This window comes from Aequorivita lipolytica, assembly GCF_007997135.1.
GTDB lineage: Bacteria > Bacteroidota > Bacteroidia > Flavobacteriales > Flavobacteriaceae > Aequorivita > Aequorivita lipolytica.
This window is the reverse complement of sequence record NZ_VORU01000004.1, coordinates 1-230,686: the sequence shown is the minus strand read 5'-3', so window position 1 is coordinate 230,686 and position 230,686 is coordinate 1. Positions and strand designations below refer to the sequence as shown.

At 37.3% G+C, this 230,686-nt stretch carries 214 protein-coding genes, 1 tRNA gene, 1 rRNA gene and 1 pseudogene; 83 read left to right on the top strand and 134 right to left on the bottom strand.

The window, feature by feature from the left end; translation table 11 throughout:
- Window positions 1-39: 39 nt before the first annotated feature.
- The 14 genes from ESV24_RS07255 to ESV24_RS07190 form a co-directional block, all read right to left on the bottom strand.
- Window positions 40-2,907 carry a M16 family metallopeptidase gene (locus ESV24_RS07255; RefSeq protein ID WP_111815718.1) on the bottom strand — a complete coding sequence of 956 codons (2,868 nt, stop codon included), beginning with the start codon at window positions 2,905-2,907 and terminating at the stop codon, window positions 40-42.
- Between the two features lie 99 nt (window positions 2,908-3,006).
- Entirely contained in the window at window positions 3,007-4,548 is a 1,542-nt protein-coding gene (locus ESV24_RS07250; RefSeq protein ID WP_111815717.1) for a YifB family Mg chelatase-like AAA ATPase, read from the bottom strand.
- 83 nt (window positions 4,549-4,631) lie between these two features.
- Entirely contained in the window at window positions 4,632-8,498 is a 3,867-nt protein-coding gene (locus tag ESV24_RS07245; RefSeq protein ID WP_111815716.1) for a fibronectin type III domain-containing protein, read from the bottom strand.
- A 175-nt stretch (window positions 8,499-8,673) separates the two neighbouring features.
- Window positions 8,674-10,248, bottom strand: a complete 1,575-nt coding sequence (pgi, locus tag ESV24_RS07240) for a glucose-6-phosphate isomerase (RefSeq protein ID WP_111815818.1) — start codon at window positions 10,246-10,248, stop codon at window positions 8,674-8,676.
- 28 nt (window positions 10,249-10,276) lie between these two features.
- On the bottom strand, window positions 10,277-11,134 hold the full coding sequence (locus tag ESV24_RS07235) for an N-acetylglucosamine kinase (protein WP_111815715.1): 858 nt from the start codon (window positions 11,132-11,134) through the stop codon (window positions 10,277-10,279).
- Between the two features lie 3 nt (window positions 11,135-11,137).
- Entirely contained in the window at window positions 11,138-12,133 is a 996-nt protein-coding gene (gap, locus tag ESV24_RS07230; protein WP_111815714.1) for a type I glyceraldehyde-3-phosphate dehydrogenase, read from the bottom strand.
- A 127-nt stretch (window positions 12,134-12,260) separates the two neighbouring features.
- Complete coding sequence (gene pfkA / locus ESV24_RS07225; protein WP_111815713.1) at window positions 12,261-13,244, bottom strand: 6-phosphofructokinase; 984 nt, start codon at window positions 13,242-13,244, stop codon at window positions 12,261-12,263.
- A gap of 243 nt (window positions 13,245-13,487) precedes the next feature.
- Window positions 13,488-15,332, bottom strand: coding sequence for a CocE/NonD family hydrolase (locus ESV24_RS07220; protein WP_111815712.1), 1,845 nt, complete (start codon window positions 15,330-15,332; stop codon window positions 13,488-13,490).
- Window positions 15,333-15,341: 9 nt separating this feature from the next.
- A complete protein-coding gene (gene tilS, locus ESV24_RS07215; protein ID WP_111815711.1) occupies window positions 15,342-16,658 on the bottom strand; it encodes a tRNA lysidine(34) synthetase TilS in 1,317 nt (438 codons plus the stop codon).
- Between the two features lie 6 nt (window positions 16,659-16,664).
- Window positions 16,665-17,369, bottom strand: coding sequence for a DUF3307 domain-containing protein (locus tag ESV24_RS07210; protein WP_111815710.1), 705 nt, complete (start codon window positions 17,367-17,369; stop codon window positions 16,665-16,667).
- Between the two features lie 5 nt (window positions 17,370-17,374).
- Window positions 17,375-18,061, bottom strand: coding sequence for a fumarate hydratase (locus ESV24_RS07205; RefSeq protein WP_111815709.1), 687 nt, complete (start codon window positions 18,059-18,061; stop codon window positions 17,375-17,377).
- Window positions 18,062-18,193: 132 nt separating this feature from the next.
- The gene (gene pabB, locus ESV24_RS07200) at window positions 18,194-19,489 is read right to left on the bottom strand and encodes an aminodeoxychorismate synthase component I (RefSeq protein WP_200829522.1); all 1,296 of its coding nucleotides are present in this window, start codon (window positions 19,487-19,489) and stop codon (window positions 18,194-18,196) included.
- Window positions 19,489-20,031 (bottom strand): NADPH-dependent FMN reductase, encoded by a 543-nt coding sequence (locus ESV24_RS07195; RefSeq protein WP_111815707.1) that lies wholly within the window; start codon window positions 20,029-20,031, stop codon window positions 19,489-19,491. The genes pabB and ESV24_RS07195 overlap by 1 nt, the downstream gene beginning before the upstream one ends.
- 85 nt (window positions 20,032-20,116) lie before the next feature.
- Complete coding sequence (locus ESV24_RS07190) at window positions 20,117-23,560, bottom strand: M36 family metallopeptidase (RefSeq protein ID WP_111815706.1); 3,444 nt, start codon at window positions 23,558-23,560, stop codon at window positions 20,117-20,119.
- A gap of 213 nt (window positions 23,561-23,773) precedes the next feature.
- Here ESV24_RS07190 and ESV24_RS07185 point away from each other — a divergent pair, with 213 nt between their 5' ends.
- Both ESV24_RS07185 and ESV24_RS07180 read left to right on the top strand, forming a co-directional pair.
- Window positions 23,774-24,307, top strand: a complete 534-nt coding sequence (locus tag ESV24_RS07185) for an RNA polymerase sigma factor (protein WP_111815705.1) — start codon at window positions 23,774-23,776, stop codon at window positions 24,305-24,307.
- A 6-nt stretch (window positions 24,308-24,313) separates the two neighbouring features.
- Window positions 24,314-25,108: an anti-sigma factor gene (locus ESV24_RS07180; protein ID WP_111815704.1), complete on the top strand. Its 795-nt coding sequence runs from the start codon at window positions 24,314-24,316 to the stop codon at window positions 25,106-25,108.
- A gap of 281 nt (window positions 25,109-25,389) precedes the next feature.
- On the opposite strand, the gene ESV24_RS07175 is transcribed toward ESV24_RS07180, so the two are convergent.
- From ESV24_RS07175 to ESV24_RS07165, 3 genes are all read right to left on the bottom strand, one after another.
- Window positions 25,390-26,667 carry a tetratricopeptide repeat protein gene (locus ESV24_RS07175; protein WP_111815703.1) on the bottom strand — a complete coding sequence of 426 codons (1,278 nt, stop codon included), beginning with the start codon at window positions 26,665-26,667 and terminating at the stop codon, window positions 25,390-25,392.
- Window positions 26,668-26,766: 99 nt separating this feature from the next.
- Window positions 26,767-27,402, bottom strand: coding sequence for a DUF4331 family protein (locus ESV24_RS07170; RefSeq protein ID WP_235004006.1), 636 nt, complete (start codon window positions 27,400-27,402; stop codon window positions 26,767-26,769).
- Window positions 27,403-27,429: 27 nt separating this feature from the next.
- Window positions 27,430-28,116, bottom strand: coding sequence for a DUF4331 family protein (locus ESV24_RS07165; RefSeq protein ID WP_111815702.1), 687 nt, complete (start codon window positions 28,114-28,116; stop codon window positions 27,430-27,432).
- A 147-nt stretch (window positions 28,117-28,263) separates the two neighbouring features.
- Here ESV24_RS07165 and ESV24_RS07160 point away from each other — a divergent pair, with 147 nt between their 5' ends.
- Complete coding sequence (locus tag ESV24_RS07160) at window positions 28,264-29,487, top strand: LETM1-related biofilm-associated protein (protein WP_111815701.1); 1,224 nt, start codon at window positions 28,264-28,266, stop codon at window positions 29,485-29,487.
- A 2-nt stretch (window positions 29,488-29,489) separates the two neighbouring features.
- On the opposite strand, the gene ESV24_RS07155 is transcribed toward ESV24_RS07160, so the two are convergent.
- From ESV24_RS07155 to ESV24_RS07115, 9 genes are all read right to left on the bottom strand, one after another.
- On the bottom strand, window positions 29,490-30,245 hold the full coding sequence (locus tag ESV24_RS07155; protein ID WP_111815700.1) for a LytR/AlgR family response regulator transcription factor: 756 nt from the start codon (window positions 30,243-30,245) through the stop codon (window positions 29,490-29,492).
- 104 nt (window positions 30,246-30,349) lie between these two features.
- Entirely contained in the window at window positions 30,350-30,658 is a 309-nt protein-coding gene (locus ESV24_RS07150) for a 2TM domain-containing protein (RefSeq protein ID WP_111815699.1), read from the bottom strand.
- A gap of 13 nt (window positions 30,659-30,671) precedes the next feature.
- Window positions 30,672-31,028 (bottom strand): 2TM domain-containing protein, encoded by a 357-nt coding sequence (locus tag ESV24_RS07145; RefSeq protein WP_111815698.1) that lies wholly within the window; start codon window positions 31,026-31,028, stop codon window positions 30,672-30,674.
- The gene (locus tag ESV24_RS07140) at window positions 30,991-31,365 is read right to left on the bottom strand and encodes a 2TM domain-containing protein (protein ID WP_317046799.1); all 375 of its coding nucleotides are present in this window, start codon (window positions 31,363-31,365) and stop codon (window positions 30,991-30,993) included. Before ESV24_RS07140 ends, ESV24_RS07145 begins: the two co-directional genes overlap by 38 nt.
- Window positions 31,366-31,397: 32 nt before the next feature.
- Window positions 31,398-32,726: a 2TM domain-containing protein gene (locus ESV24_RS07135; RefSeq protein ID WP_317046798.1), complete on the bottom strand. Its 1,329-nt coding sequence runs from the start codon at window positions 32,724-32,726 to the stop codon at window positions 31,398-31,400.
- Window positions 32,727-32,791: 65 nt separating this feature from the next.
- Window positions 32,792-33,451, bottom strand: a complete 660-nt coding sequence (locus tag ESV24_RS07130; RefSeq protein ID WP_111815815.1) for a tetratricopeptide repeat protein — start codon at window positions 33,449-33,451, stop codon at window positions 32,792-32,794.
- A 72-nt stretch (window positions 33,452-33,523) separates the two neighbouring features.
- Window positions 33,524-33,940 (bottom strand): DUF2141 domain-containing protein, encoded by a 417-nt coding sequence (locus tag ESV24_RS07125; RefSeq protein WP_111815696.1) that lies wholly within the window; start codon window positions 33,938-33,940, stop codon window positions 33,524-33,526.
- Between the two features lie 169 nt (window positions 33,941-34,109).
- Entirely contained in the window at window positions 34,110-36,263 is a 2,154-nt protein-coding gene (locus tag ESV24_RS07120; protein WP_111815695.1) for a TonB-dependent receptor, read from the bottom strand.
- Between the two features lie 135 nt (window positions 36,264-36,398).
- A complete protein-coding gene (locus tag ESV24_RS07115; protein WP_111815694.1) occupies window positions 36,399-36,575 on the bottom strand; it encodes a helix-turn-helix domain-containing protein in 177 nt (58 codons plus the stop codon).
- A 150-nt stretch (window positions 36,576-36,725) separates the two neighbouring features.
- Here ESV24_RS07115 and ESV24_RS07110 point away from each other — a divergent pair, with 150 nt between their 5' ends.
- Window positions 36,726-37,841 (top strand): adenylate/guanylate cyclase domain-containing protein, encoded by a 1,116-nt coding sequence (locus ESV24_RS07110; protein WP_111815693.1) that lies wholly within the window; start codon window positions 36,726-36,728, stop codon window positions 37,839-37,841.
- Between the two features lie 59 nt (window positions 37,842-37,900).
- Window positions 37,901-38,230 carry a hypothetical protein gene (locus ESV24_RS07105; RefSeq protein ID WP_111815692.1) on the top strand — a complete coding sequence of 110 codons (330 nt, stop codon included), beginning with the start codon at window positions 37,901-37,903 and terminating at the stop codon, window positions 38,228-38,230.
- 61 nt (window positions 38,231-38,291) lie between these two features.
- On the opposite strand, the gene ESV24_RS07100 is transcribed toward ESV24_RS07105, so the two are convergent.
- Window positions 38,292-39,566, bottom strand: a complete 1,275-nt coding sequence (locus tag ESV24_RS07100; protein ID WP_111815691.1) for an NAD(P)/FAD-dependent oxidoreductase — start codon at window positions 39,564-39,566, stop codon at window positions 38,292-38,294.
- Between the two features lie 112 nt (window positions 39,567-39,678).
- Here ESV24_RS07100 and ESV24_RS07095 point away from each other — a divergent pair, with 112 nt between their 5' ends.
- Together ESV24_RS07095 and ESV24_RS07090 are read left to right on the top strand one after the other, a co-directional pair.
- Window positions 39,679-40,173, top strand: a complete 495-nt coding sequence (locus ESV24_RS07095; RefSeq protein WP_111815690.1) for an RNA polymerase sigma factor — start codon at window positions 39,679-39,681, stop codon at window positions 40,171-40,173.
- Window positions 40,174-40,179: 6 nt separating this feature from the next.
- Window positions 40,180-40,824, top strand: a complete 645-nt coding sequence (locus ESV24_RS07090) for a hypothetical protein (protein ID WP_111815689.1) — start codon at window positions 40,180-40,182, stop codon at window positions 40,822-40,824.
- A gap of 74 nt (window positions 40,825-40,898) precedes the next feature.
- On the opposite strand, the gene ESV24_RS07085 is transcribed toward ESV24_RS07090, so the two are convergent.
- On the bottom strand, window positions 40,899-41,702 hold the full coding sequence (locus tag ESV24_RS07085; RefSeq protein ID WP_111815688.1) for a lysophospholipid acyltransferase family protein: 804 nt from the start codon (window positions 41,700-41,702) through the stop codon (window positions 40,899-40,901).
- Window positions 41,703-41,840: 138 nt separating this feature from the next.
- Complete coding sequence (locus ESV24_RS07080; RefSeq protein WP_111815687.1) at window positions 41,841-42,482, bottom strand: NUDIX hydrolase; 642 nt, start codon at window positions 42,480-42,482, stop codon at window positions 41,841-41,843.
- 1 nt (window position 42,483) lies between these two features.
- Here ESV24_RS07080 and ESV24_RS07075 point away from each other — a divergent pair, with 1 nt between their 5' ends.
- The 3 genes from ESV24_RS07075 to ESV24_RS07065 all read left to right on the top strand — a co-directional run bounded on the left by ESV24_RS07075 (window position 42,484) and on the right by ESV24_RS07065 (window position 43,826).
- Window positions 42,484-43,221 (top strand): peptidylprolyl isomerase, encoded by a 738-nt coding sequence (locus ESV24_RS07075; protein WP_111815686.1) that lies wholly within the window; start codon window positions 42,484-42,486, stop codon window positions 43,219-43,221.
- A 102-nt stretch (window positions 43,222-43,323) separates the two neighbouring features.
- Window positions 43,324-43,554 carry a hypothetical protein gene (locus ESV24_RS07070; protein ID WP_200829521.1) on the top strand — a complete coding sequence of 77 codons (231 nt, stop codon included), beginning with the start codon at window positions 43,324-43,326 and terminating at the stop codon, window positions 43,552-43,554.
- Window positions 43,551-43,826, top strand: a complete 276-nt coding sequence (locus ESV24_RS07065; RefSeq protein ID WP_111815684.1) for a type II toxin-antitoxin system PemK/MazF family toxin — start codon at window positions 43,551-43,553, stop codon at window positions 43,824-43,826. Before ESV24_RS07070 ends, ESV24_RS07065 begins: the two co-directional genes overlap by 4 nt.
- A gap of 80 nt (window positions 43,827-43,906) precedes the next feature.
- On the opposite strand, the gene ESV24_RS07060 is transcribed toward ESV24_RS07065, so the two are convergent.
- Both ESV24_RS07060 and ESV24_RS07055 read right to left on the bottom strand, forming a co-directional pair.
- Window positions 43,907-44,524 carry a trimeric intracellular cation channel family protein gene (locus ESV24_RS07060; protein ID WP_111815683.1) on the bottom strand — a complete coding sequence of 206 codons (618 nt, stop codon included), beginning with the start codon at window positions 44,522-44,524 and terminating at the stop codon, window positions 43,907-43,909.
- Window positions 44,521-45,237, bottom strand: coding sequence for an RDD family protein (locus ESV24_RS07055; RefSeq protein WP_111815682.1), 717 nt, complete (start codon window positions 45,235-45,237; stop codon window positions 44,521-44,523). Before ESV24_RS07055 ends, ESV24_RS07060 begins: the two co-directional genes overlap by 4 nt.
- Before the next feature lie 35 nt (window positions 45,238-45,272).
- On the opposite strand from ESV24_RS07055, the gene ESV24_RS07050 reads away from it, so the two are divergent.
- From ESV24_RS07050 to ESV24_RS07020, 7 genes are all read left to right on the top strand, one after another.
- Window positions 45,273-46,241 carry a stage II sporulation protein M gene (locus ESV24_RS07050; protein WP_111815814.1) on the top strand — a complete coding sequence of 323 codons (969 nt, stop codon included), beginning with the start codon at window positions 45,273-45,275 and terminating at the stop codon, window positions 46,239-46,241.
- 93 nt (window positions 46,242-46,334) lie between these two features.
- On the top strand, window positions 46,335-47,195 hold the full coding sequence (locus tag ESV24_RS07045; RefSeq protein ID WP_111815681.1) for a hypothetical protein: 861 nt from the start codon (window positions 46,335-46,337) through the stop codon (window positions 47,193-47,195).
- Window positions 47,196-47,205: 10 nt separating this feature from the next.
- Complete coding sequence (locus ESV24_RS07040) at window positions 47,206-47,976, top strand: DUF4129 domain-containing protein (protein ID WP_111815680.1); 771 nt, start codon at window positions 47,206-47,208, stop codon at window positions 47,974-47,976.
- Window positions 47,939-49,186: a DUF4350 domain-containing protein gene (locus tag ESV24_RS07035; protein WP_111815679.1), complete on the top strand. Its 1,248-nt coding sequence runs from the start codon at window positions 47,939-47,941 to the stop codon at window positions 49,184-49,186. Before ESV24_RS07040 ends, ESV24_RS07035 begins: the two co-directional genes overlap by 38 nt.
- On the top strand, window positions 49,173-50,171 hold the full coding sequence (locus ESV24_RS07030) for an AAA family ATPase (RefSeq protein WP_111815678.1): 999 nt from the start codon (window positions 49,173-49,175) through the stop codon (window positions 50,169-50,171). Before ESV24_RS07035 ends, ESV24_RS07030 begins: the two co-directional genes overlap by 14 nt.
- A 114-nt stretch (window positions 50,172-50,285) precedes the next feature.
- Window positions 50,286-51,617 carry a DUF58 domain-containing protein gene (locus ESV24_RS07025; protein WP_111815677.1) on the top strand — a complete coding sequence of 444 codons (1,332 nt, stop codon included), beginning with the start codon at window positions 50,286-50,288 and terminating at the stop codon, window positions 51,615-51,617.
- Window positions 51,618-51,694: 77 nt separating this feature from the next.
- Entirely contained in the window at window positions 51,695-52,633 is a 939-nt protein-coding gene (locus ESV24_RS07020; protein WP_111815676.1) for a hydrogen peroxide-inducible genes activator, read from the top strand.
- Window positions 52,634-52,689: 56 nt separating this feature from the next.
- Here ESV24_RS07020 and ESV24_RS15510 read toward each other — a convergent pair whose 3' ends face one another.
- Window positions 52,690-52,887 carry a hypothetical protein gene (locus tag ESV24_RS15510; RefSeq protein WP_068762636.1) on the bottom strand — a complete coding sequence of 66 codons (198 nt, stop codon included), beginning with the start codon at window positions 52,885-52,887 and terminating at the stop codon, window positions 52,690-52,692.
- A gap of 188 nt (window positions 52,888-53,075) precedes the next feature.
- Window positions 53,076-53,528 (bottom strand): DUF4442 domain-containing protein, encoded by a 453-nt coding sequence (locus ESV24_RS07010; RefSeq protein ID WP_111815675.1) that lies wholly within the window; start codon window positions 53,526-53,528, stop codon window positions 53,076-53,078.
- A gap of 133 nt (window positions 53,529-53,661) precedes the next feature.
- Between ESV24_RS07010 and ESV24_RS07005 the strand changes: the two genes are divergently transcribed.
- The 6 genes from ESV24_RS07005 (at window position 53,662) to ESV24_RS06980 (ending at window position 57,758) form a co-directional block, all read left to right on the top strand.
- The gene (locus ESV24_RS07005) at window positions 53,662-54,162 is read left to right on the top strand and encodes a DUF4870 domain-containing protein (RefSeq protein ID WP_111815674.1); all 501 of its coding nucleotides are present in this window, start codon (window positions 53,662-53,664) and stop codon (window positions 54,160-54,162) included.
- Window positions 54,146-54,331: a hypothetical protein gene (locus tag ESV24_RS07000; protein WP_111815673.1), complete on the top strand. Its 186-nt coding sequence runs from the start codon at window positions 54,146-54,148 to the stop codon at window positions 54,329-54,331. Before ESV24_RS07005 ends, ESV24_RS07000 begins: the two co-directional genes overlap by 17 nt.
- The gene (locus ESV24_RS06995; protein ID WP_111815672.1) at window positions 54,328-54,666 is read left to right on the top strand and encodes a PadR family transcriptional regulator; all 339 of its coding nucleotides are present in this window, start codon (window positions 54,328-54,330) and stop codon (window positions 54,664-54,666) included. Before ESV24_RS07000 ends, ESV24_RS06995 begins: the two co-directional genes overlap by 4 nt.
- Complete coding sequence (locus ESV24_RS06990; protein WP_111815671.1) at window positions 54,663-56,375, top strand: PspC domain-containing protein; 1,713 nt, start codon at window positions 54,663-54,665, stop codon at window positions 56,373-56,375. Before ESV24_RS06995 ends, ESV24_RS06990 begins: the two co-directional genes overlap by 4 nt.
- A 70-nt stretch (window positions 56,376-56,445) precedes the next feature.
- On the top strand, window positions 56,446-57,165 hold the full coding sequence (locus ESV24_RS06985; protein WP_111815670.1) for a head GIN domain-containing protein: 720 nt from the start codon (window positions 56,446-56,448) through the stop codon (window positions 57,163-57,165).
- 152 nt (window positions 57,166-57,317) lie between these two features.
- A complete protein-coding gene (locus tag ESV24_RS06980; protein ID WP_111815669.1) occupies window positions 57,318-57,758 on the top strand; it encodes a hypothetical protein in 441 nt (146 codons plus the stop codon).
- A gap of 69 nt (window positions 57,759-57,827) precedes the next feature.
- Here ESV24_RS06980 and trxB read toward each other — a convergent pair whose 3' ends face one another.
- Both trxB and ESV24_RS06970 read right to left on the bottom strand, forming a co-directional pair.
- Complete coding sequence (gene trxB, locus ESV24_RS06975; RefSeq protein ID WP_111815668.1) at window positions 57,828-58,790, bottom strand: thioredoxin-disulfide reductase; 963 nt, start codon at window positions 58,788-58,790, stop codon at window positions 57,828-57,830.
- A gap of 162 nt (window positions 58,791-58,952) precedes the next feature.
- Window positions 58,953-59,026, bottom strand: a tRNA-Pro gene (locus ESV24_RS06970).
- Between the two features lie 345 nt (window positions 59,027-59,371).
- Here ESV24_RS06970 and hemN point away from each other — a divergent pair.
- From hemN to ESV24_RS06945, 5 genes are all read left to right on the top strand, one after another.
- Window positions 59,372-60,736, top strand: coding sequence for an oxygen-independent coproporphyrinogen III oxidase (gene hemN, locus ESV24_RS06965; RefSeq protein ID WP_111815667.1), 1,365 nt, complete (start codon window positions 59,372-59,374; stop codon window positions 60,734-60,736).
- A gap of 109 nt (window positions 60,737-60,845) precedes the next feature.
- Window positions 60,846-62,129, top strand: a complete 1,284-nt coding sequence (locus ESV24_RS06960) for an alginate export family protein (RefSeq protein ID WP_111815666.1) — start codon at window positions 60,846-60,848, stop codon at window positions 62,127-62,129.
- 25 nt (window positions 62,130-62,154) lie between these two features.
- Window positions 62,155-63,621 (top strand): copper-containing nitrite reductase, encoded by a 1,467-nt coding sequence (gene nirK / locus ESV24_RS06955; protein ID WP_111815665.1) that lies wholly within the window; start codon window positions 62,155-62,157, stop codon window positions 63,619-63,621.
- Between the two features lie 84 nt (window positions 63,622-63,705).
- Entirely contained in the window at window positions 63,706-64,398 is a 693-nt protein-coding gene (locus tag ESV24_RS06950; RefSeq protein WP_170227870.1) for a formylglycine-generating enzyme family protein, read from the top strand.
- A gap of 13 nt (window positions 64,399-64,411) precedes the next feature.
- Window positions 64,412-65,032, top strand: coding sequence for an SCO family protein (locus tag ESV24_RS06945; RefSeq protein ID WP_111815813.1), 621 nt, complete (start codon window positions 64,412-64,414; stop codon window positions 65,030-65,032).
- Between the two features lie 82 nt (window positions 65,033-65,114).
- Here the strand turns inward: ESV24_RS06945 and ESV24_RS06940 are convergent, their stop codons facing one another.
- The 20 genes from ESV24_RS06940 to ESV24_RS06850 form a co-directional block, all read right to left on the bottom strand.
- Window positions 65,115-65,300, bottom strand: a complete 186-nt coding sequence (locus ESV24_RS06940; RefSeq protein ID WP_111815663.1) for a hypothetical protein — start codon at window positions 65,298-65,300, stop codon at window positions 65,115-65,117.
- A 100-nt stretch (window positions 65,301-65,400) separates the two neighbouring features.
- The gene (locus ESV24_RS15275; RefSeq protein ID WP_160110595.1) at window positions 65,401-65,577 is read right to left on the bottom strand and encodes a hypothetical protein; all 177 of its coding nucleotides are present in this window, start codon (window positions 65,575-65,577) and stop codon (window positions 65,401-65,403) included.
- A gap of 2 nt (window positions 65,578-65,579) precedes the next feature.
- On the bottom strand, window positions 65,580-66,329 hold the full coding sequence (locus ESV24_RS06935) for a sulfite exporter TauE/SafE family protein (RefSeq protein ID WP_111815662.1): 750 nt from the start codon (window positions 66,327-66,329) through the stop codon (window positions 65,580-65,582).
- A 53-nt stretch (window positions 66,330-66,382) separates the two neighbouring features.
- Window positions 66,383-66,829 carry a FixH family protein gene (locus ESV24_RS06930; RefSeq protein WP_111815661.1) on the bottom strand — a complete coding sequence of 149 codons (447 nt, stop codon included), beginning with the start codon at window positions 66,827-66,829 and terminating at the stop codon, window positions 66,383-66,385.
- A 72-nt stretch (window positions 66,830-66,901) separates the two neighbouring features.
- Window positions 66,902-68,332 carry a cytochrome c oxidase accessory protein CcoG gene (gene ccoG / locus ESV24_RS06925; RefSeq protein WP_111815660.1) on the bottom strand — a complete coding sequence of 477 codons (1,431 nt, stop codon included), beginning with the start codon at window positions 68,330-68,332 and terminating at the stop codon, window positions 66,902-66,904.
- Window positions 68,333-68,353: 21 nt separating this feature from the next.
- The gene (locus tag ESV24_RS06920) at window positions 68,354-69,334 is read right to left on the bottom strand and encodes a cbb3-type cytochrome c oxidase N-terminal domain-containing protein (protein ID WP_111815659.1); all 981 of its coding nucleotides are present in this window, start codon (window positions 69,332-69,334) and stop codon (window positions 68,354-68,356) included.
- Window positions 69,331-69,528, bottom strand: coding sequence for a CcoQ/FixQ family Cbb3-type cytochrome c oxidase assembly chaperone (locus ESV24_RS06915; protein ID WP_111815658.1), 198 nt, complete (start codon window positions 69,526-69,528; stop codon window positions 69,331-69,333). The genes ESV24_RS06920 and ESV24_RS06915 overlap by 4 nt, the downstream gene beginning before the upstream one ends.
- 2 nt (window positions 69,529-69,530) lie before the next feature.
- Window positions 69,531-71,732, bottom strand: a complete 2,202-nt coding sequence (ccoN, locus tag ESV24_RS06910) for a cytochrome-c oxidase, cbb3-type subunit I (RefSeq protein WP_111815657.1) — start codon at window positions 71,730-71,732, stop codon at window positions 69,531-69,533.
- A gap of 13 nt (window positions 71,733-71,745) precedes the next feature.
- Window positions 71,746-71,952 carry a cbb3-type cytochrome oxidase assembly protein CcoS gene (gene ccoS, locus ESV24_RS06905; protein WP_111815656.1) on the bottom strand — a complete coding sequence of 69 codons (207 nt, stop codon included), beginning with the start codon at window positions 71,950-71,952 and terminating at the stop codon, window positions 71,746-71,748.
- A gap of 57 nt (window positions 71,953-72,009) precedes the next feature.
- Window positions 72,010-74,421 (bottom strand): heavy metal translocating P-type ATPase, encoded by a 2,412-nt coding sequence (locus tag ESV24_RS06900; protein ID WP_111815655.1) that lies wholly within the window; start codon window positions 74,419-74,421, stop codon window positions 72,010-72,012.
- A gap of 119 nt (window positions 74,422-74,540) precedes the next feature.
- Complete coding sequence (locus tag ESV24_RS06895) at window positions 74,541-75,755, bottom strand: hypothetical protein (RefSeq protein ID WP_235004005.1); 1,215 nt, start codon at window positions 75,753-75,755, stop codon at window positions 74,541-74,543.
- A 132-nt stretch (window positions 75,756-75,887) separates the two neighbouring features.
- Window positions 75,888-76,610, bottom strand: a complete 723-nt coding sequence (gene ric / locus ESV24_RS06890; protein ID WP_111815654.1) for an iron-sulfur cluster repair di-iron protein — start codon at window positions 76,608-76,610, stop codon at window positions 75,888-75,890.
- 172 nt (window positions 76,611-76,782) lie between these two features.
- Window positions 76,783-77,250: a hemerythrin domain-containing protein gene (locus ESV24_RS06885; protein WP_111815653.1), complete on the bottom strand. Its 468-nt coding sequence runs from the start codon at window positions 77,248-77,250 to the stop codon at window positions 76,783-76,785.
- 123 nt (window positions 77,251-77,373) lie between these two features.
- On the bottom strand, window positions 77,374-77,802 hold the full coding sequence (locus ESV24_RS06880; RefSeq protein ID WP_111815652.1) for an RrF2 family transcriptional regulator: 429 nt from the start codon (window positions 77,800-77,802) through the stop codon (window positions 77,374-77,376).
- Between the two features lie 111 nt (window positions 77,803-77,913).
- On the bottom strand, window positions 77,914-79,182 hold the full coding sequence (locus ESV24_RS06875) for an acetyl-CoA hydrolase/transferase family protein (RefSeq protein WP_111815651.1): 1,269 nt from the start codon (window positions 79,180-79,182) through the stop codon (window positions 77,914-77,916).
- Between the two features lie 87 nt (window positions 79,183-79,269).
- On the bottom strand, window positions 79,270-79,821 hold the full coding sequence (locus ESV24_RS06870; RefSeq protein WP_111815650.1) for a transposase: 552 nt from the start codon (window positions 79,819-79,821) through the stop codon (window positions 79,270-79,272).
- 98 nt (window positions 79,822-79,919) lie between these two features.
- Window positions 79,920-82,094: an L-aspartate oxidase gene (nadB, locus tag ESV24_RS06865; RefSeq protein WP_111815649.1), complete on the bottom strand. Its 2,175-nt coding sequence runs from the start codon at window positions 82,092-82,094 to the stop codon at window positions 79,920-79,922.
- A complete protein-coding gene (nadA, locus tag ESV24_RS06860) occupies window positions 82,094-83,020 on the bottom strand; it encodes a quinolinate synthase NadA (protein WP_111815648.1) in 927 nt (308 codons plus the stop codon). Before nadA ends, nadB begins: the two co-directional genes overlap by 1 nt.
- Window positions 83,021-83,023: 3 nt before the next feature.
- Window positions 83,024-84,349 (bottom strand): cbb3-type cytochrome c oxidase subunit I, encoded by a 1,326-nt coding sequence (locus ESV24_RS06855; RefSeq protein WP_111815647.1) that lies wholly within the window; start codon window positions 84,347-84,349, stop codon window positions 83,024-83,026.
- Window positions 84,339-84,770 (bottom strand): c-type cytochrome, encoded by a 432-nt coding sequence (locus tag ESV24_RS06850; protein WP_111815646.1) that lies wholly within the window; start codon window positions 84,768-84,770, stop codon window positions 84,339-84,341. Before ESV24_RS06850 ends, ESV24_RS06855 begins: the two co-directional genes overlap by 11 nt.
- Window positions 84,771-84,921: 151 nt before the next feature.
- On the opposite strand from ESV24_RS06850, the gene ESV24_RS06845 reads away from it, so the two are divergent.
- Complete coding sequence (locus ESV24_RS06845) at window positions 84,922-86,976, top strand: acetate--CoA ligase family protein (protein ID WP_111815645.1); 2,055 nt, start codon at window positions 84,922-84,924, stop codon at window positions 86,974-86,976.
- Window positions 86,977-87,009: 33 nt separating this feature from the next.
- Here ESV24_RS06845 and ESV24_RS06840 read toward each other — a convergent pair whose 3' ends face one another.
- From ESV24_RS06840 to ESV24_RS06770, 15 genes are all read right to left on the bottom strand, one after another.
- Window positions 87,010-87,243, bottom strand: coding sequence for a cytochrome C oxidase subunit IV family protein (locus tag ESV24_RS06840; RefSeq protein WP_111815644.1), 234 nt, complete (start codon window positions 87,241-87,243; stop codon window positions 87,010-87,012).
- A 3-nt stretch (window positions 87,244-87,246) separates the two neighbouring features.
- Window positions 87,247-87,831: a cytochrome c oxidase subunit 3 gene (locus ESV24_RS06835; protein ID WP_111815643.1), complete on the bottom strand. Its 585-nt coding sequence runs from the start codon at window positions 87,829-87,831 to the stop codon at window positions 87,247-87,249.
- A 2-nt stretch (window positions 87,832-87,833) separates the two neighbouring features.
- Window positions 87,834-89,603, bottom strand: coding sequence for a nitric oxide reductase activation protein NorD (locus tag ESV24_RS06830; protein WP_111815642.1), 1,770 nt, complete (start codon window positions 89,601-89,603; stop codon window positions 87,834-87,836).
- Window positions 89,604-89,612: 9 nt separating this feature from the next.
- The gene (locus tag ESV24_RS06825; protein ID WP_111815641.1) at window positions 89,613-90,437 is read right to left on the bottom strand and encodes a CbbQ/NirQ/NorQ/GpvN family protein; all 825 of its coding nucleotides are present in this window, start codon (window positions 90,435-90,437) and stop codon (window positions 89,613-89,615) included.
- Window positions 90,438-90,603: 166 nt separating this feature from the next.
- Complete coding sequence (locus tag ESV24_RS06820) at window positions 90,604-91,953, bottom strand: cbb3-type cytochrome c oxidase subunit I (protein ID WP_111815640.1); 1,350 nt, start codon at window positions 91,951-91,953, stop codon at window positions 90,604-90,606.
- A 107-nt stretch (window positions 91,954-92,060) separates the two neighbouring features.
- Window positions 92,061-92,504: a c-type cytochrome gene (locus tag ESV24_RS06815; protein WP_111815639.1), complete on the bottom strand. Its 444-nt coding sequence runs from the start codon at window positions 92,502-92,504 to the stop codon at window positions 92,061-92,063.
- Window positions 92,505-92,735: 231 nt separating this feature from the next.
- The gene (locus tag ESV24_RS06810; protein ID WP_111815638.1) at window positions 92,736-94,547 is read right to left on the bottom strand and encodes a hypothetical protein; all 1,812 of its coding nucleotides are present in this window, start codon (window positions 94,545-94,547) and stop codon (window positions 92,736-92,738) included.
- Between the two features lie 164 nt (window positions 94,548-94,711).
- A complete protein-coding gene (locus ESV24_RS06805; RefSeq protein ID WP_111815637.1) occupies window positions 94,712-95,494 on the bottom strand; it encodes an ABC transporter permease in 783 nt (260 codons plus the stop codon).
- On the bottom strand, window positions 95,487-96,197 hold the full coding sequence (locus ESV24_RS06800) for an ABC transporter ATP-binding protein (protein WP_111815636.1): 711 nt from the start codon (window positions 96,195-96,197) through the stop codon (window positions 95,487-95,489). Before ESV24_RS06800 ends, ESV24_RS06805 begins: the two co-directional genes overlap by 8 nt.
- Window positions 96,184-97,434, bottom strand: a complete 1,251-nt coding sequence (locus ESV24_RS06795; protein WP_235004004.1) for a nitrous oxide reductase family maturation protein NosD — start codon at window positions 97,432-97,434, stop codon at window positions 96,184-96,186. Before ESV24_RS06795 ends, ESV24_RS06800 begins: the two co-directional genes overlap by 14 nt.
- 172 nt (window positions 97,435-97,606) lie before the next feature.
- Entirely contained in the window at window positions 97,607-98,041 is a 435-nt protein-coding gene (locus ESV24_RS06790) for a nitrous oxide reductase accessory protein NosL (protein WP_111815635.1), read from the bottom strand.
- A 12-nt stretch (window positions 98,042-98,053) separates the two neighbouring features.
- Window positions 98,054-98,680 (bottom strand): hypothetical protein, encoded by a 627-nt coding sequence (locus tag ESV24_RS06785; protein WP_111815634.1) that lies wholly within the window; start codon window positions 98,678-98,680, stop codon window positions 98,054-98,056.
- Window positions 98,681-98,883: 203 nt separating this feature from the next.
- Entirely contained in the window at window positions 98,884-100,851 is a 1,968-nt protein-coding gene (nosZ, locus tag ESV24_RS06780; RefSeq protein WP_111815633.1) for a Sec-dependent nitrous-oxide reductase, read from the bottom strand.
- Between the two features lie 29 nt (window positions 100,852-100,880).
- Window positions 100,881-101,459, bottom strand: a complete 579-nt coding sequence (locus tag ESV24_RS06775) for a fasciclin domain-containing protein (RefSeq protein WP_111815632.1) — start codon at window positions 101,457-101,459, stop codon at window positions 100,881-100,883.
- Between the two features lie 67 nt (window positions 101,460-101,526).
- On the bottom strand, window positions 101,527-102,030 hold the full coding sequence (locus ESV24_RS06770) for a c-type cytochrome (protein WP_111815631.1): 504 nt from the start codon (window positions 102,028-102,030) through the stop codon (window positions 101,527-101,529).
- Between the two features lie 225 nt (window positions 102,031-102,255).
- Between ESV24_RS06770 and ESV24_RS06765 the strand changes: the two genes are divergently transcribed.
- Window positions 102,256-103,080, top strand: coding sequence for a universal stress protein (locus tag ESV24_RS06765; RefSeq protein WP_111815630.1), 825 nt, complete (start codon window positions 102,256-102,258; stop codon window positions 103,078-103,080).
- Between the two features lie 14 nt (window positions 103,081-103,094).
- Here ESV24_RS06765 and ESV24_RS06760 read toward each other — a convergent pair whose 3' ends face one another.
- Complete coding sequence (locus ESV24_RS06760) at window positions 103,095-103,727, bottom strand: putative periplasmic lipoprotein (RefSeq protein ID WP_111815629.1); 633 nt, start codon at window positions 103,725-103,727, stop codon at window positions 103,095-103,097.
- Window positions 103,728-103,968: 241 nt separating this feature from the next.
- Between ESV24_RS06760 and ESV24_RS06755 the strand changes: the two genes are divergently transcribed.
- The 12 genes from ESV24_RS06755 (at window position 103,969) to ESV24_RS06700 (ending at window position 113,718) form a co-directional block, all read left to right on the top strand.
- Entirely contained in the window at window positions 103,969-104,583 is a 615-nt protein-coding gene (locus ESV24_RS06755) for a TetR/AcrR family transcriptional regulator (protein WP_111815628.1), read from the top strand.
- Window positions 104,580-105,836 carry a TolC family protein gene (locus ESV24_RS06750; RefSeq protein WP_111815627.1) on the top strand — a complete coding sequence of 419 codons (1,257 nt, stop codon included), beginning with the start codon at window positions 104,580-104,582 and terminating at the stop codon, window positions 105,834-105,836. Before ESV24_RS06755 ends, ESV24_RS06750 begins: the two co-directional genes overlap by 4 nt.
- A gap of 67 nt (window positions 105,837-105,903) precedes the next feature.
- On the top strand, window positions 105,904-106,788 hold the full coding sequence (locus tag ESV24_RS06745; protein ID WP_111815626.1) for an HlyD family secretion protein: 885 nt from the start codon (window positions 105,904-105,906) through the stop codon (window positions 106,786-106,788).
- A 75-nt stretch (window positions 106,789-106,863) separates the two neighbouring features.
- Complete coding sequence (locus tag ESV24_RS06740) at window positions 106,864-107,577, top strand: VIT1/CCC1 transporter family protein (RefSeq protein ID WP_111815625.1); 714 nt, start codon at window positions 106,864-106,866, stop codon at window positions 107,575-107,577.
- A 30-nt stretch (window positions 107,578-107,607) separates the two neighbouring features.
- Window positions 107,608-108,108 (top strand): hypothetical protein, encoded by a 501-nt coding sequence (locus ESV24_RS06735; RefSeq protein WP_111815624.1) that lies wholly within the window; start codon window positions 107,608-107,610, stop codon window positions 108,106-108,108.
- A 16-nt stretch (window positions 108,109-108,124) separates the two neighbouring features.
- Window positions 108,125-108,571 carry an OsmC family protein gene (locus ESV24_RS06730; RefSeq protein WP_111815810.1) on the top strand — a complete coding sequence of 149 codons (447 nt, stop codon included), beginning with the start codon at window positions 108,125-108,127 and terminating at the stop codon, window positions 108,569-108,571.
- Complete coding sequence (locus ESV24_RS06725) at window positions 108,572-109,474, top strand: ABC transporter ATP-binding protein (RefSeq protein WP_111815623.1); 903 nt, start codon at window positions 108,572-108,574, stop codon at window positions 109,472-109,474.
- 90 nt (window positions 109,475-109,564) lie between these two features.
- Complete coding sequence (locus ESV24_RS06720) at window positions 109,565-110,299, top strand: ABC transporter ATP-binding protein (protein ID WP_111815622.1); 735 nt, start codon at window positions 109,565-109,567, stop codon at window positions 110,297-110,299.
- Between the two features lie 39 nt (window positions 110,300-110,338).
- Window positions 110,339-111,445 (top strand): ABC transporter permease, encoded by a 1,107-nt coding sequence (locus ESV24_RS06715; protein ID WP_111815621.1) that lies wholly within the window; start codon window positions 110,339-110,341, stop codon window positions 111,443-111,445.
- Window positions 111,445-112,566, top strand: coding sequence for an ABC transporter permease (locus ESV24_RS06710; protein WP_111815620.1), 1,122 nt, complete (start codon window positions 111,445-111,447; stop codon window positions 112,564-112,566). Before ESV24_RS06715 ends, ESV24_RS06710 begins: the two co-directional genes overlap by 1 nt.
- Complete coding sequence (locus ESV24_RS06705; RefSeq protein ID WP_111815619.1) at window positions 112,566-113,315, top strand: LOG family protein; 750 nt, start codon at window positions 112,566-112,568, stop codon at window positions 113,313-113,315. The genes ESV24_RS06710 and ESV24_RS06705 overlap by 1 nt, the downstream gene beginning before the upstream one ends.
- On the top strand, window positions 113,290-113,718 hold the full coding sequence (locus ESV24_RS06700; protein ID WP_235004003.1) for a hypothetical protein: 429 nt from the start codon (window positions 113,290-113,292) through the stop codon (window positions 113,716-113,718). Before ESV24_RS06705 ends, ESV24_RS06700 begins: the two co-directional genes overlap by 26 nt.
- A gap of 24 nt (window positions 113,719-113,742) precedes the next feature.
- On the opposite strand, the gene ESV24_RS06695 is transcribed toward ESV24_RS06700, so the two are convergent.
- The 5 genes from ESV24_RS06695 to ESV24_RS06675 are packed head-to-tail and all read right to left on the bottom strand — an operon-like array spanning window position 113,743 to window position 118,573.
- Entirely contained in the window at window positions 113,743-115,113 is a 1,371-nt protein-coding gene (locus ESV24_RS06695) for an MBL fold metallo-hydrolase RNA specificity domain-containing protein (RefSeq protein WP_111815808.1), read from the bottom strand.
- A 1-nt stretch (window position 115,114) separates the two neighbouring features.
- A complete protein-coding gene (locus ESV24_RS06690) occupies window positions 115,115-115,963 on the bottom strand; it encodes an ATP cone domain-containing protein (RefSeq protein WP_111815618.1) in 849 nt (282 codons plus the stop codon).
- 4 nt (window positions 115,964-115,967) lie between these two features.
- On the bottom strand, window positions 115,968-116,819 hold the full coding sequence (locus ESV24_RS06685; protein ID WP_111815617.1) for a universal stress protein: 852 nt from the start codon (window positions 116,817-116,819) through the stop codon (window positions 115,968-115,970).
- 38 nt (window positions 116,820-116,857) lie between these two features.
- Window positions 116,858-117,709 (bottom strand): universal stress protein, encoded by an 852-nt coding sequence (locus ESV24_RS06680; RefSeq protein WP_111815616.1) that lies wholly within the window; start codon window positions 117,707-117,709, stop codon window positions 116,858-116,860.
- A gap of 18 nt (window positions 117,710-117,727) precedes the next feature.
- The gene (locus ESV24_RS06675) at window positions 117,728-118,573 is read right to left on the bottom strand and encodes a universal stress protein (RefSeq protein WP_111815615.1); all 846 of its coding nucleotides are present in this window, start codon (window positions 118,571-118,573) and stop codon (window positions 117,728-117,730) included.
- Between the two features lie 143 nt (window positions 118,574-118,716).
- Here ESV24_RS06675 and ESV24_RS06670 point away from each other — a divergent pair, with 143 nt between their 5' ends.
- Window positions 118,717-118,950, top strand: a complete 234-nt coding sequence (locus ESV24_RS06670; RefSeq protein WP_111815614.1) for a hypothetical protein — start codon at window positions 118,717-118,719, stop codon at window positions 118,948-118,950.
- A gap of 47 nt (window positions 118,951-118,997) precedes the next feature.
- Here the strand turns inward: ESV24_RS06670 and ESV24_RS06665 are convergent, their stop codons facing one another.
- The 3 genes from ESV24_RS06665 to ESV24_RS06655 all read right to left on the bottom strand — a co-directional run bounded on the left by ESV24_RS06665 (window position 118,998) and on the right by ESV24_RS06655 (window position 122,252).
- Complete coding sequence (locus ESV24_RS06665; protein ID WP_111815613.1) at window positions 118,998-119,840, bottom strand: universal stress protein; 843 nt, start codon at window positions 119,838-119,840, stop codon at window positions 118,998-119,000.
- 123 nt (window positions 119,841-119,963) lie between these two features.
- Window positions 119,964-121,016, bottom strand: a complete 1,053-nt coding sequence (locus ESV24_RS06660) for a response regulator (RefSeq protein WP_111815612.1) — start codon at window positions 121,014-121,016, stop codon at window positions 119,964-119,966.
- A complete protein-coding gene (locus ESV24_RS06655; protein WP_111815611.1) occupies window positions 121,017-122,252 on the bottom strand; it encodes a PAS domain-containing sensor histidine kinase in 1,236 nt (411 codons plus the stop codon).
- A gap of 110 nt (window positions 122,253-122,362) precedes the next feature.
- On the opposite strand from ESV24_RS06655, the gene ESV24_RS06650 reads away from it, so the two are divergent.
- The 5 genes and pseudogenes from ESV24_RS06650 to deoD all read left to right on the top strand — a co-directional run bounded on the left by ESV24_RS06650 (window position 122,363) and on the right by deoD (window position 125,528).
- On the top strand, window positions 122,363-122,767 hold the full coding sequence (locus tag ESV24_RS06650; protein ID WP_111815610.1) for a hypothetical protein: 405 nt from the start codon (window positions 122,363-122,365) through the stop codon (window positions 122,765-122,767).
- Window positions 122,768-122,837: 70 nt separating this feature from the next.
- Window positions 122,838-123,707 (top strand): RsiV family protein, encoded by an 870-nt coding sequence (locus ESV24_RS06645; RefSeq protein WP_111815609.1) that lies wholly within the window; start codon window positions 122,838-122,840, stop codon window positions 123,705-123,707.
- Window positions 123,708-123,863: 156 nt separating this feature from the next.
- A pseudogene (gene trxA / locus ESV24_RS06640) lies at window positions 123,864-124,172 on the top strand (thioredoxin); the annotation flags it as partial.
- Window positions 124,172-124,843: a deoxyribose-phosphate aldolase gene (gene deoC / locus ESV24_RS06635; protein WP_111815607.1), complete on the top strand. Its 672-nt coding sequence runs from the start codon at window positions 124,172-124,174 to the stop codon at window positions 124,841-124,843. The pseudogene trxA and the gene deoC, both read left to right, overlap by 1 nt.
- On the top strand, window positions 124,827-125,528 hold the full coding sequence (gene deoD, locus ESV24_RS06630) for a purine-nucleoside phosphorylase (protein ID WP_111815606.1): 702 nt from the start codon (window positions 124,827-124,829) through the stop codon (window positions 125,526-125,528). The genes deoC and deoD overlap by 17 nt, the downstream gene beginning before the upstream one ends.
- A gap of 69 nt (window positions 125,529-125,597) precedes the next feature.
- On the opposite strand, the gene ESV24_RS06625 is transcribed toward deoD, so the two are convergent.
- The 7 genes from ESV24_RS06625 to ESV24_RS06595 form a co-directional block, all read right to left on the bottom strand.
- Entirely contained in the window at window positions 125,598-126,434 is an 837-nt protein-coding gene (locus ESV24_RS06625) for a universal stress protein (protein WP_111815605.1), read from the bottom strand.
- A gap of 11 nt (window positions 126,435-126,445) precedes the next feature.
- Complete coding sequence (gene hpf, locus ESV24_RS06620) at window positions 126,446-126,745, bottom strand: ribosome hibernation-promoting factor, HPF/YfiA family (RefSeq protein WP_111815604.1); 300 nt, start codon at window positions 126,743-126,745, stop codon at window positions 126,446-126,448.
- Between the two features lie 276 nt (window positions 126,746-127,021).
- The gene (locus ESV24_RS06615) at window positions 127,022-127,228 is read right to left on the bottom strand and encodes a YgaP family membrane protein (RefSeq protein ID WP_111815603.1); all 207 of its coding nucleotides are present in this window, start codon (window positions 127,226-127,228) and stop codon (window positions 127,022-127,024) included.
- 76 nt (window positions 127,229-127,304) lie between these two features.
- Window positions 127,305-127,610 carry a hypothetical protein gene (locus tag ESV24_RS06610; protein WP_111815602.1) on the bottom strand — a complete coding sequence of 102 codons (306 nt, stop codon included), beginning with the start codon at window positions 127,608-127,610 and terminating at the stop codon, window positions 127,305-127,307.
- A gap of 326 nt (window positions 127,611-127,936) precedes the next feature.
- A complete protein-coding gene (locus ESV24_RS06605) occupies window positions 127,937-131,164 on the bottom strand; it encodes an efflux RND transporter permease subunit (protein WP_111815601.1) in 3,228 nt (1,075 codons plus the stop codon).
- Window positions 131,165-131,166: 2 nt separating this feature from the next.
- A complete protein-coding gene (locus ESV24_RS06600) occupies window positions 131,167-132,246 on the bottom strand; it encodes an efflux RND transporter periplasmic adaptor subunit (protein WP_111815600.1) in 1,080 nt (359 codons plus the stop codon).
- A 166-nt stretch (window positions 132,247-132,412) separates the two neighbouring features.
- Window positions 132,413-133,720 carry a TolC family protein gene (locus tag ESV24_RS06595; RefSeq protein ID WP_111815599.1) on the bottom strand — a complete coding sequence of 436 codons (1,308 nt, stop codon included), beginning with the start codon at window positions 133,718-133,720 and terminating at the stop codon, window positions 132,413-132,415.
- Window positions 133,721-133,876: 156 nt separating this feature from the next.
- On the opposite strand from ESV24_RS06595, the gene ESV24_RS06590 reads away from it, so the two are divergent.
- Window positions 133,877-134,479 (top strand): class I SAM-dependent methyltransferase, encoded by a 603-nt coding sequence (locus ESV24_RS06590; protein ID WP_111815598.1) that lies wholly within the window; start codon window positions 133,877-133,879, stop codon window positions 134,477-134,479.
- Window positions 134,480-134,715: 236 nt separating this feature from the next.
- Here ESV24_RS06590 and ESV24_RS06585 read toward each other — a convergent pair whose 3' ends face one another.
- The 4 genes from ESV24_RS06585 to ESV24_RS06570 form a co-directional block, all read right to left on the bottom strand.
- A complete protein-coding gene (locus ESV24_RS06585) occupies window positions 134,716-135,288 on the bottom strand; it encodes a cytochrome b/b6 domain-containing protein (protein WP_111815597.1) in 573 nt (190 codons plus the stop codon).
- Between the two features lie 30 nt (window positions 135,289-135,318).
- A complete protein-coding gene (locus ESV24_RS06580) occupies window positions 135,319-135,708 on the bottom strand; it encodes a DUF302 domain-containing protein (protein ID WP_111815596.1) in 390 nt (129 codons plus the stop codon).
- A 321-nt stretch (window positions 135,709-136,029) separates the two neighbouring features.
- Entirely contained in the window at window positions 136,030-136,614 is a 585-nt protein-coding gene (locus ESV24_RS06575; protein ID WP_111815595.1) for a hypothetical protein, read from the bottom strand.
- Between the two features lie 325 nt (window positions 136,615-136,939).
- Window positions 136,940-138,103, bottom strand: a complete 1,164-nt coding sequence (locus ESV24_RS06570; protein WP_111815594.1) for an ATP-grasp domain-containing protein — start codon at window positions 138,101-138,103, stop codon at window positions 136,940-136,942.
- Window positions 138,104-139,062: 959 nt separating this feature from the next.
- Between ESV24_RS06570 and ESV24_RS06565 the strand changes: the two genes are divergently transcribed.
- The gene (locus ESV24_RS06565; protein ID WP_111815592.1) at window positions 139,063-139,353 is read left to right on the top strand and encodes a GIY-YIG nuclease family protein; all 291 of its coding nucleotides are present in this window, start codon (window positions 139,063-139,065) and stop codon (window positions 139,351-139,353) included.
- Window positions 139,354-139,649: 296 nt separating this feature from the next.
- Here the strand turns inward: ESV24_RS06565 and ESV24_RS06560 are convergent, their stop codons facing one another.
- Window positions 139,650-142,142 (bottom strand): ABC transporter permease, encoded by a 2,493-nt coding sequence (locus ESV24_RS06560; RefSeq protein WP_111815807.1) that lies wholly within the window; start codon window positions 142,140-142,142, stop codon window positions 139,650-139,652.
- A 47-nt stretch (window positions 142,143-142,189) separates the two neighbouring features.
- Window positions 142,190-142,879, bottom strand: coding sequence for an ABC transporter ATP-binding protein (locus ESV24_RS06555; RefSeq protein ID WP_111815591.1), 690 nt, complete (start codon window positions 142,877-142,879; stop codon window positions 142,190-142,192).
- A gap of 27 nt (window positions 142,880-142,906) precedes the next feature.
- On the opposite strand from ESV24_RS06555, the gene ESV24_RS06550 reads away from it, so the two are divergent.
- A complete protein-coding gene (locus ESV24_RS06550; RefSeq protein ID WP_111815590.1) occupies window positions 142,907-143,659 on the top strand; it encodes an arylesterase in 753 nt (250 codons plus the stop codon).
- 53 nt (window positions 143,660-143,712) lie between these two features.
- On the opposite strand, the gene ESV24_RS06545 is transcribed toward ESV24_RS06550, so the two are convergent.
- The 4 genes from ESV24_RS06545 to ESV24_RS06530 all read right to left on the bottom strand — a co-directional run bounded on the left by ESV24_RS06545 (window position 143,713) and on the right by ESV24_RS06530 (window position 151,508).
- Window positions 143,713-144,873 carry an efflux RND transporter periplasmic adaptor subunit gene (locus ESV24_RS06545; RefSeq protein ID WP_111815589.1) on the bottom strand — a complete coding sequence of 387 codons (1,161 nt, stop codon included), beginning with the start codon at window positions 144,871-144,873 and terminating at the stop codon, window positions 143,713-143,715.
- Window positions 144,874-144,883: 10 nt separating this feature from the next.
- On the bottom strand, window positions 144,884-149,215 hold the full coding sequence (locus ESV24_RS06540) for a CusA/CzcA family heavy metal efflux RND transporter (RefSeq protein ID WP_111815588.1): 4,332 nt from the start codon (window positions 149,213-149,215) through the stop codon (window positions 144,884-144,886).
- Window positions 149,216-149,358: 143 nt separating this feature from the next.
- The gene (locus ESV24_RS06535; protein WP_111815587.1) at window positions 149,359-149,757 is read right to left on the bottom strand and encodes a hypothetical protein; all 399 of its coding nucleotides are present in this window, start codon (window positions 149,755-149,757) and stop codon (window positions 149,359-149,361) included.
- Between the two features lie 293 nt (window positions 149,758-150,050).
- Complete coding sequence (locus ESV24_RS06530; protein ID WP_111815586.1) at window positions 150,051-151,508, bottom strand: NAD(P)/FAD-dependent oxidoreductase; 1,458 nt, start codon at window positions 151,506-151,508, stop codon at window positions 150,051-150,053.
- Between the two features lie 209 nt (window positions 151,509-151,717).
- On the opposite strand from ESV24_RS06530, the gene upp reads away from it, so the two are divergent.
- Window positions 151,718-152,371 (top strand): uracil phosphoribosyltransferase, encoded by a 654-nt coding sequence (gene upp / locus ESV24_RS06525; RefSeq protein WP_111815585.1) that lies wholly within the window; start codon window positions 151,718-151,720, stop codon window positions 152,369-152,371.
- On the opposite strand, the gene ESV24_RS06520 is transcribed toward upp, so the two are convergent.
- The 8 genes from ESV24_RS06520 to ESV24_RS06485 all read right to left on the bottom strand — a co-directional run bounded on the left by ESV24_RS06520 (window position 152,372) and on the right by ESV24_RS06485 (window position 159,427).
- Window positions 152,372-153,712, bottom strand: a complete 1,341-nt coding sequence (locus ESV24_RS06520) for an MBL fold metallo-hydrolase (protein WP_111815584.1) — start codon at window positions 153,710-153,712, stop codon at window positions 152,372-152,374.
- Between the two features lie 77 nt (window positions 153,713-153,789).
- Window positions 153,790-154,371 carry a methyltransferase gene (locus tag ESV24_RS06515; RefSeq protein ID WP_111815583.1) on the bottom strand — a complete coding sequence of 194 codons (582 nt, stop codon included), beginning with the start codon at window positions 154,369-154,371 and terminating at the stop codon, window positions 153,790-153,792.
- Window positions 154,372-154,374: 3 nt separating this feature from the next.
- Entirely contained in the window at window positions 154,375-155,430 is a 1,056-nt protein-coding gene (locus ESV24_RS06510; RefSeq protein WP_111815582.1) for a Tll0287-like domain-containing protein, read from the bottom strand.
- Window positions 155,431-155,454: 24 nt separating this feature from the next.
- On the bottom strand, window positions 155,455-156,114 hold the full coding sequence (locus ESV24_RS06505; RefSeq protein ID WP_111815581.1) for a peroxiredoxin: 660 nt from the start codon (window positions 156,112-156,114) through the stop codon (window positions 155,455-155,457).
- A 106-nt stretch (window positions 156,115-156,220) separates the two neighbouring features.
- Window positions 156,221-156,853, bottom strand: coding sequence for a Crp/Fnr family transcriptional regulator (locus ESV24_RS06500; protein WP_111815580.1), 633 nt, complete (start codon window positions 156,851-156,853; stop codon window positions 156,221-156,223).
- 48 nt (window positions 156,854-156,901) lie between these two features.
- A complete protein-coding gene (locus ESV24_RS06495) occupies window positions 156,902-157,888 on the bottom strand; it encodes an MlaD family protein (protein WP_111815579.1) in 987 nt (328 codons plus the stop codon).
- Between the two features lie 3 nt (window positions 157,889-157,891).
- On the bottom strand, window positions 157,892-158,644 hold the full coding sequence (locus tag ESV24_RS06490) for an ABC transporter ATP-binding protein (RefSeq protein ID WP_111815578.1): 753 nt from the start codon (window positions 158,642-158,644) through the stop codon (window positions 157,892-157,894).
- Window positions 158,645-159,427: an MlaE family ABC transporter permease gene (locus tag ESV24_RS06485; RefSeq protein ID WP_111815806.1), complete on the bottom strand. Its 783-nt coding sequence runs from the start codon at window positions 159,425-159,427 to the stop codon at window positions 158,645-158,647.
- A 313-nt stretch (window positions 159,428-159,740) separates the two neighbouring features.
- Between ESV24_RS06485 and ESV24_RS06480 the strand changes: the two genes are divergently transcribed.
- Window positions 159,741-160,772 carry a L,D-transpeptidase gene (locus ESV24_RS06480; RefSeq protein ID WP_111815577.1) on the top strand — a complete coding sequence of 344 codons (1,032 nt, stop codon included), beginning with the start codon at window positions 159,741-159,743 and terminating at the stop codon, window positions 160,770-160,772.
- A gap of 111 nt (window positions 160,773-160,883) precedes the next feature.
- On the opposite strand, the gene ESV24_RS06475 is transcribed toward ESV24_RS06480, so the two are convergent.
- The 3 genes from ESV24_RS06475 to ESV24_RS06465 form a co-directional block, all read right to left on the bottom strand.
- Window positions 160,884-161,972, bottom strand: coding sequence for a DUF6544 family protein (locus tag ESV24_RS06475; protein WP_111815576.1), 1,089 nt, complete (start codon window positions 161,970-161,972; stop codon window positions 160,884-160,886).
- Between the two features lie 80 nt (window positions 161,973-162,052).
- A complete protein-coding gene (locus ESV24_RS06470; RefSeq protein WP_111815575.1) occupies window positions 162,053-162,631 on the bottom strand; it encodes an outer membrane beta-barrel protein in 579 nt (192 codons plus the stop codon).
- An 85-nt stretch (window positions 162,632-162,716) separates the two neighbouring features.
- Entirely contained in the window at window positions 162,717-165,257 is a 2,541-nt protein-coding gene (locus ESV24_RS06465) for a cation-translocating P-type ATPase (RefSeq protein ID WP_111815574.1), read from the bottom strand.
- Window positions 165,258-165,444: 187 nt separating this feature from the next.
- Between ESV24_RS06465 and ESV24_RS06460 the strand changes: the two genes are divergently transcribed.
- Window positions 165,445-166,245, top strand: coding sequence for a sulfite exporter TauE/SafE family protein (locus ESV24_RS06460; RefSeq protein ID WP_111815573.1), 801 nt, complete (start codon window positions 165,445-165,447; stop codon window positions 166,243-166,245).
- Between the two features lie 15 nt (window positions 166,246-166,260).
- Here the strand turns inward: ESV24_RS06460 and ESV24_RS06455 are convergent, their stop codons facing one another.
- From ESV24_RS06455 to ESV24_RS06440, 4 genes are all read right to left on the bottom strand, one after another.
- Window positions 166,261-167,802 carry an acyl-CoA carboxylase subunit beta gene (locus ESV24_RS06455; protein ID WP_111815572.1) on the bottom strand — a complete coding sequence of 514 codons (1,542 nt, stop codon included), beginning with the start codon at window positions 167,800-167,802 and terminating at the stop codon, window positions 166,261-166,263.
- A gap of 77 nt (window positions 167,803-167,879) precedes the next feature.
- The gene (gene accC / locus ESV24_RS06450) at window positions 167,880-169,319 is read right to left on the bottom strand and encodes an acetyl-CoA carboxylase biotin carboxylase subunit (protein ID WP_111815805.1); all 1,440 of its coding nucleotides are present in this window, start codon (window positions 169,317-169,319) and stop codon (window positions 167,880-167,882) included.
- A complete protein-coding gene (locus ESV24_RS06445; RefSeq protein ID WP_111815571.1) occupies window positions 169,315-169,806 on the bottom strand; it encodes an acyl-CoA carboxylase biotin carboxyl carrier protein subunit in 492 nt (163 codons plus the stop codon). Before ESV24_RS06445 ends, accC begins: the two co-directional genes overlap by 5 nt.
- Window positions 169,807-169,960: 154 nt before the next feature.
- The gene (locus ESV24_RS06440) at window positions 169,961-175,459 is read right to left on the bottom strand and encodes a CHAT domain-containing protein (RefSeq protein ID WP_111815570.1); all 5,499 of its coding nucleotides are present in this window, start codon (window positions 175,457-175,459) and stop codon (window positions 169,961-169,963) included.
- 485 nt (window positions 175,460-175,944) lie between these two features.
- On the opposite strand from ESV24_RS06440, the gene ESV24_RS06435 reads away from it, so the two are divergent.
- Window positions 175,945-177,063, top strand: coding sequence for a PQQ-dependent sugar dehydrogenase (locus ESV24_RS06435; RefSeq protein WP_111815569.1), 1,119 nt, complete (start codon window positions 175,945-175,947; stop codon window positions 177,061-177,063).
- 57 nt (window positions 177,064-177,120) lie between these two features.
- On the opposite strand, the gene lepB is transcribed toward ESV24_RS06435, so the two are convergent.
- From lepB to ESV24_RS06405, 6 genes are all read right to left on the bottom strand, one after another.
- Window positions 177,121-178,680 (bottom strand): signal peptidase I, encoded by a 1,560-nt coding sequence (gene lepB, locus ESV24_RS06430; RefSeq protein WP_111815568.1) that lies wholly within the window; start codon window positions 178,678-178,680, stop codon window positions 177,121-177,123.
- A 72-nt stretch (window positions 178,681-178,752) separates the two neighbouring features.
- Complete coding sequence (gene dapB / locus ESV24_RS06425) at window positions 178,753-179,451, bottom strand: 4-hydroxy-tetrahydrodipicolinate reductase (RefSeq protein ID WP_111815567.1); 699 nt, start codon at window positions 179,449-179,451, stop codon at window positions 178,753-178,755.
- Window positions 179,452-179,572: 121 nt separating this feature from the next.
- Entirely contained in the window at window positions 179,573-180,154 is a 582-nt protein-coding gene (locus ESV24_RS06420; protein ID WP_111815566.1) for a DUF5683 domain-containing protein, read from the bottom strand.
- Window positions 180,144-181,043, bottom strand: a complete 900-nt coding sequence (locus ESV24_RS06415) for a ParB/RepB/Spo0J family partition protein (RefSeq protein ID WP_111815565.1) — start codon at window positions 181,041-181,043, stop codon at window positions 180,144-180,146. The genes ESV24_RS06420 and ESV24_RS06415 overlap by 11 nt, the downstream gene beginning before the upstream one ends.
- The gene (locus ESV24_RS06410) at window positions 181,044-181,814 is read right to left on the bottom strand and encodes a ParA family protein (protein WP_111815564.1); all 771 of its coding nucleotides are present in this window, start codon (window positions 181,812-181,814) and stop codon (window positions 181,044-181,046) included.
- Window positions 181,815-181,974: 160 nt separating this feature from the next.
- Window positions 181,975-182,856 carry an SDR family oxidoreductase gene (locus ESV24_RS06405; protein WP_111815563.1) on the bottom strand — a complete coding sequence of 294 codons (882 nt, stop codon included), beginning with the start codon at window positions 182,854-182,856 and terminating at the stop codon, window positions 181,975-181,977.
- A gap of 203 nt (window positions 182,857-183,059) precedes the next feature.
- Here ESV24_RS06405 and ESV24_RS06400 point away from each other — a divergent pair, with 203 nt between their 5' ends.
- The 4 genes from ESV24_RS06400 to ESV24_RS06385 all read left to right on the top strand — a co-directional run bounded on the left by ESV24_RS06400 (window position 183,060) and on the right by ESV24_RS06385 (window position 187,742).
- Complete coding sequence (locus tag ESV24_RS06400) at window positions 183,060-184,898, top strand: peptidase MATCAP family protein (RefSeq protein ID WP_111815562.1); 1,839 nt, start codon at window positions 183,060-183,062, stop codon at window positions 184,896-184,898.
- 90 nt (window positions 184,899-184,988) lie between these two features.
- Entirely contained in the window at window positions 184,989-186,041 is a 1,053-nt protein-coding gene (locus ESV24_RS06395; protein ID WP_111815561.1) for an ATP-grasp domain-containing protein, read from the top strand.
- Window positions 186,042-186,116: 75 nt separating this feature from the next.
- On the top strand, window positions 186,117-187,013 hold the full coding sequence (locus ESV24_RS06390; protein ID WP_235004002.1) for a M14 family metallopeptidase: 897 nt from the start codon (window positions 186,117-186,119) through the stop codon (window positions 187,011-187,013).
- A gap of 102 nt (window positions 187,014-187,115) precedes the next feature.
- Window positions 187,116-187,742, top strand: coding sequence for an SDR family oxidoreductase (locus ESV24_RS06385; protein ID WP_111815560.1), 627 nt, complete (start codon window positions 187,116-187,118; stop codon window positions 187,740-187,742).
- Between the two features lie 77 nt (window positions 187,743-187,819).
- Here the strand turns inward: ESV24_RS06385 and ESV24_RS06380 are convergent, their stop codons facing one another.
- A complete protein-coding gene (locus tag ESV24_RS06380) occupies window positions 187,820-188,503 on the bottom strand; it encodes a 2'-5' RNA ligase family protein (RefSeq protein WP_111815559.1) in 684 nt (227 codons plus the stop codon).
- A gap of 11 nt (window positions 188,504-188,514) precedes the next feature.
- Window positions 188,515-190,161 carry a T9SS type A sorting domain-containing protein gene (locus ESV24_RS06375; protein ID WP_111815558.1) on the bottom strand — a complete coding sequence of 549 codons (1,647 nt, stop codon included), beginning with the start codon at window positions 190,159-190,161 and terminating at the stop codon, window positions 188,515-188,517.
- 346 nt (window positions 190,162-190,507) lie between these two features.
- Here ESV24_RS06375 and ESV24_RS06370 point away from each other — a divergent pair, with 346 nt between their 5' ends.
- Together ESV24_RS06370 and ESV24_RS06365 are read left to right on the top strand one after the other, a co-directional pair.
- Window positions 190,508-191,959 carry a zinc metalloprotease gene (locus ESV24_RS06370; protein ID WP_111815557.1) on the top strand — a complete coding sequence of 484 codons (1,452 nt, stop codon included), beginning with the start codon at window positions 190,508-190,510 and terminating at the stop codon, window positions 191,957-191,959.
- 56 nt (window positions 191,960-192,015) lie between these two features.
- Window positions 192,016-193,395 (top strand): T9SS type A sorting domain-containing protein, encoded by a 1,380-nt coding sequence (locus tag ESV24_RS06365; protein WP_111815556.1) that lies wholly within the window; start codon window positions 192,016-192,018, stop codon window positions 193,393-193,395.
- 15 nt (window positions 193,396-193,410) lie between these two features.
- Here ESV24_RS06365 and ESV24_RS06360 read toward each other — a convergent pair whose 3' ends face one another.
- From ESV24_RS06360 to ESV24_RS06335, 6 genes are all read right to left on the bottom strand, one after another.
- Window positions 193,411-194,772 carry an aldehyde dehydrogenase gene (locus ESV24_RS06360; protein ID WP_111815555.1) on the bottom strand — a complete coding sequence of 454 codons (1,362 nt, stop codon included), beginning with the start codon at window positions 194,770-194,772 and terminating at the stop codon, window positions 193,411-193,413.
- Between the two features lie 157 nt (window positions 194,773-194,929).
- Window positions 194,930-195,694 (bottom strand): carboxypeptidase-like regulatory domain-containing protein, encoded by a 765-nt coding sequence (locus tag ESV24_RS06355; RefSeq protein ID WP_111815554.1) that lies wholly within the window; start codon window positions 195,692-195,694, stop codon window positions 194,930-194,932.
- A 26-nt stretch (window positions 195,695-195,720) separates the two neighbouring features.
- The gene (locus tag ESV24_RS06350) at window positions 195,721-196,341 is read right to left on the bottom strand and encodes a GNAT family N-acetyltransferase (protein ID WP_111815553.1); all 621 of its coding nucleotides are present in this window, start codon (window positions 196,339-196,341) and stop codon (window positions 195,721-195,723) included.
- 227 nt (window positions 196,342-196,568) lie between these two features.
- Window positions 196,569-198,434 (bottom strand): DEAD/DEAH box helicase, encoded by a 1,866-nt coding sequence (locus tag ESV24_RS06345; protein WP_111815552.1) that lies wholly within the window; start codon window positions 198,432-198,434, stop codon window positions 196,569-196,571.
- Between the two features lie 261 nt (window positions 198,435-198,695).
- Window positions 198,696-199,268, bottom strand: a complete 573-nt coding sequence (locus ESV24_RS06340; RefSeq protein WP_111815551.1) for a non-canonical purine NTP diphosphatase — start codon at window positions 199,266-199,268, stop codon at window positions 198,696-198,698.
- 75 nt (window positions 199,269-199,343) lie between these two features.
- Window positions 199,344-200,024: a TrmH family RNA methyltransferase gene (locus ESV24_RS06335; RefSeq protein ID WP_111815550.1), complete on the bottom strand. Its 681-nt coding sequence runs from the start codon at window positions 200,022-200,024 to the stop codon at window positions 199,344-199,346.
- A gap of 139 nt (window positions 200,025-200,163) precedes the next feature.
- Here ESV24_RS06335 and ESV24_RS06330 point away from each other — a divergent pair, with 139 nt between their 5' ends.
- From ESV24_RS06330 to ESV24_RS06320, 3 genes are read left to right on the top strand one after another with little or no spacing between them, the layout of a single operon-like run.
- Window positions 200,164-200,838, top strand: coding sequence for an SIR2 family NAD-dependent protein deacylase (locus tag ESV24_RS06330; RefSeq protein WP_111815549.1), 675 nt, complete (start codon window positions 200,164-200,166; stop codon window positions 200,836-200,838).
- Between the two features lie 7 nt (window positions 200,839-200,845).
- Window positions 200,846-201,412: an adenylosuccinate lyase gene (locus tag ESV24_RS06325; protein WP_111815548.1), complete on the top strand. Its 567-nt coding sequence runs from the start codon at window positions 200,846-200,848 to the stop codon at window positions 201,410-201,412.
- 3 nt (window positions 201,413-201,415) lie between these two features.
- Window positions 201,416-201,805: an iron chaperone gene (locus ESV24_RS06320; RefSeq protein WP_111815547.1), complete on the top strand. Its 390-nt coding sequence runs from the start codon at window positions 201,416-201,418 to the stop codon at window positions 201,803-201,805.
- Window positions 201,806-201,829: 24 nt separating this feature from the next.
- Here the strand turns inward: ESV24_RS06320 and ESV24_RS15270 are convergent, their stop codons facing one another.
- The 3 genes from ESV24_RS15270 to ESV24_RS06310 form a co-directional block, all read right to left on the bottom strand.
- Window positions 201,830-201,973: a hypothetical protein gene (locus ESV24_RS15270; protein WP_170227869.1), complete on the bottom strand. Its 144-nt coding sequence runs from the start codon at window positions 201,971-201,973 to the stop codon at window positions 201,830-201,832.
- 76 nt (window positions 201,974-202,049) lie between these two features.
- Complete coding sequence (locus ESV24_RS06315) at window positions 202,050-202,571, bottom strand: DUF421 domain-containing protein (RefSeq protein WP_111815546.1); 522 nt, start codon at window positions 202,569-202,571, stop codon at window positions 202,050-202,052.
- Between the two features lie 30 nt (window positions 202,572-202,601).
- Complete coding sequence (locus ESV24_RS06310) at window positions 202,602-203,801, bottom strand: NAD(P)/FAD-dependent oxidoreductase (protein WP_111815545.1); 1,200 nt, start codon at window positions 203,799-203,801, stop codon at window positions 202,602-202,604.
- A gap of 191 nt (window positions 203,802-203,992) precedes the next feature.
- Here ESV24_RS06310 and ESV24_RS06305 point away from each other — a divergent pair, with 191 nt between their 5' ends.
- Window positions 203,993-204,472, top strand: coding sequence for a ferritin-like domain-containing protein (locus tag ESV24_RS06305; RefSeq protein WP_111815544.1), 480 nt, complete (start codon window positions 203,993-203,995; stop codon window positions 204,470-204,472).
- A gap of 83 nt (window positions 204,473-204,555) precedes the next feature.
- Here ESV24_RS06305 and ESV24_RS06300 read toward each other — a convergent pair whose 3' ends face one another.
- Together ESV24_RS06300 and ESV24_RS06295 are read right to left on the bottom strand one after the other, a co-directional pair.
- A complete protein-coding gene (locus tag ESV24_RS06300) occupies window positions 204,556-205,560 on the bottom strand; it encodes a T9SS type A sorting domain-containing protein (protein ID WP_111815543.1) in 1,005 nt (334 codons plus the stop codon).
- A 251-nt stretch (window positions 205,561-205,811) separates the two neighbouring features.
- Window positions 205,812-207,194, bottom strand: coding sequence for an MBL fold metallo-hydrolase (locus ESV24_RS06295; protein ID WP_111815542.1), 1,383 nt, complete (start codon window positions 207,192-207,194; stop codon window positions 205,812-205,814).
- Window positions 207,195-207,332: 138 nt separating this feature from the next.
- Between ESV24_RS06295 and ESV24_RS06290 the strand changes: the two genes are divergently transcribed.
- Together ESV24_RS06290 and ESV24_RS06285 are read left to right on the top strand one after the other, a co-directional pair.
- A complete protein-coding gene (locus tag ESV24_RS06290; protein WP_111815541.1) occupies window positions 207,333-207,665 on the top strand; it encodes a hypothetical protein in 333 nt (110 codons plus the stop codon).
- 18 nt (window positions 207,666-207,683) lie between these two features.
- Complete coding sequence (locus ESV24_RS06285; RefSeq protein ID WP_111815540.1) at window positions 207,684-208,694, top strand: M28 family metallopeptidase; 1,011 nt, start codon at window positions 207,684-207,686, stop codon at window positions 208,692-208,694.
- Between the two features lie 21 nt (window positions 208,695-208,715).
- Here the strand turns inward: ESV24_RS06285 and mltG are convergent, their stop codons facing one another.
- The 3 genes from mltG to dapF are packed head-to-tail and all read right to left on the bottom strand — an operon-like array spanning window position 208,716 to window position 211,073.
- Window positions 208,716-209,759: an endolytic transglycosylase MltG gene (gene mltG, locus ESV24_RS06280; RefSeq protein WP_111815539.1), complete on the bottom strand. Its 1,044-nt coding sequence runs from the start codon at window positions 209,757-209,759 to the stop codon at window positions 208,716-208,718.
- A gap of 13 nt (window positions 209,760-209,772) precedes the next feature.
- The gene (locus ESV24_RS06275) at window positions 209,773-210,303 is read right to left on the bottom strand and encodes a GNAT family N-acetyltransferase (protein ID WP_111815538.1); all 531 of its coding nucleotides are present in this window, start codon (window positions 210,301-210,303) and stop codon (window positions 209,773-209,775) included.
- Complete coding sequence (gene dapF / locus ESV24_RS06270) at window positions 210,300-211,073, bottom strand: diaminopimelate epimerase (protein WP_111815537.1); 774 nt, start codon at window positions 211,071-211,073, stop codon at window positions 210,300-210,302. The genes ESV24_RS06275 and dapF overlap by 4 nt, the downstream gene beginning before the upstream one ends.
- A 262-nt stretch (window positions 211,074-211,335) precedes the next feature.
- Between dapF and ESV24_RS06265 the strand changes: the two genes are divergently transcribed.
- From ESV24_RS06265 to ESV24_RS15500, 16 genes are all read left to right on the top strand, one after another.
- Complete coding sequence (locus ESV24_RS06265; protein ID WP_111815536.1) at window positions 211,336-212,724, top strand: S1C family serine protease; 1,389 nt, start codon at window positions 211,336-211,338, stop codon at window positions 212,722-212,724.
- Window positions 212,725-212,861: 137 nt separating this feature from the next.
- A complete protein-coding gene (locus ESV24_RS06260; protein ID WP_111815535.1) occupies window positions 212,862-214,310 on the top strand; it encodes a glyceraldehyde-3-phosphate dehydrogenase in 1,449 nt (482 codons plus the stop codon).
- Between the two features lie 96 nt (window positions 214,311-214,406).
- On the top strand, window positions 214,407-215,972 hold the full coding sequence (locus ESV24_RS06255; protein ID WP_111815534.1) for a cadherin repeat domain-containing protein: 1,566 nt from the start codon (window positions 214,407-214,409) through the stop codon (window positions 215,970-215,972).
- A 32-nt stretch (window positions 215,973-216,004) separates the two neighbouring features.
- A complete protein-coding gene (locus ESV24_RS06250; protein ID WP_111815533.1) occupies window positions 216,005-217,666 on the top strand; it encodes a cadherin repeat domain-containing protein in 1,662 nt (553 codons plus the stop codon).
- A gap of 10 nt (window positions 217,667-217,676) precedes the next feature.
- On the top strand, window positions 217,677-219,107 hold the full coding sequence (locus ESV24_RS06245; RefSeq protein ID WP_111815532.1) for a cadherin repeat domain-containing protein: 1,431 nt from the start codon (window positions 217,677-217,679) through the stop codon (window positions 219,105-219,107).
- Window positions 219,108-219,229: 122 nt separating this feature from the next.
- A complete protein-coding gene (locus ESV24_RS06240; protein WP_111815531.1) occupies window positions 219,230-220,405 on the top strand; it encodes a DUF748 domain-containing protein in 1,176 nt (391 codons plus the stop codon).
- Window positions 220,406-220,425: 20 nt separating this feature from the next.
- A complete protein-coding gene (locus ESV24_RS06235) occupies window positions 220,426-220,866 on the top strand; it encodes a GNAT family N-acetyltransferase (RefSeq protein ID WP_111815530.1) in 441 nt (146 codons plus the stop codon).
- 108 nt (window positions 220,867-220,974) lie between these two features.
- Window positions 220,975-221,649: a tRNA (guanosine(37)-N1)-methyltransferase TrmD gene (trmD, locus tag ESV24_RS06230; protein ID WP_111815529.1), complete on the top strand. Its 675-nt coding sequence runs from the start codon at window positions 220,975-220,977 to the stop codon at window positions 221,647-221,649.
- 89 nt (window positions 221,650-221,738) lie between these two features.
- The gene (locus ESV24_RS06225; protein WP_111815528.1) at window positions 221,739-221,984 is read left to right on the top strand and encodes a DUF6364 family protein; all 246 of its coding nucleotides are present in this window, start codon (window positions 221,739-221,741) and stop codon (window positions 221,982-221,984) included.
- Window positions 221,981-222,394, top strand: a complete 414-nt coding sequence (locus ESV24_RS06220) for a type II toxin-antitoxin system VapC family toxin (RefSeq protein ID WP_111815527.1) — start codon at window positions 221,981-221,983, stop codon at window positions 222,392-222,394. The genes ESV24_RS06225 and ESV24_RS06220 overlap by 4 nt, the downstream gene beginning before the upstream one ends.
- Before the next feature lie 156 nt (window positions 222,395-222,550).
- Complete coding sequence (gene rplS / locus ESV24_RS06215) at window positions 222,551-222,901, top strand: 50S ribosomal protein L19 (RefSeq protein WP_068761998.1); 351 nt, start codon at window positions 222,551-222,553, stop codon at window positions 222,899-222,901.
- A 772-nt stretch (window positions 222,902-223,673) separates the two neighbouring features.
- On the top strand, window positions 223,674-225,902 hold the full coding sequence (locus ESV24_RS06210) for an NADP-dependent isocitrate dehydrogenase (RefSeq protein WP_111815526.1): 2,229 nt from the start codon (window positions 223,674-223,676) through the stop codon (window positions 225,900-225,902).
- Between the two features lie 61 nt (window positions 225,903-225,963).
- The gene (locus ESV24_RS06205) at window positions 225,964-228,330 is read left to right on the top strand and encodes a TonB-dependent receptor (RefSeq protein WP_111815525.1); all 2,367 of its coding nucleotides are present in this window, start codon (window positions 225,964-225,966) and stop codon (window positions 228,328-228,330) included.
- 4 nt (window positions 228,331-228,334) lie between these two features.
- Window positions 228,335-229,135: a DUF4249 domain-containing protein gene (locus ESV24_RS06200; RefSeq protein ID WP_111815524.1), complete on the top strand. Its 801-nt coding sequence runs from the start codon at window positions 228,335-228,337 to the stop codon at window positions 229,133-229,135.
- Between the two features lie 26 nt (window positions 229,136-229,161).
- Window positions 229,162-229,977 carry an N-acetylmuramic acid 6-phosphate etherase gene (murQ, locus tag ESV24_RS06195; RefSeq protein WP_111815523.1) on the top strand — a complete coding sequence of 272 codons (816 nt, stop codon included), beginning with the start codon at window positions 229,162-229,164 and terminating at the stop codon, window positions 229,975-229,977.
- Window positions 229,970-230,194 carry a DUF6095 family protein gene (locus ESV24_RS15500; RefSeq protein ID WP_111815522.1) on the top strand — a complete coding sequence of 75 codons (225 nt, stop codon included), beginning with the start codon at window positions 229,970-229,972 and terminating at the stop codon, window positions 230,192-230,194. The genes murQ and ESV24_RS15500 overlap by 8 nt, the downstream gene beginning before the upstream one ends.
- Window positions 230,195-230,606: 412 nt before the next feature.
- Here the strand turns inward: ESV24_RS15500 and rrf are convergent.
- Window positions 230,607-230,686, bottom strand: a 5S ribosomal RNA gene (gene rrf, locus ESV24_RS15660); the annotation flags it as partial.

The following is a 230,686-nucleotide window of genomic DNA, read 5'->3' as shown; positions in this document are numbered from 1 at the left end:
ATTCGTGCATTCGCGGCAAAATTATTTCAACAAAAGTTATTACAATTTTACATCTTCAAGTTTTACCTCTTCACCATTTTTATCAAGAAGTTTAACTTCATCAAAGCCCATCTTTTTAAATTGTGCAAATTGAGTAGCGGCATCGCCCACCACTAAGTAAGCCATTTTGGAAGCATCCAAATATTTATTGGCTAGCGCCTTGTGCTGCTCTAGCGTCATGTTACGTACTGTAGCTTCTTCACTTTCAATATAATTTGCTGGAAGATTATACTCGTTCATTTCCTGCAACATTCCCAAAAGTGAACCTTGTGTTTCAAAGCGTCGCGCGTTCGATTTTATAAGTGCGTTTTTAGTAAATTCGAGATCTTCTGGCGAAATACCTTCTTTGTATTTTGAAATTTCATCCTTAAAAATCTGTACAGATTCACCAGTTGTATTTGTTCTAACACTTGATGAAGCAGTAAATGTACCCGGAATCTTACTTCCGCTAAAATTGGTTCTTGCACCATAGGTGTATCCTTTTTCCTCACGCAAAATTAAATTTACATTTCCTGAAAAAGAACCTCCTAATTTATAGTTCATTACTTCTGTAGGGTAGAAATCCTTATCAGTTCTGGGCAAACCAATATAACCAATATTAATAACAGATTGTTTTGCGTTCGGAATGTCCACGAAGTAAAGTGAAGTCTTATCGCGATTGTTTGCTACCGGATATTCAGGAATGGTAACTTGTTTTGGAGCCCAACGTTCTTCTAAACCTTTTAAATCTTTTAAAACAGCTTCTTTTTCTATTTTTCCAACTACTTGGAAAGTACTTATAGAAGGCGAGAAGTTCTTGTTGTAATATGCCTTCAAATCATCCATCGTTATTGCCTTTACAGATTCCACAGTACCAACTGTTGGATAACTAAAAATATGTTTTTCACCGTAAAGGATTTTATTGTAAACACGATCTGCAACTATATTAGGATTTGCATCTGAACGTTCAATCTGGTTGATTGTTTTAGTCTTAATTCGGCCTAATTCTTCCTCGTCCCAACGAGGCTCCAGAAGGATTTCAGTAACTAGATCCATTGTTTTGTCGAAATTTCGGGTCAATGTATTTCCTCGAATTACGATAGATTCATCAGTTGTATACATATTTATGCTAGCTCCCAAAAGATCAATTGCTTCTTCCAACTGTTCTGGTGTTTTATTAGCGGTGCCTTCCATTAATATATCGCTCATCAAATTCGCAACACCATTCTTCTTCATATCATCCAATAAATGACCTCCCTCAATTACCAAACTAAAATTTACAGTAGGTATTTCATTTTGCTCAATACCGGAAACTTTTAGACCGTTTCCTAGACTTGCAGTCCATAATTCAGGAATTGACAATTCAGGAGCTGAACCTTGCACAGGTGGTTTAGAACGGTCAAATTTTGAAGGAGTTTTTACAATTTCAGAATTTGCTTCTTCAACGGTTTTACTTATGTTTTCTTTAATTTCTTCTTCAACAACATTTGCTTTTTCTGAATTTTCCGTAATAAGTTCCAGTTGTCCTTTAGGTACAAAACTGGTCATTACGTATGGTTTATCTTTTATATATTTATTGTAAACCCTAACAACATCTTCCTTCGTAACTTTTTTGATATTTTCTATATCTTCAGTTATAAAACCTGGATTACCAGTAAATACATTGTACCGTGCCAATTGGAAAGACTTGCCTAAAACACTACTAATTCCGTTGTAAAACTGGGTCTCGAGTCCTGCTTTAATTCTTTCAATGTCACGATCTGTAACGCCATCTTTTTCGAAAAGAGCAAAAGACTCAGAAATACCTTTTTCAACTTCATCCAAATCAACGCCGTTATTTGCAGTTATTGAAATTTGAAAATCGCCTGCTAATTCGTTAGAACTGTTATATGCTATTGTTCTTGCTGTGAGATCCTTTTCTTTTACCAGAACTTTGTATAAAGGTGCTTTTTTCCCTTGGGAAAGAATTTCGCCTAAAAAATCTAATGCGTACGCGTCATCGGTATATTGCTCAACCGTAGGCCAAACCATATTCAATTGTGGCGCGGTGGCAAAATTATCTTCGTGATAAAGTCTTTTGGTTTCAGAAATCGTTACGGGCTGCGGCTTTAAAGGCTCAACTTCTTGGCGACGTTTAATTTCACCAAAATATTTCTCAATCATTTTTTTCGCTTCAGCGGTGTCAAAATCTCCAGCTAAAACTAATGTGGCGTTATTGGGGCCGTAAAAGCGATCGTAAAACTCTTTTACGTCTTCCACGGTTGCATTTTGCAAATCTTCTAATTCACCAATTACTTGCCAATTGTAAGGGTGGCCTTCTGGATAAAGATTTTTGTCTATCACCCATCCCGTGTGCCCGTAAGGATTATTATCTACGCGCTGACGTTTTTCATTCTGAACCACTTCCTGTTGATTTTGAAAAGCAGCCTCAGTAACGGTATTTATCAAATAGCCCATACGGTCACTTTCCAACCACATTACCGTTTCCATTGCGTTATTCGGAACTATTTCATAATAGATTGTTCCATCTTTCCAAGTTCCACCATTCAGCGTTCCTCCCGCGTCTTGGATGGTTTTGAAAAATTGATCTTGCGGCACGTTTTCAGACTCTTGAAAAAGCATATGCTCAAATAAGTGAGCAAATCCAGTTCTACCGGTTTTTTCACGATTGGAACCTACACCGTACTGAATGGCGAGGGAAATAATTGGATCGCTCTTGTCTTGGTGAAGAATTACATCTAGGCCGTTTTCAAGCTCATACTTTTCGAAATCTACGGAAAGCTTTGCGCTATCTTCTGTAGTTGCTTCTTGTTTTGTTTTACATGAAAAAGCGATTAGCGAGACTAAAGCCAAGGCTAGAACGCTGGTTTTAAAGGTATATTTAAACATATTGAATTGATTTTTTAGAAAGTTTTAAAGATACTATGTGAAGTGGGGTTAAGTCTTAAAAATACGTTAAAACGATTCAAAATTATTGATGATGAAATTCTACCCAAACCATCCATCCCGATCCAAACTCCTATACTGTATAGCTTCAGAAATATGGTTGCCGTTTAATTCTTCGGAAGCTTCCAAGTCGGCAATAGTTCGGGCTACTTTTAAGATCCTATCATAAGCACGGGCAGAAAGATTCAAGCGTTCCATCGCGGTTTTTAAAAGTTGGAGCGAGGCTTCATCAAGTTTACAGAATTGACGGATTTGCTTCACACCCATTTGTGCGTTGTAATGCACTTTTTCAAATTCCGAAAAACGTTCCGACTGTATTTTTCTGGCATTGGTTACCCGTTCCCTAATTACAATACTGGATTCGCCACGGCGTTCATCACTCAGTTTTTCAAAAGGAACTGGCGTTACTTCTATGTGAATATCAATCCTGTCCAAAAGTGGTCCAGAAATTTTACTCAAATATCGCTGCATTTCCGCAGGAGAAGACATTACCGGCGCATTCGGATCGTTGAAATAACCACCCGGACTTGGGTTCATACTGGCCACTAGCATAAAGCTGGAAGGATATGTTACCGTAAACTTTGCTCGTGAAATTGTAACTTCGCGATCTTCCAAAGGTTGGCGTAACACTTCCAAAACGCCGCGCTTAAATTCGGGTAGTTCGTCCAAAAATAAAACCCCGTTATGTGCCAAACTTATCTCACCCGGTTGTGGATATTGTCCACCGCCGACCAAAGCAACGTCGCTAATAGTGTGATGCGGACTTCGAAACGGCCGCGAAGTCATTACTCCGCCTTTTTCCATTGTGCGTCCTGCAACGCTATGTATTTTTGTGGTTTCAAGACTTTCCTGCAACGTCATTGGCGGTAAAATACTCGGTAATCTTTTAGCGAGCATAGTTTTACCTGAACCTGGAGGACCGATCAAAATTATATTATGACCGCCAGCTGCGGCTATTTCCATGCAGCGTTTTATGGACTCCTGTCCCTTAACATCGGCAAAATCGAATTCCGGATGTTCTAAATGATTGTAGAATTCCGCTTCTATATCAACTATTGTCTGCTCTAACGGAACCCCTTTATTGAAAAAATCGATTACTTCTTTTATGTTTTCAATCCCGTAAACTTCAATGCCTTCAACGATAGCAGCTTCTTTTGCGTTTTGTTTCGGAAGAATAAATCCTTTAAAACCTTCCTCTTTTGCTTTAAGTGAAATTGGCAAAGCGCCACGAATGGGCTGAAGATTTCCGTCCAGCGAAAGTTCACCCATTATAATATATTCAGAAAGTGGATTTTTTTCTTCTATTTGTTCCGTGGCCACTAGAACGCCCATTGCCAAAGTAAGATCGTACGCAGAGCCTTCTTTCCGAAGATCAGCGGGTGACATATTGAGAATTAATTTTTTCCCGGGAATTTTATAGCCATTGTTTTGAAGTGCGGCGGCAATGCGGAAATTGCTCTCGCGAATAGCATTGTCCGGCAGACCAACAAGGTGGTAACCTATTCCACTATCCACATTTACTTCAACCGTAATTGTAGTTGCCTCTACGCCAAATACGGCGCTTCCATAGACTTTTGTAAGCATGATTTTTTCATTTTTACAACTGGGGAGAACGAGTTATGAAGGTACTAAAAATTTATGAAGCTTTCTATTCTCTGTATAAATTACTATTGTTTAACGACCTTAAGTATTTCAGTTTTATCATCAACTTCAACCTCTATAAAATAAATACCCGATTGTAAAATTGATAAGTCCAAAATAGCTTCTGTGTTTTTGATTTCATACGATAGAATCTTTTGCCCCATTATATTTAAAACAGAGGCCTTATAGATATTTGATTTACTTTTTAAATAAAGTGAATTTTTAACTGGATTGGGAAAGTAAACCAGTCCTGACTTATTAAAATTGTCCTGCCCTAAAGCTTCTTCATTTGTAAGTACAATATTATCGACAAATGCATTGTCTCCAATTTCGCCAAAATCTGCACCATATCTTCCTAAGTGCTGCATAGAAATATTGATTGAACCTCCAGCAAAAGCAGAAAGGTCAAGTTCAATATTTGTAAATCCATCAGAACTTGGCGTTGTGGCGTATGTATTATCTAAAATAATTTCACCATTTACCACTATTCTGAAAATTGATTCGTGGTCATTATTGATAAAATTTTGCTTTAGATCGAAACTCATTGTTAATTCAGCAATTGCACTTGCGTTTATCTGGTAGTTCAATTTACTGATTGCGCTTTGGTTACGCGTCCAGTTTTCTGTATCATCACCAGTTTCAATCCAAGCTTGGGCAGTTTGATGTCCACCCAGTTTTAATACATAATTTGAAGTATCAAAAATACGTGAGCATTGACTAAAGTCTGTTTCTTCCATAATAAGTTGTGCATTATTAGACTCAAAATCAAATACAATGGGATTGTTTTCCGGAACTATAATTGGATTTGGATAATATGATGCTACACTAAAACTATCTACGGAAACTACTGTGTTATCACTTGAGGTAAAATAAACTGCAAAAGAATAATCTCCTGAAACTACTGGCGTGAAGATTGTTTCAATGGGGAAATAGCCACCATTTCCATACTCAAAATCAGAAAAATAATTAAGTCGGTTAATCATCATTTCATGTGTATCACCTTTGCCTGTTTTCACAGTAAAACCTTGGAATGTATAATCAGTATCATCTTTCATTACCTTGAACGTAAATTTATATGTTGTTCCGGCTATCAATTGCAGCATAGGTGTAATGATTGATGTTTTTGCCGACTGCGGAATTGGATTTATAAAGAGATATTCATTATCACCGTCACCATGTTGATATGATGAAAGGGGCAAATTACTTGAAACCCAACTTCCCACAACTTTAAAACAATCAGGAAGAATATCTGGTCCAAAGACAGTCATATCGTCAAAATTCTCAATCCATGGTGCGGTTACCGGGGTACACGATGTTGTAAATTTCTTTGGTCCCATCCATTCACTAAAATTTCCATTTCCGCAATCTGATCTTATATAAAATTCATATGCAGTTTCTTCCGTAAGGTTATCAACCATTGTTGCAGTGTCATTTACAGTAATAGTGGTTCCAGTACCTTGCGTAAAACCTTCCAAACCATATTCCATTTCAAATGAGTTAGTAGTATTGAAATTATCCCATTCCACGAAAGCACTATTATTGGTAATTTCAGAAATTCTTACATCTAAAGGTTCAATACAGTTGGGCTTATCTTTGTAATAAACATCATCAAAAATAAAAAGTGAAAGCTCATATTCTTGATCGTGCAAAATCGCAATGTGATGATCATTTCCTGTATAACCCTCAAAATCTATCATAAATTCTTTGCCATAAATAGGTATTGATTGTCCCTCAATTGCAGTAAAAGGTGTGAAAGTATCAAAATCCAAAGGGTTGGACATTGTTCCAATAATAATACCGCTACGATTACCGGGAGCACCATCAAAATCGTTCTTCAACCAAATTTTCATTATCTTATTAGTGTCAAAATCAGAAAAATATGGAGAAACCAAAAATCCTGGATCTGGGGTCTGTGAAGAGCCATAATAATTTACAAATCCACCATTTGGTAAAGAAATGGGTCGTGAATACCATCCTTCGGGATTGATAACTCCAGAAACCTGTATATTAGATTGGGTCCAGCAAAAATCTGGAATGCCATTGGGCAAATTATTTAAACCTGCATCATATTGATCAAAGTCTTCATAAAATGGAGCTGTAAATGCACAAACAACTCTAAAGGAATAAGCTGTGCTCCAATTACTAAAATTGCCTAAATTATCGCAATTAGAACGTACATAATAATCATAACGTTCAAAAAGATCCAATCCGGAAATTTGAAAAGGATTAGTGGGCGCTGTTACAATTGTTCCACTTCCTTGTGTAAACCCTTGTGGTCCATATTCAATTTCCCAGGTTGGATTGGTTCCCGAAGGGTTATTATCCTGCCAAGAGAAAGTGACTGTGCCTTCCCCAGATTGGGTGGCAGCCAAATTAGTGGGAATAACGCACGAAATTTCTTCGTAACTAAAATCATCAAAATATAGAAGTTGGCGTTCGTTAACACTCGCTTGTTTTATACCTATATATTCATCTGTCAAATAATAATTGGACAGCTCAATTTCATAAAAACGCCAAGTTCCCTCATTTGTAGAAGCATCGGTAATAGTATAAAATGGAGTAAATGTGGTAGCATCATCAGAATCTGACAAACTTCCAATTATTACTTGTTCGGGATTTGCGTAAACACTAGGTTTACTTTTCATCCAAAAAGAAACTTTCTTAGTATTGTCAAGCCCTATCAATCTAGGGGAGACCAAAACAATTTGATCAGAAGTTGCATTCCCGTTTGGGTGGTTTGTTTCATTAAATAAATAGACGCAATTTGGTGTGCTAACCGGCGTAACCGTTCCCGGAGGAATATTATCTACAACTTTAATAAAATTAATTTCATCCCAATAGCTCGAACCAATTTCTGGCATAAGAGCCGTCCAGCAGCTTTCAATTACTCCTTCAGACTGACTGTCAAAATTTGCTAGATAAGCAGGTGAAAATCCTGCGCATTTTGTTTTAAAAATCTGTTTTGTGGACCATTCGCTATAAGCTCCTCCGCAATTTGCACGAATATAAAAATCATAATCCGTATCATCCATTAAATTAGTAATAGTAAATGGAGAAGAATTTGCTAAAGCTACTGTTCCCGAACCAGGAATAAAACCAGTTGGACCATATTCTATTTCCCAAGAAGAAGGATTTGAATTTACATAAGTTTCCCACTTAATATCTACCTCATTATAACGCACATCTGTTACCTCGGGATAATATGGTTCGGGACATGTTGGAATTTCTTCATATAAAAAATCATCTAAGTACATCTCACTTCCAAAATATTCATCGCCATGAATAATAGCTATATAAGAGTCGTTTTCAGAATAACCATTAAAATAAATAGTATGTTCTTTCCAAGGAGCATTGGGTCTTCCATCCACTATATGCTCACTCATATTAGGTGGTGCAAGAGTTTCAATTAATGTGAAAGTGCTGATATCTAATGGGTCGGTCATTGTACCAATATGCAGGCTCGCCATATTGTAATAGCCAGAAGGTGCAACCACACGGGATATCAATTTAAATTTTATCCTTTTTTGGGTATCTATATCAGCGATTTCAGGTGAAATGAGATACATATCATCCGGAGGATTGTTTAATTGATCATACAAATTTTTATAACGAACAAAATGGCTGCCAGAAGCCGGATAAATTGAATAGTCTGTTCCACCTCCACCAATTTGTATTATTTGCTGCGGAACTATATCAACATCAGTTCCAGTGGTAATTTTTGACCAACATTCTTCCAAAGTTCCACCGGAATCAAAAGAAGTTGTATATGGAGCTGTTTCTGGTACACAAACTAAATTATTTTTTGATTGTTGTGCTGATATTTTTATAAAAGAAAGAGTGAAAAAGGCAATTATAAAATATTTTTTTAACATAGCTGAAGTATTGTTTTTCATATATTTATAAGTTTTTAAAGCACAGAAATAAATGTTAAGCTTAGTTTTTATGTAGCTTCGGAATGTTTGAAAAATTGCTAATATATTGAATAATTTCTATTTGTTTACAAACTAATTTATTCAAGTAATGTAAACTGAATAAAAAAAATTGAAAAAGTGAATGGTGTTCATTTATTTATTTTTGGAAAAGAGAAACCTGCTTGATCAAATTTTTGGTTGAATCATTTTTCAAATTCGAAATATCATTATTTTCAATGGCATTTAGCGTGCCTTTTGCAACAGTTTTTCCCAGTTCTACGCCCCATTGATCGTAACTGAAAATATTCCAAATAATTCCTTGAACAAAAAGTTTGTGTTCGTATAAAGCGATAAGGCTGCCTAAATTTTTTGGAGTTAATTTTTTAATTAAAAGCGTATTGGTAGGTTTATAACCCTCGAATAATTTAAAAGCATTCTCTACGCTTTTGTTGTGTGTTCCTTCCCACAAAGCTTCAGTTTGCGCGAAAAAATTTGCGATTAAAATATTATGGTTCTCAACATTCCCGTGCAAAGACTCACTAAAACCAATAAAATCTGTTGGAATCAACTTCGTGCCTTGATGTAAAAGTTGAAAATAGGCATGCTGCGAATTGCTTCCCACATTTCCCCAAACTATTGTCCCGGTTTGGTACGCTATTTTTTCTCCGCTTCTATCAACACTTTTTCCGTTGCTTTCCATCACAGCTTGTTGGAGGTACGGAACCAATTTGTTCAAATATTGCGAATATGCAACAACCGCTTCACTTTCCGCTTTAAAAAAATTGTTGTACCAAATTGAAATTAAAGCAAGTACAACTGGAATATTATTTCCAAAATTTTCTTTTTTGAAATGATTATCCATCTCAAATGCGCCTTTCAGCATAGCTTCAAAATTATTGAAACCTACAGCACAGCAAATGGAAAGGCCAACGGAGCTCCAAAGCGAAAACCTGCCGCCAACCCAATTTTGCATTGGGAAAATATTTTCTTCAGAAATGCCAAAATCTTTTGCACCACCCTCGTTTACGGAAACAGCTACAAAATGATTTTTTATATCAGTTCTTAAAGCATATTTTAAAAACCAATCTTTTATTACTACAGCGTTTGCAATGGTTTCCTGCGTTGTGAAACTTTTTGACACAATAATGAAAAGTGTTGTTTCCGGATTCAGTTTATTTAGGATTTCCGTAACCGCATCGCCATCAATATTCGCTACAAAATGTATTTTTAAATGATTTTTATAAAACTGAAGTGCTTCCGTAACCATTTCCGGCCCTAAATGACTTCCGCCAATGCCTATATTTACAATGTCTGTAATCGCCTTTCCGGTAAAACCTTTATGATTTCCGTTGATTATTTCTTCGGAAAAAGACTTCATTTTTTGAAGTGTAGCTTTCACTTCAGCTTTCATAGTATCGAAATCACGCAGCGCGGTGTGAAGTACAGCTCTGTCTTCGGTCTCATTTATTTTATCTCCCGAAAATTGCTGGTTTATAGCTTCTTTCAGCTTTACTTCTTCAGCAAGTTTCAGTAAAAGTGAAATGGTTTCATCAGTTATTCTGTTCTTCGAATAATCTAAATAAAAATCTTGCCATTCAATCTTAAGGCGTTCAGCACGATCCCCATCTTCCGAAAAAAAATCTTGCAATTCACGCTCTTCTATTTCCTGAAAATGCTTTTCAAGCGCTTTCCAAGCTTCAGTTTTTGTAGGATTTATTTTAGGTAAAGACATTTTTAATTTCCGATTGATGATTTTAGATTTATGATTTTTGAATGCTGTTTTTATAATAATCAATTAGTCCATCAATTGGTCTTTGGACGATATTGCCAAGTTCAAGATTATGTTCTGCAAAACATTCTTTTATAATTTTTTCCGAAAAATGCGCGATGCTTCCAATAAAATGGACTGGAACTTCGCGGGCTTTTTCGTAACAAAGAATGCGACATTCAATAAAATTTGAAATGCCTTCTTTAATCAGCGCGTAAAAGTATGGGTTTATTTCTTGCTGTGTAAATATGAATTGCGCAAATGACGCCAAATATGCGTTGGGATTGGGTTTTTTGTAGAGATTCATTTTTATCTCGTCTGCTTCCAAATTAAAACGACTCTTAAATTCCGCAGCAATTTCTGCTGGCATTTGGTTGTAAAAATAATCGCGAATCAATCTTTTTCCGAAGTAATTTCCACTAGCCTCATCCATCAAAATATAACCTAGAGCGGGGATTGGAGCGTGAATCTCAGTGCCATCAAAATAGCAACTGTTGCTACCCGTTCCCAGAATACAAACTATTCCAGCTTCAGCGGTTACTGAAAAAACAGCGGCCGACAAATCTTCTGAAACGCTAACTTTTGCCTGTGGAAACAGTTCTTCCAAAACTTCTTTTAAAATACTTCGTGGCGTAATCGTGCCACAGCCGGCGCCATAAAAATCGAGGACTTCAATCTTTTCAAAAACATTTTTTAATTCTTCGTTTGAAGTAATGCGAAGCAACAATTCCTCTTTCGGGACTACTGTAGGATTTAACCCGGAAGTAGCGGTTTTAAAAACCACATTGCCGCTATTATCCAGCAATACCCAATCGCATTTTGTAGAACCGCCGTCGGTTATTAGGGTCATAATTTATAAAGTTGCAACGTGAGCGGCGAGATCTACAAGTTTTGCGGAATAGCCGTATTCGTTATCGTACCAAGCCACTAACTTAAAGAAATTATCATTAAGTGCAATGCCAGCGTTGGCATCAAAGGTACAAATGTGCGGGTCTGAAACGAAATCTTGTGAAACAACTTCATCTTCGGTATAGTTTACGATTCCGTGATATTCGTTTTCAGAAGCTCTTTTGAAAAGTGCTTTAATTTCTTCATAAGTAGCTGGTTTTTTAATGCGAACCGTTAAATCTACTACCGAAACATCTGTAGTTGGCACCCGAAAAGCCATTCCTGTGATTTTTCCTTTTAACTCTGGAATTACTTTCGTTACCGCAACGGCTGCGCCTGTGGTTGTTGGAATTATGTTGCTCAATGCACTTCTTCCCAAGCGATAATTTTTCTTTGAAGGCTGGTCTACAGTGGATTGTGTGGCCGTGACAGAATGTATTGTGGTCATTAAAGCTTCAACAATTCCGTATTCGTCATTTATTATTTTTGCCATTGGCGCTAGACAATTTGTGGTGCACGAAGCGTTTGAAATAATTGTATCGGTCGCTTTTACATCTTTGTGGTTTACACCCATCACAAACATTGGAGCCGTTTTTGAAGGTGCGGAAAGCACAACTTTTTTAGCTCCAGCTTTTAAATGTGCCGAAGCTGAATCAATGTCTTTAAAAATTCCGGTGCAATCTATAATAATGGTTGCGCCAACTTCATCCCACTTTAAATTTTCGGGATTTTTTTCTGAAGTAACTCGAATTTTAGTTCCATCAACCATTAAATTTCCGTTTTTCACTTCCACTTTTCCGGGATATTTTCCGTGAACAGAATCATATTTCAATAAGTAAGCAAGATGGTCCACATCTAACAAATCGTTTACTGCGACAATTTCAATATCTTTTCTAAGTGAAGCTATTCTGAAGGCTAAACGCCCTATTCGGCCAAAACCGTTAATTCCTATTTTTATCATTCCTTTTCTGTTAATCGTTATTTGTTAAATGTTAATCGTTTGCATCGCAGTTATAACTAATTCAATGATGTTATTGCTTAAACTTTTATTTTTCAACGGCCATCCGCCCTCTGTCATCAAGCATCCCTTAAATCGAAATGATATCTGCCACGCGAATTAAATCTTCGTCAATTTCATTGTTACCTTTTATCGCCTCTGAAAATGGAACTGAGGTAACTTTGTTGTGAATAATTCCAATCATAACATTTGTTTCCCCACGCAAAAGTGCATCTACTGCGCCAACGCCCAAACGGCTTGCAAGCACGCGATCGTAACAACTTGGCGAGCCGCCGCGCTGAATGTGCCCGAGTACTGTAACTTTTACTTCATATTCCTTTAAATTTTCTTCTATATATTTAGCCAGTCCAAAGATATTTTTTCCTATTTGATCTCCTTCGGAAACAACTACTATACTTGAAGTTTTTCCAGATTTTTTACTTCGGCTTAAAGATTCCAGCAAGCGTTCACGCCCCATATTCTGTTCGGGGATCAAAATTTCCTCTGCTCCAGCGCCAATACCTGCGTTCAACGCAATATCTCCCGCGTCGCGACCCATTACTTCAACCAAAAAAAGACGGTTGTGTGAATTTGCAGTATCACGAATTTTATCAATCGCTTCAACTACAGTATTTAATGCAGTGTCATACCCAATGGTATAATCTGTTCCGTTAATATCATTATCTATTGTACCGGGAAGACCAACAATTGGAAAATTAAATTCTTTTATAAAAACAGAAGCTCCTGCAAAAGTACCATCACCGCCAATAACCACTAAGGCATCTATGTTTTCATTTTGCAGATTGTTGAAAGCTTTTTTTCTTCCTTCCTCTGTCCTGAATTCCTCGGAACGGGAAGATTTCAGAAATGTACCGCCACGGTTGATTATATTTTTTACCGAACGCGCGTCAAGTTCCTTAAAATCACCCTCAATTAAACCTTCAAAACCACGATAAATCCCAACAGATTCCAAGTTATAATACGTACAAGCCCGAACAACGGCTCTTATTGCGGCGTTCATTCCTGGGGCATCTCCCCCACTTGTTAGAATGGCGATTTTCTTTGGTATTTTCATAATTGGAAAGTTACTATTATTGTTTTCAATTCAAAATGATTTTAATCACTAAAATATACGTGTAAGTACGTATAGTATAAATTGATTCCCTGCCTTATATTTGAATCATAGAATTAGTGGATAATGCACAAAGCAATATTTTTTGTGGGGATAGAAAATATTCTTAGTGCACTTTAAAGTTTACTAAGTTAGGTTTGTTAAGGAATCCCGACCATTGGTCGGGATTCTTTTTTTATAGCTATTTCAGTTTTTTAGTACTGTAAATTCTATTGAGGAATCATTATAAACTTTGTGCGTTTGCTTTTTGAAATCTTCCTCTTTGGCTTTAAATATATTTGGAATAAAGGTTTGTGGGTTTAAATCTATTAAAGGAAACCAAGTACTTTGCACTTGAATTTGAATTTTGTGTCCTTTTTTAAAAGTATGGTTTACATCTTGAAGGGTTATATTAACCGCTGTTTTTTCGTTCGGAATAAAAGGCTCGGGATTACTAAAACTATTTCTGAAACGTCCGCGCATTACTTCACTTCTTACCATCATAAAATAATTACTCATCTTTAAGTATTCCTGTGTTTCTGGATAATCTTCGGCATCGGGAGGAAAAACATCAATCACTTTTACAATCCAATCTGCATCTGTTCCAGTGGTTGAGACCATTAGTTTTGCAAGAATTGATCCCGTCATTGTAATATCTTCAGTCAAAACTGGAGTTTCAAAAACCAATACATCTGGACGGCGCGCGGCGAAACGTTGATCGTCCGTCATATATTTTCTAGGTGTGAAAACCATTTTTATATCTTCGGAATAAGGCACTGGCTTTTTAGGGTCGCTTACGAATTCTTCAAACGAACTGCTTTTTTCTTCTTTGTCATTCAAACGCTGGTTACTTTGAAGAAAAAACGCCTTCTTTTCGGTGTTTTGTGGTGGCCATTGCGTATAAGATTTCCATTGATTGGTTCCAGTTTCAAACATATACGCTTCTGGCAAAGTGGTATCTTCATTTCCATTTTCTTTTAAGAAACGGTTGAAAAATTTCGTTTCAACATCACGTTGATAATCGATTGAAATATTATCACCAAAATATATATTTCCAATAGCCTGCCTTTTAGTTGGGCGTGCCCAATCGCCGTGGCTCCAAGGGCCGAAAACAATAGTATTGTAATTTGTACTGTTCTTTTCTACTGCTTGATATGCGTTGAAAGGCCCATAAAGATCTTCGGCATCAAAAAGGCCACCTACAAACATTACGGCAGGTTTTATATCTTTTAAATGCTGAATAATTCCGCGCGATTGCCAGAATTCATCATAATTTGGATGGTCTTTTAATTGTTGCCAAAATACGTTATCTTCCTTATAATATGTATCAAGATTGCTCAACGGTCCAGCGTCTAAGAAAAATTGATATTGGTCTTTAGTTCCCAACTCAGGAAAATTAAACCACGGTTTATCTGTAGGTTCTGTTTTTTCGTGACCAAATAATGGTGTTATGCGCCAATAACTCAATAAATAAGCACCATTGTGATGAAAATCATCAAAAAAGAAATCGCCAATTGCCGCTTGTGGTGAAACAGCCTTTAATGCCGGATGCGAATCTAATAATGAATATGTTGCATAAAAACCTGGGTAGCTAATGCCCCAAGTTCCTACATTTCCGTTATTGTTGGCAATGTTTTTTATCATCCAATCAATACTATCATAAGTATCGCTGGCTTCGTCAAATTGGGTTCCCGTTTTATTCGGGATGTAAGCGCGCATATTATCATAAACGCCCTCACTCATCCAGCGACCACGCACATCTTGGTAAACTACAATATTACCTTCCTTCATTAAAAATTCATTGGGCGAAATTTTGGAACGAAATTGATCTTCGCCATAAGGTGCACAACTGTAGGGAGTTCTTTGAAAAAGTATTGGATACTTTTTTGAAGTATCTTTTGGCGAATAGATTACGGTAAAAAGTTTCACGCCATCACGCATCGTGATTGTGGTTTCGGTTTTATTATAATTTTCTTTTACAAAGTTTTCATCTTGCGCAAATGAAACGAAACTTATAAATAATATAATTGCTAATATCCTTAATGCTCTCATTTTTTAGTTTTAATTATTTTTTAAATATGATATTTTTAGTATTTCAGATGTATTTTCGGTTACTTTGAAACGGTCGTCCATTCGGTGACCGATTACCCAAACTACTTGATCGTCAATTAATAGTAGCCAGATTTTTTCTTTTTCGGTTAAAGGAATTTTTTCGTCTTTAAAGAATTTACTCAGCTTCTTTTTTCCTTTCATCCCGAAAGGTTGAAAACTATCGCCACTCCTCCACTTTCTCAGTTTTAAAGGAAATTTTAATTTTTCCGAAGCAATGTAAATTAAATTTTTTTCGGTTTCGCCAATGTATTTTGAAGTTTCTATTTTCAAATTAATTGGTGAAGTTATTCCCGTTTTTGGAACTAAAAATTCTTCGGAAATATTCTCATCTGAAATTTCTGTCAAAATTAATTCATCTCGATTCTTTAAAAGTTGATGTGTTTTTGAAAAAACCATTTTACCAGTTTGTGCATCTAGCAAATTTGAAACATCGTCCCATTCCGTAAAGCCGAAACCGTGCAATAATTCATAGAGCAAGGCATCTGTGTTGGGTAATTCTTTGAGTTTTTGTATGTTGATTTTATAAGAATTAGAACCTCCGGAAATAACAAGCTTGAAAACCAATCCCATATAATCATCAATGAGATTTTGTGAAGCTTGTAGGTTTTGCTGGGTTTTTTGAAAGTTTTTAAGAATAGATTCGTTGGTTTCCTTAAATTTCGGCAATACTTCTAACCGCAGTTTATTCCGAAGATAATCTGTCTTTTGGTTGCTGCTGTCTTCGCGCCATTTAAAATTATTTGTTTCAGCATATTGCAAAATTTCCTGTCTTGAAAATTTTAAAAGCGGTCTGATTATTTTGTTGTTTTCCTTCGGAATTCCTGTAAGTCCGTTCAATCCTGTACCTCGGGTAAGGTTTATGAAAAAGGTTTCCAAATCGTCATCCAAGTGATGGGCGGTCAATAAATAGTCGTATTTAAAATCCTTTAAAATTTCAGCAAACCAATTGTAGCGCAAGTCGCGTGCCGCCATTTGCGTTGAAATTTTATGTTCTTCGGCAAATTTTTTGGTATCAAAAGTTTCAGCAAAAACAGGGATTTCTAAGCTTTTTGCCAAACCGATTACAAACATTTCATCGCCATCGCTTTCTTTTCCGCGGAGCGAAAAATTGCAGTGCGCCAAAGCAATCTCGCATTCCAATTGCTTCATTAAATGAGTTAAAACAACGCTGTCCAGACCCCCGCTGCAAGCAATGAGTAGTTTTTCCCCAATTAAGAAAGGGAAATTTATTTTTATATTTTTTTCGAAGAGAGCTTGTAACTTCATTTTAATTTAGAAGAAGTTAATAATTATTCCAGCAATTACGGCAATTCCGAAACTGAGCATTGTGCCAATAAGCACATATTCTGTTTTTAAGGTTTCGTTGTTCCCGTAGCGCAATATTGATTTTGCGGCAATCAAAAAACCTACGGCTGAATATTGCAAAACTATAATTAATGTGAGTGTTAAAATGCGTTCCAAAACGCCGATAACCTTTCCAGCATTGGGCATTTCATTATCGCTACTTACTTGTATTTCGGTAACTTTAAAAACTTCTCTTATAAAGATATTTGCAGGTTTTAAGCACACTAAATATCCTGTTACTATAAGTAAGTATTTGAAATTTATAGATACGTCCACTGATAGATTTATACCGTTCCATCTTTCATATAAAATAACTACCAATGTTAGAATGGCCAAGTGCGCAGCTTGATCTATAAAAAAAGCGTATCGACCAAAATTCTTGCTATTATTTAGATAACGCTTAAAACCGTCTATTAAAAAGTGAGTTATTGCAATTATTGCTGCTGCAAAGGCGAAACTTAGTTGCAAAGAAAACAACCACGCTAAAGCAAAACACGCCAATCCGTGCCAATATAAAAAAGAACTTTTAAAACCGATTGTATTTTTCTGCTTTGCCAGTTTATCTGTTTGAAAAAAGTAATCCAAACATAAATGTGCAATAAATTGGAGCAGTACTAATTCCTTTAATCCCATAGTTTCTACTTTGAAATCATCGTTTTAAAATAGTTTACGGCTTCATCAATGGCGTTCCAGCCTACACTTGTGGAATGCTGGTTGACGGCAGATTGACCAATGCCTAGCTGCTTGGCTATTTCTTCCTCTTGATTATTCATCAATTTTAAATATAAAACTTCGCACTGTCTTGAGGTTGCTTTACTCAATAAAACATCTAGCAGCGCAAGTAAAGGTTGGATATTTTTATTTAAATCCTCGTTTTTAGAAGCAAAAAAGAGCGTATTCTTAATTACGATCCTTTCTTTGTTGTAAGTAGTTTCACCACTAATTTCACGACCTGCAAAATAAATAGCTTCACCGTCTATTACACCTTCTTCGGGATTGTAACGGCTTAGTTCGCCATAGCCAATTGCGAGTCTTATTCCGTGGATTCTGAATTGTTTTAGCCGATTATCATCTTTTGTATATTTCTTGATGTCTATAGGAATTGCCTTCACAAAACTTTTAATGGCCAATGCCACTTGCAGACCCTCACTAGGGTTGGGAACAACACATTCCAAATAATCTCCTTTTATAATGCGGCCATAAACATTGAATTCTCTCTTTAAATCTTGAAGTAAGGTTTTTAAGCTTTCTTCAACAAATTTGCTGTCTTCAACGTTTAAACTTGTTGACGAAACAATATCTCCAGAAATAACAGAATAATTCATTGATTATAATTTTATTCAAATATATAAATTTATTAGCTTAAAAGCTAATAAAATACATTTATAAGCCTAAAGACTAATAAATTATGTTTATAAGTTCAATGGCTAATAAAATAGATTTATAAATCTAGAAACTTATAACGTAACATTTAATACCTGCCGCATAGCCTTTGCTTTTAACAAACACTCCTCGTATTCTTTTTCAGGAATAGAATTTATGGTAATAGCGCTGCCTACAGAAAAACTTAAATATTTTTTAGAAGAATTATAAAGAATACTTCTGATAACCACATTGAAATCAAAATCTCCTGAAGGAGAAAAATAACCTATAGTACCACTGTAAAGTCCACGTTTGGCATCTTCTGTTTCTTCAATGATTTGCATTGCCGAGATTTTTGGAGCCCCTGTCATGCTACCCATTGGAAACGTATTTCTCAAAATCTCAACACTCGAAATAGAATCAGGAACGGTACAAGTAACCGTGGAAATCATTTGATGCACCTGTTCAAAAGTATAAATTGCGCAAAGTTCTTCCACCGCAACGCTTCCTTTTTCTGCAATACGGGAAAGGTCGTTACGAACTAAATCTGTAATCATTATATTTTCGCTACGCTCTTTCGGGTCTTTGGCCAATCGCTGTGCCATTTTAAGATCTTCACCTTTATTTTCCGAACGTTTTGCAGTTCCTTTTATAGGTTGGGAAATTAGAGTCTTTCCATTTTTTTTGAGATAGCGCTCCGGCGAAGCTGAAAGTGCAAAAAGATCATTTAATTTTAGGAAAACTGAAAAAGGAGGTTTTGAAATTTTGTTAAGCTGAAGAAAGACTTCCAAAGGATTAATCAGTGCAGTTTCGGAGTAAAATTCTTGACAGATGTTTACTTCGTAGATATCACCACGCTTAACGTGTTCAAGTACTTCATTTACCTTTTGAATGTAGCTGTTTTTTGAAGTGCGGAGGCTTATGTTTACAGCTTTTGAAGTTTCCTGTTCTTGCTGAAACATTTCAGAAATCGATTGCAAATCGGTATCCATTTCATCCGCCACCATATTTAAATATTGAACTTCAACAAAATCTTCAGAAAATAGAAACAATTTTTGAGGTTGAAAAAAGTAGAGATCGGGAAAACCTAAACCATCTAAATTTTTGGATTGTTGCTGTTCTACATCGTTTTTAAGATCGTAGGAAAGATACCCAAAAATCCAATCGGCTGTAGTGGTTTGGTATTCCTTCAATTTATCAAAGGCGTTGTGGGCATCGGTTTTTAGAGCCGTAAAAGCTTGTACCGCGAGTATTGCCTGATAGGTTTCGTGCTTTTGAGCATAATTGTTGCTATCCAGCCATACCACTTCTTCAAACTGTTGTGCCCAAAGAAGCAAACGTGTTTTAGCATCTTCATTTAAAGAAAAAGAATATTTCTTTACGGTGCGCATTATTGTTCAAGTTGGTGCACAAAGTTTTGAATAACATCTGTGAATCCCATAAGCAGAACCTCATTTGAGATTGAATTGGTTTCTTCGGAAAAGTTCTCTGAATAAGAAGGGAAACTGAAACTTTCAACTATGGTAGCACCGAATCTGGGAAGAACGCTTTTAGTATATTCCAAAGCAGAGGCAGCGCCACGTTTTCCGTTTGAAGTGCTCATCAATAATACTTTTTTTCCTTCGAGAAAATTACGGTCTAACCTGGATAACCAATCAATGGTGTTTTTGAAATATGCTGAAACCATTCCATTGTGCTCGTTTACGGAAATAACTAGTGCATCAGCTTCTTTTATTTTATTATTAAGCATTCTTAAATCAACGGAGTAGCTTTTTTCTTTTTCAATATCTTCCCCATACATTGGAAGTTGGTAATCTGTTAATTTAATAACCTCAACAGTGTGGCCAGCAATTTGAGAAGCTGCAAAGCTCACAAGTTTGTGGTTAATAGATTTGCTGCTGTTGCTTCCCGCAAAGAATAAAATTTTTTTCATCTGTCAAAGTTATTGAAAAGGATGCTATGAAAAAACCCGCGCCAAATAAATTGACGCGGGTCTTTCAAAATTTAAGTTTCAAGATTTATTGCTTCACAATGCGTTTTACAATACTTGTGTCTTCTGCATTAATTTTTACAAAATACATTCCTGTTGCAAGACTTTCCAATGAGAAATTGGTTTCAATTCCTGCTCCTGTTAAGTCAATTGTTTTAATAACTCTACCTTTTACATCTGTTACAACAGCACTATTAAGCTGCACTGTAGTTTTATTTAACAACGTAAGCATTCCAGTTGTTGGGTTTGGATATAATAAAATGTTGTTGTAAAATTCATTATCGCCAATACCTAAAACCTCTTCAACAGTTACAGTAAACGTACAGGTGTCGTCATTGCCTGCACCGTCAGTTGCAGTCATAGTCATAGTTGTAACACCAGGGCCTACCATGGTTCCTACAGCCGGATTTTGAGTAATTGCAGGATCTGGACAGTTATCAGTTGCTGATGCATCGCCTGTATAGTCTGGCAATGTGTATTGCTGTCCTAATGGCACTTGAACAAAAACATTAGCTGGACAAGTAATTACAGGGTCTTCAGTTTCTGCGATAACTTCCGTCAACGTACGCTCACCGGCACAGCCAGGAGTACCCAAGTTAATATCGCTATTTGGTGTGCCAAAATCTGCAGTTTCGCATGTTCCAGACCAATCTGCAGCAGCGTCGGTATCTCCAACTCTCCTGAAAGAACCTGAACTACATTCATTTGTTAATGAAGCGCCGATTCCTGTCCAATCAAGATCTGAAGCTGTAATATTGAAACCACTTATAGTAACATTGAATCCAGCTATTTCTGAAGCCGTATAATTCCAAAATACAGAGTCAACTACGTTTCCAGTTGGGTCGATTATTAAAATCCATCCTGATCCGGCATTATCCCAGAACAAGTTATTTCCCCAAAATCCAGAACCACCATCATCATTCCAATCCATAACGGAGTTTGCGGTCATATTGCCCAATGTTTTAACTATTGAGTTAACCGTATTTATATTCGCATAAGGAGTATCACTTACCGCAACTTTATAGCCAGTATAATCTGTAGCTACTCCCACATTCTGAATTTCTAATCTATCGGGTGTTTCTAAATTTATTTCTGAAACAACCAGTTGTGATAATGGCCCAGGAGCACTTTCCTGTGCATAAACATCAATCGTTCCAGTGGGTGTAAACGTATATGAAGTTCCTTCAAAAAGGAAATTACCTCCTGTTGGAGCGTCAAACCATCTTATTATGTTGCTAGGATCGTTTAGAGTAGCTGTTACAGTTACTGGTCCACCAACACAGAAATCTAATACTCCTGTAGTAGTTGGTCCATTAGGAACTGCTAATACTTCAATAGTATCTGATGCAGTTGAAGCTATAGAACAAGGTCCAGATGGCACATCATAAGTAACTGTGTGAACACCTATACCAGCTGCGGCGGGATCGAATGTAAATGTAGATCCATTACCATTATCGGTAACACCAGGCCCACTGTAGGTACCTCCGCTTGGAGTTCCACCACTTAAATCTGTAAGAACTTCAGAAGAAGCACATACTTCTTCCAAAACAGATAAAGTAGCTGTTTGCGAAGGAGTGTCGAATGCTTGTGTTCCGTCACCTCTACTGTTTGAAGATCCTTGACTAGCACTAAAGCCTAACCCTCTTTTTGCAAATGCATCCCAAATCAAGCACTCATTTGCACCACCGTAAATAGCTTGATCAGCAGCTAAAATTGCATCTCTACCATCAACAAATCCTGGGCTACAAGGCTGAAGTTTCATTCCTTCGGTAACCAGTGCCAATGCTTGGATATTTCCAGCATCTTGGTTTACATCTCCTGTGAAACTATAAACATCAGCATCAAAACCGTGTGCGTCTATTAGAGACCAAGTCACTTCCCAAAGCATTTGTGACCAAACAGAACCTACACCGTGGGGCACAGCAGCTGTTTTTATGAAATCATAAGTTTGTGGATTCACACCCATATCTGTACTATATGGATAATCACGAATACCTCCACCACCTTGGCCTTGACCAAAAAGATAAGTTCCAACCGCTCTAGGGTCTGTTCCCAAATCACCTGGCTCAATAGTTAGCAAAACCCCGTAAAAGTCACTCCATCCTTCACCCATCTGTTCTTGATTCCCCAAGCATCCTGCTTGTGCAGGGCCACCAGTAAGGCGGTTTGAAATACCGTGACCATATTCATGTATTATCACTAAGTTATCAAAATCGCCATCTTTGTCGTTACAGATGTACATTTGCATTCTTGGATTACCACCATCTGGTGGAGTTCCAAAGTTTGCATTGCAAGTTCCTGAACCATCTTGTGCCTCAGCATCTACAGAATCACTACCAGCACCACCGTTTCCGTAGTTATTTTCTTGAAAATTACCGCCCGCTTCATCAAAACCATATTGATACATGATATCATGAAAAACGTTATTCATATAAAAAAGGTTTGTAATCGCGGCGTCTTCGTATTGATTTCCGTTTGTATAAATTTGACTGAAAGGATAACCAACAAAATCTAAGTTAGAACCGGCATCTGGTTGATAACCTGGGTTATTTCCATCCTCATAAGCGTTTGCGTTGTTACCACGAGTAACTGTAAACTCTGCGCCAGCAGCGCCGTTAGTATCGTGCCATCCAAAGGGAGAGGCCGTGGCATCTGCGGGGTCGATTACAATTGTACGAGCGCCATAGTATGGACTTTCAAGCGGCAATGCAAATACCTCATAGCATTCTACACAACCACCAGCTTCTTCAACAAGTGCGTTGTAATTTGGGATGTCATATAAATTAGAGTTGAAGTTCAACTCTTTCACATCATTACTATGGTCGTGATGCATAGCACAACTTACCATCCAGTTTACTTTGTTTACAATTTCTCCTGAAGTTGCATCAACTCTTAAGCTCCACCAATCTTGCTGACTTTTTTCCTGTATTGAAATGTCCCAAGTTAGAACCAAATCATTACTTTCAGTAATAGCGTAAATCAATCGCGCAGGAATGGGGCTTAGTGAGATTCCACCGTTACCCAATAATGTTTTTCTGTCAACTCCACGGGCACCCTCTATGATTGATAGTGACCCATTTACAGAATAGCCCAATTGTGCTGCCGCCGCCTGAACAGCTTGTGCTGCCGTAAGCGCTGGTGAACTTGAACCTTTTAACTTTTGAACAGTATTTTTTATGAATTTACTGTCTTTGGAAATTACATTCCCATTGTTCAAGAAGTGAATGCTTGATTCAGTTCCGTAGATTTCAATATCATTTAATAATTGTCTGTAATAAACGTGATGAACTCCGCTAATTGTACTAACGGTTTCACTCGTAACTTGCCATTGCACATCTTGTGGTAATAATTCATTTTGCTCTACAAAATGACTCAACTGCTGGTTGATTCCTTCTGAAAAGTTTTGCGCAAACAATGTGCTGGAAAAAACACATAACAGGGCCAGGAATAAACTCCGGGTAACTTTTTTCATTTGTTTGATTTATTTAGATTAATAATAGTTTTAAGTCGGTTAAGTTTTTGTAAAGCTATCAAAAAATAATATTTTCACAACTTTTTCTTAAATTTGAATCAAAATTTAACATACTTACAGAGCTTAAATAAATATTAATCCTATCTCAATATTTTCGTTTCACAACTAAACTAATAATTTCCTTACATTTACTTCCAAAAAACTAACAGCTCTATGGAACAACCCAATGATCTCATTATAGAGATGCAGAACGGGAACGAAAAAGCTTTCTCCCGCTTATATACAATGTATAGCGAAGCTATTTATGGTATAATTTATAGTATCGTTTTAGATGAAAAAACCGCAGAAGAACTCTTACAGGATGTTTTTATAAAAGTTTGGAACAATGCAAGTTCCTATTCTGTAAATAAAGGTAGATTCTTTACGTGGCTTTTAAACATTGCCCGCAACGCTGCCATTGATGAAACACGATCTAAAGCTTTTAAAAACTCCAGAAAAAACCTAAGTACCACAAACTTCGTAGATATATTATCATCCTCAGATAGTTTAAACAGAAAGACCAATGCCATTGGCATAAAAAAGTTTGTTGACGCGCTCAAACCTGCTTGTATTAAAATAATAGACCTTCTATATTTTAAGGGTTACACACAGGCAGAAGCATCAAAAACATTGGAAATACCATTAGGAACAATAAAAACAAGAAGCCGTACCTGTATAAATGAATTACGGGTAATGGTCTTAGGATAAAAAATTATGAACCCCGAAGAACTAATAGCATCAGGAAAATTAGAAATGTACGTCTGTGGCGCATTGCCCGAAGATGAAGCATTAGAAGTACAAGAAGCCATCCAAACGTTTCCAGAAGTGAGGCGCGAAGTAGAGCTTATTGAAGAATCGTTACTGCACTTAGCTGAAACGGTTGCCCCACCAGTTCAAGCAATGAGCTGGACGGCAATTTTAAATGCCATCAGAAATATAAATACTAGTGAAGATACTAAGGTGCGATCGCTCAACTTGCCAGCAATAATTGGTTGGGCCGCAGCTATTCTCTTTATGGGTGGTATTATGTGGATGTTGAAACAGACTAACGATTTAAATGAATCTATTCAAGTAACCACTACTGAAAATACTGTACTGCGCGAAGAAAAAGTAAAAGTTGAAAGCCAGTTAGCTGAAAATACCGAAGTACTTGAAGTTTTAAGGTCAAAAGATTACCAAGCTTATACCCTACCTGGTAACCAAGCTGTAGCTCCTGAAGCTTTCGCAAAAGTATATCTCAATAAAAAGGACAACGTAGCTTATATAGACACAAAAGGACTCCCCGCACCACCGCGTGGCAAAGTATACCAAGTATGGTCTTTAAAAATGGATCCACTCACACCCACTAGCGTAGGTTTAATTTCTGCTGAAAACGAAATGGGTGAAGGTATATACAAGTTCGTGAACTTTCCAGATCCAGAGGCTTTCGGGATCACTCTGGAGCCTGAAGGTGGAAGCGAGGCACCAACACTATCGCAACTATATACTTTAGGAATGATAACCATTTAAAACAAAAAATTATAGTGAACAAAAAACCTGTACTTGATTGTACAGGTTTTTTTTATCAGTAGAAGTTACTTCGCAATATAGCTGAATGCTCCAAAAACTAGAACATTGGGGGTTGTCCTATATAATACAAAAAGCGCCCGTCAAAAATGACGGACGCCTTAACTAACAAAAAAACTCTGAAAAACCGGGATTAACCGGCTTTGTAAAATCTACCAATCTCTTGATAGATAACCAACCTCATCTATATTTACGTAGAAAACCTAAACTTGGTTTTCTAAAAACTATAATTTTTCAATTTCTTTTGCTTTTACCAGGCCTAATTCGTAGCTAGCGCCCATCAATTCTTCTTTCAAGGCAGCTACCTTATCTTCCATTCCGTTTGCTTTATAGATTAAAGCTGAGTGAAAAAGTGCTTTCGGTTCTGAGGTTTTACCAACTACATAATCCTCAATCGTCTTTAGAGCAGTTTCTTTATCGCCTGCTTTTAACTGGGCATAGGCCAGTAATTGATAGGTTTCTGGAGTGGCGCGATTGGTTATTTCTTTTGAAGCTAGCTTCAATGCTTCTTCAGGTTTGGTTTCAGCATATAGGCTAATTAAATACGTATTGTACATTCCACCATAACTTATATTTTCAGTGGCTTTTAGAAACATATCATTCTGTTTTTTTGCTTCCGAAGAATTACCATTGTATTCAGCCATTTCAGCTTTAAGGAGATGATAATCTGGCGCTTTGTGGTTTACCATTACCGAGTCCAAAATTCGGTTTGCCTCCTCTGTATTTTTTTCAAAGGAATAAACCATCCAAGCGATCTGCTTTTTCGCATAATGGTTGTCTGGCTCTATTTCCAAGGTTTTTAAATAACTGTTATAGGAATCCTTAAGACGGCCAGCGTGCCCGTAAAAATCACCGATGTTGCTGTAAATCCATAACTTCAGACTCCTATTGTCACGCTCCTCGGCAATTTGCTTGGCCCGCTCCAAATATTTAATAGCAGCATCTAGGTTGCCATTGTGATCGCTCCACTTTGCCAAGCGGATTAAATAATTGAAATCTTTGGTATCTTTTATTTTTCCTAAAAGTGCGTCGGCCCGATTGTATTCACCCAATTCCATCGCAACATCAAAAAGCATCATTTCGGTTTCTTTGCGGTTGTCTGGATAAGCGTATGCGCTGTCCAGCAAAACCTGAGCTTCCTTAAAGCGATGTTGTGAAATATAATTATGCGCCAGACTGCGCAAATAGCTATCTTTATTTCTAGCTGCAATGTCGTGTGATTTTTTTATAAACGTTTCAGAAGTTTTCAATTCTGAAATATCGCCAGTACTTCCAAAAAGCGAAGCATGTACTCCAGATAAGCGGCTCATTTCCATCAAATGCGTAGAATCATTATTGAAACGTTCCTGCCAAAATTGCATATCTTTTTCAATAGCATCTTTTGAAGGAGTATTGGTAGTGATTAAATATTGATTGTAGTCTTTGCTATCGGTAATTTTCTCAGTTTTCTCCTGACATCCAAGAAGAGCCAATACAGCAACTATTGTGATGATATTTTTCATAAATTATTGTTTTTTGAGTTAGTAGCGGTTTTTAGAAATTTGTTTAAACCAAAAAAGAGAACACAGACGGTTCTCTTTTCTGATATTAAATTAGGTTTATTAAAACGGTCCTGCCAAGTATGGAAAGCTACTAGAAAAAGTAGCATCATTTGCTGGCACGCCATCACTGGTCAAACCAGGATTTTCATCACCCATTGGTCCTCCAAAAATCAATAATAATGATACATCTATTACATCATCGCTTAAGGTTCTACCTGTCAATATTTCGGTACCGTTAAAGTAAGTTGTGATACCTGTTTTTGCTACCCATAGCACATCGTTGGAAAGTACTGTTGTGAATGTAGCAGCATCTAATCCACCACCGGGAAGTGCATTTGTTGTATATCCAGGATTTAATGCAAGTAATTTATCTTGAAATTTCATCTGAAAAGCAGCTTGCATTGCAGAAGGAACAGTTACGTTAAAGGCATCCTTAAAACCTTCGGTTCCAAAAACGGTATTTATACCCGGACGGCCCATTTGGTCTTCCTGAATATAATTTCCGCTGAAATCTAGTGCTTGGCCGCAAGGCTCACAAACAGTTCCACCGCAATCTACTCCTGTTTCTTCCCCGTTCATAATGCCGTCAGTACAAGTTTCTTGAATTATTACATTATCGTCGTCATCTTTACATTGTACGAATAATAATGATGTTGACATAGCAACAAGAAAGGTTATATATTTTAATTTTTTCATCTTTTTAAGTTTTATAGTTAGCAATTTTTATTGTTTTCTCTTAGTTTCTACCCAAACATTGTAGATTGGCGTATTGGGAGCAAATGGATTTACACCCACTACTCCACCGGGAAGCATAGATTTAGGAACCTCAATCACAACGCTCAAAACGTTAGAACCTGCAAAGGTATCTTCGCCCGGATTGTCAAAACTGGTAGCGTTACCAGCAAGTACTTCATTATACTTGTTAAAATCAAAGAAAAAAGGATCTTCGCGCGGTCCGGCGAAAAACTTCATTCCATCTTTTTCACCTATTTGCAAATCATCTTTTGTAGAAATTTTCACACTTCTTCTTGTTGAAGTTGCAATAGTGCTTTCCAGACCTTGCGTTGCTGGGGCAGTTGGACCAAAGAAATACATAGAATCACCACGTCTAATTGCTTGAATGACCAAATCTTCTTTAAGATCATTATTATTATCAATATTGATTTCAATTAATATTGTTTCGTCAAATTTAGCTTGTTCAGTAGGTTGTCCGGGAACCAAAAGACCTTGTACATTTGCGGCAAAAACTAAATTTCCGCTGTTCTCACCCTGAAAGGCATAAAAGTCGGTTATATCCGCATTGGTTCCGGCCACTGACGGCGCATCAATATGATCCGCGGAAATTAAAAATATCGATAGTACGGCTACGCCCATTCCACCGATTACTGTAAAAAGTTTTGATTTTTTCATCTTTTTTGTTGGTTTATATTATTTATTTTTACTTGTTCGCTTATACTTACGCTTAATGTATGCTTATGGTTTTTCCAAATCGTTAATCTTTAGTTAATGCGAAAAAAATTAACTTTGAGCGCTCAAAAGTAGTCAATAAAATATTCGATGAATCCCTCCGCACCAGATTGGATCTTAAAATTTTTAAATCTCTTCGATAAGAATGAGCTTGTAGTACCTTATAATGACGATCACGCTTTTTATACCAACCTTAGACTAACGGGCTTTATATATGGAGTTTCAGTTTCGGTTTTGCCCAAAAAATCCTTAGGGAGCTTAAAGCTCACCAAAGAAGAATTATCCAAAATAAATCTTCTTCACGCACTGTTATTTCAGTTTTTTAAAAAAAATGAAACTGCCAGCAACAAAGAGGCAGTAGATAGTATTTTATCTTTTTATGAACATCTAGAAAGAAAGAAGGCCGGTTTTTTTAAAAAGTTTTCACTTTCACAGAGCCCATCAAATACTTTAGAGCATATTTTTTCCACCAGATTGCAGGAGGCAAATACATTGTTGAAGAAAAACACAGTTTCACTTTTAACATATTCGCTCCTCTATTTGGATGTCTTAGGCTATAAACAGTGGCTTATTGATCCCTCTTCGGCAAAAAATTATTATAAACAATTGGAAACTGCTGCACTTACAAGTTGTTTCTATACATTAAAATCGAAAAATTATAAAACCAAATACGACACGCTCTTAATTGAACTTTTTGAATCTTCCTCACAATACATTATGGATGAAACCGATGGCGGAGGAGCCACATTTTTGGAAGGCTTAAACTATTTGAAAGACAGCGAAGAATCTTTAGAAAAACACTATCTGCTGGATTTGTGCTGTCTTACAGTTTGGGAAGATCTAAAAATGGACGAGGTGGAACACCTCTTTTTGCAGCAATTATTAGTCACACTTAATTTTTCGGAAGAAGCATTACAAAATAGCCTTTTGGCGCTCAATTCTTTTTCGAAAAAATATACCGAAAAAATACTGCTCTTTGAATATTCACACCCTGTGAAGCAGTTTTACAAGCAATCTGCCTCGACAGTAAAGCTTCTAATTATTCGGAACAAAGACCGCTTAACGCGCGAGCTGGAAGAAAGTGGTGAATTAGTGGTGCTTTTAGGTCAATCTACTATACGGGATTTATCAATCGAGGAAAAATTAAAAGTAAGGGAACAATTGCTGAATGTTTGCAAAACCATTCCGTCGCTCACTATTTTCCTGCTGCCCGGCGGCACGGTTCTTTTGCCTCTTTTAGTAAAGTTTATCCCAAAACTTTTACCTTCGTCATTTCAGGAAAACAGAATAGAAACTTCTAAAAAGAAGGAGTGAACTTATTCCAACCAAAGTTTAAAACCCTTAACCCGTTCGCGGGCTACAATAACTTCTTGTTCCTTAAAGCTATTAAGTTTCAACTGAAGGCGTGAATTTGTATACGAAATTATATCTTTTATTGAATTAATATTTACATAGAATTTACGGCTGATCCTAAAAAATGTTTCTGGTGAAAGCTCCTGCTCAAGTTGCTCTAAAGTAGTTTCCAAAAGATAATCGCGGCCGTCCACAGTATGCGCGTATGTTCCCTTATTTTCAGAATAGAAACACTCAATCTCCTCTATTGAAATGATTTTTATATGCTGCCCTATTTTTGTAGTGAACCGTTTTTTGTATTCGCGCTCCACAGGATTTACGAGCAGTTTTTTAATATCCTCAAAATTAAATTGAAGGTTTTCCGTGCTTGGTTTGAAGGATTTATATTTTGTAACAGCGGCTTGTAGCTCTTCTTCATCAATAGGCTTTAACAAATAATCAATACTGTTCAGTTTAAAAGCCTGAAGTGCATACTCGTCAAAAGCGGTGGTGAAAATAATTGCACTTTTAACCTCAACAGTATCAAAAATTTCAAAGGAAAGTCCGTCGCTCAACTGAATGTCTAGAAAAATCAAGTCCGGGTGCTCATTATTATTAAACCATTCCACAGCTTCGCTAACGCTGTGCAGCATTTGGTTTACGTTTACATCCTGCCTTTCTAGCATACGTTGCAAATAGCGAGCTGATGGTTTTTCATCTTCAATTATTAATGCGTTCATTTTTTGGTTGATGGTTGATGGTTGATGGTTGATGGTTGATGGTTGATGGTTGATGGTTGATGGTTGATGGTTGATGGTTGATGGTTGATGGTTGAAAATAGATATTACAAATTGTCTTCTTCCAAGAATTGCTTTATTTTTTTCTCTTCCCAGCGTTTAAAAATATTGTTCTCAATGTTCATAATATAAAAAACATAAATTGCGTGCGATACTATGCCAAAGCCCCAGAAAAACGCGGTCCCATAGTGACCCCAATCTGCAAAATCGATTGCTTTATCATTAAAGACATTGGCAGTGACTAAAATAATTGCGGCATTCACTAGAATATAGACAACCAAATGGCTATAAAACCCTTTTAGTGTTTCCACTTTCTTCTTTGCTCTTAAATAGGCAAGACTTTTTCTGTTTTCCATTTTAGCGTTGCTTTTAGTCTTCTTTAATAAATTTTTTCAATTGTCTCTCTTCCCAGTTTTTTATAAACTTAAATTTATACTGAAATGCTTTCGCTGCGTGAAATAACAAACCAATACCCCAAAAAACCGGAACAATCAAAACATTCCAATCAATCCATTCAATAAAATTTTTATCGGGCGATTTATTCAGAAAAAACTCCAACACTTGCCCGCGCACAATAAATATAGCGATGTTTACAACAATGTAAATCAGCAAATGCCTATAAAATACTTTTAGCGTTTCGACTCTTTGTTGTGCCTTTCTCCATTGCATATTTTCAGAATAGTCCATCTTAGTTCCAATTATTGTTATTTCTCTTTTTTTCTTCATCCATAAACTGCTTCATTTTTCTCTCTTCCCAATTTTTGCCCATAAATGGTGTCCAATTGAATGCCTTTACGGCCTGAAAGAAAATTCCAATTCCCCATCCAAATGCAGCCCATAAAAACCAGGGATGGCGAAGTTCGTTCACGTAATAATTTAGCCCGGCAAGTGCGCAAATAAAAACCACATAAAACATAAGGCTTGTGTAGAATTTCTTTATTTCCGCTACACGTTGCTTGGCTTTGTAATATTTATTTTTTTCATTTTCCATTTCCATATTAGTGGTTTTTAAATTGTAGTATAAAAGTACCAAAGATTGAATTCCTAATATAAAGGTTGTCACCCAACTGTAAATTTTTATAGATGAACTGTAATTTACTCATCTTTCCCCATTAAATCCCGGATTTTGCGCTCCTCCCAATCCTTCCCAAAGAAAGGGTTATAGTTGAAAGTTTCTGCAGCATGGCCCATTAGGCCAATGCCCCAACCAACTATAGGAAACAACGCCCAAGGAAAGCCTGCCTCCGAAATATAATTTAAGTAAATAAAAACTGGGAAAAACAGAACATAGAGTGTCAAGTGAATGTAAAATCCCTTAAGTTTCTCAACGCGTTCTCTGGCGAGCTTATATTTTTTTTCTGAAATAAAAGTATCTGATGTATTCATAATTTGAATATTTTCTCCCAAAATAGGAATGGCTATGCTGAATTCCTTTCGATTCTCGTTAATAATTACAGGTCGCTTTGTTATGAGCGCGTATCTATCCCGAATGTTCCGCAAACCAACGCCCGTGCTTTCTTTTAAAACTTGTTTTGGCTGACTGTTATTGGTAACTACCAGATTACCGTTTTCTTCTGAAATAGTTATGTAAAGCTTTTTTGAAGACATAACCTGGTTGTGCTTCACGGCATTTTCCAACAAAAGCTGAAGTGACAACGGAACCACCTTTGCCTTTGGGTTCTGTAATTTTGAAGGCGAAGTAAACACAATGCTATCCTCAAAACGAACTGCCAAAAGCGACATATAGAGCTCGGCGAAATTCAATTCTTCCTCTAGTGTTACCAAATCTTTGTTTTTCTGTTCTAAAACGTAACGATATACTTTTGAAAGCGTTGTTGTAAAACGGGTTGCGGCCTCGGGATTTTCTTCAATTAAACTGGTAAGAACGTTCAAGCTATTAAAAAGAAAATGCGGATCTAACTGGTTTTTGAGTGCGTCAAACTTCGCAGAAGCCGTACCGGCTATTATCTTTTGTTCCTTTACAATAGTCTGCTGTTTGTTTCGGTAATAATAAGCAGTGTAAAAAATGGTGGTAACTACTACAGATATTATGAATGATATGTAGTAATGCTGCATCTTTTCGGAAGAAATAAATTCTGAAAAACCTCTTCCTTCAATTACTACTTCGGTGAAAACACGAATAAAAAACAAACCTAAAAGTGTGACCAGAATTCCACCGAAAAGTCCTTTTAAAAGATTCTTCGGCTTAAAAACCTGGTTCGGAAATGTTTTTAGCAAAAACCCAAAATATTGGGCATTTACCATATAAAGGACTATAGCGTATAATTGATTGTAAAGAAACATTACAAGAATTTCACGACCGTTGGCAAACTCATATCCATTTATATACTGAATTACTCCAAGTATTATAAAAACGAGCATTCCAACAAAAAAAGCTTTTCCGAGATCTTTTAAAATACGCATCAAAATATCATTTTATTTACCACGAATAATTATATAAAAATATACGTGCATTCGTGGCGAAAATTTTAATTACAGCTTTCCATTTGAACTTGTTTGGCCCGCTCTTCGCCATAAGTTGGGTAAAACTCACCCGCCGGTTTAAAGGTAGCAAAAAGATCAATGGCCCTTTGAATCTCTTTGCAATAGGGTTCAATAGACTGTCCAAAATATTTAGCACTCCCCATATCCCATTCAGCTTTAGATAAAATAACTCGTGGATTGTCCGGCGCAATAGCTAAAGCTTTACTGTAAAGTTCTGAAGCCTTTGGAGAATAGGTCATTCCGTACTGCTGTCCGTCAAAAATGATCCAAGCCGTGTATAATTGAGCCTGCAAAACAAGTAAGTCTGGATTATTTTTTGAAATTGCCGTAGCATCATTTATAAAATCTTGGGCTTTGTCCAATTGGGCCGTAAGTTTGGTTTTATCTTTTTCAGCAAAGCTATTAATTACGTTAATCTGCGCCACATAATAGGGTGGCAACCAGTTGTCAGGTTCAGCCGTGGCAATACGTTCAAACATATTTGCAGCGTCCCAAGGTTTTTCTTCTTGCCAAAGCTGAAAGGCCTTCTGCATTCCTTGTTGATATTTAGTAGGTGTGGCATCAGCGCTTGCGGCGTTATCAGTTTGCGCCTGCATAAAGAGAGCAGTAAAGAAGATGGCGAAGTAAGTAACTACATTTTGCATGGTTTTCATTTTTATTGGTTAGTATTATTTTTCAATATTTTCAATTAATCTTAGTTCTTATTGACTGAATAATTACATTATTTCAATTTTTATTTTTTTTATTTCACCGCCTTTTACTTCAAATTTGGCGTCATTCCACTCTGGGGGTCCGAATCGTGGAGAAACATTGTTTGAGTTTCCATAATCTTCCGAAGGGATAAAGCCTAAAAACATATCAAATTCATTGTCGTTATCTTCATCATGGAATACCGATACAGCATACGTGCCGTCGGGAATATTTTCAAAAGATACTTTTACTTGTTTACCAGTTATTTCCTTAGCAAAAGATTTGAATTCTTTTTTCAAAAAATCTACCTCTAAATTGTAAAGCCCAATCATTGCTTTCCCTTCATTGTTTTCAAAGTTTGAGATAGAAACCTCAATAGTATTTTGCGCTTGGGTACTAATGCAGCCAATAATAAGTGAGAATAAAATTAGTAGTGTTTTCATAATTATATGTTTTAATATTTAACTGATTCAAATTTCCTTTAAAATATTTCTTTTGAAAAAATACATTTACCCAATTGTTGAATATGTGGGTTGAATTGTGTTTTGTCCCCTCCCAGCCTCCCCAGAGGGAGGAGCCATGAATGAATTTCCACTTTGGGGGCTAGGGAGACTACAAATTATCCAACTGGTTATCCGTCCCGTCATCACTAATAGTCCAGAAAAAGCCGACAAAAAAGAATTGGTCTGCCGCTGGAAGCAATTCTCTCCTGGCGAAATTTCCGTTTACATCAGGAGCGTTTGCGTATTGATAACCGTTTACATTTTTAAAGGCGAACACATTGTTTACGGAAACGTAAAGAATTTTTTGTTGGGAAATTAAATACGCCCAGTTCAAACTAACACTGTTATAGCTCTTGGTCTTACTTTGAAGAAAGCCAGGTTTATTTAAATCTGTGTAAGTTCTTCCGCTTCCATATTGATAACTAAAGCCTATCTGGCTTTTCCAATCGTTGATCCAGTATTTCGCAACCGCTGAAAAATTGTGGGTATTTGCAAAACTGGGCGTAGCTTCAATAGGATAATTTCTGTATTTTCTTTCAGTATCCAAATAGGAATAGCTTAACCAATAATCTATGTTTTTAAGTGAGTTATTATCGCGCCAAAATAGATCAAGCCCTTGTGCATAACCGTCACCATTGTTCAAAAACGCGGTGTTCACATCTGGAAATTCATCGTTGTATGTAACTAAATTGTTGTACTGTTTCTTATAAATCTCAGCTCGGAAAATTCTGTTGTTTGCCGAATATTGATAGTTCATAATATAATGCTGCGTCTGCTGTGCTTCCAGTTTATTTGTGAATTTTAAAACATCACTATCCGGTTGCTGAAAGAAATCGCCGTAGGCCAAAGAAAGTTGACTGCTTTTCCCAGTTTTATAGGCAAATGACACTCTTGGCGACACTGTAAATTCCTTAAACTGCTCACTGTACTCTCCGCGAACACCAACTTTTAAAGCGAGTTCTCGAGAAAAAATAATATCAGCTTCCGTAAATGCTGCAGAAATATTATTGTTGAAACCAAGCTTCGCTGAAAAATTAGAATCATCATAATTTTCGTTGAAATCTGTCACGAATTGTTCTGCGCCAAAATTCAGTTTAAATCTGTTGCTGAAGCGTTTTTTTAACTTCACTTTAAAATGTGCTGAATTTTCCACGTCCTTAATATCCGCTTCATCAATTCCCACATTTGTTTTTGCGTACGTATAACTTCCACCTCCAAAAATTGACCAATCGTTGTTCAGCATTTCGCTGTAACTGGCGTTGGTGTAAAAGTTTTGGTTATTCAATTTGAATCGTGTTCCCTCGGGTTGATTTACGTCTTCCTGCGTAAGTTCAAAATTGGAAGTATCAAAAGCCCCATAAACTTTTAATAACCCACCCCCTATTTTCTGACGGAAAACTGCTTCACCCGAAGCCGTTTCAAAAGGTTTTTCCCAATCATTTCTATCCGGTAAAAGTGCAATGTATGGCGCTAGGTTTATATAGGTTGCGTTTACACTCAACGAGCTTTTTTCCCACTTTTTAGTATGCCCCAAACCACCACCAACGCTCATAATAGAAATATCGGTCTTTTCTTGGGTAGGCTCGTCAATAGTATTTAAAAGCAAAACTGAAGAAAGCGCCTGCCCATATTCTGCAGAATAACCACCTGTGGAAAAAGTGATGCCATCAAACAAAAACGGACTATAACGCCCGCGTGTAGGCACGTTATTGGTTGTAGGCGAATAGGGTGTAAATACGCGAATGCCGTCAATAAAAATCTGTGTTTCGCCAGCATCGCCACCGCGAACAAAGAGACGGCCATCTTCGGCTACAGTAGTGGTCCCGGGCAAGGTTTGCAAGGCTCCCACAAAATCGCCCAATGCGCTAGCGGTAGTTACAATATCCAAAGGTTTTAAAACCGAAATCTTACTATTATCGCCCGCAGAGAATGAACCTGCAGAAATAGTAACGGTTTCCAAGGAATTCACATCCTCGCGAAGTTGAATTTTAAGTTGCTGCATTTTCGAAACGTCCTCGGTAATTTTAGTGGCCTCAAAAGAAACATAGGAAACGGTTAAAGTTTGAGTGCCAGTTTCAGAAGTTTTAAAGGAAAATTTTCCAATTTCGTCTGAAGTGCTTCCGTCATAGGTTCCTTCCAAATAGACATTGGCTCCTACAATGGGTATTCCATTATTGTCTGATACCGTCCCCGAAACTATAGTTTGTGCCAAAAGTAGACTCGGGAAAATAGCGATTAGAAATGTGATGACTGAAATTTTCATGAGTTGGTTGGTTTTAATTTTCAGTTCAAAGGTGAAATTTCAATATATCTTTTCAGAAAAAAACAGACCGAACTGTGAAAATAGATTGCTCAACTGTAATATTCCATTTTGTAATAGAATTTATGTTAAAAAAAATCACTCAACAAATTCCAAAATATCTCCGGGCTGACATTCCAATACTTCACAAATAGCTTCCAGCGTACTGAAGCGCACCGCTTTTGCTTTTCCTGTTTTTAAAATGGAGAGATTTGAAAGTGTTAATCCCACTTTTTCAGAAAGTTCGTTTAGGGACATTTTCCGTTTCGCCATCATTACATCATGACCCTGCAGCGTTTACTCGACTTTAAAAAAAATTCAATACTGTTTTTCTATGAAGTAAGAAATGGAATTGTATCTTCGAAAGAAAAGAATAGCTGATGCTTTCAGAAAAAAGGATTTCTCTATCAAACACAAAAATTTTAAATGGCCATTAAACCAAATTTTGAAAGATACAACACGCGTCAGCTGTTGTTTTATACGCGTCGGGCTTTCTGGATCTTGATAGCCTGGGTTATCATATCAAATATTATGTTTTTTTATGAGTACATCACTCTAAAAAGCAATGGAGTACTTAGTTCCAGTTATGATTTTTACTCCGCAGTGATGGCAAACCTAATTGTTGCCATTTCAGCGGGTCTCATCGGTGGAATTGTTACCGTAAACCTAATGGAGCGCTGGCTGCGGCGTTTAGTTTTTTGGAAAGCGCTACTCTATTTAATCATTGCCTATACCTTTACGGCTTTTTTGGTTGGCTCCTTTGGCTCCATATACATAACAAGTGAAGACCTGGGCGTTCCGTTTTATTCTTGGGAAGTACTTCAGCAAACATTATATTTTTTTGGTTCTTGGCTATTTATCAAAAATTATATTATTTGGTTGTTTATCGTTTTAGTAACGCTCATCGTTTTGATGGTGAATGATAAGTACGGGCCGGGAGTTTTTCCAGATTATTTAATAGGAAGATATTTTAGACCCAAGCACGAACGGCGTATTTTTATGTTTGCCGATATTAAAAATGCCACAGGTATTGCAGAACGTTTGGGCGAAGAAAAATACTTCAATTTTTTGAAGGATTTTTTTAGGCATATTGCAACCGCAATTGTGCAAACCAGAGGCGAGGTCTATCAATACGTAGGCGATGAGGTGGTTGTTTCATGGAAAATGAAATGGGGATTGAAACGCGGAAACACCGTTCAGTGTTTTTATAGTATGAAAAAAATAATTGCCTATAAAGCTCCTAAATATTTGAAAAAATACGGCGTTGTTCCCGAATTTAAAGTTGGCCTTCATTACGGAACGGTGATGGTCGGTGAAATTGGACAAATAAAACGCGACATTGCTTTTTCTGGCGATGTTTTAAATACTACATCGCGAATTCAAGCAATGTGCAACGAACTAGATGTTGAAATTCTGGCCTCCAAACAATTTGCAGATATAGCATATAAACTGCCAAAAGGAGTGACAAAAAAGGAACTGGGAAAAGAAAAACTACGTGGAAAAAGCGAGGAGATTGAACTAGTTACTTATCTGAAAAAGTAATTTAAATTAACCCATCCCCATCATAACTATTAAACTTATAAACTTATAAACTTAAAAATATGAAAACAGACAACTACACAAAAATCATTTTGACGATAATTGCTATTTGCTTAACCATTAACGTGGCAAAGGACTTTGACATCATCCCTTCGGCTTATGCGAGTGAAAAAGCAACCCAAAAACCCATTACTGAAGTAATAGATGTACGTTTGGTTGACATCAACACCTCAGATGAATTGAATGTAAATCTAAAAAGCGTTGACACGTATGATGAAGTGAAAGTAAACATCAAAAAAATTGAAACAACGGACGAACTGGATGTGAACATTGACGAAATTGGAGGTGGTTGGGTTTCCAATGGAGGGCCAATTAAGGTTAGAGTTGAGTAAGTTTTGCTGGTTGCAGGCTGCAGGTTGCAGGTTGCAGGTTTGAACTTTCAACTTTCAACTTTCAACTTTTCTTAAACGGCCTAATAATTAATCGCGCCGCACGATCATAATTTATGTAACTGTATGTCCAATTAAAAAATGTTACAACTCTATTTCTAAAACCCACCAAAAACCACAGATGAACGAACATCCATAAAAACCAAGCAATGGCCCCGCCAAAGTGTAGTTTGCCAATATCTACTACCGCTTTGTTTCTACCAACGGTAGCCATGGTTCCTTTGTCGAAATATTCAAATGGTTCCATTTTATCGCCTTTCAGCATTCTTCTGAAATTTTTTCCCAAATGCTTTCCTTGCTGAATGGCTGGCTGTGCAACTTGCGGATGGCCTTTTGGAAATTCCTCAGTTTGCATCATGGCAATATCGCCCAAAGCATAAATGTTTTCAAAACCTAATATTTTGTTGCATTCATCAACTTTGTACCGATTGGCTTTTTCCACAAGCGCATCGCCACTTATTCCTTTTATGGGTGCTCCGGTTACACCTGCTGCCCAAATAAAGGTAGCGGTTTCAAATTTTTGACCGTCTCTGGTAGTGACCGTTTTTCCGTCGTAATCGCTTATAAAAGTTTCTAGATGAATTTGTACGCCAAGTTTTTCCAGAAATTTCTGTGCTTTTTCCGAAGCCTTTTCGCTCATGGGCGGCAGCACCCTATCAAGTCCTTCTATAAGGTGAACGTTCATTTCTTCTTCTTCTAGCTCTGGGTAATCGTGTTCAAGAATTCCCTTTCTGAATTCTGCCAAAGCACCTGCAAGCTCTACTCCCGTTGGGCCTGCACCTGCAATTACGAAGTTCAACAAACGTTTTCTTTCGGTTTCATCTGTAGTAATATCTGCTTTTTCAATATTTTGAAGCATCAAGCTACGAATGTTTAGCGCTTGCGGAATCGTCTTCATTGGCATGCTGTTTTCAGCAATATTTTCATTTCCGAAAAAGTTGGTGCGCGTGCCTGTGGCAATTACTAGGTAATCAAACTTCAAGTTTCCGATGGACGAAGAAATTGTATTGTTTTCTGTATCTATATTTTCAACCTCACCCATTCTAAAGTGAAAATCCATTTTTGTCCTGAAAATTTTCCGAAGCGGATATGCTATAGAATCTGGCTCGAGCCCTGCTGTGGAAACTTGGTACAGCAGTGGCTGAAAAGTATGGTAATTGTGACGGTCAAAAAGTATTATTTGAACCTTTTCTTTTTGAAGTTTTTTTATAAAAGAAATACCGGCAAATCCGCCTCCTATTACTATAATTCGTGGAAGACTAGTTTCAGGAATGTTCATTTGTTTTTATATTTTCATAAAGTTAATCATACTGAAAAGAGTTAAGGTATTTTTTAGGATTTTTGTAACAAAGGGTCTTAAGTAAGTACTAACTAAACAGCAACAAAAGCAATTGAATAAACAACTGGAACATAGTTTTGTAACCCAACTTGAGGAAAATCAAAACATTGTACATAAAATCTGTAGGCTATATACCAATGACAGCGACGCGCACAACGACCTGTTTCAGGAAATAACCATTCAGCTTTGGCGTGCGTACCCAAAGTTTCGTGGCGATTCCAAATTCAGCACCTGGATGTACCGCGTGGCATTAAATACGGCCATTACACTTTACAGAAAATCCAAGCGCAGCATAAAAACCCAAGATTATGAAGGGGTTAGTTTTAAAATTTCTTCGGTACCGTACGATGATACTGCAGAACAACAATTAAAGTTGATGTACAGTGCCGTTAAGGATCTAAACGATATTGATAAAGCGCTTGTCTTTCTTTATTTAGAAGACAAAAATTATAGAGAGATTTCTGAAACCTTAGGTATTACCGAAGTAAATGCACGTGTGAAAATGAACAGGATAAAGGAAAAATTACGAACTATTATAAATCCGTAACATATTATGGATCAACTAGAATTATTAAAAAAACAATGGCAAAGTAGGGAGCAGGAGCTTCCTAAGCTTACTTATGATGATATCTATAAAATGCTGTTGAAGAAATCATCTTCCATAGTAAAATGGATTTTTTATATCAGTATAGCCGAAATTATTTTCTGGACGCTACTCGCCTTTTTCGTGCCAGAATCTAGCAGAAAATTTAGTGATGACATAGGTCTGCATAATATTTTAATAGGCGTTAATGTGGTAAACTATTCAATTTTTGGGGTGTTCATTTTTCTATTTTATAGAAACTACCGTAAAATTTCCACTACAGATTCCATCAAAGAATTAATGAGGAATATTTTGCAAACACGCAAAACGGTAAAATATTTTGTGGTTTATAACATTACAGCCTGCATCATTTTGATAATAGGAATTAATATTTTCTATTACCTAAACCAAGACATCGTATTTAAATTTATGATTGAAGATTACGGCATTGCAAGCATTTCACAAGAAAAATTTATGAATATTTTCTTTTTGATTCAAATCCTTTTTGGAATCGTGATGATTGTTTTCATAATTTTATTCTACAGAATTGTTTATGGAATTTTAATGAGAAAACTCAATAAAAACTATAAAGAACTGAAGAAAATAGAAATGTAAAAGAAGAAGCAGTCTGCAGTTTCAGTAATCATTTTCTTTAGGTAAAGCACTGCCAACTGCCACTGAATACTTTTTTAATAACGCCATTCACGCTCTTTGTTGAGCTCTTCTTCGCTTTGAATCTCGGTTCTTGGAATTACTTTAAGGAAAGAAGAATGCTGCTCGATGGCGTATTCCAATTTCTCAACAATTTGGTCCATTGTTTCGTTTTCGTAATCTATATCAAGGGGTGGTTTTATTTCAATAGATTGAAGAATGCCGCGTTTCTTAATTCTGATACCTTTTTTGTCAAAAGATCTTCTGAAACCGTCAATTACAATAGGAACCACGACAGGTTTGTTTTGTTTAATAATGTGAGCTGTTCCGCGACGTATTGGTTTCCACGGCTTCGTGGTTCCCTGTGGAAAAGTGATAACCCAACCATCGTTCAAAGCCTTTGTAATGTTACTCACATCGCTCATCTTCACTTGCTTATTCACTTCTTTTCCTTTTTCGCGCCAAGTGCGCTCTATACTTACCGAACCCGCATACGCAAGTATTTTAGGCAAGAGGCCGTCTTTCATTGTTTCCTTTGCAGCCACAAAATAGATGTTCAGCTTTGGATTCCATAAGTAACCTACGTTTTTAATATTGTCATCTCGTCCCTTTAAACTTGCGTTAAAGACGTGCAACATCGCGGCAACATCTGCAAAATAGGTTTGGTGGTTGCTCACAAAGAGAACATTTTTTTCTGGAAGCGCTCTTATAATTTCACTACCGTGAATTTGAAGATCGTTGAAACCTTTAAACCGCCTGTGCGTTAAAAGCCCGGCGATACGTATCAACCAGAGTTTTAAAAAAAGTGCATGCCCAAATGGGTTTTTTTTGAAGAGACTCATTTTTCAGTAATCAGTATTCAGTGGTCAGTATTCAGTTCGCAGTAATCAGTATTTATTTTTTAATGTAGATTTTTTCAATTTCAAGTTTCGTACCTAACACTTCAAATTGTAACATCACAAATATACTAAAATAAGCCGTTACAGCACTTTTTTAAGCAATTCGCGCACTTCATTGAGCATCATTGCGGTAGCGCCCCAAACTATGTGGCCGTTGAGATTAAAGGCAGGTACTTCAATACTTGCCGCGTATGATGTAGATAGCGTTTGGGTAGTTATGTTTAAATCATCCATAAAATCTTGCAAAGCAACTTCTATAAGCGCTTCCACTTCCTCTTCTTGCGGAACAAACTTTGGAAGTTCAGTTGTGATCCCCAAAAACGGTTGCACAAAAAAGTTGCTGGGAGGAATGTAAATTTCAGTGAGCTTTTTTAAAACTGCAATAGTTTCCCTTGAAACTCCTACCTCCTCCTCCGTTTCGCGCAGGGCCGCATCTTGAATGGATTTATCTTCTGCCTCAAGCTTCCCGCCGGGAAAACCCACTTGGGCAGAGTGAACCCCTTTGTATGTTTTCCGAAGAATTAAAATTAGACGTGTTTCATAATCTTCCGAAGGATAAAACAGCGACATTACGCCTGCATGTTTTGCAATGTTCTTTTTGCGGGCTACTCTTTTCAATTCCTCCAATCGTTCTATGGGCGCCATTTTAAATTGTACAGCTTCGCCTGGAAGTTCCATTTTTGTTACTTTTACAATCCGTTTTTCAAAATCGCGAAAATCCATTATGGGAAAGTTATTTATTTATTTGTTCGGAATTGTTTTATTCTTTGGAAGCTGTGAAGATAATAAAAAGGCGTCCGATGCCGATAGCAATAGGGATGAAATCGAAATCGAAAACGAAATCGAAATCGAAAAGCAGTCTATAACTGAGAATGAAGCCGAGGTTGATTCAATAGCTTTAAAACATCCAGAAATCACTAACGAAAATGTAGTTTCATTTTTAACTGAATACGGAAAAAATAATCCTGAAACCAAAGTTTTAATAACTTCTCGCTTTGGGGATATTGAAATGGAACTTTATAAAGATACGCCGCTACACCGCGCAAATTTTATCTATTTAGTAAAACAGCATTATTTTGATGAAACTTTTTTCCATCGTGTAGTTCCTAATTTTATTATACAAGCTGGCAATAGCGATATTGTTTCAACGCCTCGGAAACGTGCTGCTTTAGGAAATGACTATTTGCTTCCCGCGGAAATCATTCAAGGCAGAGTTCACGAATATGGAACCGTTTCTGGTGCAAAGGAATACCGAGAAAACCCAGATAATAGAACGGCTCCATATGAATTTTTTATCTTCCTCGGCCCAAAATCTTCAACAACACATTTAAATGGAAAATACACCATATTTGGAAAAGTGACTAAAGGAATGGACATAGTGGAGGAAATTTCAAAAGTGAAAGCAGATGATGGCGATTGGCCTTTGAACAATATTTATATTACGGCAAAGGTGATTGAATAGGAAATTTCAAATAACAAGCTTTAAATAACAAATAAATTTCAAAAAATAAAATCCAAATTACAAAGGCTGAGACAATTGCCTATATTTGTTATAAAATAATTTATGATGACTAAAGAAGCCTTAATTCAAAAAACAATAAAACGACTTTCTCATTTGCCTACCGAAAAAATAACTGAAGTGCTTGACTTTGCAGATTGTATTGCCAAAAAGTATGAGGATGATATTTTGCAAAAAGGAATCGCAACATTAACAGCCAATTCAAAAACTTACGGATTTTTAGATGATGAAGAAGATTTATATACTTTGAATGATCTGAAAGCCGTTTACAAATGAAGAAGGGCGATATTGTTCTTATTTCTTTTCCTTTTACAGACCTTTCCGGTAGCAAAAACCGTCCTGCATTAATTCTAGCTTCTTCAGATTTAGATATAACAATTGCCTTTATTTCAACCCAATTAAAATGGAAAGAACAAACAGATGTGGAAATTCAACCAAATCAAAATAATGGGTTAAAGAAAAATTCACTTATTCGATTATCAAAATTAGTTACTTTGGATAAAACCCTAGCCCTTGGATTGCTTGGGAATGTTGACATTGGTATTTAAAAGGAAATTGATGAAAAACTAATTGAAATTTTTGATCTTAAATAAGCGGCTTAAAAAAATTATATCTAAACTCATCAACTCTACTCCATCTCCTCCTTAGTATAAATAGTCGGCAACGAAAGCTTAAAATAAACAGCGAGCAACCGAACAATAATTACAATTGAACCGGAAATAATAACTATAAAATTTTCAGAAATTGGAGAATACTGTAGTAAGAAATATGCCAACGCTCCCAAAATACAAGCCGTTGCATAAATTTCCTTTCTGAAAATAATCGGGATCTCATTACAAAGAATATCGCGGAGTACACCGCCAAAACAAGCCGTCATAGTTCCTAAAGCCACACAAATAATTGGGTGAAAACCTGCTGCAATCCCTTTCTCAACACCAACAATAGTATAGAGCGCAATTCCAATAGTATCGAACAAAAACAGCGACCGCCGGATATAGCCAAGCCGTTTTCTAAAAGTAACAGCAAATATCGTGGACCCTAAAATTACGTATACATAGGTCAAGTTGCGCATCCACGCCACATTGGCATCAATAAGAATATCTCGTAAAGTTCCTCCGCCAACTGCAGTAACAAATGCAATTATTAAAATCCCGAACGGGTCCAATCGTTTATTAAGCGCCGTAAGAACTCCTGAAATTGCGAATGCAACCGTTCCAAGTATGTCTATTAAGAGTATTAGCTTCACATGTTCTGGGTATAATAGTTATAATCTTTTATCACTTTGTCAATAAATTTTATAGGCGTTTCTTCCAATTTCACTTCCATAACTGAAGAAACACGATTTGCAAGTTTTAAAATTACGTTATGGTTTCCATTATGGCGCGCTTCCATAAAAAGATTTTTAATGGTCTGTATTTCGGAATCGCTAAAAACTGTGACCTGCGGGTAACTGGGTTCGTAATTTTCGGGAATATCCATCAAAATAGTCTGCGCAAAATTAACGGTCTGCTTTTCTGTAATAACAGTCGTAGATGCTGCAATATCGCCAACGCGTTGTCCTTTTCCATTAAATAAAATTGTAACGAGCGCCAAACCACCGCTGGTTGCGGTAATATCTATCAGTCGTAGAAGCCACCGCAACATATAGTTTGAAAAGGCCGGTTTAGAACCGTCGGTTTTCACAACGCGCAACTTCATTAAAGCTTTGCCTGGGCTTCTTCCGTTCCAAAGGGTTTCCCACAAAAGATGGTACAGAAAAAGCGGCAGACCAATAGTCATCCCGACAATCATATAATAATCATCAGATAAATTCACGTTTGAAAAAAGCATAATAACTATAAAAACGTAAAAACCCATAATAAGACCGTCAAGCAGATAAGCAACAATGCGCTCTCCAACACCTGCAATATTTTGAAGAATGTTTACATTTTGGGCGGTTTCTATTTGAAAATTCTCCATTAAATATGTTTCTTTGGGCAAAAGTACTGCACAATATGCGCGAAGCCGCTTTTGCGAAGCAAAATAAAGATAAATGGTTAAAATTTGAAAATGTTCTTAGGAATAATATTCAAATGAATCCCGATGAACTGAGCGCACTCTATATTGAAGTTACGGATCATTTAAGCTACGCCCGCACTTTTTATCCCAAAAGCAATACGCTTAAGTACTTAAACGGAATTTCCGTTTTGGCGCATCAAAAAATTTATAAAACCAAACGCGAGTCGCGCAATAGGTTTATTACATTTTATACTAAAGAATTTCCGTTGTTTTTCTCGCAATACCATAAACAATTGCTAATTGCGTTCGTTGTATTTCTCCTTTTTTCAATAGTTGGAGCGTATTCCGCTGCTACGGATGGCAATTTTGTTCGGCTCATTTTGGGAGATGGTTATGTAAATATGACCTTGGCAAACATTGAAAAAGGCGACCCAATGGCAGTTTATAAAAAAATGGGCGAGCTAAATATGTTTTTGGGAATAACTATAAACAATATAAGAGTTGCGCTTTACGCCTTTGTTTTTGGTTTGTTTTTGAGCCTCGGAACAATTTTTATCATTATGCGCAACGCTATAATGCTTGGTTCTTTTCAATATTTCTTTTATGAAAAAGGATTGCTTTGGGAATCTGTCCGCACTATTTGGATTCACGGAACCATTGAAATTTCAGTAATTATAATAGCGGCTTGCGCTGGCTTGGTTTTAGGAAACAGCATCTTATTCCCAGGAACTTATACAAGATTGCAATCTTTTGTGCGCGGCGCAAAAGATGGATTAAAAATTATGCTAAGCACTGTCCCATTTTTTATAATCGCTGGTTTCCTTGAGGGTTTCGTAACTCGCCACACTGAAATGCCAGATTGGCTCGCTATACTCATAATAGGAAGTTCGCTCCTACTAATTTTATATTATTACGTTTTATATCCTTTGAAATTGAAGAAGAAGTTTAAAAGTTTAAGTGTTTAAGTGTTTAAGTGTTTAAGTGTTTAAGTGTTTAAGTGTTTAAGTGTTTAAGTGTTTAAGTGTAAAATAAAAAAATAATAACAGAATCAATCAAGAATGAACGAATCAGTAAATTTTAAAAAACAGCGCGAGCTTGGAACTATTTTGACAGATATTTTCAAATTCATCCGGTTGAACTGGAAACCACTTTTTGGAATGATATTCAAAATTGCCGGCCCCGCACTCTTGATTATGCTTGGCGCTTATGTTTTCTATATGCAATCCATTGTGGGTGGTTTAGGAATGTTAGATAGTGTCGGTTCATTTTCCAACTTTTCAACAAATATGGTTTTGGCATTTATTGTTTTACTGCTTGCAGGAGTTGTTTATTATGCTTTGCTAAACGGAGTTGTGCTTCATTATATAAAATCTCACATTAATAATAACGGCACGGTTGTAAAAGAAGAAGTGTTTGCTGGGGTGAAAAACGATTTTTGGAAACTAATAGGCACAAGTTTTTTAGTAGGTTTAATCGTTGCTGTTGGAAGCATGTTCTGTGTTATTCCCGGGATTTATCTTGGTGTAGTTCTCTCTGTGGCTTACGCAGTGGTGGTTTTTGAAGGCAAAGAAGTTTCAGATACAATAAGCCATTGCTTTAATCTCGTTAAAGATGAATGGTGGATTACTTTCGCTACTTTTTTAGTGGTTTTTCTTTTATACTACTTTATAATGATCATTTTTCAGGTGCCGCAATACATTTACTTCTTCATCAATGCACTTACAATGAGCCAGGAAGTTTCAGCAGATCCGTCTTCTATGTTTGATTGGGTTTACATAACGCTTACTACAATTGGAATGGTTTTTCAATACCTACTTTATTCAATTATCGTTATTTGTACTGCTTTTGTATACTTTAATCTAAATGAAAAGAAACACTTTACCGGAACTATGGAAACCATAGAATCTATCGGAAAATAGGAAGAATAATATGCGGAAATGGAGTTTTCTTTTTTGCTTTTTGTTTCTGGCTGGCTTTGGGCAATTCAAAGTTTTGGCGCAGGATACCATTGCCGAACAGCCGAAAAAAGAAATTAAATATGACCAATCTGAAAACTTAAATCCACCGGTTTTCAGCAAAGAAACCATTGCTGAATATAAAAAAGACAGCGCTTTTGATTATACCGAAAAGCCCGTTGAAGAAAATTGGTGGTCACAATTTACAAACTGGGTTTGGGAACTCTGGCTGAAATTTTGGCACTGGCTTTTGGGCGATTTTGAAGCAGGCGGCTTTATATCATTTTTAGTGCACGTGCTGCCATATGTGTTTGTTTTGGGAATTATTGTATTTGTTGTTTGGCTATTTTATAAGTTAAATCCGGGTGCTACATTTTTTAAATCGAAAGAAAAACCTGGTGTATTTTTTTCCGAAGAAGAAGAAATTATCAAAAGTAAAAACATCAAAAAACTGATTGAAAAAGCTTTAGCAAGCAAAGAATATAGGCTCGCTGTGCGTTATTACTATTTGTTGATTCTGAAAAAACTCACGGATGCTGAACTCATCAACTACGAATTTGACAAAACCAACAGCGAGTATTTTGCCGAAATAACTTCGGAAAAAATAAATTCCGGCTTCCGAAAAGTAACTACGCTGTACGATTATATTTGGTACGGAAGTTTTGCCGTTACCGAAACCGATTTCAAAAAAGCCGAGCATACTTTCAATGCTTTGGAAAACCAAATACCGAAAACCGTTGACTAAGCTCCAAAAAATATTTCTCTTCTGTTTCCTGCTTGTGCTGGCGGGATTGGTGTATATGGAAGCCACCAAACCACAGCCCGTAAATTGGTTTCCCAGTTATAGCAAAAAAGATAAAATTCCGTTGGGAACTTATGTGTTATTTGATTTGCTAAAAAATTCGTTTAACGAAAAACTTGTTGAAAAAGACATACCTCCTTTTGAAGTTTTGCAGAACAGCACTCTAAAAGGGACCTACTTTTTTGTGAACAATTCATTGGATTTTGACAAAACAGAACTCGATTCCCTTTTAAATTGGGCCGAAAAAGGAAACACGGTTTTCGTTTCTGCAAATTATTTTAGCGATAAACTGCTGGATACTTTAAATCTGGAAACAAGCACCGAAGTAAATGTTGAAAAAATAGGTACTGAACCTTTATTGAAACTGGTAAACAAAAAGTTTGATTCACAAAAACCTTTTCATATAAAAAAGGATTTAGCAGTTCGTTATTTTTCAGAAATAGATACTGTTTCCCAAACCGTCTTAGGTGTTTCAGGAGCTTATATTGATGCTTTGGAAATAAAAGAACCCCGCGTAAACTTTATAAAAATCCCTATGGGCGAAGGGCAGTTTTTACTGCATTTACAACCTGAGATTTTTTCAAATTACTTTCTTCTTTCCGAAGAAAACGCCCAGCATACCTCGCAAGTTTTAGCGTACATTAATGATGGAAAAACTTTGTATTGGGACAATTATTACAAATCTGGAAAGCGATTAGATATTTCGCCTTTGCGCGTACTGCTGAACAACAAGTATTTTAAGTGGGCGTATTATTTTGTGCTTATTGGCGTCTTGCTTTTCATCATTTTTGAAGGGCGGAGAAAGCAACGAAGCATTCCAATAGTGCAGCCGCTTACAAACAAAACCTACGAGTACACACGGACAATTGCGGGAATGTACCTTGATAAAAAAGAAAACCATTTAATTGCCCAAAAACAGATTGCGCTTTTTATGGAATTTGTCCGTACTCGTCTAAGGGTTCCCACGGAAAAAATTAACGAACGTTTTTACAAAGCCGTTGCAGAACGCAGCGGAAATACTCAAGAAGACACTTTAAAACTGTTTACATTTATTGAAAAAGTAAACAACCAAAGCAATACCACCCAAGAGGAATTGCTGAAATTATATCAAGAAATTAAAGAATTTAAAAATAAGACCGATGGAAAATCCTGAAGAATACAATGACGACTTACATTTCAACAATCGCATTCCGCTGGATGAGCTTAAAACTGCGGTGGACAGCATCAAAAAACAACTTTCCAAAATAATAATTGGACAGGAAGATTTTATTGAATTGCTAATAGTAAGCCTTTTGGCAAACGGCCACGTGCTAATTGAGGGTGTTCCGGGAATTGCTAAAACAATTACCGCAAAGCTTTTCGCCAAAACTTTGAAAACAGATTTTAGCCGTATTCAGTTTACGCCAGATTTGATGCCGAGCGATGTTTTAGGAACTTCGATATTGAATATGAAAACTTCAGAATTTGAATTCAAAAAAGGACCCATTTTTTCAAACGTAATATTGATTGACGAAATAAACCGAGCGCCCGCAAAAACCCAATCTGCGTTGTTTGAGGTGATGGAAGAACGCCAAATAACAATGGACGGAACACGCCATATAATGGAATATCCTTTCATCGTGCTCGCCACCCAAAACCCAATAGAACAGGAAGGAACTTACGCACTACCGGAAGCGCAATTGGACCGTTTTCTTTTCAAAATAAAAGTGGGTTATCCTAGTTTGGAAGATGAAATAACCATTCTAAAAACCCATCACGATCGCAAACAGGCAATTCCAGAAAACGCAATTGAAGGCGTATTAACTCCCGAAGCCTTAAAAACGTTCCGCGCGCAGGTGCAGGAAGTTTTAATTGAAGATAAAATTTTCACATACATAGCGCAGTTAGTAGATAAAACCCGAAACCATCCGCATTTGTTTTTAGGTGGTTCGCCACGGGCTTCGCTTGCAATTATGAATGCTTCAAAAGCATACGCAGCAATTAACGGACGTGATTTTGTAACGCCAGACGATGTGAAAAAAACACTAGCTCCCGTTTTAAGACACAGAATAATTCTTTCACCAGAACGCGAAATGGAAGGAATGACGCCCGAAACAGTTATTGACCTAATTAGCCAATCAATAGAAATACCGAGATAAAAGTTGCAGCCCTTCGACTGCGCTCAGGGTGACAGTTGCAGGTTAAAAGTTTCTTGATTCTTGGATCTTGGCTCTCTTGTCCTTTCTCTTTTCTCTATATACTTTATTGAAAAAATGATCAAATTTCTAAAATCCTTTTATTTAACACCGCGATTTTTTTACGTGATGGCTGGGCTGTCCGTATTATTTCTTTTTTCGTATTGGTGGGAATGGCTTTTTGGAATTGTTTGGGTTTTGGTTTTAGTTTTTGCGGTTTTCATTTTGTTGGAAATCACAATGGTTTTTAGTAAAAATGGTTTGGACGGCGAGCGTGTTTTACCAGAAAAGCTTTCAAACAGCGACAACAATCCCGTTTCTATTCTTCTTATAAACAACTATCCATTCAAAGTTGATGTCGGAATTATTGATGAACTGCCTGTACAATTTCAGAAAAGGGATTTTTTCAGAAGTATTTCAATTGCAGGAAAAAACAAAAATACTTTCCAATACGAAGTAAGGCCTGTGGAACGCGGCGAGTATATTTTTGGAAATTTAAATTGTTACGTTTCGGCTGCAATTGGCCTCGTGAGAAGAAGGTATACTTTCAACAAAGAGCAGCTAGTAAAGGTTTATCCGTCTTTTATTCAAATGAAAAAATACGATTTTTTAGCGATCGACAACAGGCTATCGCATATCGGTTTGAAAAAAATAAGACGCATCGGCCACACGATGGAATTTGAACAAATAAAAGAATACGTTGCCGGTGACGATGTGCGTACGGTAAACTGGAAAGCCACCGGAAAGCACGCGCGGCTGATGGTAAATCAATACCAAGATGAAAAAATGCAGCCGGTCTATTCCATTATTGACACGAGCCGCGTGATGAAAATGCCGTTCAACGGATTGAAATTGCTGGATTACGCTTTAAATAGCACTTTGGCATTTTCAAACATTGCATTGAAGAAAAACGACAAAGTGGGCTTGGTAGATTTTTCTAACAAACCCGGGAATTTTCTTACTGCACAAGCCAAGAAAACGTATTTGAACAATATTTTAGAAGCGCTCTATAATATTGACACTAAGTTTTTGGATGCAGATTACGGCGTGTTGCAAGCTTTGGTAAAACGGAAAATAACGCATCGAAGCCTTTTGATGCTTTATACAAATTTTGAACATATTTCAGCGCTTCATCGGCAGTTGCCTTATTTGCAGGCTATTGCGAAGAAACACGTTTTAGTAGTTATCTTCTTTGAAAATACAGAGCTGAAAACCTTAACCAATTCCGAAGCGAAAAGCCTTTCTGAAATTGTAGACCAAACTATTGCCCAACAATTTGAACTAGACAAAAAATTAATGGTTCGCGAACTTCAGCAGCGCGGCATACAAACCATTTTAACAGCACCCGAAGATCTAACCGTTAACACAATCAACAAATATCTTGAAATAAAGGCGCGGGGACTTTTATGATTCCCTTTAATACTGACCCAAATTTCCCTATAGATTATATTGATTAAATGTGTAAATTTGTATAAATTTAATTTACCATGACTATCACCCAATTAAAATATGTTTTGGCCGTAGCCGAACATCAAAACTTCACAAAAGCTGCTGAAAAGACTTTCGTTACGCAACCTACGCTCAGTATGCAGATACAAAAACTGGAAGATGAACTAGAAATTAAGATTTTTGATAGAAGTAAAAAACCAATTGAACTTACTGGCGTTGGAAAAAAAATTGTAGAACAGGCAAGAAATATTGTGAATGAGTCTGAACGTATGCAGGACGTTGTAGATCAAGAAAAAGGATTTATCGGTGGAACTTTTAAGCTTGGTATAATCCCTACCGTAATGCCAACGCTGTTGCCAATGTTTTTGAAGAATTTCGCGAAACGTTATCCGAAAGTTCAGTTGAAGATTGAAGAGTTGAATACTGATGAAATTATTACCAAAATAAACGATGGTTATTTAGATGCAGCCATAGCCGCCACTCCCCTTGGTCAGGAAAAAATAAAAGAACGTGTTTTATATTATGAACCGTTTGTAGGTTATATTCCCGAAAGTCACCGTTTGGCTTCAAAAGAAAAACTTGAAGTTGGAGATTTGGATATTGAAGATATTCTCTTATTGGAAGACGGTCATTGTTTCCGGGATGGTATTATAAATCTCTGCAAAGCTTCAAAAAATGCTAGCATTGAAAAGTTTCAATTGGAAAGTGGGAGTTTTGAAACACTCATCAAACTTTCAAATGAAGGCTTGGGAATGACGCTACTACCTTATTTACACACTTTAGATATTTTACCTAATCAGACTAAAAATCTGAAGTATTTTAAGGAACCTTCGCCTGCGCGCGAAGTGAGTCTAATTTATAGTAAAAGCGAACTGAAATTACAAATTATAAATGCCTTGTACGATATTATTTCTGGTGTAGTACGCGGCGCGATTGCTTTTCAGGATGTGAAAATAATCAGCCCTACCAAAAAATAATCATTCGTTTAAACCTGAACAATAAAAAATCCCTCTGTTTTCTCAGAGGGATTTTTTTATGGGTTTAGATAGATTAGACATTGATTTAATTGGGGGTTCTGCTTGATAAGTGAGTCAATCCAGAGTTTAAGTTCCTCTACTTCGTAGGGAAGTAATCTGGTTAACGCTTTTTTCAATTCCTTGCAAAACAAATTGACGTCAAAACTTACTTTTGAAAGCACAGCCTTGGTGTAATCAAACATTGCTCTTGCCATAGCTAATTGAGGTTTTAAATTAAAATAAGTAGCTTTTTATCTATAGGCAGAAGTGATTTTTGTTTAATATTTGATTTAAATATAACAAATATATTTCAATTAAATCCTGTTTGGTGCTGTATTAACTTTATTAAAGAATTGTTAATTACTTAAATGTGCTGCTAGGCCCTTAACAGATCGCTCTTTAATTATCTAACCCTCACCGTCCATTCAAATTCAAAAGTAGAAACTAGATCACCAACGGCATCTCTTCCTTCAGATTTCATCCAGCACGTTTGTCCTTCACCAGTACTTATGGCATTGTCCATAGCGGTTTTTATTAAGTGTCCATCATTACAAGTAAAGGTTATTCTGCCCCGAGCTTTTTTGGTGAAATTGGCTTTGTTATTTGCAACAAGCATTGAAATATTTTTGTTACTCTCCCTAATTACGGTCATTACCATTGCTCCAGTGCTAAGCTCAGCGGCCATTCCCTGCACCGCCCAAAACATAGATTTAAATGGATTTTGATTTATCCATTTATGTTTTACTGTAGTTATACAAGTACTTTCTGAAATGGATTTAACGCGTACGCCCGTAAAGTAAGCTGAAGGCAATTTGAATAATAAAAAAGTGTTGATTTTACTTGGGCTGAGTTTCATTTCATAAGATTATTTTACGAAGATATTCAATAAATCGATGACTTCCTAGTTGTTAAATTTATGTTAATTATAGTACTATGCGTAACACACTACTGTCTTTTAGATATATATTTGCATAAGAAAATAACAAGCAATGGAAACTACACTAACAGAAAACCAAAAAAACACAAGTACTTTTATTCACTTGTCAACCTTTTTAAAATACTTTTTCCCTTTTGCGAATTTTATCGCTCCACTTTTAATCTGGACATTTAATAGAGAGAAAGCATTTGTAGATGAGCACGGAAAACAGGCAATCAATTTTCAATTGAGCGTTCTAATCTATACCTTATTAATAGGTTTAATCTGCCTCCCCTTCTTTATCATTTTTGCAACAGATTTTATTTCACTATTAGAAACAATTGATCACAATGCAGGAGCGTTTTCAGTGAATAATATCCAAAATCTCTCAGGATATATTTTGCTTTTTGGATTGGCTATTTTATTATTCTTGGGACTATTTATTTTCGAGCTTTACGCCGTGATAAACGCTTCTATTCATGCTTCAAGAGGGCTATTATATCAATATCCACTAAGCATTCCTTTTATAAAAACCAACCTTAAAAACCCTATTCAAAATGAGCACATTAGTTAGTTATCTATTGGCTGCCGTTTTACAATTTATAGGCGTAAGCATGCCCACGGAACAGGAAACTGTTAGCGTATTGACTCATCACCAATGCGAAGAAACCACAAGCGTGCTTCCTTATTCATTCATCATCAATAACGAACAGGAATTAAAAACAAGTAAAAACGAATTATGAAAATCGAAAACACAAAAGCGCAGATGCGAAAAGGGGTTTTGGAGTTCTGCATTCTTTCCGTTTTAAAAGACGGCGAAGCATACACTTCAGACATTCTTGAAACCCTTAAGGACGCAAAGATGCTTGTCGTGGAAGGCACAATTTATCCGCTGCTTACTAGGCTGAAAAATGCGGGATTGCTTTCCTACCGTTGGGAAGAATCTACCGGCGGACCGCCACGAAAGTATTATGATCTTACCGAAACCGGTAAGCTATTTTTAACAGAATTGAACGATACCTGGAGCGAACTGCAGCAGGCCGTAAACAAAGTAACCAGCGAAAAAAACACACAATGAACAAGACAGTAAACATAAATTTGGCAGGCACTTCCTTTCATATAGACGAAGATGCCTTTGGGAAACTTTCGCGCTATCTGGACGCCATCCGTAAATCGCTGAAAGGTGCTGACGGAAGTGAAGAAATAATGCAGGATATTGAAGCCCGCATTGGCGAACTTTTTTCTGAAAAAATTGAAAGCCCAACGCAAGTTGTTACGCTGAAAATTCTCGACGAGGTAATTGCAGTTATGGGACAGCCCGAAGATTACGAAGTTGACGATGAAATTTTTGAGGATGTTCCTCCTTCATCCAAATCCTACACAAAATCGCATGGAAATGCTTCCCACAAACAGCTTTTTCGTGATGTGGACAACAAATATGTTTCCGGAGTTTCCTCCGGGATTGGGCACTATATAGGTGTTGACGCCATCTGGATTCGTCTATTGTGGATATTATTGATTGTTGCAGGTTTTGGCTCTCCAATAGTTGTTTATATATTATTGTGGATTTTGGTTCCACCAGCATTAACAACTTCTGACAAGTTAAAAATGACTGGCGAACCCGTAAATATTTCCAACATTGAGCGAAAATTTAAAGAGGGATTTGATAATGTTGCTGACCGCGTAAAAAATGTAGATTACGATAAATATGGCAATAAAGTAAAAACCGGAGCTTCCAGTTTTTTTGATGGCTTGGGAAACGTAATACTCACCCTCTTTAAAGTCTTTGTGAAATTTATTGGTGTACTAATAATTATCGTTTCACTTTCCACGATTATAGGGCTAGTAGTAGGTTTTTTCACCTTTGGTTCTATGGATTTTTGGGGTAATTCTGAAATAACTGAATACATAGCCTTAGTTGATACAACCAACGTCCCGATATGGCTCTTGGCGCTGCTATCTTTATTTGCAATAGGAATTCCATTTTTTGTGTTGTTCGTTTTAGGATTGAAACTTTTAATCAGCAACCTGAAATCGATGAGCTCCACAGTAAAAATATTGCTTATTGTAGTCTGGGCGCTCTCTGTTATTGGTTTGGCAGTTTTAGGAATAAAGCAAGCTACCGAACAAGCCTACGATGGCAATTATATTGAGGAGCAAACTATGGCAGTAAGTACCGGAGATACCTTACGAATAGCCATGCGGGCCGATAAACAATTCAGTTATCAAGTGGTTCGTGAGAGTGGTCTAGAACTAAAATATACTGATGATGACAAAAGAGTGATCTATTCAAGTGATATTTCTGTAAACGTTAAACCTTCAAAAGATTCAATCGGTAAAATAATAATTGAAAAGTCTGCCGAAGGCAACAATCATATGGATGCAAAAAAACGCGCTGAAGCTATTGAATATAAGTATTCCTTTGAAAACAATAGTTTAATGCTCGATGGGTTTTTCATCACAGATACTTCAAATAAATATCGTGACCAGCGAGTTGAAATAACCATTTATGTGCCAGAGGGAACTGTGGTTTATTCTGACGAAAGTGCAACTTCTTACTACAGCTATAATTCAGATTTTGCTGAATTAACCGATCGGGACTACAAAGCACATTATTTCAGAATTTTAAAAGAGAAAACCCAATGTCTTGATTGTATAGACAATGAAAAGAATGTGGAGAAAGTTGATAGTATTGAAATGATTAATTCTGAAGAAATCTTAGATAGTGTGAAAACTATAGAAAGAAAAGATTGGGAAGAATCAGTAAAAGATGATTTTCAAAATTAATAAGACCGTTTCAGAAAACAACTGTGAAACAATAACAATTACAATAGATTAATAACCAAAACCAAAAGATATGAAATTAGTTAACTTTATTATTGCTATTGGCGCTTTGCTTGTTGTGAGCGCTTGTAATCTCAACATTAACATGGGAGAGAACGGTAACGGAAAAGTAGTGACCGAAGAACGAACCGTAACAGAAGATTTTAACGAAGTTCGTGGTAGCGCGGGACTGGACGTTTATCTTACCCAAGGAGCAGAAAATAAAATAGTTGTGGAAGCTGATGAAAACCTCCTTGAATACATAGAAACAAATATTGAAGAAGGTAAGCTTCACGTAACCACTTCAGAAAATATTGGGCGTTCCAAAGCAAAGAAAGTATATGTAACTTTTAAAGCAATTAATAGTGTTGAAGCCAGCAGCGGTGCCGATGTCGTGGTGAATTCCGTTCTAAAAAGTCAAAATATTTCTCTTAAAAGTAGTAGTGGAGCAAATTTAAAAGTAGAAGTATTTACGCAAGAACTAATTGCTAAAACCAGCAGCGGTGCAGATTTAGAAGTTTCTGGAAAAGCTTCTTCCCTGAATGCAGATGCTTCTAGTGGAAGCGAACTCGATGCAAAAGAACTTTTGGTAATAAACTGTAATGCTGAAGCTTCAAGCGGTGCAGAAGTAACTGTAAACGTAAAGGAAAAATTAGAAACGAACGTTAGCAGTGGCGGCGATATAAATTATTATGGCAATCCTGTTTCAGTAAATTCAAATAAAAGTCATTCGGGCAGTGTAGATAAAATGTAGCGCTATCGACATTCCGTCATTTTAATATATTTGATCCGAATTGCTAAAAAAGGCTTAACAGTTTCCCAAAAACTGTTAGGTCTTTTGCCATTTATAAAAATTTTAAGAGGTTTTCTTCATTATTATTACATCTTTATAAAAAATAAAAAATTATGAAAAGAGTACTAATAGTATTAGCAATAGTCATTTTTGCATCTTGCAGTTCTGATGATGATTCGGGCGATGTAAATACGAACGAGTTTGAAAACATTAAAACCACCTTGCCACAAGGCGAATGGGAAGTGAGCAAACTAATTGACGGACAAACTGACCATACTGCAAGTTTTGAAAGTTTTGTTTTCACCTTCAAAGAAGATGGAACAGTAAGGGCACAAAATGATCTTTTCACTGAAAATGGAACTTGGGCTTATGATAATTCTTCAAGTAGCAGTGATAGTAGTGAAGAGTTAATTCTGCAGTTTAGTGAGATGACTCCTTTTGATGAAATTAATGACGACTGGGACATTGTCTCCGTAAGCAACTCAAAAATTGAACTTTCAGATGTAAGTGGCGGCAATGGTGATGTTGAGCTACTAACATTTGTAAAATTATAAATTGAAATTCTAGTAAAACAAAAAAGCCGCTTCAATAGCGGCCTTTTTATTATTACAATTAAAAGTTTGTTACGCAGTAACTTCTGTTTCAATCGTAGCAATATAACGTTCTGCATCTAAAGCTGCCATACAGCCTGTTCCCGCAGCGGTAACCGCTTGGCGGTATTCTTTGTCTTGAACATCTCCGCTTGCAAAAACGCCTGGCTTATTGGTTTTGGTGCTTTTGCCTTTTGTTATCAAATAACCGGTTTCGTCCATATCCAATTGACCTTTAAAGATATCTGTATTCGGTTTATGACCAATTGCTATAAATAGACCTGTAATTTCAATTTCTTTCTTTTCGCCAGTTTCATTATTCACCATTCTAAGACCTTCCACAACTTGCTCACCCAAAACTTCATCAACTTCAGTATTATAAAGTACTTCTAAATTCTTGGTATTATTTACACGGTGCTGCATTGCCTTTGATGCTTTCATATAATCCTTACGAACCAGCATTGTTACCTTATTACAAATATTTGAAAGGTATGTAGCTTCTTCAGCAGCAGTATCTCCTGCTCCAACTATAGCAACATCTTGATTTTTGTAGAAAAAACCATCGCAAACAGCACAGGCAGAAACTCCACCACCACGTAGTTTTTGCTCACTGGGCAATCCTAAATATTTTGCAGTGGCCCCAGTTGATATAATAACTGTTTCGGCCTCAATTTTTGTAGTATTGTCAACCGTCACTTTATGAATTCCTCCTACTTCACTGCTGAATTCCACATTTGTAACCATTCCTAATCGCACTTGGGTTCCAAAGCGTTCGGCTTGTTTTTGCAATTGCACCATCATTGTTGGGCCGTCAATTCCGTCTGGGTACCCGGGAAAATTGTCCACTTCAGTAGTTGTAGTTAGCTGTCCGCCCGGTTCCATTCCAGTGTACATAACAGGTTTAAGGTCGGCACGTGCGGCATAAATTGCTGCGGTGTATCCTGCGGGGCCTGAGCCAATGATAAGGCATTTTATTCTTTCAATAGTTTCGCTCATGATCGTATTTCTTCAATATTTTTTTCGAAATGTAAAAATAGTAACTTTCAAAGGAATGCCATTCTAAAAGTTATGAAGAATTATTATTATTGAATTGCTTACTTCTATTTCAACAAAAGATTAAATAAAAAAAGACACCAAAATTTGATGTCTTTTTTAAAGTCGGGATGACAAGATTTGAACTTGCGACCCCACGCCCCCCAGACGTGTACGCTACCAGGCTGCGCTACATCCCGAATGATGTTTTAAACACGTGCTTATAAATTTAGCACGGCTGGTAATTTTTTCTCGGAATCTTCAAGTAGTGCAGTTTACACTGAGCCTGTCGAAGTGCTACATCCCGAATGATGTTTTAAACACGTGCTTATAAATTTAGCACGGCTGGTAATTTTTTCTCGGAATCTTCGAATGCTCCAGCTAACACTTGACCTGTTTATGGCAATATTCTGAAAAAATGAATGGCAAAAATACTTAAAATATAAAATTTGACAAGTGTAAAAAATAAATAAAACAACCAGCTGACATTTATCATTTCACAAGAAACACATTGAAAGTATTTTTGACCCCACAATTTAAAAGCTATGCAAAGCACTTTAGTTTCAAAATACAACGTTGCGGGACCACGATATACAAGTTATCCTACCGTTCCCTATTGGAAAAATGACGATTTCTCATTGAGGGAGTGGAAAAAAGGAGTAATCAAAAGTTTTTCTGAAAGCAATTCGGAAGAGGGAATTAGCCTCTATATTCACCTTCCTTTTTGCGAAAGTCTTTGCACATTTTGTGGTTGCAACAAACGCATCACTAAAAATCACAATGTGGAAACCCCGTATTTGGAATCTGTTTTAAATGAATGGCGACTTTATTTAGAATTATTTTCAGAAAGGCCAATTATAAAGGAACTGCATCTTGGAGGTGGGACGCCCACTTTTTTTTCTGCCGAAAACTTAAAACTACTTCTTAAAGGTATTTTCCGCGATGCGACCGTTGCTGAAAATCCATCCTTCAGTTTTGAAGGGCATCCCAACAATACTTCCGAAGCGCATTTACAAACACTTTTTGATTGCGGTTTTACAAGGGTAAGCTATGGCGTTCAAGATTATAACCCAACAGTGCAGGTTGCAATCCATAGACTTCAACCTTTTGTAAATGTAAAACGTGTGACTGAAAAAGCTCGTGAAATTGGTTACACTTCGGTAGGGCACGACATAATATTTGGACTTCCATTTCAGAAAAAAGAACATATTATCTATACTATTGAAAAAACCAAAGAATTAATGCCAGACCGCATTGCATTCTACAGCTACGCCCACGTGCCTTGGATAAAAGGCAACGGCCAACGTGGCTTTAAGGAAGAGGATTTACCCAGCGCAGCCGAAAAACGCGAAATGTACGAAACGGGAAAGAAAATGCTAGAAGAAGCTGGATACCTTGAAATTGGCATGGATCACTTCGCCCTAAAAACAGATAGTCTATATAGCGCAATGGAAGATAAAAATCTGCACCGCAATTTTATGGGCTACACCGATAGTAAAACACAATTAATGCTCGGGCTGGGAGTTTCGGCAATAGGTGATAGCTGGTACAGTTTCGGGCAAAATGTAAAAAATGTAGAGGAATATCAAGAATTGGTAACTCAAAATATCATTCCCGTGTATCGCGGCCATATTTTGAATTCGGAAGATCTATTAATCCGTAGGCACATCTTAAATATGATGTGCAAGCTTGAGACTTCTTGGGAAGAAAAATCGCTTCAATTTAAGGAATTGCCCGAAGTTTTAGAAAAACTAAAAGAAATGGAAGAGGATGGATTAATAAATATTGATTCTCAAAAACTTCAAATTACAGAAAAGGGCCGCCCTTATGTTCGCAATGTCTGCATGGCTTTTGATTTGCTACTACAACGCAACAAGCCAGAAACACAACTATTCTCTATGACGGTTTAAATTCTTGCTTTTAAAGAAATATTTTTTCAAAAATACCACTCAAAGTTGACAAAAGTCATATTTATAAACAATCAAAAATAGGACTTTTGTGTCAGAAATTTAATCTAAAATGAACTTCCTAAAAACCGCTCTCCCATTAATTCTGTTTTTCAGCTTAACCAGCAGCTACGCGCAGTTTAGCGTAGATGCGCAACTTAGGCCAAGGTTTGAATACAGACATGGGTACAAAACACTTTTCCCTGATAATGTAGATCCTGCAGCTTTTGTATCACAGCGAACCCGTCTCAACTTCGGCTACAAAACCGAAAAGCTCAACTTTTATCTTAGCGCTCAAGACATACGGGTTTGGGGTGATGTACCACAATTAAACCTTGCTGATGAAAATGGATTTTCATTGCATCAAGCTTGGGGTGAGATGCTTTTTAATTCAGAATTATTTCTGAAAATTGGACGTCAAGAAATAGTATATGACGATCAGCGTTTCCTCGGAAATGTAGATTGGGCACAGCAGGGAAGAAGTCATGATGCTGCAGTTCTAAAATATGAACCTAGCTTTATGAAACTACATTTTGGCGCTGCCTACAATCAAGACAAAGAAGCATTAACCGGAAATGTACTTACAACTAATACCTATAAGAGCCTACAGTATTTGTGGCTTCACAAAGATTGGGAAAAACTGAATGCAAGCTTTCTATTTTTGAATAATGGACTACAATATATTGATGATGTTGACGAATCTAAAAATGAAACAAGATATAGCCAAACCGCAGGAATCCACATAAAAGCAAATGTACCTAAGTTCAATTTTGTTTCAAATGTGTATTATCAATTTGGAAAAGATGTTGCAGATAATGAGCTAAGCGCGTATCTACTTTCCCTAGAAGCTAAATACGCTGCAACAGGGAAGTTAAACATAGGCTTAGGAGGCGAACTGCAAAGTGGAAATGATTACGGCGCTCCCGCAAATGGCAAAAATGAAGCTTTTAACCCGCTTTATGGAACCAACCACAAGTTCAATGGTTTTATGGATTATTTCTACGTTGGCAACCACTTAAATAATGTTGGGCTGATTGATGCGTATGCAAATATTAAATATTCATTCAGCAAAAAAGCGGATCTTCAAGCTACATTTCATCAATTTTTCGCGGCTGCAGAAATTGTGGATGAAACTTCAAAAGACTTGGGTATCGAAATGGATTTAGTAACTTCGCTTAAAACAAGCGATTTTATAGGTATTCAAGCAGGATACTCACATTTTTTTGCATCAAACGGAATTGAAACCATAAAAAATAATTTTGACGGCAACACAAATAACTGGGCATGGATAATGGTGACCATAGACCCCGTTCTTTTTACTTGGCAAAAACAAAACACAGAAATAACCAATCAATAAAACAACCACTTTTAAAATATAACCCATGAAACTAAATCTTAAAAAAATCTTCGTTACAAAAATGCTAGTCGGTCTTTGCACCATTGCATTTCTTTCAAGTTGTGTAAATGATCAGTCTGATAAAAAATATAATGACACTGTGGATATTCCCGTAAATCAAGAGATGACTGCGGAGCTTACTTCCCCGCCATTCGTGCCAACTCCTATTGGTAAACGTATGGCAAAAAAACTAATCGTAGATCTTGAAATTCAAGAACGCGAAGGCGAAATGACCAGCGGCGTAAAGTACGTTTACTGGACCTTCGGCGGAACAGTTCCCGGAAGTTTTATAAGAACACGCGTGGGCGATGAGGTTGAATTTCACCTAAAAAACCACCCAGATAATAAATTACCTCACAACATTGACCTTCACGCCGTGAATGGCCCAGGTGGTGGAGCAGAATCTTCCTTTGTTGCACCTGGTCACGAAAAAGTTTTTTCTTTTAAAGTGCTTAACCCTGGATTGTATGTTTACCATTGTGCGACCGCGCCAGTAGGAATGCACATTGCCAACGGAATGTACGGTCTAATTTTAGTTGAACCGGAAGGTGGTTTAGCACCGGTTGACAAAGAATACTACATTATGCAAGGTGATTTTTATACTGAAGGATCCTACGGAGACCGAGGCCTTCAGGCATTTGATATGCAGAAAGCGATTGATGAAAAAGCAGACTATGTAGTTTTTAATGGACACGTAGGTGCCATGACAGGAGACAATGCACTTACAGCAAAAGTGGGCGAAACAGTACGTCTTTTTGTCGGAAATGGCGGACCTAATTTAGTTTCCTCCTTTCACGTAATTGGCGAAATCTTTGACAAAGTTCATGTTGAAGGTGGAAGTCTAATAAACGATAACGTACAGACTACACTAATTCCTGCTGGAGGTGCAGCTATCGTTGAATTCCGTGTGGATGTTCCGGGAACTTTTATCTTAGTAGATCACTCCATATTTAGAGCATTTAATAAAGGGGCTCTCGCTATGTTAAAAGTTGAAGGTGAAGAAAATAAAACAATCTATTCTGGAGAAATTCGTGATGGTATTTATCTTCCAGAAGGAGGAGTAATACAGTCAATGCCTACCGCGGGAAATAAAACGGTAAAAGAAGAGATAAAAGCCTTAAGTTTTGAAGAAAAAATGCAATTCGGAAAAGACAAATATATGGCTACTTGTTTGGCCTGTCACCAAGCAAATGGGCAGGGTATTGAAGGAGCTTTTCCCCCACTAGCAAAAGCAGACTACTTAAATGCTGACGTTAACCGAGCCATAGACATAGTGTTGCACGGAAAAACAGGCGAAATAACCGTAAACGGTAAAAATTACAACAGTGTTATGACCGCACAGGCACTTAGTGATGAGGAAGTTTCAAACGTACTTACTTACGTTTATAACAGTTGGGGCAATTCTAAAAAAGAAGTTACTCCCGAAATGGTGAAAGCCGTTAGAAACCAATAAAAATTGTTCAACTTGAAAATTTACAGCACCGCCCTTTTCTTGCTCCTTTCATTATTTTGTGAGGTTACAGCCCAAAATGATAAAATGGTTCTAGTAAAAGGCGGTGTTTATTTACCGCTATATGGCGCTGAAGATAAAGTGGTAAAAATTGAGCCTTTTAAAATGGATGTTCTTCCAGTTTCAAATTCAGATTATTTGAAATTTGTACAGGAAAACCCTCAATGGAAAAAAAGCAATATAAAACGCTTATTTGCCGATGAAAGTTATTTAACCAAATGGAAGAATGATGAAACTTTTATAGGCCTGCCAAACGCACCAGTAACCACTGTTTCTTGGTTTGCTGCCAAAAAATACTGCGAGTGCCAAGGCAAGCGGCTCCCAACCATGGATGAGTGGGAATTTGCAGCTATGGCAAATGAAGACGTACCTGACGCAAGAGAAATAGAAACATACAATCAGTATATTTTAGGTTGGTATGAAACTCCCAAAACTTACAATAACCCTATTGGCGAAACTTTCAAAAATTATTGGGGAATTTATGATCTTCACGGTTTGGTTTGGGAATGGACTTTAGATTTCAATTCCGTCTTAATTTCGGGAGAATCTCGAAAAGACGTTGATAAAGATTCAAACCTATTCTGCGGAAGCGCGGCAATTGGCGCTTCAGATTTAATGAACTATGCCGCTTTTATGCGCTATGCTTTCCGCGGAAGTATGAAAGCTCGCTATTCTTCCCAAAATTTAGGGTTTCGCTGTGCTAAAGATGTTGAAAACTAAAAACTCACAAAAGATGAAAAATTTTAGATATGTAATAATAATGTTTGCTTTAGCAACATTGTTTTCCTGTAATAATTCTTCAGAAAAAAATACCGATACCACTGAAACTGCAAAGGTAAAAAAAGGCGAAGGTGAAGCCATTCCCGAAATGTCCATCTACAATCTTCCCTCAAACTGGACCACCCAAAACGGTGAAGAGATTGAACTAAAAAGCTTACAAGGAAAGGTGGTTGTAATGGTTATGATATACACAACCTGCAAAGCTGCCTGTCCCCGCTTAGTTGCAGATATGCGCAATATTGAAAAACAAATACCTGATGAAAAGAAGGATGATGTTCAGTATGTTTTTGTGAGCATTGATCCAGAAACGGATACTCCAGAGAAACTAAAAGCATTTGCCAAAGAAAACGAAATGGAAGATGATAAATGGCTCTTTTTGCGCGGTACCTTAGGAGATACACGTGAGTTTGCCGCCGTGCTGGCAGTGAACTACAAACAAATTTCACCAATGGATTTCTCACATTCAAACATTATTAGTGTTTTTGACCAAAACGGCGAAATGGCGCATCAGCAAGAAGGTTTAGGCGTGGACAACAAAGAAACCGTACAAGCAATTATTGACTTAGCGGAATAATCTATTTCAAAAAAAACAGGAAACAGTGATGAGAAAATTTCTAAAACCTCATCTCTTAAATATCTCGACTCAAAGCTAACGGCTAACTTCTATTTTCTGGTTCGTCGTTTTTCTTTTTCTTATTGTGAACCATGTTTTTTCGTTTTTTGCTTCGCTTCACAAAAAAAAATAGTCCGCCGATAATGGCGAAACATACAACGACTGAAATTACGGTTACTACTACGCCACCTGAAAAATCAACCAACGGAATTGTGTTTATCACTTTCATCTGTTTAGATTTAATGTTTTAATAGGTTTAATGGAAATCATTATCAAACAATTGAAAATGATTTCATAATTGCTATAATTCATTTAATGGCAATACGCTTTTAAAGATTTTCATTTTCAGAAGAGTTAACTTCATCATCACTCTTCTTCTTGCCGCCTAAAACAAAGCTAACTACTATAGCGGTAAGCGCAACACATAATACTGCGAAAAAAATAATAATTGCGGTACCCATACCCCAATTGGCTAGTGGTAAGATTGTATTTGTCATTGTCATCATATTTAATGGTTATTGATTGATTGATTGATTGATTCATTTTCTAATGCCATTGGTTGGCAATTATAATTGGCATCAACGGTTTCGGTAATTGGTTTGGGCGAAACATAGGGAATCCCCAATCCCAAACCGCGAACAATAAAAAGACAGCCTATAATTACTACAAGCACCGGAATTGCACGGCGAATACGTTGACGCACCTGTCCATTTAAAAAGTTGCCAAGATATATTGCCGAAGTCATCAACGGGATGGTTCCCAGCCCGAATACGGCCATATATAAGCTTCCCTGCAAAGCATTTCCCGAAGCTATCGCTCCAAAAACAGCCATATATACCAGCCCACATGGAAGAAAGCCATTTAAAAAACCAATGGTCAAAAAAGTATCTGGGGTTCTCTTTTTAAGTTCCTTCCCCAAAGCAGACTTTACTTTGGAAATTAATCTATAAACAGGTTTTGAAAAATTATAATTGTTGAAGGTTTTTTGTGGAATAAATATAACGACAAGCATCAAAACACCAATTAAAATAGAGAGTTGTTGCTGAAACCCGAATAAATTTAAACTTTTTCCCACCAAACCGAAAACGAGACCTAGAATGCTGTAAGCCAAAATTCTTCCGAAATGATACAGAAAAATCTGTCCTATTTTCTTTACATTATTATTTCGATCTACCGGTAATAAAAATGCAATAGGCCCGCACATCCCCACGCAGTGGAAACTTCCCAATAATCCGAATATGAGTGCTGTGTATAACATTTATTGAATGTTCAATTTCGATTTCTCCCGCTAGCTATCGGGATAGATTTCTGCTAATAAACTATTTCGTTTTTATACAAATAATCTTCTCCTTCATAGTTCCACTGAATAATAGTGTTCCATCGTCCCGCTACTAAGCGGTCGTCTGGTATTAGCAAATTTTTGGCGGATAATTGCAAAGGAATTTGAAAATCAAGCTTTTTGTTAGAAGGTCTATAAAGAAGAACCGTACCCGTGATTTTGGAATAATCCAGATTTTCCGGAAACGTTAGCATCCAGCCGGCTTCGGTTTTTTCACCTAAAATACTTCCACTTAAGGTATTCGAATTCTCCTCGTCATCCATCGCTTTTTGGAAGACCAATTCTTTTTTGTAGTATTCTTCGGTAACCAGATCGTAATCGTATTTTTTATCGGTACTTATTTTTATAACGAAAAACATAATAAACCCAATAAAAAGTATCAATACAATCGCCAATCCTGTTCCCCAATTCATTTTCATAATATTATTTATTAATCATTTCTATTTTTTACTACTTTTTCACAAGTGTAGATTTCGGTCATCTAGCACCCATCACCCGCCTTGATTATAATTTCGCGGCCCCAAAAATGTAACGCTTGTAGTTTCAATTAAATCCTCCCCACTGTAAACTTCAATTACCGCGCGGTTTTTATCTCCACTTAGGGCAGCGTTGTTTATTTCAATAAAGAGGGTCCCTTCTGCCAAATCTTGTGCAGGAACCAAAATTTCTCCTTGTTTCACGGTGCGTATTATCCCTTTTGGAGATTTCAACTTAAAGTGAATATCCTTAATTTCTTTCGTGGTTTTATTTAGCAATTTATACGTGAAAACATTGCTTATTATATTGTCAGCTTTATGCTCATAAAGTTGGCCTGGTAGTCTAAGTATGTTTGCTTCCACGTCACTTCTCAAAAACAATAAACCTGAAAGTACGCCGATTAAAATTACTAAAACGGCTGTATATCCTTTCAGGCGTGGCGTAAACTTGAATGGCGCCTTCTTCTCAATATTTTCCTCACTTGCATAGCGAATCAATCCTTTCGGTAGGTTCACCGCTTCCATAATGGTATCGCATTCGTCAATACAAGCTGTACAATTTACGCATTCCAACTGGGTTCCATTACGGATATCAATACCTGTTGGGCAAACATGCACACATTGAAAACAGTCAATACAGTCCCCTTTTCCAGAAGCTTCGCGATCTTCGTTTTTCCTGAATTTTGCTCTGCCAACTTCTTTTTCACCGCGCTTATGGTCGTAAGCCACAACGATAGATTTATTGTCAAGCAAAACCCCTTGTAACCTGCCGTATGGGCAAGCAATAATACAAACCTGCTCTCTAAACCAAGCAAAGACAAAATAGAAAACACTCGTAAAAATCAATAAGGAAATCAAAGTGCTTATATGATCGAGTGGACCTTCAAAAACGTATTGTATTAAACGGTCGCTCCCTATAAAATAGGCTAAAAACACATTGGCAATCAAAAATGAAATAATAAAGAAAATGATCCATTTGAGAGCACGTTTTTTAACCTTTTCGGCATTCCAAGCTTGTTTGGCTAAACGTATTTGCGCACCTCTGTCGCCATCAATCCAGTATTCAATTCTTCTGAAAACCATTTCCATAAAAATGGTCTGAGGGCAAATCCATCCACAAAAAATTCTTCCAAAGGCGGCGGTAAATAAAAGGATAAATACCACACCAATAATCATCATAATCACGAACAAATAAAAATCCTGTGGCCAAAAGGGAAATCCAAAAATATTGAAACGGCGCTCCAAAACATTAAAGAGCAAAAATTGATTGCCATTAATTTTTATAAACGGAGCAGCAAACAAGCACGCAAGTAAAAAATAGCTTACGTATTTTCTGTATTGGTACAATTTCCCTGAAGGTTTCTTAGGGTAAACCCAAGCTCTTTTGCCTTCTTCGTTTATGGTTCCAATAGTATCTCTGAAACGTTCGTTTTCTGGGGTATCCAATTTTTAGAAATTTAATTTTTATTATTTTCCTCCTGCTTGCAAGTCATCAATAACCGGATCATCGGTTATTTTTAATTCAATTTTGGTTGAGTCAATTACCTTCACCTCCACATTATCAACAGGTGCATTTTCATCTACCCAAACATCGCCTTCAGGTTCCTTTGCATCAACTGGGTTAGTTCCGTGAAGTGTCATTACGTAACTGGATACTTGTGCCATTTCGCTAGGCTTAAGATCTGTTTTCCAAGCAATCATACCTTTACCTGCACGACCACCTTCACTTATAGTATTGAAAATGTTCTTAATTCCACCACCTAAAATCCAATGATCATCTGTTAGGTTTGGACCAATACCTCCTCCACCACTATCTTTATGGCAGGCAACGCAATTGGCTACAAAAATACCTTTCCCTGCATTAATATCGCTGGCATCGGCAAGCATCTCAACGGTATTAAAATCTATAAGATCTTTGTTATTTTTTTTGAATTCTTCCACTTCTATTTTTGCTTGAGCAACTTCTATTTCAAATTCTTCTGTTTGGTTTGTACCGTCAAAAATTTCATAACGTACCAAATAGACCACCGCAAAGATGATAGTTGCATAAAACATATAAACCCACCACGGCGGCAAGGTATTGTCCAGCTCACGGATACCGTCGTAATTGTGATCCAAAACAATTTCCTGCTCTTTTGCCATAGGTTTGGCTCCGAGCATATCTTCATATTTTCTTTTAAACCATCCAAAACGATTGTCTTCTCGAATCTGTTCAGCAGTTAAATAGCGCTCTTTTGCTTCAGGATTTAAACCTCCAAAAAGGATACGCTGCAGCGCTGAAGCAACAATCTCCAATGCTAGGGCGAAAAGGACTAACATTCCCAAAACGGCCCATATAATTGGATGTTTCACAATAGCCCACTGATCGCCAGAATCAATGGTAAATTCCAGCAGAAAAAATGCAAGTATGGCAAAGCCAATAACTCTTAAATATGATGCTGTTTTCATAGTACTTCTTCGTTTTGGTTGTTAGTATCAGACTCCAATGGAATATTGCTCACTTCTTCAATGTGTTCCTTTTTTGCCGTGATCACCCAATAAAAAAGTGCAACAAAAAAGAAGAAGAATATCAACAGTGAAATCATTGGATATATTTGAACATTATCTATGTTCTCGAGGTTTCCTTTTACAAATTTCAACATAACTATTGGTTTTTAGCTGAAGCGTTTTCAGCGTTATCTACTTTAATATCAGTTCCCAATCGCTGCAAGTACGCAATTACAGCCACGATTTCACGATTCTTCATTTCGACGAATTCTTCCCCGTTTTCCGCAGCATATTTCTTGCTTGCTTCGTAAGTGGCTACAAAATCTGGATCGCTGTAAAGGTTTTCCTCAATCTTGGTTCCTTGCTCGTCCATCCATTTTTGTGCATTGGCTATTTCTTCTTCGGTATAAGGAACCCCAAGCGTAACCATTGCCTTCATTTTAGCCTCAGTATCAGATTTGTCCAATTCAGAATTTATTAACCATTTATAGGAAGGCATAATAGAACCCGAAGAAGTACTCTGCGGATCATACATATGGTTTAAGTGCCAGTTATCAGAATACTTTCCACCTACACGGTGCAAGTCTGGCCCAGTACGTTTACTTCCCCAAAGGAAGGGGTGATCGTAAACAAATTCTCCCGATTTAGAATATTCGCCATAACGTTCCACTTCACTTCTAAAAGGTCTTACCATTTGCGAGTGGCAGCCAACGCAGCCTTCTCGTATGTAAATGTCTCGTCCTTCCAGTTCTAGTGGAGTATATGGTTTTACACTCGAGATTACAGGTACATAATCATCAACCATCAAGGAAGGTATAATCTGTACGGCACCACCAATTAATATGGCGATGGTTGCGTAAATGGTTAATTTAATTGGACGGCGCTCAAGCCAAGTGTGGTAGCCTTCGCCTGAAGTCTGTCTTTTTGTTACTGGAGAAAGTGGTGCTGCCTCTGCTAGTTCATCAGTAACCTTGCTACCTCTTCTTGCCGTCATTACTACGTTGTAAAGCATAATGAACGCTCCTGTAATAAATAGGGTTCCGCCAATGGCGCGCATCCAGTACATTGGCATAATTTGCGTAACCGTCTCTAGGAAGTTACCATAAGTAAGCGTTCCATCTGGGTTAAACTGGTTCCACATAGAAGCTTGCATAAATCCTGCAACATACATTGGGAGCGCATACATTATGATACCCAAGGTTCCAATCCAGAAATGCGCATTCGCCAATTTAATGGAATACAATTTTGTTTTGAAAAGACGCGGCACCATCCAATAGATCATACCAAAGGTCAAGAAACCATTCCAGGCAAGTGCGCCAACGTGCACGTGTGCAATAATCCAGTCGCTAAAGTGGGCAATGGCGTTTACGTTTTTAAGTGAAAGCATAGGGCCTTCAAAGGTTGCCATACCATAACCGGTAATGGCCACCACCATAAATTTTAAAACTGGGTCAACACGTACTTTGTCCCAAGCGCCACGAAGTGTCAACAGACCGTTTATCATACCACCCCAAGACGGAGCCAAAAGCATCACCGAAAATGCAACTCCCAAGTTCTGTGCCCATTCTGGCAATGCTGTGTACAATAAGTGGTGCGGTCCTGCCCAAATATATATAAAGATTAAAGACCAAAAGTGAACTATAGAAAGTCGGTATGAATATACCGGTCTATTCGCCGCTTTCGGTACAAAATAATACATCAATCCCAAGAAAGGTGTGGTCAAGAAAAATGCAACCGCATTATGCCCATACCACCACTGCACAAGAGCATCCTGAACACCGGCGTACATTGAGTAACTTTTAAGAGCAGTTACGGGAATTGCCATACTGTTTACAATATGCAACACGGCAACGGTAACAAAGGTTGCCAAATAGAACCAAATTGCAACATATAAGTGACGTTGGCGTCTTTTAACCATTGTCATAATCAAGTTTAGGCCAAAGGCTACCCAGATTATTGCAATGGCAATATCAAAAGGCCATTCCAGCTCGGCATATTCTTTTGAAGTTGAATAACCCAAAGGAAGCGTAATTGCTGCGCCAACAATAATGGCTTGCCAGCCCCAAAAATTTAAATTGCTCAAAAAATCGCTCCACATACGTGCTTTCAGCAAACGTTGGGTGGAATAATAAACCCCAGCGAAAATGGCGTTACCCACGAAAGCAAAAATAACTGCATTGGTGTGCAATGGCCTCAAACGCCCAAAACTGAGCCAAGAAATGCCATCAGTCATATTTGGGAACAAAAACATAAAGGCCAGCAATAAGCCGACACTCATACCAATGAGTCCCCAAAAAATGGTCGCATTGATGAATTTTTTGACAACTTGGTTGTCGTAGTAAAACTGTTCTGTTTGCATAGTGTTAAAAAAATTATTTTTCTGGATTGGTTATAGTTTCTTTTGAAGTTTTAGCCTTACTGGAAGTGTCTTCCTTTACCAGCTCATCCTCAAAAAGCATACGTACGGAAGGAGTATAAGTATCATCGTACTGACCTTTTTTAACTGAAAAGATAAACAGCACAAAAAAGATTAGCGCTACAAAAACGCTGATTGCCAATAGCATATAAATTATGTTCATACCTGAAAATTATTATTCAAAAATATCGTTGCAAACGTCTTTAAAATATGACATTCGTCAAGTTCGCTTATTTATATTCATTCTTAATTTCTTGCCAATATATTGCGTGGCGATGGTTGTAAAAACCACAATGCTTATAGAGCTTAAAGGCATTAAAATAGCTGCAACCACGGGGCGTAAATGCCCAGTAATCGCAAATGATAATCCAATTAAATTATAGAAAAGAGAGAATAAAAACGCCCATTTAATAATCTGCACTCCACTTTTGGAAAGATTTAAATAATCTCCAATTTTGTTGAATTGCGAAGCATCCAAAATACCATCGCAAGCGGGTGAAAAAACGTTTGTATTTTCTGAAATTACAAAACCAACGTTGCTTTGTTTCAAAGCTCCGGCATCGTTAAGTCCATCACCTATCATCAATACCTGCTTTCCGCTTTGCTGAAGTGTTTTTATAAAGTTGAGTTTATCGTCCGGTTTCTGATTAAAATAAAGCTTGGTGCCTTTGGGAAGCATCATTTCCAACCGTTCGCGTTCGCCTTCGTTATCGCCCGAAAGTACTATTACTTCTTTATCATTTCTTAATTGTTCAAAAAGTTCAGCAATACTTTTTCTGTATTCGCTGTTGAAAACATAACAACCTTTGTAACCCTGGTTCGCACTAATGTGTACTGTGGTTCTATTTTTTAGTTCGGAAGTATCTTCATCGTAAAACCCAACAAACTCGTACGATCCTACTTTTATGGAATTATTATTTGATGTTGCAGAAATCCCCTTCCCAACTTCTTCTTCAAATTCATCCAAGGTTTGAATGTTATTTTTGTCCAGTATATTATAAAGTGAACGGCTCAAAGGATGACTAGACGCGCGCAGCGTGCTGGTGAGCAATTGCTTCTCTTCTACAGAAAGCGCCAAACCTTCATACGTAATTAAGTTTTTTTGATTGGTTGTTAGCGTTCCTGTTTTGTCAAAAACTACAGTGTCCAGCTTCGCCATTTGTTCAATTACTGAGGCTTCCTTCAAATACAATTTCTCCCTTCCGAAGATTCGCAGCACGTTGCCCAAAGTAAACGGCGCAGCCAAAGCAATAGCGCAAGGACAGGCTACAATTAAAACCGAAGTGAACACATTAAACGCTTTTGAAGGATCAACCACCAACCAAAAAATGGTAGAAATAAAAGCGATTGAAAGAAGAACTACAGTAAAGCGTTTACTGATGCTATCTGTAATAGATTCAAAAATTCCTGTTTTGTCTTTGCTGAAAACGTCGTTGCTCCAAAGCTGCGTTAAGTAGCTTTGCGCTACTGGTTTTAGTACTTCAACTTCTAAAATTCCGGCTTGTTGTTTGCCGCCCGCGAAGAGTTTATCGCCACTTTGCTTGGTGATGGGTTCTGCCTCGCCAGTAACAAAACTGTAATCTATCAGCGCATTGCCTTTAATTAAAATAGCATCTACCGGAATAATTTCGTTGTTACGAATAAGCAATCTGTCACCCTTTTTTACGGTGTAAACTTCAGCTTGCTCCTCCACCGTTTTGCCTTCTTCATTTTTGAAAAGTCTTGTAACGGCAATAGGAAAGTAAGATTTGTAATCGCGTTCAAAAGATAAATAGCTGTATGTTTTCTGTTGAAAAAACTTGCCCAAAAGCAGAAAGAAAACCAGACCAGTAAGACTGTCAAAAAAACCCGTGCCCCAATCCATCACAATATCCATAGTACTTCGAATGAAAAGCACAGCAATTCCCAAAGCGATGGGAACATCAATATTTAAAATTTTGGAACGAAGTCCTTTGTATGCCGAAGTGAAATATCCGCTTCCCGAATAAAAAACAACAGGAAGTGAAAACGCAAACATCAACCAACGAAAAAACGGTTTGAATTGATCCAACCAAAATTCAGAATGTTCAAAATATTCAGGGAAAGAAAGAAACATTACATTTCCGAAAGCAAAGCCCGCAATACCTAATTTATAAGTGAGACTTCGGTTTATATATTTTTCCTTTCTTTCGGAGTCGTCCAGTGAAATGTAGGGATCGTAGCCTATTCGGCTTAAAAGAATAACTAGATTTTTAAGTGAATTTTCTTCAGCGTTAAAAGTTATTCGTACCGTTTTTTCAGGAAAATTTACTTGTGAAGATTTTACAGCGGGATTAAGTTTGTTAAGATTTTCAAGAATCCAAATACAACTGCTGCAATGGATTGAGGGAATTAAAAACGAAACAATTTGTGTAGTTCCATCATTAAATTCCAACAGTTTTTCAACTATAACTTCGTTGTCTAGAAAATCATATTTACCGGCAATTTCTTTGGGAGAAATTCCTGGTGTTTTTTCAAGATCGTAATAGTAACTTAAATCGTTGTCGTTCAGAATTTCAAAAACAGTCTTGCAGCCGTGGCAACAAAAGGATTTTTCCTCGTGCTTAATTTCAACATCAAAACACGGGTCGCCACAATGGAAACAGTTTACCATTACTAAAAAAATTGCTCGTTATACCTGCTGCAAAGGTTGCAACGTATTTGGTTTTATGAAATGATTATTATCAGTTTTTTATAACCAAACTGAAATAGTTTTCTTTTCAGATTCTAACTTTAAGCAGAAAGATATAAATTTTTCAAGTTTTTGAAAAATAAAATACCCACAGCTATTGGAAAGAAGCAACTTAAAATAGTTAGTAAAATATAGTAATCCTGAAAAAATGGGAAACCTAGCCAAAGTGCTGTAGCTTTATAAAAAATGAGCAATTCTGTACTTATAAAAGCGAAAATGAAAATCCATATAAAGCTTTTTTGAAGCTTTATTAATTTGAAATATTCCAAAAATGCCAGCATTGCTGTTATTACAATTCCCAAGAAAACCAAATGTAGGTAACCAATTACAAAATCTTTCAGTTGAAAAGTCAAATTAGCAAAATATGGAAAGGCAGAAAAAAGCTGCATTGAAAGTTTGACTGCCAACAGACTTCCGGCTATTTTCAGAAGTAAAAAAGAGTTGGGGCTAAATGATTTTTTTATAGCTGAAAAATGATTTTTTAGCAACAAATAAAATTCATAAAAAGCTAAAAGCTGCGCTACTGCTCCAATTAATCCGAGAATATAAATTGCAATGGGAGGCACAAACCAAAGGAATGAAAGAAAGACCGTAAACAGCACTCCGAAATTTAAAAGCAGGAAAAAAGACTTTAGTTTTTCGGGCTTGAAGTGAATTCCCTTTTCTTCTAAAACGTAAAATAAAATCCCCAAAAGTGCCATTATAAACCATCCGTTATACTGAAAATGGAGGTAGAAATAAATGGAGGATTTGTACCAAATAGACTCCGGACCCAAGGTTGCCATCACTCCGCCAATAGCCCACGGACCTATGCTGGAAATAACTAAATACCAAAGTGCGGCTTTTATCAATTTCCAAGAAAATCTATTTTTAAAATGTTCGGGCGCATACTTCACCGCAAACCACATAAACCAATAGGAAGCAAACAAAAAGAGCGTTGAAAATATGATGGAATATAATGCGTATCCTTGAATGGGAAAGGTTACCAGCATTCCTAAAATACAAATATTGGTAAATACAAATATGTGTTTGTACAGTTTCGGTTTTTGTGCTTCGGAAAGGAATATCTTGTAAATTAAAGTAGTTAATCCCAAGTAAATCCAACCCAGCAGCGCAGTATGCGAATGTGCGTGAAGGATAAATTTATAATTCAGCGGAATTGGGGTAACGAAGAAAAAACGCAGCAGCAAACCCATAAGCGCAACCAATAGGAAATATAAAAGTGCAACGGCTATATGTTTTCTTAAATTTATCAAGCTTCAAAATTAAAAAAACAGTCCGGAATTTGGCTATAAACATTCATATATTGCCATTCTTCCGAACTGTCATAAAAACCAATCAAATAAAATCTTCGATTTGGGGCCGGGGATAAATTTGATTCAGTTTAACTAATTTTTCAATTTCTTCTCTAAAGCCAATGCTTTGGGGAAGAGGATATTATTTTCCAAATGCACGTGTTGATGTAAATCCTGCTCAAATTCGTCAAGCTTAGCATAAAATGCACGATAGGTATTGCAAGCTCCTTGTGGGGGCGTGTAATTGCTACTCAGTTCTGAAATTCTACGTAATAGTTCGCCAGCTTCTTCGTGTTCGGCTTCCATCATTTTTATAGGGTTTTCAACAGTTCCAAAATGGATTGCAGGAACTTCTTCTCCTTCACGTTCCGCTTTTACTAATTTTTTGATAAAAGGGAAAAGTATCAGTTCTTCCTTCTTCATATGTGAAGCCAGCTCTTGAACAACCTTGGTTACCAAAGTCTCTATTTCTGCAAGTTCAGTATAGTGGTGCCCGTGAACGTGATTGACACGTTTAGAATATTGCAAAAGCAATGGGCTGCTTTCTTCCACGTAAGTATGATGCACGTTTATGATATGGTCTGTTAAAAAATCTAGCTTCCAACTATTGAAATTATAGGCGCGATCTTGTATAACATCAAGACTTAAAAGTTCTGCCTCTAAAATTGATGGATCTATCTTTGCTTTTTCGCAAGCTTTTTTAATACTTATTCCACCGCCGCAGCAAAAGTCTATTCCGTGCTTTTTGAAAATGTGGGCGGCTTTTATGTTTTCTGTAACTACATCGGCTACGGTGCGTTCTTGAAGTGTTGTCATGATTTTTAAGGTTTTAATGAAAATTTAATAATGCAAATATCAGCAGAAATAGAGAGACGAAATATGACTCAAATCATAAAAAGATAATTTTATCTGAAATAATTATTGATGAAAGGTTTTATAGAAAAATAAATTGTAAAACGGCAATGTGTGTGTTAAAAAATAGAAATAATCAATTCTCCCAGAATGGATCGTGATATACGGCCTGAGCTTCTTTTTCTATGTGGATTTCAGTAATTTTTTCAAGCTGCTCGGCGGTTGCCACCTTTTGGATTTCATTAAAAAGAATACGTTCCTCAAAACGTATGTGGGCATCGAGCTCTTCCTCTAAATGGCTCAACGATTTCTCTGGATTTTCAGTATCTTTAAAAAGGCGCTCTAAACGTCTATGCTCTTTTAAGACACGAATAACCAATTCATTTTCTTTATCTAAAATAGGGAAAACATATTTTTCTTCGGCTTCGAAGTGCGGTTTTATTTCTTCTTCAAAAAACCAAGCTGCATACTTTTGAAGTCTATCCGTAGCAATATTTTTACTAAAACCCTTGCGCAGTTTCCAACTAAATAGCAGTCCAAAATGATGTTGTCTGCTTAATGGCTGCAATGCTAGATGGCGTTTTATAGGTTTTTTCTTTTCCATTGTTAATTGTATTTTAAACTGAAATTAACGCATTTTCAGTTAATTTCTTAATTAAGAAATCTCGGCTATTTTTTGAAGCATGCCATTTTGCCTCATCCGCCATTTTTCACGTAATGTTTAGGATTACAGTTTCAAAAATGTTTCGCCTTCTTCTAAGTTATTGGCTAGATCCATCACGAGTGTGTTTTCGCACATATCTTTCAATCCATTTCTTACAACCATAAACTGATCGTGAACCGGGCAAGGATGTGCTGACGAACACTTGCGCAGCCCAAGACCGCAACCCGTAAAAATTTGGTCTCCATCAATAGTGGCAACAATATCGGCAAGTTTTAAGGTTGAATTCTTTTCTAAGTAAAACCCGCCACGGGGGCCCTTTCTGGATAGAATTATTCCCGCCCGTGCAAGTTGTTGACAAACTTTTGCCGTAAATGGTTCGGGAGAGTCTACTGCTTTGGCTATTTCTGTAATATTGGGGCGCAGATCTTTTTGAGATTGCTTCGCAATAAACAGAACTGCCCTAATACCATATTCACAGGCTTTTGAAAACATAAACTATTATTTTTTTCAAAAGTAAGTAATGCAATTTTATTCAAGGATAAATCCATCCTAAAAATATCCTGCAACCTCAACAATAAATAGAACCTTAACTAATTGATAAGTCTAACCATTAAATCTTCGATGCGCCTCCCGTTCCAACGCTTCACGATGATCGGGATGTGCGATGGATATAAGCGCTTTTGCACGTTGTTCCAAACCCTTCCCAAAGAGATTTACAACGCCAAATTCGGTTGCAACGTAATGAACGTGTGCTCTAGTTGTGGTTACACTAGCTCCTTCTTTCAAAAACGGCGTGATTTTAGAAATGCCTTTATTCGTAATAGATGGCATTGCAATAATGGGTTTCCCTCCTTCTGAAAGTGAAGCGCCGCGAATAAAATCCATTTGTCCTCCAACGCCAGAATATTGGTACATCCCGATACTATCAGCACAAACCTGGCCTGTTAAATCTATCTCAATGGCACTGTTTATGGCAGTTACTTTTGGATTGCGGCGAATAATGGCAGTATCATTTGTGTAAGCGGCTTCCTTGAAATGTACTATAGGATTATCATCAATAAAATCATATAACTTCTTAGTTCCCATTGCGAAACAAGTAACTATTTTGCCAGTCTTTATTTCTTTATCCTCACCGGTAATAATTCCTTTTTCAACTAAAGGAAGTATCCCGTCGCTGAACATTTCTGTGTGGATTCCCAATCGTTTATGGTTATGCAAATTGTGAAGCACGGCATTTGGAATGTTACCAATGCCCATTTGCAACGTTGCGCCATCTTCTACCAATTCAGCAACATTTCTTCCTATGGTAGCCTCAACTTCAGACGGCTCTCCAATTACGGAGGCATAGATTGGCGTGTTTATATTTACTCCAAAGTCTATATTTTTTATATGAATAATGCCATCACCGTGGGTTCTAGGAACATTTGGATTTATAAGTGCAACAACACGTTTTGCAGTTTGGATGGCAGGCAAAGTAACATCAACCGAAACACCCAACGAGCAATAACCGTGTTTGTCTGGAGTAGAAACTTGAATAAAAGCAACATCCAGCGGAAGAATATTTCTTCTAAAAAGCCAATGGATTTCGCTTAAAAAAACTGGAATATAATCGCCGTGGATTGTATTTACGCCTTTGCGAACGTTATCGCCCACAAAACAACTTGCAAGATGAAAGGCATCAGTGTATGGAGCTTGAATATATTTGGCATCGCCGTGGGTGTGGATTTGAATTATTTCAACATTTTTCAGTTCGCGATATCTTTCACACAAAGTGTCTATCAATAAATTGGGCGTCATTGCAGCGCCTTGAAAAAATACGCGGTTATTTGATTTTACTATAGATACGGCCTCTTCGGCAGAAACGATTTGCATAATTTTAATTTTTGTGCAAAGGTTGGAAATCGTGTTGGAATTTGAAATGATATTAGTCAGATTTTAAAAAATTTGACGATTGGAAAATCATTTTTTATAAAATGTATCAATTTTCCATTTTATTGGATTATTGATAATATATGATTGAATTCTCTGAAAAGAATTTTGATTGCGGATTATATGGTCGTGATATCGCGATTGCCACCCAAAATCGGGATTGATTATTCGGGCATTAATTGTTACGGCCGATTTAAAACCACGTATTATTGATGCCAAATTTTTCGATTGCGGCCCAAATTTGTTTCCCGTTGTATTATTTATATCAATACCATCAACGGAATTATATTGGTTACGTCCAATCCCGATAATTGCATGAAAATGATTTGGCATTACAACAAATTCGCCCATTTCCAAATTCATATCTGGCCGAATTTCAAATGTTTTTTGCCATTCCATTTTTACAATAATACCGATTTCGTTTAATTGCATTTTGGGAATGGATGACGCATCCACATTACCGAAAAAACAGATTCTATTTTTGGTGCAAATTGTTATAAAATACGTTGCATTCCATCCGTAGTCCCAATTCTGTAAACGGGTGGATGAAATGCGATATTTGTTTCTGAATTTATCAGACATTTTATTGTCAAATTAATACGGAAAATACGCATTAAATTTGAATTCGTCATAGAGACGCGATGCATCGCGTCTCTACCGTGATATTAATTGTTTTGTGCTTAATTCAATGTAATTTCTACCGTCTCCAATATATCATTCACAATAGAAACACCTTTATCCTCATTATACCAAACCTGCAAAAGTTCTTTAAAGGCATCGTTAATTTTTCCGTGTTGGGTTTTGTAATCCGTCACCAACTTTGTGGCAGCTTTGGAACGCGGACCGAAAGTTTGAAGCACATTTAAATTTTCATCAAGCATAATTACTACAGGAATGGATTGCGAACCATTGGTTAAAAACTGATTCATCAACTCAGTGTTGTCATCGCGAAGAACAATTTTTAAATCGATGTTTTCTGAAAACTGGGCAATCTTATTCAAAAACGGAAGTGTTTGTGCAGCATCGCCACACCAAGGTTCGCTGATTACAAGCCACGTTTGTTTTTCAGAAATATTTTTAAAAACTTCAATGCTTTCCTCTGAAATTTCAGCAGTTTTGTCCAATCGTTTCGTGCGGCTGAAGTTCAATTTTGTATAATCAATCTTTTCTTGCGTTTGCTCACTGGTGGTTCTGCCCTCTTCCGCCAATTGTTTGAAAAACAAGTTGTACTGGGTATAGTCCATTGCTTTTTTGACCGAGTTCTCTATTAAATTTTTCATTTTATTCTTTTTAAAATTTTCTTTATTGTAAACTTCGTTATAAAATCCGCCACGATTTTCTTTTCGTTTTAAGGATTGTTGAATTATCAAATGCGCCACATTTACCATATTCCGAAGCTGGGAAAGCGCCGTATTCAATTTATGTTTTTGATATAATGCTTCCATTTCGAAATATAATTTTTCAAGTTGAAGGGAAGCTTTCTTTAAATCATTATTATTGCGAACAACGCCTGCAAATCTTCGCATTAAATGCTGCAGTTCCATTGTTTTCTGCTGAAGAATCTCCGAACCCTGAAACATAACCGTGCCGTTGTCATCCCACTCGGGAATAGTGGTAGTCGTTCGTAAAGGTAGGTTCTTACTTATATATTTAAAAATTCGATCTGCATAAACTAAAGCCTCTAACAATGAATTTGAAGCCAAGCGATTCGCGCCGTGCAAACCTGTATGCGAACATTCGCCGCAGGCAAAAAGATTTTTCAATGAAGTTTTGCCATTAATATCTACAACCACGCCACCGCACAAATAATGCGCTGCCGGAACTACTGGAATCCAATCTTTCGCAACGTTAATATTTTTCTGTAAACAGGTTTCATATATGTTTGGAAAATGTTGTTTGAATTCATCAATATCTAAATGTGTGCAATCCAAAAAAACGCAGTCATCGCCAGATTTTTTCATTTCGGAATCTATGGCGCGTGAAACAATATCTCGTGAAGCCAATTCACCTCGCTCATCGTATTGAAACATAAATCGCTGGCCATTTTTGTTCCGAAGAAAAGCCCCAAACCCACGTACAGCCTCAGAAATTAAAAAGGAAGCGCCATTGTTTCCATCGTAAAATGCCGTGGGATGAAACTGGATAAACTCCATATTTTCAATTCGAGCTTTTGCACGATACGCCATTGCAATACCGTCGCCTGTGGCAACTGCGGGATTGGTGGTGTGGCCGTAAACTTGCCCCATTCCGCCCGAAGCGAGCGTGGTGCAATCTGCTTTAATGGTAAAAATACTTCCCGAAATCTGGTCCAAAACATACGCCCCGTAACACGAGATTTCTTCACTTTTGCTAGTGGGCAAATGATGCTCGGTAATTAAATCTATCGCAAAATGATGCGGGAGCAATGTGATATTTTTTAAATGGTTTACACGGGCCAAAAGAGCACGCTCAATTTCGTTGCCTGTGGTATCTTTATGATGGATTACCCTAAATTCGGAATGGCCCCCTTCCCTGCCCAAATTGAGTTCACCATCAACATCGGTGTCAAAGTGAGCGCCCCATTCCATCAATTCTCTCAGTCTTTTTGGGCCGTCTTTTATTACCATTTCCACGACGGTTTTGTCGCAAAGACCGTCGCCAGCAAGCAGGGTATCTTCAATGTGTTTTTGAAAGGAATCTTCTTTTAGATCGAAAACCGCCGCCACGCCTCCTTGGGCGTATTTGGTGTTCGATTCCGACTGATGGGCTTTGGTTACAACTGTTATTTTTTTCTTTGGAAATTTCTCAGCAAGTTTCACAGCGAGTGTTAAACCCGCAGCTCCAGAACCGATAATTAAAAAATTGGTTTCCATCATTATTTTGATAATTCCAGCATTCGTTGAATAGGCAGAATTGCTTTTTTTCGTATTTCTTCAGAAACCTCTATCTGTGGGGTTTCGTTCAACAAACAATCATAAAGTTTTTGCAAAGTGTTCATTTTCATAAACGCACATTCACTGCAAGCACAAGTATTATCTTCTTCCGCGGGGGCAGGAATCAATACGGCTTGTGGTACTTCCTGTTGCATTTTATGAAGAATTCCTGCTTCGGTCGCAACTATAAATTTTTCCGAAGGATGTTTTTTCACATAATCAATCATTCCCGCCGTTGAACCAACATAGGTGGCAGTTTCCAAAATATGGCTTTCACTTTCGGGATGCGCAATTATTTTAGAACCGGGATGCTCTTTGTACAATTTCAAAAGTTTATCTATTGAAAATGCTTCGTGCACGATGCACGCACCGTCCCAAAGCAGCATTTCTCTTCCAGTTTTTTTCTGAATATATTTTCCCAGGTTTTTATCGGGTGCAAAAATAATCGGCACGTCTTTCGGAACGGAATTCACGATTTTTTCGGCGTTGGAAGAAGTACAAATAATATCGCTTAAAGCTTTTACTTCCGCAGAACAATTAACGTAGGTAATCACCGTATGATCCGGATGAGCGTCAACTAATTTTTTAAAAGCATCCGGCGGACAGGAATCTGCCAAGGAACAACCCGCCATCAAATCTGGCAGCAAAACCTTTTTGTTGGGGTTCAATATTTTGGCGGTTTCGGCCATAAAATGAACGCCTGCAAATACAATTATTTCTGCATCGGTTTCGGCCGCTTTTTGTGAAAGACCCAAACTGTCGCCCACATAATCTGCCACTTCCTGAATTTCGGGCACTTGATAATAATGTGCGAGAATTACGGCGTTTTTTTGCTTTTTCAGTTTAGTTATTTTTTGATGTAAATCCATCTTTTATGGTTTAATTTTTTGAAGAAATGCTTTGAATAAAGGAAATGCAACAATAGAAAGTGAAACGAAAATTGCAATCCCAAAAATGAAAAACGAAATGTAATACGGAATGAGTGCATCCTGCATTTCAGAAAACGATCCATCTTTTGAAACGTACATCCAATAGCTTCTTTTAGCTCCCGCAATTATGAGGGAAACAAAAAATATAAACAGTGAAATAGTGAATGAAACAAAGCCTCTTTTCACCCATTTTCTATCTGTTTCAAAGTTCGGATAAAGCTGATGAACAATAAAAAATAAGGCAGAAAATAAAATGGTTGTGTTAATACCAATGGTAGTTCCCATAGAATGTGCCACCGTAATATGCGTGCCGTGTGTAAAGAAATTGATGGCGGGAATAGAAAACAATAATGCAAGAATGATATTTATAAAAATCCACAAATCCGTGGCTAGCAAAAACCGATATGCCATTGGGTGGTTTTCTTTTTCAACTTTTAAAACGGAGCGTTTCCAGTTGTAAATGATTGAAGTCAAAACTATCCACTCCGTCATACTAATTCCGTAAGCCACATAACGAATCCAAGGTTGTGTGGGCAACAAATAGGTGTGATGCGCCCACCCGAACATTAAATTTGTAAGTCCCAAAAAGTAGAAGAAAAACGCAACTTTATTTGTTGCAACGTTGCTGTCCTTTTTTATTTTGGACATCAAATAAATGGAAATTCCATAAACTAGCATATTCCACGAACCTGTAAACGAGCCAGTTGATTTCCACTGCACAGAAAAATCTTTGATGAAATTCAACCTAAAAAAATCGAACAGCCAGAAGTGTGCTTCCATTAAATGATAACACATAAAAACGATTCCCGTGCCCCACATCCAGTAATATACAGGCCAGCCTTTTACATTTTTATAAATTGTTTTAAAATAATTTATTCCAAATAAAACCCAACCAATTAAAATAGGAACCATCAAAACTGGCGCAAAAGCGAAGTATTCCCTTCCTTCAGTATAATCGAACGCAAACGAAAAGTAGATGGCAACACCCGTTAAAAGGAAAATGATAAAATGAATTTTTACCAACAAAGGCGAAAAGAGTTTGAATTTTTCAACATACGTGAGGAAAAAATAGATGCTTCCTGTTGCGCAGAGCACAATCCACGAAATAACCGAGGTAACGTGAAACGGACGCAGTTTTGAAAACGGAATGTTTTCTTTTAAAAATTCGGGCATTAAATATTGAAACGAGGCCGTCATCCCGAAGAACATTCCTAGAAACAATGCAGTCATCGCAAAAAGAAGAAAATAAATTGGAGCTTTACTTTTCATTCTTGTACTTTATTTTCACCCAACCAGTGGCTTCAATTTCGGCGTCGTAGTTGGGATAGATTCCTGTTTCATCAACCCGTTTAAGATATTCCACCAAAGCATCTTTTTCCTCTTCTGAAAAATTAAACTGTGGCATACTTTTTACGCCGCTATTCAAAAACGCTTTTATATAATTTGGACCTTTGCCTTCTGCAGAATAAATGTTGGTTAAATCTGGGCCAAGATAACCACCCGAACCATACAATTGATGACAGGACCAACAACGATTGCTTTGAAACAATTGTTGACCATTCACTGCCGCAGGGGATAGTTTTTCGACGGCCACATAGCCATCGGTATTGTAAACTACATAGTTATAAAAGCCAAAAAGGGCAAGCAAAATTGCAATTACAAAAAGGTAAGGTCTTGAATTATTGGACATTTCGAAATACCATAATTGCCGATAAAAATACCGCTTCACTATTGCTCAATATATGACTTATATCAGTTTATAAGATAAAAGTATCTTTTATTTTCGTTCTTCTAAAAATCCTTTCGGTTTCGATTTCGATTTCGATTTCATTTTCAAAAATATGATCAACAAACAACTGCTAAAACCAAAAAGTATAGTAATAATAGGTGCCTCCAACGACACCAAAAAACCTGGAGGCAATATGTTGAAAAATATTATTTCCGGCAGTTTTAAAGGCGAGCTAAGCGTTGTAAATCCAAAAGAAGAAAAAGTTCAGGGTATTAAAAGTTATTCTGAAGTAAAAGAAATCTCTCAAACAGAGCTGGCTATTCTCGCTATTCCCGCCAAATATTGTGCTGGAACCATAAAAATTTTAGCCGAAGAAAAAAACACTAAAGCTTTCATAATTATTTCGGCAGGTTTTGGTGAAGCGGGCGAAACCGGGAAACAATTGGAACAGGAAATCGCACAAACAGTTGAGGGCGTTGGCGGATGCTTGATTGGCCCAAACTGCATTGGCGTTATTACCGAAAACTATAAGGGTGTTTTTACAGCTCCAGTTCCAAAATTCAATCCGCAGGGTTGCGATCTTATTTCGGGTTCTGGCGCTACGGCGGTTTTTATTATGGAAGCGGGAATGGCGCTGGGAGTTTCCTTTGCAAATGTATTCTCTGTCGGAAATGGTGCGCAGACAAGTGTTGAGGATATTTTGGAATATATGGACAATCATTTCAATTTGGAAACCGATCCGCTGATAAAACTGCTTTATTTAGAAACTATTTCCAACCCCAAAAAACTTTTAAAACACGCTTCGTCTCTTATTAAAAAAGGGGCTAAAATCGCAGCCATCAAAGCTGGAAGTACTGCGGAAGGCAGCCGTGCCGCAACTTCGCACACTGGTGCGATCGCGAGTAGCGATATGACGGTGCGCGCGCTTTTCAACAAAGCGGGAATAGTTTATTGCAGTAGCCGCGAGGAACTGTTGAGCGTAGCTTCCATTTTTAACTATAAAAAATTAGAGGGGAAAAACATCGCAATCATTACCCACGCCGGAGGTTCAGCGGTGATGCTGGCGGATGAGCTTTCAAAAGGAGGCTTAAAGGTTCCTGAAATCTCTGGTCCCGATGCCGAAAAACTGAAATCGTTTCTCTATCCCGGGTCTTCAGTTAGCAATCCAATAGATTTTTTGGCAACGGGAACTGCAGAGCAATTGGGCATTATCATTGATTACTGCGAACATAAATTTGAAAATATTGATGCGATGGCCGTAGTTTTTGGTAGTCCCGGGCTTTTTGATGTTGAAAACGTTTATAACGTTTTGAGCGTGAAATTGGAAATTTGCAAAAAACCAATTTTTCCAGTGCTACCTTCCGTGGTGAACGCACAACGCGAGATCCAATCCTTTTTGAGAAAAGGACATATCAATTTTCCCGATGAAGTTGTTTTGGGAAAAGCACTTTCACAAGTTTTCAATACTCCGGAACCTATTTCGGAAGAGATTTCACTGCCGAAAATAGACATTGAAAAAATACGTTCCATTATTGAAAATGCTTCCGAAGGCTATCTCAATGCTGCACAAACTGAAAAGTTGCTGGACGCTGCAGGAATTCCGCGTGTTATAGAAATAGTGGAAAATTCGAAGGAAGCAATACATTCCAAAATGGGTTCTATGGATTTTCCCGTGGTGATGAAAGTTGTGGGACCGCTTCACAAAAGCGATGCTAAAGGTGTGGTGCTGAATATTACTTCCAAAGAAGAAGTTTCGGAAACCTTCGATTTGCTGATGAAAATAGATTCCGCAACGGCGGTAATGGTGCAACCACAATTGGCGGGGCTGGAACTGTTTGTGGGCGTAACAAAAGAACCCGGTTTTAACCATACCATTCTTTGTGGTTTGGGCGGAATTTTTATTGAAGTACTGAATGATGTTGCTGCTGGTTTAAGCCCTATTTCAAAAGATGAAGCACAGAAAATGGTGCAATCGCTCCGCGGCTACAAACTCATTCAAGGCGCGAGAGGCCAAGAGGGTGTGGACGAAAACCAGTTTGTGGAAATTATCCAACGACTTTCTGCTTTGGTGGAAGCTGCTCCAGAAATAACCGAAATGGATCTCAATCCATTAATTGGCACACAACGGGCAATTACGGCGGTGGATGCGCGGGTGCGGATTGGGTGATAATAATGAGAGAACATCAATGACGACAACCCTTCAAACCGCCCAAACAACAATAAGCAACAACGCCACAAAAGCAACTAGCAGCACCTTCCAAAAAGCATTCGCTTTTTTAAGTTCCATAAAGAAAAAAGCTACGCCTATAATTTTCAAGAAAGACAATCCCAAAATAATACTTGTAACGTAGGCGCTGCCAATATTCGCAAAAACCGCGGTAATGATTGTGAGTACTATTAAAATGAGCCAAGTGATGTTGAAAGTGCGTTCCATTTTTTAAAAAAGTAAATAAATTATAGGGAAGAGCAGTAGCCAAATTAAATCGCACATATGCCAAAAAGCAGCACCCGATTCGTAATCTTCTACCTTTAAGGTTTCGGGTTTTTTGCTGAGGGTTCTTCCTAAAACAGCTAAAATTACAATCCCAACAATCACGTGAATCACGTGGAAAAGTGTGAGCATCCAGTAATAACCAAAAAATGAATTGTAGCCCACGGTAAGTCCTGCTTCTACTTTTTCGTAATATTCAAAACTTTTGAGCGCTAGAAAGAGGAAGCCTCCAAAAACAGTAAACATTAAAAACAATTTGCTTTTACTGAAATTTCCAGCTTTCAAAAAATGTACAGATTGCGCCATACACCAACCGCTACTAAGTAGGAAAACCGTATTTATAGCCCCAAACCCCGTATTGAGAAGTAAACGCGATTCGTGAAAAACCTCAGGTTCGGCTCTAGCGTTCAAAGCCATAAAAACCAAGGCGATGCCAAAGGTTACCAATTCTAAATAAATAATGATCCACATTAAAATCCCGCCTGGCGGATAGAAAATATTTTTGTAATCTATTTTTACTGTATTGTCCATTTTCAGCTTTGGTGTTTTATTTTATCGTACAGTTTTACCAGTGATTGCAGCAATTCCACAGGCGTGGTCAAAATCTGGAAATGGTTCTGCCCAAACATTTGCGGCAAGTAATATTTTGCCTGCGCTTCTATTGCTAATGCATATGAATTTATGTTCCGCTGGTTCAATTCGCGAAGGGCTTGTTTTACATCGTTGATGCCATATTTGCCTTCGTATTTATCGTAATCGTTGGGTTTCCCGTCAGAAATAAGGATTACCCATTTATTTTTGGTATTGCGTTTATCCAGCAAAGCTCCCGAATGTCTTAAGGCAGTACCAATTCGCGTATAACCGCAGGGCTGCAACGCGCCAACTTTGTGTTTCGCCTTTTGCCACGGTTCATCAAAATCTTTTAAAGTTAAATAAGTGCTGTGGTTGCGGGTTTTTGAATAGAAACCGGCAATGGAAAAATCAACATTGAATTCATCCAAAATTTCCCCAAAAATGATGGAAACCTGTTTTTCAACATCTATTACCCGATTGTCCGCCGCATAACCATCACTGGAAAGACTGCTATCTAAAAGCATCAAAATGGAAAGGTCTTTTTCTTTTTTTCGTTTTGAAAGATAGATATTTTCCGAAGGCGTGTGCCCCGAGTGGACGTCCACATATAAATCCGTCAGTGCATCGAGATCAAACTCTTCGCCTTGCAATTGTCTGCGTTGCTGCTGATATTTATTGTTAACAGAAGTGAGCATTTTCCGCAATCCCATTAAAGTGGAAGCGTGTTCACGTAACGTATTCTTATAATAATCAGAATCGGTTTCGGTCTGTGTTTGCGGAAAAACTTTACAGAAATCTGGTTTGTAAACTCGTTTGGAATAATCCCATTCATCGTAAAAAATATGGTGGCCGGTAATCGCAATTTCGGCACTTTCTGAAATTGTTGTGTTTTCAATAAATTCTGCTTGATAGATGGAATGTGTGGGGTCGTCCACCCGCACGGTCTGTTTCATATTCAAATCTTCAAGCGCATTTGCGTGGTCGTCCAGTTCATCATCGCCATCAAAATCGCGCCAGCCGCCCTCCCACTCTTCGGCGGTTTCGGCTTTTTCAAAATTGTGGGTAAGCATATAATCTTCCTGCGCTTTTTTATCGACTGCAATAGATTTTATTTCTTCCACCGCATTGGCTTTCAAAATGGTGTTTATCTCTTCTTCAATGGCAGATTTCACTTTTTCTGAAATATTTTGAAGTACTTTCTTCTTCGGCGTTTCGGGCGAATTTTCCATCCATTTCCCATAAATAAAAGAATAATCCGCAGGTTTTTTTTCAGTAGCTTTTTCTGAAAAAAGAAGTCGTAGTTCTGTATAAATTACTTCAGTTCCGGGGAATTGACTAAAGATTTCCTTCAATATTTTTTCAGAATTTTCTTCGGAAATGTGTCGCGCTTCTTCCAAAGTATGCTCCTCTCCCAATTCATAATTAAGTTGAAAACTTTTCTGGATTGAAAGGTAAAGTGTTCTAAATATGAAGAATCCAAGATTTTTTTCTGAAGTATCAAAGCCTGAGAAACGCTCGGGTAAAAAGAAAGCGTTGTTTTTGTAACCGCCCTCCTGCTCCGCCTCAAATATTTCGATGGGTTGGCCTGTAACAGCACGAGCCACCAATGTGAGTCGAGGTTTTATTTCGCTCAATTTTACAGTGTGCGCAATTGCTTCCTTCGCACTTTTTTTTCGGTGTTTTAGGAATTTTGCAACCTTGGCAAAGATAAATTCATCGGGTTCGAACATAGCTTTGGCTTAAATCATCAAATCGCACAAATCAGTCAGTGCTTGGGTAATTTCAAGATCGTCGGTCAAAGGTTCTACTATCGCCACTTTAACGGAAAGACGCTTCGGAAGACCACTATTTATGAGCATTGCTGCATCAACCAGCAAACGGGTAGAAACGGTTTCGGTAAGTCCCAATTCAGTAAGATTCCTGATTTTGTTGGCAATGTTCACCAATTTTTTTGAAGTGTCTTTGTCCAAACCTGTTTCAGTTTGTACAATTTCCGTTTCAATTTTAGGTTCTGGATATTTGAATGAAAGTGCTACAAAACGTTGGCGGGTAGAAGGTTTCAGTTCTTTAAAACCTTTTTGGTAACCAGGATTGAAGGATGCAACTAGCATAAAATCTGGGTGTGCTTTTACAGTAATCCCAAGTTTATCTATGTAAAGTTCCTTTCTATGATCTGTAAGTGAATGTATTGCAACTACCACATCTGGGCGGGCTTCGGCTATTTCGTCTAAATAAAGAATTGCGCCTTCCTTCACGGCATTGGTCAACGGGCCATCCACCCAAATGGTTTCTGCGCCTTTAATGATGTAGCGACCAATAAGGTCTGTGGAAGAGGTTTCTTCGTGGCAGGAAACAGTTATAATTGATTGCTCAAACTGATGCGCCATAAATTCTACAAACCTTGTCTTTCCAGTTCCTGTGGGACCTTTCAGCAACATTGGTAGTCTGTTTTTAAAGGCGTGCTGAAAAACTTCAACCTCGCGATCTATTGGTTTATAGAAAGGTATTTCTTCGGAAGAAATCTTCGTTTTTGGTTTTATATTTATTGTGTCTGTTGTTTCCATAATTATTCAATTTAATTTCCAAATACGGAAGAAATAAAAGGCCCGAAAAGCGGTTCTTGTTGGGAAGCTGTCTAAATTTTGCCCATAAAAAAGACAAAACAAAAGATTAAACTTCCCGGGTTTTCAGGTATAAGAGCGTAACCGAATTCAGGCCTTTTTTAATTATTTATAAAAATTCGTTATCATTGGTTTCCAAGGCTTCATCTGTTGGGAGACCGTGTTTGTAAAAATCGTATATATAGGTTAAAATTCCGAAGGCGAAAAGGCTGGCACAAAGAATAAGCACCACAAAGTGTATGCTGATTTCTTTTTGTACCTCCATAAAATCCATTTTAAACTTTCGTTCCAAATAAACCTGAGCTACGCCTGCCACTCCAAAAGCAATAGTCATCCCGATCATCCCGATATTTGCGGTCCAAAAAGCCAGTCGACCGCGTACGCCGTCGTAAAATTTACGTCCCGTCATATTTGGAAGACTATAGCTTATAATTGCCAAAACAATCATAGCATAAGCACCCCAAAAAGCCAAGTGACCGTGCATTGCAGTAACTAATGTTCCGTGCGTGTAAAGGTTAGTTTGTGGCAGTGTGTGTGCAAAACCTAAAAGACCAGCGCCCACGAAAGATACAATAGCTGCGCCAAGCGTCCAAAACAGCGCAATTTTGTTTGGGTGTTTCTTTTCGCCTTTGCGATACATATTTACTGCGAATAGCGCCATTGCAAGGAACGCTAAAGGCTCCAAAGCGGAGAAAATTCCACCTACAATAAGCCAGATTTTATTAACACCAATATAATAGTAATGGTGACCCGTACCAAGCACTCCGGAAAGGAAGGTAAGACCAACAATTACATATAGCCATTTTTCAATAACCTCACGATCTACACCTGTTAGTTTTATAAGTAAGAAAGAGAGGATACCACCCATAATAAGTTCCCAAACGCCTTCAACCCAAAGGTGAACAACCCACCAACGGAAAAAACTGTCCGTTACTTGGCTGTCAAAAGGTAACATTCCTGGAAGGTATAAAAGCGCCGCAAACAAGAGTCCCATAGAAAGCACTAATGCTGTTGTGGTTTTTCGTTTTCCTTTGAAAAGCGTTATAAGTATGAGCGCTAAAAACAGTAAAACATTTAAAACCACCAAGTAGTCAAGTTGGCGAGGTATTTCTAAAAATTTACGTCCTTCCCAAATGTTAAAGTGAAAACCCACAACAGCGAGAACGCCTACCAATGCAAGGGAAATAAGCTGAACATACGCCAGCTTAACGCTTACAAGTTCGCGTTGGGCTTCTTCGGGAATAATGTAGTAAGCTGCGCCCATAAAACCGGAGAGCAACCAAACCACAAGTAGATTGGTATGAACAGCACGTGCTGTGTTAAAAGGTATAAATTCGTGCAGTCCATCCATACCGATGCGCGCGAAACCCATAATAAATCCGTAAGTAAGTTGTAAAACTAGCAGTAGCATTGAGAGAGCGAAAAACCAATAGGCTACTTTTTGAGATTTGTATTTCATGTTTATAAAATATTTGATTATTGAAGGAAATGGAATGCCCTAATTAAACATCTTCGGTTGGTTGAAACTTAGGAAAGGGCATTTCATAAATATGGTTTTGGGTTAGTTTAGTTGAGTGATTTTTCACCTTTTGACAATGGAGAAACAACACGTTCGAAGCCATTTAGATCTATCTCGCCTATCCATTTAAAGAATTCGATGACGTCAAGAGCTTCTTCTTCAGAAAAACCGTAGGCAACCATTTTTCGGTCGTTTGGTGCCCAAGGAACGGGCGTCATAAGTACCGCTTTTATGTAGCCTTCACCGCGGCGTTCAACTACTTTTGTAAGTTCTGGTGCGTAATAAGCGCCTTCACCTAAAATGGTGTGGCAACCCATACAGTTGTTTTCTTCCCAGATAACTTTACCACGAACCACTTGGGCGGTAATGTTTTCATAGTTAGTTTGATCCTGGTCATCACTAAAAGAATAGATAGTAAGACCAATAAAAATAAGGAATGTAACGAGCGTTCCAACTAGGAAAAAAGCCCGAGCTTGTTGTTTGGATAGCATATTGGTTAGTGTTAAGTTAAAAGATATTAAGACTTTTTAATCTTAATACAAAGGACGTATTTGAGCGTTTTATGAAATATGATTATTATCATAATTCAGAAACTTTTGTTAAAAAATAAATTCGATTTCTATCTTTTTCAAGTTGCAACATTGAAGACATAGTTGATAAGAATTTTTATAATTCTTATCAATAGAAGAAGTATTGTTGAAATAGACTATGTTTAAATCCTCTTAAATAGAGATTTCCAAAGGAAAATTTGTTTTCTGAAGACTGAAGATTTCACTCTCCGCCTGTAATAAATCTTTTTTAAATTGAATTATGTTCAACAAAAGATAAGCTGGTAACGACTGCCGATAATGCTCAATACCCTCTAACAGATTCTTACAAAAATTCTCCCAATTTTTAATGTCGCGAGGGGATGGTTGGTTAGTCTGTTCAATTTCTTTTTTCAGAAAATCAATATAAAGACGCAGTTCGGCAACAAACATTGCGGGTCTATCATTTTCTAGCATAGCATTTTTCCTCCCGTAAATATGGTCTGTCATTTCGCGCAAACTGGTAATTTTTGAAAAATTGACAATGTTTGGCCCAGGGCAAATAGTAACAGCGGGTAGTTTTTTAATAAACGGAACGTCATAATTAATGGCCGCCGCATTGCTTAGACCAATACAGAGACACTCTTTGCTCAAGACATCCTCGCGCTGCTGTTCCAATTCTTTTATGGGAAGATTTAAAGTGTCCAGTTGCTGCAGTTTCAATTTTTGGTATTTACTTGACGCTGTACAAATTGGCTCTTTGGTAAACTCTGTGTTTGAGACCAATAGTTTTTCGGTACATGGGCTGCCGGGTTTATCTTTGGCTATTCGGTCAAGACGTTCTTTTTCTGCAGTGGTACCTTTTAAATAGTTAAACTGAACACCCAAAGGCGATGCTTTGCTGCGAACCACATCATTTTCTTTAGATTGGCGAAGGAGTTCAAGGGTGTTTTCATCTACAGTTGTAGCTTCTGGACACAGTAAAAATGGCGTACCCCAACCGGTGCCATCCACTTTATAAAATTCACGCAACAGGCTATCTTCCTCACTAGTTCCAATACCGCCCTGAAATGTAATTTTAATTGGGTGGGCTTGGGAAAAACTTGGCTTTCCTTTAGCTATAATTGCTGGATTGTATAATTCAAAAAGACTATCCTGAAGTTCCTGCTTTTTCTCCTTAAACTCTTGAAGTATTGGCCCCATTAGCAAACCTTGGGTGGCAAAAACATGCCCGCCACAATTAAGTCCAGATTCTATACGGAACTCACTTACCCAAATTCCTTTTTTCGCTAAATATTTCCCTTGTATTAATGCCGAACGGTAATCGCTTACCTTAATAATCACTTTTTTTTGAAAACAACCCCATTGATATGCATCAAAGGCTGAAAAGTTTTCCATATAGTTGTAAAGACGCGGATTCATACCTGCAGAAAAAATGAGGGAAGAATTGGTTAGTTCACTCTTGGCATATCCTTTTAGTGCCGTCAACGCATCAGAACCATTCTCTATCAAATCCTTGTTTTTGTCCAGATTGTCTTTATCTACTTTGGTCATTATATTTACCTCAATAGCACCCGGTACCACGAGCTTGAGTAGAAAATTTTCTAATAATGTCTTTTTTTCAGGGTTTGATGCAAAAAGCAATTCGTGATATTTTTCCTTCAACGCACTTGTGTCTGGAAGCATTTCAAAATACTTAATTAGGTCAGATCCAGTTTCAAACGCTGAAGCTTTAAGTTTTTCCATTTTGGAATTAACAATGCGCTGCATCAAGTTCAGGTAATCGGTAATTCGGCGGGCTCTATAATCAAGCTCTTTTACTGTTATTGCAACGTAGGTTTCGTTATTTTGTTGATAGTAATACTTTCGCATTACTTCCAAAATATTATCTTCAATAACTGAAATTGCAGCATTGATGCCGAAACAAGCAACTTTTATGGGAGTATCAATAGTGTAAGCTATTCCCATCACAGGAATATGAAAGGTATGCGGACTGGTAGTTTGCATCTAAAATTAGAATTTGGATTAAAATACGGTAAAGTTGAGAAATCCTAAATTACTGTATTATGACCGAAATCATAAAAAATACAAATCACTCTTTATTTAAGAAGATGCCTAATATTTTATTGATAATAATGCGATTAACCTGTAAATATTATTGCTTTAAACGACTAGAAATCTTTCCGCTTCGCAATTCTCCAAATAAAGAAAGTTGGTACAATTACCCAAACGGCAAGCATCGCTGACGAAAGTATCAGGCCGAAATTAGTTCCAAAGAATTTTTGAAAAACAGCTCCTGTATAACCCAAAAGTGCTGAAATATCAAGTTTCAAAAGAATTAAAACTCGCGACAAATCTACAGGATTGAGCATTGTAGCTGCCAATGAAAATTTATCCAATGGATAGTCCTCAAAATATAAAAGCGACATTAAAAAGATTCCGTCATAAATTACCGCCATAAAGAGCCAAAGCAGAATTGCATAACCAAAACCTTTGATTTTATTTTCGTTTGAAAGCGCAATTACAAAAGCCAAAGCTGTAAAAATGAAGGTTAAAAATGCGCCAGTTACTAATAATAATGAAAAGTCCCAAATGGCGCTGCTGTTGAAAATTCCATAGAAAACAAAAGGTAAACCGAGGCCAATTACCAAACTCATTGCAAGTGATGTTGCTACTCCAAAATACTGCCCTAAAAAAATGGAGCTACGTTTTACGGGTTGCGCTAAGAGAAGTTCTGTAAACTCGCGTGAATCGTAATAATACATTACGCCAAAAATGGTACCTATTAGCGGCACTAATATTATAATTACATTCATCAACGTGATTACCGCTTTAGAAAGGTCATTGTTCAAAAATAAAAGTACAACGCCAAGCAGCAAATAGAATAGAAAATATACGTAACTCCAACGGCTGCGCACTAAATCGTAAAAACTATATTTTAATATCTTAAGCATAACTTGCGGATAAAATGGAGGCTATTGCGTGTTCAAAATCGAGTTGTTCGGTTTTGGATTTTAGTTCAGGAATCGTTCCTTTAAAATAAATTTTACCTTCTAGAATAAAAACAATTTCGTCGGCAATTTCTTCAACGAAACTCAGAATATGTGATGTCACCAAGATTGTTTTTCCTTTTTCTTTTTCAGAAAAAATTAGATTTTTCAATCGTAAGTGCGAAATAGGATCTAGACCACTAGTAGGTTCATCGAGAATTATCAGCGGACTGTCAAACATAAACGCAAGCACTAAATTCACTTTTTGTTTTGTCCCTCCAGAGAGGTTTGCCAGCTTTTTATTTAGAAATGGTTGCAGTTTAAAAAGCTCGATTAGCTCTTCGTCTTTTGTAGCTTTTGCATCGCGCAAATCCTTAATCATTGCAATAAGCTCGCTAACTTTTAAATTCCCGGGGAAATTGGCAATTTGTGGCAAATAATCAATTTCGTTACGGTATTTAAAATTGTTTTTCAGCGGTTTCTCATCAATGAATATTTCTCCAGAATCTGGCAAAACCATTCCTAAAATACATTTTATAAGCGTTGTTTTCCCTGAGCCATTTGGGCCCAGTACGGAGAATATTCCGCCACGTTCTATGGCAAGGTCTATGCCTTTTAGCACTTCATTCTTACCGAATTTTTTATATAGATTTTTAACTTCTATCATGGTTTATAGGTTTCATTCTTGGATTGATATCCATCAAATCGTCTGGGGTAAATACTGGGGAAACTTTTTCAGAAAAGTCGATGATGTCTATAAACAGACTTCGCAATAAAATTATTGTTTCTGGAGTACGGTTCACTATATAAGTAAAAAGTTTTACGGGTCGGTACGGTACATCGCCTATTCCGTTTTTATCTAAGTCGTAGCCAGTATAATTGCTCCAATAGTTATTGTCAAATTTATTGCTATTTAACCTTCCGTTATAGGTAATATCGAATGAGTTGTAGCGAAAATTATTATTAATAAATTGATTATTGTAGCAAGCACCTTTCACTTTTATGGCGTAACCATTACTTGTAAAATCGTTGTTCTCATAGTTAATCCGGTTACTACCTTCTATGTTTATCCCTATTGTATTTTCCTTAAAAACGTTGTTAGTTATGTTAGCATCGTTAATTTCTTTAAGCAATATTCCGAAAGATGCCGTTCCCCAATTTTCTTTAAAAATATTGTAGTGCATTTCTATAAATTTGGAAAACATAACAGCTACTCCTGCCCCATTATTTTCAAAGATATTGTACTCGTAAACATCGTTATTACTAAACATAAAATGCAACCCATAACGTAGGTTGTTTTTACTTAAATTGTGACTAATTATTATATTATCTGAAAATTCAAGATAGATACCATCGCGCACATTTTCAACAGTATTTCCGCGTACTTCTACACCTTTACAATACCAAAGCTGGATGCCATTACCAGAATTATATTCATTTACGGCATCGCCTCTTATTTTGTTGTTTAATACTTTCCCGTTGTTTGATTTTTCAAGGTAAATTCCGAAGAAAAGTTTTTCAAGTTCTAGATTTTGGATTAAAAATCCATCTTGTTTTATTACTCGAACTGCGGCATAATCTGAAGTGTAGCTTGTACCCACGTTTATAATCTTGAAACCATCAACGGTTACATTGTTTGAAACAATTTTGATGATTTCGCCTCGATCCTCCCCATCAATCGTTGGCATATCTTCGCCTAACAACGTAATTGCTTTATCAATAATAATGTTTACTTCATTATAAATTCCTTTTTTAACCAAAACAGTATCGCCTTCAGAGGCTTGTGCTATTCCTCCCTGAATGGTTTTTATTGGGCATGAGTTACAGACGGTTATTGTTTTTGCAAAACCCGTGAAGGTTCCTAAAAACAATATTATAGCAATTATGTAGTGGTTTTTTTTCAAGATTGAGATAAAATTAATCAATACTAAATCATCAATAATTTTGATAATTTATAAAAAAGATGGAAGGTACTAAATTTAAAAGATTACGAAGTGTTTGGAATTTGTAATCTTAGTGTTTGTAATAAGGGTTTCAGCATATTTAAATTTTGTTGAAACCCTAGTATTATAAAATTTATGGTTTTAAGTGATTTTGAATTGCTTCCCAAGAAAAAATTTCTCCTGTAAATTTTTCCTTTGCTTTTTGGGCAGCCTTTTCATTTTCGAAAGCGGAAAGATTGGCACCCATGGGGCTTGAAATCTGATCGCTAATAAGGTATGAAGATAGCGTTGCATCCATCAATTGCCCTGGTTGGTTAAAATCTGCAACCAAATAATGTGCAATTTCAGAATCACTCATATCGTCATTCAAGGAATTTAGCATACATTCAATGGCATCATATTTAAAAGCTTTGCCTTTTGAAGTTACAATTTGTGATGCATGCTGACGGTCTACAATTGTCATATTGCAAAAATGGCAAGCATCTGTGCCATATTCTATAAGCTCTGGCTTTGTGTTGCAAGAAACTAGTAATACAGAGATTATACCCACAATTAGGAAACGTTTCATAATGTTACTTTTTTAAATATTGCTTTTTTTAATTTTATTATGTTCATATTTTCCGACGAAGAAAGCCACAACGGTAAGCATCATTCCAACAAAAATCATATAAGCTCCAGTTGCTGGCCAAGAATCCACATCAAAGTTTAACATTTTTTGATACCCTAAAAGTGGTGGTTTGTAACTCATTGGTGTGCCATCTAGATTTTCAAGTTTCATAATTGCTCTGGGATCAAGATTAGTTCCATAATCTATTAGCCATTGGTTAAAATCATACATTCCCATAATTCCTAAGACGGACATAAGTATGAACCATCCTAGAAACCATTTGTAACTTACTTTTCCGAAGAAACCAAGCAATCCTATGATTACTCCAAGACCAACCATAATACCTATAACAAGTGGGAAAACTTCAAACTCCCACATATCTTCGGCTTTCGGAATAGTTCTCATCCCAATGTAGTGGTTTAAGCCATTGATATTTTGGATATCGAATTCCTGTACGCCTTGTATTCCTTGAATATAAATATTCATCCCAAGTGGATCTGGATATTGGGGTGCCCCAAGCATAATATTCCACAACGGGAATTTAAAAAGACCCAATAGCAGCAAGGAGCCAATTATCATTATTATTCCTGCTTTTTTCATTTTGTTTAAATTTTTAAATCTTAAACGTCAGTGTGCGGTTGGATTGTGTTATAAATCGTGCGGATATTATTGTTGTTGATTTTTATGGAAATAAAATCTTTCCAAATTTTTATAAAAGACGGGGGAAATCAACAACCCCCGTCTCTTTTTTGAAAATACTATTAATCACTAATAGAGTATTTTCACAACTAAAAACTTCTTTATTAGTCTTCGCCTAGGCCCCAAGACAACTCTATGTTAGAGCTAGCTGGGCTTACACGAATGTAACCTTGCATCTCTTGGTGTAAAGCTGAACAGAAATCTGTACAATAGAACGGCCAAACTCCTACTTTTTTAGGTTCCCAAAGCAAGGTTTTGGTCTGTCCTGGCATAATAAGCAATTCAGAATTATTAGCTCCTATCATTGCAAAACCGTGCGGTACATCAAAATCCTGCTCGTGGTTTGTTACGTGGAAGTAAACTTTATCGCCCACTTTTATCCCTTCAATATTATCTGGATTAAAGTGGCTACGTATCATTGTCATATAAACGTGTACTTCGTTTCCTTTACGTTCTACTCTTGCATCTGCATCTGTAATTGTAGCATGCTCGTGTTTGTTTTCTGCTAGTTTGTAAAACTTCTTAGAGTTATTTTTAATAATATCTGCAGGAATACCAGCTGCATAGTGTGGTTCACCGTGCGTTGGGAAATCTAATAGTAATTCCATTTTATCTCCTGTAATATCAAATAACTGCGCAGAGTGTTCCAATTCAGGCCCTGTAGGCAAGTAACGGTCTTTAGTAATTTTGTTCATTGCAACAAAATACTTACCGAATGGCTCACGTGAGTTTCCTCCAGGAATCATACCGTGACCTACAGAATAGAATACTGGCTGACGGTCTAAAACTTCCCAAGTTCCAAGCTTCCATTTTACCACTTCAGAAGAGATAAAGAAGGTAGTATAAGCGTTTCCTTTACCGTCAAACTCCGTGTGTAATGGGCCTAAACCTCCCTGCTTCACAGTTCCTGCAAGTACATCATCGAATTTAAGGATTGGTATACCATAAGCTTCACCGTCAAAGTTCTTTTTTTCAATAGCATCAATCATTTTGGTGAAAGAGTGTACTGTAAGATCTGCAGAAAGTTTTCCGTTACCTATAATATATTCACCAGTTGGATCTACATCAACCCCGTGTGGAGACTTTGGTGTTGGAAGAAAATATACAGCTCCCGGAACTTTAGTAGGGTCTACCGTCAATACTTCTTTTTTCATTGTGCTAGTGGCAGCGTGCGTATCGTGATCGTAAACATTATGCGCATATTCTGCTGGCATTTTAGTTCCTCCACCATTGTTTACATATTCCTCGATCAATTTCCAGTTTACCGCTGCAATAAAATCTTTATCATTTTGTGAAGCGTTTACTTCTAAAAGTGTGTTTGCCTCTTCCGTATTGTAAGTCGTAAAGAAGAACCATCCGTGAGATTTGTCACGACCTGGGTGCGAAAGATCGTAATTAAAACCTGGCATCATTAACTGGAACTTAATATCCATACGTCCTGTGTCCTGATCTACACTTAAAAATGATATGGCTCCCTTAAAGTTTCCCTTATAATCCTTTATAGACATATCACGTTGTGGTACTGGCACAGAGAATCGAGTACCTGCAACTACATATTCTGTATTTTCAGTAATGAAAGAAGAACTGTGGTTACCTGCACTATTTGGTATCTCTATAATTTCTTCGGTTTCAAAAGTTTCCAAATCAATTCTTGCAATACGTGGCGTGTTGTTTCCGTTTATAAAAATCCAACGTCCATCTAGTTTTCCATTTGTTTGTGAAATATCTGGGTGGTGAGAATCATCCCATGGCACAAAACCAAATGATGTGTTTAGCATAGGTTTGGTTTCCTCAGAATATCCATAACCACTAGTTGCAAATTGAGAGAATACAGGAATTTCCTTGAACATACGTCCCGAAGGAAGTCCATAAACTGTTAAGTTACCACTGTAACCTCCCGAGAAGAATGCATAAAACTCATCATGGTCGCCTGGAGCTACGTAAACTTTTTCAGCAGCGTTTGTGGCAAGACCACCTTGTCCGCCATTTCCTCTTTTGTCTTCACTATTATTACAGCCTACCAATCCAGCAGTCATAATAATGGTAATTAAAATATTAATTGTGTTTTTCATTGTTATCTGTTTTAGTTGTTATTCTATTTTTAATTTGCTGGAAGAATTACTTTATCTACTACGTGAATAATTCCGTTACCAGCAGGAATGCTTGCCAAAATTTTTGCACCACCCACAAATACATCATCTCCTTTTACTTCAACAGTTACATCTTGTCCGCCAGCTTGTCCTAACTTTTTAAATTTCTTCAAGAAATCCTTATTATAATTTCCAGGAGTAACGTGGTGTTTAAGGATAGTGGCAAGTTTGTCTTTGTTTTCGGGTTTTAATAAATCTTCAACTGTTCCCGGAGGTAGCGCATCAAAAGCTGCGTTTGTTGGTGCAAAAACCATTAATGGGCCTGCATTCACCAATACATTCTCTAAGCCCGCAGCTTGAACTGCAGCTACAAGCGTGGTATGGTCTGGTGAGCCGATTGCAATTTGAAGAATGTTTGGTGTTGATCCGTCATTTTCAATAAAGGCTTGGCCTTGTCTTTCAGAATCGGCATCACTTGCTGCAGAACTTTCCACAACAGTTTCTTCACCGTCGGATTTTGCTTCGTTTTTACAAGCTGAAAACACGAGTAATACAGCTGAAACAAATAGCAGTTTGGTTATAGTTTTCATTGGTTTTGGTTTTAAAACCTTGCAGGGCCTACACATTGCAAGGGGTTTGGTTGATTAATTAATTATATTAAAGTGTTCTAAAATATTCCAATACTTGTCTGGCCTCTTCTTCGGTCAGGTTCTGGTTTGCCATTGGCGAGCCATTGAATTCCATTAAAAGTGCTTTTGCAAGCGGATCATTTTTGGTCATTCCTTCTGGATCTAGAATCATGTTCATAATCCATTCTGGAGTACGTCTTTCCAAAATTCCTGTAGGCGGTGGACCAATAAATTTTTTGTCAACCTTGTGGCAAGCCATACATTTTGTTTTGTAAACCTCCATACCCTTTGCAGCCATTGCTTGATCTACAGTAGCTCCCAGCTCAACACTTTTTATTGGACCTACACCTTTATTTGTAAGATCTACCGTTTCTGAAGGCTTCACTGTAGATACTGGCTCTTCTTTAGTAGCTTCAGTAGCATCTGGTTTTTGACCAATCTGGATGTCGTTACTTTTCTTTTCTTCTTTTCCACCGCAGCTAATCAAAGTTAAGATTGCTATTGCGGCCAGTGATTTCATTATTTTTTTCATAAGTTGCTCAAATTAATTTATAAGACAAAATTAGCGCTAGAATGATAGATAGAATATGATTTTTGTCATATATGGGATATTTTTATCTTTTAATATTTCGGTTATTTGCTTCACTTTTTCTTTGATCTTCAAAAAGAAAGTTTGAAAATTTTTAACTATTTAATTATGATAGAAATCATTTTTAAACCTATACTTAAAAAGTACATTTGAGAAAACACAAAGACTATGAAAAACATTCTTTTACCAACAGATTTTTCAGAAAACTCGGAGAATGCAATTAGGTTTGCTATGAAGTTTTTTGAAGGTGAAACATGCACCTTCCATATTCTCAACTCCCAAAAACCCTCGGGTTATATAACTGCAGATGTGCTTTATGGCGCTCCTGGCTCCACAATTTATGATGGTATTTTGAACGACAATAAAAAGGAACTGGAGAAAATGATTGGATTTTGTGAGTCAATTTCTGAAAAGGAAGATTTCCTTTTTGTTCCAAAACTTGACTTTGACAATATTGTTGATGCCGTAAACCAAGCAGTTACACTCAATAATATTGAACTAATTATTATGGGTACAAATGGCGCAACAGGTGCGGCTGAAACTATTTTTGGGAGCAATACGTTAAAGATTATTCGAAATGTTGATTGTCCCGTTATCACTGTTCCACAAGGATATATTTTTGAAAAAATTGAGTCAGTTTTACTATCGCTCAATTATCAAAATGATAAACCAAATAAAACCTTTGAGGTAGTTTCAGAAATAGTGAAAAAACATAAAGCATCCCTTAAAATTCTTGAAATAGAAGAGGAAAATATTCAACTGGCCACCCAAATAAATAAAGCTGAAGAATTTTTTAATGCAATTGGTTTTGAGAGTTTCTATCTAAAAAATATCCCCTCATCAATAGCAATTAATGCTTTTGAGCAGTTAATCCCTGTTCAACTTCACGCAATGATTGTGGAGCGTAAAACTTTTTTGGATCGTTTTATTTTTGGGTCAGAAACCTCAAAAATAAGTTACGGTTCCAAAATTCCCATTTTAGTTCTTCATTAATAAATTATTAAAACCTAGTTTAATATCAAAAGCTTATTCTTTTTGAGCGTAAGCACTATTGTTTTAACATAATCGCGAATAGTAGAAGCTGCTTCCGGCGGGTTCAGAATGTCTATCTTTCCACGCCATATTAAATCGCGTTCCTTGCCTGGGCAAAGACAATAAAGTGAAGTTTCTGTGTTGTAAACTGGATAATCTTCATTATGTTGGTTGTCATAAACAGCTCTGTTTTCACTATAATAATCACTGAAAGACTCAAAGGATTTTGTGATATTTCGATATGACTGTACAATGGTAACCTTGCTTTCCTGCCCCGTGACTTTTGAAAAAAGAACCGCATCAAAACCGGCCTTTAAAAGTTCTTTTTCAATATTTTCCAAGTTTTCTTCCGATTGATTGTTTTCATTGAATGTACTCTCAAAATAGTCTACACTTTTTATAGCAATCACACTTTCCTCTTCCAAAGCTTGCACAAGGCTATATTCAAATTGGCGCTGCAAACCTCCGTCCGGTGTTAAACCCACAACTAAAATTTTATTAGCTCGAAAGTTTGGGCTTTCTGAATTTACGTATTCATCCACCAAACGACTGCTTGAACAACCGCTAAGTAGTAATACAAAGACCGAAATGGTTAATAATTTCTGCATACTATTTCTTTTTTGAAAAAATTAATCTGTAGTATATCGTACCTTTTATATCGCTATGTAAATATACATTTCTCTTTTCCTTATTCTTAATTAAATACAAAGGATGGAATAAACTTACAGTATTTCAGCACTTTCAAAAATGACATCCATCAATTACTTATGAATAATTTACAAGAAAATGTTTCGGTAAAAGTAAATTATCTATCTTTGTTAACCAAATGGTTAAACCATAAAGTTGAAAATGGCAAAGACGAATAAAAATAAAGACACTGAAGGGCAAATATTGAATGCAGCCGAAAACGTATTCCAAAAAAAAGGAATGGATGGCGCGCGCATGCAGGAAATTGCAGACGAAGCAGGAATAAACAAAGCAATGCTACACTATTATTACCGGAGCAAACAATTGCTTTTTGAAGCGGTTTTTAGCAATGCTTTTTCGCTATTGGCACCGCAACTCAACAAAATTCTGAACGATGATTCTTCTATTGAAGAGAAGGTGAAAAACTTTACACACAATTACATCACTTTTATATCTAAGCATCCCTATATCCCAAATTTCATTATTCAGGAATTGAACCGCAATCCAAAATTTTTCGAGAAAATTCAACAAAATGCCGCATTTCCAACGCTCGAAAAATTTAAGAATCAAGTTAGCGCAGAAGTAGAAAAAGGAATTTTAAATCCCATAGACGGCGAGCAGCTTTTTATAAATATTATTTCGTTGAACATTTTTCCCTTTGTGGCAACACCTCTAATAAAAGGATTTTTAAAAATTGACGATAAAGGTTTTAAAAGGTTGATGGAACAACGTAAAAAATCAGTTTCAGAATTTATCATAAATTCCATAAAAAAATGAAAAGGCTGCTATTAATATTTTTCGTAATTGCTCCATTACTCCTTTCGGCACAACAAGTTTTAACTTTGGAGGAATGTTACGTTTTAGCTGAAAAAAATTATCCGTTAGCTAAGCAAAGTGCTTTACTGAAAGAAAAACTCAATTCTGAAATTAAAATTTTGGAAAAAGAAAAGCTTCCAAAATTAGATTTAAATGCACAAGCCACTTACCAAACAGACGTTATTGAATTTCCTATTCAAATTCCAAATACTACTATTGAACCGTCCAATAAAGATCAATATCGCGCTACGATAGATGCGAATCAATTAATTTATAATGGTGGAAATATTGCGGCAAATACCAAATTGAAACAGGCTGAATTACAAACGCAACAACAGCAAGTTGCAGTAAACCTCTACGCTTTAAAAAGCCGAATAAACCAAAGCTATTTCAGTATTTTGCTTTTTCAGGAACAGGAAAAACTATTGTCTTCAAAAATGGAACAACTTGACGCTCGTTTAAAAGAAATGATTGCTGGAGTTAAATATGGAGCCGTCCTCCCCGCTTCCCAACAAATGCTGCAAGCCGAAATGCTGAAATTGGAGCAGCAGCTTACGCAAACCAAATTCGATAGAAAAAAAACGTTGAACAACCTTTCATTGTTACTTTCAAAAAGCTTAGATAGTACTATAATTTTAGAAAATCCAGAGATTTTGGTTTCGCCAGAAAGCATTTCAGAACGTCCCGAACTGGAACTTTTCAACCTGCAAGAAAATCAACTGGAAACTTCAAAAGAAGTTATTTCTAAAAGCAATTACCCCAAATTATTGGGCTTTGCGCAGGCTGGCTATGGCAATCCAGGATTAAATATGTTGGACAATTCATTTCAGGATTTTTATATGGTTGGCTTGAAAATGAATTGGAACATTTTTGACTGGGGAAAAACTAAGGAGAAAAAACAAACCGTAGATATTTCAAAAGAAATAGTTTTAACCGAAAAAGAAACGTTTTTGCTGAATAACCAAATGCAACAAAAAGAAGCCGAAAGTGACATTAAAAAATATGAAGAAATACTTCAAAAAGACACTGAAATAATTATGTTGCGCGAAAAAGTTTTACAAGCCACAACTTCCCAATTGCAGAATGGCGCTATTACTTCTTCAGAATATATTACAGAACTGAACAATCTTTATGAGGCTAAAATAGACAATCAATTGCACGAAATTCAAATGGCGCTTTCAAAGGCGAATTTTAAAATAATTAAAGGGAATTAAAAAAGAGAGCAACGAATTCACGAATAGAAAAACAGTATTCGTGTATTCGTGGTAATAAAACATACAGATGAAAAAACCACATATTATAATAGCCACTTTCCTTTTAGGAAGCTTACTCTCCTGCTCCAACGATGAAAAAGCCGATGGCTACGGAAATTTTGAAGCAACTGAAATCACAATCTCTTCTGAAGCAAACGGAAAGCTTGAATTTCTAAATTTAGAGGAAGGCCAAATTTTGGAAAAAGGAGCTTTAGTTGGACTCGTTGATACGCTTCAGCTTCATCTGAGTAAATTACAACTGCTTGCTTCAAAAGAAACAGTAGCTTCAAAATCGGGCGGGGTTTGGTCTCAAGTGAGTGTTTTAAACCAACAGTTGCAAACCGCAAAAACGGAACAACAACGCGTGCAAAATATGTTTTCAGAAAACGCTGCTACCCAGCGCCAAGTAGATCAAGCCAACAGCCAAGTGGACGTTTTGAAAAAGCAAATTCAGAATGTGGAAACCCAAAATGCACCCATCGTAAACGAAGTAAAATCCATCGATGCCAAAGCGGCGCAAATTGAGGAACAGATTTCTAAAAGCAAAATAACGAACCCGTTAAGAGGAACCGTTTTAACGCAGTTTGCCGAGCCCGGAGAAATTGTTTCCTTCGGAAAACCATTATACAAAATCGCCAATTTGGAAGAAATGACACTACGCGTTTACGTAAGCGAAACACAACTTCCAAATATCAAAATCGGGCAGGAAGTAACCGTAAAAATAGATTCCGGAGAAGAAATGAAAAACTACAAAGGAACGATAAGCTGGATTTCAGCTTCTGCAGAATTTACACCGAAAATAATTCAAACTAAAGAGGAACGCGTAAACTTAGTTTATGCAGTAAAAATTAGTGTTATAAACGATGGTAGCCTAAAAATTGGGATGCCAGCGGAAATGTGGATTTCTGAATAGGGATTAGGGATTAGGGATTAGGGATTAGGGATTAGGGATTAGGAAAAAAATAATGAAGTTTCAAAATTCATATAAATGGAAGCAAATACAGATAATTTAGAAGGTTATTTAGATAATCATTTCATCCATCGCAGTAATTGGTTAAGAGCGGCTGTTCTTGGGGCTAATGACGGGATTTTATCTACGGCAAGTATAGCAATTGGGGTAGCCGCCGCAAGTGACATGAGAGACCCAATAATACTGGCAACAGTAGCGGGTTTGGTGGCTGGAGCACTTTCAATGGCTGCAGGAGAATATGTTTCCGTAAGTTCTCAAACAGATATAGAAAAAGCTGATATAGCGCGAGAAAAAATAGAGTTAGCAGAAATGCCAGAAATAGAGCTAATTCGATTAGCTGAAATTTACGAAAAAAGAGGTTTAAAAAAAGAAACCGCGCTCATTGTAGCAAAAGAATTTACAGAAAATGATGCTTTAGCTGCACATGTTAGGGATGAATTGGGAATTAATGAAATAAGCCAAGCAAATCCCATACAAGCTGCACTAGCGTCTGGAGCCTCATTTATTGTTGGAGGGGTTCTTCCGCTTGTTGTAACGCTATTCCTACCCTTAAAAAGTATGGAATATACATTATATGGTTCTGCTATTTTTTTTCTAATAATTTTAGGCGTGGTAGCTGCCAAAACAGGCGGTTCAAGTATTGGGAAAGCTATAATCAGAATTACCTTTTGGGGAACAATAGCAATGGGAATCACAGCATTAGTTGGGTATCTATTTGGAATAAATATTTAGAAAATTATAAATTAATTTAAATAACACATTATGAAAAAAGTAATCTTAACAACAGCAATCATTTCAGCATTATTAATAAGCTGTAACGAAACCAAACACAAAGAGGAAAGTACTGAAACCGTTCAAACCACGGAAGGGGTTAACGAACACGAAATGGAAGAAATGGCCACCGAAATGCATTCAATGAACAATGCTTGGGTAAACGAAATAAAACTCGACAACGGGAGCAAATGGCAAGCTAATCTAGAAACAACTGAAGGCGTTGACAAAATGCTTGGTTTAGTTAAAACCAGCGACCTAAAAACTGTGGAAGACTACCATACTTTGGCTTCAAAACTAAACGAGGATAAAAACGTATTGGTAAAAAAATGTACAATGGAAGGTCCTTCACACGACAACCTACACGTTTTTCTTCATCCACTTATCGAGAAAATTGAAGCTTTAGGAAAGGTTTCAACTACGGACGAAGGTTCTGAAGTAACAGCGAGCATCAAAGAAAACCTTGATGGTTATTATACTTATTTTCAATAATAAAAATTTAAAAACAATGGAAAAACATCATTATAACGTAGATATAGACTGGCGCCAGGACCGCCAAGGAATAATGTGCTCGCCAGAATTGGCAGAAAGTAATAACTGCATTGAAATTGCTACACCGCCTGAATTCCCAAAGGGAATGCCCAATATTTGGTCGCCCGAACATCTTTTTACAGCAGCTGTTAGTAGTTGTTTGATGACTACTTTTTTGGCAATTGCTGAAAATTCAAAGCTGGATTTTTCAGGTTTCAGTTGCAAATCGAAAGGTGTTTTGGAAAGAGTGGATGGCAAATATTTAATGACGGAGATAATTCTAGAACCCACTGTAACCATCAAAGACGAAAAAGACCGCGAACGTGCAGAACGAATTGTTGAAAAATCGGAAGCAGCTTGTTTGATTTCAAATTCAATAAAATCTAAAATCACGATGGAAATTACGATCAAAATAGAAGCGTAAATGAGTATTTCCCTCAGCCATATCAGCAAATCCTATAAAAAGGTAAAAGCTGTTCAGGATATTTCGTTCAATGTGAATCCGGGCGAACTCTTTGGCCTAATCGGTTCCGATGGCGCAGGGAAAACTACCATTTTCAGAATTTTGACCACGCTTTTAATTCCAGATGAAGGTACTGCCACAGTCGCTGGTTTTGATGTTGTAAAGGATTATAAAGCAATCCGAAAATCCGTGGGCTATATGCCGGGGCGGTTTTCACTTTACCAAGATTTAACGGTGGAAGAAAACCTAACGTTCTTCGCCACTATTTTCGGAACGACGATTGAGGAAAACTACGATTTGATTGAAGATATTTACGTTCAAATCGAACCTTTTAAAAATCGACGGGCGGGCAAACTTTCCGGCGGAATGAAACAAAAACTTGCCCTTTGTTGCGCTTTGATCCACAAACCGAAAGTACTTTTTTTGGACGAACCCACCACGGGTGTGGATCCTGTTTCGCGCAAAGAATTTTGGGAAATGCTAAAACGTCTTCAGAAAAAAGAGATTACCATATTAGTATCAACGCCATATATGGACGAGGCTGCTTTGTGTGATAGGATTGCATTGATTCAAGATGGCAAGATATTAGAAATTGATACGCCGGAAGCTATTGTAAACAAGTTCCCTAAAACCATTTACAATGTGGGGGCAAATAATATGTATAAATTGATACAAACACTTCAAGGTTATGAACATTTGTATAGCGTATTTCCGTTTGGGGAGTTTGTGCATTATACTGACAAAAGGGATTCTTTTGAAAATGCGGATTTAAAATCCTATTTGGAAAAAGCAGGTTTAACAGATATTCACATAGAACCCACCCTAGCAAATATAGAGGATGCCTTTATGGAATTAGCGAGATAATGAAACATCCAAGATTAATTTTTAAACACATAAAGGAATGTCTATTATGGATGTTCCATCTGTCCTTTAAAAAACAAATATTATAGACAGATGAAAAAGGAAAATGTTATAGAGGCCCATCAATTAACCAAAACCTTTGGTGATTTTACAGCTGTGAATGCCATCAGTTTTGAAGTTAAAAAAGGTGAAATCTTTGGATTTTTGGGTGCAAATGGCGCTGGAAAAACAACGGCTATGAAAATGCTTATTGGGATTTCAAAACCTTCATCGGGCAGTGCAAAGGTTGCAGGATTTGATGTATATACTCAAACTGAATCTATCAAAAAGAATATAGGCTATATGAGCCAGAAATTCGCACTTTATGATGATTTAACGGTCAATGAAAACATTACTTTTTTTGGAGGCATTTATGGTTTGCCAAGGAAAAAAATAAAGGAGAAAAGAGAACAATTGGTTTCCGAACTGGGATTGGAAAATATAAGCAATAAATTGGTTGGTTCACTGCCTTTGGGGTGGAAACAAAAGCTATCGTTTTCGGTATCGCTTTTACACGAGCCAAAAATTGTTTTTTTAGATGAACCTACTGGCGGCGTTGACCCAATAACCCGAAGACAGTTTTGGGAAATGATTTATAAAGCGGCAGACCAAGGCACAACCATTTTCGTAACCACACATTATATGGACGAAGCTGAATATTGCGACCGCGTTTCCATAATGGTAGAAGGAAAAATAGAAGCCCTGGACACTCCGAAAAAATTGAAGGAACAGTTCAACGTAGATTCGATGAACGATGTGTTTTTGAAGCTGGCACGGAATATTGAATAGCCCCCTAGCCCCCTAAAGGGGGAACCAAAAAGTTTGAAAATGAAACGATTTATAGGTTTTATAAAAAAGGAATTCTACCATATCTTCAGAGATAGACGGTCACTGTTTATACTTTTCGGTATGCCAATTGCCCAGATACTGCTTTTCGGGTTTGCTATTACCAATGAAATAAATAATGTGGATATTGCTGTTTTAGACCATTCAAAAGATGCTACAACCGAGGAAATAATCAATAAGATTTCAGCGTCAAAGTACTTCACAATAAAACAAATGATTGCTCGGGAAGCCGATATAGAAACTGCTTTTAAGAAAGGGAAAATAAAAGCAGTATTGAATTTTGAAAAAGATTTCAGCAAAAATCTAATTAAAGAGCAAAAAGCTACCATTCAAATAATAACCGATGCCACCGACCCAAATACTGCAAATTCGATAACCAATTATATCAATTCAATACTTCAAAACTATCAGCAATCGAAAAATAAAGGGATTGTTATGGAGTATCAAATAGTTCCGCAAACACGGATGGTTTATAACCCAGAACTTAAAAGCGTTTTTATGTTTGTTCCTGGGGTAATGACGATTATTTTGATGCTGGTTTCGGCAATGATGACTTCAATTTCCATCACCCGCGAAAAGGAATTAGGCACGATGGAAATCTTGTTAGTATCACCCTTAAAACCCTTTCAAGTAATTATAGGGAAAGTGGTTCCTTATATTTTTCTATCTGTTATAAATGCAGCGGTAATAGTGCTTTTGAGCATTTTTATATTTAAGATGCCAGTTCAGGGAAGTCTGTTTTTATTGGGCTTGGAAAGCGTTTTATTTATAATCACTTCATTAGCATTAGGAATTTTAATCTCAACCATCGCAGAAACACAACAGGCCGCAATGATGATTTCCTTAATGGGGTTAATGCTGCCCGTAATATTACTTTCTGGATTTATTTTTCCCATATCAAGTATGCCGGCACCACTTCAAATAATTAGTCATATAATTCCTGCAAAATGGTTTATCATCATTATAAAAGCCATAATGCTTAAAGGAGTTGGGCTAGCTTTTGTTTGGAAAGAAACGCTAATATTAATCGGGATGACCCTTTTCTTTATTGGGCTAAGTATCAAAAAATATAAAATACGGCTGGAATAATGAAGACCATCGGTTACATAATTCAAAAGGAGTTTAAGCAAATCTTTAGAAATAAAGGGATGTTACCTATCATATTTATCCTGCCCATTCTGCAACTGGTCATTCTATCCAATGCAGCTACGTATGAAGTAAAAAACATAAAGTTTGCATACATAGATTACGATCACACCTCAACATCCCGCGCATTGATAGAGAAGTTTAACGCCTCTACCTATTTTGATGTTTTAACTGATTTCAATTCATCTAAAGAAGCAAGTTCAGCAATGCTAGCTGGAGAAGTTGATGTGGTGCTGGAAATACCAAATCATTTTGAAAGAAATCTACTAAAAGAAAAAACCACAGATTTATCCATAACCATTAATGCTATTGATGGCGCCGCTGCTGGTGTTGAAAATGGGTATGTGAATCAAATTGTGCAAAGCTTTAATAAAGATGTAAAAATGTCCATTATGGACACATCAAAAAAATCTGTACAGCCCGTAACGATTGAAAGTATCCCTTCCTTTTGGTACAATACCACCCTAGATTATAAAACCTTTATGGTGCCCGGAATTTTAGTTTTATTGGTAACGATGATAACTTTATTTCTCTCTGGGATGAATATTGTTCGCGAAAAAGAAATAGGCACTTTGGAACAAATTAATGTAACGCCTATTAGAAAAAGTCAGTTTATTATCGGTAAACTATTTCCGTTTTGGATAATAGGAATGGGATTATTGACCATTGGACTGATACTTGCAAAAGTGATTTTTAATGTTCCTATGATAGGCAGTATAATACTTCTTTACGCCTACACTTCTATTTACATTTTAGTGATTTTAGGTATGGGGCTGCTAATTTCAAATTTCACCGATACGCAACAACAAGCTATGTTTATCGCTTGGTTTTTTATTGTGATTTTCATTTTAATGAGCGGCTTGTTTACGCCAATAGAAAGCATGCCTAAATGGGCACAGATAGTTACAGAATTCAACCCCATAAAATACTTTGTAGCGGTTGTACGGATGGTTATGCTAAAAGGCTCTGGTTTTATGGATATTTTACCACAACTTTGGAAAACGCTATTATATGCCATTGTAATGAATGGATTGGCTGTTTGGAGCTACAAAAAAGTGAATTGATGGAAAACGATAAAAAATATCATCTACAAAAAAGTGAATCTCCCTTTCTACAAAGACCCCGTTCCCGATTTAAGGAATTTATTTTCACACTGAAAGTTCAGTATAATTTTATAAAAGGTTTTCGGAAAATGCACTTTATCGGGCCTTGCGTTACCGTTTTTGGCTCGGCGCGGTTCACTCCAGATTCCATACACTATCAAAATGCAGAAAAAATTGGCGCTGAACTTTCAAAATTGGGGTTTACTATTATGACTGGCGGTGGTCCCGGCATTATGGAAGCCGCTAACAAAGGTGCTTTTGAGGCGGGCGGCTATTCAGTAGGCGTAAATATTATTCTGCCTTTTGAACAAAAACCTAATCCCTACTTACATAAATGGATAGACATTCCGTATTTCTTTGTAAGGAAGTTTTTAATGATGAAATATTCTTACGCTTATGTAGTGATGCCGGGCGGAATGGGCACTTTGGATGAACTCTTTGAGGCCATCACTTTAATTCAGACCAAGATAATCCAGGATTTCCCTATTGTTATTTTCGATTCGGAATACCACAAAGAACTTTGCCACCACATTCAATCAATGGCCGAAAACGAAAGTATAAGCCCCGAGGATATGAAACTGCTTTTTGTAACCGATTCTGCTGAAGAAGTGGTGGAACACATTAAAGTACACGCTATTAAAAGATTTGGATTGGTAAAAAAGGAGTACAAACCAAAATGGTGGTATGGGGAAAACAGAAGAAGATTTTAAAAATTTAATTATGGGAAAGAATAAAATATTTAAATACAGTATCGCAATCGTACTAATTGCTTTTGCGTTTCTTACCATATTTATGAGCAGCTCTGTATTATTCGATTGGTTTGGTATACGTGCAAAGGAAGGAAACTATGTGCCTTTTATTGTAAAGACAAATTTGACCGCGGGTATTTTATATTTAATTGTAGTCTATGGATTTTTAAAATCAAAAAATTGGTCTTTTTGGCTAATGCTGTCAATAGCGCTCGTTCTACTTTTCGCATTCACAGCATTTTACATCCATATTCAAACGGGGGGGCTTTATGAAGGCCGAACCATTTTTGCTATGATTTTTAGGATTCTGTTTACCTTATTATTTGCGGGATTTATTTATATGAATTCAAATAAAAAAATATGATTCGCTAATACAAAATCACTTATCTCATACTATAAATTCCATTATCTCATACAACTTCGGAATAGTTACCTTCCAACCATAAGTATCTCTCAATTTAATCCGAAAAGCATCTTGCGCCGTGGGTTCTCCGTGAATAAGAAATACTTCTTCGGGTTTGTTTTTTATATTGCTCGTCCAATCTAAAAGACCTTGTTGATCAGCATGCGCTGAAAGGCTTTCAATATGATGGATTTCAGCTTTCACGGGATAATATTTTCCAAAGAATTTCAGTTCGTGCGCTCCTTCCAGCATTTGTCTGCCACGGGTTCCCTCAGCTTGATAACCAACTAATAAAACGGTAGTGTTTGTTTTGTCTTTCATTTGTTTCAAATATGTCAAAACCCTTCCGCCGGTGACCATTCCACTACCGGCAATAACCACTTTTGGCTGCGGATTGTCAATGGTTTCCCAAGTTTCTTTATAGGAAGTAATAATGTTCATCCTGTTATTCATCGCGTTGAAATCTTTCATCGGAATTTTGTGCCAATCCGGAAAATTTTGAAACACAGAAAGTGCGTTGTTACCCATCGGACTATCTATAAATATTGGGATGTTCGGAATTCGGTTTTCGTCGTACAATTTCCAAAGAAGAAACATCAATGTCTGTAAACGCTCCACCGCAAAGGAAGGAATAATCAAATTACCCCGATTGTGAATGGTTTTATTAATGAGTTCCACTAGTTTATCTGAAACACTTTCTTGCGGGTGAAGTTTGTTGCCATACGTACTTTCCATAAAAAGATAATCTGCATACCCAGGTTTTTCAGGAGGCGAAAGCAACAGGTCGTGCTCCCTGCCAATATCTCCTGAAAAGACAAATGTTTTTCCAAAGATTTCCAACTCAATAAACGTTGCGCCAATAATATGGCCATTATACCGAAAACGATATTTTATGTTTTCTGAAAGTTCAATCCACTGATCTTTTTCTTCAGCTTTAAAGAAGCCCAATGTAACCTCAGCTTCTTGCACGCTATAAAACGGTTCGGCGGGTTTATGTTTAGAATAACCTTCTTCATTAGCTCTTTCAGCTTCTTCTTCGTGGATTTTGGCACTATCCAATAAAATAATTTTTGTAATTGCAAGTGTTGGCGCAGTACCGATAATTTTTCCGCGGAAACCTTGTTTAACCAATCGCGGCAAATAGCCAGTATGATCTAAATGGCCGTGGGTAAGAAGCACAACATCAATTTCCGAAACCTCTATTGGAAGATGTTCCCAGTTTTTTTCACGCAGTTCCTTTAAACCTTGAAACATGCCGCAATCAATTAAAATGTTTTTTTCTGGAGTTTCAATTAAGAATTTGGAACCCGTTACGGTTCCGGCAGCGCCTAGGAAATGGATTTTTAGTGTTTGCATCTTATTCGTTTTTGCATAAAAGTTTAATTTCATCTAAAATCCGCTCTTTCCGCTTTTCTGAAATTCCCAAATGATCCAGATAGAAATCATCATTTATTAATTGTTTGCAAAGCACAACATCGCGGCTTAGTAAAAACTGTTTCTCGCGTTGGCTAAGCAATGTGGAAACAGTAACAGGATAAAGGCCAAGACTGTCTATACGATCTTTGATGCCGTTATCTTTGGGAAGATCCCAACTCAATAAATATAGCCCTGCACATTCGCCATATTTTATAGCATCTTCGGTAAAACGGGTATTGGTAATCACCCAACCCTCGTTCGGTTTTTCGTCATTGTTTTTATCACTATAAAAATTTAGAATATCGCGATAGCGTGAATGGATATAGAGCGGCACTTTTACATCGCAATTACGACCCTCATCACTATGGAATTTACACTCGGCAACAATGTATTGCCCGTTTTTGTGCGCAACTACATCTACTTCGTGAGTTACGCATTTTCCTTGTAAAAACTGTCCTGTCTTTACTTCATAGCCGCTATAAAAAAGTAACGCTCCCACAAATTTTTCAAAAGGAAAACCAGTTGGTCCAAGCTCGTAAATTGCTTTTTTTAGTTTGTATTTTGAAGCGTAGCCTTTTTTCTTTTTTTTGAGAAGTGAAAAGGCACGGTTGTAAATTTCTTTTGTAGAAATACCTTGGTAAAGTTCATCGCGAACGTGATTGGAAATTTCATTTACCAATGCTTCTTCCGCACCGCTTTTCCGAAGTGAGGTTTTTAATTTTTCAATTGAAAATTTCGCCTTTTGTCCAGAGTGTTTTACAACTTCAATATTTGAAATGTTTTTCGCCATTAAATTAATTTCTCAAATCGTGCATAGCTAATAGAGGCACAGTTGTGTGTTTTCCAAGTTCTTTTACCATTGGATTTGAAAATATACTTCCAAAGAAATTGTGCTTCTTATTTACAAAAGCAATCATCTCACTTTCACGACTTTGCACAAAACAACGTACGCCCTCCTGCAAATCTATATCGTAAAGCTTGTGATGGGTAAAATCTGCAGCATTTAAAATACGCTCTAATAGTGCTTTATTTTCTTCCTGAGCATCAGTTAATTTTTTTCCTTTTTGAATATGCAAAATTCGAATAGGTGCATTTGTTAAACGTGAAATTTCTACCAAAGTTTGCAATTCCTTTTCTTTATAATGGGTCTTAAAACTGGTTGGAAAAACAATCTCGTTTGGGTCTTTATACATGGTATTCGCAGGAATGGCAAGCACTGGACAGTTTCTTATTTCTTCCATTACATTTACCGCATTGCTGCCGAGAATTACGCTGCTATCGTCTGTTTCACCGCGGGTTCCCATAATCACCAATTTTATGTCTTCCTTTTCAATGGTCTTCTTTAAAACATCATAAAATGGTCCAAACTCACTTCTAAAATGAAATTCGTGATTATCATTTTTATCGTAAATATCCATTTGTAGTTTTAGCTTCTCCATCCTTTTTTCAGAATTTTCTTGAACGGTCTTCTGTGTTTTCTCTGATGGTTCAGGAATCAAAAGATTATCTTTGGAGCAACCAGAATGATAATAGGTATGTAGGATTATAAATTCACAATATTCCTTTTTATAAAGTTCCATTGCGTACTTAATAGCATTGTAGGCATTTCTCGAAAAATCCGTCGGGATCAATATTCGTTTTTTCATCTTTTGTGTTTTAAATTATTGCTTTATTTTTTTCTAAGCTACTCATTTTTAATGGGAATAACCAAAGTGGGCACATGCGTATGTTTCCCAACCCTGCTCACTACTGGCTCTCGAAAGAGTTGCTTTAAAAATGCATGCTTGTGATATACCAGAGCCAATAAATCCATTTTTTCGTGATCTATAAAGCCGTGAAGGGTTTTTGAAATGTTCGTCTTTTTCGGAATAAAGTGAAACTCAGTGTCATATTCTGAAAGGTCGTTTCTATATTGTTCTAGGTTTTGCTGTTGGTTAGACTCCAATTCATTTTCCTCGCCTACGTGAACTAAATGTAGGTTTGAATTATATTGACGCACTAAACGAACGATAGGTCTCAATTTTGAAAGCTGGTAAAAATCATTATAATCAGACGCAAATGCGATGTTTGTTGGTATCACAAAATCTACCTCGCGCGGAACAATAAGCAGCGGACAACCTTCCAGTGATTTGGTAATTTTAACGGTGGTGCTACCCACTAGAACATCTTCGGCGCCAGTGCGGCCTTTGCTGCCCATTACCACAAGGTCTATTCCCTCGGTAGAAACTAGCTTATTAATGCTTTTTGACAGAGTAGCAGGCGTAGAGATAACTTCAAAATTGTGTGCTACTTTAGAAGAGTCTAATTTAATTTTATGCACCAATTGCTCGCCGTCTTCATCAGATTGACGGTATAGCTTTTCTATTATATTTTCAGAACGGCCAATATCTACACGGCTTGTAAGTTTATCAACTTCTTCACTAAAAGAATGTAGAATGGTTATTTGTAGAGCTTCATCACTAAAAAGTTTTGTTACATAAAACAGAGCCGCGTATGCGTTGTTAGAGAAATCTGTTGGAACGAGAATTTTTTTCATTTTAAAAATTTTTAAAGTTTATCTTGGTAAATTTTGAAGCACTAAAAAAGGGATGTCTATATGTAGCCCTATTTTCTCAACGGTGGATTGATATAGTATATTTTCTAAATAGGAATGGCGCGTGTTCACCATAACCAGCATGTCTATGGGGTTTTCAATGATGAAGGTATTGATGGCTTTTGTAATGTCTTTACCCTCTTCGTGATGAAAATTTATTTGGTTTTCACAAAAAACAGCTTCCAAAAAGGTCTTGTTGTCCTGCTGTCGCAATGATAAAGAAGGGAATTTTGAAACATAAAAGAAATTTATCCTTGAAGCAAAACATTTTGCTATACTGCTCACTAATTTCAATTCCCTTCTTTTGTGGGGCAATTGATAATCTGTTGGAAACAAAATATTTTTTGGATGTACATCACCGTAAACTTCGGGAATGGCTAATACAGGACATTTAACGTATTTTATTACCTGAAGCGTGTTGCTGCCAAAGGTTATCTTTTTATCGTCAGTTTTACCTTTGGTTCCCATAACCACCACATCTATGTTTTCCTTTTCAACCCAATCATTTACAGAATCTACTAACAATCCAAATTCTGCAATGGTGTGTAATTTATGTTTGGGATTTGGAGAAAATGCAAGTATTTTCTCGCTAAAGTTCTCCAGAGCTTCTTTTGTTCTGTCAAGTGTTTTTTGCTGAAGTTCATCAAAAATTTCATGTGCCAAACGCGTCTTAGCATCATATACTTCGTCTGCAAAAGCATGGAGAAGATAAATTTCAGCGTAACCATGCTTAAAGAGTTCTGTGGCGTATTTAATAGCGTTCAGAGAATTTTCAGAGAAATCTGTTGGAATCAGTATTTTTCGCATAGTAATTAATTTACTTGTTGATATGTAAAGATAAAAAAACACAGTGCTAAAAAATATGACAAATATCATCCAACTTGTTGATTTTTAAGGAATCGTTAAGAATAAACGCTGATTATATTTTGTAAATTCAAATAAAAAATTTTATGAAAATTTCAGCAATTACATACCTTATCATCACCACTTTTATACTCTTGACAGTCACCATTTTTGCAGCGATGAATTTTCCTTTTAGCTGGGTATTTTACCTTATGGTTTTGGGACAGGTTTTACTCGTTATCTCTGTAGTAAAAGTTCTGAAGGATAATTATGCTACTGATAAAGATTTTGAAGATTTTTATGAAGATCATCCAATTGGTAGAGAGAAAAAGTTTCGTTAGAGTTTTAGTTCTTTCTCAACTTACAAAACTAATTCGAGCGGCAAAAGTTACTCGTGAAGTATTAAAAATGGAACTTCTGATTGGTAAGTGGAATCAACAATTGGTTTAAAAAGAAGGCGCTGAACAAAATTTAGGTTTTTAGCTACAATGGCAATCATATCTATTTCCCATGTCTCTACGAAATCCTGTATTCCTGTTTCAATATTTTTATTCTCTAAATAGTGAAAACTGTGCTTTGTCTCTCTAAAGAAATAGTGTAGAAACCCTTTATTATCTGTTTGAGATGCACTAAGCAAAACATTTTGGGAACGAATATGAAGTACCCTAAGCGCGGCAAGTTGTAAGTTTAATGAGTCTGAAAGCTTAGTGATAACCTTGTTGCGAAATATGCAGTTGTAATCAGTTAAAAAAGCAATATTCTTTATAGTATTGAACAAAGCATTTTCTGGAATCACAAAAACGGGGCATTTCACCTTAGTAATAACTTCACTAGTGTTGCTGCCTATTTCGTTACGGTTTGTCTTTGAGGCTCCTTTGGTCCCCATCAAAATATAATCGATTTCTTTTTCTTCAACGTGTTTTCTAATGGCTTCAACCAATAGCACATTTTCGTGAAGCGCATAAAAATGATGGTTGCTATTTTTGGATAAAAGCTTACAGATTTTAATTTCTTCCTTTAGCATTATTAAAGGATCTTGTAATACATGTTTGTTTTCGGAAAATTCAAAAAGCTCTTCGGCATCATGTTTATCATCTTTGTAAAGTGAGTTTTTGAGCGAAACATGAAGAATATAAAAATTTACAGGAATATCGGCAAAATAGTTCAGTGCATACCTAATGGCATTGTGTGAATTTTCAGAAAAATCCGTCGGGATTAATATAGTCATCATTGCATCATAATCTTACCGACAAAAATATTTGTAATGGTTGGGACAGAAAATGATAAAAGTCAGTTATGGAAAAAATGTTGCTGATTGATTGTTCATTCTAGAAATAAATTGGCTTCTAAAGTACTATTCAATCTCGCGCAGGCTTTCCATATCTATAATGCGAATGTCGCGTCCTTCAATTTCAATAAGCCCATCTCTCTTAAAATCTGAAAGTGTTCTAATTAGGCTTTCGGTTGCTATACCGGCGGTTGTAGCAAGATCATTTCGAGAAATCCGAAGTGGCGCGTTGGGCTTTTTATTCATAATTTCACTAAATTGAAGAATAGTCGCCGCTGTTTTTTTGCGCACAGAACTGTAGGCCATTTTAACCAATTGCTGTTTTATTTCAGAAAGATTATTGGTTAATAAATTCATCAGTTCCAAAGAGACATCCTGGCTTTTTTTCAAAATATCCTTTACATATGTTTTTGAAATGCCTACAACTTCCGTTTCTTCAACGGCTGTGGCGGTTTCATTGTAAGGAATGTTATCATCAAAAGAGGTGAACCCTAAAAAATCATCTGCTTTATAGAGTCCAGTAATGAGCTCTTTTGCGTTGGCTTCCATCGTGTGTGTTTTCACCACGCCTTTTAAAATAAGAAACATGTTGTTAGAGTGATCCCCTTTTCGGTATATGTTTTCTCCTTTTTTATATGTGGACACTTCACCTTCATCACAAAAAAAGTTTTTCAGTTGATTTAGGTTTTGGAGATTTTCTTCATCTACAACAGTTGTTTGATCTTGGTCATTCTTACGCATTTCCAAAATTTTTGCTTTTGCCAAACGGCTTTCCACGGCACTTAACAATTCTTCCTCATCAAAGGGTTTTGTGAGGTAATCATCAGCGCCCATGTCCATTCCTTTTCTAATTTCTTTGTGTTCTGTTTTAGCAGAAAGAAATATAAAGGGAATGTGTTTTGTGCTCTCCTCTAGCGCCACCGCTTCTAGAACTCCGTATCCGTCTATTTCTGGCATCATAATATCACAGATAATGATATTCGGATTTTCCTTTTTTGCTTTTTCAATGCCAACCTTACCGTTGGGAGCGGTATAGACCGTGTAGCCCGCAAGCTCCAAAAGTTCAGCGGTATTTTCTCTTAATGCGATATCGTCTTCAATAAGAAGTATTGTCTTCATTTAGTTTGTATTGTTTTTAGTGGAGAAAGAAATTGTAAATGCGCTACCCTTACCCTCTTCACTTTCAAAGGTAATTTTGCCGCCCAGACTTTCCAGGTGGCTTTTTACTATGTTTAGACCAATGCCAGTGCCTTGATCTAAAAGTGCATTTTCAGCACGGAAATACCTGTTAAAAATATATTTCTGCTCTTTTTGTGGGATGCCCATCCCTTCATCTTTTATTTGTATAACTATAGTTTCGTTTTTATTCACAACTGCCACGTCAATTGTTGTGTATTCCGGTGAATATTTAATGGCATTATTTATTAGATTGGTTAATGAAAGCTCCAGAATTTTTTCATCAAAATTTACTGTGATGTCATCAATATTGTTGGGATAATTAATTCTTTGTCCATCTTTTAAAAGCATATTTGAATTATATATAACCTCATTCACTACTTTGCTAAGCGGAAATGTATCAAATTTATAAGTGGCCTTGCCAGACTCTAATCGTTCTATGGAAAGAAAATCGTTTAAAATGTTGTTCAAGTATTTTACTTTACTTTGAATAGTCTTTAAATGCTTTTCCCTCTTATCCTGTTGTTCTGTCTCAGTATATTTTCCAGCGAGCGTGGCAGAAGTTAGAATCCCACTCAAAGGCGTTTTAAACTCGTGCGAAACCAGTGAAAGAAACTTGGTTTTCAATTCATTAAGCTCGCGCTCCTTGCGCAGCGATTCCTTCATTTTATGCTCCGCTTCTTTACGTTTTGCAACTTCTTCCTGTAAAACTTTAATAGTTTTATTAAGCTCCCTGGTACGTTCTTCAATTTTTTGTTCCAAATATAAGTTGAGCTCTAAAATTTCTTTCTCTTGATTTTTACGAACGGAAATGTCGGTAACAAGCGCCATTACATACTTACTGCCGTAGATTTCAAAAGGATTTAAGCCAGCTTCCACAGGAAAAACACTGCCATTCTTGCGCTGTCCATAAAGATCGCGTCCATGGCCCATCTGGCGAGGGTCACTTTTATCCAAAAATTCGTCAACCTGATGGTGGTGGTTTTCCCTATATCCGCGTGGAATAAGAACGTTCAAATTTTGTCCAAAAAGTTCTTTGGGATCATAGCCGAACATGATATCTGCAGCCTCGTTTGATGTTACAATCTCTTGTTTTGCATTAACGATAACAATGCCTTCTGAAATTGCCTCAGAGAGAATTTTAAAAATATTTCCCTTTTTTTCCTCGAAAACCTTCATTCCCCAAAAGTAACGATTTTAAACAGTTTTTGTTAACTGATTTATATCATAAAATTTCAGAAAAAATGAACTTAGTTTTACAATATTAAAAATCATTAAACTATATAATTATGGGAACCGTGGACAAACCGCAACTGCTGTTTTACCAAAAGATGGGCGAGCTTTTTTATTCCATCGCTGCGGCCGATAAAATCGTGCGGAAAGAAGAATATGACGCATTGAAAAATATTGTAGCAGAACAATGGAAAAACTTGGACGAATATGAAGATCCCTTTCATACCGATGCCGCATACCAGATTGAAGTGGTCTTTGACTGGTTTGATTACGAGCAGCTTGACGCAAACGACTGCTTTGAAAGTTTTGCCGATTATAATAAAGAATACCCAAAACTTTTCACCAAAGAACGAAAACAACTTATTTGGAAAACCGCAAACGCCATTGCTAGTTCATTTTCAGGGAAGAACAAAAGTGAAGTTATTATGCTTTCAAAACTGAAAGTTCTCCTGAAAGATTAAATCCATAAACCATCTGCCTGCCTGCTTAAAATTGTTTGCTTAAATTTACAAATAAAAATCCCCCAACATTATGAGAATTCTTCTGCCAGTCCTATTTTTATTTATCTTTTTTGGGTGTAAGAACGACCCGAAGAAAGACGAAGTTGATACTTCGGCTCCGCTCAGTAACCAAGAAGAAATTGTAGATTCCTTGCGTGTATCAGACCGAAATTTAGAGACACAGCAACAAACTCTCATTATAAAACGTCAGGAACTTCTTGAGAAAGAAGATGCAAAGGCGGAAATGGAAAATCTGCTAATCTCAAAATCGTTTTTAAAGAAAGGTGATTTGTACACCTTGGATTTTAAATATCCCTATCTCAACGAAAAAATCAAGCCCCAATTTGAAAACTTCAACGAGTACATTAGCAAGTATTATCTAGATGCAAAAGGTGTAGAAAAGCAAATTTTAGAAGAAAAAAGACTCTGTGATTCCTTGGGAATTCCGAAGCAAAATGAAAGCCGAATGGTAGATTATAAAATCTACAACCTTAACGATAGACTTATAAGTGTACTATTTTACAAAGAGAACCATTACACTGGCGCAGCTCACGCGGCCTATACATTTGATTGTTTAAACTTTGACTTGGAGCGATCCGTTTTTATGAAATATGAAGATTTTTTCAACAATGGTACCGAAGAAGAGCTTCGTGAAATTTTAAATACGCTGCTAAAAGAGAAAATCAACTCTGGTGAAATGTATTACGATTGTTGGGCTATTTCAGCAGATGATTTCTTCAACGCCAAAAACAACTTCGTAATAAACGATGATGTGGTAGAATACTATTTTGACGACTGTATTATCTGTCCCTCCTACACCGGAACATATTCCATCAAAATTCCTTTACAAATGTTGATGCCCGTTTTAAGAAAGTATAAAAGGAATCCTTTGATTCTCTAAAAAAGTATTCAGTGAGCAGCAACAGTTGGTAGTAAAAACGTGATGATTTTGCTAGAAAAAACCTGCAACACTCTCCCACAGAAGCTTTAGCATAGTTGGAGACAACAGACAACAGACAACCGACAACCGACAACCGACAACCGACAACCGACAACCAATAAAATGAAAACCAATTTTAAAGACATTATCAATTCTGAAACACCCGTACTGGTAGACTTCTTTGCCGATTGGTGTGGACCCTGCAAAATGCTGGCGCCAATACTGAAACAAGTAAAAGACGAACTGGGTGATGCAGTAAAAATTGTAAAAATTGACGTGGACAAAAACCAACCGCTGGCGGCGCAATACCAAGTGCGTGGCGTTCCCACGATGATTCTATTCAAAAATGGAAAACAACTTTGGCGACAAAGTGGTGTTTTACAGAAAAACGATTTGGTTAATATCATCAATCAACACAAAAATTGATGAATCTTAGCCGTTTCATAGATCACACCCTATTAAAAGCTACCGCTACCCCACAAGACATTTTAAAGCTTTGCAACGAAGCCAAAGAATATAATTTTTATGCGGTCTGCGTAAATAGCTGTTACGTCTTTTTAGCTACAAATGAATTAAAAAATAGCGATGTAAAAGTTGCTGCGGTTGTTGGTTTTCCGCTGGGAGCAAACAGTTCTCAAGCCAAAGTGTGCGAAGCAGAACAGTGCGTAAAAGACGGTGCCGATGAAATTGACATGGTTCTGAATATAGGTTTGCTGAAAGCTAATTCGCCCAAATTAGTTGCTGAAGATATAGCAGCTGTCAAAAATGCCATCGGCAGCCGAACTTTAAAAGTAATTCTCGAGACCTGCTATTTAACCGATGACGAAATACGAATGGCTTGCCAGATTGCAAAACAAGCTGGAGCAGATTTTGTTAAAACCTCTACAGGCTTCGGAACTGGCGGCGCCACGGAACTGGCTGTAAAAATTATGGTTGACGAAGTAGGCGACACATTAAAAATAAAAGCCTCCGGCGGAATAAAAGATGCAAAAACTGCTAAAAAATATATTGAAATGGGCGTTAGTAGAATAGGAACTTCAGCGGGAATAGCGATTGTCACTTCCTCAAAAAAAGACACCGATGAGCACACATATTGAAGCGAAACCTGGAGAAATTGCAGAGTCCGTATTGCTCCCTGGCGACCCAATGCGCGCCAAATGGATTGCCGAAACTTTTCTTGAAAATGCTAAATGCTACAATGATGTTCGCGGCATGTTGGGATATACTGGAACTTTTCGAGGAAAGCGCATTTCAGTACAGGGAACTGGAATGGGAATTCCTTCAGCTCTCATTTATTGCCACGAGCTTATTAATGATTACGGCGTAAAAAACCTAATTCGTGTTGGTTCAGCGGGAAGCTATCAGAAAAATATAAACCTCCGCGATATTGTGATTGCGATGGCCGCCTCTTCCACTTCGGGAATCAATAATACACGTTTCGTAAACTGCGACTACTCACCTACTGCAGATTTTGATTTGTTTATGAAAGCCACGCTTTATGCAAAGGAAAATAATATTCCCATAAAAGCAGGTAACGTACTCTCGAGCGACCAGTTTTATGAAGATGATTTCAATAATTATAAAAAGTGGGCGGATTTTGGGGTGCTCTGTGTTGAAATGGAAGCCGCCGGTCTTTACACAATCGCAGCAAAATTTAATGTGAAAGCATTGGCAATTCTGACCATTTCAGATTCTTTGGTAACTGGCGAAAGTACAACTGCAGATGAACGCGAGGGCAGCTTTTCAAAAATGATTGAGATTGCACTGAATACAGTACTTTAAAAATAAAAAAGCAGAAACCTATAATTGAGGTCCCTGCTTTTATCGTTAATTGATGTCGATAGCAATTAACTAAACTTTAAATGTCATCACCGGCAAATCTGAATGATTTACCACATCTTCACCAATACTCCCACTGAAGAAATGAGCTAAGCCTTGGCGCCCTTGTGTTGGTAGTGATATAATGTCTGCACTGCTTACTTGGCTGTAGCCGAAGATTCCAGCTTCCACAGTATATTCATTGTACTGAACCACTTTGTTCAAACTATCCAACGGATTTGTGTCTCCTGCGATTTTCAAAAAGTTGAGAATTCGTTTTTCTATTTCGCGCGTGCTGCGGAAATCGCCTGCAAGGTTCACGAAAAGCAATTGCATGTTAATTCCCAATGCGTCAAACATTTTCTGCGCGCGCTTATACGGGCCCACTGCATTTTCTAAAAAGTCGCAAGCAAAAACTCCAAGCTCTGGATTAAAATTTTCATGGCGGTGCTTTATTACTAAAACCGGGATTTCGGACGTACGCACTACTTTTTCTGTATTACTTCCTACAAAAACTTCCTTTAAACCTGAGCTTCCGTGAGATCCCATTACAATCAAATCTGCTTTAAACTCAAGTGCCAATTCGTTGAGTTCACCAAAAATTTTATAATTGTGCACAGTGTCGGTAACTTTAATTCCCTCCAGATAATCTTTGTCAAGAAATTCAGTAAAGCGTTTTTCGGCAAGTTTCATGTAAAACATTGCTTCAAAAGCTTCTTTGCTTTCATCTCGTGTTACAACCGCATCGCTAAGGCCCATCATATGCACCGCAACTATTTCAGCATTTTGTTTTTTGGCAATTTTAGCCGCTACTTCCATAGCATATTCAGAATGTTTAGAGAAATCTACGGGAACTAATATTTTTTTCATTGTAGTTATTTTTAATGAGTAGTAAATTTTGCTTTTCGTTTTTTAAGCTGCTTTTCCAAATCAGAAATAGTTTCTTTTGCGGCCGCTTCAAACGTTGCTTCTTTCGATGTTGCGAAAATTTTAGGCCCTGGAAGGCTCAGTTCCATTTCACAGATATTGCCTTTACCGTAAACATTGTTTTCCAACTTAAAACTTACCTCAGCTCTAATTAGCCATTCATATTTTTCAGCAAGTTTTTTCAGCTTCTTTTCTACATATTCGTTCATCGCCTCACTGGTGGGCATTTTCACGTATTGGATGTTTATAGTCATGATACTCTTAATTGGTTTATATATCTCAAATATATTCCGAATTTGTGAATTTTAAAATGATTAAAGTCATATTATGGTAGATGTTGGATTATCTATGACAGAAATTTTCGAAAATAAAAAGAGGCTGTCTAAAAAGTATTAAACTTTAGTATGTCAGGTTGAGCGCAGTCGAAACCTATGTTGATTATCAAAACATTAAAACTTCGACTGCGCTCAGTTTGACATTCTTAATCACTTTTTAGACAACCTCTTCACTGATAACTCACAGAAGTTCAACTATGAACAACAACTCTCGCCCTGATCTTTCACACCAAGTTTTTTAAGGATTTTTTCCATCAAGCACCATTTTGTGAATGATGATTGTAACAAGTTGATACCCACGAACCCTGTGAACCACAACCAATTGATATTCACATAAACAGCCAAAAGAAGACTGATCAAAATAAAAGTTCCGGCAATTGCTCTAATATATCTGTTAATCATAGTTTTGAATTTTTTAAAATTAAACAACTAAATTCGCCCTACTTACTCCTCCCCTTCGGGGAGGTCGGGAGGGGACTTATATACTACGTTCTATCGGGACTACAACCGCATGAATAGGATTATTAGTTTCTAAGGTTTTATTGAATTGCGTCACTAAGCTGAAAAATGAATCAATCTTTTCATCCTCGGTGAAAGAGAAAAACATACTGCTGTCTGCCCCGCCCTTTTCCGAAGGAAACCAACTGGAATTCATCATAAAGGAAGACGCATTTTTATAGCCTTCAATATCGGACCCACTGTAACTCTCAATATTTGCTTTCTTGAAAAGTTGCAGCACGTCTTTCTGAAATTCGTCCACAACGGTTACGATTAATAGTTTCATAGCTTATTCTTTATTGATTATTGTTATTATCTGGTTAAGAATTATATGATGTCCCTACGGGACATTAATTTAATTGTGATTGCTTAATTACCAAAATTTTGCCCCGCTGGGGCAGTATGCCGCTAGGCATTTAACATGGGTAATAAAATTGAACCCCTTGAAAATCCAGTCCCGTAGGGACTACATATATTATGGAGCTTCCTACATTCGGATAATATTTTTATCGGACACTACTGATTGTTTATTGTTATTTTTTATTCAATCAACCCCAATTTTCAGTCTTACATCTTACGTCTTGTAGCGCAGCGGTCTTAAGTCTTTTCGCTTTATTCTTTTTTCTCCTCTAATTCTTCCTCTTTTTCCTCAAAATTCTTCCGTTCAATCATATAATAAACCAACGGCACAACAAGCAACGTAAGCACTGTGGAAACAATGGTTCCACCCATCAGTGAAATTGCGAGTCCTTGAAAAATAGGATCAAAAAGTATTACAAATGCGCCGATAACAACCGTTCCTGCAGTCAATAATATTGGGGTTGTTCGCACTGCTCCTGCTTCAATTACGGCTTGTTTTAGTGGAATTCCTTCTGCAGTTCTAAGGTTTATAAAATCAATCAAAAGCACCGAATTCCGCACCATAATTCCTGCTAGTGCAATCATACCAATAAACGAAGTTGCGGTAAAAAAAGCGCCCATAATCCAGTGACCGAGCACAATACCTATCAACGAAAGTGGAATTGCCACCATCATTACTATCGGAGCTCTAAAGTTTTGGAACCAACCTACTATTAAAATATAAATGATGATAATAACACCCAAAAAGGCAATTCCCAGATCGCGGAATACTTCTAAAGTAATCTGCCATTCACCATCCCACTTTACGGTGAAATCGTCTTCAAATTTAGGTTGCTCCAAGTACAGCTCATTCATCTTGTAACCGGCCGGTAACTTTATGTTATTTAGTTTATCGGTCATTCCCAGAATAGCATAAACCGGACTTTCAAGCTCTCCCGCCATATCTGCTAAAACATAAACTACTCGTTTTTGGTTTTTGCGGTAAATGCTTTTTGCGCGGGTGCTTTCTTGAATATTTACCAAATCGCCCACAGAAACCATATTGCCTTGCTTAGAAGCAATTTTCAACTGCGAAATATCTTGGATAGTAGATTTTTCCTTTTCATCCAAAGCCAATATTATTCCCACCTGTACGGCAGCATTTTCATCGTAAAGATTGGTTACAGGTCTGTCCGAAAGCGCCATATTCATCGTATAAACAATCTGCTGCGGCGCTACACCATAACGCATCGCTTTTTCTTTGTCTATCACAAATTCATATTCCCTTTGGTCGGCTTCCACCATCCAATCTACATCTACAACATCTGGGGTTTCGTTGAGGATATTTTCAACTTGCTTTGCAACTGCTATTTGCTGGTCATAATCTGGTCCATAGATTTCAGCGACTATTGTTGAAAGCACAGGTGGACCCGGTGGAACTTCCACTATTTTCACATTTGCGCCAAATTTATTCCCAATCTCTTGAATATGTGGACGAATCAGTTTTGCGATATCGTGACTTTGTTCATCCCTTTCTTCCTTGCTAACCAAGTTCACTTGAATATCAGCCATATTGCTACCTCCACGAAGGTCGTAATGACGCACCAAACCATTAAAAGTAATGGGTGCCGAAGTACCTACATAATTTTGATAATTAACCACAAGCGGTTGTGTGGAAAGGTATTGTCCAATTTCACGAGCAACTACCGCGGTGCGTTCCAAAGTTGTTCCTTCGGGCATATCAATCACTACCTGCATTTCGTTTTTATTATCGAAAGGCAGCATTTTCACAGCAACCGATTTAGTAAAAAATAACATTACGGAACCCAAGAGAAGTACTATTGTAGTTCCCAAGAACAGCCAACGTGTCTTTTTGTTTTCAATCAAGGGAGTTTCAAATTTTGAATAAATCCTATAAATGAAAGTACTTTCCAAAGGTTTTTCAGGCTTCGGTGCTTTTCCTTTCTTCTCCTTTTCTCTAAGAAAAATATAGCCCAAATAAGGCGTTATAGTTAAAGCTACAAACAACGAGAGTATCATCGCAATAGAAGCACCGATAGGCATTGGCGACATATATGGCCCCATTAATCCAGACACAAAAGCCATTGGCAATACAGATGCAATTACCGTAAGAGTTGCCAAAATAGTTGGGTTGCCCACTTCGTTTATCGCATAAATAGCAGCTTGCTTAAACGGCAAGCGTTTCATCTTAAAATGCCTGTGCATATTTTCGGCAATAATAATGGAGTCATCCACCACGATTCCCGTTACGAATACCAAGGCGAAAAGTGTGATTCTGTTTAGCGTATAGTCGAGTAGATAGTAACTCAAAAGCGTCAGTGCAAATGTGATTGGCACCGAAAGAAAAACCACTAATCCACCGCGCCAACCCATTGCGAGCATTACAACCAAAGTAACCGCAATGATAGCGCCCATAAGATGCATCAGCAATTCAGAAACTTTTTGGGAAGCTGTTTCTCCATAATTCCGTGTTATTTCAACGTGAACGTCATCAGGAATTAAATTGCTTCGCAAATGGTCAACTTTATCGATAATCACATCGGCGATTTTCATCGCATCGGCACCTTTCCTTTTTGCTACTGAAATAGTTACGGCGGGATATTCCGAAGGATAATTCAACACATTTTCACTAGCTCCTCCAAAGCCGAAGGAAACATATTTACTCGGAATTTCGGGGCCATCAAAAATATTGGCAACCTGCTTCAAATAAATTGGTTGGTTCTGCTGCACGCCTACAACCAAGTTCTCAACATCGGTTGCAGATTTTAGGAAATTCCCAGTTGAAACCAAAAACTCGGTGTCATTTTTATCAAAACTGCCCGAACTCATTTGCTGGTTGTTTGCCTTTATCATTTCGGCTACACTCAAAAAGTCCAATCCACTCGCAGCCAATTTGTCTTTGTCCAAAACAACTCGCAATTGTCTGTTTCTACCTCCAACTTTTTGTGTGGTGGAAACTTCATTCACCTTTTCAATTTCTTGGGTGAGTTCGTCTGCTATTTGTTTTAGTTGATAATCGTCATACGTTTCGCTCCAAAGCGTAACACCCAGCATTGGCACATCGTCGATGGCACGCGGTTTTACAAGCGGCATGGTTACGCCCGGAGGCATCTTGTCCATGTGCTTGTTCATTTCGTTGTAAAGCTTTACGAAAGAACGTTCAATGTCTTCACCTACGTAAAACTGAACGATTACCATTGCACCTTCTTTTGAAGAAGTAGAGTAAACATATTCCACCCCGGGAATGTTGGAAACCAGTTTTTCCAATGGTTTTACGACCCTCGATTCCACTTCGGTTGGGGAAGCGCCCGGATAGCCCACAAATATGTCGGCCATTGCCACATCAATTTGCGGTTCTTCCTCCCGCGGAATTAAAAACGAGCTCCACACACCTACGACCATAAACACGATCATCAACAGCACCGTAAGCTTTGAGCCTATAAATAACTTGGCAATTTTGCCTGCTAGTCCGTCTTTCATTATTATTGTTTAATGGTTATTTTCGCTCCGTTGAAAAGTTTTCCTTCGGAAGAAATAATATAATTTTCATCTGCTGCCAATCCTGAAAGTACTTCCACATTATCGCCGAAAGTACGGCCCAATCGCAACCAGCGTAGTATTGCTGTATTACTTTCACTCACCGTGTAAATTCCTGTTAATTGTCCACGTTTTACCAAAGCTTCCGCTGGAACTAAAATTGCCGTAACATCTCTTTTCTTTTCTATGGGAAACTGAACGGTGGCATACATTCCCGAAAGAATGCTGGCATCCGTTTTATCTAAAACCACCTTTACCAAAAATTGACCGCCAGTATTTTTGGCCGAAGTGCTCACTTCGGTAACAGTCGCTGGCAGTATTTTATCTGAAGATTTTACAATCACTTGTACTTCGGTCCCTGATTTTATTTTTGAAATTTCACTTTCGGGAACTGAAGCGGTTACTTCAAAATTACCCGGACCTTCAACCGAAAGTAATGGTTCTCCCGGGTTTGCCATATAGCCAGCTTCAATGTATTTATTAGTGATAACTCCGTTAAAAGGAGCACGAAGATTTACGTACGCAAACTGCGATTGCACTTCGTTTTTCATCTGTCTTGCGCCTTCTAATCTGGCTCTAGCCATTTCAAAACGGGCACGCTGATCGTCAAGTTCCTTTTGGCTCGCGCTGTTTTCTGCGAATAGATTTTGAAAACGTTGGTAATCTTTTTCTGCATTGTTAAAAGCGGCTTGCGCTTCCGTAATTCCAGCACTTGTCTGCGCTTGTTTTGCAGAAAGATCTGAATTGTTGATGCTAACCAACAATTGTCCTTTTGAAACTTTATCACCTACATTAACGTGAACTTTGTCCACAAAGCCCATCATTCGGGTGCTGAGAGTTGCGCTGTTTGCAGCTTCTATTTTCCCACTTGCAGTTAAAAATGGCGTATTATTTTCTGCAGCTACAGAACTTACCGTTACTGAAACAGCAGGAGTGCTATCAATTTTCTTTTCTTCAGAAGAATTGCCGCAGCTGGAAAGGCTAAAAACCCCTAAAAAAAGCAAACTTGTATAAAATAGTTTCATATTGATTTTTTTAAATCTTGTTTATTTATAATTTTTGTTTCGTCTATCCCCCTAACCCCCAAAGGGGGAAAGGTTACTTGGGGAAAGGTTTATATTGATATTATTTTCGATTTCGGTTTCGATTTCGATTTCGATTTCGATTTCGGTTTCGATTTCATTTTCGATTTCAATTGTTTTTTGTTAAGAATTGTAAATAAGCTAAAGCGTAATTATGTTGAAAAACAGTATTAAAATATTCCAACTGTTTTTGCGAAAACTGCGTTTCAGCGCTCAATAAATCGGTGGTTCTTTCCAGACCTTCCGTAAATCTGTTAGTGCGAATACGTAGCGCTTCTTTTGATTGTTCAAGCGCCAATTCAGTTAATTTCAAATTGTTTTTTGCGTCTTGAAACATTCGTTTTGCTTTGTTCAATTCTAATTGACTTTCAGCTTTGTATTGTTCCAATTCAAGATTTGCTTTGTTGAATTCAGCTTTGCTTTTTTGTGTTTTTCCGAAGCGTTTGGAGCCTTCAAAAAGATTCCAAGTTAAAGCTGCACCGAATAAATATCCGTCGGCATCTGCTTGAAAAATCTGATCATCGTAAAGTTCATAGCTTCCAAAAGCATTCAGCCTTGGCAGGAATGTCATTTTATCTGCTTTGTAATTTTGTTTGTAGGCTTCCGCAGCAAACTCCATCGCTTGAATATCTGCTCTGGAATTAGAAAGGTTTTCAGCGGCATTTATTTCCGAAGAAACCATTAAAGAATCCGTGGGTTTTAAAACGCCAGAAACCTCTTCATTCATAAGCAAAGCAAGATATTCCGAAGCGTTTATCACATTGCTTTTTGCATACTGCAATTGGTTCTCAACTTCGGCAACGCGCACTTGTACCGCCAAAACATCACTCTGTTGCAAATAACCTTGTTTGAAACTATTATTCGCCAAACGGAGATTTTCATTGGCTGCTTTATTTGCACTTTCTAAAACGGCAACACTTTTATAGGCCAATTGCAATTGCATGTACGCCTTTTCAGTTTCTAAGGAAAGATAATCGCCAGTTCTTGCCAACTGCATTTGGGTTGCTCCCCATTTTGCCTTTGCGGCTTTTCTTTGAAAAATTCCATCCACATTTACAATTGGTTGTTGCACTTCAAATTTTGTAGCAAATATTTGAACCTGGGAAGGGTTATTCAAACTATTTGGGTCAAAATCTGCTTGGGTCAGTATTTCCTGATTCAACTTAAAACCAAAAGCCATTAACGGGTTTGTAGTAGCCATTCCACTATGTGAAGCAGTAATATTAGGAAGAAACACAGCGTTAGTCTGGTTATAATCGCCTTTTGCAGCGAGCACTTGCTGCTCGCCAATCTTCAATTTATTGTTTTGCTGAATCACCTTTCCCAGCACTTCTGCTTTGGAAATGGGCACGGTTTGCTGCGCAAAAACCATCGCTGGCAAAAAACCAAATAGTGTAATAATAATATTAATCTTCATTGCTATATTTAATTTGCGGTAAAAATACATCAGAATTTAGAGTGTGTAAGTAACTAATGTTACCAATGCAGGAATTAGTTGCAGTTTAATAACAAGCTGATGAAAGATTTTTTCTTGATAACAATGCATATATTGTTTATTGAAATTTAAAAAGAAATGAACTATAGCGAAACATTCAATTTATTGGGAAATGTTGATATCTACGTTATCGACCAAATATTAAAAGGTCGCTATGAGAGTGATCAAACCATACTAGATGCAGGATGTGGTAGTGGGCGTAACTTAAAATGGTTTTATCAGAACGATTTTAATATTAGCGGTATAGATGCAGATGCGCAAAGAATCGTTTTGGCTAAAGAGATATATCCAAAATTTTCAGAAAATTTTATAGTAGGTCAATTAGACAATTTGCCTTATGACGAAAATAGCTTTGACCATATTATATGTTGTGCTGTATTACATTTTGCACAGAGTGAAACGCATTACAATAAAATGATTGCTGAACTATTTCGAGTGCTAAAACCAATGGGAACTTTATTGATACGAGTAGCTTCAGATATTGGATTGGATGATAAAAAACCCTTTGTACAAGATGGTTTTAGTAAAGAAACTGGTGAGTTTTATATTAATAGAAGTCTCATTTCAAAAATTTCAAAAAAGTATCCACTAGTATTGATAGAACCTGTAAAAACTACTAACGTCCAAGATGTAAGAGCAATGACTACCTTAGTGTTTCAGAAGAAAGGAGTCGCTTTTTAAATTATAAAGTAATCGTTTTCGAATAAGACGTAAGACCGCTGCGCTGAAAGACATAAGATGTAAGACTTTATTTAGAATCAATATTATTGGTCTAGGCGGACAGTATACCTTTGGACATTTAATATCAGTATAAAAAAAAGCACCCTTTTCAGGATGCTTTTTACTAACCAATTAAATCTACACTCTTTAGGAACGAACCAACCACGAAACGTTCCTAAATACTTTCTTTATCTTAATCAATCATCGGAACCTCTTATTATTCTTGAGATGATTCCTTTTTGATTTGTAAATTCTGCAACTAATATTCCGCCAACGTGGATTACAATAAATGCTATCAAGTAATAAATACCAAGTATGTGAATTTCTTCCATTGGATCTTTCAAAGTTTTTGGCCCCCAAACTATTATAAGCCCGGTAACCAAGGAAACTACAACACATACATAAAAAATGATATACGTCCATTTCTGAAATTTCTGTTTTAAAGTTAAGTTTTTAGCCAAAGGACTTTGAAACTTCATTGTTCCAAAAAAGGGCAAAATAAAGCGCAAACTAAATAAACCGGTTAAAACATAACCTAAATATATATGCCAGTCCCACATAGGTTTTCGTATTTGTTTTGCTAAAACAATAAGCTGCTCCCGAGACAATGACTGATCGGTACCACCTAGATAAGTTTGGATAATATCTGCCATATTATTTTTATTCATCCAAGTCAATCTCAGAAAAATAGTAATCAGTAAAAGCAGAAAAGAAACCGCGATGGCCCAGTGGATAATTCTATAGATTTTAGAATAGTGTACAGTTTCCATTGGACTTATTGAATTTAAATTAATGTGTTTCTAAATACTCTGAATAACTTTGGTCAACCTCTGTTGAACATCTTTAGCTATATCTACCAAAGAATCATTTTCCACTGCCATCATCGAAGCCGCCGGATCTACTGCCGAAACCTCAATAATTCCGGGTTTGCGTTCCTGAACTATTACGTTGCACGGAAGCATCGTCCCAATTTTGTTTTCAGCTTGTAGCGCTTGATACGCCATTTTTGGATTACACGCGCCGAGAATAGTGTAGTTGTAGAAATCGGCATCCAATTTCTTTTTTAATGTGGCTTTAAGGTCTATTTCGGTCAAAACACCGAAGCCTTCTTCCTTTAAAGCTGCCGTTGTTTTTTCAATAGCTTCTTGAAAAGTTGTGTTTTTTAATGTGGTGCTAATGTAGTAACTCATGATTTTTGATTATTTAATTTACTTCAACGAACTTAAACAAATGTAAGCTTGCAAAACGAGAAGTTCTGTAACAAAGATTACACAAGTCAAGATTTTTCATTGTTTATTTAATAGGTTCAACCTCAAAGGTTGTGTAGTTTGACCTTCGACTTTTCTCACTTAGGACTTATAGACGTAGGACATAAGACTATCATCAACTGTTTTAAACGCATATGATTCAAAATAAATATTTGATGTGAAATGTTCAAAATAAGTCCTAACTCACCTGTCTCCCGTCTACCGCATACTGACTACTGACTACTGAATACTGACTACTGACTACTAATTTGCAGGCGTAATCATTATATGAGATCGATGTGTGCCCGCATCCATCAACCAAGGCATTCCGGGTGCTTGTGGCTTTGTGGGCAATCCTGTGCTTTTGCCAGTCATATAGGGTTTGTAAAGTACGTAGCGTATTTTACTATTTAGAAGTTCGCCGGTTTCGGGATTATAATCTTTTTCTTCACCGGCTAATATATACGTCATAGATGGTTCTACTGGCATTTTTAAAGTTCCGGCATCTATTTCATTTTTTCGAGCTTCACTTTTTTCTTCATTGGACTTTCCTTCAGCGGCCAATTCTCGGCCACGTGCCATAAAAGGTTCCAGTTCGGCGCCGTAACAGGCTACGCTTATTCCTTCCTTGTTTGGATCGTCTGCTATGCAGACCATTCCATTTGTTCCTTCTCTTAAAGTGATAAGTTTTCCTTCGTCATTATAACCAAGAACAGTTGCACCTTCCTGATACATATCGGGGGCGGCTAGCATTGCGGTTTTTATCTGTATGTTTTTTGATAAAATTTTGCTTTGTGAGAATGCTGAAAAGCTAAATGCAAAGGCGAGGATGATTAGTAGTTTTTTCATAGTTAAGATTTTTAAAAAGTGAAGGTTTAAGATACGGAATTTTGGGGGATTATAGGATATTGGAACGGGTTAGAATTTTAGGTATTAGATTTTTATGAGCTAATCTAGCAACCTGCGCGGCTAGCACGATGGTCTCGCTCGTGCCGTAAAGGTTTGGAGACTAGCTTTGCGGGGGACACGGGCGAGACGCCCGCGCCAGCGTGGGACGTTTGGCATTTCAACGCTCCAAATTTTCAGTTTACTACTTTGTTTATTTATTGCTATCATCTTCATATTTAGCATTGTCTGCCAAATGCACTATATTTTTTGTTAGCCTTAGTAATTTCTATTTTCTAATATATTTACTTAAATCAGAATTTAGTATTCCTTTCAGTTCTTTTTCATTTCCTTCACTTGTTTCAGTAAATAAGAATCCAAATGCAGGGTATTTGTTAAAATCCAATTTTCTGACAACTAATACATTTTCTAAATCTTGTTTCAGCGCATCAAAATCAAAATGAGAAATTTCTGATGGTTTAAAACCTGAATTATTGTTTAATAAAATAATGCTATAAATTTCATCTTTCTTGTTTTTGAAAATTTCATCCCAATTCGGTTTTTTATTTTGAATGAAATATTGGTATGAATTAAACTTAAATGCATACCATGAAAGATCGCCAGTTGTACACCACCCTCCAAATCGTTGCGGGTTTATTTCTATTGGTTTTAGTATTCCTTTTTTATCAATTCTAACCTCTACATGTAAAGGAAAGTTTTTCAAATCCGCTTTTTTCCCTATGGGTTTTAAAAACGCTTCAACGCTTTCTTTGTACTTACGAATTATGCTTTGAGAAGTGGAGTAAACCCTATCACTTACATCAGTACGTGAAGAAAATTTATGATGTAGAATATTTAGAATAACTACTTCTCCATCATTATTAAAATAGGCATCTATGGCGAATTCTTCTCCTTCTATGTATTCTTCTATAATAAAAGTAGAAGCATCCATTACTTCTTTAGGGTAAATACTTTTTAGATTATCATAGTTTAATTCTTTTTGAGCAGCATACCAATCAGACTTGTTATTCACGATATGCACTCCAATACTAAAAAAACCTAATGAAGGCTTAATAACAAATGGTAGTTTTAATTCATCAATATCTAAGGTTTGAATTTCATCTATTTTAATTTTTCTAAACATGAAATTAGGAAACAAATCTTTAGTTAGTTCTCTAAATTTAAGTTTGTCTTTAAATAATCTTATTTGGTTAGGTAGGTTAGTTGCTTTTAGATTGTTGAAAATCCATGTTAATGAATTCTCAGAATTTGTATAAATAAGAGGGTTTGGGCTGTTTATAATTTTATTTTTCGCATTCTTTTCCGAAATCCAATTCATAGAATCATCATTAATCAATGACTTTGCTTCTTTAGTAGCAATAATTTCAAAATTATTTTCTTTAATAGTTCTTACCAGAAAATCTGAAATATATGGTTTGTCTATAAGTATCATTTTTTATTAAGGCTAAGATATGGATATAGGCATTACGTATATATCGCATATATGCAGCACCTCAATTATTGATTTTTCAAATATAAACCAAATCCCCCACCCATCTTTACGGGATTCCGCATTCCAACAAAAAAAGTAATAACACAAAAAAAATGCTTCCTATTTCCAACCTGAAACAGAAAACATTTTTATGATTTTAATTCTAAAAATTAAATTAACAATCCATTACCCACTCTTCCTAAGAACCTCCAGAGAAGAGCTACTTAAAACTTGACTAATATTGCTCAATCCAATAGCGTCTCGCTCTTGCCGTAAATATTTGGAGTTAACTTTGCGGGGGAACACGGGCGAGACGCCCGCGCCAACGTGGGGTATTTCTTTGAACAATGTTCGAACAAGTATTGGGGAAGGGTTAGAGAAGGTGGGTTTAAAGGGAGTTAATAGCACCAAGTTAAAATTTTATGTTTCTATTTTAAATATTTCGCAAGTGGCCACCTTCCCCTATTATGAAGTGCGGGTGTTTTATTGAAGTTTTTGCTGTGGGGAAGGAGCTTTCATTACGAGCCCTTTATAAATAGAAGCTATAATCACAAACGGTGTCCGAGTGAATTTCAAAAAAGCGTAGCCGCTTTGAAATTAGTATCGAGGATACCAATCCCGGACCCTTCGATACAACCTCCTATCGTCGGTCACTCAGGACCTACATCACGTCAAATCAAAGTACAGATAAATCCCGGTGTCCGAGTGAATTTCAAAGAGCAAAGCGAAGTGAAATTTGTATCGAGGACACCAATCCCGGACCCTTCGATACAACCTCCTATCGTCGGTCACTCAGGACCTACATCACGTCAAATCAAAGTACAGATAAATCCCGGTGTCCGAGTGAATTTCAAAGAGCAAAGCGAAGTGAAATTTGTATCGAGGACACCAAATTTCTAAATATTTAATAACTTTATAATATGTCCAAAGGCTTTATGTACATATTACTATGCAATGATGACACCTATTATACAGGAAGCACAAAAGATTTGGAATTAAGATTCATCCAACACCAAACAGGTGAAGGATCAAATTACACAAAAAACAGGCTGCCCGTCAAACTGATTTATTTTGAAGAATATGACAGAATAGATTCAGCCTTTTACAGAGAAAAACAAGTACAGCGATGGTCTCGAAAAAAGAAAGAAGCATTAATCTCTGGAGAAAATTATTTATTACCTAAATTGGCTAAAAAAGTTTTCAGAAAATAATTATCCTGGGTAACTGAGTAAATTCTAAAATTCAAAGCTAAATCTCCCTGGTGTCCGAGTGAATTTCAAAAAAGCGTAGCGGCTTTGAAATTAGTATCGAGGATACCAATCCCGGACCCTTCGATACAACCTCCTATCGTCGGTCACTCAGGAACCTACATCACATCAAATCAAAGTACAGATAATCGCGGTGTCCGAGTGAATCTCAAAAAAGCGGAGCGGCTTTGAAATTAGTATCGAGGCCACCACAAGCCAAATCCCCCTGTCTCGTCCTGAAAAATTAAACCAACAACTCACTACCCACTCTTCCGAAGCACCTCCAAAGGAGAGCTCCTCAAAACTTCCCGAATATTACTCAACCCAATCCCCAAAACCAAGAGGGAGATTCCGGGTAGAAAAACCAAAAATGGAATTAGCGAAGGCGTAAAGGGTTCTTCAAATACAAATACCGCCAACAGCAAACTGCTACCCAGCGCCAAAAGTATTCCCAAGAGACTTCCCAAAATTCCTAGAAATAGATATTCCAGGGCGGTAATAGTTAGTATTTGTTTGTTTTTTGCGCCCAAGGTTCGCAGTAAAACACTTTCTTTTATTCGCTGGTATTTGCTGGTACGCACAGAGCCTATTAAAACAATAATGCCTGTAAGGATGCTAAAAAATGCCATGAAATTAATAATCCACGAAACCTTATCCAGTATATCTTCTACTACTGTGAACATCTGTCTTAGATCAATAACAGACACATTGGGGAATTTACTAACCAAGTCTCGTTGTAAGGTAGCTGAACTCTCCTCAGTTGGGGCATAGGTTGTCAATACATTAAACTGTGGCGCGTTTTCCAAAACTCCTGTTGGAAAAACGATTGTAAAATTAGGTTGCAGATTTGTCCAATCTACTTTTCGGATGCTCTTAACAACAGTTTCCATAAGTACGCCTTGCACATTAAAAACAATAAAATCGCCAATAGTTACATTGGCATCTTCTGCAAGATTGTCGGAGATGGAGACTTGGATGGTATCTTTTTCCTTTTGCAAAGCCACCCACTCCCCTGCTACAATTTCTTCGGAATCTATAAGTTCACTGCGGTAGGTTGTTCTAAACTCGTGATTTAAAAGCCATCCTTTTATTTGCGACGTACTATCAGTTCGCAGCTTGTTTACCAATTCATTTTTTATACTGTGCATACGCATGGTAACCAGCGGAATATTATCTAATACATTCAGATTATTCGCCTCAAAGGTATTTGCCACCTCAGCTACTTGGTCTGGTTGCACGTCTAGAGTTATCAGGTTTGCACTTTCTGAGGTTTGGCCCAAGGCTGCTTTATCCAGTAAAATATCCTTTGTAAAGTATAGGGTACTGATTAAAAACGTGCCCAAACCAATAGCTACCAGCAGCACAATAGTTTGGTTGTTGGGACGGAATAAATTAAGCAAACTCTGTCTTGTAGTAAAACGTGCCCGTTTGGGGAAATAGTTTTTAACCAATTTCATTGTGAGTGTTGCAATACCTGCGAGCACCCCGAAGGTTACAAGAATCCCGCCGATAAAGGCTAGCGCATATAACCAATCTTTAAGCAACCAAAAGGAAAAGGCGTATAAAAACAAAACAATCACGGTAATTACACCATATATGGCATTCTTTGATTGTTTTGAAGAGTCCCCGCTAAACCGCAGCACTTCTAATGGCGAAACATACCAAGTGCGCAATAAAGGCAGTAATGCAAATAAAACCGACATTACTAAACCTAAAAGAACCCCCATGATTAATGGTTGTGCGGTTATACTAATTGTTAGATCGAAAGGCAAAAATTCCTTTAATACAATAGGAAAAAGTTCCTGAAGCCCTACCCCTACTATAGTTCCAATAAAACCTCCTAGAATTCCTATTCCTGCAATCTGAATCAAGAAAATTAAAAAGCTTTGTTTTCTGGACGCTCCCAGACATTTTAAGACTGCAATCGCTTTTATTTTTTCCTTGATATAGATATTTACCGAGCTGGCAATACCTACACAGCCTAGCAATAGCGCGATGAAAGCGGTTAGGTTTAAGAACGATCCTACATTGTCATACCGGCGCCCCAATCTGCTGCTCGTGCCGGTGTGCGTATCTAAGTCTGCATTTTCTGCCTCCAGTAAAGGTTGCAACTTTTTTTCCAACGCCACCAAATCTACATTGGGTTGCCTGTAAAAAAACTGATATTCTTTTCGGCTTCCAAATTGTAACAATTCCGTGGCTTCTATAAACCGAAAGGGAATTAGTACCAAGGGTGCTACAGCAGTTGAAACAGCCGTATTACCAGGAATAGCTTTTAATGCCCCAGCTATGGGAAGGGTTATTTCGCCTATTTTAATAGAGTCGCCAGCCTGAAGGTTGTATTGCAACATTAAAGTTGCATCTACTAAAGCTCCCCCAGAAACTTGATAGTTTGTTGCCGCGTTAACAGGTTGTGTTTCAATAGTACCATAAAATGGAAAATCGCCTTGTAATCCACGAACACGCACTAATTTAGTACCGTCATTTTTAGGAAAAGCAACCATCGATACAAAGTTTACTTCAGATGCATCAGGTTTTAAAGAATCAATAATTGCTTGCGCTCGCGCATTGGGAAGCTGATCAGTATCAATAAGAAAATCGGCACCCATCAAAGATTTTGATTGCCGTTGAATATTAGCTGTTAGGTTCTGGCTGAACAACTGTATGGAAACTACTGCAGCAATCCCTAATATAATGGAAGCCATAAAAAGTAGTAATCGCGCCCTACTTGCCTTTGCATCGCGCCATGCCATTTTAAAAAGCCAAGCAGTGTTGCTATTTGATTTTAACTGAGACTTGTTCAAATTTTTACAGTTGTTTCATTCGTTAAAATCTTGCCGCCTTTTAATCTTAAAATCTGCTGTGTTCTTGCAGCCAAATCTAAATCGTGGGTAATAATCACCAGCGTTGTTCCTGCTTCTTCATTAAGGTTAAAAAGCAACTGTATTACTTTCTCGCCTGTTTCTTCATCTAGATTCCCGGTAGGTTCATCTGCAAATAATATAGTGGGACTATTGGAAAATGCTCTTGCTACTGCTACTCGCTGCTGCTCGCCACCAGATAATTGTGATGGATAATGAGCAACCCGATCTCCCAAACCAACTTTTTCCAATAACTCTTTCGCTCTGCTAGTGGCATTTTTGGCGCCTTGCAGCTCTAAAGGCACACTTACATTTTCTAGGGCCGTTAATGTTGGTAATAATTGAAAATCTTGAAAAATAAAACCCACTTCTTCATTTCGAAGTTGCGCTCGTTCGTCCTCATTAAGGGTGTTTAAATTATGTCCGCATAATTCAACTGTGCCAGCACTGGGTGTGTCTAAGCCTGCGGATAAACCCAATAAGGTGGTTTTTCCACTTCCCGACGGCCCAACAATAGCGAATGTTTGTCCTTTTTCAACGTCAAATGAAACATTTTGAAGGACTGTTAATTGCTTAGAACCGCTTTTATAAGTTTTTTCCAGCCCGTTAATCTTTAATATCTTTGCCATTGAAATTTTATAATAATTACCGACCTTATGCCGAAGTCCAAAATTACAGAAAGCCTTTTAAATAGTACAGTTTCCAAATACCGAAACCTCATAAAGTTTTGTTATTTCCTACTGGTTTTTGTGGTGATTTCCTGCGGAAATGATACAAAATCAAAAGCCAATGTAGATAAGAACGAAAATGCCACTACTGAAAATGAAACTACAGAAAACACCTCAAGCAAAACCATACTATTTTTTGGCGACAGTATTACAGCCGGTTATGGCCTAGATGATACTAACGATGCTTTTCCTGGAATTATTCAATCTAAAATTGATTCGTTGGGGTTGAACTATGAAGTTGTAAATTCTGGGCTAAGTGGTGAAACTTCCGCTGGCGGTAAAAGTAGAATTGATTGGATTCTAAACCAAGATATTGATATATTCGTTTTGGAACTTGGCGCGAATGATGGGCTGCGCGGCGTGGCTATAGCTGAAACCAAAGCTAATTTACAAGCAATCGTAGATGCAGTTAAAGCCAAAAGCCCCAGTACAAAGATTGTTTTGGCAGGGATGGAATTGCCTCCAAATATGGGGCAGGATTACACCACACAATTTAGAGCCATTTTCGCTGATCTCGCTTCAGAAAATAAGCTCGCATTTATTCCTTTTATTTTAAAAGATGTAGGTGGCATTAAAGAATTAAATCAGAATGACGGGATACATCCCACAGCTGAAGGTCATAAAATTGTAGCTAATACTGTCTGGGAAGTACTCGCAACTGTCCTCAATGCGGAATCATAAAAGCAATCAAATTTTATTTTTGTTTTTCGTTTTCGATTTCGATTTCGATTTTATCAATGCCCATGTCCGCCGCCACCTTCTTCCTGCAACAACACAAAGGCACCTTTAGTTAAAAAGCGGCTGTCAGGTTTAATTTCTGAAGTATTTTCAATAGCTGTAAAGCCGTTATAAGTAGCAGTAATTTTCACTTCTACTGCATGTAATTCAAATTCTTCGGCATTCTCGTTTTCAATTAGCAAAACATAATTTTTATCTTCCATTTCCACAACGGCGGTTTCGGGAAGCGCCAATTGGTTTGAAGTGCCCGTAACAATCTGTGCTTCCACAAACATTCCGGCGGTGAAGTTGCTTTCATCCTTTTCGTCTATATGGCCGTGAACCAAAGAAGTTCGGCTGTTTGGGTCAATAGAAGTTCCAACCAAATGGACTCCGCCCTTAAAGGTTTCTTTTGAAGCTTCGGGCACTGTAAATAGTATTTCCTGTTCCTTTTTAAGTTGCATTAAATCTTTTTCAAAAACTTTCAATTCTAAGTGAATATGGTCGGTATTCATAATTTCCATAATCTTATCGGCTGGCGAAACGTAGGTGCCCGTATTCACATAAACTTGGGTCACGTTACCGTCAATGGGGCTGTAAATATTTACTTGCGAAACAATGTTTCCCGCTTGCACCGAAGCAGGATTCATATTCAACATTTCCAGGTTTTTCTTCAAGCTGTTGTAACGCGCCAAATTCGATTTGTATTCACTTTCGGCTTTTAAGTAGCTTTTCTGTGAAGTGATTTTTTCATCCATCATAATTTTCTGGCGGTCGTACTCAGATTTTAAATACGAAAGCTGCTCGGCAGTTTCCAAATAACTCTGTTGCATCGTGATAAACTCAGGATTTTCAAGGGTTACCAAGCGCTGGCCTTTGGTAACTTTATCGCCCACCAATAAAGGGGTGTTTTTAATATAACCGCCGGCAAAGGCGCTAATTACCGCACGGCTTTGTGGCGGTACGTCAATCACTCCGCTGGTTTGTACTGTTTCAGCAAAAGGTTTTTCGGTGAGTTGCCCCACTTCCATTTTTGCGTTTTCGAATTGCGCCTTTGAAAGATGGATCATCTCGCTACTCCCCTCTGGGGAGGCTGGGAGGGGACTTTCTGTTTTTGAATTGTTGCACGAAACCAAAACGAGAATTAGAAGCAACAAAAATGATTTAATATAGTTCATAACGAATGTTTTATAGTATTAAAAAGTTGATAGCGATAATCGCTTGGTTGTAATTGTTGAGATTTTGAAGATATTGCAATTCAATTTCGTAAGCGTTTTCAAGACTTAAAATGTATTGAAAGAAATCTATTTCGCCATTTTTGAAACTGATGTTTGCGGTTTTCAAAATTTCTTCGGAAAGTGATTTTCCTTCGGTTTCATAATATTGAAGGGCTTCTTCATATTTTGAAACTTCATTTAGCAATTGAACTTTCCGTGAATTCAAATGAATTTTATAATCTTCAGCTTGGCTTTGACTTACATCGGCAGCAATTTTTGACGCTTTTATTTTTGAAGCATTTCCACTGAAAAGCAACGGAATTTTCAGACCAATTTGATACGCATACAGATTTTGGCTCAATCCCGAATTGCTTCCCAAGGAATAGGTAAGGCTTATATCTGGCAGCAAATGTTGCTTTTCGAGACTGCGTTTTGCTTCAAAAAAATCAGTTCTGCTTTGGTAATAATCTATTGCCGGATGTTGTTCCGAAGCTGCTATTGAAAGCTGCAGTTTCTCCAAAGGTTGTTCAGCAATCATCAAACTATCTTTAGATTGCACTGTCGCTTTTAGTCGAGCCATTGCAATTTGCACATCTTCTTTGCTCTGCCTGTAATCTGTTTCCAGCTGTCGCTGTTTTGCGCGAGCGGTTATTTTTTCCAAATAATTGGTTTCACCAAGCTCAAAACGGCGCTGTGCGGCATAGGCAAAGTTTTGATAAAGGCTGTCCAAACTTTTATAAACTCGCTCCCTATTTTTCTCAAATTGAAATTGATAATATGCCGCTGCAACTAAACCTTCAGTTTTGCGTTTTTGAAGTTGGTACTGACTACTTTGCATTTCGAACTGGCGCTGGTTCACATTTTTTTCAGCAAAATAAACCGTCGGAAAAAGAAACCCTTGTTGTACTCCAAAAACCTTGAGCGGTTCATTGTTTGGTGCTAAATTATTTTCGTCAAATTCATAAAAGACAGTGGTTTTGTCAAAATTGAAAGCACTTCCTATCAAGGCATTTGCTTCGTCCACTTGAAGTGAAGAGGCTTTTAAACCTGCGTTGTTTTCCAAAGCCATTGTGTTTAAATCTTCCAAAGTTTTGGGGTTTTCCTGCGCCATTCCTGTAAACCCAAATAGTAAGATTAAAATAGTTAAGGGTAATTTTTTTCCCTTTCTTTTTAGCTTAATTATTTTTTTATCTGAATCAAAAATTGAAAACAAAACCGGTAAAACAATTAGAGTTAAAAGCGTTGCTGTTACCAAGCCACCAATAACAACGGTTGCCAAAGGTCTTTGAACCTCAGCCCCAGCATTTGTTGAAATCGCCATTGGCAAAAAACCAAGTGCGGCAGCGGCTGCCGTAAGCAAAACCGCCCTAAGTCGATTTTTTGCACCATGAACTATAAGTTCTTTTTTATCTGTCATCCCTTCTTTTTTAAGTTCTTTAAAATGCTCTATCAAAACGATTCCGTTGAGGACGGCTATCCCAAAAAGGGCAATAAACCCAACCCCTGCCGAGATGCTAAAAGGCATATCGCGTATCCATAACAACAATACGCCACCCACTGCCGCCAATGGAATTGCAGAATAAATCATCAATGCTTCTTTTACGGAATTAAAGGCGAAATAAAGCAGGAAGAAAATGAGCACCAATGCCACGGGAACCGCGAACATTAATCTATTTTTTGCGCTTTGAAGGTTTTCAAACTGACCGCCGTAATCAATACTGTAGCCAACGGGAAGGGTTATGTTTTCGTCAATTAACTTTTGCACATCGTCCACAACGCTTTGCAGGTCACGGCTTCGCACGTTTATTCCCACAACAATCCGGCGCTTGGTATCATCTCTTGAAATTTTTGCTGCGCCTTTGGTATATTTTATTTCAGCAAGTTCGCGTAACGGAACTTTTTCTCCGGAAGGAGTATCTACATAAAGATTTTGAAGGTTTGAAAGGTCGCGACGGTTGTTTTCATCAAGCCGAACCACGAGGTCAAATCGTTTTTCGCCTTCAAAAATGCTTCCCAATGATTTTCCGGCAAAACCCATTGCTATCATTTCGTTCAAATCTTGAATGTTGAGTCCGTAGCGGGCAATTTTAGCTCGGTCAAACTTTACATTCATCTCTGGCAGACCTACCACTTTTTCCACTATAATATCATCAGCACCTTCCACATTTTCGATAAGTCTCTTTATTTCATTGGCTTTGTTGTTAAGCACTTCGAGATCCTCTCCAAAAATTTTGATCGCAATATCCGCACGAACACCGGTAATAAGCTCGTTAAATCGCATTTCAATAGGTTGGGTAAATTCCACTTCCATTCCCGGAATTATCGCCAAAGCTTCCTTGAATTTATTGGCAAGCTCATCTTTACTTTCCGCTGAAACCCATTCACCTTTCGGCTTTAGGGTAACGATTACGTCGCTCTCTTCCATAGACATGGGGTCTGTGGGAACTTCCGCAGCACCAATTCTACTTACTACCTGATCTACTTCGGGGAAATTGTCTATTAGAATTTTTTCAATTTGTGTTGTTATAGCTATAGTATTGCTGAGAGAAGTACCTGTTTTAAGCACCGGTTGAATTACAAAATCGCCTTCGTCCAGCGTAGGTACAAACTCCCCGCCCATTGTTGTAAAAAGATAGATTGTTGAAACTAAAATTAATATTGCAATACCCAACACTAACTTTTTAGCACCTAATGCCCAACGAATTGTAGGTTCGTAAAAACGATTTAGAAAAGCCATTATTCTTACAGAAATGTTCTTTTCAGAAGTTTCCGTAGGTTTTAAAAATACAGAAGCAGCTACAGGAACATACGTAAAGCAAAGCACCATCGCCCCAATCAAAGCAAAGCTAAAAGTAAGCGCCATGGGTTTAAACATTTTGCCTTCTACCCCACTTAATGTAAGTATTGGGATAAAAACAATCAAAATAATAAGTTGTCCAAAAATGGCAGAATTCATCATTTTTGTAGAGCTTTTAACTGTTAGATTGTCTTTTGCTAATTGCTTTTCTTCGGAAGGAAGCGAATTTAATTTTGTTGCATTTTTACTTATTTGAAATGCTACAAATTCAACAATAATAACTGCTCCGTCAATAATAATTCCGAAGTCAATTGCACCAAGACTCATCAAATTTGCATCTACGCCGAAAATATACATTAGTGAAAGCGTAAAAAGCAAAGACAGCGGAATCACTGATGCAACAACGAGACCCGAACGGAGATTTCCCAATAAAAGAACCACTACGAAAATTACGATAAGCACTCCCAGTATAAGATTTTCCGCTATGGTAAAAGTGGTTTTGGCTATTAGCACACTACGGTCTAAAACTGGATTGATGTAAACGCCCTCGGGCAGCGATTCGGCAATTTCAGCCACGCGTTTTTTTACATCCTCAATTACTTGGTTTGAGTTGGCGTCTTTCAGCATCATTACTTGTCCCAAGACTTTTTCGCCTTCTCCATTTCCGGTAATTGCACCAAAACGAGGCGCGCTTCCAAACTGCACTTTCGCGATATCCTTAATATAAATAGGAAAGCCATTTTCGTTTTTTACAACAATATTCCCAATATCTTCCAATGAAGAAGCCAAACCTTCGCCACGTATAAAATAAGCTTGGTTTTCCTTTTCAATATAACCGCCGCCGGAAACACTGTTGTTTTTTTCCAGCGCTGTAAATATTTCTGAAGCAGTGATATTCATAGCGTTCAGTTTATGGGTATTTACGGCAACTTCATACTGCTTTAATTGGCCGCCCCAGGTGTTTACTTCAACTACACCGGGAATTCCGGAGAGCTGCCTTTTCACAATCCAATCTTGAATTGTACGAAGTTCCATGGTTGAATATATACCTTCATACCCAGGTTTCACATCGAGAATATATTGGTAGATTTCGCCAAGACCTGTTGTTATTGGACCCATTTGTGGCATTCCGAAACCTTCGGGTATATTCTCAGCAGCAGACTTAATTTTTTCAGCAATAAGCTGTCTTGGCAAATAAGTTCCCAGATTTTCCTCAAATACAATGGTAACTACTGAAAGCCCAAATTTTGAGGTGGAACGGATTTCCTTCACTCCAGGCAAATTCGCCATTTCCAACTCTACGGGATAGGTTATAAATTGTTCCATATCCTGCGTGGAAAGGTTGCGGGAAGTGGTAATTACCTGTACTTGATTGTTTGTAACATCGGGCACGGCACCAATGGACAATTGCGTGAGTGAAAACACGCCGAAGCCAATAAGCACAAGCGTAAACAGCCCAATAATGAGTTTGTTTTTTATACTGAATTGAATGATTTTTGAGAGCATAACTAACTAAAATTTTATCTTTTTCAACTGAAAATTATTGAAAAACGAAATAGTAAAATTTGATTTTAACCGCTTTTAAAAAAACGGTAAATAGCGACCTTAGAAGTATTTGGAAATTTATATTTCCGAATTGGTCTATTTAGTTATGCAAATTTTGGGGGTTGAAAAATAGAGAATTTTTCAAGTGAAGCATATAGATTTTGATAGCGGAAGGAGTGTGATTGTAGTGTATTTATTTCCGCTTTTAAAATAGGAATTTCAAAAGGTATAAGAACAACATCAGCGGAAATGTGATGGCAAGAAATATGCTGAAAAGGTAATTCTTCGTGTTCCTGCTTTTCTTCTTTGTGATTTTTTTGGTGATCAGCTTTTTGAGAACCGTAATGCTTTTCAATAAAAGTGAAGAAATCATCCCCATAATTTTCAGAATGATATTCAGCGTGCTGAACCAAACGTCCTAGCAGAAAAACATCTTGCATTCCAAAACTTACGCTTTGGAAAACGATAAGTAAGGAAAACGATATTGTGAACAGTGATTTCATTTAAAAAGTAAAATTAGTCAATAATATTGGTTGGCAATGGAGAAAGACATTATTTAGTCACTTCCCTCGTTCCACCGTGACCTCCGGCCACTATTAGCAATACTTTAATGCTCAAAATAATAAATTTGAAAAATTGGATGATGGGATTCATCATCACAAATCTCTTGAAATTTGATATTCGCTTTGTCATTTCTTCTTAGTTTTAATTATAGTTTATTTGTAAAACTTGAAAGTTTATATTTTAAGAGAAAGGCGTAAAACACTTAAACCTTTAAACCTATAAACTGTCTAGTTTATTCAGGTATTAAATACCAAAAAGGTTTCATTTTGGCTTTGTAAATAAAGGCGTAGTGTAGCATTAATTTCAGCCAATGGCCTGCAAGACCGATCTCGCCAAAAGTTTTGCCCAACTTCCTGCCTTGGGTATCTGGGTATTTTTTATAATCTGGGACTATAGGAAACGTTGTTATGCTTACACCACTACCCTTGGTCATCCCAAACCCAGCGGAAGCGATGCAGGCTGCGCCCATATTGCCCATAGAACCTTTATGATGTAAAGATTCATTTTTGTTTTTAATGCTGTCTATAATATTATCTGCTACTAATTTTGCGGTTATTCCAGATGGCATTCCAGTTCTTGGCGGAGCAGGAAAGATCTCTGTTCCGTTCGGACTTTTACGAGGTTTGGAAATACTGTGTGGTGGTGCAAAGGCTATTCCCGGCGCAAAAATGTTTTTATAGTTTGGGTTTTGATAGGTTTCAGGCCAATCTTGTACTGTCCATTCTTCATAAGGTTTTGGACTGTAGTCCGCATCAACAATCATAAAACCTTTAAAGAGTTTTTCGGTGATGTCTTGATTATTTTTGTCGAAAGCCTTAAATCCGTGTCCGGAGAAAGATGGAATTAACATTGCAAAATCATATTCAATGCTATTTTGCTCACCACTCAAAGTTTCATAATGAGCAAGTCCGTCTTCAATTTTGTTTACGCCTGCGCCAAGAATCCAATCGATACCGCGGTCTTCAAAAACCATTTCCACCATTTCGTGAGATTTCATTATGTTGCTTCCATAGCTTAGCAACATTCCGTCCATTCCAAAATCTCCTAATTCGTATTCATTGGAAATCCAAGTAATTTTTGCCTTATCGCGAACCTTTTGTCGGCGAAGTTCTTGTTCCACATTCAAGATATATTCAAAAGCAGCTCCTTGGCAAGTGGCTTTTGCGTGGCCTGTACCTATTACGATTCGAGCTTCCTTTCCTTGTTTCATTTCTTCAATTAGGCTTTGCAAACCTTCATTGGCGTGATCTGCGTGGGTATATGTACAAACAGAATATGCTTTATTAGTTCCAGGATTTAGCCCTTCTGTAGCTTCAAAATTAAGCTTAGGGCCCGTAGCGTTTATGAGATAATCGTAGGTTATTTTTTCTTGTCTGCCTTTCTCTTCTCCCACAACATATTCAGCTAACACATAAGGTTTAGCTTCGTTTATATCGCCTTCGGGATAAAAGGATGTTACTTTAGCTTGCTTAAAACCAATCCCCTTTTTTTTATACAAAGGTGCTAGCGGAAAAAGAATTTCCTTGGACTTCATTCGGCCAATGCCCACCCATATATTGGAGGGAATCCATTGATAATTCCTGTTGGGCGAAACCACAACTACTTCGTGGGTTTTATCCAATTTTCTGCGTAGGTGCGATGCGGCAACGTGCCCAGAGATTCCCGCACCCAATATTACAATTTTAGCCATGTCTTGAAGGTTTTGATGTCTAAGTTACTTCAATGAAAAGGGTTGAAAAATGATAATAATCATATTGAAATGAAGCACTTAGATATTTCAAAAATGTCACTATTAATTAAGAAAGACGGTAACTTTTGTTACACAGACAAAAAAAATATGCTGAATTATTCCGTTCGTAAGGAAGAAATTTTAACTTCGTATTTATTCTTTTTAAAAATATGATTGTTCACGACTTCAGCAACCAAAATTCTGTATTAAGCCAATTTGTTTCGGAAATGCGCAATGTTTCCATCCAAAAAGACTCGATGCGCTTTCGAAAAAACATTGAGCGCATCGGTGAAATTCTCAGTTATGAAATGAGTAAAACTTTGCAGTATAAAAGTGAAGTTGTAAAAACCCCTTTGGGAGAAAAACAAATGCACGTGCCCCTAAATGACTTGGTGGTTTGCTCCATTTTACGGGCTGCACTGCCCTTTCATAATGGCATTCTGAATTTTTTCGACAAAGCCGAAAATGCTTTTATTTCTGCATATAGGCATCATCCCGATGGCGGTGACGACTTTGAAGTAATTGTAAACTATTTGGCATCACCCTCCATTGAAAACAAAACTTTAGTTCTAACAGACCCAATGTTGGCTACAGGTAAAACCTTGGAAAATGTGCTTAAAGCATTTAAAAGTCACGGCGCTCCAAAACAAATTCATATACTTTCAATAATTGGGGCTAATCCTGGAATTGAATACATAGAAAATGTTTTTCCCGAAAACACACATCTTTGGATTGCAGCGGTGGACGACACTTTAAATAGCCGTGGCTACATTATACCGGGATTGGGTGATGCGGGCGATCTTTCCTTTGGCGAAAAACTATGATTATTTAAAATCTTCTATGGCATCGCTTAGATCAAAAACATTTTTCACATTCAATTCCCTTTCAAGAATACTTGCACCCGCAGTGCTGCGATAACCGCCTGCACAATGGACAACAATTGGTTTGTTGGTTGGTATTTCCTTGGCATTTTCACGTAATTGATGTAGCGGAATAGCAATTGCTTTCTCAAAAATTTTACCTTCAGAAACTTCGCTTTCATTGCGAATATCTACAATAGTATAATTTTTAGTATTGTTTTTAAAATCTTCCAAATTGAAGCCCATCGATTTTTCTAAATCAGTATCATCAATGGTGAAAACGGATTCCACATTTGCTTCGTAACCTATTTTGGCGGTGCGGTGAAGAATAGCTTCGGCATTTTCAATGGAATCTACCACCAAATGAAATTTTTCATTCGGACGAACAATGGATCCTAACCAAGTTTCAAACTTGGCAGTTTCAGAAATAGCCATAATATTTATACTTCCGGGCAAATGATTCTTTTTAAAATCACTTTCATCCCTAATATCAATTATCAAAGCATTATTTTTTGAAGTATTGACATCTATTTTAAAATCAATTTCACCCAAAGCAGTTCGTAGATTTTTTGCGCCATTTTTATTTACATCCACATTATACCCAAAATAGTGCGGAATAAAAGGCTGGGAATCTAGCAAATGATTTACAAATTGTTCTTCCGTTTGCTTTTTGAACGCCCAATTTCCTATTCGCTCGTTTCCAAGCGTACTAGACGAAGCGTCTTCGCTCATCCCTTTTCCACAGAGCGAACCTGCGCCGTGTGCGGGATAAACGTATGCAGTATCTGGTAAATGGGTAAATTTATTTTGAATGGTATTATACATCATTTTTGCCAAATCCTCCCGTTTGGCTTTCATATGGCCTGCCTTTTCACGTAAATCGGGACGGCCCACATCTCCCACGAAAAGTGTATCGCCCGTAAAAAGAGCGGTTTTATTCTCTTCTGTGGCAACAATCGTCACGCTGTCTGGCGAATGTCCGGGTGTGTTTATTGCCTTAAAAATGGTGTTTCCCATGGTAACCTCATCGCCATCATCAAAAGATACATGGGGATAATCAGCACCTGTTTTTTTGCTGCAATATAATTTTGCACCCGTTTCATTATGAATTTGCAAATGCGAGCTCACAAAATCGGCATGCGGATGCGTTTCAAAAACGGCAACTATTTTTGCGTCGTTTTCTTCGGCATATTTATAATACTGTATTGGGTTTCTTTCTGGATCAACCAAAGCCATTTTTCCATCGCTGATAATGGCGTATGAAAAATGTGAAAGTGGCTTATATTCAAATTGTTTGATTTTCATAACTATATTTTTTATGAATTTATAAAAGTCTTTTTAGACCTTAAAATGTTGTGCAGGATTATAACAAAAATTTAAAACTATTGCTTTCTAAGTTTAAAGAATAGCTCGTTTCCTTCCCTTTCTGGAATGGAATTGTACGCAGTTTCCATTTTTTCTATTTTGAATTTTTCTTCAAAAAGTGAAATATATTCATTTCTGTTTCCTCCAAAAGGTGGCTTGTCAGTATTTAAAGGAATATTGAAAAGAAGTCCTATAAGTTTACCTTCAGGCTTTAGTAATTCATGCATTTTATTGACATAATCCTCGCGAAGTGAAGGCTCCAGTGCACAAAAGAAGGTCTGTTCTAAAATTAGGTCGAATGTTTCTTCCAATTCAAAAAAATCTGAATGCAACAGATTTTCCTTTGGAAAGGAAGGAACGCGTTCAGCCAAGTTTTCTAAGGGAATAGAAGAAATATCAACCACAAATACATTTGAAAATCCATTTTTTACAAGATATTCCGCTTCATAAGAGTTACCACCTCCGGGAATCAATATTTTAAGATTTTTATCTGAAAGTTGGTCGATGTAATCTTTTAAAGGCGTTGAAACATAGCCAATATCCCAACCCGTTTCGCCACTGAGGTATTTGTGGTTCCAAAAAGTTTCGTAATAATTCATAGGCTATTTTTCGAAACTTATGCTCCAAATTCCGCGCACTTCATTTTCAGTATAGCCTGTAGCTTTATCGGCTGGATAAAGCTTTGTAATTTTAGACAAAGTGAGTGTTTCTAACTCCCTTCCGGGCGTTCCGTGGCATTTTAAACACATAGAATTAGTTACAATTGGGTAATAAAATTCGGTTTCGTTACCCATTTGTACTGTAATTGGCTTCACTTCGCCACCTGCAGCAACTTGTTTTTTGAAATTTTCTAGGTATAGCAATTCCGCAGTATTCGCCTTGTTATTTGGGTTTCTAGGTTTATCTGTAACCCTTTTAATGTGCGCTTTATGAACGGTAGCCATACTATCTGTTATGGGCATGGCTTGGATGTTACAAAAATCTAGGGCGGCAATCACTCCGTTTTTTTGTATTTGTCCCATCAGGTTTTTACCCAATTCGGCTTTGGTGGTTTGGGCCATTTGCATTCCGCGCTCTTCAAGGGTAGGTTGCTGGGCATTGGCTGTTTGATTTCCTTTCATCATTCCTTTTCCTTTCATCATTCCTTTTCCCTTTCCCATTCCTTTTCCTTCGCCCATTTTACCTTTCATTTTTGGATTGTCACCGTGCATTTCATTATAATGTGCTTGAAACCATTCTGGCTCTTCCACTTCATAATCAAACATATATTCTGCAATTTCCCGAATGGTTTTCTCTGGGAAGAATTGATAAGGCATCAATCCGAATTTCTTAATAGCTCCAGGCATTTTAGATTTTTCTTCAGAAGGTTTTTTAGACCAATCAACCATTGCATCTATAAATTCTTCTTTGGAAGTGTCCTCAGTAATATAATGCATCTTTACAGCTATCATGGGCGGTGCCATCATTTCTTCTTGTGAAGTTTTTGGATTGTGGCAAACGTAACAATTGTTCTCCATCAATTTCTTCCCCGGATGCTCTTGATATTCGGCCAATGCCAAATTCTTAGAATCATTTTCAATGCTGGAATACTTTTCTTTTGTATGCGTATTGCAAGCAAATAAGATGCTTCCCAAGATAGCTAATGCAATTATTTTCATGAGTTTACTTTTTAGGTTGTATTATTAAAGCGATTTTTTAGCCAAATAAAAATCAATTTTTTCTAGGGAATCGTCATTTAAACGGTCTTCCATTTCTTGTAATGTTTTTGGTGGCGGAACAATAACTTTATCTCCTTTTTTCCAATCTAAAGGCATTGCAACGCCAAATTCATCTGAGGTTTGCAAGGCTTCTAGCGCTCTTAAAATTTCATCCATATTTCTACCCACATTTAGCGGATAATACATAATCAACCTAATTTTCTTTTTTGGATCTATAAAGAAAACGGCTCTAACCGCCGCGGTTTCACTTTCGTTGGGCTGTAACATCCCATAGAGTTTAGAAACCTTCATATCAATATCTGCAATAATTGGGAAGTCAAAATAAACTCCTGTTTTTTCGCGCACATTGTTTACCCATGCCAAATGAGAGTGAATACTGTCTATACTCAATCCCAAAAGTTCAGTATTAAAGGCGTCAAATTCGGGTTTGCGGATTGCGAAACCGCTCATTTCTGTGGTGCAAACAGGTGTAAAATCTGCCGGGTGCGAAAACATCACAATCCATTTGTCTTTCGCAAAATCTGAAAGTTTAATATCACCCTTTGTAGTCTTTGCTGTAAAATCTGGCGCATTATCACCGATTCTTGGCATTGATGTAATTTCTATAAATTCTTGATTTTCCATAATATATCTCTATAATTTTGAAGTATAAAGATACCCCAAGAAAATACGTTTGGCAGTAACAAAAGTTACACTTTAACCAGAATTATGGAAAACTTGAATCTAGAAATTAAAGCGAAACTATCTTAATACTATTTCGATAAAGTTCAATTTTACCAAGTGATTCCAGTTTTTTTAATAAACGCGAAACCACAACACGTGAAGTATGAAGTTCATAAGCTATTTCTTGATGAGTAGAATTAATCAAGGAATCATTAGTCACCTTTTTTTTGTTCTGAAGGTATTTTACCAAGCGCTCGTCCATATTATAAAAAGCAATACTATCAATGGTTTCAAGCATTTCCGTTAAGCGTTCGTGGTAACTTTGGAACACAAAATTGCGCCAGCTCTTGTACTTGCCCGTCCACTCTTCCATTTTTTGGATGGGTATCATAATCAATGTTGTGTCAAGTTCTGCAACAGCGCGTATTTCACTTTTGGTCTGGCCCAAACAGCAAGTTAAAGTCATTGCGCAGGTGTCGCCACGTTCTAAAAAATAGAGCAATAATTCGTCGCCATCTTCGTCTTCCCTCAAAATTTTTATCGCCCCAGAAATCAGCAAAGGCATAGACCGCACATAATCACCTATTTCTATTAATTTTTCGCCTTCTTTTACTTCTTTTAAGGTGCCAACTTCTATTATCTCCTCAATTAAGGCGTCTTCAAAAATATTGGTGAAATTTTCTTTTAAATAATTGAGCATGCAACAATTTTTTGGTTGGTTTTAAAGAACGAAAATACCACTTTTAAGTCAGTTTTCCTTGGCTTCTCTTTTTTCCTGTCGCTCAAGCTTTCTAAAATAACCTCGGAAAAGAAAGTTGTGCTTAAGAGCTTCCATATTTTCATTCAATTTCTCGGAAGCTTCTTTTATGTTAATCATTGTAGAGTCAATATTTTTGACCAGAGCTTCATCTTGTGTAACGTAATTCAAAGTTCCTTTTCCAGATTTTATTTCCTTGATATATTCATCCAAGCTTTTAGTTACTTCATTGATATTATCACTGGATCTTTCAAGATTGCCAAATACTTTTTGGATTTGGTTTTTCGAAACAGTATCGCTTAAAAGTAAGGCTGCAGCACTTTCATCATAATTTATTTTTGAGATAATGGAATTGATTCGAGAAATTACCTCGGTAGCTCCCGAAGTCATCTTTTTGAGCTCTCGTGCAGATTGTGTTATATCTTTCGCCATCAAACTATCGCTTACCAATGCGCCCAAAGTACCTTTGCCTTCAACAATTTGATTTGTTATCTTCAACAAATCCGCAGATAATAAAGCAATATTTTCATTGGTTTCATTCAAAGTCTTCATCATATCGGCAGTGCTAACGCCGTTGTAAGACTGAATAAAATCTCCAGACACGACGGTCGCTTCTTTCTGTTCGTTTCCAGGTTCGATATTTACCACCATGCTCCCTACCAAACCATCAGAACTGATAGATGCAATGGCATCTTTTTTTATAAAATGAGCGGATTTTTCTTCCACCGACATTTCGATAGTAATCTTGCCCACTTCTTTCATTTCGATCCCAGTTACCGTCCCCACATTTATTCCGGAGTAGCGCACGTTATTACCCAAGGTTAAGCCATTGACGTCTGTGAATGTAGCGTAGATATCAATATTTTTACTGAACATTTGCTGCTTGCTTCCAATAAAATAAAGTGCTGCTATAAGAAGTATTGTGCCAACAACAACAAAAACGCCGACCTTTATATTTTGTGAATTTGATTTTCCCATAATTTAGTTTTTAAAGAATGCCTGTACTTGTGGATCGCTCGAATTTGAAAGCTCTTCGAAAGTTCCTTCGGCATAATTAATTCCATCCACCAACAAAATCATTCGGTTTGAAATTACACGTGCACAATCCACATCGTGCGTGATAATAAGTGAGGAGGTTTGATATTTTTCTTGAATATTTCGCATTAACTCAATAATTTCCTTTGCCGTGATTGGGTCCAAACCCGTTGTTGGCTCGTCATACATAATTATTTTTGGTTTCAATATTAACGCTCGCGCCAAAGCAACCCGCCGTTGCATTCCGCCCGAAAGTTCTGCGGGCATCAAATCTATAGCGTTTAATAGCCCTACGTTCTCCAAAGCTTCCTTTACCAAAATTTCGGTTCCTTGAAAATTTTCAATTTTATCTTTATGGCGCCGCAGTGGAAATTCCAGATTTTCCCGAACGGTCATGGAATCATAGAGCGCACTTCCTTGAAAAAGAAAACCTATTTCGGTTCTAAGAACATCCAGTTCCGTTTGCCCCATCGTAATAATATCTTGATCTTTAATGGTAATACTGCCACTATCCGGCTGAATGAGACCCACCAGACATTTTACCATTACCGATTTTCCAGAACCTGACTTTCCCATAATTACCAAGTTTTCCCCTTCAAAAAGTTTAAGGTTGAAACCTTTGAGCACTTCGTTATCTCCAAAACTTTTTTTCAGATTCTTTAACTCTAGTACGGGCTTTATGTTTTTTTCTGAATTCATTTATATTTCAAAAAATATATCGGTTACAAAAACGGCGATAAAATCAATAATAAACAGCAGCATCGAAATAGTGACCACAGCAGAATTTGACGCCTCTCCTACCCCTACCGTTCCTTTGGCACAATTATATCCCTTATAACATCCCACTATCCCAATGGCAAAGCCAAAGAAAACAGATTTTACCGTTGCAGGTAGTAAATCGGTGAACTTTAAGGCATCAAAAACCTGATTGAAATAGAGCAAAAAGGAAACATCACCTTTTAAGTTTTCAACAATGGCAGAACCCAAAAGAGCGATGGCATCGCCCATAATTATCAACAATGGCAACATTAATGTTGTGGCCACAACACGGGTAATAACCAAATATTTAAATGGGTTGGTGCCAGAAACTTCCATTGCATCAATTTGTTCTGTAACGCGCATAGAGCCGAGCTCTGCACCAATTCCCGAACCAATTCGCCCAGCACAGATAAGAGCTATTATTACAGGCCCAATTTCGCGAACAATGGAAAGACTCACCATGGAGGCCATCCAGGATTGTGCACCAAACTGCATCAAAGTGGGTCGCGACTGTAGCGTGAACACAAGTCCTAAAATAAACCCAGTAACACTCACCAATAAAAAAGAACGATTGCCCATATTATAACATTGGCGAAGCAGTTCCTTAAATTCAAATGGCGGACTGAACACTTCCCTAAAAAAGCGTCCAGCAAATAAAGTCATATCGCCTATTTCAGCAAAAAATGATTTAGTATTTAATAATATGGAGTTTGCTTTATTCATTTCGTAAAAGGAAAAAATCAAATATAGTATTGATTTAGTTTAAGATGTATGATTTAAATCAGCAAAATAGGTTTTGGTCAATTGTGTGCCTAAGGCCATAATTGCGGAAAGAAATAATTACAAAGATGACTAATGTCATACCATTTTGGCAATTAACTTCTTACGTTTGATTTTTAATTAGCGTAAACTATTCCGCTCAGTACAATTGAATTTTCAACAAGTTATTCTGAAAACGCTACTAAAGATCTAAAATATGCTCTAATTTTTTGTGTGAATTAGAGCACTCTTTAATAAACACAATGAAACTCAAAAGATGAAAAATATTTTACTGTTTATTTTTTCTTTCGTATTTGTAAGTTGCTTAAACAACAACAAATTCAATAATGAACAGAAATCAAATAACGGAAATGAGGTGGTTGAAACTGACAGTTTAAAACAAGAAAAAACTTCAACACCAATTGAAATAGTTGTCAATAAAGATGTTCCTATTCGCTCCTACTTTAAATGGATGGACAGCATTGTAGCGGAGCATAATCAAACCCACAATTATCTTATTGATGAGTATATAATTGTTCATAATAACAATTGGATTTTGGACACTCTGGCCCATACAGATTATTATTACCTAATGGATAAGGGGATTTTTAATGAAGATTCCCAATCATTAAATGCACTTAGTGAAGGACAAACTCTGCTCATTCCAGATTCTCTAAAAACCCAAAAAATAAGAGAAGTTATGGAAAACACCTATCTGGATATTAATATTCCAGAGTTTAGACTTCGCATTATTGAAGATGGAAAGGTAATCCAAAAGTTTCCGGTTAGGGCTGGACAGAATAACAAACGTTACTTAAAAATGGCAAAAGGTGAAGTAGATTTGCGTACAAAACCCGGCATAGGAAAAATAGTTAGAGTTAATAAAAAACCATGGTTCATCAATCCTAAGGACAACCAAAGGTATTACAAAACAAATCGGGATGATAAAAAGGTCACTAACCTTCCAGCCATCCCTTGGATAGAGCCTGAAATTGACGGTCGCCGTCTTGGACAACTTATTCACCCCACAACAAATTTGGAAACGTTGGGCAAAGCCTACTCCAATGGCTGTATCGGCTTGCGGGAATCTGATGCATGGTTTGTATATTACTATGCTCCATTAGGCACAAAAGTGGTTATCCGGTACGATTTAACGGGAAAAGATAATGAAGGAAAAGACATTCAATTTGAAAATATTTATCCAGGTTTTGAAAATGAAACATATAGAAAAGAAAGTATTGAATCTGCATTTAAAGCTATTGATGGAAAATCTATAAACGTTTGCGATTGTGGAGATTTAAACAACTAATAGTCTCAAACCAATCATTCCGACCAGAAATTTTCAAAACATGATCCAAGTGTTGAAATTCCGTACTTTTTATAAATAGGAGTTTATTTTTGCGGGAAGCAACCATTTCTTTCAATCCAAATTTTTTACATTATACTGAACATCCAGCAAATAAAACTTCCCATAAACAAAATCGCCATCGGGAAATTGATAAACAGCATCAGCAGCAACGGGTAAATTATAGCCGTTGATAGTACCGTATTTTGTTACTGGAGTCGAAAACGGAACACTTTGATTGGAATTCACTTCCATCCTATCTTCTGAAATAAAATTAATTAGTTGATCATTTTCGTTGAAATACAAAATAGCCGAAATAGTCGCTTTCTTGTTTGTGTAGGTTGCTTTTACGGATTTATCATCAATAGTTTGCCATTTAATTTTTTCATCAATTAATGCGGCTGGAGCAAAAAGACACATATCATTAAAATAGGTTACCGTTTCTGTTTTGAACATTTCAGGCTCTATTATATCCACAACTGGGAAAACCGATAAAAGTTTTATAAGCATAGAAGCCTCTTCATCTTTGTAATAATGGTATCCTTGGGTAGGCAGTCCCTTGAAAATTGCCTTCATAAAAAACAAACGGGTCGGATTCTCAAAAAAGTTATACTGTTCCGAAGTGAAAGCAAACCAATCTTTTCCCTTTTCACGCATTTCACCTTTAAAAATAGCTTTGGCAGTTTCTATTTTGGGCTTGCCAAGCACCCCGACGTATTTCAGGTATTTTTGAACGGGAACGGGTAGGTTTTCAATATCTTTTTCGGAAATTGTTTCTTCGGAAATGGTTACGTTTTCAAAAGATTGGGCTACATCCTGTTTGTATTTTCTTTCAAAGTTCCATCCAGCTATTGCCATGATTGCAATAACCAAAACAATCACATTTGCGATGGTGCCGAATTTTGCATCCTGCCAATTCATAATAATCAAAACCTGCGAAAATATTACCGCTGCTATTGCCATCCAAAACCAAAGATTGTTTTTCATCAGAAAAAGTACTCCTACAGTCACAAACACCAAAGTAACCACTAGCCATAAAAGACCTTCCGGTTTTGAAAAATTTTGCGAAAGTTGTGGGATTTCAGCAAAGCCAAAAGCCTTTAAAAATCCCATCAAATGAATAAGACCGTGAATAAAGAGAAGGATGATAAATGCAATTTTCATTTGAGAAAGCTTTTGGTGAATTCAAAAAATTGTAAAGAAACCTAGAATAGGAAAAATCAATTTTACGATCAGTTACACAATCAAAAATCCCAAGCTAGGCCAATACCGAATGAAATGTAATTGAGCTTTAGTTCGGTAGAAACATTGGCAATTTCCAAATCTCTTGAAAGAGAGCGGTACTTAAACATTGGTCGCAAAGCGAGGTTCGGCGCAAATTCATAATCAACTCCAGCTGCTACTTGCCATCCAAATCCGTGGCCGGTATCTGCGGTTATGTCTCCAGCGTTATTTTCTAATTCTATGTGGTTATATATCGCACCGGCGCTCCCGATGTAAGAAAATGCTGAAGTGCCGATGGGACGTATAAGTTGAAACCCAAAAGTATATCCCGTCTCTTCAAAAGTAATATCTTCTATTGAAAGACGATCTTCACCTTTAAACTGGTTCCAACCCCAACCCGCGTAAACGGCCAAATGAGGCATAATTTTATAGGCACCCGTAATCTCAAAGCCAAAACCGATTTTAGTGTCGGTATTACCCACATCACTCGTAGGAAAACTGAGACCAGGTCTAAACTCTACCGACCACTTTTCCTGTGATTTCACAGTAAATGAAATTAGTAGAATTACTGTTATAAGTAAAAAATTGTACTTTTTCATGATGTTTGGTTTTTAGTTAAACGCCATTCGAAATTAAATTAGAAATAAATTCTTCACAATGACGAAAATCAGTTAATACTGTTTATCAATAACTTAAATCGTTTTGCTCATTGATAAGAGATTTTTTGGAAATGTGATTGCGTTTCCACCACTTCACAGTTTCATACCATAACGCACTTAAAACGCCAATCCCAACGCTGATGCCAATCTGGTTAATTCCAAGTCTTTCAAATTCAAAGAATTCGGTGAAAGGTGGCACCAAAAGAAGTGACAAAGTGATGCCTATGGTAATTCCAATCATAATAGGCACCAATCTGTTTTTATATCTAAAAGTGGTAAAAATGGAGTAAATAAAAGAACGATTTACAAACGTCAATACAATATTTGCAGTTATAAGAGCCGTAAACACCATAGTGCGGGTAACTTCTTCATTAGCACCATTATTGACCGCCAACTGATAAACAGTAAGCACACCTGCAGTAATTACCAGCCCTTGTATAATACTTGTGAAAAGTTCACTCCAATTAAAAAATGTACTTGAAAAAGGTCTCGGCTTTTGAAGCATAGAATCCTTTTCCAAAGGTTCGTTTTCATAGACTATCGAGCAAGTTGGACCCATGATCAATTCCAACAAAATTACGTGTACGGGCGTAAAAATATTGGGATATACCCATCCTAAAACCAAGGGAATAAAAACGATAAGTATAATTGGAATGTGGATTGAAATAATATATTGAATAGCCTTTTTGAGGTTTGAATATATTTTTCGGCCCATGGCCACCGCCTCCACCATTTTGGAAAGATCATCATCCACCAGAACAAGCGACGCAGATTGTTTAGCAATCTCGGTTCCCTTCTTTCCCATTGCCACACCAATATTGGCAGCTTTTAGCGCGGGACCATCGTTTACGCCATCTCCGGTCATTGCAACTATGTGACCTTGCGCTTTGAGGGCGTTTATTATTTTGAGTTTGGCTTCGGGAAACATCCTGGCAAAAATGTTTTTTTCTGAAGTAATTTTTTGGAGTTCAGAATCATCCAAATTTATAAGCTCATCACCCGAAATCACTTCCCCTGAACCTTTGAAATTTACCTTTTTTGCAATTGCCATGGTAGTTTCAGCAATATCACCAGTAATAATTTTAACGGCTATTCCTGCATTATAAAAATCTTGAAACACCTTTGAAATATTTTCCTTCGGTGGATCATAAAAAGCTACCAACCCCTTAAATTCAAAATTAAAATCTTGCTGCTTCTTTGGCCAATCTGTACCTTCAAACTTTGAAATTCCCACTCCCAAAACACGATATCCGTCCGCAGCCAAAATGCTGATTTTTTGTTTTAGAATTTCCTTTTGCTCCCCGCTTAAATCTGAAACTGCCATCAAAGCTTCTGGCGCACCTTTAGCGGCGATTATGCGATTGCCCGATTCATTTTTAAAAATATGGGTCATCATTGGAGGTTTGCCACCCAAGGGATATTCGTGCACCATTTTAAAATTTGGCCTTTCGTCAATTTTCACTATTTTCTTATAAAACTTGTGCAGCGACTGTTCCATAGTATCAAAAGGAATGGGCTCACTGGCCCACATTGCTGTAGTAATTAGCAATTTTTCACTCTCGGAAAGCGTTTCTTCAACCGAAGTTATTCTATCTGTTTCCAATGTAAAAATCTTATCGAGACGCATTTTATTCTCGGTAATCGTCCCAGTTTTATCAACGCAAATTACAGTAGCGCTGCCCAAGGATTCTACGGTTTTCATCTGTTTTACGATGACGCCCATATTCATAAGCCGCCAAGCGCCAATGGCCATAAAAGTGGTAAAGGCTACAGGAATTTCCTCTGGCAAAACACTCATTGCAAGTGTGAGCGCCTTCAAAAGACTGTCTAAAACGTCTTCAGAATTGTAATAGTTGATTCCCCAAACCAATAGAAAAATAACCGCTCCCGCAATTACCATCTTTTTTACAAAATTGTTTATTTGGAGTTCAAGCGTAGATCTTTCAGAAGAAATGTCTTCAATGCTTTTCCCTATTTTCCCAACCTTTGTTTGATTACCCACTGCGGTTATTTCTGCAATGGCAAGCCCGCCGCCCACTTGGGTGCCCATAAAAATTTTGTTGTCTTTTGAAGAGGCGTTTTTTTCCACTGAAAAGGATTCTCCCGTTAAGATGGATTCGTTTACTGAGAAGTCATTGGAGTGCACAATAGTGCCATCTGCAACAATGGTTGAACCTTCCTCTACCATCAAAAAATCGCCAACTACAACTTCTTGGCTTTTAATTTCCACAACCGTACCGTTCCGGATTACCTTACAATTTGGTTGTGAAAGTTCCTTGAGTTTTTCTAATGCATCATGCGTTTTAGCATCTTGATAGAGCGATATTGCAGCAACCAAAAGAATTGCCGCTGCAAGAAAAATTCCGTCACCCGTATTTCCTGTGAAAAAATACAGCGTAGCGGCAACCAACAACAAAATGACCATTGGCTCTTTTAGCAGCCCTTTTATTGCTTCAAAAAATGGGTTCTTTTTCTTGGATTCCAGAACGTTTACACCAAATTTTTTCCGTGAAGCTAAAACTTCAGAATCTAACAGACCTTGAATATCAAAATTTTCTATCGCCATATATTTAGGTTTATAGCACTAATTAATTACCCGTTAAAGTATCGGTACCTTTTATTAATTGCTATGATAATTATCAATGAAAAAATTCTAACAAATTTTCTATTTGCCTAAAATTGAAAATTTAAGTTCTATTTTTTAAAATAATGGTTAATCTTGTAGTAAACATTTCAAAAGTCATAATCGTTAAATGGAAATTACTGAAATATTAGGTTATTTGGGCGCACTTATGGTTGGCGTGGTCCTAGGTCTAATAGGCGGCGGAGGCTCGATTTTAACTGTTCCCGTATTGGTTTATCTTTTTTCTTTAAATCCAATTGTTGCAACGGGATATTCGCTGTTTGTGGTGGGAACATCTGCTCTTGTTGGCGCTATTCGCAATATGAAAAATAAGCTGGTTGATTTTAAAACAGCTTTCATTTTTGCAACTCCTGCTTTTATTTCTGTCTATCTAACAAGAAGGTTCGTCCTTCCGGCGATACCTGAAAACCTATTTGTGTTGGATGGCTTTACGCTTACAAAAGATATTGCAATAATGCTGTTTTTTGCAATAGTTATGCTTGCTGCTTCTATAACAATGATTGTCAACAAAAGCCCCGAACCCGAAACGGGCAAAAAAGTTACATACAACTATCCATTAATCGTTCTACAAGGAATTTTTCTTGGCTTTGTAACTGGCGCAGTGGGTGCTGGTGGCGGATTTCTAATTATCCCAGCTTTGGTTTTATTGGCGAAATTACCGATGAAAAAGGCCGTAGCAACCTCACTGCTCATTATTGCCATAAACTCATTGATAGGCTTTACCGGCGATCTTGCAACGCTTGAAATTGATTGGGAATTTCTTTTAACTTTTACCACAATTTCAGTGGTAGGTATATTTATCGGGATAAAACTGAATACTTTTGTTGATGGCAAAAAACTTAAAAAAGGATTCGGTTGGTTTGTATTATTGATGGGAATCTATATTATTTTTAAAGAGTTTTCCAACTAATCTTTTTTAATATTCTTACAACGGAATATTGCCGTGTTTACGGTTAGGCCGCGGCACGTCTTTTGTTTCCAACATTGCAAAAGCTTTCAATAATTTTCTTCGGGTTTCTCGTGGTTGGATTACTTCATCAATAAATCCACGTTGTGCTGCTTTAAAAGGATTTGCAAAAGTTTCAGCATATTCAGCTTCTTTTTCCGAAAGTTTCAATTCAGGATTTTCGGCAGCAGCAATTTCCTTTCTGAAAATAATCTCACTGGCGCCCTTCGCGCCCATCACGGCAATTTCAGCAGTTGGCCACGCATAATTCATATCTGCGCCAATGTGTTTGCTGTTCATAACATCATACGCACCGCCATAGGCTTTTCTGGTAATTACAGTAACACGCGGCACGGTTGCTTCACTTAAAGCGTAAAGTAATTTGGCCCCGTTTAGAATAATGCCATTCCATTCTTGGTCCGTTCCCGGAAGAAAGCCCGGAACATCAACCAAAACCAATAACGGAATATTAAAACAATCGCAGAAACGCGTAAACCGCGCGCCTTTTTTGGAACTGTCCACATCCAAAACGCCCGCTAAACTCATAGGTTGGTTTGCAACAATACCGATGCTTCTTCCGCCAAGTCTTGCAAAACCAACTATAATATTTTCTGCGTAATCCTTATGCACTTCAAAAAAGGAATCTTCGTCAATTATTCCATTGATTACGTCGTGCATATCATAGGGCTTGTTGGCGGAATCCGGAACGATGGTTTCCAGCTCATCCCGAAATTCATCAACAGCTTCAAACGGCAATTTCTCTGTTACTGTTTTATTGTTCTGCGGAAGATAACTGAGCAAGGTTTTAATTTGTTCCAAACACACAATATCATTCGCAGCGGTGAAATGTGTAACTCCGCTTTTAGTGGCGTGCGTTCGTGCGCCGCCCAATTCTTCCGAAGTTACGTTTTCATTGGTAACAGTTTTTACCACGTTCGGTCCCGTAACAAACATATAACTGCTATCCTGCACCATCAAAGTGAAGTCTGTCATCGCTGGTGAATAAACTGCGCCACCAGCACACGGCCCCATAATTGCCGAAATCTGTGGAACAACGCCAGAAGCCTGTACGTTCCTGTAAAAGATATCTGCATACCCGCCCAAAGAACGAACGCCTTCCTGAATACGCGCCCCACCCGAATCGTTCAAACCAATTATTGGCGCACCAACACTCACGGCATGATCCATTATTTTACAGATTTTCTCAGCGTGTGTTTCAGAGAGTGCACCACCAAAAACCGTAAAATCCTGTGCAAAAACATATACCAAACGGCCATTGATTGTTCCGTAGCCCGTAACAACTCCATCGCCGTAATACAATTCCTTTTGCATATCGAAATCGGTGGTTCGGTGGGTGACGAGAATGCCCATTTCTTCAAAAGAGCCTTCATCCAAAAGATATTCTACGCGTTCGCGGGCGGTGAGTTTTTTCTTTTCGTGCTGTTTTGTAATGCGCTTTTCTCCACCGCCTTTTTTTGCTTCGGAAATTATTTCTTGCAGTTTTTTATTGTTGTCGGTCATATTTCAATTATTTCTCTGCGCCCTCTGCGCCTCTGTGGTAAATATTCCACCGCAGAGGCGCAGAGGGCGCAAAGTATTTATTTCGGTAATCGAAGTTTTTCTGAATCCTTTAAATATTGTTTCAATGCGAAAAGGGCCGCAACCTTTGCTTCTTCTTCATTGATTGCTTTTAGTTTTTCTTCGGAATAGTATTTTTTTACAAAATTGGTGTCGAAATCTCCACTTCTGAAAGCTTCATGTTCAAAAACGAATTTTCCGAAAGGTAGCGTTGTGCTGACGCCTTCAATATGATATTCTGAAATTGCTTCAAGCATTGTCTGCATCGCTTCATTTCGGGTTTTTCCGTAGGTTATTAATTTGGAAAGCATTGGGTCATACTGAATTGGAACCTGCATACCTTCTGTAAAACCATCGTCCACCCGAATATTTTTTCCACTCGGTGGACGATAAACTTCCAATTTTCCAACGCTTGGCATAAAGTTATTCAATGGATCTTCCGCGTAAACTCGAAGTTCGAAAGCGTGCCCAGTAATTTTTAAATCTTCCTGCGAAAAGGAAAGCTTTTCATTATTGGCAACATTTATTTGTTGTTCCACTAAATCCAAGCCTGTAATCAATTCTGTTACTGGATGCTCCACTTGCAAACGCGTGTTCATTTCGAGGAAGTAGAAATTGAGTTTATCATCCAAAAGAAATTCCACTGTTCCAGCACCCACGTAATCGCAAGCTTTTGCAACTTTTACGGCCGCTTCGCCCATTTGTTTACGCATTTCTGGGGTTAAAACTGAAGAAGGTGCCTCTTCCACCACTTTTTGATGGCGACGCTGAATACTGCATTCACGTTCAAAAAGATAAACGGTATTCCCAAAATTATCCGCCAAAATTTGGATTTCGATATGCCGTGGGGAAGTGACATATTTTTCAATAAAAACAGAACCGTCACCAAATGCATTTTCGGCTTCGCTTATGGCGCGTTTCATTTGGTCTTCAAATTCTTCTGAATTTTCAACAATTCGCATCCCTTTTCCACCACCTCCGGCAGAAGCTTTTATGAGAATTGGGAAGCCTATTTCTTTTGCGATTTCCTTTGCTGCGTTGACATCGGTTATGGCTTCAGCGGTACCGGGAACCATTGGAATGTTGTACGCTTTTACGGCATCCTTTGCGGCAAGTTTGCTTCCCATAACACGAATGGCGTGTGATTTTGGACCGATGAAAATCATTCCACTTTTTTCAACATGTTCACCGAATTCAGCATTTTCACTTAAAAATCCGTAGCCAGGATGAATGGCGTCAACGCCTAATTCTTTTGCAACCTTTATAATTTTATCGCCCAATAAATAAGATTCGTTGGAAGGTGGCGGGCCTATGCAAACGCCTTCATCTGCAAAGCTTACGTGAGGCGCATTTCTATCTGCTTCGGAAAAAACGGCAACCGTTTTAATACCCATATTTTGGGCGGTTTTCATAATTCTCAAAGCTATTTCGCCCCGGTTGGAGACTAATATTTTTTTAATCATTTTTCTCGAATTCAATTAGCAATTTTCCTTTATCGACCGTTTCGCCTTTTGTGATGTTTACAGATTTAATAATTCCATCGCGTGCTGCAGTTAAGCTATTTTCCATCTTCATTGCTTCAAGAACACAAATGAAATCTCCTTTTTTAACCTCATCTCCTTCTGAAACGTTTACTTCTAAAATAATCCCGGGCATTGGCGCGTGAATTTCATCTTCAACCGAAGCATTACCGAGCGATAGGCCCATTTTAGAAATAAGGGCGTCAAGTTTATTTTCTAGCTTTACTTGATAGCGATTGCCATTTATTGAAATGGTGTAAATTCTTTTGTTAAAATCAGTTTTAAGAGTTTTAACGGCAACCGATTTGTTATTGTAGATAAGATTGGATTTTTCATTGTTGGAAATAATATCAAGGGTTTCCAAGTCTTTCGAATTAAGTGAAAACTCAAAGTTATCATTTACAATCGCTTTATATTGTTCTTCCATAAATAGAAATTTTGATAAAGGTACTATTTGTGGAAATAGTATGCCAATATGAAAGCTTTATAATAGGAAAGGTGTTTAAAAGGTTTTGTAATTTCAGGAGTGAAATATTTTTAACTTTTTTAAACACCTCTTTTTAGGAAACCTATTGTTTCAACTATTTTTTCGATTTCGATTTCGATTTGGGTTTCGATTTCAATTTCGATTTCGGCTTCGCTTCATTCTTTGGCTTTTCAATCACAATTGCCTTTGACTTCATTTTTTTTCTTACCGCACTTAAGGCAGTTCTCAATTCATTTATTCGCGTTTCCAAATCTTTGTTCGGGGAATAGCTTTCGCCATTTAAACCGGCCACTGCATTGAGCGATAGTATTAAAAACTCAAGATGTTCCAATTCTGCTGCTTTTTTGGCTACCGAACCAGCTTTTTGCCAAATATTCTTGAAATTTTGAATTACCTCATTCCATTTCAATTCAATGTTTTCATCCTCAATAATTAACAGAAGGCATAAATCAATATTTAAAAATGCTATCAAGTCCCAATAATTTAGGTCTTCGGACTCAGCTTTTTCTTTTAATTTATTTTGAAACTCATTGAGTAATTGTTGGGCTTCGGAAATTGATCTTAATTTATATTTTGTTTTGTCAACCGTAAATTCACCCCCATCTTTTACAGCACCGTTGAAAACCAATAAACAAGCAAGCTCTATGGAATTTGAAAGGGAATAAATTTTATTTGAATTAAAATTATTTTCATAAGCGCGCTCATAATGGGAAATTGAGGTTTTATATGCATCAGCACGTTTTTTAGAATCTGGAGCTAGCATAGCCAGTCGTTTATAAGCGCTTCCTAAAAGGTTGTGGCGTTCGGCAGTTTCTCCTGCAAAAAGCAATACGGAGAGATCACTTATTACACGTTCTATTTTTGTGTATACTTCTTTTTTTAAAACTGATGTGGCTTTTTCATTTTCAAAAATTTCTTTGATATAAAGCTTTGCCCTTGTATTGCAATATTTTTCCATACAAGAAAAGGAGAAATCTGCATTTTCCATTTTAAGTAACTCTTCATAATTACCAACAGCGTCAATATACATTGCAAGTTCTTGGTAAATTTTAGCTACTCGCTCTATAATTTGTGGGGTTCTAAAAACATCTCTGTCTACGGCAGTCATTATGGTGTTCAATTCTGCCAAATGGTCTTTACCAGCAGTTGTTGCCATCTGTAACTGGTTTAACAGGTTATCTAAATGAATTTCGGCTTCCTGCGGTACTATATAACTTGGCGACCAAGAACCTCTTCCGCCGGAAATTCCTTTCAGTTTAAAGAAAGGGTCTCCATAACATTGGTAGGCACCCCAGGTATTATTGCCCGGATGTTTATCATAAATGTAATTGCGAGCTTTTTTCACGGCATCGCCAAAACTATCTCCAGAGAACATACTGCTATAAAAAACCCGTGCAAAATCTAGCGCTGCGGCATCATTAACGGCCCAACCGGCAGCTATTACTGCTTTTACGCCTATGCTTATTAATTGGGTACCAATGTTCGCTGCCAGTTTATAGCGATCTTGATAAAACCTTTCATCTTCGGAATTTGTATAACCAAGATGGCAGCAGTTAACGAAAACAAGTTCGGGCACCACCGGCATTTGCTGAATTTCGAATACTGTTAGAAAAATATCCTTACCGATTACCATTCCAGATTTTCGTGGGTATTTTGGATTGAAAACCCCGTGACCAGCTAAATGTATTATTGTATAATCATTACAGAAAAAATTTTTGACTATACTTTCAGCGCCTGTTCCTATTAAATGAGTGGTTGGGTAACCTACGTTTTCCAGCGTTTCCTTAACCATCATTCCTTCTTCTTTTGCACCTGGCAATTGGGAAATAAAGCCATCTAATATTGGATCGGCAATTATTAAAGCTCCTTTTTCAGCAACTCTTTTTATGTTTATTCTGTAATCCTTTGTAGATAACTGCCGTATCATTCCTGCATTGATGCAAAGTGGTTTGGCGTTTGTTGTGTTGTCCTGAAGCAATTCCCAAGGATATGAAGCCGTTTTGGAATCCAGTATCCACGAAATATTTCCTTTTCTTTTTAAAGTTTCTTTTAAGTTATTCGGAATTAATAATTCGAACAGTGTTTTTGCTGTGCAGGATGACCATTGATTGCTACTAGAAACTTCCGAAATAAACAGATCTATTAGTGAAGTACTGCTGTAAAGTTCGTTTTCTTCTTCTCTAGAATCTGCAGTGGAAGAGCCGAAAACCATACTTGATGGCTCCCCTGTTTGCTCATTGGCTTCTTTGTATTTAATGGTTATTCTGTTCCACCAACCTTCAGTGGTGTCTAACGGGGTTCTTTTCTGAATTCCCAATAGATTCTTGATTCGTTTATTTCCTATAATAATATTATATGAAGAATTTTCTTTATTGGCTATTTTGTTAAGCACGTACATACAGTTTAAGGCTCTGTCTGCGTAAAGTTCTATAATTTCAATATTTTGAACGGTTCTATAGCCTTCGTCGGGAAGTATCTTCACCTTTTCATTGGCTCGGTTAACTCCATCAATAATTGCTTTAAGAGAGCCTTCCACAGTAAGGCCGCCATAACCTGTAGCAACAATTAAAGAAGAAACACCCATGCCTTTTTTGGGAACTTCTGCACCTCTTTTAATCAAAAGATAATTGAGTACGCCTTGTTCCACAGATTTTGAAAGCTGAAAAGCGGTAAGTTGATCCGGTTCGCCAAGCCCAACTATTATGGCACCTTTAAAATCGCTATTTTTTGTTTTTCCAAATATTGCATTGGTGCCAATTTCACCGGGGTAAAGGCCTAATCTGTGTTTCGCGGTTAGGCTTCCATCAGCATAATTATCTATTGATTTTTCGGCATAAAGCACGCCATCATTCAAAAAATGACCTGCGATAACGGGAAATTCAGCATATCGTAAATCGCCATTACTAACGGTTACAGTCACTGGTATTTGGCTGCTTACTGGTTCTTTTTCGTCTTCAAGGCCCAAAATTGTTTTTTCCAATCCGCTTTCTGAAAGATCAAAATCTATATCTGGCTCTGCCCTGAAAACTATTTCTTCGCCTCGTAATAATGGTTTTGTATTGCGAATTAATTTGGTTTGTCCAGTTGTTAGAATTTCCTCAATGGCGTTAAATAAATCTGGTTCATTCGCCAAAGCTCCGTGCGTTACGCGCGAATAATAAACGGCATTGGCTTCAATAAGCTGTTTGGGAATACCAGATGCCCAAGTTACGCTTTGATCGCCTTCGCCCGTGTAAAGGAAATACAGTTGTTTTTTCGGGGGAATTTCATCCAAATAATAACCACAAGGGGTCATTTTATCCTTTCCGGCTATATAAACCATGGTTGAATAATCAATATCGTCCCTTTTCTTCAAGATATTATCGCGGTAATTTTTAAAATAATCAAGGTCGGATTTAAGCGGTAGCGGCCAATCAGATTTTCCGAAATACTTCCGCATATTTTCCCAAGTTTCCATTTTAGCGAAATCGTTTTTGGAATCAGTCGAAAGTGGAAGCAATGAAAGTATACCCGGAAATTGTGAAAACATTTTAAGCAGGCCTTCTTTGGTATGAAAAAGATCTAATTTGCTCAACTTTTGAATTATGGCATCTTCACCAAATAAAACCGAAGGAATTCTAAAAGAGCCCCCAAGTGGCGATCCTAAAAAGAGCATCCTAAACCCTTTTGAAGCTTTTAAGTCTTGCCAAGTATTATCGTGGTTCAAAATAAAATCGCGTGCTAAAAGTCCGCCCATGGAATGACCAATAATTTTTATGGGCTGCCCTATTTTAAGTAAACTTTTAATTTTTACATTGAATTCACTCGCACATTCGGGAAGCGGTTTTCTCCAGTCAAAAGGATAGACCACAACATCATATTTGGCTGATAAATATTTATAAAGTTTGTAATACGAAGTTTTTACTACGGAATCTGCAACAATTTTATTTACGTTTGAATAGCCAAGATTTACTAATCCTCCGGTTAAGATTCTGCCATAATGAAGCCATATTTCCTTATCTTTTTGAGTAAGATTGGAGCCCATAATACCGGGAAGTAAAACTACAATTGGTTTATTGCCTGATGGCGGTAATGCTGAAGGATACAATTCGCCAGATTCAACAAGTGCTCTATCGCTTCCGGGAATTTCATATTGTGGAATACTTTTAAATCCCGGGATGAGTTCTCCTTCCGCAGTTTTAAGCACCAAGTCTATCGCTTCTCTGGTTTTATCATTCAGAAAATATTTTACGTGGTTTACATCTGCGTTTTGATCAAAGAAATATTGAATATTATCTTTCCGCCTTGCTCCCAAATACATAGAATCTGTATTTACAACCAAATCATTTCGTTGCCAGTAGAACAATTTTCCGAGAATTACAAAAAGCCCCTGTCCTGAAAAGCTCACCTTTCCATTTCCTGAAATAATAGCCAACGGCTTTCCGTCTATAGCAGTTTCAAGTGATGGATCATTCAATATTTTTATAAATGGCGATTCTGGTCTTTGAGCCTCTACACCCGGAAGTACGTTTACATCATCCTTACTTTCAACCGCTGCGGAAAGTAATTCTTTTAAAATATCGCCAAATGGACCACCAACTAACGTGACTAAATTAAAGAAGACATTTAGAATATGATCCAATCTTTTTGAAGCCAGCTTTGTTCCCGCGGCGGGACATCCTACTCTAATAAATTTGGCAACCGTTATCTTTTTATCTTTAAATATTCTGTTTAGCGCTTCTATATTTTCAATATCTTCTTGCCTGTCTCCTTCTTTTTCTAGTAATGCAATGTGTTGGTTGGTAAAACCCAAAGAAGACTCGTCATTAGTACTGCTATATTTATTCAAAATATCACCCACAATTCCACCTCTGGAATGGGTTAGCATATGCACTACGGAATTATCGGGAAGCATTTGGGCAAGTTTAACCACATTCAGCAATGGGCTTTCGCTAAGGGTTCTATGCTGAAAAGCAAGCACGTTTTTTCCATAAAGTTGATGCATTGTTTTCCAAACTGGGGAAGCCTTTAAATCCTGAAACGCACCGAAAGTATCTGAGTTTGTTCCGTGGATAAAAAGAAAAAACGGACTGTTTGAAGGTTTGCCGTCAAAAATTCCGAATTTAAAGTCCTTATCAACAGTGAACAAGGCTGCCCCTGTAGCCAAAAAGTTTTTTGGGATAACAGTGCCGTCAATCTCGTTTTGCAAATGTTTGTCTTCCAGTTTTTTTGAAAGTTCTGCCACTCCTTTTCCAATAGCCTTCTTTGCGAATACTTTTAAAAGTTTCACTGCTATTTTACCTATAATACCCCTTTCTGTTGAAGGCGCATCCACAGAATGCGGCAACACAAAAACATTAGGCTGCATATCGCGGCTTCCAGGAGTTTTTAACGCTGGATCAAGTTCTGGAAAAACCTCGTGCATGGTGGAGGCATCACACATCCAAGTAGTGCCATCGTCAAGTACCAACTCCAACAACTTATCATTTTTTTCCAGTTCTATTTCGTGCTGATTGGAAACGTCTCTGTTGCTAGCTTGTAAATTATAAACAACAGCTCCTTCTTCGTCGGTTTCCTTATTACCATAAACCACAAGTTTTTTGATTGGTTCCATATTGCTGGGTGTTAGGTTATTTAAAATTTAGATAAATTTTTTCTTTCAAAATATTAGAATTTAAGCATACAGCGCTCAACTACAGTAACTTAATTAAAAATATAAGCCAAATTAAATAAATGATTATGACCTTAAGCAACTAATTATGAGGCAATTAAATGAAAAGAAAGCTTTTCTTTGAGGAGTTTAAAAAGTTACGATATTTTTTCAGACTTGAAAAGATTTTTTCCCGTTGAATTCTTAAACGTGTTTTCGATATTTTCTTAGACTTCATAAATTTTCAAAACGCTTCTATATTTGTGGCATATTTTCATTATCTTTTTGAGGACAAAAGAACACGAAGCCTATCCAGCAATCGCGAACCTTTGTGTTATCTCTAAAACGAGAAAATTAATTGGGCAATAACATTACTAGACAGAGTCTTTCGGCTTCGGTCTTATTAAACTGAAATTGAAGTATTAATACTTATCAAATATTTTATATAGATGAAACATCACTTTACATTTTTAATTCTCCTAATAGTGTCGGTCTCATGCGCTCAGCAAAAAAAGAAAAACGATGTAGCATTAACAATAGAACCGCAATCCTACAAAATTGAAGAAGCTGTAAAAGATCTCAATAACCCATGGGGAATGACGTGGCTTCCCGACGGCAGCATGCTAATCACCGAAAAAGATGGTAGATTAATTCATTTCAAAAATGGTGAAAAAACCGAAATTGCAAATGTACCCGCAGTATATAACAGTGGCCAAGGCGGCTTACTGGATATTGAATTGCACCCTAATTACAAGGAAAATGGCTGGATTTATATTACGTATGCTTCAGAAGAAGGACCTGGCAAAGGCGGACATACCGCATTGATACGATGTAAATTAGAAAATAACTCTTTAACAAGCATTGAAAAGCTTTACAAAGCCGAACCAAACACTACTGCTGGGCAACATTTTGGCTCTCGAATTGAATTTGATAATGATGGATTTCTATATTTCTCTATCGGTGAGCGTGGCGAGCGAGAGATAAATCCACAAGATATAACCCGCGATGGAGGAAAAATCTATCGATTAAACGATGATGGAAGCATCCCTGCAGACAATCCATTTTACAATGAACCGAATGCAAAGAAAGCAATCTATACCTACGGAAACCGAAATCCTCAAGGAATGGCAAAACATCCCGAAACTGGAAAGATTTGGATGCACGAACACGGCCCAAAAGGCGGTGATGAAATAAACATCGTAAAAAAAGGCGCAAATTACGGCTGGGTGACTGTTACGTATGGCGTTAACTACAGCGGTACAAAAATCACCGATGAAACCACAAAACCCGGAATTGAACCGCCTATTTATTATTGGGTTCCATCAATCGCTCCCTGCGGAATGGCGTTCGTTACAGGCAATAAATATCCGCAATGGAAAGGAAAGTTATTGGTTGGCTCATTGAAATTTTCCTATGTAGAATTACTTACTTTAGAAGGTGAAATAGTCACAAATCGTGAAAAAATTGCTCAGGATATCGGGCGTGTTCGAAACGTAAAAATGGGCCCAGACGGATTAATCTATATCGCCGTTGAAGGACAAGGAATTTTTAGATTGATTCCTGAATGAAAAAGCACGAATACACGAATATATCTATAAAATTATTCGTGTATTCGTGGTTAATCTTTACTTTTTAGCACTTTTTTTTCTTTTTCTGAAGAAATCAAAAGCAAACCAACCAATTACTAATATCACAAAATACATTAAATATGAAACTGGCTTTCCGCTACCACCAACGGTTGTGAAAAGTCGCTCCCAGCGTACTTTTTTATTTATACCATCCCAACTCATCCAAACAAATACGGGTTTCCCTACAACGTGGTTGAAAGGCACGAAACCCCAAGTACGAGCATCTTCGCTGTTGTTACGGTTATCACCCATCATCCAGTAATAATCCATTTTAAAGGTATATTCTGAAATCGACTTTCCGTTCAGCAATACTTCAGTTCCAGACTGGGTAATTTCATTATCAATCCCTAGCTCGCTGCCTTCGTAAACTTCAATAACACGCTTATATAATGGCAATGTTTCAGCGGTAATGGAAACGGTAGCTCCTTTCTTCGGAATATATAAAGGCCCGAAAAAATCATTGTTCCAAGCATAGTTTTGATTATTTGGAAAAATACGTCCATCCAGTATTCCCTTTTCGTTCCGTAAACGAGTTATGTTAACCACATTTGGATTATTTTTCAGCATTTTCAAGGATTCTTCCGAGATTGCACCAAAGCGGTACGTGTTGTTTCCAAAACCATAGCCGTCTGTAATGTTGTAACGATTGTGGAGCATTTCGGGGTTTAGCTGCCCGTTCACTTGCACATCATAAGAAAATTGAAGTTTAGCTCTGTCTGGCAACTGATTTTGTTTTCCATTAATAAAAACAAAACCATCACGCACTTCCAAGGAATCTCCCGGAAGGCCTACACAACGCTTTACGTAGTTTGACTTTTTATCAATCGGCTTATAGTAATACTTACCATCTCCAGCGGTTTGGAAAGCATTTACAGTATCCACGGGCCAGTTAAAAACTACGATATCGTTACGTTTTATATCCTGAAAACCTGGCAATCTGAAATAAGGAATTTGAGGTTCTGAAAGATATGATTTAACGTGAACCACAGGAATAGTATCGTGAACCATTGGAAATGCGATGGGAGTCATTGGCGCGCGCGCTCCATAATGGAATTTGCTCACAAAAAGGAAATCGCCCACCAACAATGTTTTTTCCAAAGAGGAAGTTGGAATGGTAAACGGCTGCATAATATAAGTATGCACAATAGTGGCAGCAACTACCGCAAAAAGAATAGAACTCACCCACTCGCCCGCTGATGTAGGCGGTTTTAGGCTTCTATCTTTTATGTGTGTTACTTTTTGGGTGTAGTTTATGTAATAAATATAAAGACCGAATGTTAAAATTCCAAGGATAGTATCAGTCGTGGAATTACGTCCAAAACTACGTAGGGTCTCCACCCAAATCACTGGAAACATAATTAAGTTTACAATAGGTACGAAAAGCAAAATTGTCCACCACCACGGACGATTAATGATCTTCATCAAAACAACGGAATTGTAAACCGGTACCGCTGCTTCCCAAGCTTTTCTACCTGCTATTTGGTACAACTTCCACGTTCCCGCAAAATGGATTAACTGAACTATTAAAAAAAATATAAACCAACCTGTCCAACTCATCGTTTATTATTTATTATTATTTTTTATTCTTTAATCTTTATGAAAAAAATTCTGAATTCATAATTCTGAATTCTAAATTGACAGAACATCTTTCATTGTAAAAATACCCTTTTTATCTTTTAGCCATTCCGCTGCTAAAATAGCGCCTTTTGCAAAACCTTCGCGACTGTAAGCTTGGTGTGTAAATGAAATTGTATCCACCTCCGAATTATAAGAAACTATATGAGTTCCTTTAATGTCTTCTTCCCTTTTTGCAGTAATATTTAAAGTATTTTCTTCGGAAGTATTTAGCTTCCAATCCTTTTTATCGCTGTGTTTTAAAATTCCTTCGGCTATTGTAATCGCTGTGCCGCTGGGTGCATCTTTTTTTTCTAGATGATGAATTTCTTCAACTGAAACATCGTATTCCTTCCACGGAGCCATCAACTTAGCGGCATATTCATTTATGCTGAAAAAAAGGTTTACCCCAACACTGAAGTTGGACGCATAAATAAAACTTCCGTTACGCTTTTCACATAAATTTACCATCTCAGAATATTTGTCCAACCAACCCGTAGTACCCGAAACGATAGGAATTCCAGCTTGTAAAGCTTTTGAAATATTTTCGACCGCTGCCTCTGGAGATGAAAATTCTATCGCAACCTCAGCAGCTTCAAAATTTCCTTCGGAAGATTCAAGGGTGCTTTTAAAAACTATGGAATGGCCTTTTTCCAAAGCCAATTTTTCAATGGTCTTACCCATTTTTCCGTAACCAAGAAGTGCTATTTTCATAAGTTAGATGAAGGATGACAGAAGATAGAAAATTTTAGGCTTTCCATTCGTCTTGATTCTTGGTTCCTGATTCCTGTCTCTTCCATCTTTTCTCTTTGTTTTTTTCTCTCTATTCTTTCTTCTACTTAAACCGATACGTCAACGACATTCCGTATTGTGGCTTCGCATTAAACTGATTATAATCGAAATTTGGTTGAAGCGAAAGGTCTTCACTTACTTCATATTGCCTTAAATGTGCATCCACATTTGCATCAACCACATTTAATAAATAAAAAGCTATCGTTACAATAACACTTATGCTTTTATTTTTCTGTGCAGATTTTTGTGCGTTTACCAAACGGTCATCTGATATTCCTTGAAATTCATCATCGGTATAGCCAGCCAATCTCCTTTTGTAAGCATTTCTGAAGCGCTCGTAATCATCATCTTGCTGTTTATAGAAATAAACTCCCGCAGCCATTCCTGCATAAATGATTGGTATTTTCCAATATTTCTTGTTGTAAACCTGTCCCAGTCCCGGCAATACGGCAGAATAAAAAGCAGCTTTTGCGGGAGCCAGCGGATTGTAATCTTCTTTTGGTAAAATTGAATCGTTTACCACAATTACCTTTTCTTCCTTTTTTACAACCAAAGAATCGGTAGTCTGCGCAAACAGGGATGTGGCGAAGATTAAAAAGAAAATATATAGGAAATTACTTTTCACTTTTTATAAGCTTCAAAATACGTTCGAAGTCTTCTTGACTTTTGAAAGGAACAACCAATTGGCCTTTTCCAGACTTAGAAACTTTTACTTCAACCGAAGTTTCAAAAAGATCTGTTAACTCTTTCTTCGCTTTTTTGGCGAAAGTTGGCGCGCTTGATTTCTGCGGAGCTGTTTTTTGATTGGGGTTTTTATAATTTCGAACCAATGCTTCCGTATCGCGCACGGAGAGATTCTGACTTAAAATCTTTTCGTAAATATCTAGTTGATCGCTTAAATCAGCAACGTTTATCAACGCCCGCCCGTGGCCCATACTTATGAAACCATCGCGTATCCCAGTTTGGATGATAGGATCCAGTTTCAGTAATCTAAGATAATTTGCAATGGTAGAACGGTTCTTTCCTACTCTATCGCTCATTTCCTCCTGAGTAACGTTAATTTCCTCAATTAATCTTTGGTATGAAAGCGCTATTTCAATAGGATCTAAGTCTTGCCTCTGGATGTTTTCAACCAGAGCCATTTCCAATGATTCTTGGTCATTAGCAATACGAATGTAAGATGGAATGGTTTCTAAACCAACCAATTTTGAGGCTCGAAAACGACGTTCTCCACTTACCAATTGGTATTTATTGAAATCTAATTTACGAACCGTTATAGGCTGAATAACGCCAAGTTCTCTAATAGATGAAGCCAGTTCGCGAAGTGATTCTTCGTTAAAACTGGTTCGTGGCTGAAAAGGGTTTACTTCAATGCTTCCCAATTCCAACTCGACAATGCTCCCAACAACTTTGTCGGCATTTTTGTCTGCTACAGATTTTATATCATTGGAAGGATCTTTCAACAATGCTGAAAGTCCGCGGCCCAAGGCTTGTTTTTTGGTCGCTTTAGCCATTTATTTTTTTTCGTTTTTCTTAATTAATTCGTGCGCCAAACTTAAATAATTATCGGCTCCTTTACTGGAGGCATCGTAACTAATGATGCTTTCGCCGTAACTGGGCGCTTCACTTAAACGCACATTGCGCTGAATGATTGTTTCAAAAACCATTTCGTCAAAATGCTTTTTTACCTCATCCACCACTTGGTTTGAAAGGCGGAGACGCTGGTCGTACATAGTGAGCAACAATCCTTCAATATCGAGGTTTTCATTGTGTATTTTTTGAACGCTTTTTATAGTGTTCAAAAGCTTTCCGAGCCCTTCCAAAGCAAAGTATTCACATTGAATCGGTATTAATACCGAATCTGCTGCAGTTAATGCGTTCAACGTTAACAAACCCAATGATGGTGCACAGTCTATAAGTATGTAATCGTAATCTGCTTTTAAGTCCTGAATGGCTTTCTTCAGCATATATTCTCGGTTCTCTACATCTACCAACTCTATCTCGATAGCGACCAAATCTATATGTGAGGGGATTAAATCTAGGTTTGGAGAATTTGTTGAAACGATGGCTTGCTTTGCAGTAGCGCTGTGCTCAAGCAATTGATAAGTGCCAATTTCCACACTTTCCACATCAATACCCAATCCCGAAGTGGCATTGGCCTGAGGATCTGCGTCAATAAGTAAAACTTTCTTCTCCAAAACGCCCAATGAGGCCGCTAAATTTACTGAGGTTGTAGTCTTGCCTACGCCTCCTTTTTGGTTTGCAATTGCAATAATTTTACCCATTAATTTGCTTGAGATTTTAGCAGTTAAAAGTACAATTAATTATGTGGATAGAAAATCATTTTTGTTAACAGGAAGTGAACATTAGCTTTAAGCCGTAAGCTTTAGGCTGTAAGCTTTTACTTATTTTGCCTAAAGCCTATCGCCTATAGCTTAAAGCATTTTATTTACTCTTCTTTTCGCGAATCATTGCTTCTAGCATATCCCACATTTCTTGTGATACTTCTTCTAATTGATTCATTTGTCCAGCGCCTTTTAGCCATTCGCCGCCGTCAATAACCACTACTTCGCCGTTTATGTACGCTGAAAAGTCTGAAACAAGATATGCTGCTAGATTTGCCAATTCTTGATGTTCACCTACTCTTTTGACGGGAACCTTTTTTGCTGGGTCAAATTTTTCTTTCAAATCGCCCGGAAGTAATCTGTCCCAAGCACCTTTTGTTGGAAATGGTCCCGGAGCAATGGCATTAAAACGCATTCCGTACTTGGCCCATTCTACCGCCAAAGAGCGGGTCAACGCTAATACACCGGCTTTTGCAGTTGCGCTTGGCACTACGTATGCCGAGCCCGTAAAGGCATATGTTGTAACTATATTTAAAACCACTTTGTTAGTTTCCTTTTTCTCAATCCAATGTTTACCAAAAGCGAGCGTACAGTTTTTTGTTCCTTTTAAAACAATATCTATAATGGTGTCAAAAGCATTCGCGGAAAGTCTTTCCGTAGGCGAAATGAAGTTGCCTGCGGCGTTATTCAACAAAACATCTACGGTGCCAAATTCTTTCACAGAAGCTGCTACCATTGCTTCTACCTCATCATAATTGCGAACATCACATTGCACAGGAAGCACTTTTCCGCCGGTGGCGGCTTCTAGTTCTTCTTTAACTGCTTTCAGTTTTTCTATGTTTCGGGAAGTGATTACTACATTGGCTCCCAATTCCAGAAAATAGGTTGTCATTGCTTTACCCAAGCCGCTTCCGCCGCCGGTTACTACTATTGTTTTTCCTTTTAGTGCATCGTCGCGAAGCATTTTTGCAGTGTAGTCCATAATATTTTAATTGAAGTGCAAAAATACATATAATTGAGCAACAACTCCATTTAAAAAAGGATACCTGTTTCTTCAAATACAACGTTATAAGTTCTAATGAACCCACAATTCCCTGTTAAATAAACTTTAAACCTCCAATTGCACCGTCCCCTTTTTTTTATCTTCCCAAAGATTAATAACAAAACCATCCAAAAAAGCACATAATGAAGGCATCTGCCACCTCCGAAAAAGAACAAGTTTTAAGTGAATTAAAACCTGGAGAAAGAACCGTTATGGACCTTCCGCACGGAGGCTATCTTTTTTTGGAACACGATGTGCCTTTCTTGATAATATACCGAAATATTCCCGATGACAAAGCGACAATTCGTTTGGCTAGAACGGGGGCTTCCTATTTAATTTTAGGTAAGGAACATTTTGACTATTTCAAGGAATTTTTAAACGAACTTACCAAAAAAATGAGCGCGCGATTCGGTTCGTTTATCTTAATGGAAATATTTTGTGGCGCTCCAGGTAGTACCGAATTTGTTATTCTCGGCCCCTCACATAAGCTTCCGGTTTCCCTGGAAGTTTTAAGGGACGAACTGGACAAAGTGGAAAGTAGAAGGTATGGAGGTCAATTGCTTACTGCACGAATTGAAAAAACTAAACAAAGACAATCTCAAACTAAGCAAGCTTTTTTTAGTATTGAAGAAATTAAAGACTATGGTGGTACGATGATCGGTCTTGAAGTGCCACCAGTTTATAGAGATGTTGAGGGAAATGTATATCCACTGTATTTTAGAAAATTTAGAGAAGGTTTTGCAGCTGCCATACATAAAGCGGTTTTTGAGTTTATTAGGGTGCAAACGTCTTCTGATTTAGAAAGTTTTGCCGCTTTAGGGAAACGGAAAATTCACGAAGAAGTTTTTAAAATTGATCGCGGACTCACGGAAATAGAAAGCAGTTACCAATTTTTGTTGCTGGTGTCGCCAGTGAATATCCAATCCATGCGCGAACGTTTCTTTGAAACAAATTTTGAGGAATTAAATGCATATCACTACCGTCTTCTCCCAATAGACCCCGATATTCTAAAACGTAAACTTTACGACTTACGAATCGATGAAATTGACGATCCGGCTATTTCCTTTCTCTTTGACGAAAAACGAGAGGAAATTGACCAACAATTAACGATGCTGAAGGAGCGCGGCTCGAAGAATTTTTTCTACCGCAGCGTCCGGTTATATCAAGGTCTGGATAAAAAAATTGTGTCTGAAGCAGAAACAATACTTCAGAATATTTCAGAAGATAAATACCAAGAAAATACAAAGACCTTAGATGCCAAAGCCTTCGGAAGAATGGCTGAAGCTGAATTTGATTTTTTCCGAATCCAAGCTCCTGATTACACGTGCAGGGTGCATATTCGTGAAGATGTAAATGTTATGATGGTTTCCAAGGGCGAACTTTATCTTCCAGCAGATTACACATTGACAAAATCTGAAGCATCGGCACTAATCCAGCACGAGGTTGGCACACACGCGCTTACGTACTACAACGGTAGCCAACAGCCGCTGAGCCAACTTTCACAGGGTCTCGCGGATTATGATTCGCTTCAGGAAGGCATAGCAGTACTTTCCGAATACTTAATTGGAGGACTCACCGGAAACAGGTTGCGCACACTTGCAGGGCGCGTTATTGCAGGAGAAGCGCTGCTAGATGGCGCAGATTTTAAGGAAGTTTTCAATTTGCTTTATTCGAAGTATAACTTTTCAAAAGAACCTGCATTCAATATTACTTCCCGAATTTTTCAGGGTGGCGGATTTCTAAAAGATATTATTTATTTAAAGGGTCTTGTGGAGCTTCGGGATTATCTAGTTCAAGGAGGCAATTTAGAATTTCTGCTCTCGGGAAAATTTGCATTAAAACATGTGCCGATGATTAAAGATCTTACAGATCGCGGACTGCTGTATCCACCAAAAATAAAACCTAGATATTTAAATGAAGTTGGTTTCAAAGAAAAAATGGCCAAATTGAGACAAGGAATTTCCATCTCCGAAATGGTATAAAAAAATGAACTGCCCACGAAAAAGAAGATCATAAACAAAGAAAATCAGAACATCGGGCATTCCGGTTTCCTTTAAAACACATGAATACAAATGAAAATATGTTTTGTAATAAGTGACATTAAAACCGAAGCTTGCGGGACAACGGTTGTTATATTAAGAAAGGCGCATGAACGGGGACACCAAGTGTATGTTATGAGCGTTGGCGATTTTATCTTTCATCGCGACAAAGATATAAGTCTGCGCTGTAAAAAAATCCCACCTTCAATTAAAGGTGAGACTGTGGAAAAATTTTGGGAACAGGTACAGGATGACAACTTAAAAGCGAAGCCAGTACCCAGCACAGATATGGATATTCTTTTTCTTCGGAATAATCCTACGGAAGAAACTTCAGATAGACATTGGGCAGAACACTGCGGAATCGCTTTCGCTCGTATGATTCAACAAACGGGGGTTTTGGTGCTGAATGACGCTTTCGCCATGAGCCATGCATTTATTGATAAGTTGTATTTTGAAGAGTTGCCCGCAGAAATTAAGCCCAACAGTTTGATTACCCGCAGCAAGGAAGATTTGATGAAGTTTTGGGAGAAGAACGGAAAAAAAATGGTGCTAAAACCTTTGGAAGGCAGCGGCGGACAGGATGTTTATTTAATTGATAAAGACAAAAAGAACCTCAACCAAATTGTGGAAACACTTATTGCCAAAGGATACATCATTGCCCAAGAATTTTTACCGAAAGTAAGCAAAGGCGATGTAAGAGTGATTTTAATGAACGGAAAAATTCTCGAGGAAAACGGGGAAAAAGCGGTAATAAGAAGGGTAAGCAGTGATAAAAGTGAATTCCGAAGCAACCTTTCCTTGGGCGCCAAAGCTAAAAAAACAAAACTCACGCCAGAAATGGAGCATATAGTTTCATTGACCGCCCCTAAACTTATACGCGACGGACTCTTTTTTGTTGGCTTAGACATCGTAGATGATAAACTGATAGAAATAAACGTATTGAGCCCAGGCGGTCTCGACTATTGTGAAGATATAGGTTTGCCTGGATTTACCGATACCGTAATTGACGCCTTGGAGCGTAAAATGGAGTACCGAAAATATTATAAAAATAGCTTAAGTAATAGGGCTTTGGCTACGATGGACTAATAAAAAATTGCTAGATGCTGGGTGCTGGGTGCACGATACAAAATTGATGGTTCACAACTAATAAAAAACAAAGATTTGAAAGACATACCGAGAATTATTGGAGAATACGATAGCGATAAAAAAGGCCCCTTATTGTTTATTACTGCCGGTGTGCACGGAAATGAGCCAAGCGGTGTCGTGGCTTTGAAAGAGGTTTTTGAAATTCTAAACGCTGAAAAGCCCGATATTATGGGTAAAGTAATTGGCGTTTCAGGGAACCAAGAGGCATTAAGCAAAGCCGTTCGCTATATTGATGAAGATTTGAACCGAACTTGGACTAAAGAAAACATCGCCTCAGAAAACAAAAATTCCCACGAAAAAAAGGAAATGTTTGAGATAATTGATGTTCTAGAAAAATATCCTGAAAAGGATTTTACCAAACGCTATTTTTTAGACTGCCACACCACTTCGTCCGCAAGTGAGCCTTACATTTCAGTTCAGGATGTGAATGATAATGATGCTTGGGCGCATAAATTTCCAACTTACATAATTCGCGGATTCTCAGATATCGTTTTGGGCTGCATCGACCACTACGAAAGCAGAATAGGAATCACCGGTTTTGTGTTTGAAGGCGGGCAACACGAAAGTAAAATTTCAGAAAAAAACCATGAAGGGATGATTTGGTTGGCCCTTCAGCACGCCTGCGAGTTAAATTTAGATTCATTAATAAATTACCCTGAAGCAGCTAAAATGCTAGCGAAAAAAAGAAAAAATCGCAAAACTTTCGAAATCGAATACCGCCACGGAATAAAAGATGAGGATGAATTTGAGATGGAGCCTGGTTATAGCAATTTTCAACCAATAGAAAAAGGAGAATTGTTGGCATACCAAAACGACAAAGCCATTTATAGCGAATGGGATGCTTATATTTTTATGCCACTTTATCAAAGTCAAGGTAATGACGGCTTTTTTGTAGTGGATGAAGCACATTAAGATTTACTGTTGAAGTTAAATTTTTTAAAAAAAATAGTAAACTGAGGGTTAAAGATTGCCAAATGCGTGTCTTTCACTTCCCCCTCTTTGTATCTTGAGACTATGGAAAAAGTATTAATAGCAGGTGCAAATGGCACCACAGGAAAAAAGATAATTTCAATATTAAAAAATTCGAATAAATACGAACCTATTGCAATGGTTCGAAAAGAGGATGAAATCTCACAGTTTAAGAATGAAGGCATAAAAACCATTCTTGCAGATCTTGAAAATGATGTGAGCCAAACCACTAAAGGCATTGATCGTGTAATTTTTGCAGCTGGTTCGGGCGGAAAGAAAGTAAAGGAAGTTGACCAAGAAGGTGCAAAGAAATTGGTGGATGCATCTAAGAAAGACGGTATTAAGAAGTTTGTGATGCTAAGCTCGATGGGTGCCGATAATCCCGAAGAAGCTTCTGAATTAAAAGATTACCTGAAAGCGAAACACAACGCCGATGAACATCTTAAAAATTCGGGACTTGAATATACTATTGTGCGTCCGGGGGCTCTTAATAACAATGAAGGAAAAGGAAAAATCGAATTGGACAACAAGCTAAATAAAAGCGGTGAGATTTCCCGTCGCGATGTAGCTGAAACTTTGGTTGGCTCTTTGGAAGATGACGTTGCAAAAAACAAAACCTTTGAAATTTTAGAAGGCGAAACTTACATTAAAGCTGCGTTAGAAAAAATTTAAAATTTCTGATTAGAAAATTAATTAAAAAGCATCTGAATTATTTTAGATGCTTTTTTTATGGGCGGCATTTATTAAAATCATTCCGATTGCCAAAGTAATTTTTGTGCCGTTCCGTGATCTCCCAATTGATAAACGCTTAGAGAAGCTGCTTCAAATTGAATTGGTTTGAAAACATGTTGCGCCAAGCTGTCCAATAACATTTTCTGCGCCACACCAAGACTTATGTGCGGATCAAAATTTTCGTAGCTATATTTCTCAATAAATTCGGGAACATAGATCACGGTGGATTCACGAATGGGACTTCCGTCAGGATTTTGTACGAAGGATTCTTCGGAACCGTTTTTTACAATATATGGTTTTACCAGTTCAATTGTCTTTTTATGAATTTTCAACAAAGACTTGGTCTTTTCAATACGCACCATTGCGAAACTTTCCTCTTTGTCTTGGTAATAGAAAAGGCTTTCAGCTTGCAGGGAATCTTGCGGGATTGCTTTATGTAAACCTTCCAGAGCCGCATTCACTTTTGGCAAATCGGTTGCATTTATGAAACATTGCAAAAGCGTAATGTGCGGGATATGGTTCTCATCAAGCTTAATAGTTTCTGGATTATTTTGATGTATGTGTGAATTTAGTTTAAGAGCTTGCGCATCCATTTCTTCCGAAGGAATTATCAAAACATCTATCGCGATTATATTATCCTTTTTTGGAGCACAAGAAAGCAGACCTAAGCTAACGGCCATTGCAATGAAGCGTTTTTTCATAATTGCAACTTCTATTCAACTATCATTTTTATGGTTTGCAGTGAGATACCGTTGTCTAATTTCAACACGTAAATTCCGCTGTATAAGTTGTGGTTCCAAGTTAATTGTGTGCTTGCGTTTGTCCACGTTTGTTGCATTAATCTTTGTCCGGTAATGCTGAAAACTGTAGTTGTTAGTTTTTCTGCTGAAATATTATTCGGAATTGCAATATTGATAGTTTTCTGCACAGGATTTTGAGCGAGAATAAATTGATTTGAAAATTGGTTTTCACCTACGGCAATCAAACCATCCCTAATTTCATCTAAAGCAAACTGCGCACTTGCCGCTGTTACGGTTACGTGATCTTCATTTTCGTTCGGAATATAGAAATTCACGAAAGGTGAATCGCTCAAGTTTGGTGTGGCAAACCAATCTGGATTGTCTATTGCCAAAGCACTCATTGTTGGAATGAAAGAATATAAGTCTTGCTGAAGCGCATTAATAAAATCAATCAACACCGGATTTCCGCCGCCGTCGCCAAGTGCATCACTAATACTTCCCGTTCCGCCCGGAGCACTATCTACTCCGTCGCTGTTACCAGGCGCTTGTGAAGTTGTTTGATAGGTATTTATTGGGATTCCAAAAAAGTTGACAGTAACATCTGTAACCGTGTTTGTCTGATTTGCAGCCGGAGTGAATTTTAGCACTACATCTATATCGGTAGTGGCGTCAATGGTCAAGTTGGTATCAACAACAGTTATCCCGGGACTGCCTGTAGTTGTTCCGTTTCCGCTGCCGTTTATCATTGTTACGTTTCTTACATTACTTGGAAAACCTAGTGCATCCAACTCTGCTTGGAATTCATTTCTGAAATTAGGAGCGCCAAGAGGCAAAACTTTTGTAGGATCCTGCTCATATGTTGAGCCCGCCAAAAGATGGCCGAGCAGATGATCAACAAGCATTTCCTTAGCTGCAGGGGAATTTAATAATTGATCAACAACTTGTTGTGCGGTTGCATCTCCTACTTGCTCAGCAAAATAGTTTATTAAATATTGAAGACTAATGGGAATATTTGCTCCACGATGTGGCGAATCAAAAGAAATATAAAGACGTGTTTCGGAATCTAAACTGTTGTCTTCCATATATGCTAATCCGTAGCGCGCAATTAGGCCACCCATACTTGGGCCGAGTACAACCAATTCATTATTGCCTACTTTGTCGGCATTTAATTTCTGGATCATTGCTATCAAAACCATTGCGTTTCTTTGAATATAATCTCCTCCGCCGTCTATGTCTTTACCGCCAGTATTATATAGCGGAGCGTTGAGGATTACAATATCAAAACCTTCATCGCGGAGAATATCCGCTAGGTTTTGTCCATCAAAACTTAAACTTGCGTAAAGACCGCCGATATCCCTAGAATCTCCCGGATCGAAACCATCGAGGACGATGATTGGGTTGTCCAGCACGCCATCTACATTATCTAAATAGATTTCGTATTCGCCTTGTCCGAAATAGGCCTGACTTTCATCATAGCCCTGGTAGGCAATGTTTGCGGTGATGGTTTCAACCACCATGCTTTCAGGGTATATTGCACCTTCAGGAATATTTTGAAAACGTATTTGGGCGAAGGTGAATTGTGTGGTAAGGATTAATAGGAATATGTAAAAGTTTTTCATTGGTAGGTATTTTGCTTTGGAAAGGTAGTGAAAATTTGGTTGTCTATTTTGGATTTTTGATTTCTGGGCTTTAGTTGTTATTACAATATTAAATTTAAAAATATATTAATTTAAAAGTATGAGGAAACTTGAAAGAAATAACATTATTTTATGACACCATTTTAATAATTTTGCCATTTGTCGAAAAAATTGATTCACTTGTCGATTGAAAGTTATTTTTTTGTACATTTAGACTCCTCCCCAGTTATTTAGCTAATTAAATTATTGTTTAACTAAATACTGTTATTATGAAAACCAAATTATTCTTCAGATTACTTTTTTGTACATTTATGCTAAATGTATTTTTATGAACGCACAGCAAGAATTTATTTGTGCAACACCGGATGGCACCGCACCAAGCCAACCTGGGGCATATAGCTTTGCTGACGATATTCCAACATTAGAGAACTTTACCCCTGTTGTCTTTAATGTTTTCTTTTGGGGGATTAACGATAATAATGGCTACAGCGCATTTCCATTAACAGAAAATACTGCCCTTTCTGCAGTAGCTAAAATGAATATTGAATTTAACCAATTCGGTATCTTTTTTAAATATTACGGGATGGATTTTATTGATTCCGATCAATACTATATTGTTGACCGTGGCGCAGGAGAACTGTATGGCCATGCAAGCATTTTTGATTATGTTAGGGCCAACAACCTTAGAAAAACCGATGCCTTTAACATTTATGTGCCCTACTCAACCTTGGGTTTTGCTGGAGCAGCAGAAGAACGTAAAAGAGTTAATATGGTAATGAATGGATTTAGTATTATAAATAGCCATACTTTACTTAGCCATGAAACAGGACATTGCTTTAATTTAAAACACACTTTTGTTAATTGGCATGATAATGCTTGTGAACACGTTACAAGAGACATAACAAACCAACATTATAATGCCGATAAAAGAGGCGATAGTATTACCGATACTGCCGCTATGCCAGACTTTAAGGATGAACATTATTGGGAACTAAGAGATATGGGATATACCCCTGAGGAAGCAGATTCTTTGGCTATTCCATATAAATATATTGATCCCGTGACTTTTGAATATACAGGCACTGGGGATGATTGCCTAAATCCTCCAGTCGCTTATGACATTTTTCCAATTGATGTAAAAAACATCATGTCCTATAGCCCCGCTGCTCCACAATATTCAAAAAAGTTTACCACTGGGCAAAAGATTAGAATGCACGAAGCCATACTTGAAGATTCGTATGACGAATTTGGGGCGGCAACAACAACTTTCGCAACACTCTATGAGCCTTATAAGGGAAGCTATCCATTATATTACCCACACCCACAACCATGGCCAATGCCCATGTTCCAACCCGGATTTACTTATGATTTTATAGAATGTTGTTGCGAATATATTCAGCCTGCTGAATACGGTGATCCAAACTTTAGCGTAGAGCCAGGTCATGTTGTAAAACATGTAGATAAGTATTTGACCCTTTACAACCAGATTTATCATCCAAACCATTCGGCGATAATTATCCACGAAATAGATCAGGCTTTTGGAGCTACTTCAGTCCAAAAATGTTATGATAATTATCAAACACCACCGATACTGGGAGGAAAGGTTATCCGGTTTAACGATAATATTTTAAATGCCAATGTTACAATTACCCAAAAAGACTCTACTCAGATTACAGACCCTCAATTAATACCAAACTTAGATAATGGTCTTTATAAAATAGAGACAAATTATGGCAATGGGGTTGATGAAGAGACGGTAATTTACAAAACAGGAAATTGATAACCCAAAACTAAAGGACAGCCTCAAATTTTGGGGCTGTTTATTTATAAAAAATTATGATAAAATATACATATATAATTGCTATTATTCTATTTAACCTTAAAAGTACAGCTCAATTTGGTTCCCAACAGCTAATTACAACCGAGGCAAATTTGCCAGTAAGAGTAGTATGCGGCGATATTAATGGTGATGGAAATATGGATGTGGCACTAGCTGCAAGATCTTTGGCAACTCCCTATAACCTCGCTTGGTTAGAAAACACAAATGGCAACGGTGATTTTGGATCCATAAATCTAATTGGAACGATGAGTGAAACATACAGAATTAACTTAGCCGATTTAGATAATGATGGTGATTTGGACGTTATTGGAGCCACTGTATTTTTAGATATTATTTCTTGGTATGAAAACTTAGATGGTTTAGGCAACTTTAGCCCTAGAAATATCATTTCGAATACCGCAGATGGTGCACATGATGCTATTGGAGCAGATATAGATAATGATGGCGATATGGATGTTGTTTCAGCATCAAATAACTCTGGCTTAGCGTGGTATGAAAACCTTGATGGACAAGGAAATTTTAGCGCTCCAAAAATAATTAATAATATAATTGACTCTTCACGCTCCGTTGTGGCAGTTGATATGGATGGGGATGGAGATATGGACATTTTGGGTAATGCGAGACAACCCGCGCAAATATTCTGGATGGAAAATATGGATGGGCAGGGCACTTTTGGGACAATGCATATTGTACTTGAGATGGGCTTTTATGCCAATACCGTTTTTGCTGCAGATGTGGATGGGGATAACGATATGGATATTTTTTCAGCAACCCCATATATTAATGAAGTTGCGTGGTATGAAAATCTAGATGGTCTTGGAAATTTTGGATCAAAAAATATAATAACCAATACCTTATCCAAACCATACGCAGTCTATGTTGCAGACCTTGACAATGATGGGGATAATGATGTACTCGCTACTAGTGTGGATCCTTTTGGTGGGGAAGTAGTTTGGTTTGAAAATTTAGATGGGCTCGGTTCATTCAGCACCAAAAATAGTATTGACAGTAATTTGGTATTTCCGAGGGATGTTTATGCAGCCGATATTGACAATGACGGCGATTTGGACGTATTTATTGCCGATCAAAACGCTAACAAAATAGCTTGGTATGAAAATTATACTATTTTATCGGTAGAAGAAAATCAAATAAACTCTTTAACGGTCTATCCAAACCCTACTAAGGGATTAATTTATATAAACCCCAAAACTAAAACCATTATTAGTATAGGTGTCTTTGATTTACTGGGAAAAAAAGTGCTTCAATTAGAAGGAAACATCCAGCGAATAGATATTTCAACACTTCAAAGTGGGATGTATTTTTTGAGGATAGCAACCGATGCTGGTTCTTTTGTGCAAAAAATTATAAAGGAATAATTTCTAATAAATATTTCAAAACTTCATAAACCACCGCATCAACTTCAACCTAAATGGGGTGTGTGGGGAGTATCGGATGGATGGATCAAGCCAAGTGGGTTTATCCATGACGCTTTTGTAATGTGTAAAAGTTTTGAAGCCTGTGTGGCCGTGATAGCTGCCGATGCCACTGCGGCCTACGCCGCCAAAGGGAAGATTCGAGTTACTGAGGTGCATCAAGGTTTCATTAATAGCGCCGCCGCCGAAAGAGATTTCTTTTAAAATTTTCTTCTTTATGGAACTGCTTTTTGTAAACAGATAGCAGGATAAGGGTTTTGGGAGGCTGTTTACTTTGGCTATTGCTTCTTCTATAGTTTCGTAAGTGAGAACGGGAAGGATGGGACCGAAGATTTCTTCCTGCATAACGGCATCTTCCATAGTTACGTTTTGCATTACGGTGGGCTGAATGTAGCGGGTTTCGGCATTGGTTTCGCCACCGTAATATATTTTTTCGGGGACGAGCATTTTGGAGAGGCGCTCAAAATTTCTGTCATTTATAATTTGAACGTAGTTATCATTTTCAAAAGAGAAATACTGGCTGATGATTTCCTCTTTGGTCTGTTCGAGGAATTGCTGTTCGATGCTTTTGTGAACTAGAACATAATCTGGCGCAATGCACGTTTGGCCTGCGTTTAGGAATTTTCCCCAGACCAATCGTTTTACAGATACTTTTAGATTGCAGCTTTCTGTGACGATAGCGGGACTTTTCCCGCCGAGTTCCAGAGTTACGGGAGTAAGGTTTTCGGCGGCTGCTTTGTAGACTATCTTGCCTACTTTGGTGCTACCGGTGAAAAATATTTTGTCGAATTTCTGCTTTAAAAGTTCTTGAGTCTCCTCTACTCCGCCCTCAACCACTGTGAAAAAGGCTGGGTCAAAATTTTCCTTTACAATTTTTGCCATTGCAGCGGCAGTGTTTGTAGGCAGCTCGCTGGGTTTTAGTATTACAGTATTTCCAGCTGCTATCGCCGCAATGACTGGAGCGAAGGAAAGTTGGTATGGATAATTCCACGCGCCGATAACCAAACAAACGCCTAAGGGTTCTGGAATAATGTAACTGGAAGCTGGAAAATTGAGGATGCCCGTGGAAACATTTTTTCTGCTTGCCCATTGGAAAATACTGCTTCGGGCTTCTTTAATGTCTTTGTAAAGTAGAGAGAGTTCAGTGCTGTAATTATCGAACTCAGACTTTTTAAAGTCTTTGTAAATAGCTTCGTGAAGCAGGGCTTCGTTTTGTTCTAAGGCTTTTTGAAGGGTTTTAAGCTGTGCTTTTCTAAAGTGAAGATTTTTTGTGGCTTGAGAGTTGAAGAAGTTACGCTGGGCGGTTATGATTTGGTTCATATTTGTGATTTTATTTGCATCATGAACATCTCCTTGCCCCCCCCCCCTTCAATGGAGGAATTGATTCTAAGTTAATTCATCAAGTTTTACAGGAACGACATTTATCTTCAATTTTTCGATTTCAATTTCGATTTCCATTTCAATTTCAATTTTCAAACTACTTATCCCTATTCAAAATCTTGTATTCTTCATAACAACCGCTGATCGCGTCAAGAATTTGAAGATCATTTGCAGTGCGGATGAAGTCTTTTGAATAGCTACACTTATTTAGTATTTCATCTATGTCAGCGCGTTCCAGTTGAAGTACGGCCATTAATGTTTCGCGGTCGAATTTGCTTTGAAGGAGGTTTCGTATTTCATCGTTTTCCTTCATTTGGCGGAGTTTTTTCATCTGTCTCGGTCGCTTTCCGAAAACGTTATAGAGGAAATCTGCTGGATTAAAAATGGAGCTGAGTACTTTGCTGACTGCGCCGGGCTGATTGCTTCCGCCTTCGTAGCCTGTGTTCAGGCCCGAAATTCTGTAACGGTAATTATCATAAATAGGAATGAGCTTTGCGTCAATTTCTACATAACCCGTTAGTTGCACTGGTCTTACTACAACCTCTTCCAGCGCAATACCTAGCTCGGTCATCTTTACTTTTATGTCGCCAAACTTGAGCCAGTCATTGGTTACGCGAACGCGAAGGGATTTAAAACCAAGGTATGAAAAGAACAGCGTGTCGTTAACAGCAGCTTTAATGGAAAACTCTCCTTTCTCGTTAGTGGTCGTTCCCTTAACTTGGTTTAGGTTTACGATGTTTACGTTTTCTAGCAGATTATCATCTGCATCGTTCATCACCGTTCCCTTAATGATGTTGTTATCTTGTGCAAAGGAGTTTGCGGCGATAAAGAGAAGAGTGATAAGTAGGATAAATCGTGTCATATAGGGAATTAATATACGGAAAAATTTCACTGTGGCGAAACCTTCCTTTCTTTTTCAATTTTAGATTTTAATTGTTCTTTTGCGCTATCAAACCATTCATCTTTCAAAATACTTAAAACGATGCTATCTCGCCTTCCATTGGGTGCTGCGCAGTTGTTTCGCAAAATACCTTCCACTGTGCAACCAATGCTCTTCATTGCAGCAATGCTACGCTGGTTGTTTGCGTCTGCGCGAAACTCTACACGGTCTATGCCAAGTTTTTCAAAAGCGAACTCTAGCATAAGCATTTTGCACTGTTTGTTGAGCCCAGTTCCTTGGAATTGCTTGCCATACCAAGTGTAACCTAGTTGAACGGTATTATGGTTTTGTTGAAAATCATAAAAACGGGTACTGCCGGCAATTTGCTGGGTGCGTTTGTCGAAAACAATAAAGGGGTACGAAGTTTCTTCTTTCCGGCTCTGCAAAGCGAAATTTGTGTAGGTTTTCAAATTTTCGTAACCGTTTGCAGGTTGAAGGGAATATTTCCAAAGTTCTGGTTCATTCTCAGAGAAATACTGAAGCCTATCAATATCATAATTGTGTAGCGGAGTAAGCCGTACACAGTCGTTTTCTAATATGTATTCCTGCAGAAAATTGAAGGCTTGCATAAGTTTAAAAAAAACGGGCCTCGTTGTAAAAGGCCCGTAAATATACTTATATAGACGTTAATGTGGTACTAAAGTTTAATCTTTTGAAATTGAAATTGAAATTGAAATCGAAATCGAGGGATTAGGGATTAGGGATTTGGGATTTGGGATTTGAAAGTTCAATTAAACTTTTAAACTTTTAAACTTCTAAACTCATAAACTCTTAAACTCTTAAACTCCCGAACTCATTAATCCTTTCTTCTGCGTCTGCCGCCTGTACCTTTGGTTTCTGGACGTTCGCTGCTTCTTCGGCTTTTGCCTTTAAAAGCTGGTTTGTCGCTACTGCTTGAAGCGCCGCTACGTTTTTTGAAGCTTCCTTTGCGTTCACCACGATCTCCGCCTCTATCGCCTCTATCGCCACGGTCTCCTCTATCACCACGATCGTTTCTATCACCTCTTCTTTTGCCACGGTCGCGATCGCGTCCGCCGCCGCCGCTTCTGCCTTTGCTTCGACCTGTATCTTTTGAAATTTCAATATTGATCTGTCTTCCTTCAAGTTTGAAATCCTGGAAAATGCCCATCACTACTTCTTGATGTGTAGTATCAGTATTGAAAAAAGAGAAACTGTCTTTTACATCTACTTTGTAAACGTCGTCTTTTCCAAGTTGAAGTAAATCGCGAAGGAAATCCTTCAAGCTCATCCAATCGAAATCGTCTTTGCTTCCAATGTTTAAGAAATAGCGCGTGCTGTCTTTATTATCTTCTTCTGAGAAATTGCGTTCGCCACCTCCGGAAATATTAAGGTCTTTACTGTTTTTGTAGTAATTCAAGAAGCGGGTAAACTCTACCGAAAATACTTTTTGAATAAGTTCTTCCTTTGAAAAATCTGCTAATACTTCGTTTATATTCGGAAGATAAGAGTTGATTTCAGGATTTATTGCAGTGTCTTTAATGTTGTTTGCCAAGTGAAACATTTGCACTTCACAGATTTCCATTCCAGAAGGAATTTCCTTTGCTATGAATTTCTTTTGAATCATCTTTTCAATAGTGTGAATTTTTCGCACTTCACTTTTTGAAACAATAACCATAGAAATACCCGTTTTTCCTGCACGACCGGTACGGCCGCTACGGTGGGTGTAAATTTCAGTTTCGTCTGGCAATTGATAATTTATTACGTGTGTAATATCATCAACATCAATTCCACGGGCGGCAACGTCTGTTGCAACCAGCATTTGAATTTGGCGGGCACGGAATGATTTCATTACCGTATCGCGCTGGCTTTGGCTTAAGTCTCCGTGAAGTGCCGCTGCATTGTAACCGTCTTCAATAAGCTGCTCGGCAACTTTTTGGGTGTCGCGTTTTGTTCTACAGAAAATTACAGAGAAAATTTCTGGGTTAGCATCTGCCAAACGTTTCAATGCGCTGTAACGGTCGCGGGCATTTACTAAATAATATTCGTGCGAAACTTGGTCTGAACCTACGTTTTTTGTTCCCACGGTGATTTCAACCGGAGTACGCATAAATTTCTTTGCAATCGTAGAAACTTCTTTCGGCATTGTCGCGCTGAAAAGCCAAGTGCTTTTTTCCTTCGGCGAATGCGAAAGAATTTCGGTGATATCTTCATAAAAGCCCATGTTGAGCATTTCATCTGCTTCATCTAGCACGCAATATTCAATTTTTGATATATCAACCAAACCACGGCCAATCATATCTTTCATACGGCCTGGCGTAGCAACGATTATCTGCGAGCCTTTTTTAATCTGACGCGCTTGGTCGGTAATGCTTGCGCCACCGTAAATAGCGGTTACGTTAAGCCCCGGCATATACTTTCCATAAGCTATCATTTCATTTGTAATTTGAAGACAAAGTTCGCGCGTTGGCGAAAGGATAAGACCTTGGGTAGTGCGGCTCTTTAAGTCTATTTTTTGCAACATTGGGAAACCAAATGCTGCGGTTTTACCAGTTCCTGTCTGGGCTAATGAAACCATATCGGTTTCGCGCTCTAAAAGGATTGGGATTGCTTTTGCCTGAATTTCTGAAGGGGTTTCAAAACCCATGTCGGCGATGGCTTTTAGAAGATGTTCTTCTAAGCCGAGTGCTTTAAATGCTGTCATTTTATTAAATTATGTTTTTATATGTGTGCTAACGGGAAGCGACTGGACATATAAAAAACGGACAGCTTCACTATAACACCCCTCACCCTGAGGATTTTTCTTGAAAACCAAAAGCCTTTGGCTATGGATTTTTCAAGGGCGCAAAAGTAGTGTTTTATTTATGATTTACGATGTACGATTGTAGATTTATTTATGACGGGGGCTGGATGACCGATGATGGATGTAATTATCAATCGAATATCGTCAATCTAAAATTGCAAATCATTTAGATAAATAGTCAATCAATTGGCGCATTGCTTTTCCGCGGTGGCCTATTTTACTTTTTTGGGTTAGGGTCATTTCGGCAAAGGTTTTATCGAAGCCTTTTGGTTGGAAGATTGGGTCGTAGCCGAAGCCAGACTCGCCGCGAAGTTCTTTGGTTATTTCGCCTTCGCAGATTCCTAAAAACATAATTTCTGAACGGTTCAATGTAAGGGCTATTGCAGTTTTAAATCTTGCAGAACGGTCTTCCTTTCCTTCCAAATTTTTCAGCAACTTTTTAATATTGGCTTCTGAATTATGAGAATCTCCAGCATAACGAGCACTGTAAATACCTGGCTCGTTGTTGAGCGATTTTACTTCCAGCCCTGTATCATCTGCAAAACAATCCAGCTTATAATTATCACGTACATAGTTTGCTTTTAAAATAGCATTGCCTTCAATGGTATCGGCGGTTTCTTCAATTTCTTCATTGCAGCCAATATCGTCCAGACTTAGCAATTCAATGTGTTTGGGAAGCATTGTTTTTACTTCAATGTATTTATTTTTATTGTGGGTGGCGAAGACGAGTTTCATTTTGATTTACAATTTTAGATTGACGATTTTTGATTTTTTCATTTGTCTTCCTGAGCGCAGTCGAAGGATTGAATTTTATTTGGAATTTGGTTCTTGTGATTTGGAATTTTCAGAATTATACCGCTCAATTATCTCCTCCGAAGCCTTAATCGTTTTCTTTAACCATTGCATTTCAAGTTCAAACTTTTCTTCTTTAGAAAGTTGCCAATTTACATCGCTCTGCTTCATTTTTGAAACTACACTTTGCAAAATAATCGCTGCGGAAACCGAAATATTTAAACTCTCGGTAAAACCATACATTGGGATTTTCAGAAAACCATCGGCTGCATTCATTACCGTATCGCTCAAACCATCGCTTTCTTTTCCGAAGAAAAAGGCGCTCTTTTTTGAAACATCAAAATCGTGAAGCATTGTGGAATTATCGTGGGGTGTGGTTGCGAGGATTTGATACTCGTTATTCTTCAAATCTTTTATGCACTCTTTTATTGAATGGTATCTTTTAAGATCGACCCACTTTTGGGCACCCATTGCAATTTCCTTATCAATTCTTTTACTCACCTTCTCTTCAACTACGTTTAAATCCTGAATGCCGAAAACATCGCAAGTTCGCATTACAGCACTGGTGTTATGAAGCTGGTAAACATCTTCGGTAACTACGGTAAAATGGCGTGTCCGCTCAGAAATCACTTTTTGAAAGCGGTTATTTCTATGCTCCGTAAGGTAGGTTTGAAGGTGTTTTAATAATTCCGTATCCAAAGTTATTGGGTTATTTGTTGATTTCGATTTCGATTTCGATTTCGATTTCGATTTCGATTTCGCTAAGATAAAAGTTATTAGTTTAAATGATTGTTTCTAAAATCGCCAATTTTAAATAACTTAGTAACTAAATAACTCAATAATGAATATTGCAGTACTCACCGGCGCAGGCGTAAGCGCAGAAAGCGGAATAAAAACATTTCGGGACAGCGACGGTCTTTGGGAAGGACACGATGTAATGGAAGTTGCTTCGCCCGATGGTTTTGAACGCAATCCTTTTTTAGTGCTGGATTTTTATAACCAACGAAGAAGGCAATTATTGACGGTTCAGCCAAATGCCGCGCATATCGCTTTGGCGAATCTTGAAAAAAACCACGATGTTAGTATAATAACGCAAAATGTGGACGATCTGCACGAGCGGGCTGGTAGTACTAATGTGATTCATTTGCACGGAGAATTGCTAAAAGTGAGAAGCACTTTTGATGAAGATTTGGTTTTAGATTGGAAAGAAGATTTGAATATGGGTGACTTCTGCGAGCACAACCACCAAATGCGCCCGCACATAGTTTGGTTTGGCGAAATGGTACCAATGATTGAAGTTGCAGTAGAAATTGTTGAACAAGCAAATGTAATTATTATCGTGGGAACTTCAATGCAGGTTTATCCCGCCGCGGGGTTGGTGCAATATGCAAAAGACGATGCAAAAATATATTTCGTCGATCCAAAACCTTCAATTTCAGAAACAAAAAGAATTACCATTTTTGCGGAAAATGCTTCAAGCGGAGTTCCAAAAGTTGTTGAACTTTTAAAATAGAAAAGCTATGCTTCCCGAAGATTTAAAGGTAAAATTGATGGAGGTTGACAGCGGTCGGAAAAAAAGACAGGAAATTGCCTCTTGGATAGTCAAAAAACCACATTACGTTCGCGAAACACTACAGTGGTGTTTCACGCCAGATAGTGAACTTCTGGTTAAAGCTGCTTGGGTTTTGGAGATTATTTGTGAGCGCAAACCCCTACTCTTTTTTAAGTATATGTATTTGTTCTTTGAACAACTTCCTAATATTAAAAATGACTCAGCGCTCCGGTCATGTGCTAAAATTTGCAAGATACTCTGCTATGAACATTATATGCTTAAATACACCTATTTTAGAAATATTTTAAGCAAGGACCAGCGAAAAATAATGACCGAGTGTTGCTTCGATTGGTTAATTACCAATCAAAAAGTTGCCTGTCAGGCTCCAGCAATGGACGCACTTTATTATCTGGGCCAAGATAAAATGGGGGATTGGATCTATCCCGAATTACGGAATATCCTTACTGAAAATGCGCCAAACAAAAGTGCGGGCTACCAAGCTAGAGCTCGAAAAATTCTGAAACGGATATCGTAAACAATGCTGGATTCAAAACCTAAGAATACTGAAGAATACATAAACCAGTTTTCAGAAAATGTCGCTGAAGTTTTGAAACTAATTCGCGAAAAAATAAAGGAAACTGTTCCAGCTGCCGAAGAAACCATGAGTTACGGCATGCCAGCATTCAAACTTAACGGAAAGCCATTGGTCTATTTTGCTGGATATAAAAGTCATATTGGGTTTTACGCGCTTCCTTCTGGAAATAAGGCTTTTCAAAAAAAACTTTCAAATTATAAAACTGGAAAAGGATCCATTCAATTTCCACTGGCTAGCGAAATGCCTTGGAAACTTATTGAAGAAATTATAATGTTTCGAGTTAGTCAATTAGATGAGAAAAATAAAAAACCCCATAGCTTTCATAGGCTATGAGGTTTATATTCTTGCTAAATATTATTACGCATTATCGCGCGGTTGGTGCTTTTCCTGCTTTTGCTTTACTTGCGGGTTCACTTCTTTACCATGAGTAGCTCCTTTGTTGATAGCTTGCTCTTTTTTGCTTTGTTTTTCCTGTTCCAAATTCTTTTCTTTCTTGTCCATGATATTTCTTTTTTAGTGAAATGAAAAGTTACAGAATCTTATTGATGTATTCAAAAAATTAAAATAGAATTAACACCTATCGTTCCACATCCTTAAGTAACCAATCTTCCACGCTTACCTCATTATCTTTGCTGTGCAGAACGGCAATATCTCCCGTACATTCAAAGATTACCGCACGTATCTGCGATAGTTCCAAAACGTTTGCTTCGCGAAGCTTGGAACGCAAATCTGCCTCTGTAACTCGTGCCTTTTTTAGGTTTTCATGCAGAATTTCTTCGCCATCCATTAAAAGCAGAGGTTCGTTATCTACCAGCTTTTGTACAATTTTAAAGCGCCGTAACATAGCGATAGAAATCTGGAGTGCATAAACAGCGGCCATTCCCACCACACCCTGCAGCAAACTCACTGATTTTGATAATACTGTTGTGGCAATAATAGAACCAATGGCAACTGTCATTGCAAAATCAAAACTGCTCATTTTTGAAAAACTTCGTTTGCCAGCCAATCTTGTAAATAGAATTGTGGCAATGTAGATTCCAAGCGCAGTTAATACAATAGCAATCAATGACGTTGTTGATGCTTCAAACCATTTTTCCATAATTTTAGTTTTTATAAATTTGTAAATCAATTATCTATTAAACTTATAATATTCCAGATAAGGATGGGGCGTTTTATTGATTGAATGAACAATTGCTTCCATTCCCATTACACTAAAGGTAATGCCATTGCCGCCAAAGCCTAAAATATAATGTTCGTTCTTTCCGGCATCGGGTTTTCCGAAATAGGGCAAGCCATCCTTTGTTTCCCCAAAAGTACCGGCCCACGAATAATCTGCAATAAAAGGTATGTCGGGAAAACATTTCTGAAATTTTTTGGTGAGTTCCTTTTCTTTCTTTGGAAGCAAAGCATCGCGGCGGGTAGCATTTTTAAAGTCACGATCGCCGCCGCCCATTACAATACGACCATCATCGGTGTTTCTAAAATATAAATATGGCGAATCTGTATTCCAATAAATATGTTTTTTGAAGGCTTTCGGAGTTGTTTCAAATGCTTCCGAAGCCAACGCAAAAGTGCTTTTTAAAGAGACTATATCTTCCTTCACGGTTTTGGTACTTTCATAACCTGTACAGTTAACTACATCTTCCACTTCTATGCTGAAACCATCATTGGTTTTTGCAATTAATTTTCCGTCTTTAGATTTAATTTCCACAACGTCCGTTCTGTCATAGATTTCCAATCCTTTATCTGAGCAAAATTCTAGAAGTGCATTTGCGAATTTATATACATCCATTACAGCGCCGGATTTTGACTCAATAGCTGCGTAAGCCTTAAGGCCTAGATTGCCCAATTCTTCTTTTGAAAGCCATTTCACATTAAAACCGTGTTCTTTTCTAGCTTCAAATTCATTCTTTAAAAAGGAAATATCTTTTTTTGAAGTTGCAAAATAGACGCTTCTTTTTTCTTCAAAGCCACAATCACATTTTAAGTCTTTTACAATCTTTTTAAGTTCACTTATGGATTTTTCACAATTCTGATAACTTGAAACAGCACAGGTCAATCCTACTTGCTCTATTAATTTATGCAGTGGCACATCAATTTCATATTGAAGCATGGAAGTACTTGCGGCAGTGCTGCCATTGCAGATGTCCCGACGATCTACCATTATTATTTTCTTGCCCTCGGCAATAAGTTTGTAAGCTACCAACGCACCCGTAATTCCAGCTCCAACAATTAATACTTGGGAAGAAATAGATTTTTGAAGAGAAGGATAGCTTTGCGGTAAAGAATTTTTTATAAGCCAAAATGGCTCGTTTGAGCGTACGTCCATATTTTTTATTGAAATTTAATAAATATGGACAATTATACCCTCCTCTTTAATATATAATTATAAAATGAAGTTGAATAAATAAATCCTAAAAAACTTAACACCTATCGTTAAACACTTCTCAATTGTGAAAATGATAAGAAGTTTCCGCTATTCTGAAATGTATCTTTATTCAAAACTTAAAACGAAAAACTATGAAAACTACAAACGAAAAAGCAAAAGAACACAATCACGATAAACTCGTTGATAACCTTCAGGAGCTTTTGGAAAAAAATTACGATGCACAAAAGGGATTCACAAAGGCAATGGAAGACGCTAAGAATGCCAACTTGAAAAATTTCCTAAAGCACCAAGCGGCACAGCGCAATCGTTTTGCCACAGAGCTTGACAATGAAATTCGTAATCTTAATGAAAAACCAAAAGAAAGCGGAAGCTTAACTGGCGATTTACACAGAACTTGGATAGATATTAAAAGTGCCGTTGCTGGAAATACAGACGAGGCGGTTCTTGAAGAGTGCATTCGCGGTGAAAAAGCGAGTTGGGAAGAGTACGACGAAAAATTGAAAGAACAGAATTTTCCGCCAAACATTTCCAGTGTGCTTAACAAGCAAGCTTCAGAAATCCATGATACATTAAACCGAGTTAAAACTTTGGAAGATCTTGCAGATGATTAATTTATCATCTTTATGAGAAAGAAGAACGATAAAAGCCCTGGAAAGTTAACTTTCCAGGGCTTTTTGGTTTAACTAACGTCTGCCTAATTCTTAACAAACTTCTTACTAACCATTACTTTGTTGCCATCCAATACAGTAAGGTTATAAATACCTTCACTTAAATTATTTACATTGATGGTATTATCAATATTAATTGCGCTATTTGTAATTACGCGTCCTAGCATGTCGGTTATTGAAACCGTGTACTGACCTAAATCCATTCCCGCAACATTAATATTAAGTTTTTCATTGGCCGGGTTCGGATAAATTGTAAATGATGAAGCATTAAATTCTTCCACTCCAAGTGGAGCAGATGGAAGTTCCAAAAGCGCACCTCCAAGAGCGGTCGCCACATACAATCCAAAAGCAGGACCGTTAGAGTTTTGGGCTGGATTTAAAAATCCTGAAGCCAAAACTGTTAGCGCAGTACCTCCCAAACTCAATGTAGCAAGCGGGGCTTGGTAAGCCGCTACCCCAACAGTTCCAGTAGCATCTCTAATTTCTAGAATGTAATCGTTCTCAGGAACGGTAAGGTAACCTTGAAATTCAGAATATGTAATATCGTCAACTAAAGTACCAGCTCCAACACCTGTCTCAACTACATCAACAGTAGGTGCATCTGTAGAACCGTGATGTACCAATAGGTCCACTTCTCCAGAGTTTCCAGCCATTTCACGGGCCATTGCGAATACCTGCAAAGTTAATGGAGGTGCAGGATTATAGCCAGTTGGGCTAACAATACCGTCTGCCACCACAATATATTTTTCATTTGCGGTTAGGGTTACGGGAACTGTCAATAATGCGTCACCAACACTTGTGCTATTCCCTGGCGCCACAGATAATTCAATTTGCACACCCGCGGGAAGATCAATAAACGGAGTGGCAGTTCTAAAGGCAAAATCGTCTAATGCTAAGTCAGCATTTACGTAAACGTCAACAGTCGCTGCAGCCGCATCGGCGGAGTTGTGTATTACTTGTACACGGGCTGTTTGGGCAATTGAACTGATTGAAAACAAAACAGTTGCAATAATCGGTAAAATTTTTTTCATAATAAATAGTTTTTAGTTCGGAATAAAAATAATAAATAAAGTATTTTGTTTAATCTTTTTTCAGAAAAGTTTAACAAAATAACCTTACTCACTGATTAACAATTTTCTACGAACATCAATAAGCTATAAAAAAAAGCATTTTAAGAAACTCTCAAAATAATATACGCTATAGAAATGAAGCCGAAATAGCGCATTAAAAAAACCTCATAACAAGAATTATGAGGTCGTTTTTAAAATATTTATATTTTGAACTATACCACTGAGATACCAGCGTTTTTAATGGCGGCAAAACCGCCGGCCACATCGATAACATTGTGGATTCCTCTGCTCTTTAAAATTGAAGCGGCAATTACCGAACGATATCCACCAGCGCAGTGCAGGTAGAATTTTTCATTCTCAGGAAATTGGTTTACATAATCATTCAAGAAACCAAGTGGCGTATGTTTAGCTGTGGGAAGGTGCGCCCCAAAAAATTCGCCATCATTCCGAACATCAAAAACTGGAACATTATTCTCTAATTCATTCTTCAAGATTTCAGCATCAACAGATTCCAAAGCATCAATTTCCTTTCCAGCTTGTTTCCAAGCTTCAATTCCTCCGCATAAATAACCCAATGTCTTATCAAAACCTACACGCGATAATCTTGTTACTGCTTCTTCTTCCCTTCCCGGAGAAACTACCAGTAAAATTTTTTGCTCCACATCTGCAAGTAGGGCGCCCACCCAAGGAGCAAAACCTCCATCTAAACCAATAAAGATAGAACGGGGAATGTGTCCATCAATAAACTCAGTTTGACTGCGCACATCCAGAATAATTGCTTCGGTTTCATTGGCTATCCGCTCGAAAGTTTCAGTATCTAAGGATCTCGTTCCTTGAGAAATTACCTCATCAAAGTCTGTGTAACCTTCGCGGTTCATTTTTACATTCATTGGAAAATAAAGCGGTGGCGGGGCTAAACCATCAGTTACCTCCTTTATAAATTCATCACGGGTCATATCTGCACGCAAGGCATAATTCATCTTCTTTTGGTTGCCCAAAGTATCCACGGTTTCCTTCATCATATTTTTTCCACAGGCAGAACCAGCGCCGTGTGCAGGATAAACTATTACATCATCAGCCAATGGCATAATTTTTTTTCGAAGACTGTCAAACAAAATACCCGCAAGATCCTCTTGAGTAACTTCATTAGCTTTTTGGGCAAGATCGGGACGGCCCACATCGCCCAAAAAAAGTGTGTCACCGCTAAAGATTGCGTAATCCTTGCCGTTTTCATCCTTGAGCAAATAGGTGGTACTTTCCATCGTGTGGCCCGGCGTATGTATTGCGGTGATGCTTACATTGCCGATTTTAAATGTTTCGCCATCTTTTGCCAAAATGGTTTCAAAAGAAGGATTTGCGTGCGGTCCATAGACTATGGATGCACCCGTCTGCCGGGCAAGGGTTATATGACCACTCACAAAATCTGCGTGAAAGTGAGTTTCAAAAATATACTTAATCTTAGCGTTATCATTTTTTGCGCGTTCCAAATAAGGCTTTGTTTCGCGCAAAGGGTCTATAATAGCTGCCTCTCCGTTGCTTTCAATATAATATGCGCCTTGCGAAAGACACCCTGTATAAATCTGTTCTACCTTCATGTATTTCTATTTTCAGCAAATATAAGAATTGTAATTTCTATTATTCAGCTATAAACAAGCTTCTCCCTTTTTTTGCAAAACTTTTGCATTAAGAAGTCCAACTTAATTTATCTTTACCTCAAAACTAAATACGTATTTATGAAAAAGATAGTATTCATATTTATTACACTTCTGATAGTTGCTTGTTCTACAGATAATAAACAGACCGAGGTAGTGCGTGAATTGGCCAAAAGAGATGCCAGTGAAAAATTGCAACTTCCTGAAGGAACAAAATTTAATGACGAAAACATTGAAGTAAAAGAAACTTCTAACGGCGAAGCGTCCATGGGGCTTACCTACTTGGTTAAAATTACCGTGAAATCCCAAGATAGCGAAGGTAATGAAGTGGTAAAAACCCATACCATGAATTATAAAAAAATAGGCGAAGACGGTTTGGCTCCCGAAGACTACGAACTTATTTCATTTGAATAACATCTGTTACTTTTTTTTATGAAGATTATTTTATACCTATTTTTTTCACCGTTATTTCTGTCCTGTAACGCAACTCATCAAAGTGCTGCCCAGAAAAAGACAAGTAGTGATTACGCAAACACTATCACTGCCCAAGACCTTAAAAAACACCTTTATGTTTATGCGGGTGATGCCATGGAAGGGCGCATGACCGGAAGCAAGGGGCAAAAGCTGGCTTCGGAGTATATCCGGAATTTCTATATGGACGAAGGCATCGAGTCCCCCATTGAAAAAAACAACTATTATCAGAATGTTCCTGCCAGTTTTTTTGAAGGAACGAGAGACCCTAAATCTTCCGAAAATGTACTTGCCTTTATTGAAGGTTCTGAAAAGCCAGAGGAAGTTGTTATAATCTCTGCCCATTTGGATCACGTTGGGATGGACAATAATGGAAATGTTTTCAACGGTGCCGATGATGACGGAAGCGGAACGGTAGCTATATTAGAAATCGCGCAGGCCTTTCAGCAAGCCGCCAAAGATGGTAATGGGCCTAAGCGCTCCGTTTTATTTCTTCACGTTACAGGCGAGGAAATTGGTCTTTACGGCTCTAGATATTACACAGAAAACCCGATATTTCCATTGGAAAACACTGTTTGCAACCTCAATATAGATATGATTGGCAGAATTGATCCTGAAAAAAAAGACACTCCAAATTATATTTATTTAATAGGAAGCAACAGATTAAGCCAGGAATTACAGGATGTCTCCACAGCGATGAACGAAAAATATACAAATCTGGAGTTGGATTATAAGTTTGATGACCCTAACGACCCCAACCGCTTTTACTACCGAAGCGATCATTATAACTTCGCAAAAAACAATGTTCCAATTATTTTCTATTTTAATGGTGTTCACGAAGATTATCATAAAATTACAGACACTCCCGATAAGATAGAGTATGATTTAATGACAAAGCGCGCCCAACTAATTTTCTATACTGCTTGGGAAATAGCCAACCGTGAAAAAAGAATTACAGCAGATAAGCTCTAGCTTTAGGAAGGTTCAACAATACTATCTATTCAATCCCTGGCTGTTAACCCACCGCACATATTCCACTTTGTTTACATTATGCTGCGCTAAATTTTTTGCAAATTTGTGATATCCAAAGTTAGTTACGTCGGCTACAAAGTAATAGTAATCGTGCTTTTCAGGATCTAACACTGCGTCTATTGAAGAAATGTCTGGCATAGTGATTGGTCCCGGTGGAACGCCCGCATATTTGTAGGTATTGTAGGGTGAATCGAGTTCTAAATCTTTATAAAGCACTCTTTTTATAATTTGGTTGTAATCGCCGCTCTCTCGCTTTATAGCGTAAATAACCGTAGGATCGGCCTGAAGCAGCATACCTACTTTCAATCTATTTACGTAAACACCAGCAACCCTCGAACGCTCATCCACCTTGGCGGTTTCTTTTTGAACAATTGAAGCCAAGGACATTACCTGCTCTTTGGAAAGATTTAATTTTTTGGCTTTTTGCATTCTAGATTCGTTCCAAAAGCGCTCGTATTCGGTATTCATTCGGCTTCTAAAAGTTTCTGCAGAACTATTCCAATAAAACTCATAGGTATTTGGAATGTAAAGTGAAAGTGCCGTTTCTTTATTCAATCCCACTTCCTTTAAAAATTCAGGATCGCGCATCGATTCCAAAAGTGAAATACTATCTGCTTCAATTTGGGTTGAAATATGACCCGCCAAATCTTCCAGACGCTCTTGGTTATTAAACTTTACATTGATGGGAATATTTCTACTGCGCAACGTGTTCACAATATCATTATTGGTCATTCCCTTTTTTATAATGAAATGTCCCGCCTTAATATTTCCTGAATATTTTTTTTGGCCGGCAACTGCATAAAACGACTCTTTATCCTCTAAAAGCGGTTCCAGTTCAGCAACAACATCTTCAATTGTAGCATTTGTAGAAATATAAACATGTGCTTCCTTATTATTGAAAGCTGTGTTTCCGGAAAAAGCAGTATTAAATACGTACCAAGCAAAAACACCCATACCAATGGCACCAAGCACAACAATAATTACTAATATTTTCTTTATATACATTTTTATTTGGGGATTAGGGATTGGCGATTAGTTGATAAAAATATTCACTTTTATACTTTCCTTCAGAAAAAATCCAATCTTTTTTAACGCCACTTCTTTCGAAATTAGCTTTTTCAAATAGTTTGATGCTTCCTAAGTTTTTCTCTGTGATTCCAGCAAAAATCTGATGCACGTTCAAATGCTTAAAAGCATAATTACAAGTAAGTTTTAGCGCTTCCAAAGCAAATCCCTTTCTTTTATCCTCTTCAGAAAAAATAACGATTCCAATCCCTACTCTGCTGTGTTTTGGCTCAAAGTCGAAAAGATCGATAAACCCAACAACTGCTTCGGTTTCATTTTTACAGATAACAAGTCGCAACTGTTTTACTTCGTAAATATCTCGATGGCTGTTGTCTAAATATTGCTGAAGAATATATTTAGAATAGGGAGTTGTGGTATTGCTTACCTCCCAAAGGGATTCAGTGTTTTCTAAATGATATAGAAAATCCAAATCGGAGGGTTCCAAAGCGCGTAGAAATATGTTCTCTCCTTTTAACGTTTTCATTTCCAAATTCCTTTAAATACCTGTTTTGCAGGTCCTTCTAAAAATACATTTTTATAGCCCAAACCATCCTTTTCAAAACGAACCTGTAATTGTCCGCCAGGTGTTTTAAGTGTTACTTTATTTTCAGAAGTTTTACCCATTTCAAACATTGCAATTGCAACAGCAGTTACTCCTGTCCCGCATGAGAGTGTTTCATCTTCCACGCCTCTCTCGTAGGTTCGTACCGAAAAAACTGCATCATCATTCTGTGCTACAAAATTAACATTAGCGCCTTCTTTCCCGTAAATTTTATTTCGAATATTTCTTCCGCTTGTAAAAACATCAACGTCTTTTAGATCTGAAACCAATTCAACGTGATGCGGCGAACCTGTGTTTAAAAAAGTATAATTTTTGGAAACGTTTACTTTTTCAACATCGTTCATTTTCAGGGAAACCCAATCTTTTTCAACTGTGGCTTCGTGCATGCCATCCACAGCTTCAAAAGTAGTTTTTTCAGAAATGATTCCCAGGAATTTAGCGAAGTGCGAAATGCACCTTCCACCGTTGCCACACATCGAACTTAAATTGCCATCACTATTATAATAGACCATTCTAAAATCTGCCGAATGATGCTTCTCCAGCAACAGCAATCCATCAGCACCCACACCAAAACGTCGGTCGCAGATTTTTGCAACGAGCGCCGTGTTTTCCTTCGGAAAAAATAATTCCCGATTGTCAATAATCACGAAATCGTTGCCCGTGCCCTGGTATTTATAAAAAGTGAATTCCATAACGGCGCAAAGATATAAAAAGGCATTGCAGGTTTAGGAAAATTCTTCACGTTAAATGCACGTTAAATAACAGTTTGTGGCATACTTTTTTCAGTCCACCATTGTTAAATTTGTGAAAGCATTTAAAAAATGTTTCTCCAAAAAGTGTTTCCTTTCTTCGTTTCTCCCAGGACTGGAAATACCTTAAAACAGTTAAAAATGAAAAACTTTCAAAGAGTTTTTTGAAATATATTAAAGTAGTATTAATTAAAAATTTTTTAAAATGAAGCAAACAATCCGTTTATTTCTAGTAGCATTAGTGGCAGGAGCAGTAACGCTTGGCGGTTACAAATTAATCGAAAATAAGGAAGTTCTATCCTTTATTCCACAGGAAAACTCAAGTTTTATTCCAATAAATTATTCGTCAAACGGTGCTGAGATGAATACCGATTTCACTGATGCTGCCGAGAAAACCGTCCACGCAGTGGTACACGTTAAAAACATTACAGTAAGTAGGCAGCCCACAAATATGATGGAATATTTTCAAGGTGGTGGCCAACCAAAAGCTATGGTTGGTAGTGGTAGTGGTGTTATTATTTCGCCAGACGGCTACATAGTAACCAACAATCACGTGATCGCGAACGCCAGCAATCTGGAAGTAACGCTGAACAATAATAAAACATATACCGCCAAGGTGATAGGCACCGACCCAAACACGGATATTGCGCTTGTGAAAATTGATGGCGATGATGATTTCCCGTTCATTCCTTTCGGAGATTCAAACGCGGTAAAAATTGGCGAATGGGTTCTTGCCGTTGGTAATCCATTCAACTTAACCTCAACCGTTACCGCTGGAATTATAAGTGCAAAAGCGCGCGATTTAAATCAGTTTGATGGCAATCCACAATCCTTTATACAAACCGATGCAGCCGTAAATCGCGGAAACAGTGGTGGTGCGTTGGTAAATACACGAGGCGAATTGATAGGGATTAATACTGCCATTACTTCTGAAACCGGAAGTTATGTGGGCTATTCCTTCGCAGTACCTTCAAATAACGCTAGAAAAGTGATTGAAGATATCATGGAATACGGAAACGTACAACGTGGTATTTTAGGAATTCAAGTGGGAAATATAAACCCACAAATTGTTGAAAAATATGGAATCAAGGATACCCAAGGCGTTTTTGTAGGTGGAATTGAAAAAGGTAGCGGCGCCGATAAAGCAGGCTTAAAGGAAGGTGATATTATAAAACAACTTGATGGTTATAAGGTTTCAAAATTTGCAGACCTTTCGGGATATTTAGGTTCCAAACGCCCAAATGATGTGGTTGAAGTAACCGTTCTTCGCAATGGCAATGAAAGGAAAATTCCTGTTAAGCTAATAAAATTGGAAACTTTTTCGATTGACGATCTTGGTTTGGAAGTGAAAAATACCCCTCCGGAAGAGTTAAAAGCTCGCGGCCTTAATAACGGAGTTACGGTAACCCGTGCCCTCACGCCCGAAGTTGCCCAATATAAATTGGAAGGAATTATTATCACAAGAATAAATGACGAAATAGTAAATGACATTGATGATGTAAAGGTAATTATGACTCAGCGCGACTACCGAACACCAATAAAAATGACCTTTATGGACAATGCGGGAAATATTAACTCTTTTATTTTTAGATAGAAGTTAAAAAAAACTCAAACTAACACCGCTGAAAATTAAAACTTTCAGCGGTGTTTTTATTTTCAGTTTTTATTTCCGCACGACGATTGAAATAAGTACTTTTGCACCAAATTTAAACCCCTAAAACATACTTCCTTATGAGTTTTGATGACGTTTATGAAAAAGAACTGTCTTTTCAAACTGACCGCAGAAAAGCTTCAGTAGAATTTATTAAAATCATTAGCGACCTTTGGTACGATAAGTCCATTGAACTGGTGCTTTTCCGCAACCAGCTTATAGACCGCAATGTGAGTGAAATTTTGAAACTTCACGAATATGCTGGCGAATTCGTGCAAAAGCCAATCTCAATTTTCGATTCTGTTGAAATTGCACAGGCTATCAAAACTCTCGATCTTCCACCTGCAAAGTTGGATATTGGTAAACTTACCTACGAGTTCCATTTGGAAGACGATAAATATTCAAACGCTTTGGCTTTCGTTTCAGATAAATTGAAAAACGCCAAAGAAGCTAAAAACATTGTTCCTAAAGATGTGGTTCTTTACGGTTTTGGACGTATCGGCCGTTTATTGGCTCGTGAACTTATGACCAGAACAGGACAGGGCAATCAACTACGTCTTCGCGCTATAGTGGTTCGTGGCAAAATGGATCAAACCGTTTTAGACAAAAGAGCTTCGTTGCTTCAGTATGATTCTGTTCACGGAGATTTCCCCGGAACTGTGCGTACAGACCTTGAAAATAGCGCCTTGATAATCAACGGAACCATGGTTCATATCATTTCAGCAAACAATCCGGAAGATATTGATTACACAAAATACGGAATTGAAGATGCTTTGATTATCGATAACACAGGTGCTTTCCGAGATGACAAAGAATTAAGTCGTCATTTAAGTGCGAAAGGCGCTTCAAAAGTATTGCTTACCGCTCCAGGAAAAGGAGTGCCGAATATCGTTCACGGTGTAAACCAAAATGAATACGACCCCAATACGGTTGATATTTTTTCGGCAGCATCTTGTACCACCAATGCCATTACCCCTATTTTAAAAGCCGTTGAGGATTCTTTCGGCGTTGTTCGTGGGCATTTGGAAACAATTCACGCATACACTAACGACCAGAACTTGGTAGACAATATGCACAGCAAATACCGTCGTGGCCGCGCAGCAGCGTTAAACATGGTAATTACCGAAACTGGTGCTGGAAGTGCTGTTGCTAAAGCATTGCCGGTTTTGGCTGGCAAACTTACAAGTAACGCCATCCGTGTTCCTGTTCCAAACGGCTCATTGGTGGTTTTAAATCTTGAAGTAGCAACGCCAACTACTAAAGATGGCATTAACGCCACTATGAAGAAATACGCTTTAGAAGGCGATTTGGTAGAGCAAATTCAATATTCTATGAACAACGAGTTGGTTTCCAGCGATATTGTTGGTTCATGCTCTCCCGCTATTTATGATAGCAACGCAACCATTGTTACCGAAGACGGAAAGAATGTGGTGCTTTATGTTTGGTATGATAATGAGTACGGTTACAGTCATCAAGTAATTCGTTTAGCCAAGTATATTGCGCAGGTTAGAAGATTTACTTACTATTAGTAAACACAATAAATTTGATTAATAGGAAAGATCCTGTTGCTTCGGTAACAGGATTTTTTTTATATTTGAAAACTCACTTTTAACATTTCTTTAATAATGCGATATTTACCGAAGAGTTTTTTTTTAACGTTGCTTCTCATTTCTATTTTCATCCTTTTTAATTCCTGTAGTTCCGACGATCAATCACTTTCTGCGATTACCGTTCGTGCCGCCGATTTTTTAGTAACTATTGATGAAATGCCTTCTGAAGGACAAATTTTAGGAACTGTGGACGGCAGTACATCCCAAGGTTCAGTTTCATTTTCGATCACAGAACAATCTGTGAACGGTGCATTTGAAATTGATGCTTCAACTGGCGAAATCAAGGTTGTAAATCCAGATTTATTCGATTTCGAGGCAAATCCTATACTAACGGGGACTGTAAAGGTTTCCAACGGGAATGTTTTTGAAAATGCATTGGTGATTATTTATCTCGAGGACATCGATGATAATAACGTTTTTGATGGCAGGATATGGTTAAAAACCCAAGCCGAATTAAATGCTTTTGGTGCCAACAATTATACCCACATAACCGGACAACTAGTAATTGGAACCCGCTATGAATTGGATTTTTCGGATATTACTGATTTAAGCCCGCTAACTTCTTTGATTTCCATTGGCGAAAATCTTTTTATTGCGGGCAATGAAGATCTTGCAAATCTAACTGGTTTGCATAATTTGGAATATGTGGGAAGTCATTTGCATATTTTCGACAACCCTTCCTTAACCAGTGTGGCGGAACTGAATAAACTTAAAACGGTAACAATGGATTTAAATATTTACCGTAATCAAATTCTATCAAATATGGATGGTTTAGCTATTAACCATATAGGCGGAATTCTAAACATTGGGTACAATCCATCTCTGATCAATATACAAGGATTGTTCGAGTTAATAACTGTTGGATCTATCCAAATACAAAATAATCAACAACTTACTAGTCTGAAAGGTTTTGAAAATATCACTGGGGTTTCTACATTAAAAATTGGCGGTAATGATGTTTTACCAAATTTGGAAGGGTTGGAGAATTTAACTCAAATTAGCACTTTACTTTCAATCGGAAGTTGTAATCTTTTAACCAATTTAGATGAACTTCAAGATGTTTCCTCCAGCACTGCGGAAATTGATATCCGTTTCAATAACTCTCTACTAAATATTGGTGCTTTAAGCAATTTCCAAGCAGCCGAAATCATTGATGTTTCTAACAACCCTTCATTGGTCAATCTTCAAGGTTTGGAAAATATTCAATCAGCGAACGAGGTATATGTTTACCAAAATTCTTCTATAACTGATTTGAGCGGATTGAATAATCTCACTACTGTTAATTATTTAGGAATTTCTCAAAACCCCAATTTGTCCAGCATCGCAGGACTTGAAAATCTTAATACGGTACAATTTAGTTTTTCCATACAAAACAATCCGGCACTAACAAATTTGGATTCCTTGAATAATCTAGACACCATTGGCGATGATTTAAGAATTATTGAAAATAGCTCTCTCACAAATTTATGTGGCTTACAAACAGTTGTCGAAAATAATGGCCCTGGAGATACTTATATTGTTTATGGCAATGCCTATAACCCTACTCGGGAAGATATTTTAAATGGCAATTGTAGTTTATAAATCCATTCGATTAAAAAAACAAATTAACCAAAATGATAAAATCACAGTTCATCTCAATTTTTAAATATTCGTTACTGCTAATTTTAGTCGTTTTAACTTCCTGCAGTAAAGATGATACGCCAGTTTTACTGGAGAATACCATTTCTGTACAAACGGCCAACTTTTCCGTCATCATTCAAAACCATCCTGAAAATGGACAACTGTTGGGAACTGTTGAAGGAAGCACAAATAAAGGAACGGTTTCCTTTTCAATAACCTCCCAATCCCCCGCCGGGGCTTTCGCCATCAATGGCGAAACCGGAGAACTTACCGTTGCGAATTCCGAGCTTTTCAATCACGAAACGAATCCCGTAATTTCAGGGATCATAAAAGTTTCTAATGGCGAAGTTTTTGAAAGCGCCAGCGTAGTCATTGGCATAACGGATTCATATGAAGACAAGGTTTATCAAGGTCTTGTGCGATTAACAACACAGGTAGAAGTGGATGCTTTTGCCGCTCAGGGCTACACCCATATTAACGGCGGGCTAATCATTGGAATTTTTATGGGACCGGAATATTCAGATATTACAGATATAAGCGGGTTGGACACTTTGGAATATGTTGCCAAAAATTGTTATGTTACCTATAATGCGGACCTTACAAATGTGGACGGGCTCGACAACATTGTTTATTTTGGTGAAGATTTTGGCCTGATAGACAATCCATCTCTTGTAAACGTAGAAGGTCTACGCAATGTTCGAACCGTAGAACCAGCTGGGGATGTTGTTTATGAATTTTGGGTCATGAACAATTCCAGTCTGACCAATCTTGATGGGCTTGAAAATCTGAAGAATGTAGGCGATGTCTTAATTATCAGCAATCCTAATTTAAGGAATATTGACGGTCTGACAGGCTTGGAAAATGCCATTAGCATTTTAATCGATGGAAATGACTCCTTGTTGAATTTGGACGGTTTCAACAATTTAACGACTGTTGAATACGCTTTTGGCATATTCGACAACCCTGCACTGCAAAATATTGATGGTTTAAGCAATTTAACAAGTATTGGCGGTTCATTAGCATTTAGGGGTAACTCTGCATTGCAAAATTTAAATGGTATAAGCAATTTATCATCAGTAGAGACCTTCGCCCTGAGAGAAAGCCCACTGATATTAAATTTGAACAGCCTCAATAATTTAACAACAGTAGAAAGTATTATAATTGATAACAACGATGCACTGATTAACATTGAAGGATTGCAAAATAGTGCACCAACCGATAGGATAGAAATTATATATAATGAGGCCCTCGAAAACTTAAATGGTTTGCAAAATGTTTCTGTTGCCGGAAATTTAAATATAAATAGTAACCCTTCGCTAACAACATTAAATGGATTGCAAAACCTTATATCTGCAACTGACGTCAATATTAGAGAAAATCAAAATTTAACTACCCTAAATGGACTGGAGAATTTACAAGCGATAAACCGTCGATTGAAGATATTGTATAATAATTCATTGGTAAATCTGGAAGGCTTAAATAATCTCACCACAATTCAAAACTCTCTTGAAATTCGTGACAATCCAGTTCTGGCAAATTTTTGCGGCCTTACAACTCTTATCGTCGAAGATGGTTTAGGTGGCGAATATCAAGTAGAAGACAATGCCTACAACCCAACAAAACAAGATATCATAGACGGCAATTGTAGCCTATAAAAATAAAACAATGAATAGAATTTTACCTTTCAAACTAACAGCAGCTATTATTTTTTTCACATTCTTTTCCTGCTCAAAAGACAGCGATGGGCCAATCATTGCAGAGGTCACTGTAACAACTTCAGATTTCTCAAAAACGATGGATGAAAACCCAACGAATGCGCAAGTAATTGGTATTGTATCGGCAAGTACGAATGAAGGGTCGGTTACATTTTCAATCACAGAGCAAACACCTTCCGGTGCATATACAATTGATGCAATTTCCGGTGAATTGAAAGTTGCAGATGAAACGCTTTTTGATTTCGAGACTAACCCTACAATTACAGGAATAATAAAGGTTGCAAATGGAACTGTTTCTGAAAATGCTTTGGTTACGGTTACCTTGAATGATTTAGTTGAGGATAATATTTATGAAGGCGATGTAATTTTAAAATCACAACAAGAAGTAGATGATTTTGGGGCGAATAATTATACTCAAATTAACGGTTTTTTAATAATTGGTAAAAGAGAAAATGAAGGATATTCTGATATAACAGATTTAACAGCTCTTCAAAGTACAAAAATTATTAACGGTATTTTTCAAATTAAAAACAACGCTGTCTTAGCAACCACAAACGGACTTAATTTGGATTTTATATTGGGGCTTTTTGAGATTTCTAATAATAGCTCTTTAGAAAGTGTAATAGGGCTTAATAATATAACTTCACTTTCAAGTTTAAGTATAGTTGCCAATAATTCATTAACGGATCTTTCCGGGTTGAGCCAGATTGTTGAAATTCAACATATTTTAGGAATTGGATTCTGCCCAGAAATTATAAATCTCGATTGGGCAAATAACATTATTAGTGTAGAAGCTATAGGCATTAGTAATTGTCACGCACTCACTAATATAGATGGTTTGAGCAATTTAACAAATATCAATCTTGGATATAATCATATTTCAATATCAGAAAATAACAGTCTCCAAAATTTAAATGGGCTTCAAAATCTGAATGACACACTTATATTTCTAGAAATCAGGAGCAATCCTTCTCTTAAAAATATTAATGGGCTAGCAAATACAAATTATATTAGAAATATAATTATCAATAACAATGACTCACTTGAAAATTTAGATGGACTTACCAGTGTTACTTCTCTTGGGCAAGGAGGTTTAAGTATTACATATAATAATACTCTTAGAAATATTGAAGGGCTTATTAATTTGGACCATGTAGATGGATATATAGGTATTACCGGCAATGAAAATTTAATAAGCTTAAATGGTTTAGAATCACTATCTCATATTGAAGGTATAGGCATTACTGAAAACACCAATCTTATTGATTTTTGTTCTTTAATAAATGTTTTAACAATAGATCCAAATACTAATTATCAAACTTATAATAATGCCTACAACCCAACAAAACAAGATATAATAGACGGCAACTGTAGTTTATAAAAATTATAATAGTTTTTTAAATAATTGAGATTCCTGTCAAAGCAGAATTTTCTTTTATGACTTCATTAACTGAAAATCTCCACGCTTTAAATCAAATTTGTTAAAATTTTTTAGCACCTAAAATGTCGGAAATAAAATCAAAAAGAGGTCTTAAAAAGAAGCGCTACACTGTTCCCATTATAATCTTAATACTCCTTATTGCCTTTCGATTATACCTTCCCACACTCGTAAAAAATAATATAAACAGGGTTTTGGCAAACATTCCTGGCTATTACGGACAGGTTGAAGATATTGATATCTCCCTTATTCGCGGCGCTTATGTTATTAATGGGATGTACTTAAATAAAGGTACTGCAGAATCACAGGTTCCTTTTCTCAAATTTCCAAAAAGCGATATTTCAATTGAATGGAAATCACTTTTCAAAGGCAAAATTATGAGTGAAATAATAATGACCAGTCCCGAAGTTGTCTATGTTTTCGAAGACCAAAAAGAAGAAAGCGGCGATGCGAATGTGGACGACTGGACAAAAGCACTTACAGATATTGTTCCCATAGACATAAACCATTTTGAGGTTCACAACGGTAAAGTGGCATTCGTCCAACTTTCCGCAGAACCCAATATCGATTTACAAATTAATAATCTTGAGCTCACCGCAGACAACCTTCGTAATGTTGTTGAAAAAGAACGTATTCTCCCCTCGCGTATTCGTGCCACTGGCGTTTCTATTGGCAAGGGAAAAGTTTCATTGGAAGGAAATATGAATCTTGTGAAAGAAATTCCAGACATGGATCTCTCCTTTTCACTTGAAAATGCAGAGGCTACTGCCCTGAACGATTTCACAAATTATTATGCCGGTATCGATTTTGAAAAGGGAACTTTCGGAGTTTATAGTGAAGTGGCAATAGCAGACGGCCATTTAATAGGTTATGTAAAACCATTGCTGAACGACACTCAATTAATTGGAAAAGAGGACGGCTTTATTGAAGTTTTATGGGAAGGGTTTGTAGGTTTCTTCAAATTTCTTCTGAAAAATCAAGGCACAGATACCTTGGCTACTAAAGTTCCTTTTGAAGGAGACTTGAATAATGTAGAAGCTGGCGTTTGGCCTACCGTTATAAATATTTTTGAGAACGCATGGATAAAAGCTTTCACCGGCGACGTTGATGGAGATATTGAATTCAAAGATGCTTTTCAGGATGAAAACTTGACGGGAGAGCAGAAACGCGAACTCCGCAAAATAGAACGGCAAGAAAGACGCGCTCAGCGCAAAAAGGAACGTGAAGCCAAAAAGGGATAAACCTTTATCAAAATTTTAATATGGAAGTAATAAAAGCCACTCTTTCAAATCTAGAACAACTAGTCCCATTGTTTGATGGATACCGTGTTTTTTATAAACACAAATCAGATCTGGACGCTGCCAGAAATTTTCTGAAAGAAAGGCTTATAAAACAGGATTCGGTTATTTTTCTATGTTTAGATGCTTCAGATAAAGGTTTAGGTTTTACGCAACTATACCCCAGTTATTCTTCGGTTTCCATGCAGCGTACCTACATTTTGAACGATCTTTATGTAGCACCTGAAGCCAGAAAAAAAGGTGTGGGCGAAGCACTTATGGAAAACGCTAAAAAATTCGCCAAACAACAAGGCAGTAAAGGTCTTACATTGGAAACCGACATAGACAATCCTGCCCAGACGCTTTATAAAAAATTGGGCTGGAAAAAAGATACACACGTAAATCATTACACTTGGGAGGCTTGATTTGGGTAATTAGAGTAATTTTACAATTAAAAGTCGCTATATCCAAAACGTTTTAGTGTCCGCACAAGCATCCGCAAATTGCTTTAAACTGAAAAAAGAATTTCTATAATGCGAATTGATATAATTACCGTACTGCCAGAATTGCTCCAAAGTCCTTTTGAGGTTTCCATCTTAAAACGCGCCATAGAAAAAGGCATCGTAGAAGTTCATACCCACAACCTCCGCGATTGGTCCACCAGCTCTTACAAACAAATAGACGATTATCAATTCGGCGGAGGCGCCGGAATGGTTATGATGATTGAACCCATCGACAAATGTATTTCAGAATTAAAAGCTGAACGCGATTACGACGAAATAATCTATATGACACCCGATGGCAAAACATTCAATCAACATACCGCCAACGAGCTTTCGCTGAAAGAAAATATAATTATTCTCTGTGGGCATTACAAAGGTGTGGACCAGCGCGTGCGCGATCATTTTATAACCCGTGAAATCTCTGTGGGCGACTTCGTTTTAAGCGGTGGAGAACTTGCAGCTGCCCTTGTTTGCGATGCCATAATCCGTTTGATTCCCGGAGTTTTGGGAAACGAAACCAGCGCGCTGACAGATTCTTTTCAAGATAATTTATTGGCCCCACCAATTTACACACGCCCCGCTGAATATAAAGGCTGGACCGTTCCCGAAATATTAACAAGTGGCAATACCCCAAAAATTGAGGAATGGCGGGAAGATCAAGCCTATAAGCGCACAAAGGAACGTCGGCCGGATTTGCTGGAGTAAAAGTGAATTAAACGAATAACCCAAAAAAAAATGCAACTTTATTTATTTTACGTAATAAATTATTATTTTTGCACGTAAAACAATTTACAATGGACAAAAAACTCACACTAAGCCTTAACGAAACTATTATAGAAAGTGCAAAAGTCTATGCAAAATCGAACAATATAAGTCTGTCAAAACTAATAGAGTCGTATTTGACCGCGCTCACAAAACGCAAAATAAATGGCGCTACTATTACTCCTTTGGTAGAGAGTTTAAGTGGCGTAATAACACTTGACGAAGATTTTGATGTTAAGGATGGATATTCAGACTATTTAATTGAAAAATACAAATGAGCCGAATATTGATTGACACCAATATAGTTATAGACCTGCTTTCAAGACGAAAAGAATTCTATGATGAAGCGGCCGATTTATTTTCGCGAGCGGATAGAAAGGAACTTAATTTGACGATTTCAGCTTTAACATTTGCAAACACAAATTATATACTAACTAAACTAAAGTCACCAAAAGAAGCCCGTGAAATATTACGAAAATTTAAGGTTTTGGTAGAAATACTTAGCTTAGATGATAAAATAACCCAACTAGCTTTAAGTGATGATGATTTTCCAGATTTCGAAGATGGATTACAGTACTATTCGGCTATGGAAAATCAAATTGATATTATCTTAACCCGCAACAAAAAAGATTTTAAAAACTCGAAAATTCCAGTTTTAACGGCAAAGGAGTTTTTGGCGAAAAAATAATATTATCCTTTAAAATAAACTTAAGTTCTAACAACCTAAAAAAAGAAATTAAATCTTGCTTCATAACATAAATTCCTTACTTTTGCACCCACTTAATTCAACCTCTGGCGAAAACCGCGAACGTTGTTTTAATTTAAACCTTATCAAATTATTAAAATGGAAGCGTTAATAAAATTTGTACAAGACGAATTTGTTACAAAAAAAGAATTTCCTGAATTCGGAGCTGGTGATACAATTACTGTTTACTACGAAATCCGTGAAGGTGAAAAAACAAGAACCCAGTTCTTTAGAGGTGTTGTAATCCAAGTGAAAGGAACAGGTATTACCAAAACTTTTACAATCCGTAAAATGAGTGGTACTGTTGGTGTGGAACGTATTTTTCCGCTTAACATGCCAGCCCTCCAAAAAATTGAGATCAACAAAAAAGGTAGCGTACGTAGAGCTCGTATCTACTACTTTAGAGGTCTGACCGGTAAAAAAGCCCGTATCAAAGAAAAGCGTATGTAGTTCTTCTTTGTTGAAAACTATCAAGAGCCCTGTTTTTACAGGGCTTTTTTTATGAACAATTGTTGATAAGCGATGTTTGTAAACTGTGGACTTTTAAGGGGTTATACAATATTGCATATTAAATTTTCCGTTCTATATTAGCATTATCAAAATGGCTTCACAGCCAAGTTGATAAAATAAAGTAACGTTCTTTTACAAATATTTTTCTCAAATTGTTGACGAAGCTGACGCTCTCATGACTGTTAGTTTCCAGATTTTGAAAGAATAAAAAGAAAACACTTTACATACTTTTTTTAGTTGTTTGAGGTACTCAAGATCTTTAGATTATTAGTATTGAGATTAAAAAAAGTTTTGAGTCAATTTTTTGTAAGACGCATTTGCCTTACGGCAACTACGAAACTAGAAAAATTTGAACTCGTGTAAGTAAGTCACGCTCGCAAGTCTATAATAAACTTGCATTAAATCTGTCTTTGACGGATTGGCGATAACGGTTTACTTTACAAGGAGCCATATCACAATGTATTTATACAGTGATATGGCTTTTCTTGTTTTTAGTGGTTTTTGGTCACGAATTCACTAATAATTGTGTTTTTTGTGCACCATATTTTTGCGAAATACTATGAAAAATTGAAAAACACTCGTGAATTCCTGGCAAAATTTCGCATCCTTTAAACCCAAAACTTAAAAGCTCCTAAACTTTTAAACTACCTTTTAAAAGCCCCCCCCAAATCGCTATATTTGCTTACCTTAAAATTTCAAAAAAAATATTTCAATGACAAATTCTTCTAAAATTATATATACCAAAACTGATGAGGCACCTGCTTTAGCAACCCACTCTTTTTTACCTATTATTGAAGCCTTCACTTTACCCGCAAACATAAGACTGGAAAGCCGCGATATTTCGCTTGCAGCAAGAATCTTAGCTGTTTTTCCAAAATTCCTCAAAGAAGAGCAGCGTGTAAGTGACGATTTAACTGAACTTGGCGAACTTGCAAAAACACCGGAAGCCAACATAATTAAATTACCAAATATAAGTGCTTCCTTACCGCAACTTATAGAAGCTATTGAAGAACTTCAAAAGAAAGGTTTCAATATTCCCGATTATCCAGAAACCGCTATTACTCCTGAAGAGAAAGAAATTAAGGCAAAGTATAACAAAATAAAAGGAAGTGCTGTAAATCCAGTACTTCGGGAAGGCAATAGCGACCGTCGTGCACCAAAAGCAGTGAAAAATTTTGCGAAAAAACATCCTCATAGCATGGGTGCTTGGAGCAAAAACAGCAAAAGCCATGTTTCTACAATGCAGCACGGTGATTTCTTTCATAACGAAAAATCACTGACAATGGTAACAGATAACACGTTGAAGGTTGTTTTGGTTGAAAACGGCGGGAATAAAACCGTTTTAAAGGAAAATCTTAATGTGCTGAAAGGTGAAATTATCGACGCTACGGTTATGAGCAAGAAAGCTTTGGTTTCCTTTTTGGAAGAACAGGTGAAAGATGCTAAAGAAAAGAAAGTGCTATTCTCAGTTCATTTAAAGGCTACAATGATGAAAGTGAGCGACCCTATTATTTTTGGGTACGCGGTAAAGGTCTATTTTGAAGATCTTTTCAAAAAATATGCAGACACATTTAAAAAATTGGGCATTGATGCAAATAATGGCCTGGGCGATTTGGAAAACAAACTTTCCGAATTAAACGAAAATGAGAGAGACGCAATCCTGAAGGACATTAAAAAAATAATGGCTAAAAATCCAGACCTCGCAATGGTTAACAGTGATAAAGGCGTTACTAATCTGCACGTGCCAAGCGATGTAATTATCGATGCTTCTATGCCAGCGATGATTCGCAATTCTGGCCAAATGTGGGGGCCCGATGGAAAAAGTCACGATACAAAGGCCGTGATTCCCGACAGTAGTTATGCAGGAATCTATGAAGCAACAATTGAGTTTTGTAAAAAACACGGAGCCTTTGATCCTACAACAATGGGAACCGTTCCAAACGTAGGTTTGATGGCCCAAAAAGCAGAGGAATACGGAAGCCACGACAAAACTTTTGAAATTTCAGCAGAAGGTAAAGTGCAAGTTTCGGATGCTTCCGGAAAAGTAATCATTGAACATAATGTTGAAAAAGGTGACATTTGGAGAATGTGCCAAGTGAAAGATTTACCGATTCAAGATTGGGTGAAACTTGCAGCAGAGCGCGCACGTGCAACCAGAAATCCCGCGATTTTTTGGTTAGATGAAAACCGCGCGCACGACGCCGAGCTTATTAAAAAAGTTAATAAATATCTTTCTGAACATAATACTGACGGACTTGAAATAAAAATCCTCTCCCCGGAAAAAGCTACCGAATATACTTTAGAGCGAGTAAAAGCCGGAAAAGATACTATCTCGGTATCTGGAAACGTATTGCGTGATTATCTTACAGACCTCTTCCCTATTTTAGAATTGGGCACAAGCGCAAAAATGCTTTCCATTGTTCCATTGATGAATGGTGGCGGTTTGTTTGAAACTGGTGCGGGAGGTTCTGCGCCAAAACACGTTGAACAATTTATGGAAGAAAACCACTTGCGTTGGGACTCGTTGGGAGAATTTTTGGCGCTTGCAGTTTCACTGGAGCATTTAGGAAGCAAATACGACAATCCAAAGGCAATCGTTTTAGCAGATGCTTTAGATGAAGCAACTGAAAAGTACTTGGAAAACAGTAAGTCACCTTCTCGAAAGGCTAATGAAATAGACAATCGCGGAAGCCACTTTTATTTGGCGATGTATTGGGCAGAATCTTTATCCAACCAAGACAAAGACCAAGATCTGAAAAAGATCTTTACTCCAATAGCTAAAAAACTGAAAGAGAACGAAGCTAAAATAAATGAAGAATTGATTAGCGTTCAAGGTCATTCAATAAATATTGGCGGTTATTATGAGCCAACCGAAAAGTTAGTTTTTGAAGCGATGCGACCAAGCAACACTTTTAATAAAATACTGACGGAAATAAAATAAAAATCAAACCGTTTTAAAACCTTCAGCATTGCTGAAGGTTTTTTTTACCCATTTTTAATATATGCAACTGAAAAAAATACTGATTTTATTAATTTTCTTCGGAAGCACAATGGTCTTCGCGCAGGAAAAGTTCACACTTAGCGGTACAATTTCCGAAGAGGATACCGGAGAAACACTGATTGGCGTCAACGTAATTATTCCTTCCCTTCAAACAGGTACAGTAACTAACCAATACGGTTATTATTCCATTACAATTCCCGAGGGCGAATATGAAATTGTCTACAGTAGCATCGGTTTTGCACCACAAAGAGTTCAGGTTTCTCTTTCCGAAAATATAAAAAAAGATTTGCAACTCACTACTGATACTGAAAGTTTAGATGAAGTAGTAATTGAAGCGAATGGTGAGAGACTCAATATTCGTAGCTCACAGATGAGTGCAAATACGCTTTCCACAAGCACCATTAAAAAAATCCCTGTGGTTTTAGGCGAGGTAGATGTAATAAAAGCTATTACATTGCTTCCTGGCGTTACAAGTGCTGGCGAAGGCGCAAGCGGTTTCAATGTTCGTGGCGGCGCGGCAGATCAAAATTTGATTTTACTGGATGAGGCTACACTTTATAATTCTTCGCATTTATTTGGATTCTTTTCAGTTTTTAACCCAGATGCAATTAAGGACTTAACCCTTTATAAAGGAGGAATTCCGGCTCGCTACGGCGGACGTATTTCTTCGGTTTTAGATATTTACCAAAAAGACGGAAACAAGCGGGAATATCACGCAAGTGGTGGAATTGGTTTGGTTGCAAGTCGTTTACTTTTGGAAGGCCCAATAAAAAAAGATGTTGCTTCGTTTTTGATTGGCGGCCGCAGTAGTTACGCACACTTATTCCTCCCGTTGTTTGATAATGACAACGTTGCCTATTTTTATGATCTTAACACTAAACTTAGCTACAATTTCAACGATAACAACCGTTTATTCTTGTCAGGCTACTTCGGAAGGGATGTTTTTGAAATCTCTGACAGCTTTGCAAATAAATTCGGAAACACTACACTAAACCTGCGCTGGAACCATCTTTATTCTGATAAATTATTTTCAAACCTATCACTTATCTATTCAGATTACTACTATGGCCTGCAACTTAAGTTTGTTGAATTTGATTTTGATAGCGGTGTCCGAAATTTCAATTTGAAATATGATTTTACACATTATATTTCAAACAACATCGATTTACGTTATGGAATCAACAGTATTTACTACAAATTCAATCCTGGAGATGTAACGCCAACTACTGAAGATTCAGGGATTAATCCTTTTAAACTGACCGACAAATACGCTTGGGAAAACGCGGCCTACGTTGAAGCCGAAACTGAAATTTCAGATAAAATCTCAGTTCAGGCGGGACTTAGATTGTCAACTTTTAATCGTTTAGGGCAGGATCAATTATTTTTATATGAAAATGACAACCCAATAATTTATAATGAAAGCTTAGATATTTATCAGAAAGGAAAACCAATTGACACAGTTTCCTTTAGTAAAAGTGAAACAATAAAATCTTTCGCTAAACTGGAGCCACGTTTTGCAATTTCATATTTGCTGAATGACGACTCTTCCATAAAAGCTAGCTATAATAGGATGTCGCAATACATTCACTTAATCAGCAATACCACTTCGCCCACTCCTTTTGATATATATGCGCCCAGCGGAAAATATATTGAGCCGCAATTGGCAGATCAAGTAGCATTAGGTTATTTCAGAAATTTTGAAAACTATTCCTTGGAAGTGGAAACCTATTACAAAAAAGTGAAAAACCGTTTGGATTATGTCGATGATGCCGATTTAATTGCAAATGACGCCGTGGAGCAAATACTATTGAACGGTGAAGCAAGAGCATATGGACTTGAAATGCTTTTCAAAAAAACTAAAGGAAAATTTCAGGGCTGGATTGCGTATACGCTTTCCAAGAGTGAACAGCGAACCCCAGGAAGAACGGCAAGTGAAAGTGGAATCAATAATGGTGAATGGTATAATTCAGCGTGGGACAAAACGCACGATATTTCAATAACTGGACAATATGAGCTTTCAAAAAAATGGTCGTTTGGAGCAAATTTCATTTTTCAAACAGGCATTCCTACCACATATCCAGAAGGGCAATACGCGTATAATGGTGTAGTAGTTCCCGTTTACGAAGCACGAAACAGCAGTAGACTCTCTTCATACAATCGTTTAGATTTTTCCGCCACATGGACTCCTAAACCCGAATCAACCAAACGCTGGAAAGGTGAATGGGTTTTCAGTATTTACAACGCTTACAACCGTAAAAATGCTGCTTCCGTAAGTTTCAGAGAAAATACAGACATTGGTCAAAATGAAGCGGTAAGGCTTTCAATTTTTGGGATAATCCCTTCGGTAACCTATAATTTTAAATTTTAAGAACATGAAGAAGTTATTTTTATTGGTGATTTTCTTCGGAATTTTTTCTTCGTGTGAAGATGTTATTGATGTAGCGCTTAACGACGCCCCACCAAGGCTTGTGGTAGAGGCAAATCTAAACGTTTGGGAAAATGGAAGTACCAGTGCTGCTGTTCGTTTAACTACAACCGCTCCATTTTTTGATGATAATGTACCTTTTGTGACAGATGCAGATGTTAAAATTATAGATGAAAACGGCTTGGTTTACCCTTTTAATTACAATCAAGATGGAGTTTATACATCTAGTTTAGCCCCTCAACTGAATGTGGATTATAGGTTGACTATAGTTTATAAAAATGAAACTTATACGGCTACTGAAAGGCTTTATACAGTTTCCCCATTGCAATTTGTTGAGCAGCGCGATGATGGTGGTTTTACCGGAGAAGATATTGAACTGAAGGCCTTTTTTACCGATCCTGCAGGTGAACAAAACTTTTATTTTTTCGAAGGACTTTCAGAAAGAGGGGACGTTTTAGATGTTTATAATGATGAATTTTTTGATGGTAACACCATTTTTGGTTATTATTTGGTTGAAGATTTGGTTCCCGGAGACAAAGTGCAATTTAATATTTATGGCGTAAGCGAGGCCTATTATAATTTTATGTTTATCCTGTTGCAACAAACCAGTGATGGAGGTGGTGGTCCTTTTGAAACACAGCCTGCAACCGTTCGTGGGAATATTGTTAATGAAACAACTGCTGATAATTTTCCGTTGGGGTATTTCAGGATTTCAGAAGTTTCTACACTTAATTACACTGTTCAATAATCTTTTTTTTAATCCTAAATTTGAATATGTTTTTTATTAAAACAACAGAATCCGATTCGGAATACAATCATTTGGAAAAAATGAGTGTTTCTGAATTGCTTCAAAACATCAATAGAGAAGATAAAACAGTCGCACATTCTGTTGAAAATGCGCTTCCGCAGATAGAAAAACTTACTAAAAAAGTAGTTGAAAAATTGAAAGCTGGCGGAAGATTGTTCTACATTGGTGCTGGAACTAGTGGCCGTCTAGGAATTGTCGATGCGAGCGAATGTCCGCCTACCTTCGGCGTTCCGCAAAATTTAGTGGTTGGTTTGATTGCGGGAGGCGATAAAGCAATCCGAAAAGCCGTGGAATTTGCAGAAGATTCCGAAAATCAAGGTTGGGAAGATCTCAAAGCAGAAAATATTTCAGAAAAGGATATTGTAATTGGCATTGCGGCATCGGGAACTACTCCTTATGTAATTGGGGCATTGAAGAAATGTAATGAAAGCAACATTGCTACAGGCTGTATAACCTGCAATGAAGCAAGCCCTTTGGCTCTAACTGCACAATTTCCCGTGATCGTAATAGTAGGCCCAGAATTTGTTACAGGAAGCTCACGAATGAAGGCGGGCACCGCTCAAAAACTGGTCTTAAACATGATATCTACAGCTGCTATGGTTCAATTAGGCAGGGTAAAAGGAAACAAAATGGTAGATATGCAGCTCAGCAACAACAAGCTCGTCGATCGTGGCGTAAGAATGATAATGACTGAATTAAATATTACAGAAAAAGAAGCGCAAGCACTTTTAGAAAAACATAAATCTGTTCGGAACGCTATAAATAATTTTCAAAATGGGTAAAGAGCACACAAATTTTGACTTATTGAAAAAGGGACTAAAATTTATGGCTTTTGCTTTGCCGTTACTTTTTTTAAGCCCTTATCTGCTAACTTTATCCTTCCTCAATAAAGAAACATTTATGTTCTACGTGTTTCTATTCTTCGGAGTAATTGCCGGTGCGAGTGCTATTTATCTTTGCTTCAAAGGAATAAATACTATCTTGAAATCTATTTTTTAATGAAGAAATTATTTTAATTCTACTTTAACCAGAACGACTTCTTTTTTACTTTTTGAAATACAACGCATTATTTAGACCTGCGAGCTTTCTAAATTATCATAATCTTCAGCCAATCAAAGGGAAATAAGCCAGTTCGGCATATCGTGTTTTGATACCATAATATCTCTTTCCCATTGAATTTACTATATGGTATCCGTATCTAATATTTACAATCCGGTAAGTTGGTATCGAGACTTTCTCAAAGAAAAAGCTATCATATTTTAATGTAGGTTTTAAAGGTAGGGATCTATATGAGAGAAACGGCATGTTCCGGTCACTTTTAGTAGTGGCCAACATATACCGTCATACTGTGAAAGAACATTTCTCTTTATTCCATAAAAAAAGTCCCTTCACAAAAGTGAAGGGACTTCAAGGAAGGCGGCGACCTACTCTCCCACAGGATTGCAGTACCATCGGCGCAAACGGGCTTAACTTCTCTGTTCGGAAAGGTAA

Bases quoted from the DNA above. Each gene is read 5' to 3' on its own strand.
- ESV24_RS07255 (WP_111815718.1), bottom strand. From the start codon at position 2,907: ATGTTTAAATATACCTTTAAAACCAGCGTTCTAGCCTTGGCTTTAGTC.
- ESV24_RS07250 (WP_111815717.1), bottom strand. From the start codon at position 4,548: ATGCTTACAAAAGTCTATGGAAGCGCCGTATTTGGCGTAGAGGCAACT.
- ESV24_RS07245 (WP_111815716.1), bottom strand. From the start codon at position 8,498: ATGAAAAACAATACTTCAGCTATGTTAAAAAAATATTTTATAATTGCC.
- pgi (WP_111815818.1), bottom strand. From the start codon at position 10,248: ATGTCTTTACCTAAAATAAATCCTACAAAAACTGAAGCTTGGAAAGCG.
- ESV24_RS07235 (WP_111815715.1), bottom strand. From the start codon at position 11,134: ATGACCCTAATAACCGACGGCGGTTCTACAAAATGCGATTGGGTATTG.
- gap (WP_111815714.1), bottom strand. From the start codon at position 12,133: ATGATAAAAATAGGAATTAACGGTTTTGGCCGAATAGGGCGTTTAGCC.
- pfkA (WP_111815713.1), bottom strand. From the start codon at position 13,244: ATGAAAATACCAAAGAAAATCGCCATTCTAACAAGTGGGGGAGATGCC.
- ESV24_RS07220 (WP_111815712.1), bottom strand. From the start codon at position 15,332: ATGAGAGCATTAAGGATATTAGCAATTATATTATTTATAAGTTTCGTT.
- tilS (WP_111815711.1), bottom strand. From the start codon at position 16,658: ATGAAGTTACAAGCTCTCTTCGAAAAAAATATAAAAATAAATTTCCCT.
- ESV24_RS07210 (WP_111815710.1), bottom strand. From the start codon at position 17,369: ATGGGATTAAAGGAATTAGTACTGCTCCAATTTATTGCACATTTATGT.
- ESV24_RS07205 (WP_111815709.1), bottom strand. From the start codon at position 18,061: ATGAATTATTCTGTTATTTCTGGAGATATTGTTTCGTCAACAAGTTTA.
- pabB (WP_200829522.1), bottom strand. From the start codon at position 19,489: ATGCGCACCGTAAAGAAATATTCTTTTTCTTTAAATGAAGATGCTAAA.
- ESV24_RS07195 (WP_111815707.1), bottom strand. From the start codon at position 20,031: ATGAAAAAAATTTTATTCTTTGCGGGAAGCAACAGCAGCAAATCTATT.
- ESV24_RS07190 (WP_111815706.1), bottom strand. From the start codon at position 23,560: ATGAAAAAAGTTACCCGGAGTTTATTCCTGGCCCTGTTATGTGTTTTT.
- ESV24_RS07185 (WP_111815705.1), top strand. From the start codon at position 23,774: ATGGAACAACCCAATGATCTCATTATAGAGATGCAGAACGGGAACGAA.
- ESV24_RS07180 (WP_111815704.1), top strand. From the start codon at position 24,314: ATGAACCCCGAAGAACTAATAGCATCAGGAAAATTAGAAATGTACGTC.
- ESV24_RS07175 (WP_111815703.1), bottom strand. From the start codon at position 26,667: ATGAAAAATATCATCACAATAGTTGCTGTATTGGCTCTTCTTGGATGT.
- ESV24_RS07170 (WP_235004006.1), bottom strand. From the start codon at position 27,402: ATGAAAAAATTAAAATATATAACCTTTCTTGTTGCTATGTCAACATCA.
- ESV24_RS07165 (WP_111815702.1), bottom strand. From the start codon at position 28,116: ATGAAAAAATCAAAACTTTTTACAGTAATCGGTGGAATGGGCGTAGCC.
- ESV24_RS07160 (WP_111815701.1), top strand. From the start codon at position 28,264: ATGAATCCCTCCGCACCAGATTGGATCTTAAAATTTTTAAATCTCTTC.
- ESV24_RS07155 (WP_111815700.1), bottom strand. From the start codon at position 30,245: ATGAACGCATTAATAATTGAAGATGAAAAACCATCAGCTCGCTATTTG.
- ESV24_RS07150 (WP_111815699.1), bottom strand. From the start codon at position 30,658: ATGGAAAACAGAAAAAGTCTTGCCTATTTAAGAGCAAAGAAGAAAGTG.
- ESV24_RS07145 (WP_111815698.1), bottom strand. From the start codon at position 31,028: ATGAAGAAAAAAAGAGAAATAACAATAATTGGAACTAAGATGGACTAT.
- ESV24_RS07135 (WP_317046798.1), bottom strand. From the start codon at position 32,726: ATGCGTATTTTAAAAGATCTCGGAAAAGCTTTTTTTGTTGGAATGCTC.
- ESV24_RS07130 (WP_111815815.1), bottom strand. From the start codon at position 33,451: ATGCAAAATGTAGTTACTTACTTCGCCATCTTCTTTACTGCTCTCTTT.
- ESV24_RS07125 (WP_111815696.1), bottom strand. From the start codon at position 33,940: ATGAAAACACTACTAATTTTATTCTCACTTATTATTGGCTGCATTAGT.
- ESV24_RS07120 (WP_111815695.1), bottom strand. From the start codon at position 36,263: ATGAAAATTTCAGTCATCACATTTCTAATCGCTATTTTCCCGAGTCTA.
- ESV24_RS07115 (WP_111815694.1), bottom strand. From the start codon at position 36,575: ATGATGGCGAAACGGAAAATGTCCCTAAACGAACTTTCTGAAAAAGTG.
- ESV24_RS07110 (WP_111815693.1), top strand. From the start codon at position 36,726: ATGGCCATTAAACCAAATTTTGAAAGATACAACACGCGTCAGCTGTTG.
- ESV24_RS07105 (WP_111815692.1), top strand. From the start codon at position 37,901: ATGAAAACAGACAACTACACAAAAATCATTTTGACGATAATTGCTATT.
- ESV24_RS07100 (WP_111815691.1), bottom strand. From the start codon at position 39,566: ATGAACATTCCTGAAACTAGTCTTCCACGAATTATAGTAATAGGAGGC.
- ESV24_RS07090 (WP_111815689.1), top strand. From the start codon at position 40,180: ATGGATCAACTAGAATTATTAAAAAAACAATGGCAAAGTAGGGAGCAG.
- ESV24_RS07085 (WP_111815688.1), bottom strand. From the start codon at position 41,702: ATGAGTCTCTTCAAAAAAAACCCATTTGGGCATGCACTTTTTTTAAAA.
- ESV24_RS07080 (WP_111815687.1), bottom strand. From the start codon at position 42,482: ATGGATTTTCGCGATTTTGAAAAACGGATTGTAAAAGTAACAAAAATG.
- ESV24_RS07075 (WP_111815686.1), top strand. From the start codon at position 42,484: ATGGGAAAGTTATTTATTTATTTGTTCGGAATTGTTTTATTCTTTGGA.
- ESV24_RS07070 (WP_200829521.1), top strand. From the start codon at position 43,324: ATGATGACTAAAGAAGCCTTAATTCAAAAAACAATAAAACGACTTTCT.
- ESV24_RS07065 (WP_111815684.1), top strand. From the start codon at position 43,551: ATGAAGAAGGGCGATATTGTTCTTATTTCTTTTCCTTTTACAGACCTT.
- ESV24_RS07055 (WP_111815682.1), bottom strand. From the start codon at position 45,237: ATGGAGAATTTTCAAATAGAAACCGCCCAAAATGTAAACATTCTTCAA.
- ESV24_RS07050 (WP_111815814.1), top strand. From the start codon at position 45,273: ATGCGCGAAGCCGCTTTTGCGAAGCAAAATAAAGATAAATGGTTAAAA.
- ESV24_RS07045 (WP_111815681.1), top strand. From the start codon at position 46,335: ATGAACGAATCAGTAAATTTTAAAAAACAGCGCGAGCTTGGAACTATT.
- ESV24_RS07040 (WP_111815680.1), top strand. From the start codon at position 47,206: ATGCGGAAATGGAGTTTTCTTTTTTGCTTTTTGTTTCTGGCTGGCTTT.
- ESV24_RS07035 (WP_111815679.1), top strand. From the start codon at position 47,939: ATGCTTTGGAAAACCAAATACCGAAAACCGTTGACTAAGCTCCAAAAA.
- ESV24_RS07030 (WP_111815678.1), top strand. From the start codon at position 49,173: ATGGAAAATCCTGAAGAATACAATGACGACTTACATTTCAACAATCGC.
- ESV24_RS07025 (WP_111815677.1), top strand. From the start codon at position 50,286: ATGATCAAATTTCTAAAATCCTTTTATTTAACACCGCGATTTTTTTAC.
- ESV24_RS07020 (WP_111815676.1), top strand. From the start codon at position 51,695: ATGACTATCACCCAATTAAAATATGTTTTGGCCGTAGCCGAACATCAA.
- ESV24_RS15510 (WP_068762636.1), bottom strand. From the start codon at position 52,887: ATGGCAAGAGCAATGTTTGATTACACCAAGGCTGTGCTTTCAAAAGTA.
- ESV24_RS07010 (WP_111815675.1), bottom strand. From the start codon at position 53,528: ATGAAACTCAGCCCAAGTAAAATCAACACTTTTTTATTATTCAAATTG.
- ESV24_RS07005 (WP_111815674.1), top strand. From the start codon at position 53,662: ATGGAAACTACACTAACAGAAAACCAAAAAAACACAAGTACTTTTATT.
- ESV24_RS07000 (WP_111815673.1), top strand. From the start codon at position 54,146: ATGAGCACATTAGTTAGTTATCTATTGGCTGCCGTTTTACAATTTATA.
- ESV24_RS06995 (WP_111815672.1), top strand. From the start codon at position 54,328: ATGAAAATCGAAAACACAAAAGCGCAGATGCGAAAAGGGGTTTTGGAG.
- ESV24_RS06990 (WP_111815671.1), top strand. From the start codon at position 54,663: ATGAACAAGACAGTAAACATAAATTTGGCAGGCACTTCCTTTCATATA.
- ESV24_RS06985 (WP_111815670.1), top strand. From the start codon at position 56,446: ATGAAATTAGTTAACTTTATTATTGCTATTGGCGCTTTGCTTGTTGTG.
- ESV24_RS06980 (WP_111815669.1), top strand. From the start codon at position 57,318: ATGAAAAGAGTACTAATAGTATTAGCAATAGTCATTTTTGCATCTTGC.
- trxB (WP_111815668.1), bottom strand. From the start codon at position 58,790: ATGAGCGAAACTATTGAAAGAATAAAATGCCTTATCATTGGCTCAGGC.
- hemN (WP_111815667.1), top strand. From the start codon at position 59,372: ATGCAAAGCACTTTAGTTTCAAAATACAACGTTGCGGGACCACGATAT.
- ESV24_RS06960 (WP_111815666.1), top strand. From the start codon at position 60,846: ATGAACTTCCTAAAAACCGCTCTCCCATTAATTCTGTTTTTCAGCTTA.
- nirK (WP_111815665.1), top strand. From the start codon at position 62,155: ATGAAACTAAATCTTAAAAAAATCTTCGTTACAAAAATGCTAGTCGGT.
- ESV24_RS06950 (WP_170227870.1), top strand. From the start codon at position 63,706: ATGGTTCTAGTAAAAGGCGGTGTTTATTTACCGCTATATGGCGCTGAA.
- ESV24_RS06945 (WP_111815813.1), top strand. From the start codon at position 64,412: ATGAAAAATTTTAGATATGTAATAATAATGTTTGCTTTAGCAACATTG.
- ESV24_RS06940 (WP_111815663.1), bottom strand. From the start codon at position 65,300: ATGAAAGTGATAAACACAATTCCGTTGGTTGATTTTTCAGGTGGCGTA.
- ESV24_RS15275 (WP_160110595.1), bottom strand. From the start codon at position 65,577: ATGATGACAATGACAAATACAATCTTACCACTAGCCAATTGGGGTATG.
- ESV24_RS06935 (WP_111815662.1), bottom strand. From the start codon at position 66,329: ATGTTATACACAGCACTCATATTCGGATTATTGGGAAGTTTCCACTGC.
- ESV24_RS06930 (WP_111815661.1), bottom strand. From the start codon at position 66,829: ATGAAAATGAATTGGGGAACAGGATTGGCGATTGTATTGATACTTTTT.
- ESV24_RS06920 (WP_111815659.1), bottom strand. From the start codon at position 69,334: ATGAAAACAGCATCATATTTAAGAGTTATTGGCTTTGCCATACTTGCA.
- ESV24_RS06915 (WP_111815658.1), bottom strand. From the start codon at position 69,528: ATGTTGAAATTTGTAAAAGGAAACCTCGAGAACATAGATAATGTTCAA.
- ccoN (WP_111815657.1), bottom strand. From the start codon at position 71,732: ATGCAAACAGAACAGTTTTACTACGACAACCAAGTTGTCAAAAAATTC.
- ccoS (WP_111815656.1), bottom strand. From the start codon at position 71,952: ATGAACATAATTTATATGCTATTGGCAATCAGCGTTTTTGTAGCGCTA.
- ESV24_RS06900 (WP_111815655.1), bottom strand. From the start codon at position 74,421: ATGGTAAACTGTTTCCATTGTGGCGACCCGTGTTTTGATGTTGAAATT.
- ric (WP_111815654.1), bottom strand. From the start codon at position 76,610: ATGACAACACTTCAAGAACGCACCGTAGCCGATGTAGTTACAGAAAAC.
- ESV24_RS06885 (WP_111815653.1), bottom strand. From the start codon at position 77,250: ATGGAAAAGAAAAAACCTATAAAACGCCATCTAGCATTGCAGCCATTA.
- ESV24_RS06880 (WP_111815652.1), bottom strand. From the start codon at position 77,802: ATGTTTTCAAAAGCCTGTGAATATGGTATTAGGGCAGTTCTGTTTATT.
- ESV24_RS06875 (WP_111815651.1), bottom strand. From the start codon at position 79,182: ATGCAAATCGTTTCTGCCGAAGAGGCCGTATCTATAGTAAAATCAAAT.
- ESV24_RS06870 (WP_111815650.1), bottom strand. From the start codon at position 79,821: ATGTCTGATAAATTCAGAAACAAATATCGCATTTCATCCACCCGTTTA.
- nadB (WP_111815649.1), bottom strand. From the start codon at position 82,094: ATGATGGAAACCAATTTTTTAATTATCGGTTCTGGAGCTGCGGGTTTA.
- nadA (WP_111815648.1), bottom strand. From the start codon at position 83,020: ATGGATTTACATCAAAAAATAACTAAACTGAAAAAGCAAAAAAACGCC.
- ESV24_RS06855 (WP_111815647.1), bottom strand. From the start codon at position 84,349: ATGAAAAGTAAAGCTCCAATTTATTTTCTTCTTTTTGCGATGACTGCA.
- ESV24_RS06850 (WP_111815646.1), bottom strand. From the start codon at position 84,770: ATGTCCAATAATTCAAGACCTTACCTTTTTGTAATTGCAATTTTGCTT.
- ESV24_RS06845 (WP_111815645.1), top strand. From the start codon at position 84,922: ATGATCAACAAACAACTGCTAAAACCAAAAAGTATAGTAATAATAGGT.
- ESV24_RS06840 (WP_111815644.1), bottom strand. From the start codon at position 87,243: ATGGAACGCACTTTCAACATCACTTGGCTCATTTTAATAGTACTCACA.
- ESV24_RS06835 (WP_111815643.1), bottom strand. From the start codon at position 87,831: ATGGACAATACAGTAAAAATAGATTACAAAAATATTTTCTATCCGCCA.
- ESV24_RS06830 (WP_111815642.1), bottom strand. From the start codon at position 89,603: ATGTTCGAACCCGATGAATTTATCTTTGCCAAGGTTGCAAAATTCCTA.
- ESV24_RS06825 (WP_111815641.1), bottom strand. From the start codon at position 90,437: ATGGAAACAACAGACACAATAAATATAAAACCAAAAACGAAGATTTCT.
- ESV24_RS06820 (WP_111815640.1), bottom strand. From the start codon at position 91,953: ATGAAATACAAATCTCAAAAAGTAGCCTATTGGTTTTTCGCTCTCTCA.
- ESV24_RS06815 (WP_111815639.1), bottom strand. From the start codon at position 92,504: ATGCTATCCAAACAACAAGCTCGGGCTTTTTTCCTAGTTGGAACGCTC.
- ESV24_RS06810 (WP_111815638.1), bottom strand. From the start codon at position 94,547: ATGCAAACTACCAGTCCGCATACCTTTCATATTCCTGTGATGGGAATA.
- ESV24_RS06805 (WP_111815637.1), bottom strand. From the start codon at position 95,494: ATGCTTAAGATATTAAAATATAGTTTTTACGATTTAGTGCGCAGCCGT.
- ESV24_RS06800 (WP_111815636.1), bottom strand. From the start codon at position 96,197: ATGATAGAAGTTAAAAATCTATATAAAAAATTCGGTAAGAATGAAGTG.
- ESV24_RS06790 (WP_111815635.1), bottom strand. From the start codon at position 98,041: ATGAAACGTTTCCTAATTGTGGGTATAATCTCTGTATTACTAGTTTCT.
- ESV24_RS06785 (WP_111815634.1), bottom strand. From the start codon at position 98,680: ATGAAAAAAGCAGGAATAATAATGATAATTGGCTCCTTGCTGCTATTG.
- nosZ (WP_111815633.1), bottom strand. From the start codon at position 100,851: ATGAAAAACACAATTAATATTTTAATTACCATTATTATGACTGCTGGA.
- ESV24_RS06775 (WP_111815632.1), bottom strand. From the start codon at position 101,459: ATGAAAACTATAACCAAACTGCTATTTGTTTCAGCTGTATTACTCGTG.
- ESV24_RS06770 (WP_111815631.1), bottom strand. From the start codon at position 102,030: ATGAAAAAAATAATGAAATCACTGGCCGCAATAGCAATCTTAACTTTG.
- ESV24_RS06765 (WP_111815630.1), top strand. From the start codon at position 102,256: ATGAAAAACATTCTTTTACCAACAGATTTTTCAGAAAACTCGGAGAAT.
- ESV24_RS06760 (WP_111815629.1), bottom strand. From the start codon at position 103,727: ATGCAGAAATTATTAACCATTTCGGTCTTTGTATTACTACTTAGCGGT.
- ESV24_RS06755 (WP_111815628.1), top strand. From the start codon at position 103,969: ATGGCAAAGACGAATAAAAATAAAGACACTGAAGGGCAAATATTGAAT.
- ESV24_RS06750 (WP_111815627.1), top strand. From the start codon at position 104,580: ATGAAAAGGCTGCTATTAATATTTTTCGTAATTGCTCCATTACTCCTT.
- ESV24_RS06745 (WP_111815626.1), top strand. From the start codon at position 105,904: ATGAAAAAACCACATATTATAATAGCCACTTTCCTTTTAGGAAGCTTA.
- ESV24_RS06740 (WP_111815625.1), top strand. From the start codon at position 106,864: ATGGAAGCAAATACAGATAATTTAGAAGGTTATTTAGATAATCATTTC.
- ESV24_RS06735 (WP_111815624.1), top strand. From the start codon at position 107,608: ATGAAAAAAGTAATCTTAACAACAGCAATCATTTCAGCATTATTAATA.
- ESV24_RS06730 (WP_111815810.1), top strand. From the start codon at position 108,125: ATGGAAAAACATCATTATAACGTAGATATAGACTGGCGCCAGGACCGC.
- ESV24_RS06725 (WP_111815623.1), top strand. From the start codon at position 108,572: ATGAGTATTTCCCTCAGCCATATCAGCAAATCCTATAAAAAGGTAAAA.
- ESV24_RS06720 (WP_111815622.1), top strand. From the start codon at position 109,565: ATGAAAAAGGAAAATGTTATAGAGGCCCATCAATTAACCAAAACCTTT.
- ESV24_RS06715 (WP_111815621.1), top strand. From the start codon at position 110,339: ATGAAACGATTTATAGGTTTTATAAAAAAGGAATTCTACCATATCTTC.
- ESV24_RS06710 (WP_111815620.1), top strand. From the start codon at position 111,445: ATGAAGACCATCGGTTACATAATTCAAAAGGAGTTTAAGCAAATCTTT.
- ESV24_RS06705 (WP_111815619.1), top strand. From the start codon at position 112,566: ATGGAAAACGATAAAAAATATCATCTACAAAAAAGTGAATCTCCCTTT.
- ESV24_RS06700 (WP_235004003.1), top strand. From the start codon at position 113,290: ATGGGGAAAACAGAAGAAGATTTTAAAAATTTAATTATGGGAAAGAAT.
- ESV24_RS06695 (WP_111815808.1), bottom strand. From the start codon at position 115,113: ATGCAAACACTAAAAATCCATTTCCTAGGCGCTGCCGGAACCGTAACG.
- ESV24_RS06690 (WP_111815618.1), bottom strand. From the start codon at position 115,963: ATGGCGAAAAACATTTCAAATATTGAAGTTGTAAAACACTCTGGACAA.
- ESV24_RS06685 (WP_111815617.1), bottom strand. From the start codon at position 116,819: ATGAAAAAACGAATATTGATCCCGACGGATTTTTCGAGAAATGCCTAC.
- ESV24_RS06680 (WP_111815616.1), bottom strand. From the start codon at position 117,709: ATGAAAAAAATTCTCGTTCCAACAGATTTCTCTAACAACGCATACGCG.
- ESV24_RS06675 (WP_111815615.1), bottom strand. From the start codon at position 118,573: ATGCGAAAAATACTGATTCCAACAGATTTCTCTGAAAATTCTCTGAAC.
- ESV24_RS06670 (WP_111815614.1), top strand. From the start codon at position 118,717: ATGAAAATTTCAGCAATTACATACCTTATCATCACCACTTTTATACTC.
- ESV24_RS06665 (WP_111815613.1), bottom strand. From the start codon at position 119,840: ATGATGACTATATTAATCCCGACGGATTTTTCTGAAAATTCACACAAT.
- ESV24_RS06660 (WP_111815612.1), bottom strand. From the start codon at position 121,016: ATGAAGACAATACTTCTTATTGAAGACGATATCGCATTAAGAGAAAAT.
- ESV24_RS06655 (WP_111815611.1), bottom strand. From the start codon at position 122,252: ATGAAGGTTTTCGAGGAAAAAAAGGGAAATATTTTTAAAATTCTCTCT.
- ESV24_RS06650 (WP_111815610.1), top strand. From the start codon at position 122,363: ATGGGAACCGTGGACAAACCGCAACTGCTGTTTTACCAAAAGATGGGC.
- ESV24_RS06645 (WP_111815609.1), top strand. From the start codon at position 122,838: ATGAGAATTCTTCTGCCAGTCCTATTTTTATTTATCTTTTTTGGGTGT.
- deoC (WP_111815607.1), top strand. From the start codon at position 124,172: ATGAATCTTAGCCGTTTCATAGATCACACCCTATTAAAAGCTACCGCT.
- deoD (WP_111815606.1), top strand. From the start codon at position 124,827: ATGAGCACACATATTGAAGCGAAACCTGGAGAAATTGCAGAGTCCGTA.
- ESV24_RS06625 (WP_111815605.1), bottom strand. From the start codon at position 126,434: ATGAAAAAAATATTAGTTCCCGTAGATTTCTCTAAACATTCTGAATAT.
- hpf (WP_111815604.1), bottom strand. From the start codon at position 126,745: ATGACTATAAACATCCAATACGTGAAAATGCCCACCAGTGAGGCGATG.
- ESV24_RS06615 (WP_111815603.1), bottom strand. From the start codon at position 127,228: ATGATTAACAGATATATTAGAGCAATTGCCGGAACTTTTATTTTGATC.
- ESV24_RS06610 (WP_111815602.1), bottom strand. From the start codon at position 127,610: ATGAAACTATTAATCGTAACCGTTGTGGACGAATTTCAGAAAGACGTG.
- ESV24_RS06605 (WP_111815601.1), bottom strand. From the start codon at position 131,164: ATGAAAGACGGACTAGCAGGCAAAATTGCCAAGTTATTTATAGGCTCA.
- ESV24_RS06600 (WP_111815600.1), bottom strand. From the start codon at position 132,246: ATGAAACTATTTTATACAAGTTTGCTTTTTTTAGGGGTTTTTAGCCTT.
- ESV24_RS06595 (WP_111815599.1), bottom strand. From the start codon at position 133,720: ATGAAGATTAATATTATTATTACACTATTTGGTTTTTTGCCAGCGATG.
- ESV24_RS06590 (WP_111815598.1), top strand. From the start codon at position 133,877: ATGAACTATAGCGAAACATTCAATTTATTGGGAAATGTTGATATCTAC.
- ESV24_RS06585 (WP_111815597.1), bottom strand. From the start codon at position 135,288: ATGGAAACTGTACACTATTCTAAAATCTATAGAATTATCCACTGGGCC.
- ESV24_RS06580 (WP_111815596.1), bottom strand. From the start codon at position 135,708: ATGAGTTACTACATTAGCACCACATTAAAAAACACAACTTTTCAAGAA.
- ESV24_RS06575 (WP_111815595.1), bottom strand. From the start codon at position 136,614: ATGAAAAAACTACTAATCATCCTCGCCTTTGCATTTAGCTTTTCAGCA.
- ESV24_RS06570 (WP_111815594.1), bottom strand. From the start codon at position 138,103: ATGATACTTATAGACAAACCATATATTTCAGATTTTCTGGTAAGAACT.
- ESV24_RS06565 (WP_111815592.1), top strand. From the start codon at position 139,063: ATGTCCAAAGGCTTTATGTACATATTACTATGCAATGATGACACCTAT.
- ESV24_RS06560 (WP_111815807.1), bottom strand. From the start codon at position 142,142: ATGGCATGGCGCGATGCAAAGGCAAGTAGGGCGCGATTACTACTTTTT.
- ESV24_RS06555 (WP_111815591.1), bottom strand. From the start codon at position 142,879: ATGGCAAAGATATTAAAGATTAACGGGCTGGAAAAAACTTATAAAAGC.
- ESV24_RS06550 (WP_111815590.1), top strand. From the start codon at position 142,907: ATGCCGAAGTCCAAAATTACAGAAAGCCTTTTAAATAGTACAGTTTCC.
- ESV24_RS06545 (WP_111815589.1), bottom strand. From the start codon at position 144,873: ATGAACTATATTAAATCATTTTTGTTGCTTCTAATTCTCGTTTTGGTT.
- ESV24_RS06540 (WP_111815588.1), bottom strand. From the start codon at position 149,215: ATGCTCTCAAAAATCATTCAATTCAGTATAAAAAACAAACTCATTATT.
- ESV24_RS06535 (WP_111815587.1), bottom strand. From the start codon at position 149,757: ATGAAATCACTGTTCACAATATCGTTTTCCTTACTTATCGTTTTCCAA.
- ESV24_RS06530 (WP_111815586.1), bottom strand. From the start codon at position 151,508: ATGGCTAAAATTGTAATATTGGGTGCGGGAATCTCTGGGCACGTTGCC.
- upp (WP_111815585.1), top strand. From the start codon at position 151,718: ATGATTGTTCACGACTTCAGCAACCAAAATTCTGTATTAAGCCAATTT.
- ESV24_RS06520 (WP_111815584.1), bottom strand. From the start codon at position 153,712: ATGAAAATCAAACAATTTGAATATAAGCCACTTTCACATTTTTCATAC.
- ESV24_RS06515 (WP_111815583.1), bottom strand. From the start codon at position 154,371: ATGAATTATTACGAAACTTTTTGGAACCACAAATACCTCAGTGGCGAA.
- ESV24_RS06510 (WP_111815582.1), bottom strand. From the start codon at position 155,430: ATGAAAATAATTGCATTAGCTATCTTGGGAAGCATCTTATTTGCTTGC.
- ESV24_RS06505 (WP_111815581.1), bottom strand. From the start codon at position 156,114: ATGGAAAATCAAGAATTTATAGAAATTACATCAATGCCAAGAATCGGT.
- ESV24_RS06500 (WP_111815580.1), bottom strand. From the start codon at position 156,853: ATGCTCAATTATTTAAAAGAAAATTTCACCAATATTTTTGAAGACGCC.
- ESV24_RS06495 (WP_111815579.1), bottom strand. From the start codon at position 157,888: ATGGGAAAATCAAATTCACAAAATATAAAGGTCGGCGTTTTTGTTGTT.
- ESV24_RS06490 (WP_111815578.1), bottom strand. From the start codon at position 158,644: ATGAATTCAGAAAAAAACATAAAGCCCGTACTAGAGTTAAAGAATCTG.
- ESV24_RS06485 (WP_111815806.1), bottom strand. From the start codon at position 159,427: ATGAATAAAGCAAACTCCATATTATTAAATACTAAATCATTTTTTGCT.
- ESV24_RS06480 (WP_111815577.1), top strand. From the start codon at position 159,741: ATGAAAAATATTTTACTGTTTATTTTTTCTTTCGTATTTGTAAGTTGC.
- ESV24_RS06475 (WP_111815576.1), bottom strand. From the start codon at position 161,972: ATGAAAATTGCATTTATCATCCTTCTCTTTATTCACGGTCTTATTCAT.
- ESV24_RS06470 (WP_111815575.1), bottom strand. From the start codon at position 162,631: ATGAAAAAGTACAATTTTTTACTTATAACAGTAATTCTACTAATTTCA.
- ESV24_RS06465 (WP_111815574.1), bottom strand. From the start codon at position 165,257: ATGGCGATAGAAAATTTTGATATTCAAGGTCTGTTAGATTCTGAAGTT.
- ESV24_RS06460 (WP_111815573.1), top strand. From the start codon at position 165,445: ATGGAAATTACTGAAATATTAGGTTATTTGGGCGCACTTATGGTTGGC.
- ESV24_RS06455 (WP_111815572.1), bottom strand. From the start codon at position 167,802: ATGACCGACAACAATAAAAAACTGCAAGAAATAATTTCCGAAGCAAAA.
- ESV24_RS06445 (WP_111815571.1), bottom strand. From the start codon at position 169,806: ATGGAAGAACAATATAAAGCGATTGTAAATGATAACTTTGAGTTTTCA.
- ESV24_RS06440 (WP_111815570.1), bottom strand. From the start codon at position 175,459: ATGGAACCAATCAAAAAACTTGTGGTTTATGGTAATAAGGAAACCGAC.
- ESV24_RS06435 (WP_111815569.1), top strand. From the start codon at position 175,945: ATGAAACATCACTTTACATTTTTAATTCTCCTAATAGTGTCGGTCTCA.
- lepB (WP_111815568.1), bottom strand. From the start codon at position 178,680: ATGAGTTGGACAGGTTGGTTTATATTTTTTTTAATAGTTCAGTTAATC.
- dapB (WP_111815567.1), bottom strand. From the start codon at position 179,451: ATGAAAATAGCACTTCTTGGTTACGGAAAAATGGGTAAGACCATTGAA.
- ESV24_RS06415 (WP_111815565.1), bottom strand. From the start codon at position 181,043: ATGGCTAAAGCGACCAAAAAACAAGCCTTGGGCCGCGGACTTTCAGCA.
- ESV24_RS06410 (WP_111815564.1), bottom strand. From the start codon at position 181,814: ATGGGTAAAATTATTGCAATTGCAAACCAAAAAGGAGGCGTAGGCAAG.
- ESV24_RS06405 (WP_111815563.1), bottom strand. From the start codon at position 182,856: ATGGACTACACTGCAAAAATGCTTCGCGACGATGCACTAAAAGGAAAA.
- ESV24_RS06400 (WP_111815562.1), top strand. From the start codon at position 183,060: ATGAAGGCATCTGCCACCTCCGAAAAAGAACAAGTTTTAAGTGAATTA.
- ESV24_RS06395 (WP_111815561.1), top strand. From the start codon at position 184,989: ATGAAAATATGTTTTGTAATAAGTGACATTAAAACCGAAGCTTGCGGG.
- ESV24_RS06385 (WP_111815560.1), top strand. From the start codon at position 187,116: ATGGAAAAAGTATTAATAGCAGGTGCAAATGGCACCACAGGAAAAAAG.
- ESV24_RS06380 (WP_111815559.1), bottom strand. From the start codon at position 188,503: ATGAAAAAACGCTTCATTGCAATGGCCGTTAGCTTAGGTCTGCTTTCT.
- ESV24_RS06375 (WP_111815558.1), bottom strand. From the start codon at position 190,161: ATGAAAAACTTTTACATATTCCTATTAATCCTTACCACACAATTCACC.
- ESV24_RS06370 (WP_111815557.1), top strand. From the start codon at position 190,508: ATGAACGCACAGCAAGAATTTATTTGTGCAACACCGGATGGCACCGCA.
- ESV24_RS06365 (WP_111815556.1), top strand. From the start codon at position 192,016: ATGATAAAATATACATATATAATTGCTATTATTCTATTTAACCTTAAA.
- ESV24_RS06360 (WP_111815555.1), bottom strand. From the start codon at position 194,772: ATGAACCAAATCATAACCGCCCAGCGTAACTTCTTCAACTCTCAAGCC.
- ESV24_RS06355 (WP_111815554.1), bottom strand. From the start codon at position 195,694: ATGACACGATTTATCCTACTTATCACTCTTCTCTTTATCGCCGCAAAC.
- ESV24_RS06350 (WP_111815553.1), bottom strand. From the start codon at position 196,341: ATGCAAGCCTTCAATTTTCTGCAGGAATACATATTAGAAAACGACTGT.
- ESV24_RS06345 (WP_111815552.1), bottom strand. From the start codon at position 198,434: ATGACAGCATTTAAAGCACTCGGCTTAGAAGAACATCTTCTAAAAGCC.
- ESV24_RS06340 (WP_111815551.1), bottom strand. From the start codon at position 199,268: ATGAAACTCGTCTTCGCCACCCACAATAAAAATAAATACATTGAAGTA.
- ESV24_RS06325 (WP_111815548.1), top strand. From the start codon at position 200,846: ATGCTTCCCGAAGATTTAAAGGTAAAATTGATGGAGGTTGACAGCGGT.
- ESV24_RS06320 (WP_111815547.1), top strand. From the start codon at position 201,416: ATGCTGGATTCAAAACCTAAGAATACTGAAGAATACATAAACCAGTTT.
- ESV24_RS15270 (WP_170227869.1), bottom strand. From the start codon at position 201,973: ATGGACAAGAAAGAAAAGAATTTGGAACAGGAAAAACAAAGCAAAAAA.
- ESV24_RS06315 (WP_111815546.1), bottom strand. From the start codon at position 202,571: ATGGAAAAATGGTTTGAAGCATCAACAACGTCATTGATTGCTATTGTA.
- ESV24_RS06310 (WP_111815545.1), bottom strand. From the start codon at position 203,801: ATGGACGTACGCTCAAACGAGCCATTTTGGCTTATAAAAAATTCTTTA.
- ESV24_RS06305 (WP_111815544.1), top strand. From the start codon at position 203,993: ATGAAAACTACAAACGAAAAAGCAAAAGAACACAATCACGATAAACTC.
- ESV24_RS06300 (WP_111815543.1), bottom strand. From the start codon at position 205,560: ATGAAAAAAATTTTACCGATTATTGCAACTGTTTTGTTTTCAATCAGT.
- ESV24_RS06295 (WP_111815542.1), bottom strand. From the start codon at position 207,194: ATGAAGGTAGAACAGATTTATACAGGGTGTCTTTCGCAAGGCGCATAT.
- ESV24_RS06290 (WP_111815541.1), top strand. From the start codon at position 207,333: ATGAAAAAGATAGTATTCATATTTATTACACTTCTGATAGTTGCTTGT.
- ESV24_RS06285 (WP_111815540.1), top strand. From the start codon at position 207,684: ATGAAGATTATTTTATACCTATTTTTTTCACCGTTATTTCTGTCCTGT.
- mltG (WP_111815539.1), bottom strand. From the start codon at position 209,759: ATGTATATAAAGAAAATATTAGTAATTATTGTTGTGCTTGGTGCCATT.
- ESV24_RS06275 (WP_111815538.1), bottom strand. From the start codon at position 210,303: ATGAAAACGTTAAAAGGAGAGAACATATTTCTACGCGCTTTGGAACCC.
- dapF (WP_111815537.1), bottom strand. From the start codon at position 211,073: ATGGAATTCACTTTTTATAAATACCAGGGCACGGGCAACGATTTCGTG.
- ESV24_RS06265 (WP_111815536.1), top strand. From the start codon at position 211,336: ATGAAGCAAACAATCCGTTTATTTCTAGTAGCATTAGTGGCAGGAGCA.
- ESV24_RS06260 (WP_111815535.1), top strand. From the start codon at position 212,862: ATGAGTTTTGATGACGTTTATGAAAAAGAACTGTCTTTTCAAACTGAC.
- ESV24_RS06255 (WP_111815534.1), top strand. From the start codon at position 214,407: ATGCGATATTTACCGAAGAGTTTTTTTTTAACGTTGCTTCTCATTTCT.
- ESV24_RS06250 (WP_111815533.1), top strand. From the start codon at position 216,005: ATGATAAAATCACAGTTCATCTCAATTTTTAAATATTCGTTACTGCTA.
- ESV24_RS06245 (WP_111815532.1), top strand. From the start codon at position 217,677: ATGAATAGAATTTTACCTTTCAAACTAACAGCAGCTATTATTTTTTTC.
- ESV24_RS06240 (WP_111815531.1), top strand. From the start codon at position 219,230: ATGTCGGAAATAAAATCAAAAAGAGGTCTTAAAAAGAAGCGCTACACT.
- ESV24_RS06235 (WP_111815530.1), top strand. From the start codon at position 220,426: ATGGAAGTAATAAAAGCCACTCTTTCAAATCTAGAACAACTAGTCCCA.
- trmD (WP_111815529.1), top strand. From the start codon at position 220,975: ATGCGAATTGATATAATTACCGTACTGCCAGAATTGCTCCAAAGTCCT.
- ESV24_RS06225 (WP_111815528.1), top strand. From the start codon at position 221,739: ATGGACAAAAAACTCACACTAAGCCTTAACGAAACTATTATAGAAAGT.
- ESV24_RS06220 (WP_111815527.1), top strand. From the start codon at position 221,981: ATGAGCCGAATATTGATTGACACCAATATAGTTATAGACCTGCTTTCA.
- rplS (WP_068761998.1), top strand. From the start codon at position 222,551: ATGGAAGCGTTAATAAAATTTGTACAAGACGAATTTGTTACAAAAAAA.
- ESV24_RS06210 (WP_111815526.1), top strand. From the start codon at position 223,674: ATGACAAATTCTTCTAAAATTATATATACCAAAACTGATGAGGCACCT.
- ESV24_RS06205 (WP_111815525.1), top strand. From the start codon at position 225,964: ATGCAACTGAAAAAAATACTGATTTTATTAATTTTCTTCGGAAGCACA.
- ESV24_RS06200 (WP_111815524.1), top strand. From the start codon at position 228,335: ATGAAGAAGTTATTTTTATTGGTGATTTTCTTCGGAATTTTTTCTTCG.
- murQ (WP_111815523.1), top strand. From the start codon at position 229,162: ATGTTTTTTATTAAAACAACAGAATCCGATTCGGAATACAATCATTTG.
- ESV24_RS15500 (WP_111815522.1), top strand. From the start codon at position 229,970: ATGGGTAAAGAGCACACAAATTTTGACTTATTGAAAAAGGGACTAAAA.